This window comes from Pseudomonas sp. VD-NE ins (assembly GCF_031882575.1).
In the GTDB taxonomy this organism is placed as follows: domain Bacteria; phylum Pseudomonadota; class Gammaproteobacteria; order Pseudomonadales; family Pseudomonadaceae; genus Aquipseudomonas; species Aquipseudomonas fluorescens_BZ.
The window spans coordinates 3634783-3865468 of the sequence record NZ_CP134772.1; the positions used below are offsets into that span (position 1 = coordinate 3634783).

General features: G+C 60.6%; 163 protein-coding genes, 3 pseudogenes and 1 riboswitch (2 of these 167 running past the window's edge). Of the genes and pseudogenes, 67 read left to right on the top strand and 99 right to left on the bottom strand.

Annotated elements, in window-relative coordinates; all coding sequences use genetic code 11:
* From RMV17_RS16265 to RMV17_RS16275, 3 genes are all read right to left on the bottom strand, one after another.
* A protein-coding gene (locus RMV17_RS16265; RefSeq protein ID WP_311881166.1) for a saccharopine dehydrogenase NADP-binding domain-containing protein crosses the window boundary here: on the bottom strand, positions 1 to 112 show its 5' end (the start). It extends 1016 nt beyond the left edge of the window; only the first 112 of its 1128 coding nucleotides appear in the window; the start codon lies at positions 110 to 112; its stop codon lies off the left edge, out of view.
* A 115-nt stretch (positions 113 to 227) separates the two neighbouring features.
* Positions 228 to 3605: an autotransporter outer membrane beta-barrel domain-containing protein gene (locus RMV17_RS16270; protein WP_311881169.1), complete on the bottom strand. Its 3378-nt coding sequence runs from the start codon at positions 3603 to 3605 to the stop codon at positions 228 to 230.
* On the bottom strand, positions 3556 to 4062 hold the full coding sequence (locus RMV17_RS16275) for a hypothetical protein (RefSeq protein WP_311881171.1): 507 nt from the start codon (positions 4060 to 4062) through the stop codon (positions 3556 to 3558). Before RMV17_RS16275 ends, RMV17_RS16270 begins: the two co-directional genes overlap by 50 nt.
* A 166-nt stretch (positions 4063 to 4228) precedes the next feature.
* A riboswitch (cobalamin riboswitch) is annotated at positions 4229 to 4435 on the top strand.
* Positions 4436 to 4526: 91 nt separating this feature from the next.
* Here RMV17_RS16275 and RMV17_RS16280 point away from each other — a divergent pair.
* From RMV17_RS16280 to RMV17_RS16295, 4 genes are read left to right on the top strand one after another with little or no spacing between them, the layout of a single operon-like run.
* Positions 4527 to 6464, top strand: a complete 1938-nt coding sequence (locus RMV17_RS16280) for a TonB-dependent receptor (RefSeq protein WP_311881173.1) — start codon at positions 4527 to 4529, stop codon at positions 6462 to 6464.
* A complete protein-coding gene (locus RMV17_RS16285) occupies positions 6464 to 6823 on the top strand; it encodes a (2Fe-2S) ferredoxin domain-containing protein (RefSeq protein WP_311881175.1) in 360 nt (119 codons plus the stop codon). The genes RMV17_RS16280 and RMV17_RS16285 overlap by 1 nt, the downstream gene beginning before the upstream one ends.
* Positions 6820 to 7740, top strand: a complete 921-nt coding sequence (locus RMV17_RS16290; RefSeq protein WP_311881176.1) for an ABC transporter substrate-binding protein — start codon at positions 6820 to 6822, stop codon at positions 7738 to 7740. Before RMV17_RS16285 ends, RMV17_RS16290 begins: the two co-directional genes overlap by 4 nt.
* Before the next feature lie 50 nt (positions 7741 to 7790).
* Positions 7791 to 7994, top strand: a complete 204-nt coding sequence (locus RMV17_RS16295; protein WP_311881177.1) for a PLD nuclease N-terminal domain-containing protein — start codon at positions 7791 to 7793, stop codon at positions 7992 to 7994.
* A gap of 60 nt (positions 7995 to 8054) precedes the next feature.
* Here RMV17_RS16295 and RMV17_RS16300 read toward each other — a convergent pair whose 3' ends face one another.
* Complete coding sequence (locus RMV17_RS16300; RefSeq protein WP_311881178.1) at positions 8055 to 9284, bottom strand: zinc-dependent alcohol dehydrogenase; 1230 nt, start codon at positions 9282 to 9284, stop codon at positions 8055 to 8057.
* Between the two features lie 318 nt (positions 9285 to 9602).
* Between RMV17_RS16300 and RMV17_RS16305 the strand changes: the two genes are divergently transcribed.
* The 3 genes from RMV17_RS16305 to RMV17_RS16315 all read left to right on the top strand — a co-directional run bounded on the left by RMV17_RS16305 (position 9603) and on the right by RMV17_RS16315 (position 12759).
* Positions 9603 to 10079 carry a hemerythrin domain-containing protein gene (locus RMV17_RS16305; RefSeq protein ID WP_034155440.1) on the top strand — a complete coding sequence of 159 codons (477 nt, stop codon included), beginning with the start codon at positions 9603 to 9605 and terminating at the stop codon, positions 10077 to 10079.
* Positions 10080 to 10181: 102 nt separating this feature from the next.
* Positions 10182 to 11246, top strand: a complete 1065-nt coding sequence (locus tag RMV17_RS16310) for an FAD-dependent oxidoreductase (protein ID WP_311881181.1) — start codon at positions 10182 to 10184, stop codon at positions 11244 to 11246.
* Between the two features lie 103 nt (positions 11247 to 11349).
* Positions 11350 to 12759, top strand: a complete 1410-nt coding sequence (locus RMV17_RS16315; RefSeq protein ID WP_311881182.1) for a PLP-dependent aminotransferase family protein — start codon at positions 11350 to 11352, stop codon at positions 12757 to 12759.
* Here RMV17_RS16315 and panB read toward each other — a convergent pair.
* Positions 12747 to 13562, bottom strand: coding sequence for a 3-methyl-2-oxobutanoate hydroxymethyltransferase (panB, locus tag RMV17_RS16320; RefSeq protein ID WP_311881183.1), 816 nt, complete (start codon positions 13560 to 13562; stop codon positions 12747 to 12749). The two genes, RMV17_RS16315 and panB, sit on opposite strands and share 13 nt — an antisense overlap.
* Positions 13563 to 13826: 264 nt before the next feature.
* Here panB and RMV17_RS16325 point away from each other — a divergent pair, with 264 nt between their 5' ends.
* A complete protein-coding gene (locus RMV17_RS16325) occupies positions 13827 to 14309 on the top strand; it encodes a GNAT family N-acetyltransferase (RefSeq protein ID WP_311881184.1) in 483 nt (160 codons plus the stop codon).
* A 150-nt stretch (positions 14310 to 14459) separates the two neighbouring features.
* On the top strand, positions 14460 to 16001 hold the full coding sequence (locus tag RMV17_RS16330) for a class I SAM-dependent methyltransferase (protein WP_311881185.1): 1542 nt from the start codon (positions 14460 to 14462) through the stop codon (positions 15999 to 16001).
* A gap of 33 nt (positions 16002 to 16034) precedes the next feature.
* On the opposite strand, the gene RMV17_RS16335 is transcribed toward RMV17_RS16330, so the two are convergent.
* The gene (locus RMV17_RS16335) at positions 16035 to 16508 is read right to left on the bottom strand and encodes an anti-virulence regulator CigR family protein (protein ID WP_311887060.1); all 474 of its coding nucleotides are present in this window, start codon (positions 16506 to 16508) and stop codon (positions 16035 to 16037) included.
* 105 nt (positions 16509 to 16613) lie between these two features.
* On the opposite strand from RMV17_RS16335, the pseudogene RMV17_RS16340 reads away from it, so the two are divergent.
* The 5 genes and pseudogenes from RMV17_RS16340 to RMV17_RS16360 all read left to right on the top strand — a co-directional run.
* Positions 16614 to 16727, top strand: a pseudogene (locus RMV17_RS16340) (methylmalonyl-CoA epimerase); the annotation flags it as partial.
* Positions 16728 to 16793: 66 nt separating this feature from the next.
* Positions 16794 to 17702, top strand: coding sequence for an alpha/beta hydrolase (locus RMV17_RS16345; protein ID WP_311881186.1), 909 nt, complete (start codon positions 16794 to 16796; stop codon positions 17700 to 17702).
* Between the two features lie 145 nt (positions 17703 to 17847).
* The gene (locus RMV17_RS16350; RefSeq protein ID WP_311881188.1) at positions 17848 to 18003 is read left to right on the top strand and encodes a DUF2986 domain-containing protein; all 156 of its coding nucleotides are present in this window, start codon (positions 17848 to 17850) and stop codon (positions 18001 to 18003) included.
* A gap of 369 nt (positions 18004 to 18372) precedes the next feature.
* A complete protein-coding gene (locus RMV17_RS16355) occupies positions 18373 to 18924 on the top strand; it encodes a GNAT family N-acetyltransferase (protein WP_311881189.1) in 552 nt (183 codons plus the stop codon).
* 112 nt (positions 18925 to 19036) lie between these two features.
* Positions 19037 to 19255 (top strand): annotated as a pseudogene (locus tag RMV17_RS16360) (AraC family transcriptional regulator); the annotation flags it as partial.
* Here RMV17_RS16360 and RMV17_RS16365 read toward each other — a convergent pair.
* The 7 genes from RMV17_RS16365 to RMV17_RS16395 form a co-directional block, all read right to left on the bottom strand.
* Positions 19252 to 19962: a class I SAM-dependent methyltransferase gene (locus RMV17_RS16365; RefSeq protein WP_311881190.1), complete on the bottom strand. Its 711-nt coding sequence runs from the start codon at positions 19960 to 19962 to the stop codon at positions 19252 to 19254. The pseudogene RMV17_RS16360 and the gene RMV17_RS16365 overlap by 4 nt on opposite strands.
* Positions 19963 to 20077: 115 nt before the next feature.
* A complete protein-coding gene (locus tag RMV17_RS16370; RefSeq protein WP_311881191.1) occupies positions 20078 to 20515 on the bottom strand; it encodes an SRPBCC family protein in 438 nt (145 codons plus the stop codon).
* Positions 20516 to 20579: 64 nt separating this feature from the next.
* Positions 20580 to 20966: a nuclear transport factor 2 family protein gene (locus RMV17_RS16375; protein WP_034155449.1), complete on the bottom strand. Its 387-nt coding sequence runs from the start codon at positions 20964 to 20966 to the stop codon at positions 20580 to 20582.
* An 81-nt stretch (positions 20967 to 21047) separates the two neighbouring features.
* On the bottom strand, positions 21048 to 21791 hold the full coding sequence (locus tag RMV17_RS16380; RefSeq protein WP_311881192.1) for an SDR family oxidoreductase: 744 nt from the start codon (positions 21789 to 21791) through the stop codon (positions 21048 to 21050).
* A 46-nt stretch (positions 21792 to 21837) separates the two neighbouring features.
* A complete protein-coding gene (locus RMV17_RS16385; protein WP_311881193.1) occupies positions 21838 to 22941 on the bottom strand; it encodes an alkene reductase in 1104 nt (367 codons plus the stop codon).
* Between the two features lie 133 nt (positions 22942 to 23074).
* Entirely contained in the window at positions 23075 to 24331 is a 1257-nt protein-coding gene (locus RMV17_RS16390; protein ID WP_311881194.1) for a cation:dicarboxylate symporter family transporter, read from the bottom strand.
* Positions 24332 to 24443: 112 nt separating this feature from the next.
* The gene (locus RMV17_RS16395) at positions 24444 to 24869 is read right to left on the bottom strand and encodes a VOC family protein (RefSeq protein WP_034155512.1); all 426 of its coding nucleotides are present in this window, start codon (positions 24867 to 24869) and stop codon (positions 24444 to 24446) included.
* 156 nt (positions 24870 to 25025) lie between these two features.
* Here RMV17_RS16395 and RMV17_RS16400 point away from each other — a divergent pair, with 156 nt between their 5' ends.
* The 3 genes from RMV17_RS16400 to RMV17_RS16410 all read left to right on the top strand — a co-directional run bounded on the left by RMV17_RS16400 (position 25026) and on the right by RMV17_RS16410 (position 28773).
* Positions 25026 to 25904: a LysR family transcriptional regulator gene (locus RMV17_RS16400; RefSeq protein ID WP_311881196.1), complete on the top strand. Its 879-nt coding sequence runs from the start codon at positions 25026 to 25028 to the stop codon at positions 25902 to 25904.
* Positions 25905 to 26028: 124 nt separating this feature from the next.
* Complete coding sequence (locus RMV17_RS16405) at positions 26029 to 26220, top strand: hypothetical protein (protein WP_150750974.1); 192 nt, start codon at positions 26029 to 26031, stop codon at positions 26218 to 26220.
* A 168-nt stretch (positions 26221 to 26388) separates the two neighbouring features.
* A complete protein-coding gene (locus RMV17_RS16410; protein ID WP_311881197.1) occupies positions 26389 to 28773 on the top strand; it encodes a DUF3772 domain-containing protein in 2385 nt (794 codons plus the stop codon).
* A gap of 4 nt (positions 28774 to 28777) precedes the next feature.
* Here the strand turns inward: RMV17_RS16410 and RMV17_RS16415 are convergent, their stop codons facing one another.
* Genes RMV17_RS16415 through RMV17_RS16455 form a run of 9 tightly spaced genes read right to left on the bottom strand, consistent with a single transcriptional unit; the run spans position 28778 to position 38449 of the window.
* Positions 28778 to 29896 (bottom strand): NAD(P)/FAD-dependent oxidoreductase, encoded by a 1119-nt coding sequence (locus tag RMV17_RS16415; RefSeq protein WP_034155456.1) that lies wholly within the window; start codon positions 29894 to 29896, stop codon positions 28778 to 28780.
* Entirely contained in the window at positions 29893 to 30996 is a 1104-nt protein-coding gene (locus RMV17_RS16420) for a DegT/DnrJ/EryC1/StrS family aminotransferase (RefSeq protein ID WP_311881198.1), read from the bottom strand. Before RMV17_RS16420 ends, RMV17_RS16415 begins: the two co-directional genes overlap by 4 nt.
* Complete coding sequence (locus RMV17_RS16425; RefSeq protein ID WP_034155458.1) at positions 30980 to 32221, bottom strand: MFS transporter; 1242 nt, start codon at positions 32219 to 32221, stop codon at positions 30980 to 30982. The genes RMV17_RS16420 and RMV17_RS16425 overlap by 17 nt, the downstream gene beginning before the upstream one ends.
* The gene (locus RMV17_RS16430; protein WP_311881199.1) at positions 32218 to 34482 is read right to left on the bottom strand and encodes a glycosyl hydrolase family 65 protein; all 2265 of its coding nucleotides are present in this window, start codon (positions 34480 to 34482) and stop codon (positions 32218 to 32220) included. The genes RMV17_RS16425 and RMV17_RS16430 overlap by 4 nt, the downstream gene beginning before the upstream one ends.
* Complete coding sequence (locus tag RMV17_RS16435) at positions 34476 to 35522, bottom strand: NAD(P)-dependent oxidoreductase (RefSeq protein ID WP_311881201.1); 1047 nt, start codon at positions 35520 to 35522, stop codon at positions 34476 to 34478. Before RMV17_RS16435 ends, RMV17_RS16430 begins: the two co-directional genes overlap by 7 nt.
* 20 nt (positions 35523 to 35542) lie before the next feature.
* Positions 35543 to 36193 carry a hypothetical protein gene (locus RMV17_RS16440; protein WP_034155460.1) on the bottom strand — a complete coding sequence of 217 codons (651 nt, stop codon included), beginning with the start codon at positions 36191 to 36193 and terminating at the stop codon, positions 35543 to 35545.
* A gap of 13 nt (positions 36194 to 36206) precedes the next feature.
* Entirely contained in the window at positions 36207 to 36689 is a 483-nt protein-coding gene (locus tag RMV17_RS16445; RefSeq protein WP_311881203.1) for an adenylyltransferase/cytidyltransferase family protein, read from the bottom strand.
* Between the two features lie 7 nt (positions 36690 to 36696).
* Positions 36697 to 37200 carry a GNAT family N-acetyltransferase gene (locus tag RMV17_RS16450; RefSeq protein WP_052229446.1) on the bottom strand — a complete coding sequence of 168 codons (504 nt, stop codon included), beginning with the start codon at positions 37198 to 37200 and terminating at the stop codon, positions 36697 to 36699.
* Entirely contained in the window at positions 37190 to 38449 is a 1260-nt protein-coding gene (locus RMV17_RS16455; protein ID WP_311881204.1) for an aminotransferase class III-fold pyridoxal phosphate-dependent enzyme, read from the bottom strand. Before RMV17_RS16455 ends, RMV17_RS16450 begins: the two co-directional genes overlap by 11 nt.
* Positions 38450 to 39134: 685 nt before the next feature.
* On the opposite strand from RMV17_RS16455, the gene RMV17_RS16460 reads away from it, so the two are divergent.
* Positions 39135 to 39596, top strand: a complete 462-nt coding sequence (locus RMV17_RS16460; protein ID WP_311881205.1) for a DUF3574 domain-containing protein — start codon at positions 39135 to 39137, stop codon at positions 39594 to 39596.
* Positions 39597 to 39762: 166 nt separating this feature from the next.
* On the opposite strand, the gene RMV17_RS16465 is transcribed toward RMV17_RS16460, so the two are convergent.
* From RMV17_RS16465 to RMV17_RS16560, 20 genes are all read right to left on the bottom strand, one after another.
* On the bottom strand, positions 39763 to 41178 hold the full coding sequence (locus tag RMV17_RS16465) for an APC family permease (protein WP_311881207.1): 1416 nt from the start codon (positions 41176 to 41178) through the stop codon (positions 39763 to 39765).
* Positions 41168 to 43555: a TonB-dependent receptor gene (locus RMV17_RS16470; protein ID WP_311881208.1), complete on the bottom strand. Its 2388-nt coding sequence runs from the start codon at positions 43553 to 43555 to the stop codon at positions 41168 to 41170. Before RMV17_RS16470 ends, RMV17_RS16465 begins: the two co-directional genes overlap by 11 nt.
* A 418-nt stretch (positions 43556 to 43973) precedes the next feature.
* A complete protein-coding gene (locus RMV17_RS16475; protein ID WP_311881209.1) occupies positions 43974 to 44639 on the bottom strand; it encodes a sulfite oxidase-like oxidoreductase in 666 nt (221 codons plus the stop codon).
* A 158-nt stretch (positions 44640 to 44797) separates the two neighbouring features.
* Positions 44798 to 45853 carry a substrate-binding domain-containing protein gene (locus tag RMV17_RS16480; protein ID WP_311881210.1) on the bottom strand — a complete coding sequence of 352 codons (1056 nt, stop codon included), beginning with the start codon at positions 45851 to 45853 and terminating at the stop codon, positions 44798 to 44800.
* Between the two features lie 23 nt (positions 45854 to 45876).
* Positions 45877 to 46902, bottom strand: coding sequence for an ABC transporter permease (locus RMV17_RS16485; protein ID WP_311881211.1), 1026 nt, complete (start codon positions 46900 to 46902; stop codon positions 45877 to 45879).
* Positions 46895 to 48451, bottom strand: a complete 1557-nt coding sequence (locus RMV17_RS16490) for a sugar ABC transporter ATP-binding protein (RefSeq protein ID WP_311881212.1) — start codon at positions 48449 to 48451, stop codon at positions 46895 to 46897. Before RMV17_RS16490 ends, RMV17_RS16485 begins: the two co-directional genes overlap by 8 nt.
* A gap of 8 nt (positions 48452 to 48459) precedes the next feature.
* Positions 48460 to 49131, bottom strand: coding sequence for a methionine ABC transporter permease (locus RMV17_RS16495; RefSeq protein WP_311881213.1), 672 nt, complete (start codon positions 49129 to 49131; stop codon positions 48460 to 48462).
* Positions 49128 to 49928 (bottom strand): methionine ABC transporter ATP-binding protein, encoded by an 801-nt coding sequence (locus tag RMV17_RS16500; protein ID WP_311881214.1) that lies wholly within the window; start codon positions 49926 to 49928, stop codon positions 49128 to 49130. Before RMV17_RS16500 ends, RMV17_RS16495 begins: the two co-directional genes overlap by 4 nt.
* On the bottom strand, positions 49925 to 50734 hold the full coding sequence (locus RMV17_RS16505; protein ID WP_311881215.1) for a MetQ/NlpA family ABC transporter substrate-binding protein: 810 nt from the start codon (positions 50732 to 50734) through the stop codon (positions 49925 to 49927). Before RMV17_RS16505 ends, RMV17_RS16500 begins: the two co-directional genes overlap by 4 nt.
* A gap of 27 nt (positions 50735 to 50761) precedes the next feature.
* Complete coding sequence (locus tag RMV17_RS16510) at positions 50762 to 51808, bottom strand: isopenicillin N synthase family oxygenase (RefSeq protein WP_311881216.1); 1047 nt, start codon at positions 51806 to 51808, stop codon at positions 50762 to 50764.
* Between the two features lie 513 nt (positions 51809 to 52321).
* Positions 52322 to 53239 (bottom strand): catechol 1,2-dioxygenase, encoded by a 918-nt coding sequence (gene catA, locus RMV17_RS16515; protein ID WP_311881217.1) that lies wholly within the window; start codon positions 53237 to 53239, stop codon positions 52322 to 52324.
* Between the two features lie 181 nt (positions 53240 to 53420).
* Positions 53421 to 53711, bottom strand: coding sequence for a muconolactone Delta-isomerase (catC, locus tag RMV17_RS16520; protein WP_007916075.1), 291 nt, complete (start codon positions 53709 to 53711; stop codon positions 53421 to 53423).
* A 15-nt stretch (positions 53712 to 53726) separates the two neighbouring features.
* The gene (locus tag RMV17_RS16525) at positions 53727 to 54848 is read right to left on the bottom strand and encodes a muconate cycloisomerase family protein (RefSeq protein WP_311881219.1); all 1122 of its coding nucleotides are present in this window, start codon (positions 54846 to 54848) and stop codon (positions 53727 to 53729) included.
* 22 nt (positions 54849 to 54870) lie between these two features.
* The gene (locus RMV17_RS16530) at positions 54871 to 55632 is read right to left on the bottom strand and encodes a 1,6-dihydroxycyclohexa-2,4-diene-1-carboxylate dehydrogenase (RefSeq protein ID WP_311881221.1); all 762 of its coding nucleotides are present in this window, start codon (positions 55630 to 55632) and stop codon (positions 54871 to 54873) included.
* Between the two features lie 21 nt (positions 55633 to 55653).
* Positions 55654 to 56667, bottom strand: a complete 1014-nt coding sequence (benC, locus tag RMV17_RS16535; RefSeq protein ID WP_311881223.1) for a benzoate 1,2-dioxygenase electron transfer component BenC — start codon at positions 56665 to 56667, stop codon at positions 55654 to 55656.
* Between the two features lie 20 nt (positions 56668 to 56687).
* Complete coding sequence (benB, locus tag RMV17_RS16540) at positions 56688 to 57176, bottom strand: benzoate 1,2-dioxygenase small subunit (RefSeq protein WP_311881225.1); 489 nt, start codon at positions 57174 to 57176, stop codon at positions 56688 to 56690.
* Entirely contained in the window at positions 57176 to 58531 is a 1356-nt protein-coding gene (gene benA / locus RMV17_RS16545) for a benzoate 1,2-dioxygenase large subunit (RefSeq protein WP_311881227.1), read from the bottom strand. The genes benB and benA overlap by 1 nt, the downstream gene beginning before the upstream one ends.
* Positions 58532 to 58683: 152 nt before the next feature.
* Positions 58684 to 59640, bottom strand: coding sequence for an AraC family transcriptional regulator (locus RMV17_RS16550; RefSeq protein ID WP_311881228.1), 957 nt, complete (start codon positions 59638 to 59640; stop codon positions 58684 to 58686).
* A gap of 871 nt (positions 59641 to 60511) precedes the next feature.
* Positions 60512 to 61435, bottom strand: coding sequence for a helix-turn-helix domain-containing GNAT family N-acetyltransferase (locus RMV17_RS16555; RefSeq protein ID WP_311881230.1), 924 nt, complete (start codon positions 61433 to 61435; stop codon positions 60512 to 60514).
* A gap of 67 nt (positions 61436 to 61502) precedes the next feature.
* Entirely contained in the window at positions 61503 to 61778 is a 276-nt protein-coding gene (locus RMV17_RS16560) for a hypothetical protein (protein WP_311881232.1), read from the bottom strand.
* A gap of 137 nt (positions 61779 to 61915) precedes the next feature.
* Between RMV17_RS16560 and RMV17_RS16565 the strand changes: the two genes are divergently transcribed.
* Both RMV17_RS16565 and RMV17_RS16570 read left to right on the top strand, forming a co-directional pair.
* Positions 61916 to 62752: an AraC family transcriptional regulator gene (locus tag RMV17_RS16565; RefSeq protein WP_311881234.1), complete on the top strand. Its 837-nt coding sequence runs from the start codon at positions 61916 to 61918 to the stop codon at positions 62750 to 62752.
* A 55-nt stretch (positions 62753 to 62807) separates the two neighbouring features.
* The gene (locus RMV17_RS16570) at positions 62808 to 63404 is read left to right on the top strand and encodes a LysE family translocator (RefSeq protein WP_108225379.1); all 597 of its coding nucleotides are present in this window, start codon (positions 62808 to 62810) and stop codon (positions 63402 to 63404) included.
* A gap of 112 nt (positions 63405 to 63516) precedes the next feature.
* Here RMV17_RS16570 and RMV17_RS16575 read toward each other — a convergent pair whose 3' ends face one another.
* Entirely contained in the window at positions 63517 to 64287 is a 771-nt protein-coding gene (locus tag RMV17_RS16575) for an AraC family transcriptional regulator (RefSeq protein WP_311881236.1), read from the bottom strand.
* Positions 64288 to 64518: 231 nt separating this feature from the next.
* Here RMV17_RS16575 and RMV17_RS16580 point away from each other — a divergent pair, with 231 nt between their 5' ends.
* From RMV17_RS16580 to RMV17_RS16600, 5 genes are all read left to right on the top strand, one after another.
* Positions 64519 to 66144 carry an APC family permease gene (locus RMV17_RS16580; protein WP_311881237.1) on the top strand — a complete coding sequence of 542 codons (1626 nt, stop codon included), beginning with the start codon at positions 64519 to 64521 and terminating at the stop codon, positions 66142 to 66144.
* Positions 66145 to 66166: 22 nt separating this feature from the next.
* Positions 66167 to 67093 carry a 4-hydroxyproline epimerase gene (locus RMV17_RS16585; protein ID WP_311881238.1) on the top strand — a complete coding sequence of 309 codons (927 nt, stop codon included), beginning with the start codon at positions 66167 to 66169 and terminating at the stop codon, positions 67091 to 67093.
* Positions 67094 to 67149: 56 nt separating this feature from the next.
* On the top strand, positions 67150 to 68097 hold the full coding sequence (locus tag RMV17_RS16590) for a dihydrodipicolinate synthase family protein (protein WP_034155485.1): 948 nt from the start codon (positions 67150 to 67152) through the stop codon (positions 68095 to 68097).
* Positions 68098 to 68169: 72 nt separating this feature from the next.
* Entirely contained in the window at positions 68170 to 69762 is a 1593-nt protein-coding gene (locus tag RMV17_RS16595; RefSeq protein WP_311881239.1) for an aldehyde dehydrogenase (NADP(+)), read from the top strand.
* A complete protein-coding gene (locus RMV17_RS16600) occupies positions 69752 to 71017 on the top strand; it encodes an FAD-dependent oxidoreductase (protein ID WP_311881240.1) in 1266 nt (421 codons plus the stop codon). The genes RMV17_RS16595 and RMV17_RS16600 overlap by 11 nt, the downstream gene beginning before the upstream one ends.
* Before the next feature lie 117 nt (positions 71018 to 71134).
* Here RMV17_RS16600 and RMV17_RS16605 read toward each other — a convergent pair whose 3' ends face one another.
* Positions 71135 to 72073: a LysR family transcriptional regulator gene (locus RMV17_RS16605; RefSeq protein ID WP_311881241.1), complete on the bottom strand. Its 939-nt coding sequence runs from the start codon at positions 72071 to 72073 to the stop codon at positions 71135 to 71137.
* A gap of 120 nt (positions 72074 to 72193) precedes the next feature.
* Between RMV17_RS16605 and RMV17_RS16610 the strand changes: the two genes are divergently transcribed.
* Positions 72194 to 73120: an alpha/beta hydrolase gene (locus tag RMV17_RS16610; protein ID WP_311881242.1), complete on the top strand. Its 927-nt coding sequence runs from the start codon at positions 72194 to 72196 to the stop codon at positions 73118 to 73120.
* A 109-nt stretch (positions 73121 to 73229) separates the two neighbouring features.
* Here the strand turns inward: RMV17_RS16610 and RMV17_RS16615 are convergent, their stop codons facing one another.
* On the bottom strand, positions 73230 to 74156 hold the full coding sequence (locus tag RMV17_RS16615; protein WP_311881243.1) for a Gfo/Idh/MocA family oxidoreductase: 927 nt from the start codon (positions 74154 to 74156) through the stop codon (positions 73230 to 73232).
* 188 nt (positions 74157 to 74344) lie between these two features.
* Here RMV17_RS16615 and RMV17_RS16620 point away from each other — a divergent pair, with 188 nt between their 5' ends.
* The gene (locus tag RMV17_RS16620) at positions 74345 to 75394 is read left to right on the top strand and encodes an NAD(P)-dependent alcohol dehydrogenase (RefSeq protein WP_108225463.1); all 1050 of its coding nucleotides are present in this window, start codon (positions 74345 to 74347) and stop codon (positions 75392 to 75394) included.
* Between the two features lie 123 nt (positions 75395 to 75517).
* The gene (locus RMV17_RS16625) at positions 75518 to 76213 is read left to right on the top strand and encodes a tRNA (adenine(22)-N(1))-methyltransferase TrmK (RefSeq protein WP_311887061.1); all 696 of its coding nucleotides are present in this window, start codon (positions 75518 to 75520) and stop codon (positions 76211 to 76213) included.
* 124 nt (positions 76214 to 76337) lie between these two features.
* Here the strand turns inward: RMV17_RS16625 and RMV17_RS16630 are convergent, their stop codons facing one another.
* The 8 genes from RMV17_RS16630 to RMV17_RS16665 form a co-directional block, all read right to left on the bottom strand.
* Entirely contained in the window at positions 76338 to 76733 is a 396-nt protein-coding gene (locus RMV17_RS16630) for a hypothetical protein (protein ID WP_311881246.1), read from the bottom strand.
* A 96-nt stretch (positions 76734 to 76829) separates the two neighbouring features.
* Entirely contained in the window at positions 76830 to 77234 is a 405-nt protein-coding gene (locus RMV17_RS16635; protein WP_016987702.1) for a hypothetical protein, read from the bottom strand.
* Positions 77234 to 81955, bottom strand: coding sequence for an RHS repeat-associated core domain-containing protein (locus RMV17_RS16640; RefSeq protein ID WP_311881249.1), 4722 nt, complete (start codon positions 81953 to 81955; stop codon positions 77234 to 77236). The genes RMV17_RS16635 and RMV17_RS16640 overlap by 1 nt, the downstream gene beginning before the upstream one ends.
* 109 nt (positions 81956 to 82064) lie before the next feature.
* On the bottom strand, positions 82065 to 82328 hold the full coding sequence (locus RMV17_RS16645; protein WP_007918680.1) for a PAAR domain-containing protein: 264 nt from the start codon (positions 82326 to 82328) through the stop codon (positions 82065 to 82067).
* 134 nt (positions 82329 to 82462) lie between these two features.
* A complete protein-coding gene (locus RMV17_RS16650; protein ID WP_311881251.1) occupies positions 82463 to 82894 on the bottom strand; it encodes a DUF4265 domain-containing protein in 432 nt (143 codons plus the stop codon).
* A complete protein-coding gene (locus tag RMV17_RS16655; protein WP_311881253.1) occupies positions 82870 to 83037 on the bottom strand; it encodes a hypothetical protein in 168 nt (55 codons plus the stop codon). The genes RMV17_RS16650 and RMV17_RS16655 overlap by 25 nt, the downstream gene beginning before the upstream one ends.
* Positions 83034 to 85940 carry a type VI secretion system tip protein TssI/VgrG gene (locus tag RMV17_RS16660; protein ID WP_311881255.1) on the bottom strand — a complete coding sequence of 969 codons (2907 nt, stop codon included), beginning with the start codon at positions 85938 to 85940 and terminating at the stop codon, positions 83034 to 83036. Before RMV17_RS16660 ends, RMV17_RS16655 begins: the two co-directional genes overlap by 4 nt.
* A 126-nt stretch (positions 85941 to 86066) precedes the next feature.
* Positions 86067 to 86582, bottom strand: coding sequence for an Hcp family type VI secretion system effector (locus RMV17_RS16665; protein WP_008084998.1), 516 nt, complete (start codon positions 86580 to 86582; stop codon positions 86067 to 86069).
* A gap of 434 nt (positions 86583 to 87016) precedes the next feature.
* Between RMV17_RS16665 and RMV17_RS16670 the strand changes: the two genes are divergently transcribed.
* The 4 genes from RMV17_RS16670 to RMV17_RS16685 all read left to right on the top strand — a co-directional run bounded on the left by RMV17_RS16670 (position 87017) and on the right by RMV17_RS16685 (position 89659).
* Positions 87017 to 87232 (top strand): tautomerase family protein, encoded by a 216-nt coding sequence (locus tag RMV17_RS16670; protein ID WP_007916028.1) that lies wholly within the window; start codon positions 87017 to 87019, stop codon positions 87230 to 87232.
* Positions 87229 to 87885: a DsbA family oxidoreductase gene (locus RMV17_RS16675; protein WP_311881256.1), complete on the top strand. Its 657-nt coding sequence runs from the start codon at positions 87229 to 87231 to the stop codon at positions 87883 to 87885. The genes RMV17_RS16670 and RMV17_RS16675 overlap by 4 nt, the downstream gene beginning before the upstream one ends.
* Positions 87886 to 87934: 49 nt before the next feature.
* Positions 87935 to 88645: an SDR family NAD(P)-dependent oxidoreductase gene (locus tag RMV17_RS16680; RefSeq protein ID WP_150694962.1), complete on the top strand. Its 711-nt coding sequence runs from the start codon at positions 87935 to 87937 to the stop codon at positions 88643 to 88645.
* A gap of 93 nt (positions 88646 to 88738) precedes the next feature.
* Entirely contained in the window at positions 88739 to 89659 is a 921-nt protein-coding gene (locus RMV17_RS16685; protein WP_108225371.1) for a LysR family transcriptional regulator, read from the top strand.
* A gap of 73 nt (positions 89660 to 89732) precedes the next feature.
* On the opposite strand, the gene ycaC (RMV17_RS16690) is transcribed toward RMV17_RS16685, so the two are convergent.
* Complete coding sequence (ycaC, locus tag RMV17_RS16690; RefSeq protein ID WP_007916011.1) at positions 89733 to 90365, bottom strand: isochorismate family cysteine hydrolase YcaC; 633 nt, start codon at positions 90363 to 90365, stop codon at positions 89733 to 89735.
* A gap of 259 nt (positions 90366 to 90624) precedes the next feature.
* On the opposite strand from ycaC (RMV17_RS16690), the pseudogene RMV17_RS16695 reads away from it, so the two are divergent.
* A pseudogene (locus tag RMV17_RS16695) lies at positions 90625 to 90882 on the top strand (MFS transporter); the annotation flags it as partial.
* Between the two features lie 49 nt (positions 90883 to 90931).
* Here the strand turns inward: RMV17_RS16695 and RMV17_RS16700 are convergent.
* Positions 90932 to 91864, bottom strand: a complete 933-nt coding sequence (locus RMV17_RS16700; protein WP_034155496.1) for an AraC family transcriptional regulator — start codon at positions 91862 to 91864, stop codon at positions 90932 to 90934.
* Positions 91865 to 92432: 568 nt separating this feature from the next.
* Between RMV17_RS16700 and RMV17_RS16705 the strand changes: the two genes are divergently transcribed.
* The 4 genes from RMV17_RS16705 to RMV17_RS16720 all read left to right on the top strand — a co-directional run bounded on the left by RMV17_RS16705 (position 92433) and on the right by RMV17_RS16720 (position 96363).
* Positions 92433 to 93782 carry an MFS transporter gene (locus tag RMV17_RS16705; protein WP_034155497.1) on the top strand — a complete coding sequence of 450 codons (1350 nt, stop codon included), beginning with the start codon at positions 92433 to 92435 and terminating at the stop codon, positions 93780 to 93782.
* Between the two features lie 99 nt (positions 93783 to 93881).
* Positions 93882 to 94574, top strand: a complete 693-nt coding sequence (locus RMV17_RS16710; protein ID WP_311881263.1) for a fumarylacetoacetate hydrolase family protein — start codon at positions 93882 to 93884, stop codon at positions 94572 to 94574.
* A gap of 41 nt (positions 94575 to 94615) precedes the next feature.
* On the top strand, positions 94616 to 95374 hold the full coding sequence (locus tag RMV17_RS16715) for an SDR family oxidoreductase (protein ID WP_311887062.1): 759 nt from the start codon (positions 94616 to 94618) through the stop codon (positions 95372 to 95374).
* 32 nt (positions 95375 to 95406) lie between these two features.
* Positions 95407 to 96363: a 2-hydroxyacid dehydrogenase gene (locus RMV17_RS16720; protein WP_108225367.1), complete on the top strand. Its 957-nt coding sequence runs from the start codon at positions 95407 to 95409 to the stop codon at positions 96361 to 96363.
* Between the two features lie 996 nt (positions 96364 to 97359).
* Here the strand turns inward: RMV17_RS16720 and RMV17_RS16725 are convergent.
* The gene (locus RMV17_RS16725; RefSeq protein WP_311881266.1) at positions 97360 to 99486 is read right to left on the bottom strand and encodes a TonB-dependent siderophore receptor; all 2127 of its coding nucleotides are present in this window, start codon (positions 99484 to 99486) and stop codon (positions 97360 to 97362) included.
* 266 nt (positions 99487 to 99752) lie between these two features.
* Between RMV17_RS16725 and paoC the strand changes: the two genes are divergently transcribed.
* Positions 99753 to 101963 carry an aldehyde oxidoreductase molybdenum-binding subunit PaoC gene (gene paoC / locus RMV17_RS16730; protein ID WP_311881268.1) on the top strand — a complete coding sequence of 737 codons (2211 nt, stop codon included), beginning with the start codon at positions 99753 to 99755 and terminating at the stop codon, positions 101961 to 101963.
* A 12-nt stretch (positions 101964 to 101975) separates the two neighbouring features.
* On the opposite strand, the gene RMV17_RS16735 is transcribed toward paoC, so the two are convergent.
* Positions 101976 to 102686: a carboxymuconolactone decarboxylase family protein gene (locus tag RMV17_RS16735; RefSeq protein WP_240049745.1), complete on the bottom strand. Its 711-nt coding sequence runs from the start codon at positions 102684 to 102686 to the stop codon at positions 101976 to 101978.
* Between the two features lie 306 nt (positions 102687 to 102992).
* Between RMV17_RS16735 and RMV17_RS16740 the strand changes: the two genes are divergently transcribed.
* Together RMV17_RS16740 and RMV17_RS16745 are read left to right on the top strand one after the other, a co-directional pair.
* Positions 102993 to 103940, top strand: coding sequence for an NAD(P)-dependent alcohol dehydrogenase (locus RMV17_RS16740; protein ID WP_102899147.1), 948 nt, complete (start codon positions 102993 to 102995; stop codon positions 103938 to 103940).
* Complete coding sequence (locus RMV17_RS16745) at positions 103940 to 104644, top strand: HTH domain-containing protein (RefSeq protein WP_311881273.1); 705 nt, start codon at positions 103940 to 103942, stop codon at positions 104642 to 104644. Before RMV17_RS16740 ends, RMV17_RS16745 begins: the two co-directional genes overlap by 1 nt.
* A gap of 33 nt (positions 104645 to 104677) precedes the next feature.
* On the opposite strand, the gene RMV17_RS16750 is transcribed toward RMV17_RS16745, so the two are convergent.
* Entirely contained in the window at positions 104678 to 105262 is a 585-nt protein-coding gene (locus RMV17_RS16750; protein ID WP_311881275.1) for a TetR/AcrR family transcriptional regulator, read from the bottom strand.
* 212 nt (positions 105263 to 105474) lie between these two features.
* On the opposite strand from RMV17_RS16750, the gene RMV17_RS16755 reads away from it, so the two are divergent.
* The 4 genes from RMV17_RS16755 to RMV17_RS16770 all read left to right on the top strand — a co-directional run bounded on the left by RMV17_RS16755 (position 105475) and on the right by RMV17_RS16770 (position 111788).
* Positions 105475 to 106152, top strand: a complete 678-nt coding sequence (locus tag RMV17_RS16755; protein WP_311881277.1) for a type 1 glutamine amidotransferase domain-containing protein — start codon at positions 105475 to 105477, stop codon at positions 106150 to 106152.
* A 102-nt stretch (positions 106153 to 106254) separates the two neighbouring features.
* Positions 106255 to 107379, top strand: a complete 1125-nt coding sequence (locus RMV17_RS16760) for an alkene reductase (protein WP_311881279.1) — start codon at positions 106255 to 106257, stop codon at positions 107377 to 107379.
* Between the two features lie 281 nt (positions 107380 to 107660).
* Positions 107661 to 109199: a cryptochrome/photolyase family protein gene (locus RMV17_RS16765; RefSeq protein WP_311881280.1), complete on the top strand. Its 1539-nt coding sequence runs from the start codon at positions 107661 to 107663 to the stop codon at positions 109197 to 109199.
* A 126-nt stretch (positions 109200 to 109325) separates the two neighbouring features.
* Positions 109326 to 111788 carry a PAS domain-containing protein gene (locus RMV17_RS16770; protein WP_311881283.1) on the top strand — a complete coding sequence of 821 codons (2463 nt, stop codon included), beginning with the start codon at positions 109326 to 109328 and terminating at the stop codon, positions 111786 to 111788.
* On the opposite strand, the gene RMV17_RS16775 is transcribed toward RMV17_RS16770, so the two are convergent.
* A complete protein-coding gene (locus tag RMV17_RS16775; RefSeq protein WP_311881284.1) occupies positions 111750 to 113297 on the bottom strand; it encodes a sensor domain-containing diguanylate cyclase in 1548 nt (515 codons plus the stop codon). The two genes, RMV17_RS16770 and RMV17_RS16775, sit on opposite strands and share 39 nt — an antisense overlap.
* Positions 113298 to 113562: 265 nt before the next feature.
* Here RMV17_RS16775 and RMV17_RS16780 point away from each other — a divergent pair, with 265 nt between their 5' ends.
* Together RMV17_RS16780 and RMV17_RS16785 are read left to right on the top strand one after the other, a co-directional pair.
* Positions 113563 to 114819, top strand: a complete 1257-nt coding sequence (locus tag RMV17_RS16780; protein WP_311881286.1) for an MFS transporter — start codon at positions 113563 to 113565, stop codon at positions 114817 to 114819.
* Between the two features lie 230 nt (positions 114820 to 115049).
* Positions 115050 to 116021 (top strand): alpha/beta hydrolase, encoded by a 972-nt coding sequence (locus tag RMV17_RS16785; protein WP_311881288.1) that lies wholly within the window; start codon positions 115050 to 115052, stop codon positions 116019 to 116021.
* An 87-nt stretch (positions 116022 to 116108) separates the two neighbouring features.
* Here the strand turns inward: RMV17_RS16785 and ycaC (RMV17_RS16790) are convergent, their stop codons facing one another.
* A complete protein-coding gene (gene ycaC, locus RMV17_RS16790) occupies positions 116109 to 116741 on the bottom strand; it encodes an isochorismate family cysteine hydrolase YcaC (protein WP_007915995.1) in 633 nt (210 codons plus the stop codon).
* Between the two features lie 320 nt (positions 116742 to 117061).
* Between ycaC (RMV17_RS16790) and RMV17_RS16795 the strand changes: the two genes are divergently transcribed.
* Positions 117062 to 117808, top strand: a complete 747-nt coding sequence (locus RMV17_RS16795) for a helix-turn-helix transcriptional regulator (protein WP_311881290.1) — start codon at positions 117062 to 117064, stop codon at positions 117806 to 117808.
* 257 nt (positions 117809 to 118065) lie between these two features.
* On the opposite strand, the gene RMV17_RS16800 is transcribed toward RMV17_RS16795, so the two are convergent.
* From RMV17_RS16800 to RMV17_RS16830, 7 genes are all read right to left on the bottom strand, one after another.
* The gene (locus RMV17_RS16800; RefSeq protein WP_311881291.1) at positions 118066 to 118347 is read right to left on the bottom strand and encodes a DUF6124 family protein; all 282 of its coding nucleotides are present in this window, start codon (positions 118345 to 118347) and stop codon (positions 118066 to 118068) included.
* Positions 118348 to 118406: 59 nt separating this feature from the next.
* Entirely contained in the window at positions 118407 to 118772 is a 366-nt protein-coding gene (locus RMV17_RS16805) for a DUF6124 family protein (RefSeq protein ID WP_186624360.1), read from the bottom strand.
* 633 nt (positions 118773 to 119405) lie between these two features.
* A complete protein-coding gene (locus RMV17_RS16810) occupies positions 119406 to 121364 on the bottom strand; it encodes a MacB family efflux pump subunit (RefSeq protein ID WP_034155693.1) in 1959 nt (652 codons plus the stop codon).
* A gap of 2 nt (positions 121365 to 121366) precedes the next feature.
* Complete coding sequence (gene macA / locus RMV17_RS16815; protein ID WP_311881296.1) at positions 121367 to 122515, bottom strand: macrolide transporter subunit MacA; 1149 nt, start codon at positions 122513 to 122515, stop codon at positions 121367 to 121369.
* Between the two features lie 66 nt (positions 122516 to 122581).
* A complete protein-coding gene (locus tag RMV17_RS16820) occupies positions 122582 to 140425 on the bottom strand; it encodes a non-ribosomal peptide synthase/polyketide synthase (RefSeq protein WP_311881298.1) in 17844 nt (5947 codons plus the stop codon).
* Positions 140422 to 153438, bottom strand: coding sequence for a non-ribosomal peptide synthetase (locus tag RMV17_RS16825; RefSeq protein ID WP_311881300.1), 13017 nt, complete (start codon positions 153436 to 153438; stop codon positions 140422 to 140424). Before RMV17_RS16825 ends, RMV17_RS16820 begins: the two co-directional genes overlap by 4 nt.
* Positions 153439 to 153695: 257 nt before the next feature.
* Positions 153696 to 160106, bottom strand: coding sequence for a non-ribosomal peptide synthetase (locus tag RMV17_RS16830; protein ID WP_311881302.1), 6411 nt, complete (start codon positions 160104 to 160106; stop codon positions 153696 to 153698).
* A 488-nt stretch (positions 160107 to 160594) separates the two neighbouring features.
* Between RMV17_RS16830 and RMV17_RS16835 the strand changes: the two genes are divergently transcribed.
* The 4 genes from RMV17_RS16835 to RMV17_RS16850 all read left to right on the top strand — a co-directional run bounded on the left by RMV17_RS16835 (position 160595) and on the right by RMV17_RS16850 (position 164058).
* Positions 160595 to 161389 carry a helix-turn-helix transcriptional regulator gene (locus RMV17_RS16835; protein WP_311881304.1) on the top strand — a complete coding sequence of 265 codons (795 nt, stop codon included), beginning with the start codon at positions 160595 to 160597 and terminating at the stop codon, positions 161387 to 161389.
* A 33-nt stretch (positions 161390 to 161422) separates the two neighbouring features.
* Entirely contained in the window at positions 161423 to 162817 is a 1395-nt protein-coding gene (locus RMV17_RS16840; RefSeq protein ID WP_311881306.1) for an efflux transporter outer membrane subunit, read from the top strand.
* 156 nt (positions 162818 to 162973) lie between these two features.
* Entirely contained in the window at positions 162974 to 163579 is a 606-nt protein-coding gene (locus tag RMV17_RS16845) for an SCO family protein (protein WP_007915980.1), read from the top strand.
* The gene (locus tag RMV17_RS16850) at positions 163579 to 164058 is read left to right on the top strand and encodes a copper chaperone PCu(A)C (protein ID WP_311881309.1); all 480 of its coding nucleotides are present in this window, start codon (positions 163579 to 163581) and stop codon (positions 164056 to 164058) included. The genes RMV17_RS16845 and RMV17_RS16850 overlap by 1 nt, the downstream gene beginning before the upstream one ends.
* A 79-nt stretch (positions 164059 to 164137) precedes the next feature.
* On the opposite strand, the gene RMV17_RS16855 is transcribed toward RMV17_RS16850, so the two are convergent.
* Entirely contained in the window at positions 164138 to 164638 is a 501-nt protein-coding gene (locus RMV17_RS16855) for a hypothetical protein (RefSeq protein ID WP_311881311.1), read from the bottom strand.
* A gap of 234 nt (positions 164639 to 164872) precedes the next feature.
* Between RMV17_RS16855 and RMV17_RS16860 the strand changes: the two genes are divergently transcribed.
* Positions 164873 to 165247, top strand: a complete 375-nt coding sequence (locus tag RMV17_RS16860) for a hypothetical protein (protein WP_099756496.1) — start codon at positions 164873 to 164875, stop codon at positions 165245 to 165247.
* Positions 165244 to 165441: a helix-turn-helix transcriptional regulator gene (locus tag RMV17_RS16865; RefSeq protein WP_160057476.1), complete on the top strand. Its 198-nt coding sequence runs from the start codon at positions 165244 to 165246 to the stop codon at positions 165439 to 165441. The genes RMV17_RS16860 and RMV17_RS16865 overlap by 4 nt, the downstream gene beginning before the upstream one ends.
* A 37-nt stretch (positions 165442 to 165478) precedes the next feature.
* Here the strand turns inward: RMV17_RS16865 and RMV17_RS16870 are convergent, their stop codons facing one another.
* Complete coding sequence (locus RMV17_RS16870; protein WP_311881317.1) at positions 165479 to 166492, bottom strand: ABC transporter substrate-binding protein; 1014 nt, start codon at positions 166490 to 166492, stop codon at positions 165479 to 165481.
* A 420-nt stretch (positions 166493 to 166912) separates the two neighbouring features.
* On the opposite strand from RMV17_RS16870, the gene RMV17_RS16875 reads away from it, so the two are divergent.
* Together RMV17_RS16875 and katG are read left to right on the top strand one after the other, a co-directional pair.
* Positions 166913 to 169123: an LTA synthase family protein gene (locus RMV17_RS16875; RefSeq protein WP_311881320.1), complete on the top strand. Its 2211-nt coding sequence runs from the start codon at positions 166913 to 166915 to the stop codon at positions 169121 to 169123.
* A gap of 151 nt (positions 169124 to 169274) precedes the next feature.
* Entirely contained in the window at positions 169275 to 171545 is a 2271-nt protein-coding gene (gene katG / locus RMV17_RS16880) for a catalase/peroxidase HPI (RefSeq protein ID WP_311881322.1), read from the top strand.
* Positions 171546 to 171707: 162 nt separating this feature from the next.
* Here katG and RMV17_RS16885 read toward each other — a convergent pair whose 3' ends face one another.
* Positions 171708 to 171971, bottom strand: coding sequence for a hypothetical protein (locus RMV17_RS16885; RefSeq protein WP_034155681.1), 264 nt, complete (start codon positions 171969 to 171971; stop codon positions 171708 to 171710).
* Between the two features lie 248 nt (positions 171972 to 172219).
* Between RMV17_RS16885 and RMV17_RS16890 the strand changes: the two genes are divergently transcribed.
* The 6 genes from RMV17_RS16890 to RMV17_RS16915 are packed head-to-tail and all read left to right on the top strand — an operon-like array spanning position 172220 to position 177647.
* A complete protein-coding gene (locus RMV17_RS16890) occupies positions 172220 to 173071 on the top strand; it encodes an STAS domain-containing protein (RefSeq protein WP_311881323.1) in 852 nt (283 codons plus the stop codon).
* Between the two features lie 4 nt (positions 173072 to 173075).
* Entirely contained in the window at positions 173076 to 173438 is a 363-nt protein-coding gene (locus RMV17_RS16895) for an STAS domain-containing protein (RefSeq protein ID WP_007912539.1), read from the top strand.
* Positions 173435 to 173839, top strand: a complete 405-nt coding sequence (locus tag RMV17_RS16900; RefSeq protein ID WP_008084828.1) for an anti-sigma regulatory factor — start codon at positions 173435 to 173437, stop codon at positions 173837 to 173839. Before RMV17_RS16895 ends, RMV17_RS16900 begins: the two co-directional genes overlap by 4 nt.
* Complete coding sequence (locus RMV17_RS16905) at positions 173836 to 174846, top strand: ATP-binding protein (protein WP_108225460.1); 1011 nt, start codon at positions 173836 to 173838, stop codon at positions 174844 to 174846. The genes RMV17_RS16900 and RMV17_RS16905 overlap by 4 nt, the downstream gene beginning before the upstream one ends.
* On the top strand, positions 174839 to 175714 hold the full coding sequence (locus RMV17_RS16910) for an ATP-binding protein (RefSeq protein WP_311881326.1): 876 nt from the start codon (positions 174839 to 174841) through the stop codon (positions 175712 to 175714). Before RMV17_RS16905 ends, RMV17_RS16910 begins: the two co-directional genes overlap by 8 nt.
* On the top strand, positions 175704 to 177647 hold the full coding sequence (locus RMV17_RS16915) for a response regulator (protein ID WP_311881328.1): 1944 nt from the start codon (positions 175704 to 175706) through the stop codon (positions 177645 to 177647). The genes RMV17_RS16910 and RMV17_RS16915 overlap by 11 nt, the downstream gene beginning before the upstream one ends.
* A 55-nt stretch (positions 177648 to 177702) precedes the next feature.
* On the opposite strand, the gene RMV17_RS16920 is transcribed toward RMV17_RS16915, so the two are convergent.
* From RMV17_RS16920 to RMV17_RS16970, 11 genes are all read right to left on the bottom strand, one after another.
* Complete coding sequence (locus tag RMV17_RS16920; RefSeq protein ID WP_311881329.1) at positions 177703 to 180336, bottom strand: excinuclease ABC subunit UvrA; 2634 nt, start codon at positions 180334 to 180336, stop codon at positions 177703 to 177705.
* Between the two features lie 31 nt (positions 180337 to 180367).
* Positions 180368 to 182479: an ATP-binding protein gene (locus RMV17_RS16925; protein WP_311881330.1), complete on the bottom strand. Its 2112-nt coding sequence runs from the start codon at positions 182477 to 182479 to the stop codon at positions 180368 to 180370.
* A 134-nt stretch (positions 182480 to 182613) separates the two neighbouring features.
* On the bottom strand, positions 182614 to 183303 hold the full coding sequence (locus tag RMV17_RS16930; protein WP_034155674.1) for a GntR family transcriptional regulator: 690 nt from the start codon (positions 183301 to 183303) through the stop codon (positions 182614 to 182616).
* 230 nt (positions 183304 to 183533) lie between these two features.
* Positions 183534 to 184193 carry a DUF799 domain-containing protein gene (locus tag RMV17_RS16935; RefSeq protein WP_034155673.1) on the bottom strand — a complete coding sequence of 220 codons (660 nt, stop codon included), beginning with the start codon at positions 184191 to 184193 and terminating at the stop codon, positions 183534 to 183536.
* Positions 184190 to 184558, bottom strand: coding sequence for a DUF4810 domain-containing protein (locus RMV17_RS16940; RefSeq protein WP_034155672.1), 369 nt, complete (start codon positions 184556 to 184558; stop codon positions 184190 to 184192). The genes RMV17_RS16935 and RMV17_RS16940 overlap by 4 nt, the downstream gene beginning before the upstream one ends.
* 28 nt (positions 184559 to 184586) lie before the next feature.
* The gene (locus RMV17_RS16945) at positions 184587 to 185273 is read right to left on the bottom strand and encodes a CsgG/HfaB family protein (protein WP_166674995.1); all 687 of its coding nucleotides are present in this window, start codon (positions 185271 to 185273) and stop codon (positions 184587 to 184589) included.
* A gap of 272 nt (positions 185274 to 185545) precedes the next feature.
* On the bottom strand, positions 185546 to 188644 hold the full coding sequence (locus tag RMV17_RS16950) for an error-prone DNA polymerase (protein ID WP_311881332.1): 3099 nt from the start codon (positions 188642 to 188644) through the stop codon (positions 185546 to 185548).
* On the bottom strand, positions 188620 to 190035 hold the full coding sequence (locus RMV17_RS16955) for a DNA polymerase Y family protein (protein WP_311881333.1): 1416 nt from the start codon (positions 190033 to 190035) through the stop codon (positions 188620 to 188622). Before RMV17_RS16955 ends, RMV17_RS16950 begins: the two co-directional genes overlap by 25 nt.
* A gap of 7 nt (positions 190036 to 190042) precedes the next feature.
* Positions 190043 to 190660 (bottom strand): translesion DNA synthesis-associated protein ImuA, encoded by a 618-nt coding sequence (imuA, locus tag RMV17_RS16960; RefSeq protein ID WP_034155668.1) that lies wholly within the window; start codon positions 190658 to 190660, stop codon positions 190043 to 190045.
* Entirely contained in the window at positions 190660 to 191277 is a 618-nt protein-coding gene (gene lexA / locus RMV17_RS16965) for a transcriptional repressor LexA (protein ID WP_034155667.1), read from the bottom strand. Before lexA ends, imuA begins: the two co-directional genes overlap by 1 nt.
* Positions 191278 to 191466: 189 nt before the next feature.
* Entirely contained in the window at positions 191467 to 192384 is a 918-nt protein-coding gene (locus RMV17_RS16970) for a LysR family transcriptional regulator (RefSeq protein ID WP_311881335.1), read from the bottom strand.
* A 103-nt stretch (positions 192385 to 192487) separates the two neighbouring features.
* Here RMV17_RS16970 and RMV17_RS16975 point away from each other — a divergent pair, with 103 nt between their 5' ends.
* The 3 genes from RMV17_RS16975 (at position 192488) to RMV17_RS16985 (ending at position 196985) form a co-directional block, all read left to right on the top strand.
* Positions 192488 to 194230, top strand: coding sequence for an amidohydrolase (locus RMV17_RS16975; RefSeq protein ID WP_311881336.1), 1743 nt, complete (start codon positions 192488 to 192490; stop codon positions 194228 to 194230).
* A gap of 148 nt (positions 194231 to 194378) precedes the next feature.
* Complete coding sequence (locus RMV17_RS16980) at positions 194379 to 195116, top strand: TorF family putative porin (protein WP_311881337.1); 738 nt, start codon at positions 194379 to 194381, stop codon at positions 195114 to 195116.
* A 210-nt stretch (positions 195117 to 195326) separates the two neighbouring features.
* On the top strand, positions 195327 to 196985 hold the full coding sequence (locus RMV17_RS16985) for a phosphoethanolamine--lipid A transferase (RefSeq protein WP_311881338.1): 1659 nt from the start codon (positions 195327 to 195329) through the stop codon (positions 196983 to 196985).
* A 123-nt stretch (positions 196986 to 197108) separates the two neighbouring features.
* Here the strand turns inward: RMV17_RS16985 and RMV17_RS16990 are convergent, their stop codons facing one another.
* From RMV17_RS16990 to RMV17_RS17040, 11 genes are all read right to left on the bottom strand, one after another.
* A complete protein-coding gene (locus tag RMV17_RS16990) occupies positions 197109 to 197387 on the bottom strand; it encodes a DUF971 domain-containing protein (RefSeq protein WP_311881339.1) in 279 nt (92 codons plus the stop codon).
* Complete coding sequence (locus RMV17_RS16995) at positions 197384 to 198346, bottom strand: HEAT repeat domain-containing protein (RefSeq protein WP_311881340.1); 963 nt, start codon at positions 198344 to 198346, stop codon at positions 197384 to 197386. The genes RMV17_RS16990 and RMV17_RS16995 overlap by 4 nt, the downstream gene beginning before the upstream one ends.
* Complete coding sequence (locus tag RMV17_RS17000; RefSeq protein ID WP_311881341.1) at positions 198343 to 199191, bottom strand: ABC transporter ATP-binding protein; 849 nt, start codon at positions 199189 to 199191, stop codon at positions 198343 to 198345. The genes RMV17_RS16995 and RMV17_RS17000 overlap by 4 nt, the downstream gene beginning before the upstream one ends.
* Positions 199191 to 199970: an ABC transporter permease gene (locus RMV17_RS17005; protein ID WP_311881342.1), complete on the bottom strand. Its 780-nt coding sequence runs from the start codon at positions 199968 to 199970 to the stop codon at positions 199191 to 199193. The genes RMV17_RS17000 and RMV17_RS17005 overlap by 1 nt, the downstream gene beginning before the upstream one ends.
* A 372-nt stretch (positions 199971 to 200342) precedes the next feature.
* Positions 200343 to 201767 carry an ABC transporter substrate-binding protein gene (locus RMV17_RS17010; RefSeq protein WP_311881344.1) on the bottom strand — a complete coding sequence of 475 codons (1425 nt, stop codon included), beginning with the start codon at positions 201765 to 201767 and terminating at the stop codon, positions 200343 to 200345.
* 231 nt (positions 201768 to 201998) lie between these two features.
* Positions 201999 to 202244: a ferredoxin family protein gene (locus RMV17_RS17015; protein ID WP_003225615.1), complete on the bottom strand. Its 246-nt coding sequence runs from the start codon at positions 202242 to 202244 to the stop codon at positions 201999 to 202001.
* 27 nt (positions 202245 to 202271) lie between these two features.
* Complete coding sequence (locus RMV17_RS17020; RefSeq protein WP_034155657.1) at positions 202272 to 204002, bottom strand: fumarate reductase/succinate dehydrogenase flavoprotein subunit; 1731 nt, start codon at positions 204000 to 204002, stop codon at positions 202272 to 202274.
* On the bottom strand, positions 203999 to 204751 hold the full coding sequence (locus tag RMV17_RS17025) for a GntR family transcriptional regulator (RefSeq protein ID WP_016774450.1): 753 nt from the start codon (positions 204749 to 204751) through the stop codon (positions 203999 to 204001). Before RMV17_RS17025 ends, RMV17_RS17020 begins: the two co-directional genes overlap by 4 nt.
* 221 nt (positions 204752 to 204972) lie before the next feature.
* Positions 204973 to 205941, bottom strand: coding sequence for a Gfo/Idh/MocA family oxidoreductase (locus RMV17_RS17030; protein ID WP_311881348.1), 969 nt, complete (start codon positions 205939 to 205941; stop codon positions 204973 to 204975).
* Between the two features lie 21 nt (positions 205942 to 205962).
* Positions 205963 to 206850 (bottom strand): Dyp-type peroxidase, encoded by an 888-nt coding sequence (locus tag RMV17_RS17035; RefSeq protein WP_311881350.1) that lies wholly within the window; start codon positions 206848 to 206850, stop codon positions 205963 to 205965.
* 317 nt (positions 206851 to 207167) lie between these two features.
* A complete protein-coding gene (locus RMV17_RS17040; RefSeq protein WP_311881352.1) occupies positions 207168 to 208265 on the bottom strand; it encodes an AraC family transcriptional regulator in 1098 nt (365 codons plus the stop codon).
* Positions 208266 to 208476: 211 nt separating this feature from the next.
* Here RMV17_RS17040 and RMV17_RS17045 point away from each other — a divergent pair, with 211 nt between their 5' ends.
* The 3 genes from RMV17_RS17045 to RMV17_RS17055 all read left to right on the top strand — a co-directional run bounded on the left by RMV17_RS17045 (position 208477) and on the right by RMV17_RS17055 (position 210142).
* The gene (locus tag RMV17_RS17045; protein WP_311881353.1) at positions 208477 to 209424 is read left to right on the top strand and encodes a transporter; all 948 of its coding nucleotides are present in this window, start codon (positions 208477 to 208479) and stop codon (positions 209422 to 209424) included.
* 255 nt (positions 209425 to 209679) lie between these two features.
* Entirely contained in the window at positions 209680 to 209874 is a 195-nt protein-coding gene (locus RMV17_RS17050; RefSeq protein WP_034155652.1) for a hypothetical protein, read from the top strand.
* 46 nt (positions 209875 to 209920) lie between these two features.
* Positions 209921 to 210142 carry a type II toxin-antitoxin system mRNA interferase toxin, RelE/StbE family gene (locus RMV17_RS17055; RefSeq protein WP_311887063.1) on the top strand — a complete coding sequence of 74 codons (222 nt, stop codon included), beginning with the start codon at positions 209921 to 209923 and terminating at the stop codon, positions 210140 to 210142.
* A gap of 53 nt (positions 210143 to 210195) precedes the next feature.
* Here RMV17_RS17055 and RMV17_RS17060 read toward each other — a convergent pair whose 3' ends face one another.
* The 7 genes from RMV17_RS17060 to gspL all read right to left on the bottom strand — a co-directional run.
* Complete coding sequence (locus tag RMV17_RS17060; RefSeq protein ID WP_311881355.1) at positions 210196 to 222672, bottom strand: filamentous haemagglutinin family protein; 12477 nt, start codon at positions 222670 to 222672, stop codon at positions 210196 to 210198.
* Positions 222673 to 222863: 191 nt separating this feature from the next.
* A complete protein-coding gene (locus tag RMV17_RS17065) occupies positions 222864 to 223967 on the bottom strand; it encodes a substrate-binding domain-containing protein (RefSeq protein WP_034155650.1) in 1104 nt (367 codons plus the stop codon).
* A 611-nt stretch (positions 223968 to 224578) separates the two neighbouring features.
* Positions 224579 to 225790 (bottom strand): type II secretion system inner membrane protein GspF, encoded by a 1212-nt coding sequence (gspF, locus tag RMV17_RS17070; protein ID WP_007918198.1) that lies wholly within the window; start codon positions 225788 to 225790, stop codon positions 224579 to 224581.
* Positions 225790 to 227196 carry a type II secretion system ATPase GspE gene (gene gspE / locus RMV17_RS17075; protein ID WP_122843689.1) on the bottom strand — a complete coding sequence of 469 codons (1407 nt, stop codon included), beginning with the start codon at positions 227194 to 227196 and terminating at the stop codon, positions 225790 to 225792. The genes gspF and gspE overlap by 1 nt, the downstream gene beginning before the upstream one ends.
* Positions 227193 to 229565 (bottom strand): type II secretion system secretin GspD, encoded by a 2373-nt coding sequence (gene gspD / locus RMV17_RS17080; RefSeq protein ID WP_311881358.1) that lies wholly within the window; start codon positions 229563 to 229565, stop codon positions 227193 to 227195. The genes gspE and gspD overlap by 4 nt, the downstream gene beginning before the upstream one ends.
* A complete protein-coding gene (gspM, locus tag RMV17_RS17085; RefSeq protein ID WP_311881359.1) occupies positions 229562 to 230107 on the bottom strand; it encodes a type II secretion system protein GspM in 546 nt (181 codons plus the stop codon). The genes gspD and gspM overlap by 4 nt, the downstream gene beginning before the upstream one ends.
* Positions 230100 to 230686: the 3' end of a type II secretion system protein GspL gene (gene gspL / locus RMV17_RS17090; protein ID WP_311881360.1), read on the bottom strand. Its footprint extends 592 nt past the window's final position; 587 of the gene's 1179 nt are visible here — the last part of the coding sequence; its start codon lies beyond the right edge, outside the window — the gene reads right to left on this strand; its stop codon occupies positions 230100 to 230102. Before gspL ends, gspM begins: the two co-directional genes overlap by 8 nt.

The following is a 230686-nucleotide window of genomic DNA, read 5'->3' on the forward strand; positions in this document are numbered from 1 at the left end:
GCGGGTCACGGCCCGAAAGCACCAGGCCAATGTCCGGCGTCAGCGCCAGATGCCGGCACACGATGCTGCCGAAGTTTCCGTAACCACCGACCACCATCACCCTGAACGGCATGCAATTCTTCCCTAAGTCAGTCCATCAAACAGGCGGGAAGGATATAGGGCTGAACGTCAGCAAGCCATCCAATGTAGGCCTTCGCCTGCTCGCGATAGCGGTGTAGCCGAATGCCCTAGAAATTGATCTTGAACCCCAACATCGCGTCATACCCATGGCTGTCGCCATCGAACCCCTGCCTATAGCCAGCCGAAGCGGTGAACGTGGTGCGCCGGTTGGCCTGGTAATCCACCCCCACATTGACCTCGCCCCACGTGCCCTGGATGTCGGATTCGAACGGGATGTACCCCGACTCGGAGGAAAACTCGGTTTTCGGCTGCCCCTTGAATTCATGCCAGATACTCGGCCGGATCCAGCCGTTGGTGCGCCGTGCGCTGTTGTCGACGCCTTCGGTGTCCCAGTCCTTGGCGATGCGCACGCCGGCGCGACCGATCAGTGAGTCGACATCCTTGAAGCGAATTTTCGCGCCGACGTCATCACTGCTGTCCAGATCGACGTAACTGTAGATCGCCTGTAATTGCGGCTCGATGTACCAGTCTTTGTCGACTTCGTACGGGTAGCCGTTTTCCAGCGACGCGGTATAGCCCCAGCCACGGGTTTTCAGTTTGGCCATGTCGTTGGGTTTGGCTTCGATGTCGAAGCGATTGACTTGCAACACCCCGTCCAGATACCAACCGGAGGGGCCGAAGTGCGTCCAGTACGCACCAACGCCGTAAGCGCGCAAGGTGTCTTCACCGGCGGCGCGCCGGGTGTAGTGGCTGACGCCGGCGTCGATGGTCCCGGCGGACAACGACAGCCCGGCCTGTTCGTGACTGCCGTCGGGCCGATCCTTGCGGTAGAGGTCGGTGCCGACCTGAAAAGCCGTCAGGTCGTAGTTGTATTCGGGCGTGTTGCCCAAGGCGTTTTTGCGATCACCATCCTGTTTGCCGCTGCGGTAGATCACCCGGCCCCAGCCCATCGATGGCGCCAGGGTCGACTCGTCTTCCTTGGGCAACGGATCACCGCGATTCAGACGTTCCTCACCGACCCGCTCGTGAAGGGTGTCGACCATCGTCCGGCCGTAGACCAGCGCCAACGCCGGGACTGCGCCGTACAGCGATACTTCCGGGCGGTAATTCGGCACCGGGGATGGCTCGGGATCAGGATCAGGATCAGGATCAGGAGGACCGGGAGGACCGTCCGGTGGCACCGCGTCCGAACGCAGATACCAGGTGTCCTTGCCGCTACCATCCTCGGCACCTTGTTGCAGGCGATATTCGTAGGGGCCGGCGACGACACGCCGGGCTAGTTGAAACGCATTGGCGTCACTCGCGGCTTCGGTTTTATTGAGCAGTTCGACCACCGCAATGCCATTGCCCTGAGTCAGTTCACCCTGGCCGCCGACGTTGCTCACGATCACGCCGGTGGTGCGGCCACTGGCGGTGGTCGTCGAATCCACCACCAGCATGTCGGAGAGACTGTTCGCGCCACCGCCATTCAACGTGGTGTTAAGCAGCAACCTGCCGCCATTGGACACGAACACCCCACCGCCATCGGTGCCGGCGGTGTTGGCGCCGCTGATCAGCAGCACATTGCCGACGGTGTTGCTGCCGGCGGCAAGGTCAAGCGTGCCGCTGTTGGTGAATCGGTTTACACCGAGCAACTGCCCCTGCACGGCGCCGCCCAACGTTGGACTATTGGCCGTTTGCCCCAGAGGCAGATAGGCGCCGCTGGGGTTGAAGTTGACGATGCCCGTCGCCGGTTGCGCCGCCAGACGAAGCACACCGCTGTTATCGATGCTGTTGGCGCCCGATGCGCCGAGATCACTGACGGCAACGCCCCAGGTATCGCGGGTGCCACTGCTGTCAGTAAAATTGCGCAGCGTCCAGGTGCCGCTGTTGGCCACTGAACTGGCCGCGCTGACGGCATTCACGGCGCCGGTCATTTGCCCGGTGTTGTTGAGCGTAAACGTCGTGCCCGGTGTGGTCGCATCGGCGCGTACGGCGACATCACTCAGCGCACTGATCGCACCTGAGTTGTTCAACGTCTGGCTCGCACCGCCGAGGGCGACGCCGCTGCTGTCGCCTCGCCCGCCCTGAAGGGTTGCCGTGTTGGTCACGGTGGCGCTGCCGCCCTCGGTCAACGCGTCGATCGCCGACGAGCCAATGCCTCGAGTGGTGATCGCGCCGCTGTTGCTGACTGTCAGATCCGCTGCACCCGAGGCCGCGGCGAGAATGCCCTGACTGTTGCTCGCGCCGAGTGTCTGGATCGCGCCGCTGTTGACCACGCTCTGCGCGCCAGTCACCGACAGCGTGCGGATGCCGCGCTGTTCATTGCCCCGCGCAATCAATTCCCCGCTGTTGCTGACATTCAAGGTGCCCAGCCCGCTGCCCGAGTTGAAGGCATTGCCGGCGAGAATTGCCGCGCCCTGGCCGTTGACGTCGATCAGCGGACCATTGAAAACGACACCCACATCGCCGCCCAGCGTCAGCGCCTGGATACCAAAGGCGCCAATGCCCGTGCCGTCGCCCGAACCGGCGTTCGAATGGGTGATGATGGTGCCGCCCGCGTTGACGTTGACCGTGCCCGTCGGCGACTGCGTCGAGACATAGATGCCGTTGGCGTTGCTGTGCAGGGTTTCGATGCGATTGCCGCGATAGTTGACCTGGACGCTGCCCCCGGTCGAGTCGACCCGAATACCGCCCGCGCCAAAGCCACTGGCAAACAGATCACCCGAGTAATCGATCAGCACATTGTTGTTTTCCGCGCTGACAATGATCGCGTAGGCCCGGGTGGTGTTGATGTCGCCGAGGACATTGATGTTGCCGCTACCGGTGATCGAGACATCACCGGTGCCGCGCTTGATCACGTAGATCGCCCGCGAACCGGCGGTGTTTGCCGTGCTGCCGACGTTGATGGCGGCATTGTTCTCGATGCTGATCGAACCGCTGCCGCCGACGTTGTCATTGGCATAGATACCGTGCGCGGCACCGCCCGTCGTCGTGATAGCGCCACTGTTGACGATGGCGATGCTGCCGACCGTGGCAAACGAACGAATGCCAAAACCGTTGAGGCCGCTGGTGGTCAGCGTTCCGCTGTTGGTGAGACGGGTAATGCCATTGCCACCTTCAGTAAACAGACCGAAAGCGTTCATGCCGATGCTCTGCACGTTCGCCGCGTTGATCAGTGTGGTGTTGCCATTGACTGCGCGGGTATGCACGCCGGCATGGTTACCAATGCCCGCCGTGGGCAACGTTTCGTCGCCGATCGGAGATCCGGCCGACAGAGCATCATCATTGTTGACCAGAATGCTCACGCCACTGCCGACGTTGACGTTGATCTCGCCACTGCCCGTGGCTTTGGTCCAGATGCCGTTGCCGCCGAGCAAGGTGATCTGGCCATTGCCCTGATGATTCAGGTTGATCGCCCCGCCGCCGCTGGCATTGATGTCAATGCCGTCGTGTTCATTGCCGACCACGGTGTTGAGGATGTTCAGCGTGGTACCGGAACTCACTGAAAAACGTCGACGCCCCGGCGCCGGCATTGGTTATCGCCAGCGCATCGAGGCCACTGCCACCGACATTGACCGTGTTGGTGGCGCCATTGACACTCAGGCTGGCGTTGCCGGTGGTGCCGATGACATTGGCAAACACTGCGTTGGCGGCCGTGGGTGGCGTGCTGTTCACCGTGGTGCCGCTGAGTGTCAGCGTGGTGTTGGCATTGTTGCCACGACTGTTCAACGAGGAGCCGGCGGTGGTGGTGATGGTGGTGCCCGTCTGAGTGCTGATCGACGCATCGACACCGGAGGCAGGCAAGCAGGTTTGCGAGACGTTGTAGGCACCCGCCGCCAAAGGCCCGCACGCGGCCTGCGCATCGGCGAACATCAGGGTGTTGGCCATGGCGACCAGTAATGCGTTGCGAATGAAATGCGGGGCGTGCCCACCGTGATAATGGCTACTGGCACCGTGCATGAGAACCTCCCTGTTCAGCGTGCCTGGCGTATCCCTCACGCCTGTCGACGCCGCGCGATATTGCGTTGTGATGACCGCTATTGACCTTAGTAGTTATTTCCAAAGTTGGTAATTCGCGGTTCGAGAGTCGGTACCGGCAAGTTGACGAACGGTCTGTCGAATGTTCAGATGCCGCCCAGTTTCAGGTGTCCCATGCCGCCGTGCATGGGGTGAAACGGGAAACCGGTACGTTCTTTTCGAACAAGTCCGGTGCTGCCCCCGCAACGGTATGCGCGTGATGCTTTCGATACACCACTGTGGCCGAACGGCCATGGGAAGGTGAAAGCCTCGATACGCGCGAGCCCGGAGACCGGCCTGGAATTTCGTTTGGCAAAATCCTGCGGTGGGCGGGCATGGGCCGGTATTGGCTGTGCGCGATGCCTTCTCCTGCATGCTCTTCTGCGAAGATCCTTTTCGAGAAGACAATGATTCGACCTTTCAACACTTCTGCTCCAACCCTGTTCCTTGGCTGCCTGTTCAGCCCGCTGCTGCTGGCCGATGACGCGCCACTGGAACTCAACCAGCAAATCGTTTCTGCACCGTCGGTGGAATCCACCACCGTCGCCGACATGGCGAAGTTCGGCAGCAAGGTCGAGATCGTTACCCGTGAGCAGATCGAACGCGCAGGCCCCAGCGCCGATGTCAGCCGCGTCATGCAGATGTTCATTCCCGGCTTGTATGTGGCGCCGAAAAACGGTCCTTTCGACTACGGCACTTATTCGTTGCTCGGTGGGCGCAATGACGACACGCTGATCCTGCTCGACGGCGTGCGCCTGAACAATCGCCTGTACGGCGGCCTCTATCTGGACACCCTGCCGGCCAATGCCATCGAGCGCATCGAAGTGCTCAAGGGCGGCCAGAGCCTGTTGTTCGGCACCCAAGCCGTGTCCGGTGTGATCAACATCGTCACCCGCAGCCCGCAATCGCGCAAAGCCTCCGGCGAAGTGAACCTCGGTGTGGACACTTTCGGCGGCACCACCGAAGACGCTCGGGTCGAGAACATCTTCACGAACGGTTTTGGCGATCTCGGTCTGCTGGCGTACGTCAGCCACAACGTCTCCGACGGTTACCAGCCGTATCGCAACCGCGACATGAAAAACGTCAGCGAGAAGAACCGCGCCTACGAAGTCACCACGTTCGGCGGCAAGGCCATTCAGTCGTTCGGCGATGATTCGCGACTGGAACTGTTCTACCAGTACGCCGACGCCAACCTCGACTTCGCCCGTCCGATCGACAATCACAAGACTACCAACGACCGCGTGCAGCAGATCGCCACGGCGACCTTCGAGCAGAACATCAACGAGCGCCTGAGCTATTTCGTAAAAGGGCATATCAACGACTGGGACACCCGCTACACGCGCGTCAACAACGTCGCCGGTGGCGACACCAACGTCATCAACCACAACGACTATTGGGGCTTCACCGACTGGGGTGTGCAAGCCGAAGGCAAGGCTGAACTGCCCGGCGGCCATGTGCTGGTGTTCGGCACCGACAACCAATGGTTCAAGGGACAGGACGATGTGCTGATCATCGACAACGACAAGGCCGAAGCCCATGCGTTTTACACGCAACTGCGTCCGCAGATCGACGCCCTGCCCGACTGGCACCCGAGCATCGGCGTGCGTCACGAAGGCATGAGCGGCGGCGACAGTGCCACGGTCGGCATGCTCACTTCGCTGTATGACCTCAACGACAACTGGTCGGTGCGCGGTCAGTACGGCAGCGCCTACAAACTGCCGAACGCCGAGCAACTGTTCGTCAACGAGCCGGGCGACGAGATCGGCAACCGCAACCTGAGACCGGAAAAAAGCCGCAACGCGGAGCTGGGTGTCGACTACAAAGGCTTTTTGCTGGATCGCGAATTCAGCGCCAGCGTGACCCTGTTCAAACGCAAGATCGACGACTTGATCACCCTCGACGGCATTCAGTGGGTCAACGGTGAAGGCACGATCCAGATGCGCGGTTTCGAGGCCGACGCGAAACTGGCGTTCAACGATCAATGGAGTCTGCAAGCGGACATGACCCGCAACCTCACCGAATCGCGCACGGGTGTGACGATCAATGACATCCCGAGCTTCTTCGCCCGTTCGCGCGTGGGTTATGAAGCGGAAAATCGCCTATGGGGCGTTGGCGGTGCGATCCGCTATATCCGCGACATCAAAAGCTCGAAGCAAGTTGAATACGGCCATTATTCAGTGGTCGACGCCGACACTTATCGCTACCTCGACAATGCTCACCAACACCGCGTCAGCCTGCTGGTGGAAAACCTCTTCGATCGCGATTACGTCACCAGTCGCTCGAGTAACGTCGACAACCTCGGCCGGCCGTTCACCTCCGAAGTGCGCTACACGTACCGCTTCTGATGAGTGAGATCACCACCATCGACGGCGTCGACAGCCACCCGGACTGGTCGCATGTGCCCGAGCATGCGCGCCATGTATTCCTCTGCACCGGCCCGCGCTGCACCCAGCGCGGCGCCTTGCAGTTATGGAAAACCTTGCGCCGGCACCTGCTGGAGCACGATTGCATCGAGACGCCGGGCGGCGTTTTGCTGACACGCACGCACTGCCAGTTTCCGTGCAATCTGGGGCCGATCGTGACCGTGTATCCGGAACGCTGCTGGTATGGCGTGCGCAGCCATGAAGATGTGCAGCGGCTGGTCGAAGGGCATCTGGTGGGCGGTGAAGTGGTTGCGGATTTGCTGATCAAGGCGCGGGGATGAGATCGATCCTGTATATGCTTGGCGCCCTGCTCGGCTCAACGCCTGTGCTCGCCGACAATTACCTCAATTGCGGCGAAGAATGGAGCGCGGTTCAGCCTTCGCGCATCGTCGCGCTCAATCAGCATGCGGCTGATCTCGTGCTGGCACTGGGTGCCGGGCCAGCGCTGGTCGGCGTGGCCTATCTGGATGACACCGAGGCCGGGCAGCGGCCCTCCGCGTATTTCGGCGTGCCGGTAATCGCGCGGCAGTACCCGGCCAGCGAAGTGCTTTACGCTGCGAAGCCGGATCTGGTTATCGGCGGTTTTGCCACGGCGTTCGGCGACGGGGTGACCTCACGCTCGGGACTGGCGCGCAATGGCGTGGGTTCGTATCTGCTGGAATCCGCCTGCAACGGGCATTCGCTGGATTATTTCGCGCATGTACGCAATGACTTGCTGACGCTGGGCAAGCTGCTGCACCAGCAGCAAAAAGCCCAAGCATTGATCGACTCCATGGAAAAGGACATTGCCAGCGCCCGAGCCTTGGCCGGTGCGGGTAAACCATTGTCCGTGTTCTATCTCGACAGCGAAGTCAAAGGCCTCGACAGCGAAGGCCGACGCGGATTTGTCACTCCGCTGCTGGCCGCCGTTGGTGCACGCAATGTGTTCGCCGACATCAACCTCTATCGAGTCACGGTAAACAGCGAAACCCTGCTGGCCAGCGACCCGGACGTGATCCTGCTGGCCGACGCCGACTGGTCACCTGCCAGTCGCAAACGCTACCTGTTGACCCACGATCCGGTGCTCTCACAACTGCGCGCGGTGCGCGAGAACCGAATGATCGACATCCCCTTCACCCACCTGTTGCCGACCTTTGACAGCGGTCGGGTGGCACTGGAACTGGCCCGCCAGCTCAACGCCTTGAAGAAAAATAAATGAACCCGTCGCACCACACGCCACCTAACGAACAGACCATCAGGAGGTAGCCAATGCAAATCGAAACCGTGTGGATCGTACTGGCGGCAGTTCTTCTGCTAATCGAACTCTGGGCCATCAATCGGGTGCGCAAGAGCGAGGGGAAAACGAGCAACAAAGGCGTGTGGATCGTGCTGATCGTGTTTGTGCCGTTGTTCGGCTTGATTGCCTGGGCATTGGCGGGGCCCAAGCATGTCCGTCAACATTCGGCGTCATAACCTGATTCATTTGCCGTGGTGCGGGGCTTGCCGTTGGCGCGCCCCGCTGTTCAAGGTTGATCAACTGACGGGCACCAACGGCGGCATCTCTTCTTCCATTTGTGCCAGCGGCACGTCACTGCTGCCGGGGGTCAGAATGACCTTGCGGCAATTTTCCTCTTTCTTGTCGAAGATCTTGTAGCCCTCGGCGGCCTGCTCAAGGGACAGCCGATGCGTGATGATCGCGTCGGGTTGCAAGGCGCCGGTTTCGATATAGCCGAGCAGCTCAGGCAAATAGCGCTGCACATGGGTCTGGCCCATTTTGAACGTCAGGCCTTTGTCGAAGGCATCGCCAAACAAAAAGCCGTGGATGAAGCCCGAGTAAACGCCTGGCACGCTCACCACTCCGCCGCGCCGCACAGCGGCGATGCACTGGCGCAGCGCTTTGCCGCTGCTGCCTTCAAGCTTGAGTGTGGCGAGGATCGTTTCAGTGGTGCTGCCCTTGGCTTCGAACCCTACGGCGTCAACCACGGCATCGACGCCACGACTGCCCGGGGTCTGGCGAATGATGGTATCGGCGGGGTCATCGTCGTCATCGAAGTTGATCGGTATTACGCCGTAGGTGCGTTGCGCGTAATCGAGCCGATAGGGGTGGTGATCGACCATGAAAATCCGTTCGGCGCCGAGCATTCTCGCGCATGCTGCGCTAAGCAAGCCAACGGGTCCGGCACCATAAATCGCGATGCTTGAACCTTGACCGATGCCAGTGTTGGTCACGGCTTGCCAGGCGGTTGGCAGGATGTCCGAGAGAAACAACACCTTCTCATCCGAGAGTGTCCCCGGCACCTTGAACGGCCCCATATTGGCCTTGGGCACCCGCACCAGTTCCGCCTGGCCTCCGGGGATTCCACCGTACAGACGGCTAAAACCAAACAAAGCGGCAGGTGGCGGGATGATTTTCTTGTTCATCGCCGCGCCGGGACCGCTATTGGTGGTTTCGCACGCGGCATACAGCTCCTGCTGACAGAAAAAACAGTCGCCGCAGGCAATCACGAAAGGAATCACCACCCGGTCACCGGGCTGCACCGCAGTCACCGCCGCACCGGTTTCCTCAACGATGCCCATGAACTCATGGCCGAAGATATCGCCATGCTCTACCGTCGGGATCTTGCCGCGATACAGTTGCAGGTCAGAGCCGCAAATCGCTGTGGCCGTCACCCGCAGAATGATATCGTCGGCGGCATCCAGCTTTGGATCTGGCACGGTTTCGACTCTGACGTCATGGGCGCCGTGATAGGTCATTGCTCGCATGGTGAGTTCCTCGATCGCTTGAGTGAAATGGCAGCTGTCTCCCATACGGCAGGGCAACGCCAAAACGAGTTCAGAACGCTTTTGCATATTCGGATCAGCGGGCCATGACTGGCTGCGAAGCCGTGATCTGCAATGCCTGCAACGCCGTTTTCATGCAGGCTGCACGAAGGCTTTTTGCCTGTGCCGTAGCAAGTCCTTGATCCATCGCGCTTGAACATCTGTCAAGGAATGGCACGCCAAATGCTGTGGGTTCAGGGCATCCACAGATCCGTGAAACAACGGCCTGTGTTCACTCCGTGACAGCAGAGGCAACTCATAATGAACGCCATCGACCTTCTCAAAGCCGATCATGCGAAAGTCAAAGACATCCTCAGCCAACTCAGCGACTCGACGGAGCGGGCGCTGAAAAAACGTGTCGAGCTGTTGGGCAAACTGGAAATGGAAATATCCATCCATACCCGCCTTGAAGAGGAAATCCTCTATCCGGCGTTCAAGGCCGCCGGCAGCAAGGAACAGGACGTCATGTATTTCGAAGCCAAGGAAGAACACCGCACCGTGGACTCGCTGGTGCTGCCCGATCTCAAACTGACCGATCCGGGAACCCCGGAGTTTTCCGGTCGGGTGAAAGTGGTCAAGGAACTGCTGGAGCACCATATCGAAGAGGAAGAGACGGAAATGTTTCCTCAGGCGAAAAAGCTCCTGGGCAAGGAAAAACTCGAAGAGCTGGGCGCGCAGATGGAGGCCATGAAGGCCAGTTGCAAGAAGGAAATGGCTGCCGGCAACATGGCTGCTTAACCCGTTGCAGATTTACGAGCCCGGCTTTGGTCGGGCTTTTTTCTGTTTGCTCCCAGCGTCACCCTGTTGCAGGATCAGCCGTCGACAACAGGGAATGTTGAAATGGACCAGAAAGCTTGTGGGCGAATTGTGGTGGTGGGTGCAGGCATCGTCGGCGCCTCCCTTGCGTATCACCTGTCCGGTAAAGGTGCGCAGGTCACGTTAATCGAGGCTGACGAGATCGCGAGCGGCGTGACGGCAAGCTCTTTCGCCTGGATCACTGCCACGTACGCCGGCGCTGATCCGATTGCGCAGTTGCGCGGTATGGCCATAGAAGCATATCGACGACTCGAAACCGAGCTGCCGGATTTGCAGATTCGCTGGACCGGAGCGCTGTCGTACAACGAATCAGCAGAGTATCCGGCGTCGGCGACATTGTTAGCGTCTGCCGAAGTGCTTGCCCGCGAGCCCAACCTGAAAAATCCCCCTCCCCGCGCGTTGTATCGCGCGGAAGAAGGCGCGCTCGACGCCGTGCAGGCCACCCACGCCTTGATTGCCGGCGCCCGGGTGCTGGGCGCGCAATTGCTCACGCAAACCCGAGTGACCGCTTTCAAAACCTGCAACGCAGATGTCACCGGCGTTGAAACCACAGCGGGCACGTTTGATGCCGACCTTGTTGTGCTTGCCGCCGGGACTGGCACCCGGCAGTTAACACAGATGCTCAACGCCTCCCTGCCCATCGACGCCTCGCCTGCCATTTTTATCCGCTACAAGACCCAACCGGGCCTCGTCAAAGGCATCATCTCCAGCCCCGAAATGGAAATTCGGCAAAGCGCCGACGCCACGTTGCTGGCCGTTGAAGATTATCTGGGAGAAGCGCCGGGCAACTCGCCGAAGGACATCGCCCGGCAAACCGCCGAAGCCATACGCAAAGAACTTCACGGGGTGGTTTCCATTGCGCCGCAAACCGTCGCCGTCGGAATCCGGCCGATGCCTGCTGATGGCATCCCCGTGGTCGGCTACCTGCCCGGCTTCGGCGGAGTTTACGTTTGTGCGATGCATCCCGGTGTAACGCTGGCGGCAATCGTCGGGCGCCTCGCCAGTGAAGAAATCCTCGATCGCCAGACATCCAGCGCTCTTGGGCCGTGCCGTCCTCAGCGCTTTTTTCAGAACTCAGGCGACGCTTGATTTAGACTCGCCGACGTCTTGCAGCAAGGAATGCGCACCAGCAACGCATGGTTATTTTGCGCAACTCGGACAGCGGAAAATCGCAGTGAAAAGGAGAACAACATTGCCGGCCCCCAAGGACACCGCGTTCGCCTATCAAACGGTCTATCACTACCTGCTCGGCCTGATCGAGGCGGCCAGTGGCACGACTGAACAGAAACTGCCGTCCCTGCGACAACTGGCCCTGCGCCTCGGCGTTTCGGTGTCGACAACCAAATACGCCTACGCACTGCTCGAGGACGAAGGCAGAATCCACGCCAAAGCCAGGTTCGGCTATTTCACCCGGTCCAAACCGGCGGCGCCGGTGACGGCCAACTCAGGCAATCTTCTGGACCACGTCTTCGCCAGCGCCCGTCAGCCCGGCATGCTGGCACTGAGCAGCGATGCGCCGGCGATGCTGCTATCGCTGCAAGGCCCGTTGTTGACGATGGAGCGCGAACTGACTCGCCAATACCCGCGCTCGCCCGCGCCGCTCTATCAACCCCTCGGCGAGCCGGAATTGCGCGCGGCCCTGGCGGAACGCTACACCCGTTCCGCTCACAACCACTGGCAGGCCGAGCAGGTGTATATCGGCGCGGACCTGCGCAGCGTACTGGAATTGTCGCTCGGCGCCTTGAACCTCGGTGGCAGCGTGGCGCTGGTCGAATCGCCCTGCTCGTGGGCGATTCTGCGCCAGTTGCAGGCAGCCAATATCCGCGTTGTCGAAATGCCCCTTGGCGATGACGGTCGCTTCAACCTGCCCGCGTTGAGGGCGTTACTCACACGCGAACCGGTGCGCTTGGCGGTGCTCTCCTCCACGGTGAATATTCCTCAGGGCCGGTTGATGCCCGCGCAGGATAAACAGCAGATCTGTGACTGGCTGGCCGAGCGGGAAATATGGCTGTTCGAAAACGACACGTGGGGCGAGTTGAGTTTCTCCAAGTCAGCCGCGCGTTATCGCGACTTTGCCGATCCGGACAAGCTGCTGGTGTTCTCGACGTTCGACAAGATTATTGGCGGCGAAGCGCCGTACGGCTACGTGCTGTGTCGCCAGCAGGCCACGCAATTTCATCGACTGTTTATGCAGCGCGGATTTCGCCTCTCGCCGGTGCGGCAGAAAGCGATTGCCAGACTCTACAACTGCAGGCGCATTGACCAGCACCTGACGATGCTGCGCGCACTGTTGGTCAAGCGCATGCAACAGTTGCAGACCTTGCTGGAAGAGCACGGTAGCGGTCACTGGCAGGTGCTCGCCCCGCAAGGCGGTGCGAGCTTCTGGCTCAAGGCTGTGCGGCCGATCGACATGCAACGGGTGTTCGAGCGCCTGCTGGCCGAGCGGATCGTCATCGCCCCCGGCGAAATCTTCAGCCAGCAAGGCGCCTGGAAACAGCACCTGCGCCTGAGCTACAGCCTCGATTGGGACAAGAACATCGGCCACGCGGTGCAACGACTGGCGCAGGCGATCACCGAAGAAAACCGCATCTACAGTCCATAACAATGCCGCGCTTCAGGAAACCGACCATGGCGCACATCGTCAGCAAACTGCGCACAAGCCTCGCTGATCACTGCGCCGACATCAGCGTAGCGTTTGACGAAACGCGGCAGATGCTCACCGCCCAGGCCGAGTACATCTTCGGTGACCAGCACCTGTCCGTCGCAGGCCGGCGAGGCGCCGATGCCGATGGTGGGCATTGTCGAGTCCAGCGTAATCTGCCGCGCCACGCCCTCGGCCACACCTTCGAGCAACAGGCTGAAGGCGCCCGCATCGAGATTGGCCCGAGCGTCTTCGGCAATCACTGCAGCGGTTTCAGCGGTCAGGCCCTGAGCCTTGAAGCCGCCCATGACATTGACGAACTGCGGCATCAAGCCGACATGGGCCATGACCGGAATCCCGCGCGCCACGAGAAACTCGACCGTCGGCGCCAAGGCCTTGTTGGCTTCCAGTTTGACCGCGTCGCAACCAGTACGCGCCAATACCTGAGCGCAATTACGAAAGGCCTGCTCGTGGGATTCTTGATAACTGCCAAACGGCATGTCGGCCACCACACAGGCCAGGCGCGTGCTATCGACCACCGCCCGCGTGTGGCCGATGATTTCTTCGAGCTGCATGCTCAGCGTCGAGGCGCGGCCGTAACCGACCATGGCCGTGGAATCGCCGACCAGAATGAAGTCGACGATCGGGTCGATCAATTTGGCGATACTGCTGGAATACGCCGTCAGCGAGACGATTTTCTGCTGGCCTTTCATGGCGACCAGTTGCGGCACGGTCAAGCGTTTGGTGCGGGTATGCAGGCTCATGGGCGACTCTCCGAGGCTGCCGTCCGTGAACGATAGATGTCGCCAGATTGAATGCGTAACGCTTCCATACAGTGCCCAACTCCAAAAGATTCGAGCGCTCGATTATTCGTTCAACGCAGAAACATTCAATGCACAGATTTGCCTGAAAAAGCGACCCAGGTGCACCCTGCTTCGTTGAAATGCGCGCAGGATCCTGGATGCTTTATTTCGCCGTTTACCGCAGGATGCGAAGCTAATGAACACATCCCGGGAGCAATTTTTATCATGGAAGAAGTCATCACCTACCGCATTGCCACTGCTGACGATGCGCTGGTAATGAGCGAATTGGGTCAACTGCTCAATTCGGTCCACCACGCCGCCCGCCCCGACATCTACGCCGCCGCGACTGATGATTTTGCCCGCGACTTGCCGCACTGGGCCGGTGTATTCGAAAAGCCCGGTCAGATCGTCTTCATCGCCAGTGTGGGAGATCAGCCCGCCGCGTTCATTACGGCCAACCTGTCCGCCAGTTCCGGCCCGTTGATGCAGCCGCAGAATGTTGTTCGCATCGGTTCGGTGTGTGTCGCCGAGCCGTTCTGGGGCAAAGGCATTGGCCGCGCGCTGATTCAACGGGTGAAAGACTGGGCCATCGAGCAAAATGCGCAGGACTTGCGCCTGACGGTCTGGCCTTTCAACGAACGCGCGGTGCGCCTGTATGCCGAGTTCGGCTTCGAGACCCGCGCCCTTGAGATGGGCGTGCGTTTGTGAGAGCGGCCAACTCCGATCATGAGTAACCCGGCAAAATATCCGCATGGACCCTATCGAATGGTTTGATCCTGCCGACAACATCCCGGTGGACAGCGCAAGATTGAACGACGCAAGTCCAATCTCTCATTTTTGATTCAAGAGGCTGCATCCATGAGCAACGCCTGGAACGAAGGTTATTTCACCGACGAAGGCTACACCTACAGCTATAGCCGGGAAATCAATCCGGTTTTCCAGCGTTACTGCCTGTTGTTGCGCGGCTTTGCCGGTCTGGACGATCCCGACGGGTATCACTGCGAACTCGGTTTTGGTCAGGGTGTGTCGATCAATATTCACGCCACGGCCAGTCCTGCCGGCTTCGTCGGTACCGACTTCCACCCCGGTCAGGCGGCCCACGCCATTGAGCTCGCAGCACTTGCCGACAACGGTGCGAAGCTGTACGACGATAGCTTCGAGCAACTGCTGGCGCGCCATGATTTACCGCAGTTCGACAGCATCAGCCTGCATGGCATCTGGACCTGGGTCAGCCGTGACAACCAGAAGCTGATTGTCGAATTCGCCCGGCGCCACCTCAAACCGGGTGGTCACCTTTACGTCAGCTACAACGCCTTCCCGGGTTGGTCGCCTGCTGCGCCGTTGCGCCAGTTGTTCAGCCTGCACGACCGCTTCGCCAATCACTCGACGCGGCCGGATCAGCGCATCGACGCCGCGCTGCAGTTCTCCGAAGCGCTGCTGGCGGCGAATCCCAAGTACGCTCTGGCCGCGCCGAGTCTGGGCGCCAGGCTGCAGACCATCAAAGGTCAGGACCGCCAATACGTCGCCCACGAATATTTCAATCGTGACTGGAACTGCATGTATTTCGCCGACATGGTGGATGCGCTGGCCCCGGCCAAGCTCGATTACGTCACGACGGCGGTGCCGCTGGATTCGGTCGACGTACTCAACCTGAGCGCCGAAGGCCTGGCCTTTCTCGACGGTATCGAGCACCCGATAATGCGCGAGCAGGCGCGTGACTACTTCGTCAACCAGGCTTTCCGTCGCGATCTGTACGTGCGCGGTGCCAACCGACTCAGCGCGACCGAGCGCCGGTCGCGCATGCTCAATACACGATTTGTGCTGATGCAGCCGACAGAAACCGTAGCGTCCAGCGTCACCGGCCCCGCTGGCGAAGCGTCACTGCAAGCGGAAATTTACGGCCCGGTCCTCGATGCACTCGCCGGCCAGACCTACGAAGCCAAAACGATGCAGCAGTTGCTCGATGCGGTGTCACCAATGGCCTACGACGACCTGGAACAGGCCATCGCCATCCTGGTCAGCATGGGCGCGGTAGCCCCTTGCCAGAGCGAAGCCGCCGAGGCGCTGGTGTACGAACGCTGCGCCGCGTTCAACCTGCAACTGTGCAAGCGCGCGCTGTTCAACGCCGACATCCAGGTGCTGAGCAGCCCGGTCACCGGGGGCGGCGTCACGGTCAGCCGCTTCCAGCAACTGTTCCTGATTGCAATCCGCCAGGGCAAACAGCACCCGGCGGAGTGGGCGCAACTGGCGTGGAGCGTCATCGCCGAACAAAACGAAGTATTGGTCAAGGACGGCAAAACGCTGACCACCGCCGAAGCCAACATCGCCGCGCTGACCGAACAGGCCCAGGCGTTTGCCGAGCAATCGCTGATCGTGCTGAGTGCTTTGAAAATCGTTTGATCGGGGTGGGTGGTGCGCAACGGGCAGGAAATCTTAATCAAACGCCCCGTTGAGCACCTCGTAAATCAGGCCGGTGGCCAACGCGACCAGGATCAGATCCGTGCCCACCTGCTGCCATTCGTAGCCATCGTAATGCGGCAGGTGACCGACCAGGCGTCCATCGAGTTTTTTCGCGATCCCGGGCGGCAGCGGTTTGCCACGCGCAAGATTCTTTTGAATGCCCGGTGGCAGCGCAGGCCCCGGGCTCCAGTAGTCGCGGTAGCCGCCAACAATCCCGAGGACATTGCCGCGATCGATGCTTGGGCCATGACTCCAGTCACCACCCGAGTTGTTACCCTTGTTGCCGTTACCTTTCTGGTTACCGTGGCCCTGCACATTCTGCGAATTACCCTTGCCATTGCCCTGCCCCTGACCTTTTCCATTACCGGGATCAGCCAATGCCATCGCCGAACTGAAAACCAGCGCAAGGGAAGAAATCGTTGCAATCAACCTGCGTGACTTGATCATGCGGCGCGCCTTCATGGTGGGATGCTCCAGTGTCATCTTGACGTTACACATCAGCTTAGTTTATTCCGGCTGAACGATCGTCGATTACGCCCGCCCCATCGACACCCGTCCGGAACGCGCATCATCTGGCTGCCGAAACGCTTCGGCCATTTCTCCATCGAGATTCTTGAGGAGAAGGCGCTGGGGGCGTTTATCGTGGCGGCGTTCGCTTCCAAATGAAACTCCGCCGGCCCTGATCGATACGTCTACGCTCTCTCCATCGCCACCACGCCTGGAGACTTCGCCATGACTCGCCCGCTACTGACCGCCCTCGCCCTTCTTGCCATGAGCTTTCAGGCACACGCCGACATCGTCCCTTTTCCTGCGACCTTCCACACTCAAGACATCAAGGTCGAGGGCGCAACGATGCACGTGCGTGTCGGTGGCAAGGGCCCCGCCGTGGTGCTGTTGCATGGCTTCGGCGATACCGGTGACATGTGGGCGCCGCTGGCGGCGGATCTGGCCCGCGATCACACCGTGGTGGTACCGGATCTGCGCGGCATGGGTTTGTCTTCAATTCCACAGGGCGGCTACGACAAGAAGACCCAGGCCGGCGACATTCGCCAAGTGTTGAGCGCACTGAAGATCGAGCATTCGGTGGTCATCGGTCACGACATCGGCACCATGGTCGCGTTCGCCTACGCCGCGCGCTATCCCGAGCTGACCGAGCGCCTGGTGGTGATGGATGCGCCCGTGCCCGGCATCACACCGTGGAACGACATCGTTCGTTCGCCGATGCTCTGGCATTTCGACTTCGGCGGTGCGGATATGGAGCGTCTGGTGGCCGGGCGCGAACGCATCTACCTCGACCGCTTCTGGAACGAGTTCGCCGGCACCCCGGCCAAAGTCGATGAAGGCACCCGCCAGCATTACGCCAAGCTCTACGCCCGCCCCGGCGCCATGCACGCCGCTTTCGCTCAGTTCCGCAGCATTCGTCAGGACACCCTCGACAACGCTCCCGTCCTGCAGAAACACTTGAGCATGCCGGTGCTGGCGGTGGGCGGTGAAAAGTCCTTCGGCAACAATGAAGCGATCGTCATGCGCAATGCTGCGGACAACGTCACCGAGGTGGTGATTCCGGCGGCCGGGCACTGGTTGATGGAGGAAGCCCCGGCGCCGACCATCAAAGCTGTGCGCGACTTTATCGCGATGTGAGGAATTGGCATTGCCTTGGCCCGAGGCTTACGTCAGGATTCGCCCCTTTTTGAGGGCAAAGTGCATATCTTGTGGCTCGTCCATTGATGTGTACGTTTATGCCCTTCGCTAACCGATATTCAAACGTGCAGGCCGGACAGAAAACATGAATCGTCAAAAGAAACTCAAGCAGTTGTTCAAGGAAAAGGCGAAAAAGGCCAGCGCCAAACTCGCGCCGAAAAAGCCCAAGTACATCAGCAAGGCTGACCGGGCGAAACTGGAAGCTGAAGCCGCAGAACCAGTTGCAACCAGCGAAAGCTGAAAGCCCCGTCAAACACCTGTGCCCCTGTCAAAGCTACAGATCCACAGTCGGCTCCAGCACCACCTCTGGGCAAGATTCTGCGACTGATCCCTTCATGATCATCAAAGCCATATCATCCAGAGGTGCACTGTTGAATTTGTTCTTTGCCGATATCGGCCTGCGGATTCACGAGTCGAGATGATTGCCTGTCGACAGGCGCCTCGAATCCCTCTGCTTTCCGGATCGCGACTACCCAAGCAAAAGCTGCACCAACTCACCCTGCAAAACCCTTAAACCATTGGCTCCACGAATACTGCTCGGATTGGATCTTTGCGCATCGTTATGCCGATCTAAACTGGCTCCCTCCCCAGATCGCCCCGGAACGGAACCATGCCTGTACCCGACTTCGACTGCCAACCCGCTCTGCATGGCAGCACGCTGAAACTCAGAGCATTGGTTGCAAATGACTTTGAAGCGCTGTTTTTGGCCGCCAGTGACCCACTCATCTGGTCCGGCCACCCCACCAGTGATCGCTATCAGCGGCAGGTGTTTGAAGCGTACTTCGCCGCTCGGCTGGCCAGCGCAAAAGCACTTGTGGTCATCGATATCGAATCGGAACGGATCGTGGGGATGTCCAGTTACTACACGCCGCCTGATCAGACCGAGGGTATCGCCATCGGCTACACCTTTCTGGTGCGGGAAAAATGGGGTGGCCAGGCCAATCGTGAATTGAAAGCTTTGATGCTGGAACATGCATTCAAGGTCTACGACACCGTTTATTTCCACATCGGCCCCGCCAACATTCGTTCACAAAACGCGGTACTGAAAATCGGCGCGGTGCACCTGTATGACGCCGAGTTGAACCTTGGCGCTGCACCGGCATTGTGCAAGTGCTACGGACTTTCCAAGCCACAGCGGGCGGCACCCATTGCAGAACGTTAAGGACGTGCGCGAAGGCGCGGCAGCATGGGGTGCAGATGTCCAGAACTCAACATGATCCCCAGTAAAACCAGCAAGATCAGCAGCCAGTCAGTCGAACCGGGGTGCTGGCCGAAGATCACTGCTGCCGCATGGAATCGCCAGCATGCCCGCGCTTTCACTCAATTCGCCGTTGCCGGCGGAGCCGCGACTGGCGGCGGTGTGTTGCGCATTTCTGCAGCAGCCTTCACTGGAGGTCGGTATCGATGACATGGTGTTGGGCTACAGCAGCTCCAGTGCGTTTGCGACGGTGTTCAAGCAAGTGTTGGGGGAAGTGCCGAGTCGCTACTTTTAGCGGCTTTCGCTTTTACACGTCAGCCACGCGCCCCAGAACAGACTGCTGAAAAACCGCGTCGCCTCGCCAAACCCCGCCTCACGCAACAGCACCTGAACCGCCGCTTCGGAATGCGGCGGGTCGGCGCCTTGCAGAATCTTGCCTAACTTGGCCTTCACCTCTTCCGCGCTGGAGCCCTGCTGCCGCCAACGCTGCCCCCACGCCTCCAGCAATAACGGTTGGCTGGCATAGGCGTAATGATTGCCCGCCACAATCAGCGGCGCGTCCGGTTTGAGACGCGCCTGAATCGATTGCAGGATCTGGCGTTTGGCATCGTCACCGTTCAAATGATGAAGCACGCCGATCAATGTCGCCGCGTCGAATTGCGCATCGGCCGGCAAGTCCTCGACATGCCCGAGATGAACCTGCGTCCGATGCAGCAAGTCGTTGGCCTCCAAATGCTGCACGGCGGCTTCGAGCATCGGCGCGGAAGGATCAACCGCAATGAAACGCCACTGCGGTTCCAGCGCCGCCATCGCAATGATTTCCTGCGCCGTACCGCCGGCGCCAACCACCAGTATGTTGGCCGGCCACGAACCGAGACTGGTCGCCAACATGCAGGCCGCCAGATCGTGACAGGCGTCGTAACCGGCCAGGGCGATGCGACTTTGTCGGGCGTATTCGCTGGCGCGGGAGGTGTCGAATTTTTCTGCTGACGTTGGGTTCACGACGAGGCTCCTTGTTGTTTCAGAAGAAACTACGCCGAGACATCAGATAAGAAAAATTCATTAATTTTATGCCCTGCATTCCTTGCAGGAATGAGAGCGTGTGAACCGTGTGTTGTTAATGCTGAGCGATCAATGCCTGCAGCCCATTGTGACCCTCAACGATCAGGTTTTGGATCAGTGCCTGATAGTGCTCAGCGTCATTCGGCTCTCGAAGATCGAAACTCGCCGACCAACTGAGGAGCGTTTTGTCTTGCCCGGTCAAAGCGACCAGCTTCACGCTGGCCACATAATTGTCGAGCGGCAAAGGCGCTTCTTCAAAGCGGTAGGACAGCGTTAACGCTGATTCATCAACCGACAACAGACGCTCTCTGACAACTGCCCCATCGGTCAGCGAGAGTGTGCGAATGCAGCCTGGCCTTTCAGCCCCCCCGCCCTCGATATGGCTGCTCGCAATCGCTGGATGCCAGGCCTGAATCTCGCCAAACTGCCTCACTACGTTCCAGATCTTTTGTGCATCGCCGTCCAGGACAGCGGAAAATTCAACCATCGACATGACATGAACCCTTGAAATTGATGTTCGCCGATCCCGGCAGCAGACTGCCGGGACCGATGGGTACTCAGCCCTCGAACTGGTGATACACCTTGGCGATGACCTTCCAGGCGCCGTCGATTTTGATCAGGGTCAGGTAGTCGTTGTAGTCGGCGCCAATTGCATCCGTTTCCATGTCCACACGTACCACCGCAGTGGTCGGGGTGATCGCCAGCACGTCGAGTCGCGTGCTGATTTCGGGGGCTGCGCCGTTCTTCTCGACAAAATCGAACAGGTTCTTGATCGGGCCGCCGAGCAGTTCGCCGTTGGTGAACCCGTACATCACTGCCTCTTTATGGAAGGCTTGAGCGACGCCTTGCGCGCTGCCAATGCGAAGGCCTTCTACGTATTGATTGGCGGTCGCGATCACAGCGTTGTATTCAGCCGTCGGCACGGCTTTGATGTTCTTGGACATGATTGTTTCCCATCGTTGGAGGTGAGTTTCAGAGTCTGCCGGGAGCCAGGGTTGGCACTCGGCAGCGGGAGTAGCCGACGTTCACCAATCCTGGCGCGTCGGCGAAATGATCAGGTCGTTGATGGTGACGTTTTCCGGTTGGTTGAGCGCGTAGATCACGGCACGCGCGATATCGTCAGGTGCGATGGCGATGCGGTTGAGTTCCTGGGCAGCCTTGCGCCCTTCTGGGTCAATGACCTTGTCCGCCCAGCCGGTATTGATAACGCCGGGGCTGACCGTGTTGACGCGGATGCCGTGTTGCACGCCCAGCTCCTTGCGCATGGACTCGGTCATGGCTTGCACGAAAAATTTGGTGGCGCTGTAAACACCCGCCGCTGGCCCGACCTGATGACCGGCCACCGAGTCCATGTTGAGGATCTGCCCGGACTTCTGCTCCAACATCATTGGCAGCACGGCTGCTGTGGCATTGAGATAGCCCTTGATGTTCACGTCGATCATCTTGTCCCAATCCTCTACGGCCAGATCGACCCAGTTGGAGAACAGCATCAGCCCGGCGTTGTTCACCAGAATGTCGACAGCGCCATAGGTGTCCTGAGCGAATCTGGCGAGCGCCCGGGTTTGATCCGGCCGGGTCACATCAGTGGTAAAAGCGGCCACGTCGTGACCGGCTTCACGCAACTCGGCGACGAACGTATTCAGCCCCTGTTCATCCAGTGCGGCGGCAACGACGCGAACGCCGTGTGCTGCCAGCGCACGAGTGGTTGCCGCCCCGATACCGGAAGATGCGCCGGTGACGATGGCGACTTTGTTGTGCAGATAATTCATGTTCCGTTCCTCTTTACAGTGAACGCGATGGCGTCCGGGCAGTCATTCAGGCGTTAGCGGTTGGCCAATCGATGTAGCCTTTGGCGCCCCCGCCGTAGTAACTCTCACGCGGCGCAATGGTCAGTTCGAGACCGCGCCGCAGACGCTCCACCAGGTCGGGGTTGGCAATGAACAAGCGACCAAACGCCACCGCGTCGATACGGCCCTGCGCCCGACGCTCAAGCGCCATCGCCAGGTCGTAATTGTTGTTGCCAATGAACGCGCCTTCGAACTGCGCACTCAACGCGTCCAGATCCACGCCCGCCGGCACGGTGCGCGAAGTGGCCGTGGCGCCTTCGACGAAATGCAGGTAGGCCAGATTGAATCGATTGAGTTGCTGGATCAGGTAGCCATAAGTTGCCATGACGTTGCTGTCGGGCGGCGTATTGCCGGCATCGGGCGTTACGGGCGAGAGTCGGATACCGACGCGGTCGCTGCCCCAAATCGAAACCACCGCTTCGGTGACCTCCAGCGTCAGCCGCGCACGGTTTTCGATGGAGCCGCCGTACTGATCGGTGCGCTGATTGGTCGAATCGCGCAGAAACTGGTCGAGCAGATAACTGTTGGCAGAATGCACTTCCACACCGTCGAAACCGGCGCGCTTGGCGTTCTCGGCAGCCAGTTTGTACTGCTCGATGATTCCGGGAATTTCCGAGGTCTCAAGCGCACGCGGCATCGACACTTCGACAAAACCTTTCTCGGTGTACGTGCTGCCCTCAGCCTTGATCGCCGAAGGCGCGACCGGTGCCTGGCCATTGGGCTGCAACTCGACACTGGAAAAACGCCCGACATGCCACAACTGGCTGACGATTTTTCCGCCCGCGGCGTGTACGGCATCGGTGACTTTCTTCCACCCGGCGACCTGCGCTTGCGACCAGATTCCCGGGGTCATCGCATAGCCGCGCCCCTGGGCAGAAATGTTCGTCGCTTCGGCGATAATCAAACCGGCACTGGCGCGTTGGGCGTAATACGTCGCGTGCATTTCGTTAGGCACACCGTCGTCAGCCATCCGGCTGCGCGTGACGGGTGCCATGACAATTCGATTGGCCAATTGCAGCGCGCCCATGGCCATGGGCGAAAAAAGGTCGGTATCAACAGCGTTATCAATCATAAACACTCCAAATCAATAGACCGGTCGTCTAGTAAAAAGACGGAAAAAAACGCCCCTTTGTTAGCGGGCGAGCACTCGTTATCAGTGCGGTTTAAACAGCAGATATGCGTCGTACCGACTCGCGGTTAAAGACTCACACTTCGGCCGCTGGACGAACGCGTGCAGGTTCAAGCGTTGCTCTTTCCCACTTGGCAATCACCAGCGGTGCGATGGCATTGCCCAATACATTCAGCGTGGTCGTGCCGCTGTCGATGATCCTGAAAATACCTGCGATCAACGCCACACCCTCTAAAGGAAGACCGGCCGAAGCCAACGTTGCGGAGAGGATGATGATGGCAAACCCAGGCACCCCCGCCGCGCCTTTCGAGGTCAGCACCATCGTCACCACCAGCAGGATCTGCTGCGACAGCGACAGGTCGATGCCATAGAGCTGCGCGACGAAGATTGTCGCGACCCCGAGGAAGATCGAAGCGCCGTCCAGATTGAATGCATACCCGACCGGCACCACGAAACTGACGATCCGACGCGGCACGCCGTAGCTCTCCAACCGGCTCATCAACTGCGGCATGACCGCAGCGGATGCGGCACTTGAGAACGCCAGAATCAATTCACTGCGGAAGTAGCGGATCAATTTGAAAATGTTCTCGCCAATCAAGTAGCAAATGCCACCGAGTATCACCAAGGCGAAGACCACCAGCGCCAGGTAAACCACGCCGATCAACTTGAGCAACGGCAACAGCGAGGCAAAACCAAACGTCGCGACCGTTGCGCCAATCATGCCGAAGACCCCAATCGGCGCGTAGGCCATGACCATTGAGACCACTTTGAACATCGCGTCGGAAATGCTCTGAACCAGCGCGATTGCAGGTGCACTTTTTTCTCTCGGCAGCGCATTCAGGGCGAGGCCGAACAGCACGGCAAAGAACAGCACCGAAAGCAATTTTGCTTCTGACATCGCCAGCAGAACATTGTCCGGCACGATGTTCTGCAAGATCACCAGCGCGCCTTTGGACGGCTCCATGTTGATTGACGCCGTGCCGTGGGACAGGCCGGAAATATCGGTGCCGGTACCCGGCTCGAAGATATTTGCGAAACACAGGCCGACCACTATCGCCAGCGCGGTTATCGCAAAGAAATACCCCAGTGACTTGATGCCCATGCGGCCAAATGACTTGTTATCGCCACCGCCGGCAATCCCCAGAATCATGCAACAGAACACAATGGGTACAACCACCATCTTCATCATCTTGATAAAGATGTCACCGAGGGGTTTGAGGATCTCCGCACTCACCCATGTCTGATACTGCGGATGGGTATTGAAATACCAACCGACGAGCACGCCAAGCAACAGCCCGGCAACGATTTGCCACACCAGAGGAATACGTTTCATGTCTAGCCTTCTTGTTGGAATGAAAGGTCTGCGCTAAGGGCAGTTGCTAGAGTCATGAGCTTCCAGCTCACTTGAGACCGAATGGCACAACCGGGTTGTGCCATGACGTTTGTCACTTGGCGAAGAGCTGGCTCATATCCTTGAAAGCCTTGAATTCCAGAGCGTTGCCGCATGGATCAAAGAGAAACATGGTGGCTTGCTCGCCAACCTGCCCCTGAAAGCGAATGTACGGTTCGATCACAAACTCGGTGCCAAAGGACTTCAGGCGTTCGGCCAAGGCTTCCCACTGTTGCCAGCCCAGAATGATGCCGAAGTGCGGAACAGGAACGTCATGACCGTCGACCGGGTTGCTGTGAACACTTTCCTGGGACGCGGTTTTCGGGTGTTCGTGAATGACCAGTTGGTGGCCATAAAAATCGAAGTCGACCCACTGATGACTGGAGCGCCCTTCTGCAAGTCCAAAGACTTCACCGTAAAAGGTGCGCGCTGCAGCCAGATCGTAAACGGGGATAGCGAGGTGGAAAGGCGAGAGGCTCATCAGAACTCCGATCATATTGTTGTGGGTTGGCGAACATTCCTGCCGTCATCGGCGCCTTGGGTTCAGCCGCTGCCGGGGGATGGGAAACATCCTAGGACGGAAAACAAAACATAAAAATCAATATATATTTCTTAGAATCACAATTAATATTTGTGAATGATCAAAGAACTGAAGACACTCATCGCCGTAGCACGCGAAGGCACATTCGCTGCTGCCGGTAACAGGATCGGCCTCACGCAGGCTGCCGTCAGCGCACAGATTCAGCGCCTGGAAGCAGAACTCGGCTTCGAGCTTTTCGACAGAAAGGGACGCTCGGCACACCTCAACAAAATGGGCCAGCAGATCCTCCTGCAGGCGCAAGAACTGCTCAGGCTCTACGACAGCCTCGGGACTACAACAGTGGGACTGCCGCCCAGCGTGCTGGTCAACATTGGCGCGATTGCCTCGGTGCAGCGCTCTTACCTGCCTGACGCGCTGGCAAAGTTTCACCAACATTGCCCGCAGTGCCGATCCCGGGTAGTGCCGGGTTTATCGATGGAACTGGTCAACCTGGTGGATGCTGGCGAGATCGACATGGCCGTGATCATCCGCCCGCCCTTCTCACTGCAGAGTGATCTGCGCTGGACCACCTTGGCGCTGGAGCCTTACCGGTTGATCGTGCCACGCGATGTGCCGGGCGATGACTGGTCCCGGTTACTTTCCAGCCAGCCGTTCATTCGATATGACCGATCTTCCTTTGGCGGCAGGCAGGTCGACCGCTTTTTGCGGCAGATGCATTTCACACTGCGTGAGGTCTGCGAGCTGGATGAGCTGGAAGCAATTATCAAACTGGTCGAAAACGGTGTCGGGGTGGCGCTGGTGCCGCAAACGGCGCCCGACTTTGCATGGCCTGCCGGTGTCCGGGTGCTCGACCTCGGGCAGCACACCTTTCACCGTGATATTGGGCTGGTGCACCGGTCGCGGCAGACTTTTACAGAACCTGTGCGGATGCTGGCTGAACTGATCAGTGCTCAGGTGAAGATGGGGTATGAGTGAGGCCTTCAAAAAAACAATCATTAACCGCATCAATAACAACCATTGATTCAATGAAGTTCTCTTATCAGGCTCGCGGCGTAAGATCGGCTCCAGACCTAACCACTACCCCACGGAGCACACACTCATGAAACGCCAAGCCCTTTTCAGCATCGCTTTCTCACTGTTCGCCCTGAATGCTTTTGCCGCTGAACCTGCCACCCAGACTGATCCACTGTTCAGCGATGCAGTGGCAGCCGCGACCCAGACCGATCCGCTGTTCAGCGATGCCGTTGCCGAAGGCGGTTCAGACCGTTTGCTCGAACGCCGCGCCGTCTGAATGCAGCGCTTCAGCGCAGTCACCGAAGAAAAGCCCGACCTCATCCGTCGGGCTTTTTTCGTCTGGAAGTGCTGCGCACCTGCCCTGCTCTGCCGGAAAGTTTTCCTCCCCGATCGGCTCGATCACCTAACCTCATAGACTGTGTGATCCATTCGAGCCGCCTCACCCATGCGCAACACATTGAAGTCGTTGTTTTTTGTCGTATTCATGCTGCTTGTTGGCGGTAGTCCGACGCTGTGGGCAGCCGACTTGCCGGCGCCGGTAACCAGCGCTGCCGCGCCGTTGCCGGTGATTTCGCAAAGCGATCTGCAGGCGCTGCAACAACGCCTCGACGGGCTCAAACAACAGATTTCCGCGGCGAACAACTACAACCAGCTCGAAGGCCCGCAGGATCGGGTGCAGGCGTTCATTCTGGATGTCGATCGGTTGTCGGCGGCGTTGTTGCCGCAGCAGGCGCAACTGGCGGTGCAGTTGGGGGTGCTGGGGGCTGCGCCGGATGCCGATCTGGCGGCGGAGCAGGCAGACATCGTCGCGCAACGGGCGTCGCTGGCCGAGCAAAAGAGCAAGGTCGACGGCACTTTGAAGAGCCTGGCGGCGTTGAAGCAGAGCGCGGCGGATCTGATTACGCAGATCGCCGGCATCCGCCGCACGTTGCTGGAGAGCGAACTGACGCTGGGTACTGACAGCGTGCTGAGCCCAAGTTTCTGGTCACCGCTGGTGAGTCCGACCGAGGATGATCGTCAGCGCCTGCGCTTTTTCGTCGCGCAGGTGCGCGATACCTGGGCCACCGTGTGGGCACCAGGCGAACGCATCTACACCAGTGTGCTGATGGCGTTGGCGCTGATCATCTGGACATTCGGCCGCAGGCTGGCCGAGCGCGGTCTGACCTGGGTGTGCATTTACCGCATGCCCGAGGGACGTCTGCGCCGCAGTGCGCTGGCGTTCGCCTCGGCGCTGGCAACCATCGCCACCACCGGCATTGCCTTGCAATTGTTGTTCTACGCTTGTACCCGCCACCAGCCGTTGCCGCCGGTGCTGGAAACCTTCTCCGAAGAATTCGAGAAGGTCGTGTATGCCTGCGTGTTGCTCACCGGGTTGAGCCGCGCGTTGCTGTCGACCGAACATCCCTCGTGGCGCCTGCCGGCGATTGCCGATCAGGTGGCGCTGGCGCTCAGGCCTTACCCGCGCATTCTGTCCTGCACGTTACTGGTGCTGGTGACGCTGGTGCAGGTCAGCAATGCCACCGGCATGAGCAGCCAGATCGTGATCGCCGGCCGCGGGGTCATTTCGATCGTCGTGCTGGCGATCGTGACGGTGCTGCTGTTGCGCGTCGGCAAGGTGCGCAAGGCACTGGTCGCGGTCAATGATGCGGCGGCGGCCAACAGTACGTTCGCCGGGGTGATTTACACCATTGCCAGCCTGTCGATGTTTGTCTCGGCGATCGCGCTGCTGGCTGGCTACGTGTCGCTGGCGCGGTTCATAAGTTATGAGCTGGTGTGGGCGTACATCGTCTTGTCGGGTTTCTACCTGCTGATCCAGTTGATCAAGGACGTCTGCGAGCACGTGTTTTCACCCAGACATGCGAGCGGTAAGGCGCTCAAACAGCTACTGGGTATCGGTGATCGGCGACTCGATCAGATCTCGATTCTGCTGTCCGGTTTCAGCCGTGCCGCGCTGTTGCTGCTGGCGGTGATCGCCCTGTTTGTCGGTGGCATCGGCACCACGCTCGGGCAACTGGCGAGCAACATCATGGCAATCCTTGGCGGCGCCGGGTTGCGCAAGCTGAACATCGTCCCCGGCCATCTGCTCAATGCCGTGCTGGCGCTGATGATCGGCATCTGGCTGATCCGCGCCCTGCGCCGTTGGCTCGACAATGAATTTCTGCCCAAGACCGACATGGACCCGGGCATGTGCGCCTCGCTGAGTACGCTGTTTTCCAACATCGGTTACGCCTTCGTGATTCTGCTGACGCTGTCGTCGCTGGGCGTGCAGTGGACCAATCTGGCGTGGATCGTCAGTGCGTTGTCGGTAGGCATCGGTTTTGGTTTGCAGGAGATCGTGAAGAACTTCGTTTCGGGCCTGATTCTGTTGACTGAACGCCCGGTGAAGGTCGGCGACTTGATCAGCATCAGCGGCGTGGAAGGCGACATCCGCCGCATCAACGTACGCGCCACGGAAATCCAGCTCAGCGACCGCTCGATCGTCATCGTGCCCAACTCGCAACTGATCTCGCAGAACCTGCGCAACGTGACCTTGGGCGGCAGCGCGCAAGGCGTGGCGTCACTGGAATTGGTGTTCCCGCTGGATATCGATCCTGAAGAGGTGAAAGACCTGTTGCTCAACGCTTATCGGGAGAACGAAACCATCCTCGATAAGCCGGCACCGTTCGTGCGCTTCAGCAAGTTGTCGCCGGACGGGATCACCTTGACGGTCACCGGTTATGTAGGCAGCCCGAGGATTGTCGGGGTGACCAAGAGCGATCTTTTGTTTGAAGTGCTCAAGCGTCTGGGGGCGGCGGGAATTGCGCTGGCGAAGCCGGCGGCGAGTACGTGAGTAATCAATGAGGCGAACAACCGCCGATTTCCTGCACGACGCGGTCCGCCAAAGCCAGACAGCTCGTCAGCCCCGGAGACTCGATGCCAAACAGATTCACCAGACCCGGCACGCCATGCGCCGCTGGGCCACTGATGACAAAGTCCGCCGCCGGTTGCTGTTCGCCGCTGATCTTCGGGCGGATGCCGCTGTACGCCGGTTGCAGACTGCCATCGGGCAGCCCTGGCCAATAGCGGCGAATTGCCTGATAAAAGCTGTCGGCCCGTTGCGGGTCAACGCGGTAATCAACCTCCGCGACCCATTCCACATCAGGCCCGAAGCGCGCCTGCCCCGCGAGGTCGAGCGTCATGTGGACACCGAGTCCGGCGGCTTCGGGTGCGGGATAAACCAGATGCCGAAAAGGTATCCGCCCGCTGAAGCTGAAATAGCTGCCTTTGCACAACTGCGCAACGGGAATGAACGATGAGCACAGGCCGGCAATACGACTTGCCACTTGCGGCGCCGACAAACCGGCACAATTGACCAGTTCGCGACACCCCAGGGTCATGGGCTGCGCACCGCCCATTCGCAACTCAATCCCGTCAGGGTGACACCGAGCGGATTCAAACGGGGTATGAAAGGCAAACGAGGTGCCCAAGGACTCGGCATCCGCTTGCAGGGCGAGCATCAAGGCATGGGAGTCGACAATTCCGGTGGAGGGCGACCAGAGTGCCGCGACACAGGACAGTTCCGGCTCCAGCGCCAGCGCCTGGCGGGCGTCGAGCAACTGCAAGCCCTCGACACCGTTGCGCCGCCCCTGCTCCCACAAGCGTTGCAAGGCACCGCGCTGCGCGTCATCGGTCGCAACGATCAGCTTGCCCAGACGCTGGCAAGCCACGGCGTGCGCCTCACAGAAGGCATAAAGACGACGGTTGCCTTGCACACACATTTGCGCCTTCAAGCTGTTGCCGGCGTAATAGATACCGGCGTGGATGACCTCTGAATTGCGCGAACTGATGCCCGTCCCGATGCCCTCGCCCGCCTCCACCACAATCACTTCACGCCCACTCGAGGCCAGTGCCCGGGCCACCGCCAGCCCGAGCACACCGGCGCCGATCACCACGCATTCGATATCGATATTCACCTCCCCCCCGCGCGTTCGAATTGCTTGATCAGCGTGGTGACCTTCTCCACCTCGCCATCCGACAAATGATGATGACAAGGAAGGGTGAGCATTTCTCGGGACAGACGTTCGGTATTGGCCAGCACGATGCGCGGCTGACTGCTCAACCAGGCTTTTTGCCAATGGATGGGCAGCGGATAATGAACGGCCGTTTGCACATCGTGCTGCGCCAGAAACGCCTGCAAGCGATCACGATTTTGCGACTGCACGACATAGTGATAATAGGCGTTACCCGGCTTGCCGCCACCCAGGTCAGTACCCGTACGGGTGGTGCCGAGGACGTCATCATAGAAAGCGGCGATTTCCACACGTCTTTTCAGCCATTGATCCAGATACTGCGCTTTGACATTGAGCGCCGCGGCCTGCAACGAGTCGAGGCGCGAATTGATACCGAACCGCACCGATTCGTTACGGGTTTCCAGACCATGATTGCGAGCAATACGTGCGTATTCGGCAATCTTCGGATTGCGGGTGACCAGCATCCCGCCATCTCCCAGGCCCCCAAGCGTCTTCAACGGATGCATGGAAAAGGCTGAGGCATCGCCTCGAGTGCCGACTTGCTGACCGTCGAGGGTGGTGCCGATCGCCTGTGCGCAATCCTCGATGACGGCCACTGCGCGGGCACGGCACAGGTCGAGGATGGCATCGATATTCAGCGGACGTCCGCGTAGATAGACCGGAATGACCGCTTTGGTCCGCTCATTCAAAAGGGGCGCAATCGTATCGACGTTCATCAGCTCATCGTCGCCCACGTCCGCCAGGACCGGCCGGGCACCTGCCGCCACAATGGCACCGACGGTGGCAACAAAGGTATTGGCGCAGGTAATGACTTCGTCGCCGGGCCCGATATCCAGCGCACGCAATGCCAGAAACAACGCATCCGTGCCTGAATTGAGGGCCACCGCATGCGCCCCGCCACAGCGCTCCGACATCCAGGCTTCGAACGCCAGAACCTCTTCACCCAGGATGAATTCACCTGACTGCAGGAGCGCATGCCAGCGCTCGAAGATCTCGCTCGAAAGGTCTTGGGCCTGTTCCTGGACGTTATTGCACTTGATCATTTCGCGCACTCCTTGGCATGAACATGAGTGAAGTCAGGACAATCAGCAGGGTCCCGACCGCACTGACAACAGCGGTAAGCGTCAGGGTCTGGGAGTAGCCGACGATTCCGCCGACTACACCGCTGCCCAGATAGATGAAGGGGTGCACGCCGCTGGTCACGAAGGTATCGACCGCGACGACCTTGCCCAGATCCTTCTCCGGGGAATGGGTCTGCATGGCGGTTGCCCAGCCGGTGAGCCAGGACGCTTCGACGATGCCCACAAACGTCGCTCCGAGAATCGCCATCCACGCCGATGTGCCCAGCCCGAGCAAGGCCATTGCCCCCGCGAGGAACAATCCGCAAGTGACGGCGAGCCCCACCAGTCGCTCATGCCCCGAGGCCAGCACCGTGATGACCGAGCCGATGCAAGCGCCGAATCCCGATGCCGCCAGGCAATAACCCCACATGTCTTCACTGAAGCGCTGACTGATCGCATAAGGCGCAACGACCAGAAAGATCGGAAAACACAACACGTTCACCACCAGCGTCGCGGCAAAACCCAGCAGCAGCGTGGCGTTGTTGACGACCACGGTGATGCCGTTTAGCGCTTCACGCAGCGAGAACTCTTCCTCCGATTCATGGTGGCCGACATTCGGCAGCTGCGCGGTGTAAATGGCAGCGCAGAAGAAGGTCAGCCCATCGATCAGGATCCCCCACACCGGGTCCCAAAGAATGATGAACACCCCCAGCGTCGCCGGAAACAGAATGGCGACCAGGTTATCGATGAAGTTCATCGCCCCGTTGCCCGCCACCAGAGCCTTTTTCGGCAACAGATTGACCAGCAGCACCTGTGCACAGGGTTTCGATACACCAATACCGATACCGAAGATCAGATACGCGAGCACCAAAAAGCCCCAGTGCGCCCCTGTCATCAGCAGCGCAACGGCGGCCAGTTGCGCAAGACCTCGCGCCGTATCGGTGTAGATGAGCACTTGCCGGGGCGATTTGCGATCCGCCAGCATCCCCCCGGCCAGGGCACCGATAACGGTTCCGACACCGACGGCAGCCATGATGAAACCAAATACATCACCACCGAAACCGTCGCGAATCAGTGCGATCGGTAGCGCCGCCAGACAGATGGCATCGCCGGCCATCGACAGGCCCTGGCCAATCAGCAACTTGCGAAACGGCAAGACCCCCAAGGCTTCGTTGTAAGGTGACAAGCGTTCTTTGATAGAAATCATGGATGCCCCTCCTTGAGGCCTATTCGTCCATCCTCGCCGCGCAGGGTCGGCAACTGGCGATCGCCGTGGCGAATCTCCAGCTCGTCGTCACCGAGTACGGAAATCCGCAGTCTTTGACCGCGGAACTGCAGAGTGAAATGGTAAGCCTGCCAGTGTGCGGGCAACTTCGGTCGGAAGGCCAGTTGGCCCGATTCGATATCCAGCCCCGACAGCCCCTCGACCAATCCTTGCCAGGCGCCGGCGTAGGCGGAAAGATGCAGCCCGTTGCTGTAGTCGTCGACCGGCGTGAAGTCGAGGTTGTAGCGGCTGGCCCGGGCAATGAAATCGGCGCTGGTGTGCGTCTCGCCCAGATGCGCGGCGACGACGGCATGCGGACCGTAACTCAACGAGGACTCATGCACCGTACGCGGTTCATAGTAATTGAACGCGGCGCGCTTCACGGCCGCTGAAAAATCGTCGGGAAACATCGACATCAACAGTACGATGTCGGCCTGCTTGACCAGTTGCGAATCGAAGTTTTGCAGTTTCTCCGCGCTGTCGCGTTCGACCTCGTCGGCAAACTGCGGCCCACGCTGTTTGACCACACGCAGCCGGGTGTCCGGCAATGCCGCATAACCTTCGAACTCCTCAGGAATGGCCACCCCGTCCACCGTGATCCACGGCAGGTAGACGTTATCGGCTATCGCTTGCCAGAGTCGGCGTTGCGCGCCAGACACCCCGGGAAAACCCGGGCGGTCGAGCAATGAAAGCACCCGCCGGATACTCCAGCGCAGCAGGTAATTGGTAAAGAAACTGTTGTTCACGTGGTAGTGATACTCGTCCGGGCCCATGACCGAATTCACCACATACGCCTGCTTGCTCTCTGACCACTTGAACACCGATGCCGCGAATCGAGCGCTTTCTATCAGGATTTCGTAGCCCCGAGACGCCATGAACGCGTCGTCACCGGTTACCGCCCAGTACTTGTTCACGGCATAGCTGACGTCTGCCGAAATGTGCAGAACCTCATCGACACTCCACTCTCGCCTTATGTCCTGTTCAGGATAGGACAACACATAATGCGGGCCATTTTCGCCGCCCTGATCGTTGGACGCCTCCGGGAACCGTGCGCCGCAAAAGCCACTGGAACGCGCGAACTGCAGCGCTTTTTCGATGAAGGTGTAGCGGTAGTCGATCAATGCCCTGGCAACGTCCGGCGCGTTCCAGATCCAGAACATGCACTTGTGCAGTTCGGTGTCGAAGAACGTCGCACCAGAATGGTAAGTGCTGGTCAGGCCTCGCGCCGGCGATATCGTGCCATTGGCGCCATGCGCAGCGCCGAGGCCATGTTGCAGTAATTGGAATACTGCGTACTTCATACCCAGATCAGTACCCGTGTGCGGAGCCTGAATGGTGACTTCATGCTCACGCCAGAGGCTGTTCCATTGGCTCAAATGACAGCCTTGAATCCTTGCGACATCAAAGTCGCCGGCAAACGTGTCAGGGGGGGGCTGATCGCTATCGACGCCCACCCGCCAATGCGTCACCAACCGGTGCTGGCTGACCGCTGCAAAGTCCAGGGTCACCGAAGCCACACAACCCTCTTGCCCCTGCCGCCAGGAAACGACGGAACTCGCCGTTGAATCCGCCTGTTCGACGCGCACGTCATAACGCAGATGCTGCTCGGCCGTATCGACGATCAGGCTGAATGACGCTTGATCGACAACGCTTTGCCCGAAGTGGTAATGCCGCGCGGTCAGCCAGTCACAAGCCCCGAGGTATTCGTTCGACGCGCTGCCATCCACTCCGTAATCAAGCCTCAATCGATGGCGTGCGTTGCCCGTGCCGAGGCGTTTCAAACTGATCTGCGTCGACACCGCTGCCTGATCCGGGGCATCAATGAACTGGGTGACCGTCAGCTCATATTGCACACCGGCCAGCTGAAACTGCTCGCAACTGCTGACGGTCGCCTGATCGAGTGCCAACACCACCACGGGTTCGTTGCTTGCCGGCTCAAGAGGCAACCCCGTGTCAACATCGTAAAGCCGCAGGATGGCCGGCGCGGGTAAGGCAATGATTTCCCGCGAGACGCCGACACCGGCCGCATACACCCCCGCCAACAGCAACTGCGTGCGCCGGCTGCGTGGCGATGCGTTGGGCATGTGCGCACGCACGCCGAGCAAGGGATTGGCCAGGGTCGCCACGCACGCCGCGAAGGACGACGATCTCGCGTCGATCGCGACGATGTCTTCGCGGTGCTCGCCGTAGGAAATGCTCAGCACGATGCGCCTCCTGACGCCTGGAACGACCAGTCGTTGTGCAGCATGTTGCGTACGTTGTGATAACGGATATCCGCTAACACATCGCCGCTGTCCTTGAAGTTCCCCGACTGCCACTGCTCACAGATCTCGACGATCGCATCGCGGATCGAAAAGATGAATTCGAAACCCAGCGTCTGTTGCACCCGTCGGGAGTCCAGCCGGTAGGATCGAACATCGTCACTGTGGGTCGTGGTGATCGGCACATTGGTGCGGAAGTACCGATCGACGATCTCTTTTACCTGACTGGCAATATCGGTCACCGTGTGGTTCTCGTAGCCGACATTGATTGCCGTCCCGGACACCTCGCCCAGGGACTTCCGTTCGACCAGCATCGTATACAGCCGGGTCAGATCGCCGATATGCACGTTGGGGCGATACTGACTGCCGCCGAATACGGTGATTTCACCGCGCGCCAGCGCACTGGCGGTCAGGATGTTCACGGTCAGATCCAGACGTTGCCGGGGCGACCAGCCGCACACCGTGGCGGCGCGAACCGCGACAGTCTCGAACGATGAATCGGTCAGTTCGAAGAGTATCTTCTCGCCATCAGCCTTGAACCGGTTGTAGTCGGTGATGGGCACGCAGGGCTGGCGTTCGTCGACAAAAGGTTCTGCATTGACGCCGTAGACACTCGCTGAAGACGCGTAGATAAACCGCCGGCAACCCAGACGCTTGGCGCTGCTCATGAGATGCGGCAGGCAATCAATGTTTATCGATTGGCCCAGTTCCGGGGCCGAATTGAAACTCGGATCGTTCGCCACTGCAGCAAGATGCACAACGGTGTCGACACCTTGCAGCGACGTTTCCACGAGCGCCGGATCGCGTATATCGCCCTTGATGAATTCCAGGCCAGGATGGTTCAGCACACCTTCGAGCCCGTTGCCGAAATACAGCGCATCCAGCACCCGGACGCGGTACCCGGCGGCAAGCAGTTTGGGCACCAGACGCGAGCCAATGTAGCCAGCACCGCCCGTAACAAGAACAGTTGATTCCTTTTTCATGGTTAATTCCTTCCCTGTGGTCAGTGCGCCAGCGTGAATTCATCAAGCGATGACAGTATTGAAGCGCGTGGATGGCTAGCCTTGGGTTCAAGCGGATCACGGCGAATCTGCCAGGCGCGCACGCCCAGACTGCACGCCAGGTCAGTCGCATAGGGGCTGTCATCGATCAGGTGAACATCCTGCGGAGCGTGGTCGCCGATCAGTTGTTGAACCAGTTTGTCGCGGGTTTGATTGGGTGCTTGTCGGGTAATCGATACCGGCGCCTGTCCCCATACGTTCGCCCGTTTCAGCGCCGCCTCGAACAATTGCGGAGCATTCAGCGACGCCGTATAGAACATCACCGGCTGCGCAGACGCTTCGATGCGCTGCAGCAATCGCAAAGAATCCTCGAACAGCTCGGTGCCCGGTGAGAGCCGCTGGAATTCCTCCTGTTTGTACGCGGCCAGCTCGTCGGCGCTGAACCTTGCGGACGTTGCACCGCTGGCATGACGGGTGGTCAGCGCCAGCAGTCGGGAAGCGCCTTCCATGCGTGGCCGCCCTGCGATGTGCTCGATGTACTGCTGCGGCGTCAGTTGCTGTCCTGAAAACTCAAGGGCCGCATTGCGCCAGGCTTCAAAATGCGGTGTGTCGATCATTGTTCCGTCGAGATCAATCAGTAAAAGGTTCGACATGGTTGTTTACCTGTCAGTTGTTCTTGGCCATGACCAGTTGAGCGATCCTGGAAGTCGAGTCGAATATCTTGTCGTCCGTCAGCACCATCCGCCCTCCCACGCTTTCAACCAGCGCCCGCTCCGCCTGCAGTCTGGTGTCCGATCCATCGGTGTAATCCGCGCCCTTGAAATACAAATTGGGGCGCAATGTCTTGATCATGAATTCAGCGGTAGCCGTATGGTTGACGATGACGTAATCGCAATAACGGATGGAAGCGAGAAACTCCGCGCGCTTTCGATCGGGAAATACCGGCCGGTCCGAGCCTTTGTTCACGTATGGGTCTGCGGTGACGGATACGAACAGTCGATCGACCATCGTATTGGCGCGCTGCAGATGATAAATATGCCCAGGGTGAACAATGTCAAAACAACCGTGACAAAGCCCGATCACCAAACCTTTTTCGCGGCAATAAACCGCCTCGTCCTGCAATGCAGTAATGTCATTCAAAACGCCCATGATAAATTCAATCCTTTGATTTGAGAGATTTAGCCATGATGTTCAAGTGTTCAAAATCACCCCAATAATCGGGAAGTTGCCCGACGATTTGAAAACCATTGCGTAAATGAAAGCGGTAAGCCGCCCGTTCTCTGTCGATATTGCCGATATCGAGACACAGCCAGGACTTTTCATGTTCCAGCGCAAACTTTTCAATCTCGTCATATAACAATGACGCAACGCCATATCGACGATATTCACTGTCAACAATCAACCAGTCCGCCCATAACACATGCTTTGACGGGATAGGGCCCGGAGCGCACCCCATGGTTCCGATAACCACATCGCCAAGTGCGGCAATAAAACGAACGCCCTCATGTTTTGGGTCAGCGAGTTCCCGGGCAAATTGCTCACCGGCAGATTCAGTCAAGTCCTCGCTGGAACCAATTTGTGCGACAAGTACCAACACTGCCGGCATATCGGACTTTATGAATCGGCGAATGCAAATATCCTGATCAAGTTCATTTTCCATGGAATGGAATCCTCTTGAGTGCCGAATCCAGTCGCTCACAGGCATCCGCGATCATTTCCGCTGTGTGCGCCGCGCTGAGTGTTACCGGCTCCGGACAGTAACCAAGGGGCATCAGGAAGCCATACAGGTTGTATTCGCAGGACAACAGGTAAAACAACTTCTGAGCAAAATCGATCGGATAAAATCCTTCTATCTCCTTCATTGTCCGAGGACGTTCGGAAGTGCCGATATGGACGCCGATTCGACCGCCATAACCATCGATATGGCAGGGAATCCGGTGTTTATCGAACACATCTCGAAGTCCCGATTTCAACTGAGACTCCAGCCCGGCAACATGCCGATGCACCGCACCGTCCTGCAGGTGATCGATAGCGGCAAGTGCGGCGGACACAGAAAGATAGCGCCCGGTGTTGGTGCCGCTGATCTGCACCGGACCGCGGGGCGCGATGACATCCATGTACTCGGCTTTACCGGCAATACCGGCGATGGGCATGCCGCAGCCGAACGCCTTGCCGAAGGCGGCAATGTCAGGAGTGACCGCGAAATCTTTCTGCGCACCGCCGATATTGGCGCGAAACCCGGTCAGCACTTCATCGAAAATCAACAGCGCCCCGTGCCGCGTGGTGAGAGCCCGCAACTTTTGCAGAAAGCCCTCGTCCGGTTTGATGCAGCCGAGGTTCAGGGCGACAGGCTCAAGTATCACGCCCGCGACATCGTCCTTGTACTTTTCAAAGGCGTGCTCCACGGCTTCCAGATCGTTCCACGAAACCGCCACCGTCAAACTTCCGAATTCGTTCGGAATACCCACAGTACCTGACAGACGCTCCAGTTCTCCGCCGGCCAATACCTCACCCGAGCGTGGCGAAGAATCGACGTTCCAGGTCAGCGAATCATTGAGCCCGTGAAAATGGCCTTCAAACTTGATGATGATTCGTTTGCCGGTAACGGCACGGGCAATGCGCGTTGCATACATGGTGGCTTCCAGGCCGGAGTTCACCAGTCGCAACTTCTCGGCGCACGGCACCACCGCACAAAACTTCTCGCTCAACAGGCGATGTTCATCGGTTTCGTATTGTTGGAGAAAACCTCGCTCCAAGGCTTTGCTAATCGAATGTTTGATGACCGGACTGTCGTGCCCCAACAGGCATGAACCCCAACCCATAATATAATCGTCGCACCATTCGCCAGAGGATAATTGAATACGCGCACCCGCAGTATTCTGCACATTGATCGGTCCAACTACCGACAAGTGATTCCATCCTGACAGTACATTTCCAACACGTGTTTCTCTTAAACAATCCATGACCACTGACACTCCCTTCATACCATCGAATGTGAATAACAACCCTGCACTCACGCAAAACACAGGCGTTATAAGGCATGCGAAAAACTCACACGAAAAATCGCGCGACATTCGAAATCAGACAAACACTTAGTCAAGTAAAGCTGTGAAGAAAGAACCTAGCCTCGCCCTCTCACAGCGTCAATTTAAAAACTAAATCGCAAACACAACAAGCTGATTCCCATAAAGAAAAACGTTCCTTAAACACAAACAGACAAACAACCCGCGCAGCTTATTTCAAAAAATTATAAATTTATTAAAAAGCAAACTTATCAGCAGGTTATGCCACCCATTCCGACCAACGCTTCAATATAAAAAATCTGATACGCAAATTCCTTGAGTATCTGAGACGCTCGATTAATTGTCCGACTATTCAAGAAGCAAGGCTCATCTCTTAACAATTGGCGCACGGCAGCACATACCCGGAACTGACGCGAATCGTTTTAAAACCTTTGGATATGAAACACATTAAATACGCCGCAATCTCTTATTCCAGAAATAGAGACAAGGCAAGCTTTTTAATCTTTTATCGCTATTAAGCTCGCATTCTATAATTGCCCCGCCTGCACTCATTTATAAGAAGGAAAGCTCCATGCCAAAACGCTTTTTACTGGCTGCACTGTTCGTCGCGGTCGCCGGTTGCGCCAGCCCTCCTCCCCCCTCTGTTCACACCCACGATCCATCCAGTTCCACTCTGCAGGGCGACGCCTTGCGTCCGGCGCAGGCGCAGTGGATTCGCACCGAGCTGTATTTCTCGGTGGGTTCGATCGATGGCAAGGACGGTGCAGTCAGCCCGGCGCGCTGGCGCGAGTTTCTTGATCAGGAGGTCACGTCGCGCTTTCCGGATGGGTTCAGCGTGTTTGATGCTTACGGCCAGTGGCGGGATAAGGGAGCGAAGGAACCTGAGCGGTTGAGTACCAAGGTGATTGTGATTTTGCATGAGAACAGTGCGAAGAATGCGGGCAACATCGAAGCGATTCGATTGGCTTACAAGCGTGTTACCGGGGATTTGTCGGTGCTGCGGTTGTCGCAGCCGGCGGAGGTGTCCTTCTAGAATCAGAAGCCCCTCATCGGAACGCCGCCCGCCTATCCCTCTCCCAGAGGGAGAGGGAACCGATTGGGGGATATTGGAGAATTACTCCGACCTGAGCATGGCTCACCGAATCCATAATCGACTCGACCTGTATTTGCCTCACCGAATCCATAATCGACTCGGTCTTTCAGGTCGATGTATCCCCCAAGACGACTCGGTCGGCTCCCTCTCCCTCGGGGAGAGGGCTGGGCGGGCGGCGTTTCCGATGAGGGTTCGCTTTTAAACGGCTCAACCCTGCCAATAGCACTGCACCAACAAGCAACACCGCAATCCCCAAAAACGCCCCCAACCCCACCACCGTCACGCTGGAACACAGCATGTACAGGCACAACCCGAAAAACAGCAGCGGCAACAGCGGATACAACGGCACCTTCACCGGCCTCGGCACCTCGGGAAAGCGCCGCCGCAGGATGATCAGCGCCACACTGCTCAAGCCCAGGAACAGCCAGTACACCGGGGTCAGGTACTCAACCATGGTGTTGAAGCCGCTCTGAGTGAAACTGCCAAACAGCACCAGCAACAACGCCACCGCACCTTCTGCCAGCAACGCTTTGCGCGGTACGCCATGCCGATCGTCCCAAGTGCCGAAACTGCGCAGTTGCGGCACATCGCGAGCAGCAGCGTAGGTGGTGCGCGCGCCGACCAGCAAAGTCGAGTTGATCGTGGCGATCGCAGCGATGCCGACCATCAGCAGAATCAACATGACACCGGGCGCACCGAATGCACGGTTCAACAACTCGACCGCCGGCGCATTGCTGGCCGCCAATCCAGCGAACCCCAGCCCCTGAACGAACGCCCAATTGAGCGCCAGATAGATCGCCATCAACACGCTCAGCGCACCGAGCATGGCGATGAAAATCCCCCGCCGGCCATCACGCACTTCCGCCGATAACGTCGCCGCATCGCTCCAGCCGCCGAACGCCAGAAAGACGAAAATCATCGCCGCCGAGAACCCGGCCATGCCGGTGTTTTCCGCGACAGGCGAGAGCGTCGGCGCAGACGGTTCGATGCCTTGCCAGGCCAGAAAAACACCCGCACTGGCTATGCTCAAAAAGCCCAGCGCCAACAGCCCCACCAACAAGGTCTGGGTAATAAAACCAATGTGTTTGCCAGTGAGATTGAGCAGCACCAACGCGGCAATCACCGCCCCGGCAAACAGCCCCGAACCGTACTGCCCCAGCGGCACCACCGCGTTGACGTAATCGGCAAACATGAACGCCGACAACGCTATCCACCCGGTGTGCATCACCGAAAACCGCGACCAGGCGAACAAGAATCCCATGCGTTCACCGTACGCCGTGCGCAGAAAGTGATAGTCGCCGCCCGGGTACGGAAACGCCGTGGCCATCTCGGCAAAGCACAGCGCGCCGATCATTGAGGCGACGCCGCCCAGCACCCACACCAGGTAGAAATGCTCCGGGCCAACATTGAGGGCGACGGTCGGTGCGGTTTTCAGAATGTCGGTGGTGATCACCATGCCCAGCGTGATCAGCAACGCCTGAAACACCGGCAGGTGCCGCCCCGGTCCCGCATCAGAAACCATAGGTAGCGCGGGCGTAGTAATAGGCGCCGTTGGTGCCGATTGGCGAGAGCACGTCGTACGGCAGGTTGCCGCCGTAGTTGATCGCCGAACCGGAACGTTCCGGATAGTTATCGGTGAGGTTGTTGCCGCCTACCGCGATGTTGAATTTCGGGGTGAATTTGTACGCCACCTCGGCGTCCAGTTGCCAGACCGCGCCGTAGGTTTGCTCCGGTTGCGAGTCGCCGAAATCGAACACCCGGGTGGTCTCGCCCTGGCGGGTCAACCGCCCGAGCAAGCCCCAGTGTTCGCTGGCCCAGTTGGCGGAAAAGATGAAACGGTCCTTTGGCGCTGCATCGGTCAGGGTGTTGGTTTCTTCGACGCCAACGAGGGCGTCATTGCCGATGCCCAGCGCCGTCAGTTGAGATGGTGTGCCTTTGGTGCTGGTAACTTTGGTGTGGTTGTAGGTGTACGCGGTGGTCAGGCCCAGTTGCCCTTCGTAGAACGGCTGGTGGTAGTTGAGCACCAGTTCGGCGCCGTGGGTGCTGGTGTCGGCGGCGTTGGTGAAGAAGTTGACGTCGTGCACGCCAGCAACGCCGAAGTTGTCGTTGATGTAGTTTTCCAGGGCATCGCTGCCGATGCGTTGCGACAGGGTGATGCGGTCTTTGACGTCGATGCGGAAAACGTCCAGGGATGCATCGAAGCGTTCGTTCAACTGGAAGGTCAGGCCGAGGCTGAAGTTCTTCGAGGTTTCCGGATCGAGCTTCTCGGCGCCGAGTGCACGGGCGATCGGGTCGTTGACCGAGAGCACGCGGATGTCGGTCAGCGTGCCGCCATCGCCGAAGTTGCTGGTGGTGTTCTGGAAGCCGCTTTGGGCCAGCGACGGCGCGCGGAAGTCGTTCGATACCGCACCGCGCAAGGCCCATTGTTCGGTGAGCTTGTAACGACCGCTGAGTTTGCCGGTTAGTTTGCTGCCGGCGTCGTCGTAATGTTCCCAGCGCGTGGCGGCGTCGACGAAAAAGCGATCAGTGAGATCGCCGGACAACTCGGCGTAAGTGCCGAACACGTTGCGATCCAGATCCGACTCTTCGCTCGGGCGCAGACCATTGGCGCCGTCGGCTCCGGAGCCGATGTAGGAGGCCTCGTCACCGGCGTAAGTCAGGTAGTTTTCGTAGCGGTATTCACCGCCAACCGCCAATACAAAAGAGCGCTCGCCGAGGCGCAGTTCACGGCTGAAATCGAGGTTGCTGGTGGTCTGGCGCAGCTCGTAATCGCCCGTGTCGAACTTCGTCGGTGAGTCTTCGCCGAGGCTGACGTTAAGCGTGCGCCGGGTCGAGCCATCGAAGCGGTTGCGACCGTGGGTGACGCTGCTGTCGAAATCCCACTCGTCACCGATCAGGCCTTTGAAACCGGCGGTGGCCGAGACGTCTTTGTTGTCACCGAGCGATTGCGGCAAGTAGCCGTTGGGGTAGAACTGCGGCTGTTCGTACGGGTAGCGATAGAACTCGGCGCCGGTGGTGTGGCGCTGGTTGTATGTGCCAAAGCTGTAGGCCTTGCCGCCGGCCAGCGGCAATTCGCTGTTGAACCAGAGGTTGACGTCACGCGCAACGCCGTCGCCCATCACATAGTTGCGCTGGTCGGGAGTGTCGGCAAAGCCGTCGAAACCGGCGCGGTTGGTCGGGTTGCGATCCTTGTATTCGGTGCCGCCACGGATGAACCCGCCCTCCTCACCCAAACGCGTGCCGATCTTCGCCGTGGTCACGCTGTTCTGGCCGTCGGTGGTGGTCTTGCCGATGGCGTCCTGATGGGTGTGATAGGCGCCATAACTGGTCGACACTTCGCCGCCCTCGGGCGCGTCGTCGAGAATGATGTTGATCACCCCGGCAATCGCATCGGAGCCGTACTGCGCACCGGCGCCGTCACGCAGCACTTCAATGCGTTTGATCGCGCTGAGCGGGATCGAGTTGAAATCCACCGGTGCGGTACCGCGACCGATCTTCGAAGAGTCGTTGACCACCGCTGACGTGTGGCGACGCTTGCCGTTGACCAGCACTAGCACCTGATCCGGACTCATGCCGCGCAGTTGCGCGGCGCGCACATGGTCGGCGCCGCCGGAGTTGGACTGACGCGGCAGGCTGAAGGATGGCAACAGTGTCTGCAACGCCGCGCCCAATTCACCGTCAGCAGCGCCGGCGGATTTGAGGTCTTCAGCGGTGAGCACGTCGACCGGCACCGGCGAGTCAAGCACCGTGCGTGAAGTGCCGCGAGTACCGGTAACCAGTACAGTGCCAAGTCGCGATTCGCTGGCGGCGCTGGCGGAAGTTTCTTCTGCGTTGGCCGGAAGTTGCCAGATAGCGGACACAACGGCAGCCGCCAGTAATGAACGGGAACGGTAATGCATATAACAGCTCCTTGAATCGCAGTTAATACCCGGCCGCTGTCGACAATAAAGTTCGGCAAGCAATGCGCGGCAATGTCTGCTGTAGTTTTGGATTTCTGGAAGGCAGTAGAGGCTTTTTTTAGGTGAGTTGCAGTTTCCCCAGCGTGAGACGTTTCCCCTTGAAGCCCGATGCTAGACGAGCTTCAGTTGATCGCAAAAGAACCAATAACGCTTAGGTTAGATCGCTCTAAAAAGTTGTTCTTAGTTCAACAGAGGTGTTGCTGAGCCAACACTTAACCCAACTAACAAACTACTAAATCAACTGTAAACACGATTCCTGTGGGAGCTGGCTTGCCAGCGATGACGGTGTATCAGCCAACTAAGATATCGACTGACAGGACCTCATCGCTGGCAAGCCAGCTCCCACAGGATACGAGGCTTAATCGAACTCTTTTTCCAGCCAGGCATCCTCCGCAATATCCAGTTCATCACCACTGAATCGCTGTTCGGCAAACGGATCGGCGTGCAGATGAAAGCCGTTCTGCTCCCAGAACCCCGGTTGTTCCTGATCGACAAACTCCAGCCCGCGCAACCATTTGGCGCTCTTCCAGAAATACCGCCCCGCCACCACCAGCCGCAGTGGCCAGCCATGTTGCGCGGTCAGCGGTTGGCCGGCGTAATGGGTGGCCAGCAGAGTGTCGGGGTGCAGCAAATCATCGAGTCGCAAGTTGGTCTGGTAATCGTGGTCGGCGTGGGCCATGACAAACGCCGATGTCGGTTGGATATCGAACGCCTGCAACAGATCCTGCAGATGCACCCCGCTCCACTCGGTGTCGAACTTCGACCAGCGTGTCACGCAATGGATGTCGCAACGAAGTTGCCGTTGCGGCAGTGCCTGCAGATCGGCGTAACGTAGTTCGATTGGCTGGTCGACCGTGCCGAACAGGCGCAACGACCAGTTGGCGAGGTCGTATTCCGGTATTTCGCCTTCGTGGAGGATTGGAAAACGCTCCGTCAGTACTTGACCTGGAGGCAGTCGCTTACCGAAAGCCGGATCGGCTTTCGGCGAACGGCTTTTGCGTAAGCGGTCAGCTTTGTTGTGCATGTAAGCTCCAGAACTCCCTCAGTGTGCGCAACTACGCGTTACCCCTGTGGGAGCGAGCCTGCTCGCGAAAGCGCTGGGTCAGTCAACAGAGATATCAACTGATCAGACCTCTTCGCGAGCAGGCTCGCTCCCACAGGGGCGATGTCGTGGCAAATGTTCTAGTTGGCCACCGGAATCCACGCCGCCCGTGCGACATTCGCGGTATCACCAAAGCTCGGGAGCTTCTGCGCCAGATCTCGAACGTTCTTCACATCCAGATCCAGCAACTGCTGGCGGGTGATCAGCGTCGGCGGCACCAGTACCTGATGCCCCGGATTTTCCCCGGCAATCAACATCGCCAGACTGCGCACGCTGATCGCCCCGGCCACTTGCGGATTGACCGCCGCCGTCGCCGCCCAGGCGCTGTCCGGCTCTTTCATGATCTGAATATCGGCGGTGGAAATATCGGCGCTGTAGATCTTCACCTTGCTCGTCAGCCCCGCCTCATCGACGGCGATTTTCGCGCCTTTGGCGAACTCATCGAACGGCGCAAAAATCACGCTGATGCCCGGGTTGGCGCGAAGCACCGCACTGGCCTGATCCGCCACGGAATTGGCAATCGGCGGATTCAGCGTGCCAAAGCGTGCCTTCTCGACGATCCCGGGATTGGCTTTCTTGACCTGACTCCAGATTTCATCGCGGCGCTCCATTGGGGTAAAGCCGCTGATGTACACGTAGCCGGCGTCGAACTTCGTGCCGTTGTCCTTCACGGCTTGATCGAGGGCCAGACGCGCCAGCGCGTGGTGATCCTGCTCGACCTGGGTCACTTGCGGGGTGTTCAGATCGACATCGAAGGCGACGACCTTAATGCCTTTGGCGATAGCCCGATCAATCGGCGCTTTGAGCGTTTCGGCCAGGCCGAGCTGGACGATGATGCCGTCGACGCCGAGATCGATCGCCTGATCGATCATCTCGCCCTGACTCGCCGCTTGCTGCCGGGCATCGAATACGCGCAGGTTGGCACCCAGTGCTTCGGTCTGCTTTTCGACGCCACGCAAATAAGCCTCGGGAAAGTCCCCGGAGAACAAGTAACCCACCAGCGCGATCTGCACCTGACCTTTGTCGAACGGTGCGGGTGCGCCGGGCAAGGCTTTGGCCTGAGCGCTCAGCGCCACCGCCGAAAGCAACGCACCGGCGAGGCAGTGACGGGCGAACTGTGTGATTGAACCGTGCATGCAACTTCCTTGAATAAAGCGGCTCAACGCGCCCGATGCGCGAGGCCGAACGTGAACATCAGGGCCAGCACCAGCACCAGTCCCTTGACGAAATCCTGCGCGTAATACGGCGCGTTGAGCATGGTCAGACCGTTGAGCAACGCCGCCACCAGCAGCGCTCCGACCAAGGTGCCGAAGGCGTTGGGCTTCTTCGCGCCGAGTACGGCAAAACCGATCAGCGCCGCGCCGAGAGCATCCAGCACCAGGCCATTTCCGGAGCTGACATCACCACGCCCCAAACGAGCCGCGAGCAACAATCCGCCCAGCGATGCGAGCAACGCCGAGAGCACGTAAGCCAACAATTTGAAGCGCTGCACCGGCGCACCGGCCAGTCGCGCCGCTTGCTCGTTGCCGCCAATGGCATAGAACAAACGACCAATGCGCGTGCGTTCGAGAAACAACCACACCGCGATCGCGACCACGGCCATGATCAACACCGGAATCGGCACCACCTCCCACAACCGCCCACGCCCCAGCGCCAGAAACGCGGCACTGAACGTACCTTCGGTTTCCTCACCGCTGGGCAAGGTCATGCCGACTGCAATCGAGCGTCCGCCGGTAGGAATCAGCTGCACGCCGATCACCAGAAACATGCTGCCCAGCGTCGCGAGAATGTCCGGCACCCGCAGTTTGACGATCAGCCAGCCATTGAGCAGGCCGACCAGCGCACCGCCCGCCAGACTGATCAACACCGCCGGCACCGCGCCCCAGCCGAGCACGACCATCACGTAACTGGCGATCATCAGGCTCATCGCCGCCACCGCGCCAATCGACAGATCGAGGCCGCCGACGGCCATGGTCAGCGTCACACCCAGCGCCAGCAGCGCGACAATCGACACCGATTGCAGGATGCTGAACAGGTTGCCGACGCGCATAAACGCAGGCTCGGCAACACTGAAAAACACCACGATCAGCGCCAGCAGCCACAACAGCCCATAACGGATCAATACGTGCAGCAGACGTTCGGCGCGTGCCGGCTCGGTCGATAGCAGTGAACTTGAATCAGGCACTCACTCTGCTCCTTGGCGTGGCTTGAGGGGAATGTTCGCTCACGTCGCTGCCGGCCAGTGCGGCCACCAGATCAGCACGAACGAGGCCGGCACGCGGGTACTCGGCAACCACGGCGTGATCGCGCACCAGCAGAATGCGGTCGGCAATTTCCAGCGCTTCATCGACGTCGGCGCAAATCACCAGCGTCGCCCGGCCCTTGGCGCTGTCGCGCAGCAGTTGGCCGATGTCGCGGCGGGCGCGCACGTCGACGCCTTGAAACGGTTCATCGAGGATCAATACCCGCCCTTCGCCGAGCAGCCAGCGGCCGAGCACGACTTTCTGTTGATTGCCGCCCGACAGTGCGGTCATTGGCACATCGATACCGGCAGTCTTGATTCCCAGCGCCGCGACTTGTGCCTCGACCGCTGCCGCTTCGGCGCGGTTGCGGATGAAACCGCCGCGGGTAAAGCGTTCAAGAAACGGCAAAGTCAGGGTGCGACGCAAAGTGAAATCGGGTACCAGCGACTGACTGGCACGATCCTCGGCCGCGAAGAAAACCCCGCTTTGAATAGCCTGACGTGGTGAGTTCGCGTGCCACTCAGCGCCATCCAGCTGCACGCGGCCCGAGAACGCTTTACGCAGGCCGAACAGCACCTCGGCGATTTCACTTTTACCGGCGCCCAGCAGCCCGGTCAGCACCACCACTTCGTTTTCGTGCAGGGTCAGATCGAACGCGGCGGATCGCGGCAGAATTTGCATGGCGTTGAGTTTCAACACCTCGCGCCCGGCCACACGTGGCTGATAAACATGCTCGGCCAGCGCCTGCCCGAGCATGGCGCTCACCGCTTCCGGCAATTGCCGAGCGGTGAACTCGCCCGCGAACTGGCCATCGCGCAGCACGATGGCGCGATCCGCCACGCGTTGCAGGTCGGAGAGTCGATGGGAAATGTACAGAATCGCCACACCGCGACTGCGCAAGGTGTCGATCAAACCAAACAAGCGCTGCGCCTCGGCATCGGAGAGCGCGGCGGTCGGCTCATCCAGAATCAGCAGGCGCGGTTGCAAGGCCAAGGCTCGAGCGAGCACCACCAATTGCCGTTCGGCCTGCCCGAGATGTTCAATCGGTTGTTCCAGTGGCAAGGTCAAACCCAGCCCGGCAGCAATGCTCGCGGCGCGCTCCAGCAGGCGTTGGCGATTGAGCCAGAAGTCCGCGTCTGGCTTGCACAGTTCATCGAGCAGGAGGTTTTCCGCAACGCTCAAACCCGGTGCAATGCCCTCGTTGATCTGTTGGTGCACCGCGACAATACCGAAGCGCCGCGCCGACAACGGCGAGCTGAAATGCCGTGGTGCGCCGTCCAGCCAGATCTCGCCCGCGTCGGCGGTCTGACTGCCTGCGAGGACCTTTACCAAGGTCGATTTGCCCGCGCCATTGGCACCAAGCAGCGCCACCACTTCAGCGGGATAGATGTCCAGGCTGACGGCGTTCAGCGCCCGGCTCGCGCCAAATATTTTGCTCAACTCACGTACACGAATCAGCGGCTCACAGGCCACAGCGACCGGCACACTCATACAATTCCTTAGCGGCGATGCGCCAGCGAACGAACCAATCGATCGCCCAGGCTTTGCACGCCCTGAACGAGGATCACCAACACCACCACCGTGGCGACCATCACTTCATTGTTGAAACGCTGATAGCCGTAACGGATCGCCAGATCACCGAGCCCGCCACCACCGATGACCCCGGCCATCGAGGAAAAACCGATCAGCATCACCAACGTCAGAGTGATGCCTGCGAGCAAGGCCGGCAGCGCTTCAGGCAACAACACCTTGAAGATCACATGACCGATGTCGCCGCCCATGGCGAGGATGGCTTCGATGCGGCCCTTGTCGACTTCGTCGAGGGCGTTTTCGACGATGCGCGCGAAGAACGGAAAGGCCCCGATGGTAATCGGCACCACAGCGGCAGTGCTGCCCAGCGTTGTACCGACCACCAGCCGCGTTAACGGGATCAGGGCGATCAGCATCACCACGAATGGCAGCGAACGGCCAAGGTTGACCACGCCACCCAGCACGGCATTCAAACGTGGCATCGGCAGCAATCCACCGCGGCGACTGATAAACAGCAACACGCCCAGCGGCAATCCGATCAGCAGCGTGAACAGCCCCGCGAGCAGGACCATGTACAGGGTTTCACCGGTGGCGTTGAACACCAGTTGCAGGATTTCATCCCAATTGACCGTGCGGTTCATGAGTGCGCCGCCCGTACGCCGTATTGCTTGAGAAAACTCAGGCCCGGCGCGTCGTGCCCCAGCGGCAAGCCGCAGGTCGGCCGCAGCGAAGCGCCCAGTTGCGATTGCGCATCGGCCAGCAGCCGTGGCACCGGCCCGGCTTCGACCAGACGTCCGTTGGCCATGAACGCAGCGTGGTCGCAGATCGACCTGACCACCTCCAGCTCATGGGTGATCAGCACGATGGTCACGCCCAGTTGCCGATTGATGTCGCGCAGCAGTTCAAGGATCGACGCGGTGGTTTCCGGGTCGAGTGCGCTGGTGGCCTCGTCCGAGAGCAGGTACGCCGGCTCTGCAGCCAGGGCGCGGGCAATGCCGACGCGCTGTTTCTGGCCGCCGGACAATTGCGAGGGAAAGGCCTGCGCCTTGTCATTCAAGCCGACCAGTTCCAACAGCTCGCGAACCCGCACATGGCGCCACGGCTTGCCGACATTGGCGATCTCCAGCGGCACCGCGATGTTGTCGAACACCGTGCGCGAATGCAGCAAATTGAAGCCCTGGAAGATCATGCCGATGCGCTGACGCTGGCGGCGCAGGTCGCTGACCGACAGCGTCGTCAAATCGATGCCATCGAGCAGAATGCGTCCGCTGTCCGGTCGTTCGAGCAGGTTGAGGCAGCGCAGCAGCGTCGACTTGCCGGCCCCGCTACGCCCGAGAATCCCGTAGACCGCGCCGTCGGGAATGCTCAACGAGACCTGATCGAGTGCCGGTTGCGCGGCCGAAGGATAAGTCTTGCTCAACTGCTCGACGGCGATCATGGCTTGCCGCCCGCCACTGGAATCACCGAACCGGCGAAGTTGTCGGTGATGTACTTGGCGACCTCTGGCGAGGTCAGGTCCTTGGCCAGTTGCGCGATACGCGGATCGTGCTCCAGCTTCGGCGTGGTCACCAGAATGTTGGCGTAAGGATTGTGCTCGGCTTTCTCCAGGCCCAAGGCATCCTTGGCCGGCACCAGGCCTGCGTCGAGCGCGTAGTTGCCGTTGATCACGGCCAGATCGACGTCGTCCAGCGAGCGCGGAATCTGCGGCGATTCGATTTCCAGGATCTTCAGCTGTTTCGGATTTTCGGCGATGTCCTTGGGCGTTGCCTGATCGGCCGCCGGGTCATTGAAACCGGGTTTGAGCTTGATCAGGCCGTTGTCCTGCAACAGGTACAGCGCGCGGCTCAGGTTGGTGACGTTGTTGGGCACGGCGACGGTGCCTTTTACCGGCACGTCGGCGAAGCTTTTGTGCCGGTGCGAGTAAATGCCCAAGGGTTCGATATGCACCGTGGCCGCTACAGCAAGTTTCTCGCCGAGGGCCTTTTCCTGGGATTTCAGGTACGGCAGGTGCTGGAAATAATTGGCGTCGACGTCACCGTGCACCAACAGCTCGTTGGAGTTCACCCCGTTGGGGATCTCGATGACTTTGAGGTTCAGTTGCGGATCGATTTTCTGGATGTACGCGAGAATCTGCGCGTGGGGCACCGGGTCGGCAGCCACGCGCAGCGGCTCCAGCGCCTGCGCACCGAACGACGTCACCAGCGCGCCGAGCACGGCCAGGGCCAAACCTGCTTTCTTGATCATGTGCGAAGTCCTTGAGCGAGTGATGAGTCAGGCGGATTGACGAACCGGCGGTGGCGGCAGCAGCGCATCGGCGTAGAAGCGCTGGGCGACATCGGGATGCGAGCGCAAACGACCCTTGAGGTAGTTCCAGCCGACATCGCGAAACAGCGGATTGAGCGGATCACTCGCCGGCCCGCGTGCCTCGCGCAACAGTGCGGTGGGCAGCGGATACAGCGGCACCACGGCATCCAGTTGCGCACCGAGGAAGAACGCGACAGACAGGCGTTCGCTTCCCGCCGGTGGCGAAACCACGCGATGCACCGTGGCCCGCAGATAACCATTGCTGGCCAGTTCGAGCAGTTCGCCGATGTTCACCACCAAGGTGTTCTCGCGTGGCAACGCATCGATCCAGCGGCCCTCTTCGATCTCGACTTGCAGACCGGCCTGCTGGTCTTGCAGCAGAAAGCTGAGGAAGCCGGAATCCTTGTGTGCGCCGACGCCTTGATGGCTCGACTCGTTCGACTGTCCGGGATAGCGCATCAGTTTGATGTGTTCGTTGGGTTTGTCGCCGTAGAGCTGATCAAACGCATCGGCGCGCAGAGAGAGTGCCTGAGCGAACGCACGCAGCAGGCGCAATGACATCCGCGTCATCGCCTCTTGCCATTCCAGCAGCAAAGATTTCAGTTCCGGCAGTGCCGCCGGCCATTGGTTGGGGCCTTGCAGCCGCGCCCAGAACGGGCTGTCCGCGTCTAATGGCAGTGCCTCGCGCTCGGCGCCCAGATCGAACTGTTCACGCTGATCGGGCTGGCCACGGGTGATCTCCGAGGCGGCACGGTTGTAACCGCGAAAGTGTGGTGAGTTGATCATGCCGACGGCGTTTTTCTCGCTGTCGGGCAAGGCGAAGAACTGCCGGGCGTGGGCTTGTACTTGCTTGAGCAAGTCACTGTCGATGCCGTGGCCCGTCAGGTAGAAGAAGCCGACGTCGCGGGCGGCGTGGCGCAAGTTTTCGAGAAATTCGTAGCGCTGTTGCGCCGTGCCTTCGAACAGCGACAGGTCCAGCGTCGGTAATGCGGTGATATCGAGGGTATGCGGCATGATTCACTCCCGTGTGAATCAAACCTGAAAAACCTGTGATCGATTCAGCGTGTGCCGTCATGGCAATCGGGGGTCTATCGGTTTGATGCGTTTTGATTCGTCGTTGAGACAAAACTAAACGATCTTAAAAATACGTAGCCAATATCTTTTTCGCATTACCTTAGGCCTGATTTCCCCTCACCCCAGCCCTCTCCCGGAGGGAGAGGGAGCCGACCGCGTTGTCTGGCGTTATACGTCGACCTGAACGACCGGGTTGGATTCGGTAAAAAAACGTTCCAGTCAGTGCAACGCTCAAGATCACTTGGGTCAGTACCCTCACCCCAGCCCTCTCCCGGAGGGAGAGGGAGCCGACCGCGTTGTCTTGCGTTATACGTCGACCTGAAAAACCGGGTTGGATTCGGTAAAAAACGTTCAGGTCGGCGTAGCGCTCAAGATCATCCCGGTCAGTCCCCTCTCCCTCTGGGAGAGGGTTAGGCGGGCGGCGTTCCGATGAGGGAGCCAGACGACTCGGTATCAAGCCTCCTGCAACGCTCGCGGCCGTTGGCTGCGTTGTTCGGCACTGGCGTCCGGCGCCTGCTGCAACTGGAAGTCGAACTTCAGCTCGGCATAACGCCCCGACACCGCGTCCTCACGGAACACCACCTCCCCGACCAAGCCTTCACGGGTCGCATAGGCGAAGTCATCCCACAAATACTGATCGCCCGACAGATTGATCTGCGTCGTCAGGTGCCGATGCCCCGGTGCGCTGATAAAGAAATGCACATGGGCCGGACGCTGGCCATGGCGGCCGAGTTGGTTCAGGCATTCCTGGGTCGGCCCTTGCGGGTCGCAGCCATAGCCGGACGGCACGATACTACGAGCGCGGTAGCGGCCATCGGCGTCAGTGATGATGCGGCGGCGCAGGTTGTACTCGGACTGGCTCGGGTCGAAAAACGAATAGGTACCCTTGGTGTTGGCGTGCCACAGATCAACCGTGGCACCGGCCAACGGCTGGCCATGCAGATCGAACACCTGGCCTTCGAGGTGCATGACGGTGGCGACGCCCTCCTCGCTGCCGTCATCCATGCGGCACTCACCTTCGCACAGCGGCGCGCCGGCCACGTACAGCGGGCCTTCGATGGTGCGTGGCGTGCCGCCCGTCAAGCCGATCTGCGCGTCCTTGGCGTCCTGAAGCAGATCGAGGAAATGTTCGAGACCGAGACCCGCAACCAATAAACCTGCTTCCGAGCGAGCGCCCAAACGGTTGAGATAGTCGACCGCTTTCCAGAACTCGTCCTCGCTGATGTCGAGGTCTTCGATGATTTTCGCACTGTCTTGCAAGATGCGCAGGACGATGGTTTTCAGACGGGAGTTACCGTCGTCGTTGGCAAAACCGGCGGCTTCTTTGAAGAACGTTTGCAACTCGGCGGTGTGGGCAATTTTCACGGTCATGGTGGTTACCTCATCTTGTTGTTTTGTGGCTCTCGCGAATCTTCAGGACAGACAACCTTCCCTGTGGGAGCTGGCTTGCCAGCGATTGCGGTGTGTCATCCAGCATTGATGGCGGCTGGTGTATTGCTATCGCTGGCAAGCCAGCTCCCACAGTGTTCAGGGCTGGATTCGAAACCATGGATCAGCGATCGTCTGTATGGATCGACGACGGATGCCGGCAGAGGCCATCAACCTCAATGTCCATGTAGGGAAACAGCGGCAAGCGCATCAGCGTGTCGTGCAGGGCCTCAACGCTCGGGACATCGAACACGCTGTAATTGGCGTAATGCCCGGCGATGCGCCACAGGTGCCGCCATACGCCGTCGCGTTGCAGCCGTTGCGCCAGTTCCTTTTCGTCCGCCTTGAGCCGGGTGGCCAGCGACGGGTCCATGTCGACGGGCAATTTCACGGTCATTTTTACGTGGAACAGCATGGTGACTCTCCTGATTCAGTGGCGACGAAAACGCGCCAGACGCTCTTCGTCCAGCGTCAGGCCCAGGCCTGGAGTTCGCGGGATGTGCAGGTGAAAATCGCGGTACTGCGGCGCTTCTGTGACGATGTCTTCGGTCAGCAACAACGGCCCAAACAGCTCCGTGTCCCAGGTCAGTTGTTTGAGCGTGAGGAAGGCGTGCGCCGAGGCCAGCGTGCCGACGGAACCTTCCAGCATGGTGCCGCCGTACAGCGCGATGCCCGCTGCCTCGGCGATTTGTGCGGTGCGCAACACGGCACGCGGGCCGCCGTTCTTGGCGATTTTCAGGGCGAACACACTGGCGGCGCCGTCGGCGGCGAGGCTGAAAGCATCCTCGACGCTTTCGATCGACTCATCGGCCATGATCGGTGCCGGGCTGCGCTGGTTCAGGCGAATCTGCCCGGAGCGGTTGACCCGCGAAATCGGCTGTTCAATCAGGTCGATGCCGTTGTCACCCAGTACCTGACAGCCGCGAATCGCCTGGGATTCATCCCAATACTGGTTGACGTCGACCCGCACACTGGCGCGCTCGCCCAAGGCTTTTTTGATCGCCACGACATGCTTGAGGTCTTGCTCCAGCGGATTGGCGCCGATCTTCAATTTGAAGATGCGATGGCGACGTGCTTCGAGCATTTGTTCGGCTTCGGCGATGTCGCGGGCAGTGTCGCCGCTGGCCAGGGTCCAGGCCACTTCGAGGCTGTCCCTTACGCGGCCGCCGAGCAGTTCACTGACCGGCAGGCCGAGGCGCTTGCCTTGCGCATCGAGCAGTGCGCTTTCGATGCCGGACTTGGCGAAAGTATTGCCCTTGGCGATCTTGTCGAGACGCTGCATCGCCGCGTTGATGTTATTGGCTTCAATACCGACCAAGGCCGGAGCCAGATGCGCGTCGATATTGGCTTTGATGCTTTCCGGGCTTTCATAACCGTAGGCGAGGCCGCCGATGGTGGTGGCTTCACCAATGCCTTCAATACCATCGCTGCAGCGCAGTCGCAGAATCACCAGAGTCTGCTTTTGCATCGTGTGCATCGCCAGTTTGTGCGGGCGGATGGTCGGCAGGTCGACGATGATCGTCGACAGGCTTTCAATCAGAATTCGCTGCATGTCTGTGTCCCTTGAAAAGTGCTCAACCGAGGTCGCCGCCGCCAACCGGCAAGGTCACGCCGGTGATGTAGGAGGCGTCGTCGGAGGCGAGAAAGAGGATCGCGCCGACCTGTTCGTCGAGGCTGCCGTAGCGCTTCATCAGGCTGCTGTCGAGGGTTTGCGCAACGATTTCCTGATACCAGGCCTGCTCCTGCGCCGATGGTTCGGCGGCATTGCGCGGGATGCGCCGGGGCGGTGCTTCGGTACCGCCCGGTGCGGTGGCGTTGACACGAATCCCGCGCTCGGCGTTTTCGAATGCCAAGCAAGCCGTGAGTGCGTTGATGCCGCCCTTTGCCGCGCCGTACGGCACGCGATTGACGCTGCGGGTAGCAATCGATGAAACGTTGACGATGGCGCCGCGACCTTGCTTGAGCATGTACGGCAGCGCGGCGTGGCAACACCACAGGGTCGGGAACAGCGAGCGGCGCACTTCAGCCTCGATCTGTTCGACTTCGTAGTGCTCGAACGGCTTGGCCCAGATCGTGCCGCCGACGTTGTTGATCAGGATGTCGAGGCGGCCGAACGTATTGATCGCCTCGGCCATGACCCGCGCACAATCGGCGTATTGCTCAAGATCGGCGGTCAGCGCGAGAACGCCCTCGCCTTGCAGTTCGTGAACCAGTTCCGAGCGATCAACCGCGATCACTTGCGCGCCTTCGTTTAGCAGGCGCTCGCAGACGCGGCGGCCGATACCCTGCGCCGCGCCAGTGACCAGCGCGACCTTGTTGGAGAATCTGTTGATCATGACAACCTCGAAAGAAGGGTTTCAGGCAGCCGCAGCGGCGAATTTTTCGTAGTAGAAGTTCGCCGGGGTGATGCCCTGCTCGCGGATGTATTGGCTGACCGCTTCGACCATCGGCGGCGGGCCGCACAGGTACACGTCGACATCGCCTTCATTGAGATGGCGCGGTTCGATGTGCTGGGTGACATAACCCTTGAGCGGATGCGCGCTCTGCGGGTTGGCGACGCAGGCGCCGAAGCTGAAATTGGCGATCCGTGCGGCAAAGGACTCGAGGCGATCGAGTTCGACCAGATCGAAATCGTTGGTCACGCCGTAGATCAAATGCACGGGATGATCGCAGCCCTGCTCGGCGATCTTTTCCAGCATCGCGGTGAACGGTGCCAAGCCAGTGCCGCCCGCCAACAACAGCAGCGGCCGCTTGATCTCCCGCAGGTAGAAACTGCCCAACGGCCCGGCCAGGTTCATGCTGTCGCCCGCCTTGGCCAGCCCGGTGAGGAAACTGCTCATCAAGCCGCCAGGCACGTTGCGAATCAGAAAGCTGACCTCGCCGTTCTTCTGCAACGAGCTGAAGGAGTAGGCGCGGGACTGCTCACTGCCAGGTACTTGCAGGTTGACGTACTGGCCCGGCAGAAACGCCAGTTTGCTCAGCGCCTCACCCTTGATCGACAGCGCGATGGTGCTCTCGGACAACTGCCGCACATCACTGATCGAGGCCTGGAAATTCGCCTGTTCGGTCTTGCACACCTGTGAGGCGGCGGGCACTCGCACGACGCAATCGCTTTCAGCGCGCATCTGGCAGGTCAGCACATAACCTTGTGCGAGTTCTTCGGCGCTCAAGGCGTCTTCGATGAAGTTGTCACCCATGTCGTAACGCCCGGCCTCGGCGAAACACTTGCAGGTGCCGCAGGCGCCGTCACGGCAGTCCAGCGGGATGTTGATGCCTTGGCGATAGGCCGCATCGGCGACGGTTTCATGGAGGCCAGCCTCGATGAAACGGGTGACGCCGTCTTCAAAATTAAGCGCAATCTGGAAATTCATGGTGCACCTCGCCGTGTCGACTAGATGTGGTAGATGTCGATGACCTGACGGACGTAATCGTTTTTCAGCACGACTTTCTTGGCCGTGATCAACGGCTGTTCGCCGCGCAGATCGAGGGTGTAGAAACTGCTGCCGAAGTAGCTGTCGGTGACTTGGTAGCGAAAGCTCAGGGTGTGCCAGTTGAAGCGCACATGGCATTGCCCTTCGCCCTGCTCGACGATTTCGATGTTGCTCAGGTTGTGCGAGGTGCGGGTGTCGGGGATGGTCGCGCTGGAGCGCTCGGTCTTGATCCGGAAGATGCGGTCTTCGAGGCCGCCACGGTTGCCGTACCAGATCAGCGAGATTTCGCTTTGCGGGTCTTCGGTGAGGGTGTCGTTGTCGTCCCAGGCCGGCATCCAGAAGGTGGCGTCGGCGGCGTAGAGTTCCAGCCATTGATCCCACTGGCCGTCATCGAGATAACGCGCCTCGCGGTAGAGAAAATCGCGCACGCTGTCGTAGAGGTTGCTCATCACACGGCCTCCACAGGGATCAGTTGTGATTCGCTGGCAGCGGCTTTGAGCATGGTTTCCTGCCAGTACTTGTGTTGCAGCACGAACAGGCCTTCGTCTTCGGTACGCATACCGGAGAGCAACGGTTTGAGATCGATTTCTTCGGCCGCTGCGTCCGCGCCCTCGACCCAATGCGTCGCGCCACGGGACATGTCGTTCCAGCCACGGCCGGCACCGTAGCCGGTCTGGCATGAGCGGAACTCTTCCAGATCATCCGGCGTGGCCATACCGCTGACGTTGAAGAAGTCTTCGTACTGCCGAATGCGCTTGGCGCGGGCCTCGGCGCTCTCGCCTTTGGGGGCGATGCAGTAAATGGTGATTTCGGTCTTGTCGACCGAGATCGGCCGGGCGATGCGGATCTGCGAACTGAACTGATCCATCAGGTACACGTTGGGGTACAGGCACAGGTTGCGTGAGTTCTCGATCATCCAGTCGGCGCGGGCCTGGCCGAAATCACGGGCCAGTTCGTCACGGCGCTCGTAGGCCGGACGGTCCTCAGGGTTGGCCCAGCGGGTCCAGAGCAGCAGATGGCCGTGATCGAACGAGTAGAAACCGCCGCCTTTCTTCGCCCAACTGCCGGCGCTCATGGTCTTGATCGCTTCGCCCGCTTCGCGCTGTTGACGCTGGTTCTGGGTGGCGGCGTAGTTCCAGTGCACCGAACTGACGTGGTAACCGTCGGCACCGTTTTCCGCGGTGAGTTTCCAGTTGCCTTCGTAAATGTAAGAGCTGGAACCGCGCAACACTTCCAGGCCATCTGGCGACTGGTCGACGATCATGTCGATGATTTTTGCCGACTCGCCCAGATGTTCAGCAAGTGATTTCACATCGGCATTGAGGCTGCCGAACAGAAAGCCGCGATAGGACTCGAAGCGCGCAACTTTGGTCAGGTCATGGGAGCCTTCGCAGTTGAAACCTTGTGGGTAACCGGCTTCGCTCGGGTCTTTGACCTTGAGCAGTTTGCCGCTGTTGTTGAACGTCCAGCCGTGAAACGGGCAGGTGTAGCTGGAACGGTTGCCGGATTTGTGCCGGCACAGCATGGCGCCGCGATGGCTGCAGGCGTTGAGAAAAGCGTTGAGCACACCGTCCTTGTTGCGCGCGATGAAGATCGGCTGGCGCCCCATGGTGGTGGTGAGAAAATCATTGTTGTTGGGCAGCTGGCTTTCGTGGGCGAGGTAAATCCAGTTGCCTTCGAAAATGTGCGCCATCTCCAGTTCGAACAGACGCGGATCGGTGAACATCTCCCGCTTGCAGCGGTAGGCGCCCTTCTCTTGGTCTTCTTCAAGCATGGCATTGAGGTAGTCGATTCCCAGGGACATGGCCGGGGCCTCCATTGTTATTGTTCAGGCCAGGTCAGATTAGGGAGGCGATGCACGGGGCAATAGCCGAAACCTGCAGATCGCTATCCGTTTTGTGCAGGATGGCGCGGCAGATGATTCGGCGTGTTTCGGAAGGGGTTTAGCGCAGTGTTTTAGTGGCGGCGTTTGAAAGTCTGCGACGGCAGTTCGCCGTACTGTTGGCGATAGCTTTCGGAGAAGCGGCCGAGGTGCAGGAAGCCGTAGTCCAGGGCCAGTTCGGTGAGGTTGCGTACCGGGCAGCTCGGATCGCTGAGGCAGGTGTGGATGCGCGCAAGTTTGCGCTGGCGGATGTATTGCATCGGTGTGACACCGAGTTGGCGTTCGAACAAGCTGTACAGCGAACGCGGGCTCATGCTCGCCTGTGCGGCCAAATGTTCAGCCGGCAAATCCAGTTTCAGATTGCGCTCGATGTAATCGACGATGCGTTCGAAGCTTACGTTCGGTGCACTCAGGCACTCACGGCTGACGTTGGTGTTCATCAGCGAGATCAGTTTGCTGCCGATGATCTGCGCGTAATGCTCCTGCACGCGTAGCAACGGATCGCTGGCCTCGGCTTCCTGACAGATCATCGCCAGCAGATTGGTGAAGCCTTCCAGCTCATCCAGCCGATAGTGATTGCGCAGGAACCGGATACCGCTTGCCGGACGCTGCCAGCGCTGCTCGTCGCATACCGATTCGAGCACGCTGACCGGCACCTTGAGGATGAATTTCTCGCAGTCTTCCGAGTAGGTCAGATCGACCGGATCATCCGGGTTGATCAACAGCAACTCGCCGGGCACCAGATGCTGCTCGTGCTTGTGTCCGCGCCACAGGCAATTGCCTTGCAAGAGCACTTGCAGGTGGTACACGGTTTCCAGCGCCACGGAGGTCACGCGCACGCTGCCGCCATAGCTGATGCGGGCCAGATCGAGATCGGCGAGTTTGCGATGGTTGAGGCTGGCTTGCGGGTGGGTGGTCCTGGACAGGCCGATGAAGTGTTGGCCGACGTGCTGATTGACGTAGTCGGAGACGGCATAAGGGTCAGCGTGACGAAACACGCTGCTGCGATCGCTCAGCAGATGGCTGTCCATGGGGCGTTGCTCGTTGTTGTCGTTATTTTGGGATCACGGGGTTTCAGGCATCACCACTCACAGTACGCCGGAGTGTCAGGGTGGGCAATTGGACGAAGGTTTGGGTACTCGATAATCGAACACTTTTTGCGGATTACGGAGTGGTTTGAACAACGCCTACACTTGCCGAAGAAATGCCCTACTCGCCAAAAAAACCCGATAAAGAAAAATCCTACTTATGACAGCTTTATAAAACAAAAAAAGCCCGTTTCAGTCGAAACTGAAACGGGCTCCTCCCACCTCAACGGCCGTTACTTCAGGTCGTCAAAGTGGTCTCGCAGGAACTCGTAAAAACTGCTTTAAACAATCTCCATACAAGGCTCAGCGTACGCAGCAAAAGCTTCATACGTTTTGGCCTCCAGGTTGGCGGCCAAACCTCCAGCAGACTTACCGGATCATGCGTGCCTTCAGCCTGCACGTTAAAGCAGCTAGTGAGGCGGCCGGTTGAAATCCCTCCGAAACATCATTCCGGCACGGGTGCAAAACCGTGTCAAAGGGCATGAAAACGTTGAGTCACCCGCCTGGCCTCACCGCTGCTAGAACAAGTGAGCGCCCACATCATAACCCTCATTCAAAGGCTTTCAGGAAAAGTTATTTTCTGTTTTGTTAACCATTATTTCTGCCAGCTTTTTCTGGAAATGAAATAGCGCAGACAACCAATTTCATACGAACTTTAACCTTGCAAGTAGGCACAAAGACTCCTACCATGGGCGAACGTTAAAGCAGCTAGTGAAGCAACAAACCTCAGCCGCAAACCGAGGTTAAAAAACCACCCCGCTAAGGTGGTTTTTTTTCGTCAGCCTTTTCACTGCACCCGCCGATGAAAATCAGATCACAACGCCCGTGCCCACGTCTGACTCACCAGATCCTTGCCAAAGCTGTGAACCGCCTCCTCCTCCACCAGTTCAAACCCGGCCTGCTGATAAATCTTGCGTGCAGCCGTCAGGTTGCTGGTCGTCCACAAGGTCATTTTCTGGTAACCAATCTGCCGGGCAAAGCGCAGGCACTCCTCGACCAGACGGCTGCCAATACCCAAGCCCCGCGCACTTGCGTCCACGTAGAGCATGCGCAGTTTGGCGGTCGTTTCATCCTGGCGGACGATGAACACGGAACCGATGACCTTGCCGTCCTTTTCCGCAATCCAGCAGCGCTCACAGGTGGGGTCGTAGTCGCGCAGGTACTTGGCGACCACCTCTGCCACGAGCGCCTCGAACTCTGAGTTCCAGCCGTATTCGCGGCTATACAGCGCGGCTTGCTGTTGCATCACCGTGCCCATGTCACCGGGCTGCGGATCGCGTAACACGTAGTTCGAATCCGTGTTGCCTTGCAGCAGTGTCTGGATCTGCGTCATGGCGCCGATCAGTTGTTTCTGCTGCGGTTCAGGTAATCGCTCGAGCATGGTAACGATCTGTTCGCGGGAAGCCTTTTCCAGCGGGATCAGGATTTCACGGCCCAGGTCAGTAAGGTGTAATTGCGCAGCGCGAGCGTCCGTGGGCGACGGCACTTTCTGGATCAGGCCGCGCCTCTCGAAACCGCTGATGATCCGGCTCATGTAGCCGGCGTCCAGCCCAAGCATCTGGCGTAGATCGGTGCTGGTCAGGTCGCCACGCGAGGCCAGCTCATACAAAATGCGCAGCTCAGTCAGCGAGTAGTCGCTTTGCAGCAGATGCTCCTGCAATACGCCGATCTGATGGGTGTAGAAGCGGTTGAAGCCGCGCACAACGTCGGCTTGTTCGAGGAGATGGCTGCTGGACATGGCAGATACTCAAGTAATTGCTTAAGGCAACTATATATTTGCTTGAAGCAACCATGTCAACAGAAAGCTATTTGCACTTGGCCAATACCACCTGACAGGTGTCTGGGGTGCCCCCGGAGCGACCGGCATAGCGGATGCAATTGTTCATCGATTTCTGCCGGGCCATGTTCAGACTGGAACCCCACGCCAGACCGCCCTCGCCGACCGACGGCAAGGCTTTGGCGTAGCACGCGTCCCCGACGCCGGAGGGCGGATAGTGTTTGCGGCTTGAGCAGCCTGCCGTCAGCGCTAGGCTGAGGGTGATCAAGGTGAGTAAAACCCCACGCGAGCATCGGTTGAGCATCGTATTTCACCTGTCACCAAAGGGGTTGTAACCTGCTGAGTCTAGCCCCCTCACCTGCACAAATCTTCTAAACGTCGATGACCATTGCGCGGTATTTTATGGGGCCGCACCTTTCAATGGCGAACACTGGAGTCTTCGTGGATAAACGCAACTGGATCGAGCTGTCCCAGGATGTCGACACCGGGATTGAATCGATTCGCGCTCACTTTGAGGGCCATGCCTACGATCCGCACTGGCATGACAGTTTCCTCGTCGGCGTCACCGAGCAAGGTGTACAGCAGTTCAATTGCCGCCGCGTGCGCCATCGCAGTACGCCGGGCAACGTATTCCTGCTGGAGCCGGGGGAAATCCACGATGGGCAAGCGCCGACCGAGGAAGGTTTTACCTATTCGATGCTCTACCTCGATCCACACTGGCTGGAGCGTGAAATGCATGCGCTGTTCGAAGACGCACCGTCCGACAGCCAGCCCGGTTTTGCCGACACACTGAGTCAGGACCCGCGTCTGGCCACAGCGATCAATCAGGCTTTCCATGCGTTGCATGACGGCGATCTGCGCATCGTCCGGCAGACCGCCGTCGATGGTTTACTGAGCTCGCTCACGCGCCATCTCGACTGGCGCAAGCGCCAGGTTTTCGATCCGCGCCTGCCGTTGGTGGCGCAACTGGCGCGGGATTATCTGCACGCGCATACCTATGAAGATATCGGTCTCGATGATCTCGCGCGGGTCTGCGGGGTAGACCGTTTTCGTCTCAGCCGCGCCTTCAAGTCTGCTTTTGGTCTGGCGCCGCACGCGTACCTGATCCAGTTGCGCCTGGCCAAGGCGCGGCAGTTGCTGGCCCGGGGTGAGACTCCGGCGCAGGTCGCCAGCGTGCTCGGTTTTGCTGATCAGAGTCATCTCGGTCGCTGGTTTCGCCGGGCCTACCAACTCACCCCCGCCGACTACCGCAAGCGCTGCTCAAACCTTCCAGACTGACGCGCACCGACTGGCGATCATGGCTTCCTGTATTTACTTTCAGGGAATCCGGATCATGGCGTCATTACTGCCCTTCCTGCTGTTTGCTTTCGTTGCCTCGATCACGCCGGGGCCGACCAATATTCTGGTGTTGAGCCACAGTTCGCGCCAAGGCTTGCTCGCCACGCTGCCGATCATTTTTGGCGCCTGTGCGGCGGCGGCACTGATTGTGCTGGTGGTCGGCCTCGGTGCCGGCGAAACCTTGCTGCGCTACCCGCGCGTGCAGCAAGTCATGGCCTGGGGCGGCGTGCTCTGGTTGAGCTGGCTGGCGTGGCAGATCTTTCGCAGTGCGCCGCCGTCGCTGGACCCGGCTGAGGCGCAGGATGAAAGTTTCAGCGTACTGGGCGCCGCCATGCTGCAACTGGTCAATCCCAAGGTGTGGATGATGGCCGTGGCGGTGGTCAGCGTGTTTGTCGGCGGTGGTGACAAGACCTTGCGATTGCTAGTGCTGTCGCTGGCGTTTTTGCTGGTGTCGTTGCCGTGCATGACGTTGTGGGCGTTACTGGGTGTGGGCAGTGCGCGGTTGATGGGATCGCCACTTGCGTTCAAGCGGATGAACGCGGCACTGGCATTGTTGCTGCTGCTCTCGGCATGGCTGACTGTCCTGGCTTAACGCCCTCGTAGGAGCTGCCGAAGGCTGCGATCTTTTGATTTTGTTTTTTAAGATCAAGATCAAAAGATCGCAGCCTTCGGCAGCTCCTACATAGCGCTTCAATACCATTTCATCAGGGTGAGGTGGCCTGCCGATACTCGCGCGGAGTAAACCCGGTCGAGGCCTTGAACTGGCGGGTGAAAGCGCTGTGATCGGTGTAGCCGCATTGCAGCGCCACATCGGTAATCGGCAGGTCGGTGTGTAGCAAGCGGTGCGCGTGTTCGAGGCGCACTTTCTGGATCATCTGCCGTGGCGTCAGGTGGAACACCCGTTTGCAGTAACGCTCCAGTTGCGCGACTGAAATACCGGCGATGCGCGTCAGTTCACCGAGGGTCACGCGGCGATTGAAGTTCGCGCGGATATGCTCATCGACTGCCGCCAGCCGCTCGAACGCCGGATGGGTTTCACTGGCCGATTGCAGGTCCACCGAAATGCCCGCCAGACCAATGATCACCCCGTCACGGTTGTACAGCGGCTGCTTGTGCGTCAGGCACCAGCCCGGTTCACGACTGCCGTACAGATGCAGTTCAAGTTGATCCTCCAGCACAAAGCCCTCTTCCAGCACCTTGCGGTCCTGCTCGGTATAGCCCGGCCCGAGTTGCGCCGGGAACACCTGCGCGCTGGTCTTGCCCAGTAATGGACGCAAATCCTTCAAGCCACAGCGCTGCACCAGCGTGCGATTCGCGAGCACGTAGCGGGCCTGCACATCCTTGATGAAAATCGCCGCGTTGGGGATCACATCAAGCATCGGCAACAACAGCGCGGCGCCGGCCAAGAGTTTCTCCAGTGTCTGCGGACGATGCCCCTCAATGCCTTGAGACAGGATCGAGAACGCCTGTTGCATCAAAGATTCCCCTCGTAACGTGGATGGACGAAGCGCCCGCCATGCGGCCTTCGCGTGCAGATTGCAGCATCGCTCAAGACCTGTCGAGGGCCACGTTTCGCCAGTGCGATTGTGCTGATTTCGTCATCGAAGCCACCACAAAACATCAATCGCCCCAGCGTTGACAAGTTCAAAGTCTGGCCGTCCCAGTGACACAACTGCCTATCCAATAACTCACAAGAAGGCGATGCCATGTCAGGCCAAGGCAAGTTCAAAAAACAGCTTTCACTGATCGACCTCACATTTATCGGGCTCGGTGCGATTTTCGGTTCAGGCTGGTTGTTCGCGGCCAGTCATGTGTCCGCCATTGCCGGGCCGGCGGGGATTTTTTCCTGGCTATTGGGCGGTTTTGCCGTGTTGCTGCTGGGCATCGTCTATTGCGAGTTGGGCGCTGCATTGCCGCGAGCCGGCGGCGTGGTGCGCTATCCGGTTTACTCCCACGGGCCACTGCTCGGCTACCTGATGGGCTTCATCACCCTGATTGCGTTTTCCAGTTTGGTGGCGATCGAAGTGGTCGCTTCACGCCAATACGCGGCGGCGTGGTTTCCCGAGCTGACCAAGGCTGGCAGCGGCGACCCGACAATCCTCGGCTGGATGGTGCAGTTCGGTCTGCTTTGCGTGTTCTTCCTGCTCAATTACCGCAGCGTGAAGACCTTCGCCAAGGCCAATAATCTGGTCAGCGTGTTCAAGTTCATCGTTCCGTTGTTGGTGATCGGCGTGCTGTTCACCTTCTTCAAACCGGCCAACTTCCACGTGCAGGGTTTCGCCCCGTTCGGCTTGTCCGGTATCGAAATGGCGGTGTCGGCGGGTGGCGTGATTTTCGCTTACTTGGGGCTGACACCGATCATCTCGGTGGCCAGTGAAGTGAAGAATCCGCAGCGCACTATTCCCATCGCGTTGATCCTCTCGGTGCTGCTGTCGACCTTGATTTATGTGCTGCTGCAAATGGCCTTTCTCGGCAGCATCCCGACCGAAATGCTCGCCAATGGCTGGGCCGGCATCAGCAAGGAGTTTTCCCTGCCGTACCGCGACATCGCCCTGGCATTGGGCGTGGGCTGGCTGGCCTATCTGGTGGTCGCCGATGCGGTGATCTCGCCGAGCGGTTGCGGCAACATCTACATGAACGCGACCCCGCGCGTGATCTACGGCTGGGCACAGACAGGGACCTTTTTCAAAGTCTTCACCCACATTGACGAAAAATCCGGGATTCCGCGTCCGGCGCTGTGGCTGACCTTCGCCTTGTCGGTGTTCTGGACCCTGCCGTTCCCGTCGTGGGAAGCGCTGATCAACGTGGTTTCCGCTGCGCTGGTGTTGAGTTACGCCGTGGCGCCGGTGACCGTGGCCGCGCTGCGCCGTAATGCGCCAGACATGCCACGGCCGTTCCGGGTCAAGTGCATGGGCGTGCTCGGACCGGTGTCGTTCATCATCGCCGCGCTGATCGTCTACTGGTCGGGCTGGAACACCGTGTCGTGGCTGCTCGGCCTGCAAATCCTGATGTTCGTGGTGTATCTGCTGTGCGGCCGCTTCGTGCCGACCGCTCACCTCAATCTGGCCAGCCAAGTGCGTTCCTCGGCGTGGTTGATCGCCTTCTACGCGGTGACCATCGTGCTGTCGAAACTCGGCACCTTTGGTGGCTTGGGCATCCTCGCTCACCCGTTCGACACCCTTGTCGTCGCTGCTTGCGCCACCGGCATTTATTACTGGGGCGCGGCGACCGGCGTGCCGGCGCATCTGCTGCGTCTGGAAGAGGACGATGAGGAAAGCGAAGTCGCTGCCCCCGCCTCGACCGTATCTGCGCGCCCTGCCGGCGCCTACTGAAATCACCTAAAGGAATCTATTCATGAAAGAACTACACGTCATTGATTCCCATACCGGCGGTGAACCGACGCGCCTGGTGATGAAAGGCTTCCCCGACCTGCCCGGCAGCACCATGGTCGAAAAGCGCGATGCCTTGCGCACTGAACATGACCAATGGCGCCGCGCCTGCCTGCTGGAACCGCGCGGCAACGATGTGCTGGTCGGCGCGTTGTATTGCGAACCGGTCTCGCCGGACGCCACGTGCGGGGTGATTTTCTTCAACAACGCCGGTTATCTGGGCATGTGCGGCCACGGTACCATCGGCCTGATCAACTCGTTGCAGTACCTGGGGCAGATCGAACCGGGGGTGCACAAAATCGACACCCCGGTCGGCCCGGTCAGCGCCACGTTGCATGACGACGGAACCGTCACCCTCGGCAACGTCCCCGCTTATCGCCACCGCAAACAGGTGCCGGTGGATGTGCCGGGTTACGGCCGCGTGTTGGGCGATATCGCCTATGGCGGCAACTGGTTCTTCCTCGTGTCCGAGCACGGTCAGACGCTGACGATGGCCAACGTCGAACACCTCACCTCCTACACTTGGGCGATGCTCAAGGCCCTCGAAGACTCAGGCATTTTCGGCGAGGACGGTGCCGTCATCGATCACATCGAACTGTTCGCCGATGACGCTCAGGCCGACAGCCGCAACTTTGTCATGTGCCCCGGCAAAGCCTACGACCGCTCGCCGTGCGGCACCGGCACCAGCGCCAAACTCGCCTGCCTCGCCGCCGACGACAAGCTGCAACCCGGCGCCACCTGGGTGCAGGCGAGCATCACCGGCAGCCAGTTCGAAGGCCGCTTCGAATGGGACGGCGAACGAGTCCGCCCGTTCATCACCGGCCGCGCTTACATGACCGCCGACAGCACCTTACTGATCGACGAAGCAGACCCGTTCGCGTGGGGCATCTGAGCCTCCGCGCAGACTTTTCACCTCAATTTGAATGATGTGCCAAGGAGTTAAAAACAATGAGCGACAACATCTTCACCGGTTGCATGCCGGCCCTGATGACCCCGTGCACCGCCCAGCGCAAACCGGACTTCGATGCCTTGGTGGCCAAGGGTCGCGAGCTGATCGATATCGGCATGAGCGCCGTGGTTTATTGCGGCTCGATGGGCGACTGGCCGTTGCTCACCGAGGCTGAACGGCAGGAAGGCGTGGCGCGTCTGGTGGCGGCCGGGATTCCAACCATCGTCGGCACCGGCGCAGTGAACTCACGCGAAGCGGTTTCCCACGCAGCCCACGCAGCGAAAGTCGGTGCACAGGGTTTGATGGTGATCCCCCGCGTGCTGTCCCGTGGCGCTTCGGTCACCGCGCAAAAGGCCCACTTCGCCGCGATTCTCCAAGCCGCGCCGAACCTGCCAGCAGTGATCTACAACAGCCCTTACTACGGCTTCGCCACCCGCGCTGATCTGTTCTTCGAACTGCGCCGCGAGTACCCGAACCTGATCGGTTTCAAGGAATTCGGTGGTGGTGCCGACCTGCGTTACGCCGCGGAAAACATCACCTCTAAAGACGAGGACGTGACCTTGATGGTCGGCGTCGACACACAGGTGGTGCACGGTTTCGTCAACTGCAACGCCACCGGCGCGATCACCGGCATCGGCAACGCCCTGCCCCGCGAAGTGCTGCAACTGGTGGCGCTGAGCAAGAAGGCTGCACAAGGAGATGCCAAGGCCCGTCGTCAGGCGCGGGAGCTGGAATCGGCACTGGCGGTGTTGTCGTCGTTCGATGAAGGCTGCGACCTGGTGCTGTATTACAAGCATCTGATGGTGCTCAACGGCGACAAGGAATACACCCTGCACTTCAACGAAACCGATGCGTTGAGCGATTCGCAGCGGCGTTATGCCGAGAAGCAGTACTCGCTGTTCCGTCACTGGTACGAGAACTGGTCGGCGGAACAGAATTTCGCCTGACACCGCAAGCCTCACCTGCCGCGATGCGTTGTGCTACGCGGCAGGCATTTCCCTCTTTATCAGGAAGACACCATGACTCTGACGGGCCACATGCTGATCGGACAGCACACGGTTGCCGGCCATCGCGCCGCCATTCGCGGGATCAATCCGGCTACCAATGAAACGCTGGAGCCAGCGTATGCCGGTGGATCGGCCGAGCATGTCGAACAGGCCTGTGCGCTGGCCTGGGCGGCGTTGGACGCTTACCGCGAAACCATGCTCAGTGCCCGCGCCGAATTTCTGGAAACCATCGCCACGGAAATCGAAGCCCTCGGTGATGAGTTGATCGAACGTGCCCACGCCGAAACCGGCCTGCCGCGCGCGCGTCTACTAGGCGAACGCGGGCGCACTTGCCAACAATTAAGAATGTTCGCCCGCACGGTTCGCGCCGGTGAATGGCTGGATGTGCGCGTCGATAGCGCGCAGCCGCAGCGCCAACCGCTGCCGCGCGCGGATCTGCGTCAACGGCAAATTGCACTGGGGCCGGTCGCGGTGTTTGGTGCGAGCAATTTTCCGCTGGCGTTTTCCGTGGCCGGTGGTGACACCGCATCGGCACTGGCCGCCGGTTGCCCGGTGATCGTCAAGGCGCACAGCGCGCATCCCGGCACGAGCGAACTGGTCGGTCGCGCAGTGGCGCGGGCAGTGAAAGCCTGTGGTTTGCCGGAAGGCGTTTTCTCGTTGCTATACGGTTCCGGCCGCGAAGTGGGCATTGCGTTGGTCACTGATCCACGGATCAAAGCAGTGGGTTTCACCGGTTCGCGCAACGGTGGCCTGGCGTTGATTCAAGCGGCGCAAGCGCGGCCCGAACCGATTCCGGTGTACGCGGAAATGAGTTCGATCAATCCGGTGCTGCTGTTTCCAGCGGCGCTGGAGAATCGCACGCAGGCGTTGGCTGAAGGGTTTGTGGCGTCGCTGATACTGGGTGCGGGCCAGTTCTGCACCAACCCGGGCTTGGTGATTGCCTTGAAAGGACCGGCGCTGGACAGATTCATTGGCGCCACCACCAAAATTATTCAACGCAGTCCGGCGCAAACGATGCTGACACCGGGCATCTTCAGTGCTTACGAATCTGCCGTGAATGCGCTGGCCGAGAATGCCAGTGCGAACATCGCGGGTGTTGGTCTAAGCGGCAACGGCCCGAACCAATGTCAAGCCCATGTATTCGTGACCGAGACCGCCGACTTTCTTGCTGATCACCGCCTGCAAGCCGAAGCCTTCGGTGCAGCTGCGTTGATTGTGCAATGCGAAAGTGAAGCTGAAATCCGTCAGGTCAGCGAACACCTGGAAGGCCAGTTGACCGCCACGTTGCACCTGGATGACCAAGACCTGGAACAGGCACGCGCCCTGCTGCCAACACTGGAACGCAAGGCCGGTCGCTTGCTGATCAATGGCTGGCCCACCGGGGTCGAGGTGTGTGACGCGATGGTGCATGGCGGGCCTTTCCCAGCCACGTCCGACGCACGCGCAACATCAGTCGGTACAGCGGCGATCCTGCGTTTTCTGCGTCCGGTCTGCTATCAGGACTTCCCGGACAGCCTGTTACCGACCGCACTGAAGCAGGCCAATCCGCTGCAATTGCGTCGCCTGCTCGATGGGCAAAGGGAAGCTCTGCACCATGGCCAATAATGTCTCCCACGACATCGCCGTGGTCGGCGCCGGCATCATCGGCGTCACCTGTGCATTGCGTCTGGCTCGCCAAGGGTTGCGCGTGGTGGTGATCGATCAGCAGCAACCCGGCCACGGCGCCTCGTTCGGCAACGCCGGGCACTTGGCGACCGAGCAGGTGTTTCCGATTGCCGACGCGTCCATCCTCAAGCGCTTGCCGGCGATGCTGATGGACCCGATGGGACCGCTGCGGCTGGACTGGAAGTACCTGCCGCGCGCCTTGCCATGGTTCACCCGCCTGCTGCTGAATCTGCGCCCAGCGCCTTTTCAGAACACCGTGGCAGGCTTGCGCGCCCTGAATGAAAGCAGTCTGGAGGCCTGGCAGCGCTTGCTCGCCGACATTGAGCGCCCGGACTTGTTGAAGATCGATGGCTCGTTACTGGTATTCGAACGTCCCGAATCGCGTCAGACGGTCCAGGCATTACAGGCTCGACTGCATCAGCAGCAGGTGCCGGTCGATTACTGGCAGGCCGCGGCCATACGCGACACCGCGCCGCAACTCAGCGAACAGCTTCAGGGCGGTTTGTTCTTCCCGCGCACCGGGCATTTCATCGATCCCTACCGCGTGGTCTGTGAACTGGTCGAAGCGGCCAAGGCTTGTGGCGTGAGTTTTGTCCAGCAACAGGTTCAGGGCGGCTACGTGCAGGAGCACGGGGTGACACTGACCACCGGCAATGGCGGTCTGACTGCCAGCCGCGTACTGATCGCCTGCGGCGCGCATTCGGCGAAACTCACCGCCGCTCTCACCGGCAAAAAAGTACCGCTGGACACCGAGCGCGGTTATCACCTGATGCTGCCTCAGGAACACGATCGACTGCCCTTCCCCGTCACCTCCCTGGAACGCAAGTTCATCATGACGCCGATGTCCGAAGGGTTGCGCCTGGCCGGCACCGTCGAGTTCGCCGGTCTGGAGAAGCCACCGAGCATGGAGCGCGCGTGGCAATTGCACCGGTTGAGTCAGGGTTTGTTTCGCAAGGGTCTGAATGCTGAAGCAGCGACGCCGTGGATGGGCTTTCGACCGTCATTGCCGGATTCGTTGCCGGTGATTGATCAGGTTTGTGAGGGCAAGGTGTTGCTTGCTTTCGGACATCAGCATCTGGGGCTGACGCAGGCGGCGGTGACGGCGGAGATGGTGGTGCGGATGGCTCGGCCAGCAACGACGCATCAGGTGACTGATCTGACGGCAGATGAACGCTTCAGACTCGATCGTTTCTGAACGGCGGGTGCCGATGCGATTGAGCGTCTGCACTCAAGTGATCGGTTGTAACGCTTCTATCAGCGCTCCTGACAACATTGCAACGAGCCGTTCCGCCGGGAGCATCAGCTCCCCTTTTCATACGGCGCAAATATCATCAACCAGACATTGTTCCCACGGCGGACAAGGAGACCACGCGTCCAGGAGCTTATCGATGAACAGGCGGATCTTGGGCGAAAGGTGTCGTTTGCTGGGATAGATGATCCGGATGGGTTCTGCGGCCTCAGCGTATTCTTCGAGCAGTTGAACAAGCTTGCCGCTGCGTAGTTGGTGGCTCACTACGTACGACGGCAGTGTCGCAATACCCAAGCCCGCCATCGCGCACTCATGCAGCGCTTCCGCGCTGTCCATCTGTAGCCGCCCACCTTGAGTGAAGGCAACCGCCTGGCCGTCTACTCGAAAATTCCATGGAAGTAATCGTCCCCCGCTGACGAAATGCAGACATTCGTGCGCGGACAACGCTTCGGGAGTTTTTGGCCGCGGATGCTCAGCCAGATAGTGGGGTGAAGCACAGGTGATCATCTGCTGGTACGCCACGGTGCGTGTCAGCAATCGAGAATCCTCTTTGGGCGGGCCAATTCGCATGGCCAGATCAAACCCCTCATCAATGAGGTCTACCAGTCGGTCGGAAAACGTAACGTCGACACTTAGCGAAGGCCATTCCTTCAGACAGCATTCGATGTGAGGGAGAACGTGAAGCCTGCCCAGCGCGACCGGCAGACTCATACGCAATCGCCCACTGGGTGTCGAGCGACGAAACGCCAGTGCATCCTCGACATCGTCAAGATCCTGAAGGATGCCAACACAGCGCTCGTAGAGGACCTGACCGTCGTCCGTCAGGCTCAGACTGCGGGTTGTGCGGTTGAGTAACCGCACTTGCAATCGAGCTTCCAGCCTGACAATCGATTTACCCACTGCCGAACGAGTGAGACCTAATTGCTTGGCAGCGGCGGTAAAGCTTCCGGCATTTACCGACCCCACGAAAGCCGCAATGTCGTTCAGGTTATGAATTTCCATACTTCCTCACTCGCTCAACGTTCGGGCGCCACAGCACTCACAATGGGGAACCCTATTCCCCAATCAAGAGAATAGTATCTCAATTAGCCAATCCAATACCCTCCTTCAATTGAGATCACTATGAATACGAAAGTAGAAGCAGCCGTTCAAACCTGGGCCAACAGCCTGAGCGATTTGGTACCTGTCCTCAAAGGCATTGATACCACCACGAAAATGAGCGATATCCGCGACGCCTACGCAAAAATGCTCGCGCAAAATCCAGCGCCCACCGGCGTCAGGTTCGAAGCAGTCGACATGGGCGGTGTTCCAGGGACCCTGGTGACACCCGATGAAGTCAAGACCGACGCAGTTGTGATGTACATCCATGGCGGGGCGTACATTGTCGGCCGTCCAGATGGCTACCACGGCATTGGTGGCAACTACGCAAAGATGCTGGGTGCTCGTGTATACATGCCTGACTATCGCCTGGCCCCGGAGCACAAATTCCCCGCCTCCATCGACGATACCCTGCGCGCCTACGAGTGGTTGCTTGAGCAGAAAATCCCGGCTGAAAAAATCGCGTTTTCCGGCGAGTCGGCTGGCGGCGCAATGGTTGTAAGCGTGATGGTGGCTGCCAAATCCAAAGGGCTTGCGTTACCTGCGGTGGGTTCTTCGATCTCGCCTTGGGCAAACCTCGAACACACCGGCGCCTCTATGAGCAACCGTGAGGGCCTGGACCCGCTGAATTCCAAGCCTGTTCTGGATATTCTTGCCAGAACATTCCTTGGCGAGACACTGGCCAACCATCCTCTGGCATCACCAGTTTTCGCAGACGTTACTGGACTCCCACCCATTCTGATTCAGATTGGCGAGAACGAGCTGATGCTGAGTGACGCGATACGGCTTGCCACCCATCTGGCGGACAACCGTGTCCGAGTCAATCTCGAGGTATGGCCTGCCATGTTCCACGCCTGGCACTTCTACTCGGCCATGCTGCCAGAAGGTCAACAGGCAATGGAGAGTTCAGTACGCTTCATTGAGGCGGGTCTGGCCGAAGCCAGTCGCTGAGTAAAATTCAAACGGCGGGAGCTTTTCAGTTCCCGCCGTTCTGCCTTCAATAGAGCGTCGGCAAGGAAAACAAGTAAAGAGCGATTGACCGGATACGTTGCCCTCCGCACTAATCGTAAAACGCCTCAACCAACACCCGACTCCCCACAAAAAAACTGTCCGCCACCAACCGCAACGGCTGCACATCCAGGTCACTGGCCTCGTCGCCAATCAGCTGCTGAAAATGCCGATACACCGCTGCGTACTCACCCTCCTCCGACACAGCCTGGCGCACGCCGTCGATGCTCAACAACGCGCCACCGTTATCCAAGCGAAGAACACCCTCGTCGCAACGCACCTCGATACTCCACAGCTCATCATGGCCATGGTCAAAATCAAACTCCGCGCGCACATCGAGTTGATGCGCATCAGCCATTTTGATCGATGCGGCAATCGGCGATTGGCAGTTGTTCGGTACGCGCAGCTCAGCCGATTCGACGAACAGTGGCAACTTGAGCAAATGAGTGACGATCGACAAGGCATTGATGCCCGGATCGAACACACCGAGGCCGCCGGGTTGCCAGATCCAGGTCTGCCCGGGGTGCCACTTGCGCACGTCTTCTTTCCAGTCGATCTGCACGCTTTGCAGGGTGCGCGAGGCGAGCCAGTCGCGGGCGGCTTCGATGCCGGGCGCGTAGCGTGAGTGCCAGGCAAACAAGGCGCTGACGCCCTGCCCGACAGCCTGATCGACCAAGGCCATCGCCTCGCCCAACGTGGCACACGGTGGCTTTTCCACCAGCACGTGTTTGCCGGCGGCCAGCGCTTGCTGCACCAGCGCAAAACGACCTTGTGGCGGTGTGCAGAAGGCAATCGCATCCACCGGCGGACCGTTTTCCAGCAACTCACTCAACGATTGGAAGTTCTCAACGCCCGCGCAGGGCTTGCCTTGGGTGGCGACGGAGACCAACTGGAAAGCGGGATTGGCGAGGATCGCCGGGACGTGTTGATCCTGGGCAATCTTGCCGTAGCCCACCAGACCGAGACGGATTGTTTGCATCAATGACTCCTGTTTTGATTTTGTTGTCGTCAGTGAATCGGGAGATTACCTGCAAATGCCACGAGCGTCTGTCCGCGCAATGTCACAACAACGCACAGGATCAGGCAAGGATTGCACAGGAATGCACTAGTGCCCGCAGCGCGGGAAAAGAAACAATGCCTTACGACAAACCGATCGAGGATGTTCCCATGCTTGTACAAGCCTACGGCGCCCACGCGGGCGACAAACCCCTTGAACCGATGCAGATCAACCGCCGCGCGCCGGCCGCCCATGATGTGCAGATCGACATCGCGTTCTGTGGTATCTGCCATTCCGACCTGCACCAGGTGCGCGCGGAATGGGCCGGTACACAATTTCCTTGCGTACCGGGGCATGAAATCGTCGGTCGCGTGTCGGCCGTTGGCGCCCATGTTTCGGACTACAAAATCGGTGATCTGGTCGGCGTCGGTTGCATTGTCGACAGCTGCAAACATTGCGATGACTGCGAAAGCGGTCTGGAAAACTACTGCGACGGCATGATCGGCACCTACAACTTCCCGACCCCGGACGCACCCGGCTGGACGCTGGGCGGCTATTCGCAAAACATCGTCGTGCATGAACGCTACGTGCTGCGCATCCGCCACCCCGAAGCGCAACTGGCCGCCGTCGCGCCGCTGCTGTGCGCGGGCATCACCACTTACTCGCCACTGCGTCATTGGAATGCGGGACCGGGCAAGAAAGTCGGCGTGGTCGGCATCGGTGGCCTCGGCCACATGGGCATCAAACTGGCTCACGCTCTGGGCGCCCACGTTGTCGCGTTCACTACCTCTGAATCCAAACGCGAAGCGGCCAAAGCGCTGGGCGCCGATGAGGTTGTGGTGTCGCGCAATGCCGAAGAAATGGCCGCCCACGCCAAGAGTTTCGACTTGATCCTCAACACCGTCGCGGCGCCGCACGATCTCGACGCATTCCTGGTGCTGCTCAAGCGAGATGGTGCGTTGACGCTGGTCGGTGCGCCGGCCACCTCGCATCCGTCGCCGAACGTGTTCAACCTGATCATGAAGCGCCGCACGATTGCCGGTTCGATGATTGGCGGCATTGCCGAAACTCAGGAAATGCTCGATTTCTGTGCCGAGCACGGCATCGTCTCCGACATCGAACTGATCCGTGCCGACCAGATCAACGACGCCTACGAACGCATGCTCAAGGGCGATGTGAAATATCGTTTCGTGATCGACAACGCAACGTTGGCTGGCTAAGCCTCAGCGCCCATTGGCCGTTCAGCGCGGTGAATGGGCCATTGAATTCCGTCGCCGGGATTTGACAGGCCCGGCGTTGCTCGCCAGAGTCGCACCCCTTTGCCTGCCATCAAGGGGTTGCCGTTGAACGAACAGACATTGTCCATGCGCCTTGAGCGCGTGGCTGCACACGTGCCGGCCGGCGCGCGGCTGGCCGATATCGGCTCGGATCACGGCTATCTGCCGGTGGCGCTGATGCGCCGTGGCCTGATCGCAGCGGCCGTGGCGGGTGAAGTCGCGTCGACGCCGTTCCATGCGGCCGCACGCACCGTGCGCGAGAATGATCTGCAGCAGCACATCAGTGTGCGCCTGGCTGATGGTCTGGCGGCCATCGAACCTGACGACGGGATTACCGCCATCACGATCTGCGGCATGGGCGGTGAGACCATCCGCGACATCCTCGACAGCGGCAAAGCCCGTTTAAGCGGCAAAGAGCGCCTGATCCTGCAACCCAATGGCGGCGAACAACCCTTGCGCCAATGGCTGATGGCAAACGGTTACCGGATCCTCAGCGAAGAACTGCTGCGGGAGAACCGCTTCCACTATGAAATCATCGTTGCCGAGCGCGCAGCCTCCGTGGCCTACACCGATCAAGAACTGTACTTCGGCCCGCTACAGATGCAGGCACGCAGTCCGGAGTTTCTGGCCAAGTGGCAACACAAGCTGCGCGAAAAGCAGAAGACCCTGAGCCAGTTCGCCCGGGCGCAGCAGGCTGTGCCCGAGGCGAAGGTACGAGAGATCACGTGCCAGGTTGAATGGATTGCGCAGTTGCTGGCTTGAGAAGCCGGCCGCAGAGGTGTGCATGCCGGTGGAGACACGGCCCGAGCGGGCCTGGAATCCCGCGAATGGCGATGGCGACATTGGCGTTGCTCAAGCCGTGATCAACGCTCGCGATCAGCGTTGATTACAGGCCGGCATTCGCCAAACCCTGGCGCATCCCCTGATCTGCTTGTTCGCACCACTGCTTCAACGTCAATTCCGCAGGCAGGCTGGCTTCCAGATTCAGGTATTGACCCTGTGTCAACACTTCGCCCTTACGTCCCTGGGCTTCGTTTTTGTCACCATCGCGCTTGTCAAGCTTTCCCGGAATACCGTTAACGTACGCCACCATTTTATTGGCGTTTTCGGTGCTGTCCGCGTTCAGGAAGCGCTTGTCGACGCAATGCTTGATCAGGCCGGCCGTGTTCCGCCCGGTGTCGTACATTTGTTTCAACTGCGCAGAGTCCGGCCCTTCGGCATGAGCGACATTGACGATGCCGAAAGCGCTGATCAGTGCGAGGATCACAGCGGTATTTTTCATGTTTATTCCTTTAAAAATGCAGTTGAGTACCGTTCCACATTCGCGCGTTAACGGGAGTTCAAGTGTCCCTGCGAAGTGATACTGCCCTCCCTTTAATTACAGTTGCGGGAGATCAATATTGTTCTTGCGAAGAATCGACGAAATTTTTTCTATGAACTTGACCGGCAAATCGGTTGAAGCGCCATATATATCGACAATTCCGACCTCGACTGCGCTATCCACCACATGACGAAAATCGTCAATATCTTGAGAGGGAATCGATTGCTCAAGATCTGACGGCATATCATCCCCTCTTCCATTGAGCGGCAACAACGCACCCTTTTGCTCCCAGTCAGCCAAGCCACCGCCATCAGGAAAACTATCCAGGTGGGCCGTCAATTCATCGATGGCCTCGTGTCGAATAGACTTTGCTTCGCAATAAGCCCTTAAAAGCTTTGATGCATAGCGTTGTAAATTTCTCGGGGAGAGAGTTTTGAGCTCACGTGAAAACTCTGACGTCATTACTTTCCTCCGCAGCCGCTGCCGCCGACTACATTCAAATTAAACTTCTTCACTAAGGGATTACACACTGAGCACGGCGGTTTGTCCGTGCCATGTACACCGCTGGTGCTGCTTTTGCCCCTCACATTGGCCACTGAAATTTCAGCGCCGTCCAGATCCAGGCCTTTATTTTTAGCCCTGGCGATTGCATTGACCTCTGCACATTGCGCATCAAACTCATTGGGCGGGATACCTTTAAGTGCTTCATTGACCTCAGGATTGGAAACGCCACCCTGGTTTCGACCTGTGACCACTCGCCCGTCTTTGGTCACTATCACTGCCACCGTATTCGGACGTTTTGATGCTGGCAGTTTCTGCGCCTTGTCTGCAAGCCTACTGGCTGGCGTCTTGCCTGTCAGGCCTTCAGGGTCAACCCATCCGACAGGGTTTGGAGCATAGGCAAACAGGTTCCACCCACCTGCATAGCTGACTGGATCCTTACTGATGAAACGTCCGGTTCGCGGATCGTAATACCGATGCCGGTTGTAATGCAGCCCCGTCTCATGATCGTGATACTGCCCCTGAAACCGTATCGGGTTCATCACGCCATGCTGCCGCGCCCATTCCGAGCGCTGTTCTGTGACCTGTCCCCACGCCTTGTACTGCGCGATCCAGGCGATGTCGCCTTGCGCGTCCGTCAATTCCTTCGGAGTGCCCAGGTGATCGCATTGATACCAGGCCAACGCATCAAAGGGTAATGCCGTAGCCTCGCGATTCCACAATGGGTCTTCATCGAGACTGTATTCACCAGTGTATTGCGGTTGGTTTATCAGGTTGATCGGAGCGTGGCGCACCGCTTGCACGACGGGGACGAAGGAGCCCGGTTCGAAGATGTAGTGAACCGTGCGACCCGGTTCACCATCGCTTTGTGCAGGGCTGCTTTCAAAGGCGAGGGTGTCGCCATCCCAACCGTACAAGGTAAAGCCGCAGCCGAGTTCGCGCTGTTTGCGCGCGTGTTCGTTTCTGTTCCAGAGAGAGCCTGCTTCAGGACGCTGTTTGTAATGCGCGCGGGAGTTTTTGTGCAGGCGGCGTCCCAGTGCGTCGTAGGCGAAATCCACGCTCAGGCGCGGATCTTCAAAATGCACCAGTCGATCAAACAGATCCCAGCGCAGATCGCTGCGTTGGCCGTTGTGCCAGCGCTGGATCTGGTTGCCGCGTTCGTCGTAGTCGTAATGCGTGCCGGCGTATTCGCGCAGCAGGTTGTCGACCAGTTTGCTGCGCGGCGGGGTCAAAGCCAGTGGTCGGCGAATTTCTGTTGCCTTGTCGTCGAGCAGGTTGCCGGCCGGGTCGAAAGCGAAGGTTTCCACGCCTAGACGTGTGGTGGCGCTGAGCAGTCGGCCGACCGGATCGTAGCGATAGGCGAGCGGGCCGCGGCGGCTGTCGTTGATGTCGGTCAGTTGGCCGGCAGCGTCATATGTGTATTCGCGTTTTAGCAGTGTGGATTTGTCGTCGCTGCGTCCCAGCAGTTGTTCTTGCAAGCGGCCGGCCGGATCCCAGCTTTGCGTTTGCAGCAGGTGATTGCCTTGATGGCGGGCGACTTCGCGGTGCAGGTCATCACGCTCGTAGCCGATCAGTTCATGCTCATCCAAGCGCAGACCTAGCAGGTGGCCGCTGCCGTAAGTCAACCAGCTGACGCGGTGGCCGTCGGGGCGCACGGTGGCAACTCGTTGGTTGAGCACGTCGTACTCGTGCTGCCAGATCGCGACGGTGGGTTTTTCCAGGCCGAGGTAATGCTGGTGCTCGCGCAGCAGATTGCCGGCCGGGTCGTGGAACCATTGCAGGCGGCTGTCGGCATTGTCGGCCAGCACCAGGTTGCCGTTGCCATCGTAGGCGAAGGTCTCGCTTTGCGACTGATCGCCCAAGGTGGCGCGACGTTCAGTCAAGCGGCCCATCGGGTCGAAGCTCAGCGAGATGACGCGTTGGCCATTGATCGATTGGGCGAGTCGACCGGTGTCAGCATCGTATTGATAGCTCGTGATGCAGCCATCAAAGCCGGTTTCGTCCAGCAGGCGACCTGCCGGATCGTAGTGAAAATGCGCCCGTTGTTCGTTCTCGTTTTCCAGGGCCAATAAACGACCGAGGCGATCCCAGTGGTAGTGCAGAGCTTTTTCGTTGGCATCAATGCGTTCGTCAATCAACCCTGCCGCGTTGTAGCTCCATGTGGTGCAGCGATCCAGGCCATCGACATGGGTTAACAATCGACCTTCGGCATCGCGCTCAAAGCGCTCTTCGGTCTTGTCCGGGTGCTTGATCAGCACCAAGTGTCCAGCCTTGTATTGGTACTCGGTGCTGTTCCCGGCGGCGTCGGTAAAGCAGACAATTTGCCCCAGTTCGTTATATTCCCAGGCACTGGTCTTGCCCGAGCAATCAACGTATTCCAGCAACTGGCCGGCGTCGTTGTAGGCCAAGGTCTTCTCGTTGCCGTTGGCATCCTTGATCACCGTGGGCTGACCGGACTTGCTGTAGGCGTACTCGGTCTTGTTGCCCAGTGGATCGACACTTTCAACGAGGTTGCCCTGGTCGTCATAGGCACGCAGCCATTGACCGCCCTCGGCATCGCTGATCTTGATCAGCATGTCCTGATCATCGTAGGCGTAGTGCATCACCGTGTGATCGGCGCGAATGTGCTCGAGCAAGTTGCTGCGCTCGTCAAAGCTGAAGCGATCGGTACTGCCGTCGGCATTCACATGGCGAACCACGTTTTTTGCTTCATCGCGAAAGAACCACTCCGAGCGCTCATCCGGGTAACGAATGCGGTAGGTGTAGCCAAGGATGTCGTAGTAGTGCCACGTCTCATTGCCATGAGCATCGGTGACGTAAGTCAGGCGAATGTTTTCGTCCCACTCAAGACGGGTATCAAAGCTGCCATCATCGGCCCACTCGCGCACGGCTTTGGCCTTGGCGCTCTGGCCGTCCCATTGCAGGTTCATGCCGCGCCCGGTGCGGTCGGTGTAACGGGTGATCAGGTGATGCTCGAACTGATACGACCAGACTGCGCCGTTCTCGTCCTGCGCCTGAATCAGATCGCCATAGGCATCGTACTGGTAAGCACAAAGCTGTCGTAGTGGCTCGCCATCAACGATCTCCCAGAGGCCGATAAACCGACCGTGATCATCGATCATCGTGCCAAGGTGCAGATGCACCTTGCTGGTGTCGTTTTCCTGATAGGTGATCAGGTCCGAGAGCACCGCTTGTTCGCCAAGTCGATGCTCGTAATGCAGCATGATTCCGGCGCCGCTACGCAACGAGATGTTGCTCAGCACATAGCGCTGGCCCCGTCGCACGTAGCTTTCCTTGCGTTCGAAACCGCGGCACAACAATAGTTGATCTTCACTGGCACGAACCAGCGTGATGTTCTCGATGGCGTCGTAGTGGAACAGTCCGACTCCGGGCAACGGATAGCTGTGGTTGCGGCCGTCGACGTCGTAGAACGTCAGGCCATCGTCGACGCAGTCAAACCGTGTGCTGAACTCGTTGATCCAGCGGGCACCGAGTTCGCTCTGATCGTAGGCGCCAAGGCGTGAATTATAGGTACGCGTCCACTCGATCGGGAACGGCCCGGACAGGCTGAAATCGGTATGGCTGAAGCTCTCCGAACCCAACGCAAAACTGATGCTGTGAGCGGTAGTGGAACAGGCGCAATTTTTCTTCGGTGCGGGCGCGTGTGTTGCTGGAGCTTGTTGCGCGGTGGCTTCCAGCCTGCCCTCACCGGCCTTGTGCTGAGCTTTGGACGTAGTGCCGGGTTTGACACTGGCGCCTTGACCATGAGAACGCCGCTTACGCCAAGTCGCCACGGCACCTGCGAGCATTTGCAGCAGCCAACCGATGGAGTGCTTGACACCGGGATCGCCCAGTTTCTTCATCTGGGTCCGCAGTTCCGTGCCCATGGTGCGCAGCATTGACGTGTTGCTCAACACCAATGCCTTGGCACTGTCGGGCAGCAGGTTCTTCGCAGCGGTGTTGGCGACACCTTTTCCTGCAGCCTTGTAGGCACTGAACGCGGCACCGAAAATATTGCCAATGGCCGCCTTGGGGTTGTGCAGTAATTGACCACTGGCCGCACTCATCTTCGCACTCGCGGCCTTCATGTCGCCTTTTGCGTCGAGCTTGCCGTTGACTACGGTTTCCAGGCCCTTGGCAATCTCGTTTACTGCTTTCTGACCTAGCTCGCCTGCGTCGTCAAGAATGCTCGCCAGCTTGGGTTTGGCCTGTCCGACGAAGTCATCGATGGTACCGACGATGGTGGCATTCAAATGTCCGATCAGGACTTCTATCAGCGAGTCACCCAACAACATTTTTGCACTGTTGCGCAGTTCCTGACGGACCAATGACAAGGTCGGACGCAGGGTCATGCGCGCCGACGCCATGGTCGGCGGTGCCGGCAGCACACCGATCAGATTGATGCCCAGGCTGACCCAGTCGAGGACTTGCCGCTGCTTGCTTTTGGCCAGTGTGACGATATCTCCGAGCGCATCCACCAGGGCCATGATGTTGCCCACGACCGGCAACGCGCCAGCGACGTTCTTGACGCGTTCAAGGGTGACCACGCCACCGCTGATCGATTGCAGCCAGGCGTCAAATTTCGCTGCCCCGCGCCCGACGTCTTTGATGTCGATGGTGTTGAGCGGCACGACCGCTACTTGCGGCTCACGTTTTTTCGCAACAGCGGTTTCAGTGGTCATTGCAGTTTCTCACCCGTCAGAGGTCCGTTCTCAGGAAAGTGATTGAAAGCGTTTGTCCGTGCAGGTCAAACGCCACGCCGCTGGCTCTCCATCAGCGGCATTGCAGCATTCAGCTGACGACCGCGCCTTTCGGGCCACTGGCAATCAGCGCAGCGCCGCAGGCGGTTTTCATGCCATCTAGCGCGATGGGCGTGCCATCGACGGTGTAAGTGCTGCTGCCCTCGGCAATCGGGAATATCCCTTTGCACAACGGGCAACTGACTTTGTGACCGACCCCGGCAATGGGCTTGCCGTTGAGGTCAGTCTGGGAGAAAGCTTCGAGGACCTTGCCACCGTGAGTGGTGGAGTCGCCCAAGCGAATGGCGTCTTTCATGTTGTCACTCCTTTGACCAGGCCTTTGCCAGGCGAAGTTGATCCACGCGATCAATCAAGCATGAAACCTCTGGCAATCCGGTTTCAATGTTTCTTACTCAACCATCCAGACATCTTCATAGCCTGCTGTATTACCTACTGGCGAAGCAGGCCGTATTCATAATCCAACCACCCGCTTTCCTCTCCCTCACTCAGGTAGTCGATCACTTCATCAAGAGAAACGCTTACGGGAATATTTACGGAAAAGAATTTTTCACTCATTCCTTCCCAAGTGCATCCCATGTCAACCAGTTTCTCCAGGACGATGGAAATATGAGGCTCCCCTGCATCAAAAAAGATAATTCGAATAGTGCTGTTTCCACTGCTTGTGATCACCTTGTCAAAGTAACGCTCACCGTCGGCCCCCGCTTTAGTCAGAATCTCGTCATCGAGACAAGCATCCTTGGAGTAGAACGGTATGTTTTTCACCGTGAATGATCCGCAAGCCATTGACTCTGCCCAAACACTCTCACTTGAGACGGGTGGGTAATCATTCGTGACGGCTAATCTAAAAAAAATCTTTTCCATTTCTGATCCTTAAGGCGTCCACCGCTGGCCGATTGCAGCCAGGCATCAAAGGTTGCCGCACTGCTGGCGACGTCCTGAATGTCGATGGCATTGAGTGGAACGATGGCAACCTGAGGCTCACGTTTTACGATTTCAGTGGTCATGACAGCATCTCTCCCGCCAACAGGCCCGGGGTTTTCAAGGAAGGTTTTGGAAGCGTTGGTGCGGGAAGCGTCGGTAACTGGCCGCCCTTGCTCGCGGCGCCAAGGATGCTCGACGCGCTCGGCATCGCTGCACTCGCCAGTTTCGGCAACCCGGCCACCCCGCCCTGCACCACACCTTTCACCTGCTGCGCTGTTTGCATCGCACCTTGCGCCGTCTGCATCGCACTCATCCCTGTTTGCGCCATGTCCTTACCCTTCTCCAACATCTCCCAACTCTTGCTCGGCAACACCTGCGCGACCATGGCTTGTACCTGACTCGGCACCTCTTCCGGCCCCGGCGGATTCAATGGCCATTCCGGCTTACCGATGTAACTGCCATCGCTCCAGGTGTCCGCCGGATCCTTGCCGAACAGCACACGCGCCGGCCCCGGTGCAGCGCCGGCGACGCTGGCGAAACCCTTGCCGTCGAGCTTGCCCTTGATGCTTTTACCCAGCGCATCGATGACTTCGTAATCGCCTTCCTTGATGCCTTGGCGCCCGGCGTATTGGTTGAACAGTTCCAGATTGCCCTTGCCCGGTTTCGGCGGTTCCGGGAATACCCCGGCCAAAGATTTCGCGCCGGTGTAGGCGAAGTTCGCCGCGTGGGCGGTGTACGGGCCGCTGGTGGCGTGGGTGATGCCGCCGGCGTTGTAGGTGGTGGCGCTGCCGCCGCCCTGGATCACCAGTTCGGTTTTCGCGGTGATGGTGATGCGATCGGCGTTGGCGGTGATGTTGAGTTTGGCCAGCAGGTTGATGCTGTCCTTCAGCGCACGCACGTCGATGTCGCCGGAGGCCGCGACCAAGCGCCAGCCCATGCTTTGCACGAACAGGCGCATGCCGCGACTGGCGCTGGCCAGCAGGCGTTTGCCGATCGACAGGCTGGTGTGGCCGGTGCTGCTCAGGGCCAGGTGTTCGCCGGTGGCGATGTGGCTTGAGCGCGGTGTGGTCAGGGCGATGCCGGCCGGGCTGGCGAGGACCAGATGCGGTTCGGTGAACTCGGGGAATTCGTTGGCGGTGAGGTTGGCCGGGCCACTGCCGAGCACGCCTTGATGCTGGGCATGCAATGCCTTGGCGACGTCGTCCTGATCGCCAGCCTCCTGGGCCTGCAACTCTTTGGCTTGAACGGCGAAGCCATCCTGCTGATCGCTAGCCGTGGCGAGACGCTCGGCCGTTTCCGGCAGATCCTTGTGGTGTTTCGATTCGTTCGGACGCGGCTCGGTGGTGATCAACAGGCCGGCCGCCGCACGCACCGCACCGTGGCGGTCGGTTCGTAACTCAAAACCTTCACCGCGCGGCTGACCACCGCTCGGGCGCGGATGGGTCAGGTAACCGAGGTTGATCGCACTCGCGCCGTGGTCGCTGCGCAGCGCAATGCTGATCTCGCTGGTGGTGTCGTCGATGCGCAGTTCGTTGGCGCGGCTGCCCTTGTATTCCTTGCTCTTGACCGTCGCCAGGGTTTTGAAATCCGGCAGTTTGTACGGCGGCAGATTCGCGCCGTGGTAAAGGCAACCGGTGATCAGCGGCTGATCGGGATCGCCCTCAAGGAAGGTGATTAACACCTCCATGCCGACCCGTGGGATGTTGATCGAGCCAAAGGTTTCCGCGGCCCAGCTCGACGCGACGCGCATCCAGCAACTGGTCATGTCGTCGTGTTTGCCTTCGCGGTCCCAGAAGAATTGCACCTTCACCCGGCCGTACTGGTCGCAATAGATCTCTTCGCCTTCGGGGCCGCAGACCACCGCACTTTGCGTGCCGAGGACTTTCGGTTTCGGGTGATCGAGCGGCGGACGGTATGGCACGTCCCACGGGATCGCGCTGAAGCGGTTGCGGTAGCCCTGGTGAAAATCGTCCTTGAGGTCGGTGGTGTCGCTGGTCACCGACTCTTCCAGCACCTGCGGTTGTTTACCTTCGTGGAAGATTTCGGTGAGCAGCCACAAGTCATTCCAGGTCGGATTGGCGTGGTCGGTCAGGGCGAGGAAATGTCCGCTGACGAGGATCGGCTGATCGCTGTTGCCCTCGGCCAGGCGATAGTCACTGCGGTGACGTTCGAGCGCGCGATTGGCCAGGTGTTTGCCGCGCTCGCGATCGACGAAACGACCCGGGTAATCGTAGTCTTCGAGGTCCGGTTGGGCGCTGCTTTTGGCGTCGCTTTCCAGCTCGATTTTCGGTTTGACGAAGTCGTAATCACGCCGCGTGGTGCGGCTGGTGCGCGTGGCCAGACGCAGGCCGAAACGCTTGACCACCGGTTTGTCGGCGACCAGTCCGGAGTCCTGCTGATAGGCCACTGGCGCGAGTTTCGGGAACACCGTCTGGTCATCGCCGAAGGTCAGTTTGTGGCCGCTGGACGTGTGCTGGAAGTGGTAGTGAATGCCCTCTTCTTCACACAAGCGCTGGATGAAATCCAGGTCCGATTCGTCGTACTGCACGCAGTAAATGCGCTCGGGGTAAATCGCGCTGAGCTGGAAGTGGTAATCGCTGGCGAGGATGCCGTGTTCTTCCAGCACCTGGCTGATGATCTGCTGCACGGTCATCTGCTGGAAGATGCGCTGGTTGACCCGGTGCGCGAGGTAGACCAGTTGCGGGCGCAGGGAGATCTTGTAGCGCGTCAGGCGCTTGCCCGCCTCGCCCTGAGCGATGCTGTAGACCAGCCCGTGGATCCCCGTGCCGGTTGGCGACAGCTGAAGAAACGCCAGTTTGTGCAGCACGCTTTCGAGGTTGATCGAGGCCTTTTCGCTGACCAGTTCCAGCTCGAATTCGAACGGCGTGTTAAGGGCCTCGCGACCGGTGAACGACAGCACCTGGAAATCGCTGTCGATGCCATCGACGGTCAGATTGAAATGAGGCTGGTTGGCCGGTGAGAACATTCCCTTGTCCCTCGCGCAGTGCTGCAACGCGCCTCGGATTGTAAGAATCCGCGGCGAAAAATTCCTTGATCGAGTGGTGAACTCGACCAGCAAAGCTGGTCGAGTCGGTACAACCTTCAGCCGTAATTAAACGACTGGAGCACGCCAGTCATCGGAACCCGAAGTACCGGAAACTTCGTGGGTCCAGGTGATTTTGCGGTAGGTGAACTGCACTTCTTCCAGGTGGGTGAAGTGCGCGTTGCCTGGGTCCTGGCAGTTGTGCATTTTGTTGTTGATGGCGACGATGATCGCGTCTTCCAGTTTGGTGGTGTAGTAGTGCTCTTGGGTGCCTTGCGCCGAAGTGCGGTACCACTGGATAACGATTTCGCTCATGCGCTCGCCGGAAGTCAGCGCCGCTTGCAGCAGTGGCGAAGCCTTGTCGTAGACCTTGGTGATGACCACTGGCTTGTGCACGCGCTGACCGGTTGGCTGACCGGATTGCGGGTCACGCGGGATGATCACGTCGTGGGTGAAAGCCTGCACCATGACCTGGTCTTCGTGGCCTTCCTGAAAGGTGTTGCCAACGGAGTCGGCGGTGAATGCGCCGGCGGTGATCAGGCCTTGTTTTTCGCCAGTGACGGACATGTACGCTGGTGTTGCCATGGGGATGCTCTCCTTGCTCGAAACACACAACCGACAGGCACCATTGCCTGTCCGGGTAGGTCTGAGCTATCAAACTTCATGCCAGCCATCACAAAGCCATTACTCATCAACGACTTAAACAAACAGCCCGTATGCGGACCTTTGAATAAACGAGACTAAACAAATAAAAGTGCGCAACTTCTTGCGCAGTACTGCGCAAAAAGTTGCGCACTTGGCTGAAAGCCATGGGACATAAGGCCTGCGCAGACTTTTCCGGATGAAAAAAGGACAGGTACTGCGCAACTTCTTGCGCACTTCGCCGCAAGCTCCAATTTGATACATCACATCACAAATGATGTACCTCAAACCCCATTTATCAACTCCCACCTTCCTCTTAAAGTTCTCTCCAACAGCCGCCCATCACTTCGACGGGCCAGCGACTGGAGATTCCCCAAATGCCTTTCATCAGCGTACGCATCACCCGTGACGGCGTGACCCGGGAACAGAAAGCCCAGGTCATCAAGGAAATCACCGAAACGATGGAACGGGTGCTGCACAAGGATCCGAAACTCACCCACATCGTCATCGAAGAAGTCGACACCGATAACTGGGGTTATGCCGGCATCACCACCACCGAATATCGCCAACAGTTGGCGGATTCGCAGTCATGAGCCGGGCAGTGAAAATCGATTTCGTCTCGGATGTCGTTTGCCCCTGGTGCGCGTTGGGCGTCACCGCTCTGGAGCAGGCGATCAACAATCTGGCGGGCGAAGTCGATGTGGAGTTGACCTACAAACCGTTCGAACTGAATCCCGACATGCGCGCCGAAGGTGAACACGCCATCGAGCACATGATGCGCAAATACGGGCGCAGCGCTGAGCAAGTGACGGATCGCAACGCGATGATCATCGAACGCGGCGAGCAGATCGGCTTTCACTTCGACCTGGAAAAACGCAGCCATTTCCATAACACCTTCGATGCTCATCGACTGCTGTTCTGGGCCGCCACACAAGGACGTCAGCGTGAGTTGAAGCAAGCCTTGCTCAAGGCCTACTTCACTGACGGCAAGAACCCGAATGACCACGCCACGCTGCTGACACTGGCAGAAGCAGTCGGACTCGATGCCCCGCGTGCGCAAGAGGTGCTGGCCAACGCGGAGTTCAGCCAGGTCGTGCGCGAGCTCGAACGGTTTTATCAGCAGCGCGGCATCGATTCGGTTCCGGCCATGGTGATCGACGACAAACAGGTCATCCCCGGCTCCCAGTCCGTCGCTTATTACGAGCAAGCGTTACGTCAGGCAGCACAGGTTGCGGCTCACGCCTGACCTGCGAAATCCGTTTATTCAAACCATCCAGATTGCATGAGGAAACATCATGAGCACGTCCAAGAAAGTTGTTGTGATTACCGGCGCTTCGCAAGGCATTGGCGCAGGCCTGGTCAAGGGTTTCCGTGAGCGCGGCTATCAGGTTGTCGCGACCTCGCGCTCGATCAAACCGTCCACTGACCCGGACATTCTCGCCGTCGCCGGAGACATCGCCGACCCGCAAACCGCCGAGCGGGTGATCCGCGAAGCCGTTGCTCGCTTCGGCCGTATCGACACGCTGGTGAATAACGCCGGGATTTTCGTCGCCAAGCCGTTCACCGAATACAGCAAAGAAGACTACGCACAAGTGGTGGCGACCAACATGAGCGGCTTCTTCCACATCTCGCAATTGGCCATTGCCGAAATGGAGAAAAACGCCAGCGGCCACATCGTCAGCGTCACCACCAGCCTGGTTGACCACGCGATTGACGGCGTACCGTCGGTGCTCGCTTCACTGACCAAAGGTGGCATCAATGCAGCGACCAAATCCTTGGCCATCGAGTACGCCAAGCGCGGCATTCGGGTCAACGCGGTATCGCCGGGCATCATAAAAACGCCAATGCACGGCGAAGAGACGCACGCCGCCCTCGGCAGTCTGCACCCGGTCGGGCATATGGGTGAGATCGATGACATCGTGCAAGCGATCCTCTACCTGGACGGCGCGAACTTCGTGACCGGCGAAATCCTCCATGTCGACGGTGGTCAAAGCGCTGGCCATTGATACCTCCCCGCTGCACCGCCGGTGTGTACCGGCGGTGCCGCTTCATGAGATAAGCCTGAGAATGAACCGTCAGTTGACCCTCAGGCTTATCCCATGAAGCGCCACTTTGAAGACTTGCAGTTAGGCAGCATCGAACTCTTCTGCCTCGCCGCTGAAGCCGGCAGTTTCACCGCCGCCGCCCAGCTTGCTGGTGTTACGCCGGCCGCCGTGAGCCGGTCGATTCTGCGTCTGGAACAGCGCTTGGGTTCACGCTTGTTTGCCCGAACCACGCGCAGCATTCGTTTGACCGAGGCTGGTAGAAACTTTTTTCTCCAGTGCAGCCAGGCGCTGACGCAACTGGTCGAGGCGCAACAAGAAGTCATGGGCGCACAGTCGTCACCCTCAGGGCTGTTGCGCATCAGCCTGCCCACCACTTACGGGCATCACCGCATCCTGCCGCTGCTACCAAAATTCCGTGCGCTCTATCCCGACGTCACTGTCGACATCCACTTGGGCAACCGCAATATCGACTTTGTCGGCGAAGGCTACGATCTGGCGATCCGCGTCCGTGCCCAACCGGATTCAACCATGGTCGCGCGACTGCTGGAGGATGCAAAACTGGTGGTGGTCGCCTCCCCCGATTATTTGAAAAAGGCTGGCACACCGCAGACGCTGGAAGACCTGGTGCAACACGAATGCATTCAGTTCGAACTGCCGAGCAGCGGGCGGCGGATTTCCTGGCTGTTCCAGGAAAACGGCGATGATCGGGAAGTGATTTCCGAGGGGGGCTACTCCTGCTCAGACGATGTGCTCGGCGGCGTCACCCTGGCCAAACATGGCGCGGGGGTCTTCCAGACCTACCAATTCATCGTTGAAAAAGAGCTGGCCGACGGCAGCCTCGTCGAGGTTCTGCAACCTTACGCCGGGCGCTCGCGACCTTACACCTTGCTCTACCCGCACGGCCGTTATGTGCCGCAACGGGTCAGGGCGTTTGTCGATTTTCTGCTGCAGTTTCGTGATGAGTGGGCCGGTTAACGCGGATTAAATCGGCGCAACAAATGACAAAAGCCTGCTTTTCAGGGCAGGCGTTCGTCCGGATCGCGCAGGCTTACTTCTGCTGAGCGGTCAGCGCCGAGTAGCTGTTCATCAGGTTGCGGTAGTTGGGAATCCGCTGCGACAGCAAGTTACCCAGCCCTTCAATATCGTTGCGCCAGTCGCGGTGCAGTTCACACGCCACCGAGAACCAGTTCATCATCTGCGCACCAGCCTGAGTCATGCGGCTCCAGGCGGCTTGCTGCACGGTGGTGTTGAAGGTGCCGGAAGCGTCGGTCACCACAAACACGTCGAACCCTTCTGCCAGCGCCGACAAGGTCGGGAACGCTACACACACATCCGTCACCACACCGGCAATGATGATCTGCTTGCGGCCGGTGGCTTTGATCGCCTTCACAAAATCTTCGTTGTCCCAGGCGTTGATCTGACCTGGGCGAGCAATGTACGGCGCGTCCGGAAACATCTCTTTCAGCTCTGGCACCAGCGGGCCGTTCGGGCCTTGTTCGAAACTGGTGGTGAGGATGGTCGGCAGTTCGAAGAACTTCGCCAGATCGGCTAGGGCCAGCACGTTGTTCTTGAATTCGTTTGGCGAGAAGTCCTGCACCAGGGAAATCAGGCCGGTCTGGTGGTCGACCAGCAGAACAATGGCGTCGTCTTTGTTCAGGCGGTTGTAGGTTGGAGTGGTCATGGTCTGCTTCCCTTTTGAGTATTTGAATTTGTTGTTGCGTTCAAGTTGGGTACAGATTACTGACGCACGGGGTCGGGATAAATCGGCTGAAAAGCGTTTCACCGTCCACTCAGGCAGGACAATTCTCGGGTTAGCGTGGAGGCTAAAAAGCGTCGCGGAAAATTCAGAGGTTCATCTATCCGCTTCATCAACACGCGCCGTGCTGTCACGCCTCGTCAACGCGAACGGCAATACCACATGCCGTTGCGGCAACGGCTTCTACACCGATGCCAAAGCCCCCGAGCGCTTCCGCAGCTCGGCTCAGGGCCTGATCACCTTGGCCACTTACGGTGTGGGCATGCTGATCGGATTCTGGGTGGCGGGTCAGATCACTGACCACTTCACCGCGCAAAACGGCCAAGACTGGAGAAGCATCTGGCTGTTCCCGGCGGGATTCTCGGTGGTGGTACTGCTGTGTTTCGCATTGCCATTCAAAGGACGTGGCGGCGAAAAGGATGGGGTGCCGTCGACCGTCTAGAAGCACCTTCCTTGGAGAAGTTACTGCGGTCCCTGGATCGTCCAAGCACTTATGTGCTCAACGGCGATTGCGGCGTATCCGGATTGAGTTGCCGGCGGCGAAATTGTCCCGGCGGCTGGCCGTGAATCTGCCGAAAGCGTCGCGAGAAATACGCCTCGTCAGCGAAGCCGCACAACCGCGCCACCTCGCCCACCGAGCGCGTGCTGTTGAGCAGGAAATTGCGTGCAGCGTGCATCCTGCGTTCGAGCACCAGTTCGGTGAAGGTCTTGCCGATCTCCTTGCGTAGCCAGTGCGTCAGATAGGTCGGGGACAGGTATGTCGCCGCAGCCACCTTGATCAGATTGAGGTCGGGATCGGCAATGTTCTTGCGCAAGTATTCGAACATGCGGCCCAGCGCATCCCGGCGGCTGACCTCCGCCGCATTCTCCTCGGCCAGACGCTTGAGTGGCTCGGCGTAAAGGAAACACACGCTGCCAATCAGTTGCAGCAACAAGCCTTTGAGCATCTCGCGCGTACCAAACTGACGGTTCTCGTCCAGCGTGCGCATCTGCTCGATCAAGGCACAGACCTTGGCGAAATCCTCATCCCCGAGAATGAAATCCAGATGTTCCTGAAAACGGAATGGCGATAACTCCGGCGCCAGCAGAATCGACACCTCCTCCAGGTCCATCGGGTCGCACTGCAAATGCGGCAACAGAAAGGTCTGGGAAAAATTGATCACCATGAAATTGCTGTCCGCTGGATGCGGGATTACGTGCACCCGGTGCGGCAGGATGAATGCCAGGGTATTGCGCGGGAACGGGCGCTCGACGTTGCCGATGTGCTGCACGGTGTCGCCACCGAGGTTGATCTGAATCTGGAAATACTCGTGTCGATGGGGACTGGTCTCGGCGCGCCGGCCCCTTTTGTCGCGAATGTAGAAGTCGGTCAATTCGCTGCGCTGCTGCATGACATAGGTGGGAATACGGCTGAGTGACGACATCGGCGCAGAATCCTCGACAGGTATTGGCAGTGACTGGCGACCTTCATCTTGCAGACATGCCAGCCGTTCACGCAAGAAGTCATACGACGACATGTTTCGCCAAGGATTTTTCATCCTCGATATGGCGTTTAGCCTGTCCAAAATCGTCGACAACGAATTTCATATTTTTATTTATAAAAATCAATTAGATAACTGATATATCTAAAATTTTTATTAAGAAATTATCGATTTTATTTCTTGGACAGGTTTAGTAACGCCACATCCATAGAAAAAAAACGTTCTAAACCCTCGGTTGATTTACTGATGTTGTACGACCACTGTTAGCCGACGCAGCCCAACCTCTTCCAAAAACAATCACAGGTGTGCACGTCATGATTCTGCTATTTCCCCTCGCCCCCCCGTCCCGACATTGCCCCGATCACGCCGACTGGAAGACGTTTCTGAACGTCTGACGCTGGCTGTCCGCACCGTTCGTTTAAGTATCGATTGGCATGCCCCGACCATCGTGGGCAACGCCTTCGGCTGGGCGAAAACATCTCGACTCTTCTAACAATAACGAGGTCTCTTCATGTCGAATTCACATGCATCCCAAGCCACCGTACCGCCAGTGATAGCCGACGCCCGCGACGCCGTCGTGCCGCAACGCCTGCCCTCGCGGCGACGCTGGTTCATGCTCTCGTTGCTGCTGATTGCGACGATCATCAATTACATCGACCGGGTCAATATCTCGATTGCCGCGCCGTTCATGGCCAAGGACCTGGGTCTGGACAAGATCGAAATGGGCCTGATTTTCTCGGCATTTGCCTGGACTTACGCCTTGGCCCTGGTGCCGGCCGGGTTCATCGCCGATCGCTTCGGTTCGCGCTTCACTTACGGGGTTTCGTTGATCAGTTGGTCGACGGTGACCGTGTGCCAGGGCTTTGCCACGGGCTTCGCGTCCTTGTTCGGCTTGCGACTGGCGGTCGGCGCGATGGAGGCACCGGCATTTCCGGCCAACAGTCGCGCGGTGACGGTGTGGTTTCCGGCGCGGGAACGCGGTCTGGCCAGCAGCATTTACGTCTGCGGACAATATCTGGGGACGGCGCTGTTTACCGGTGCCCTGCTCTGGCTGGCGACCACCTTCGACTGGCGTCACGTGTTCTACAGCACCGGCGTACTCGGCATCGTGTTCGGGGTGTTGTGGCTGTACCTGTATCGCGACCCGCTGAACTGCAAGAAAGTCAGCAAAGAAGAACTGAAGTACATCGAAGCCGGCGGCGGCCTGGTCAAAAGCAGTCAGGAACGTACGCGTTTCAACTGGCGGCAAATCGCCGAGCTGTTCAGCTACCGGCAAATCTGGGCGATTTGCATCGGCAAGTTCGCCAGCACCTCGGCGCTGTACTTCTTCCTGACCTGGTTCCCCACCTACCTGATCGAAGAACGCAAGCTGACCATGATCAAGGCCGGGATCTTCGCTGTTCTGCCATTTGTAGGCGCGACGGTCGGCATCCTTCTCGCGGGCATCGTGTCGGACTTGTTGATCCGCCGTGGCTATTCGATGTCCTTCGCTCGCAAGTTGCCGCTGGTGATTGGTTCGATGCTGGGGATGTCCATCGTGCTGGTGAATTTCACCGACTCGAACACGATCTGCATCGCCGTGCTGACCATTGCGTTCTTTGCGCAAGGCATCGCCTCGTCTTCGTGGGCGGCCGTGTCGGAAGTGGCACCCAAGGAGCTGATCGGTTTGACCGGCGGGATCACCAGCCTCGCCGCCAACATTGGCGGCATCGTCACGCCGATCGTGATTGGCGCGATTGTTCACGCCACCGGTTCATTCGCCTGGGCCTTCTGGTTCATTGGCGGCGTGGCGCTGATTGGCACCCTCTCCTACTCACTGCTGCTCGGCCGCTTGTACCGCATCGAATTGAAGGTGCGCTAAAGCCAACAGCACCGTTTTCTCCAACTGGAGGCGGCTTTCGTCCAACTTCACCAACGACTGCCGCCGTACGCTGAAGCTACCAACCGGACTCATAACAGGATGAACATGACTGAATACGTCTTCACGCCGGATCTTCCCGTGACCTTGCCCGTTGTCGGCAGTGAGCAACGCTTTCCCGTTGGCCGGGTATTTTGTGTCGGCCGCAATTACCCGTGGCCAGATGCCGTCGGCCAGTCGCGCCAGCCACCGGTGTTTTTCATGAAACCAGCCAGCAATGTCGTCGACGCCGTTGGTGAGGTGGCATTCCCTTCACTGACCGATGATTTCGCCCACGAAATCGAACTGGTGGTCGCCATCGGTGAAGGTGGCGCGAATATCCCCGAAAGCGAGGCGCTGGCTTATGTCTGGGGTTACGCCGCCGGCCTCGACCTGACCCGCCGTGATGTTCAGCGCGTGGCCAAGAGCAATGGTTTGCCGTGGGAAGGCGCCAAGGTGTTTGACGGAGCCGCGCCGATGACCGCCATCGTGCCAGTGGCCCGCGCCGGCCATCCCGAAGGCGAATTGTGGTTGAACGTCAACGGCGAGGAGCGTCAGCGCGACAGTCTCGACAGCCAGATCTGGTCGGTGGCTGAAGTGATCAGCCGGATTTCCCGGTCAGTCGCGCTCAGGGCCGGCGACCTGATCATGACCGGCAGCCCGGCCGGCGTCGATGGACTGCAACCCAGCGATGTAATCAGCGCCGGCATCGACGGTATCGGCCAACTGGAAATGCGCGTCGGCCCGCGGGCCTGAACGCCGCTGTGATTTGAAGACAGGAGAACAACCAAATGTCCATCACTCAACCTTTGAAAGTCGCGCTGGTCACCGGCGCTGGCAGCGGAGTCGGTCGCTCCGTTGCGCTTGGCCTGTTGGCCGACGGCTACACCCTGGTGCTTGCCGGTCGCCGGCCGGAACCGTTACAGGCGCTGGTCGAACTGGCGGCAAGCGAGGGGCACGAAGCCCTGGCGGTGCCCACCGATGTGCGCGACCCGGCCAGTGTCGATGCGCTGTTCGCAACCATTGCCGAGGTCTACGGACGACTGGATGTGGTCTTCAACAATGCCGGGGTCAACGCCCCCGCCGTGCCCTTGGACGAACTGACGTTCGAACAGTGGCGCAACGTGATCGACACCAACCTCAACGGGGTTTTCCTGTGCGCCCGTGGTGCCTTCGGACTGATGCGCCGTCAACAGCCTCAGGGCGGACGCATCATCAACAACGGGTCGATTTCGGCACACACACCACGTCCGTTCAGCAGCGCCTACACCGCCAGCAAACATGCGGTGCTGGGACTGACCAAATCGCTGGCACTGGACGGTCGCGAATTCAACATCGCCTGCAGCCAGATCGACATCGGCAACGCCCTGACCGAAATGTCGGTGCGCATGACCAAAGGTGTACGTCAGGCCAACGGCAGCATCGCTGTGGAGCCGATGGTCGACGTCAAGCATGTCGCCGATGCCGTGCGCTACATCGCCGGCCTGCCGCTGTCGGCCAACGTTCTGAACATGACCGTCATGGCCACCGCCATGCCGTTTGCCGGCCGCGGTTGAACCGGCCTTTTTATTCGGTAAGAGAGGTTTACATGAAGCCAGAAGTCTTGCAGCTCAGCCCGATTCTGATTCCTGAAATCAACACACGTCTCGATGAACTGTTTACGGTCCGACGCTATTTCCAGCAGGCGGACAAACAGGCGTATTTGCAGGAACACGGCGCGAATATTCGCGGAGTGATCACCGGTGGCCATACCGGCATCACCCAAGCCGTCATGGCGCAACTGCCGAAACTTGAAGTGGTGGCGGTCAACGGCGTCGGCACCGATGCGGTTGACCTGGCTTACGCTCGGGATCGCGGCATCCGCGTGACGGCGACCATTGGCGCGCTGACCGAAGACGTCGCCGACCTTGCCATCGGTTTGCTGATTTCCGTGTGTCGCGGGCTGTGTACCAGTGATCGCTATGTACGCTCGGGTCAATGGCCGCACAGCGCCACACCGCTGGCGCCTCTGCCTCTGGCACGTCAAGTGTCCGGCATGCGTATCGGCATTGTCGGTATGGGTCGGGTTGGCCGCGCGGTGGCCAGTCGAGCGGCGGCCTTCGGCTGTCCGATCAGTTACACCGACCTGCAACCGATGAGCGACGTCAGCCACACTTTCGTCGCCGACCTCAAGCAACTGGCCCGCGACAGCGATGCGTTGATTCTCGCCGCCGCTGCCGACAAGGCTGAAGCCATCATCAACGCCGAAGTACTACAGGCGTTGGGCAAGGATGGGTATCTGATCAACGTGGCAAGGGGCAAACTGGTCAACGAAGCTGATTTGCTGGCGGCACTGAATGCCGGTGAGATCGCCGGTGCCGGGCTGGATGTGTTCGTCGATGAACCGAATGTGCCAGAAGCCTTGTTCGGCAACGAACAGGTGGTGCTGCAACCGCACCGCGCAAGCGCAACTTTGCAGACGCGCACGCGGATGGGTGAGATGGTGGTGGCGAGTCTGCTCGACAGCTTTGCCGGGAAAACGCCGCAAGGTTGTGTCACTGGCTAAGTGGCGCGTGCCGAAACAGCTGCCCTCACCCTAGCCCTCTCCCCCAGGAGAGGGAACCGATTGGGGGATATTGGCGATCAACGCCGACCTGAAATAACGCCTGTGAATCCAATGCCGCCAGGCATTACCGATGAATCCGTAGCGGATGAACGCCAACGTGCGATAGCGCCTGAAAATCCATACCGCCAAGCACTACGGATGATCCCGCAATCGACGCGTTCTGTCAGGTCGATGCATCTCCCAAGACACTTCGGTCGGCTCCCTCTCCCCCGGGAGAGGGAACCGATTGGGGGATATTGGCGATCAACGCCGACCTGAAATAACGCCTGTGAATCCAATGCCGCCAGGCATTACCGATGAATCCGTAGCGGATGAACGCCAACGTGCGATAGCGCCTGAAAATCCATACCGCCAGGCACTGCGGATGATCCCGCAATCGACGCGTTCTGTCAGGTCGATGCATCTCCCAAGACACTTCGGTCGGCTCCCTCTCCCCCGGGAGAGGGAACCGATTGGGGGATATTGGCGATCAACGCCGACCTGAAATAACGCCTGTGAATCCAATGCCGCCAGGCATTACCGATGAATCCGTAGCGGATGAACGCCAACGTGCGATAGCGCCTGAAAATCCATACCGCCAAGCACTACGGATGATCCCGCAATCGACGCGTTCTGTCAGGTCGATGCATCTCCCAAGACACTTCGGTCGGCTCCCTCTCCCCCGGGAGAGGGAACCGATTGGGGGATATTGGCGATCAACGCCGACCTGAAATAACGCCTGTGAATCCAATGCCGCCAGGCATTACCGATGAATCCGTAGCGGATGAACGCCAACGTGCGATAGCGCCTGAAAATCCATACCGCCAAGCACTACGGATGATCCCGCAATCGACGCGTTCTGTCAGGTCGATGCATCTCCCAAGACACTTCGGTCGGCTCCCTCTCCCCCGGGAGAGGGCTGGGGTGAGGGGCCGCCGTTGCAGCGTCGAGCTCGGCTTACAAGGTGTAGGAAATCCCGACCTGCACCGTTCTCGGTGCGCCCGGATAGGCGTAGACATTTCCGAACGCGCCCTCTTCATAATCCCGGTCAAACAGATTCTTCACGTCAAGATTGAGCCGCACCTTCTCGTTGACCTTATAGAAACCGAGCAAATCGACAACCGTGTAGCTGCCCATCGAGAACGCAGTATTGGCCGTTTGCCCGGCGCGTTCGTCGACGTATTTGAGGCCGGTGCCCAGGCCCAGACCTTTAAGCGTGCCGTCCTGAAACTCGTAGACGTTAAGCAGGCTGAAGCTGTTCTGCGGAATGTTCATCAACCGTGTGCCCGAGCGGATCACGTTGTCCTTGGTCACCTCGGCATCCACATAGGCGTAGCCGCCGATGACGCGCCATTCGGGGGTCAGGTTGCCGGCGACGTTCAGATCGAAACCACGGCTGCGCACTTCCCCGGCGGCCACACTGAAGGTCGAGTCCACCGGGTCGGTGGTCAGCACGTTGCGCTTTTCGATCTGATAGATCGCCGCATCGACGCTCAACTGATGATCCAGCGCTTCCCACTTGACGCCCATTTCGTAGGATTTGCCTTTCTCCGGGGCGAAGCCTCCGCCCACGCGGCTCGCGCCGGTGTTGGGCTTGAACGAGCGCGCAGTGTCGGCGTAGACCGCCAGGGTCTCGGTCAGGTCGTAGGTCACGCCGAGGCGTGGAGTCACCGCGTTGTCGCTGGCCTGCCAGTTTTTGCCGCCCGGCACGTAGGTTTCATAGTCGTGCTCGAAACGCTCGAAACGTGCCCCGGCCAGGACCTTCAGACGATCAGTCAACGCCACCTGATCCTGGACGAACGCGGCGTAGGTCTTGAGGTTTTCCCTGTCGTGGGTCGGCGTGCGAGTCAGCGCCGGACGCGGCTGGCCGTAGACCGGATCGAAGATGTCGATCGGGTAGGCGCCGACCGCGCCGCTGGAGCGCTGAATGATCGACTTGTAGTCGTAATCTTCATACTCGATGCCGGTCAGCAAGGTGTGCTGCAAGCCACCGGTGCTGAAATGCCCGGTCAGATTGAGCTGGGTGTCCTTGTCGGTCCACTCCAGTTTGCGGTAGTTGAAGTTGCGCCCCAGGGTTCGACCGTCATCGGCAATGCCGTTGGCCTCGATCGCATTGCCCTCAAGCGAGCCGTCGAGCCACTGGAAACCACCGCCCAGCGTCCAGTCATCATTGAGCAGATGTTCGAAGCGCAGTTGCGCCATGTTGTTGTCGTTGTGCAATTTGCCGGCGTCTTTCTCGCCGAAAAACGTGTCTCGCGAGGCGGTGCCAATCTGCTTGGGGTAACGCGTCACGCCGCGATCCAGCGGATGATTGTTGCGCATGAAATCGCCTTCGAAGATCACTCGAGTAGTATCGCTGGCCTGCCAGGTCAGCACTGGCGTGATGCCGTAGCGCTCGGTCTCGACGTGATCGCGGAAGGTATCGCCGCCCTCACCCACCACGTTCAGTCGATAGGCCAGGCGCCCCTCTTCATCCAGCGGGCCGGAGGCGTCCAGCGTGCCGCGCTTCATGCCTTGATCGTTCAACTGACTGCCCAACGTGACCGTGCGCTCGGCCAACGGCTGCTTGGACACAACGTTGAAGGTGCCGCCGGGATCGCCACGACCGTAGAGCATCGTCGCCGGCCCGCGCAACACTTCCAGACGTTCGATGGTGTTGGCATCGGGCATGTTCGGGTAGCCGCGATTGATCGGGAAGCCGTTGCGGTAGAACTCGCCGGTGGTGAAACCGCGCACGGTGAACGTGGTCAGGCCCTGCCCGCCGAAATTGTTCGCGCGGCCGACGCCGCCGGCATAGTCCAGTGCATCTTGCAGACGCGTGGCGCCGAGGTCTTCGACAGCATCTTTAGTCACCACGCTGATCGATTGCGGGGTTTCATGGATCGAGGTGTCGGTACGGGTAGCACTGGCGGAACGTGTGGCGCGATAACCCTGCACCGGGCCGTCGGCTCGTTCGTAATCCGCTGTACCGACCACATCGGTTGCGTCCAGCTCAAGCGCTGAGGTGGTTGAATCGGCCTGTTCGGCCCACGAGGAAGAAGACAACGCCTGCAGCACGCAAATGGAAAGCAGAGTACGACGCATGAAATGAAAACCTTGTGAATAGGCCAGAACGAAGGGTGAAACCGCCAGAACAGCGGCGCGGATGGTATACCAGAGATCGTGTAATTGAAACTTATTCTTATTTGTCATATTGATCAGGATTCGTGAGCCGGACTCATGACTCCATCCCGTCAACGAGCATTATCAGAGGCGGTTCAATGGCCTAGGCTCGTAGGCGATATGGCCTGCAACGCTGGTGCTGAGGCGCCCGGCGCTGGCCGTCAGCCCGCCTGAAGAGGAAATCAGCGATGAAATTCGACACACCGGCCGGCACTAATCCGATCGATCAATTGAACGTCATCGGCCAGCCCGCCGACCGCATCGATGGCAAGTTGAAAACCACCGGGACCGCGCCCTACGCGTATGAACAACATGCCGCAGTGCCCAATCCGGCCTATGGGTATATCGTCGGCGCCGGGATCGGCAAGGGACGAATTGCCTCGATCGACTCGACGCAGGCGAGCAACAGTTCCGGGGTGATTGCCATCGTCACCTACGAGAATGCCGGGCCTTTGGCCAAGGGCGAGTTCTATGTCGCGCGCGCCTTGGCCGGCCCGCAGGTGGACCACTATCACCAGGCTGTCGCGATTGTCGTCGCGCAGACATTTGAAGAGGCCCGCGCGGCTGCCAATCTCCTCGAGATCAGCTATGTCGCCGAGCCCGGCGCGTTCGATCTGGCTGCCGCCAAGGATTCGGCTACTCCGCCCCCTCCCGCCGGCTTCGGCCCACCGCCGCAGACGCAGATCGGAGATTTCGAAGGTGCCTTCAGCGCCGCACCGATACAGATCGACCAGCACTACAGCACGCCGGATCAGGCGCACGCGATGATGGAACCCCACGCCACCATCGCCCAGTGGAACGGCAATTCGCTGACGTTGTGGACGTCGATACAGCAGATCAACTGGGGCGTGCGCGATCTGGCCAGGACACTCGGTATACGCAAAGAAGATATTCGTTTGATATCGCCCTACATTGGCGGCGGTTTCGGCGGCAAAGGTACGATCCTGTGTGACGCGGTGCTGGCGGCGCTGGCGGCACGACACGCCGGGCGTCCGGTGAAAGTCGCGCTGCCACGTCCGCTGATGTTCAACAATTTGACCCATCGCCCCGCGACGCTTCAACGCATTCGCATCGGTGCCAGCCGCGAGGGTTTGATCACTGCCATCGGCCATGAGAGTTGGTCAGGCAACCTGCCCGGGGGCCGGGCCGAAGCCGCGACGGCCTCGACGCGTTTGCTCTACGCTGGCGCCAACCGCATGACCCGCTTGAATCTTGCCGTGCTGGACCTGGCCGAAGGTTCGGCCATGCGCGCGCCGGGGGAAGCACCGGGCATGATGGCGCTGGAAATTGCCATGGATGAACTGGCGGAAAAACTCGGCATCGACCCACTGCAGTTGCGCCTGCTCAACGACACACAGGTCGACCCCGAACAGCCATCACGCCCGTTCTCCACACGGCAACTCGTCGCGTGTTTACAAACCGGTGCCGAGCAATTCGGCTGGCACCAGCGCAACGCAAGCGCCGGCCAACGCCTGGAGAATGGCTGGCTGATCGGCATCGGTCTGGCGTCCGCCATACGTGGCGCGCCAACCACCGCATCGGCGGCCCGTGTGCGCCTTGATCGGCACGGCACAATCACCGTCGAAACCGACATGACGGATATCGGCACCGGCAGCTACACGATCATTGCGCAGACCGCCGCCGAGATGATGGGTGTGGAACTGGACCGGGTCGAAGTGCACCTTGGCGACTCGCGCTTTCCGGAGTCGTCGGGATCGGGTGGGCAATGGGGTGCGGCTTCGTCTACCGCCGGGGTCTATGCCGCTTGCGTCAAGTTGCGCGAAGCCGCTGCCCGCGCCGTCGGACTTGATCCGCAAACGGCCGAATTTGCCCTCGGCGAAATGCACGATGGCACGCGACATGTTCCTTTGGCTCAGGCGGCGGCCGCAGGGGATCTCGTTGGCGAAGACCGCATGGAGTTCGGCGATCTGGCCCAGCGCTTTGCCCAGCAGACCTTTGGCGCACATTTCGCCGAAGTCGCGGTCAACGCGGCGACCGGCGAGATTCGCCTGCGCCGCCAAATGGCGGTCTGCGCAGCAGGGCGGATTCTCAATCCAAAGACCGCGCGCAGCCAAATCATCGGCGGCATGACCATGGGCGCCGGGGCCGCACTGATGGAAGAACTGCAGGTCGACAAGCGCCGTGGTTTTTTCGTCAACCATGACCTCGCCGGTTACGAAGTGCCGGTGCACGCAGACATTCCCCATCAGCAGGTGATTTTCCTCGATGAGGTTGATCCGTACGCCACGCCGCTCAAGGCCAAAGGTGTCGGCGAGTTGGGCATCAGTGGCGCCGCAGCGGCCATCGCCAATGCGATTTACAACGCCACCGGCGTGCGCGTGCGCGACTATCCGATCACGCTAGACAAACTTATCGCGCACTTGCCGGAGCAGATTTGACGCCCTGTTCAGTCAGCCCGGCGCGCGCTGGCTGAACACTTCCTTGAACACCGGCACGGCGGAAAACGCATTCGGCCATCCGGCATAGAACGCCAGTTGGGTAATCATTTCCGCCGCTTCGGTCTGGCTCAAACCGTTGTCCATCGCCCGACCCAGGTGATACCCGACCTGGCCGGTCTGCCCGTTGGCCACCAACGAACTGACCGTGATCAGGCTGCGATCGCGAGGCGCCAGACCTGGCCGCAACCACAGATCGCGGAACAGCGCTTTGGTGGTGAACTCGACCAGCCCCGGCGCCACTGATCCCACCGCCGCATTCACGCGCTCCACGCGGTCAGCTTCGCGAGCCTGGTCCAGCGGCAGCAACGACGGCGCAACCGGTGCCAGTTGCTCAGCATCGATGTTGCGCGCGGAGAACACCTCGCCGGCGATAGGCAGAGCCGCTGACGCATTGCCCCAACCGGAATAAAACGCCAGGTGATTGAGCGTTTCGGACAGCTCAAGCGGCGTGACACCGTTGTCCAGCGCAAGGTTGAATTGCGCGGCCATCTCGGCGGTTTGCCCGCGTGCAATCAACACCGCAACCGTCACCAGACTGCGGTCACGCGGTGACAATCCCGGGCGTTTCCATACTTCGCCAAACAACATGGCATCGGTGTTATGAGCCAGTGCCGGGGACACGGCAGCCGCGGCGTCGGAGGTCATTGCAGGTGAACGTTTCATGGAGGTCGAACCTTTTTCAGTTGAAGCACAGGCTGTCAGCAACAGTGCGATGGCCGTCAACAGAAGTCGGCTGGAGTGGGTCACGCTACGAACCGGGAGTGCTGCCATCGTTAAGCTCCTGCTGACGGGATAATCAGCCGCTACGGTAAACCGACGAGGATCTTGCGACTATCTGCGCTCAGCGTCATGAAGTCATGAACACCGTTCATCAATCTGCCTCCTCCATAGAAAGCGAATGGTGCCAAAAACTGGCACTGCCCCGTTATAGAGTCGGTGTCATGTCCACTCTCGGAAGGCGAACCCAACATGTCAGCAGGCTATAAACGTATTCAGTATTCGCGCTACGGCGGCCCGGACGTGATGCGCGTCGAAGCATTCCAGTTGCCAGCACCCGGCAAGGATGAAGTGCTCGTGCAGGTCAGATTTGCAGCGATCAACCCCATTGACTGGAAGTTGCGTCAGGGCCGGATGAAGCTGATCACCGGCAGAACATTTCCGCGCGCGATGGGTATGGATTTCTCTGGCGTGGTTCTTGCGGTTGGGGCGAGTGTCAGACGCTTCCAGGTCGGCGACGCGGTTTTCGGGCTATCCCGCTTCAAAGAAAGTGGCGCATTGGGCGAAGCCGTCGTGACCAGGGAGGACTTTCTGGCGAGCAAACCGGATACTCTTTCCTTCGCCGATGCGGCGTGCCTTGGCACACCGGGCATTACCGCGTGGAACGGGCTGATCGACAAGGCCAGACTGCAAGCCGGTCAGCAGGTTTTCATCAATGGTTGCGCGGGGGCAGTCGGCGAAGCGGCGGTGCAGATCGCCCTGATGTCGGGGGCCACGGTATCGGGCAGTTGCAGCGCGTCGGACGTTGCCCGGGCACAGGCGCTGGGGGTATCGACCGTCTACGACTACCGGTTAACGGACCTGAAGAGGCTGCCGGCGCGCTTCGATGTGGTGTATGACACGGCCGCGACGATGACGGTCTCGACCGGTATCGGATTGCTGCGTCCGGGCGGCTGTTTGCTTGATCTCAATCCGGGGCCGGGTAAATTCCTGCGTGGCTTGATTGATCGGCGACTGAAACTGGTCATTGGCACACCGCGACACGAAATCCTCGAAACACTGGCCAGTGCCGCCAGTGAGGCACGCTTGAAAATTCGGCTAGGAGAAGTGGTGCCGCTGGACGGCGCCATACAACTGATCCGCGAGCTCGAACAGGGCCGCAAACTCGGCGGCAAAGGTGTCGTCGCCATGGAGCGTTAATGGCCAGAAGTCATCGTCTGTTTGAGCTGATGCAAGCGCTGCGGCGTCATCGTCGTACGGTGTCCGGCAAAGCCTTGGCGGCTGAATTGGGCGTGTCGCTGCGCACGATTCGCCGCGACATCGTCACGCTGCAAGGCATGGGGGCCGAGATCGACGGCGAGCCGGGCCTTGGGTATGTGCTCAAGCCCGGTTTTGTCCTGCCGCCGTTATCGTTCAGCACCGAGGAAATACAGGCCTTGGTCATCGGCGCGCAATGGGTCAGCCGGCAGACCGACAGCCAACTCGCGGGCGCCGTCAACAATGCCCTGGCGAAAATCAGTGCCGTGCTGCCCGCACAGATGCGGCCGATTTTCGAAGACGAAACCTTTTATGTGGCCAAGCCACTCAGCCCCGGCACAACCATCGACCTCAGCGAGATTCGTCGGGCGCTGCGCGAGCAGAACAAGCTGCGCATCGCGCTAGCGCTCGAACATGCGGAGGCCGCCGAACACATCATCTGGCCGATCATGTTGGGCTTTATCGAAGGCAAGCGCTGCATCGCGGCGTGGTGCGAAGGCGACAGCCGGTTTCGCGTGATCGATATGGCTGACCTTGCGACGGTGCAGGTGCTCGTCGAACACTACGCGCCTGACCGCCGGCGCTTGATCAAACAATGGCGTGCCGAGGATGTGCGGCCCTGCAACAGTCAGGGCGAGGTGTGTTGAGCCATGTAACCTGGGCCACAACGGCCCCGCCGCTCACACCGCCAGCAGTTGTCGGGTCATCGCCATCGAGGTCTGCAACGACTGCCCGGTACGCTGCAACTTGTTCAGCAAACTGGCGCCCAACCACAGCTGATACAAGGTTTCCGCCAGATGCCGGGCATCGCCCTGGGGCAGGCTGTTTTCGGCTTGCCCCTGTTCGATACACAAGGAAATGCGCGCGACCACTTGCTCGGCACCATCGCGCAAGGTGAGGCGCATCGACTCCGACAGGTCGGCGACTTCGGCGCTGAGCTTCACCACCAGACATTCGTCACCGTGGCCTTCTAGGGTGCAGCGATTCTGCCAGCCCTGCCAGTAATCCATCAGCCGCTCGTACGCGCTCAGACCTGGCAGCGTCAGGCGCCGTTCCATGTCAGCGAGGTAATCGACGAAGTAATCCGCCAGCAATGCCTGGCCGTACAGTTCTTTGGATTTGAAGTAGTGATAGAACGAACCCTTGGGCACACCGGCGGTTTGCAGGATTTCGTTGAGGCCGACACTGGTGAAGCCCTTCTCGGCCATCATCCGGTGGCCGGTGTCGAGCAAGTGTTGGCGGGTGTCGTCGTAGGTCGGTTTCATCGGGCGCAAGTTACCAGGCAATAGACCAGTCGTATTTTCGGAGGAACGGAAGTTTGCCATACCTGTCGATGAAAAACCCTCGGATAAAAAATTACTAGACGACTGGTCTAATTGGAATCTATGCTGCGCCCCGACAAACGTTTTCTGACCGGTGTGGCCGATGCGCGAATGTTTCGCCTAATCGAAGACACCCGACCTAAGCAAGGTGCTCTATGAAAATCTTGATGGTTCTGACTTCCCACGATCAACTCGGCAACACCGGCAAGAAAACCGGCTTCTGGCTGGAAGAGTTCGCCGCGCCCTACTACGCCTTCAAGGACGCCGGCGTCGACGTCACCCTGGTCTCGCCGGCCGGTGGCCAGCCGCCGCTGGACCCGAAAAGCGATGAGCCCGATGCGCAGACCGCCGAGACCGATCGCTTCCGCAAAGACTCCGCCGCGCAACAGGCACTGGCCAATACCGGGCGCTTGGCCGGCGTCAGCGCTGATGGTTTTGATGCCGTGTTTTACCCAGGTGGCCACGGCCCGCTGTGGGATCTGGCTGAAGACAAACGGTCGATCGCGTTGATCGAAGCGTTTGACCGCGCCAACAAACCCCACGGGTTTGTCTGCCATGCGCCAGGTGTGTTGCGTCACGCCCTCACCGCTGACGGCAAACCGCTGGTCCAGCATCGCCAGGTCACCGGTTTCACCAATTCCGAAGAAGAGGCCGTTGGCCTGACGGACGTGGTGCCGTTCCTGATCGAGGACGAGTTCCAGCGCCTCGGTGGCCATTACTCGAAAGTGGCTGACTGGCAGGTCCATGTGGTCGCCGACGGGCAACTGGTCACTGGCCAGAATCCGGCCAGTTCCGCCGCCGTCGCAAAAAAACTGCTGGAGATGCTGGGCTAAACCCTCGCGTCCAACCTTCCTAACGCTGGGTGCATCTTGCCCGGCGTTATTTTTTATCCAGTCAATAGACGACTGGTCTAATAAGCCGCTAAAAGGTCACCCATGAACAACAGCCGTTTCTTCACCCCCGCCACTCTCGGCCATCACACCCTGAAAAACCGTATCGTCCTGCCACCCCTCACCCGCCAGCGCAGCACCCAACCGGGCAACATCGCCAATGAGCTGATGGCCGAGTATTACCAACAGCGCGCCGGCGCCGGTCTGCTGGTCACCGAAGGCACGCAGATCGAACCTCGCGGCCAGGGTTATGCGTGGACGCCGGGCATTCATACCGCAGAGCAAATCGCCGGTTGGCGCAAAGTCACCGAGGCGGTGCATGCCGTGGACGGGGTGATTTTCGCCCAGCTGTGGCACGTCGGCCGCGTCTCCCACACCGCGCTGCAACCCGACGGCGGAGCCCCGGTTTCAGCTTCCGCCGTGGCAACCGATCGGGTCAGCGTGTTTATCGAAACCGCGCCTGGCGCCGGCGAACTGGTGCCACCGTCGGCACCGCGCGCGCTGAGCACCGATGAAGTGCAGGAACTGGTTCAGCTGTACATCCAGGCCGCACGCAACGCGATGGACGCCGGCTTCGACGGCATCGAATTGCACTGCGCCAACGGTTATCTGGTGAACCAGTTCATCTCCGCCCACAGCAACCTGCGCGACGATCAGTACGGCGGCTCGCTGCACAACCGCCTGCGCTTTCTCAAGGAAGTGGTCGCCGGCGTCGCCGAGTGCATCGGCAAGGAAAAAGTCGGCGTGCGCTTCGCCCCGCTATTTACTACCACCGATGAAGCGCGCACTTATCTGGGCATGGTCGAGGAGGATCCGCACACCACCTACATCGAGGCGATCAAAATCCTGCAAGACGTCGGCATTGCCTATCTGTCGATCGCCGAAGCCGACTGGGACAACGCCCCGGCGATGCCCCTCACGTTTCGTCAGGCCATGCGCGATACCTTCAGCGGCGCGATCATTTATGCCGGGCGTTACACCGCCAAATCCGGCGCGCAACTGCTCGAATCCGGACTTGCCGATCTGGTCGCCTTCGGCCGGCCGTTCATGGCCAACCCCGATCTGCCTGCGCGTATCGCCAATGACTGGCCGTTGAATGCGTTGAACCCGGCGACGGTGTATGGCGGCAACGCCGAAGGCTATGTGGATTACCCCGTTTATCCCGGCTAAGCCTTTCAAGGCAACGTAAAACGCTCCCGAAACAGCGGGAGCGTTCATCCGAATCGGAGTGCAAACCCTTGTGGGAGCGAGCCTGCTCGCGAAAGCGGCGGGTCTGTCACTCACAATGTTGAATGTGACGACGCCTTCGCGAGCAGGCTCGCTCCCACAGGGGGGATGTGAATATTCACCGCACAAAAACCTATACAATTACTATAATCTGTACAACTATCTGGACTTAACGTTTAAACGTCCACTCGGCAGCCTGCTGCTCATTACGCTGAATCCGTCAAATGAACAAAACCCATCGTCTGTGCCTCGTTCTGGGCGACCAGTTATCGTTTGATCTGGCGTCATTGGCCGATCTGGATGGCAAACAAGACCGTGTGCTGATGGTCGAGGTCATGGAGGAAGCCAGCCATGTCGCCCATCATCCGCAGAAGATCGCGCTGATTTTCAGCGCCATGCGTCATTTCGCTCAGGCGTTGGAAAACCAGGGCTTCCAAGTGCAGTACGTGACCCTCGACGACCCGCACAACAGCGGCTCGGTACCCGGCGAATTAAAGCGCTGGCAGGCGCTGCTGCAAGCGAACGAGATTCACCTGACCGAATGCGGCGACTGGCGTCTGGAGCAATCACTGAAGGAGTGTGGCTTGCCGATCCACTGGCATGCCGACAACCGTTTCCTCTGCAGCCGCGATGAGTTTCGCACTTGGGCCGCTGGCAAAAAACAGCTGCGCATGGAGTTCTTCTATCGCGAGATACGCCGCAAAAGTCGCCTGCTGCTCAACGGTGACGGCACGCCGGTCGGCGGCGCGTGGAACTTTGACGCCGACAATCGCAAAGCCCTGCCCAAATCCGTCAAGGCGCCCTACCCGGCGGGTTTTACCAACGATGCAATCACCCTCGAAGTCCTCGCACTGGTCAAGGAACGCTTCGCCAGTCACTACGGCAGCCTGGATGATTTCAACTATCCGGTGACGCACGCCGATGCCCAGGCATTGTGGGCCTGGTTTCTCGACTACGGGCTGGCGGGCTTCGGTGATTATCAGGACGCCATGGCCAGCGACGAACCGTTTCTGTTCCATGCCCGCATCAGCGCTGCGCTGAACATTGGCTTGCTCGATCTGCGTCAACTCTGCAGTGACGTGGAGTCGGCCTATTGGTCAGGCAACATCGCGCTGAATGCCGCCGAAGGCTTCATCCGGCAACTGATCGGCTGGCGCGAATATGTGCGTGGCGTCTACTGGCTGCACATGCCGGAATACGCCGAGGGCAATGCCTTCGGTAATACCCGGCGCCTGCCAGAGTTTTACTGGACCGGCGACACACAGATGAACTGCATGCGCCAGGCCATCGGTCAAAGCCTCAAACACGCCTACGCCCATCATATTCAGCGCCTGATGGTGACCGGCAATTTCGCCCTGCTCGCCGGCATCGCGCCGAGCCAGATCTGTGAATGGTATCTGGCGATTTATATGGACGCTTTCGACTGGGTCGAGCGGCCCAATACCCTCGGCATGGTCATGCACGCCGATGGCGGTTACCTCGGTTCCAAGCCTTATTGCGCCAGCGGCCAGTACATCAACCGGATGTCCGACTACTGTCGCGACTGTGCTTACTCGGTGCGCGAAACCACGGCCGACAACGCCTGCCCGTTCAATGCGTTGTACTGGCATTTCCTGATGCGCCACGGTGACCTTCTGCGCGGCAATCAGCGCATGGGCATGATGTACAAAAACCTCGATCGCATGCCGCTGGAAAAACAGCAGGCTTTGTGGCAGCGCGGGCAAGGGCTGCTCGACAGACTGGATCTCGGCGAATCGCTATGAACGCGCGCGAGCTTGATCCTCGTGCAACTTAAACATGAGACACCGGGTCAATGGCTCACAAAGCTTGTGAAGCAGAGGGCTTGAAACACGCCAATTGAACGCAGGCCAACCATCAACGCATGAAGGGTGAACATCCTGAAACAGCTTACTCGCGAGGAGCTTGAGTCTGAGGTCACGCGCCTGCGTCTGGCCGTCAAGGCGACCTGCGACGCCGTCTGGGACTGGGATCTGCAAACCAACCAGGTCATCTGGAACGACTCGCTGCAACAGGCCTATGGCTACGCGTCAGGCGCCATCGAGCCGACGTGTGATTGGCGATTTGCGCAGATTCACACGCAGGATCGCGCGCGCGTGACCACCTCGATTCGCTCGGCGATTGACGGCTCCGGGACGACCTGGAGCGCTGAGTACCGCTTCCTCTGCCACGATGGTTCATACGCCGAAGTGCTTGATCGCGGACATCTGATCCGCAGTGCCGATGGCAAAGCCGAACGCATGATCGGCGCGATGCTCGACCTGACCCGCTCGCGCAGTGCCGAAACTGCATTGCGTCGTAGCGAAGAACGCTTCAGCACCATTCTGGAGACCATCGAAGCCGCGTTCGCCATCGTCAAAGTCAAATTCGACGCCGACGACCACCCCATCGACTATTACTTCGTCGAAGCCAACCCGGCGTTCGAGCGTCAGGCCGGGGTCAACCTGCGGGGCAAGTGGGTCACCGAGTTTGCGCCCAACCTGGAGAAATTCTGGTTCGAGACTTACGGCCATGTGGCCAAGACCGGCGAGCCGGCCAACTTCGAGAACTACGCCAATACCTTCGAACGCTGGTTCGATGTTCGCGCTGTCCGCGTCGGCGACCCGGCCGATCGGCAGATTGCGATCTTCTTCAGCGATGTCACCGAGCGCCGCGACGCGCAAGAACGTTTGCGCATCAGCGAGGCCGTCGCCCGGGAAAACGTCGAACGCGTGCAACTGGCCCTTGCCGCTGGCGCCATTATCGGTACCTGGCACTGGCACTTGCCCAGCGATCGTTTCAGCGTCGATGAGGCTTTCGCGCGGGTGTTCGACCTCGATCCTGCCTGGGGTCTCGACGGTCTGAGCCTGGAACAAGTGGTGATGACCGTTCACCCGGACGACAGGGAAGGACTCACAACCGCGATCAATGAAGTCATTGCCCGTGGAGGTGCCTATTCGCACCAATACCGAGTGCGCGGCGCGGATGGCAAATACACCTGGATTGAAGCGAACGGCCGCGTCGAGTGCGCCGAAGACGGCACGCCTTTGCGCTTTCCCGGCGTGCTCATCGATGTCGAAGACCGGCGCAATGTCGAAGCCGAGCGCGACCGGGTCACCGCCGCATTGAAAGCCCTCAATGACACACTGGAACAACGAGTCTCGGCGCGAACCGCAGAACTGATGCAGGCCGAAGAGAAGTTGCGCCAATCGCAGAAAATGGAAGCGGTCGGGCAACTCACCGGCGGTCTTGCCCATGACTTCAACAACCTGTTGGCAGGCATTTGCGCCTCCCTTGAACTGATGGAGAAACGCATCCGTCAAGGTCGTCTGAACGACATCGACAAATACATGCTGATCGCTCAGGACGCGGCCAAACGCGCGACGGCCCTGACCCACCGCCTGCTGGCCTTCTCCCGGCGACAGACCCTCGATCCACGGCCAACTGAAGTCAATGCACTGATTGCCGGCATGAGCGAACTGATCCAGCGCACCGTCGGCCCGAGCATTCGCTTGAAGACGGTAGTCGCCGCCGATCTGTGGCCGGCGCTGGTCGATGCCAGCCAACTGGAAAACGCCCTGCTCAACCTGTGCATCAACGCCCGCGATGCGATGCCCGATGGCGGCAGCATCACCGTCGAAACCGCCAACCGAACCCTGGATGCTGAATCAGCGCGCGTACGGGAAATGCCCGAAGGGCAATACCTGTGCCTGTCGGTCGCCGACACCGGTACCGGTATGAGTGCGGAAGTCATGGCCAAGGCCTTCGACCCGTTTTTCACCACCAAACCGCTGGGCCAGGGCACCGGGCTGGGGCTGTCGATGATTTACGGTTTCACCAAGCAATCCGGCGGACAGGTGCGGGTGCAATCGGCCGTGGGGCAAGGCACGGTCATGTGCATTTACCTGCCGCGCTACCTCGGCGAAACGCAGCGCAATCACGATGACGCGCAAAGCTCGGCAACCCTGCTGGCAAAGACCGGCGAGACCATTCTGATTGTCGACGACGAACCCACCGTTCGCACGCTGCTCAAGGACGTGCTGAACGACCTTGGCTACAACCTGCTCGAAGCGGGCGACAGCGTTGAGGGGCTGGAAGTATTGCGTTCCAGCGCGCACATCGATTTGCTCATCACCGATGTCGGCTTGCCGGGCGGCATGAACGGCCGGCAGATGGCCGATGCGGGCCGGGAAATCAGACCGAAGCTAAAGACCTTGTTCATTACCGGGTACGCGGAAAACTCAGTGATCGGCAACGGTCAACTCGGCCCGGGCATGCAGGTGCTGACCAAACCGTTTGCCGTCGACACCCTCGTGTCACGGGTCAGTGGCCTGCTGACCATCGACTTCGATTGAAGGTTGCGCAGCGAACCTCATGAACCTGTTGCGCCCTGCCGTTTTCGCTTGATACAGCGCTTGATCGGCGCACTCGATCAGAGCGCTCAGCGGCTCCAGCTGCGGACCGCGCGCAGCGGCGATGCCGATGCTCAGGCTCACGCGGGCCAAGGGACTGGAGGGGTGTGCGATGTTGGCTTGCTGCAAGCGCTCGATAATCAGCTGCGCAACCACTTCGGCTCCGTCAATATGGGTGTCGGGCATGATCACGGCGAACTCCTCGCCGCCATAGCGCGCCACCAGGTCTGACGGCCGCCGCACACACGCATCCAGCACGCTACCGACGGTTTGCAGACAGGCGTCGCCGGCAACGTGCCCGAGTGCATCATTGAACCGCTTGAAATAGTCGATATCGATCATCAGCAACGCCAGCGACGAGCCGTCGCGCTTTGCCCGCCGCGCCTCTGTGGCCAGGGTTTCGTCGAAGCAGCGCCGATTTGCCAGCCCGGTCAGCGCATCCTTCATGGCCAACAGTTCCAGTTGCCGATTGGAGCCGAGCAACTGCTGTTGAGCGATGCGCAGTTCGCCCTCAACCTGGGTCCGGCGACGGATGTCGAGGATCAAGAACAAGCCGATCAGACCGGTAAGCCCCAACAGCCCCGCCACCACCACCGCCGACAGCAGCGCTTCCGTTCGCCACGCCGTGAGCGCTTCACGCTTGCCGATGGCGACCGTGGTGATCAGCGGCAATTTCTCGCTTTTGCGGAACGCATAGAGGCGTTCGACGCCATCCAGGCTGGAGGTATAAGACGCGGTGCCGACCGATTGATCGACCAGGTACTTGGCGTAGATCGGCGACTTGGAAAAGTTGCGGCCCATGTCCTGTTCGCGGAACGGATAGCGAACCAGCAATGTGCCGTCGGTATAGGACAAGCCGATGGCCCCGTCCTGGCCGATGTCGAGTTTGCCGAACAGGCGCAGGAAGTTTTCCACGCCCAGGGTCACGGCCACCACCCCGGCAAACTCGCCACGATCATCATTGAAGCGGCGGCTGACGGTAATCACCCATTCCTGATTGGAACGGCTGCGGATGGGTGGCCCGATATAGGGTTCGCGGCTCGGATCGTCGCGATGATGAATGAAATAAGCCCGATCACTGCTGTTGGCACCCACCGGAATCGGCCGGTTCGACGACATCAGCCAATGACCTTGACGGTCATAAATGGTGATACCGCTCAGCTGTGGCATCAGCGGTTGCTGGCGGTTGACCAGCGCACTCAGGCGCTGGATCTGCGCGGGACCACTGCCTTCGGTTTCGAGGCGTTCGACCAGCCCGAGTAGCAGCAGCGAACTTTGCCGGACAATGCCTTCGGAATAGGTCTCCAGTGCCTGGGTCAGGTTCAACCCGTGCACGTTGACCTCTTCCAGCGCGCGATCGCGCGAAGACAGCACTTTCCAGATGGTCAGCGACGCCAGAGAGCAGCCGATGACCAGCAGCAAGAGGATGACGAGGTGGGTATCACGCTTCACGAAAGTACCTAATGGAAAGTCCGGTTTCCCGTTCCGGCCGTTACTGATTCAAGGCAATAACAGCGGTCGTATGTCCTCGACCGGCGCAAGGATACAAGCAGCGCGTCGAACGTGCAGCAACCGTATGACGGAACGTCGTTTTCAACCCCTTGGCGTTGTTTCGCAACGACACGACAGCGGCCTGCAACTTATATTCACGGCCGCAGGTCATTAGGCTTGCTGAGGTTGAATCCATCCGCAAACCTCGAACATTGAAGATACCGCCGTGGCCGCTGACCTCGATCGCCGCAACAACCTGTCACTGGACAGCCTGAACTTTTTCCTCGCCGACGTGCGCGACGGTCTCGGCCCGTATCTGGCCATTTACCTGTTGGCGGTGCATCACTGGGAGCCGGCCAGCATTGGCCTGGTGATGACCATCGCCGGGGTCGCCGCGCTGATCACCCAGACACCCGCCGGCGCCTGGGTCGACAACAGCCGGCGCAAACGAGCGTTGATTGCGATCGCCGCGCTGCTGGTGACCGGCAGTTGCCTGCTGCTGCCATTCGTGACGTCGTTCACTTGGGTGGCACTGACGCAAACCCTCAGTGCAATGGCCGCGTCGATATTCGCCCCGGCGATTTGTGCGATTACCCTGGGCATGACCGGACCACGGGCGTTCACCCGGCGAACCGGGCGCAATGAAACCTTCAATCATGCCGGCAACGCCTGCGCCGCCCTCCTCGCCGGCGTATTCGCGTATCTGTTCGGCCCGGTGGCGGTGTTCTATCTGATGGCGGCCATGGCCCTGGCCAGTGTCATCGCCATTGCCTGCGTGTCGCCAGCAGCCATCGACCATGATCTGGCCCGTGGACTGGATCCGGCCGACGCTGGCCATCGCCAACCTTCCGGGTTATCCGTGCTGCTGAGCAACCGGCCGCTGTTGCTGTTCGCCATTTGCTGTGCACTGTTCCACCTCGCCAACGCGGCGATGTTGCCGCTGGTCAGTCAAAAACTCGCGCAAGCCAATTTGCAGATGGCCACCCCGCTGACCTCCGCCTGCATCGTGGCCGCGCAATTGGTGATGGTGCCGGCGGCATTACTGGTCGGGGCCAAAGCCGACTTGTGGGGACGCAAACCGCTGCTGCTGGCCGGTTTTCTGATCCTGCCCTTGCGCGGTGTGCTCTATACGCTGTCGGACGATGCTTATTGGCTGGTCGCGGTGCAGCTGCTCGACGGTGTCGGCGCCGGTCTGTTCGGCGCCTTGTTTCCGATCATGGTCAAAGACCTCACCCAAGGTACCGGTCACTTCAACATCAGCCTCGGCGCACTGACGACTGCCTTCGGACTGGGCGCAGCGCTGAGCAACGGCCTCGCCGGGTTCGTTGTGCAGGAGGCTGGTTACAGCGCGGCGTTTCTGACCCTGGCCGGTATTGCGGCGGTGGCGGTTGTGTTGCTTGGGGTCGGGGTTCCGGAAACCCAGCGCAGTGGTCGTCAGGCAGAAAGCGGATTGGTCGAGGCCAGTACTGAATCCTCAGCGTAATCCATAGCCGTCCCTGCCCTCTGATCGCCGCCATATCGTGTCTGCGCGGCGTTGAAAATCCAGATTCAGTGGATCAGGCAAGCAATCCAGAGGAATGCACTTCGGCGCTGAGGCGCTGATCGAGAGAATGTTCGTGCACAGGCTCAGACGAATAAACCCTCAATCGCAAGGACATTCCAGTGAAAGGTTTTTGCTTGGCCTTCGGGCTGCTCTTCAGTACTTTTTCAGCCATGGGAGCCGATATGTCGAACGGCGCAGACAACTTCTACACCAGCGATAAAGTGACCGTGGAAAAGGTCACCTTCAAGAACCAGTACGGGATGAAGGTCGCAGGCAATCTGTTCAGCCTGAAGAACCTTGACCCGCAGTCCAAAAATGCCGCGATCATCGTCGGCCACCCGATGGGCGCGGTGAAAGAGCAAAGCGCCAATCTCTACGCGACCAAAATGGCCGAACAAGGTTTCGTCACGCTGTCGTTCGACTTGTCCTTCTGGGGCGAAAGCGAGGGCCTGCCACGCCAGTCGGTTGCACCGGACATTTATGCCGAAGACTTCAGCGCGGCGGTGGACTTTCTCGGCACTCGCCCACTGGTCGATCGCGAGCGTATCGGCGTCATCGGTATTTGCGGCAGCGGCAGCTTTGCCATCAGCGCCGCCAAAATCGACCCACGTTTGAAGGCGATTGCCACTGTCAGCATGTACGACATGGGCGCCGCCAACCGTAACGGCCTCAAGCATTCGCTCACGCCAGCACAACGCCAATCCATCATTGAACAGACGGCGCAGCAGCGTAACGCGCAGTTCTGGGGCGGCCCAGTGCGCTACACCGGCGGCACACCGCTGAAACTCACCGGTAATGCCGTGGGGGACGAGTTCTACGATTTCTACCGCACTGCGCGTGGTCAGGTCACCCCGGCCGGCGCTTCACCGCAGACCACTACCATGCCGACGCTGGTCAGCAATGTGAAGTTCATGAACTTCTACCCGTTCAATGACATCGAGAGTATCTCCCCGCGCCCGCTGCTGTTCATCGCCGGTGCTCAGGCGCACTCCCGCGAGTTCAGTGAAGACGCGTACCAGCGCGCGGCCGAACCCAAAGAGCTGCTGATCATTCCAGGGGCCGGCCATGTCGACTTGTACGACCGGGTCAACCTGATTCCCTTCGCCAAATTGACCACGTTTTTCAGCCAAAACCTGAAGTAACGCCATCGTAGCGCTGCCAGCGCTTTAAAGCGCAGACACGACAAAGCCTGCTTTTCAGGGCAGGCTTTTCGTTTGCAGCACGTCAGCTTACTTCTGCTGAGCCGTCAACGCCGAATAGCTGTTCATCAGGTTGCGGTAGTTGGGGATGCGCTGCGACAGCAGATTGCCCAACCCTTCAATGTCGTTGCGCCAGTCGCGGTGCAGCTCACACGCCACCGAAAACCAGTTCATCATCTGTGCGCCGGCCTGAGTCATGCGACTCCATGCAGCCTGTTGCACTGTGGTGTTGAAAGTGCCGGAAGCGTCGGTCACCACAAACACCTCAAACCCTTCTGCCAGCGCCGACAAGGTCGGGAACGCTACGCACACATCCGTCACCACACCGGCAATGATGATCTGCTTGCGGCCAGTGGCTTTGATCGCCTTGACGAAGTCTTCGTTGTCCCAGGCGTTGATCTGGCCTGGACGAGCGATGTACGGCGCGTCCGGGAACATCTCTTTCAGCTCTGGCACCAGCGGGCCGTTCGGGCCTTGTTCAAAACTGGTGGTGAGGATGGTCGGCAGCTCAAAGAACTTGGCCAGATCCGCCAGGGCCAGCACATTGTTCTTGAACTCGTTCGGCGAGAAGTCCTGCACCAGCGAAATCAGGCCGGTCTGGTGGTCGACCAGCAGCACGATAGCGTCGTCTTTGTTCAGGCGGTTGTAGGTTGGAGTGGTCATGGTGTGCGTCCCTTTTCAATGTTGGAAAGTTGTTGTTGCGTTCAAGTTGTGTACAGGTTACTGACGCATCGGAAAGGGATAAATCGGTTGAAATGGGTTTCACCGTCAACCTGAACAGGACAATTCAACGACGGTGTTCTCTTCGTTCCCACGTTGAAGCCAGCAAATTCAGGGTTATTAGCTAATAACACCTTCATTAAACAGTCGCTCAAACGTTGTACTAGGATAGGATCCAAGTCTGCGGCTTTTCGTCGACCAAGGAGATCGTCGACGGTGCTGCAGACGTTTTTGAATTAACGCCTCTCAGGGATGACACGCATATGAATTCACACTTGTTCCCCCACATCGGCAAGGTCATCGCCAGCACCGGCAGCCGGCACTTTCCGCGCATGCTGCATGACCTGATCCTGACGCAACTGGCGGTAGACGCCACGCACATCCGGCAGATGCGCATCGAACCGGTAAGCCGCGCGTCGAGCCGCAGTGAGCCGGAGCCGCTGAAAGAGCCGGCCCTGCTCGCCGAAACGGTGTTTTCCGAACACAATGCGGCGGCCCACCACTTACAGAACGCGCCGGTCGCGACCAGCGCGGACGCCTCGCAACTGCACCTGACCCGGCGCAAGGACGGCTATCGCTACGTGATTTCGGTATACCGCAACGGCGAGTCACAGCGCTTTTCCGCGCAGGAGCGCAGCCTGTTGCAGGACATCTCCCCGGTGCTGCTGCCGATGGTGGAAAAACACATCAACGCCCTGCAACCGGCCACCCCTGATCCACAAATTCCGTCCGAAGTAGCCGAAGGCAGCGGCTTGGAAACCTTGCGCCTACGCTTCGACGAGCGCCTGGAGCAACTGGGGCTGAGCCTGTCGAACCGCGAAACCGAAGTGTGTGTCGGCCTGCTCGCCGGGCGCACGGCGCCGGAACTGGCTGAACAATTGGCGTTGAAGGTCAACACCGTGGAGAGCTATCTGAAACGCGCGGCGATCAAGTTGGGCATCAGCGGACGGCATTCGTTGATGCGCTGGATGTATTCGCCGCTAGAGGGATCGGCGTCGAGTGCGGCGTGATACGCAGGAATTAGCGAAGGCTTGGTTTTTTTGGTCGTGTCAGTGAGATTCCCCCCTCACCCCAGCCCTCTCCCCCCAAGGGGGGCGAGGGGGAAAGGGAGCCGATCTCGGTTGAATTCGAAACTGAGTTCGACTTTTGAGCCGAACTTTGAGCTTTTCAAAACCTGAGTTCGACTCGGTATCTCACGTCGGTGCATCTCGACAGAACCCCGCGATCAGTCCCCTCTCCCTCCGGGCGGTCCGACGTTTCGGGAGGGTTAGGGTGAGGGCAATCCCGCGACGTGCTCCAATGCCTGATTCACCGCCAATTCCCCCAACATCACCACTTGCGCAATACCCAGCAAGGTATTGCGATGCGGCCCCTCCAGCATCCCGGCAAAATCACACAACATGACCGAAGCCGAGGCCAGCGATTCACAGGCGTTTGCCAGTAGGGATTCGGTATCAATTTGCGGATTGACCCGGAACATAGCGTTGGGCGTGTAGGGCGTGGCCATGATGTTGACCGCAGTCACCGGCGGATCGGGTGTCTTGGACATAAGCTAAAACTCCTTCTGCGCAGCGAGGGAGCAGGCTCCCTCACGCGGCTGTTTCGCAATTAGTTGGGCAAGCGCTGATTGTCGAGGACGCGACTCACCACCAACTCACTCAACATGATCACCTGTTGCAGGATCAGCATTTTCTTGCGGTGAGGGCTGTCGACCGAGTCGGCAAGGTCGCGGGCCATGTCACTGGCCGATGACAACGATTCGTAGGCTTCAACGAGCAGGGTTTCGTCGTCGACGGTGGGGTCGATCAGGTAGATCTTGCCGGTTTTGCGGGTGGGTTTTGAGGTTTTGAGCGCGGAAGGATTGAGGTAGAAATTGATCGCCCGTTCTGTGGCCTCTTTGATGTTTTGAGGTTCGAGCGCGGCGTCGTAGGGGATTGGATCGGTATCTGGTGGGTTGGGTGTGGCTTTGAACATAGATAAAGTCTCGTATCGAAATTGACCGGAGCCATCACTTTCGCTACCAAACGAAGGTGGCGGCCATGCGCGGGTTGGTAGACCGGTCGATACGGAAACCCGGCGCTCATGAATGAGCCCCACGCATGTCCACCATATAAAACGCAGCCGCAAAAAGAGACTGCATAAGGTGGCGCCATACGGCGGTACCGAAGCGGGCTACCAAACCCGATCACTGATTTGCAGTGACAGGCAAACGATATATCCCGACCCATAGCCGCGTAAGCCGGCGGATTCTGGCGTACGCGTAGGTAACGACGCAAGGTGTTGTAGGCGGTATGACGTAACGGTTCGTGTAATTTAAACGGACAATCGGCGTTGTGTTTATTGATGGAAATACTGGATGGCGGTGGTTCGAGGTTTTGCGGTGTGTCAGTGAGATTCCCCCCTCACCCCAGCCCTCTCCCCCCAAGGGGGGCGAGGGGGAAAGGGAGCCGATCTTGGTTGAATTCGAAACTGAGTTCGACTTGGGAACCGATTTTTGTGCTGTTCAAAACCTGAGTTCGACTCGGTATCTCACGTCGGCGTATCTCCAGCAAACACCTCGGTCGGTCCCCTCTCCCTCTGGGAGAGGGCTAGGGTGAGGGTCCGCTTTTAATCCCGCGCCAACGCCTCAATCGGATCAAGCCGCGAAGCATTCCGCGCCGGCACAAAGCCAAACACAATCCCGATCAACGTCGAACACACCACCGCCGTCAGCACTGACGCCAGCGAAAACACCATCTCCCATTCCTTGATAAACACCGAAAACAAATGCCCGATGGCATACGACAGGGAAATCCCGATCGCCCCGCCCAACAAACAGACCATCACCGCCTCCACCAGAAACTGCTGACGAATGTCCGACTGCCTCGCGCCCACCGCCATGCGAATGCCGATCTCGCGAGTGCGTTCGGTCACCGACACCAGCATGATGTTCATCACGCCGATGCCGCCAACCACCAGGGAAATCACCGCAATCAGCGACAGCAACAACGCCAGCGAACGGCTGGTTTTCTGCACGGTCTGCAAGACGCTGTCGAGGTTGTTGGTGAAGAAATCCTTGGTGCCGTGGCGTTGCTGCAACAGTTGAGTGACGTGCTCTTCCACCACTTTGCTCGGCTGGCCGTCCTTCATGCGCACGCTGATACTGTCCAGATATCGCTGGCCCAACACCCGCCCGGCGGCGGTTTCGTAGGGCACCCAAACGTTGAGGGTCTTGCCCGAGGCAAACAGGCTTTTATCCTGCGCGGCCACGCCGATCACCGTGCACGGCAGATTGCCGATCAGGATCACTTGGCCCAACGGATCAACATCCTGCCCGAACAAACGCTGACGGGTGTTGTGATCAATGACCACCACTTGCGCCTGGCGCCGCGCATCGTTTTCGCTGAACGGAATACCCGCCGCCATCTTGATCCCGCGCACTTTGAAGTACTGATCGCTGACGCCGTTGACCTGCGCATCCAGGTCGATATTGCGATAGCGCAGCAACAGGCTGCGGCCGATCATCGGCGTGGCGCTGTCGACGTAATACAGCTGATTCAGCGCAGTGACATCGGCCGGCGTAAGGGTTTCGATGGCCGCTGCGCGTTTGTCGCCGTAACTGCTGCCGGGATAGACATCGATGGTGTTGCTGCCAATCGCGGCGATGTCCTTGAGCACGTAGTTCTTCGCGCCCTCCCCGACCGCCGAAATCGACACCACCGAGGTGATGCCGATGACGATGCCGAGCATGGTCAGCAAGGTGCGCATGCGATGGGAAATCAAAGCCACCCAGGCCATGGCGAACGCCTCTTTGAACAGCCCGAGACTGGCGACCAGCCGCCGTGACGCAGCAGCTTTCGGTGCCACCGATTCTTCGCTGAGCAGGTGCGTGGTGTCGCGTTCGTTGGCGCGGTCGCTGAGGATTTCGCCGTCACTGACTTCGATGATGCGCTCGGCATTGGCCGCGACTTTCGGGTCGTGAGTCACCAGAATCACCGTGTGCCCCGCCGCGTGCAGCTCTAGGAGGATGCGCATCACCTCCTTGCCGCTGGCCGTGTCGAGGGCGCCGGTCGGCTCGTCGGCGAGGATCACTTCGCCGCCGTTCATCAAGGCGCGGGCGATACTCACCCGTTGCTGCTGACCGCCGGAGAGCTGACTCGGCCGATGCGTCAAATGCCCTTCCAGACCCAGCCGCGCCAACAACTCGCGGGCGCGGGCATGACGCTGAAGCTGCGGCGTACCGGCGTAAATCGCCGGCATCTCGACGTTGTGCATCGCGCTCAAATGCGGCAGCAAATGGTAACGCTGGAAGATGAAACCAAAGTAGTCGCGGCGCAGCTCGGCCAGGGCCTGATTGTCCAGGTCGCGGGTTTCCTGGCCGTTGATCCTGTAGCTACCGGCGGTGGCGTAATCGAGACAACCGAGGATGTTCATCAGCGTCGATTTGCCCGAGCCGGAGGCGCCAATGATGGCGACCATTTCCCCGGCATTGATCGTCAGGTTGATATTTTTCAGCGCGAGAAATTCGCGGTCGCCGGCGGTAAAACTGCGGGTGATGCCGGTGAGCTGTAGCAGTGGCTCAGTCATGCTCAGGCCCCCGCCACATTCGTCAGCGGATCACCGATGACCACGCGATCACCTTCAGCCAGCCCGCCATTGATCTGCACTTTGACGTTGTTGTTGATCCCGGTCTGCACATTGCGCGACTGCGCGTGGCCCTTGGCGTCGAGCACCCGTACCGGAAAACTGCCATCGGCATTGCGCGGGCCGAGCGCCGCCACCGGCACGGTCAACACAGCCTTGGCGGTGTCGAGGATAATGCGCACCTGCGCGGTCATCGAAATGCGCAAACGGTGGTCGGGGTTCGGCACCTCGAACAAGGCGTTGTAGAACACCGCGCTGCTTTGCTTCGGCGTACCGGCGGGCGGTGTTTCAAGAAAGTTCTGTGGTGCCGGGTCCGTGCCGCGCAATTTCGCGTAGTAGCGTTTGTCCTCGCCAAGAATGGTGAAATACACCTCTTGCCCCGGCGCAATGTGGATCACATCGGCCTCGGACACCTGCGCCTTGACCGTCATGGTGTCCAGATCCGCCAGTTTCAGCAGGACCGGCGCCAGTTGACTGGCGATCACCGTTTGCCCTTCCTGTGTCACCACGCCGACCACATCACCATCGATCGGCGCGACAATTCGCGTGTAGGCCAGATTGACTTTGGCCGTGTCGATCTGGATATGCGCGCTTTTGATCTGCGCATCCAGCGACATCAGGTTGGCCTGCTGCACCTGATAGTCAGACTCGGCGGTTTCGAAATCCTGGCGCGAGATCGAGGCGTCGTCCTGCAAGTTCTTGTAACGCTCGTAAATCGCTTTGGTCTGCCTGAGTTGAGCCTGGGTGGCGCGCTTTTGCGCTTGCAGGTTTTCCTCATCAACCTGGGCCTGACGCAGGGTGTTCTGCAACACCAGCGGATCGATTTCCGCCAGCCATTGGCCCTTCTTCACCTTGTCGCCAACCTTGACCTTGAGCGACTTCAATTGCCCGGACACCTGCGCGCCGACGTCCACTTGTTTGATGCCTTCGAGCAACCCGGTGGCCAGCACCGCGTTTTCAATATCACTGCGTTCCACCGTGGCGGTCAGGTATTGCGGCGCCTCGGCCGGTGCCTGCACCGCGTAGAACGCCAATCCCGCCACTGCCACCAACGCCAAACCCATACCGACTTTGCGCAACTTCGACTTTTCCATAAATAACCACAAGTCCGTTCAGGGGTGAGCCCGGCTTGACGCCGGGCTCTGGTAGATAAACAACAATCAGGACACCACTTGCCCGGCCGGCACTTTCAGGCCGTCATGCCACCACGCCGCGAAACTGAAGACGTTGGGCGCCTTGAGAATCGTGAAGTGGTTGCCCGGCCCGTACCACACCGCCAGATCCGCAACCTGGCGCTGCCAACCCTCGACCATCGCCGCTTGCTCGCGCTGATTGCCCCACGCATCCAGCGTCGGATCATCGACCAGCGCCAGCCGCACCGGCCCGGTGTAGGCCCGTTGCGGTTGATAGACCGTGCGCAGTGCTGTGGCGAAGGTGCGAACCGGCCCGTGCATGGCCTGCGCTGACGAACGCGCAGACAACACACCGGCGCGCACCATGCCCTCGTGCAACAACCGCATTTGCGTGGTGTCGTCAGCCTCGGCGAATGCCAGCGGCTCGATGCCCAACGACTTGCCGCTGGACAGTTGCAGCGTCTCGATCAAGCGCTCCAGTGCGGCGGTCGTCGTATACGGTTTGCCCGCCGTGCCGTTGCCGCCCGGGGATTCGCTGTCGATCAGGGTCAACGACGCCACCTCACGCCCGGCCACCTGCAACTGCGTCGCCATGGCATGCGCAACCCAACCGCCAAACGAATGGCCGATCAAATGCACCGGGCCTTGCGGATACAGTTGCTCGACGGCTTGCAGATAACACGCGGCTGCCGCTTCTACCTGACTGTGCGGCACGCCGTGACCATCCAGGCCACGCGGTTGCAGGCCGTAGATCGGCCACTCCGGACCGAGCGCTTCGGTCAGGTGAATGAACCCGGTGACACTGTCGCCCGCCCCCGGCACGCAAAAGATCGGCGCATGCCCGGGGTGCCCGCTCTGAATCGTCAACAGCGGCTGATAGGCCTCTGGTTCCGGAACCTGCGCAGCGGCCATCGCCTGACTCAAGGCCTGGCCGAGTGCCTGAATATCCGGGGTTTTCATCATGCTGCGGTGATCACCCGGGACATCGATGCAGCGCAGCAATCCAGTGGCAACTTTCTTCTCCCAGCCACGGGTTGGATTGGGTTGTGCCTGCCCCGGCATCAGTGCCTGAGCGCGGAACAAGTGCACTGGCTGACTGGCCGGGCTGACCCGGTAATGCGCCAGCGCCAGGCCATGAGCGGCCTCTCGATCGAAGTAACTCCAGGCATCCGCCGCCGACAGTGCGGCCAGTTCCGGGTCAGGCAATTGCTGTTCGCAGCAGCGCTGGAACAGTTCATCGAAGGCGATGAGTTCGACTTCAGCCTCGAGCCTGTCTACGTCAGCCAACGCTGGCAGCCCTTCTTCTCCACGCATCTGCGAACGCGCGCGGCAGTGCTCAAGCAATTGACGCTTGTCGCGATGCGCGCCGCTCCAGCGGGTTTCATCCTGGCTGGCCGGATGCGGCGCGTAGGTATCGAGCAGGCCGACAAACGCCACCGCCTCATCGAGGCCGAGCAACTGCTGAGCGATTTCATACGCCAGCAAGCCGCCAAACGACCACCCGGCCAGACGGTACGGCCCATGCGGTTGTACCGAGCGAATAATCCCGACCATCCGCGTGGCCATGCACTCAAGGGTGCGCAGTTGCGGCTGGCCGAGTGGCACGCCGGGTAAACCGTAAATCGGAAACTCGCCCTCGATATGCAGGCCCAATGCCGGGAAGTACACGTCCCGTCCGCTGAACTCATGGATCAGGAACAGCGCATCGCCGCCCGCGCCCGGCCGCACCACGACCAGTCCTTCCGGATGTTCGGGCGCTTCGCTGCGCTGACTGAGCAACGCGGCCAGCGCTTCGACACTCGGGCGCTGGAACAGCTCCGCCAGCGTCACCTGTTGCCCCGCACGTTGCAGCAGGTTGACCAGACGAATCGCCAGCAGCGAATGCCCGCCCAATTCGAAGAAGTTGTCGTGACGTCCGACCTGCTCGACATTCAACACTTCACCCCAGACCCGCGCCAGCAAGGTTTCGACCTCGCCTTGAGGTGCTTCGTAATGTCGGCTGAGTACCGCGTCGAGACCCGGTGCCGGCAGCGCCTGACGATCGATCTTGCCGTTGGGACTCAACGGCAGAACCTCGAGCGCGACAAACGCGCCCGGCACCATGTACTCGGGCAACTGCTCGAGGATGAATGCGCGCAACGTGTCGATAGCGGGCGCAGCAATGCCCTCGCGCAGAGTGAAATACGCCACCAGACGCTCGTCGCGCATCAGCACGACCACCTCGCGTACACCCGGGTGCCGGATCAAACGCGCTTCAATTTCACCGAGTTCCAGGCGCAAGCCGTGCAGCTTGACCTGGAAGTCATTGCGCCCGAGGAACTCAAGGTTGCCGTCGGCGCGGTAACGCACCAGATCGCCGGTGCGGTACAAGCGATCACCGGCCACGAACGGACTGTCGATAAAGCGCTCGGCCTGCATCTGCGGCAGTCCCATGTAACCGCGCGCCACGCCGATACCGCCGATGTGCAACTGGCCAATAACGCCCAGCGGCACCGGTTGGTCATGCGCATCGAGCACATACAGACGGGTGTTGCAGATGGCCTTGCCGATCGGCAATTCCGACGTTGGCACCGGCATATGTGGTTCCAGTGTCCATGCCGTGCTGTCGACCGTGGCTTCGGTCGGGCCATACACGTTATGCAGGCGCACCCACGGCAGGTGCTGGCGCACGGCAGCGGCCAGTGCCGCCGTGAGTTCGCCGCCACCACAGAAAATATCGCTGAGGCTGGTGCATTCACTGACCTCCTGCAGCTCAACAAACTGCTGCAACAGCGCCGGCACAAACTTGACCACGGTAATCCGTTGCTGACGAATCACTTGCGCCAGATACGCCGGCTCCCGATGACCGCCCGGCCGTGCCAGTACCAGGCGTACGCCGGCCGTCAGCGGCCAGAAGAACTCCCACACCGATCCGTCGAAACTGAATGGCGCTTTCTGCAACAGCGCGCCGTCTGTGGTCGGTGGGCAAATCTGCGAGCCCCAATGCACCAGATTGCACAAGCCACGGTGTTCGAGCATCACGCCTTTCGGTGTGCCGGTCGAACCCGAGGTGTAGATCATGTACGCCAGATTCGAAGACGTCAGGCCAGACACCTGCGGATTGCGTTCCGACTGGTCATGCCAAGTGCATTGATCAAAGTCGATCAACGCCGTCTCACTCTCAACGAACAACGATCGGGTGGCTGTGTGGACCAGCACCGCCACCGGCGCGCAGTCCCTGAGCATAAAGTCCAGGCGCTCCGCCGGGTAAGCCGGATCCAGCGGCACATAGGCACCACCGGCCTTGAGAATACCGAGCAGCCCCACCACCAGATCGAGTCCGCGCTCGACGCACAACGCCACCCGCGCATCCGGCCCCACGCCCTGCTCGCGCAGGTGATGCGCGAGGCGGTTGGCACGGGCATTCAGCTCGCGATAGGTCAGGCTGTGTTCGCCCGACTGTACGGCGATGGCGTCCGGCTGACGCTGCACCTGCGCTTCGAACTGGCTTTGGATCGGTTGCTCGACCGGGCAATCGACTTGCGTCGCGTTGAAGTCGCCGAGCAAGCGCTGCTGTTCATCCGCCGCGAGCAGGTTGACTTGCGCCAACACCACTTGGTCATCGCTGACCAGCGCCGCCAGCAAGCGCTGCAAGTAACCGGTAAAACGTTGCACGGTCGACTCATCGAACAACGCCGTGGCGTAGCGCAGCGCGCCACGGATTCCTTGCGGGTTTTCCCCCAGGCTCAGCGACAGGTCGAACTTCACAAAGTGATTTTCCCCTGCCAGGCCTTCCAGCGTCAGCCCGCCCAACGCCAGGGCGGGCGCGACGCTGCTGTCCCAGCTCACCAGCGTCTGGAACAACGGTGTGTGGGAAAGGCTGCGCACCGGCCGGGTGATTTCCACCACGTGTTCGAACGGCAGATCCTGATGCGCCTGTGCAGCCAGGGTCTGCGCCTTGACCCGCGCCAGCAGCGCTGCACCGGTCAGATCACCCGAGGTATCGACGCGCAGCGCAAGCGTGTTGACGAACATGCCGATCAACCCTTCTGTCTCGGCGCGGGTACGGTTGGCCACCGGCGAGCCAATGACCACATCGGATTGCCCGGACAGGCGCGCGAGCAACATTGCCCAGGCGCTCATGAGCACCATGTACGGCGTCACGGCGTGACGCTGACACAACGCCTTGAGACCGGCGCTGGTCTGCTCGTCCAGCACGATCTCGACACTGCCGCCGCAATGATCCTGTTGCGCCGGACGCGGGCGGTCGGTTGGCAGGCTCAACAATACCGGGGCGCCGGCCAGGGTCTGCTGCCAGTAATCGCTCTGGCGCTGCAGCACCTCGCCGCTGAGCCAGCGACGTTGCCAAACCGCATAATCCGCGTATTGCAGGGCCAGAGGCGGCAGCGGATCGTCCTCACCGAGGCTGAACGCCTGATACACCGCCATCAGTTCGCGGGTCAGCACGCCCATCGACCAGCCGTCAGAAATGATGTGATGCATCGTCAGCAACAGCACATGATGATCATCGGCCAGACGCACCAGCCGACCGCGAATCAACGGGTCGTCCTGCAAGTTGAACGGCCCGCGCGCTTCAGCGTCGACCAAAGCACGCAAGGCCTCCTCGGTCTGCGGCTGTTGCCGCCAATCTTCCTCAATCAGCGTCAGGCCACTGTCGACCGAGGCGATCAGCACCTGTGCTTCGTCGTTCAGTTGGGTGAACCGACTGCGCAGGGTTTCGTGACGAGCGACGATCCGCGCCAATGCCCGTTGCAGTGCCACGGCGTCGAGTCGGCCACGCAGGTGCAAGCCCAGAGGAATGTTGTAGGCGGTGTTGCCGCCGTCCATCTGCGCGAGGAACCACAAGCGTTGCTGGGCGAAGGACAACGGCAGCGCCTGATCGCGCGGCGCTGGCAGAATCTGCGGCAAGCTGCTGCGTTCGGCCTGACTCAACACTTCGGCGACCGCCGCCAGTTCCGCGTTGGCAAACAGATCAGCCAGCGCCAGTTCCACACCCAATTGCTGGCGCACCTGGGAGAGCATGCGCATGGCCAGCAATGAATGGCCGCCGAGTTCGAAGAAGTTGTCATGGCGACCGACCTGTTCGACCTGCAACACCTCGGCCCAGACCTGCGCCAGGCTTGCTTCGAGTGGATTGGCCGGTGCCTCGTAGGCCCGACTGAGCAGCGCCTCCTGGGTCGGTGCCGGCAGCGCCTTGCGATCGACCTTGCCGTTGTTGTTCAGCGGCAACACCTCGAGTTGCACCCAGGCCGTCGGCAGCATGTATTCCGGCAGACGGGCATGCAATTGCGCGTTCAGTTCGGCACTGTCCAACAGTCCCTCGTGCGCCGTGTAGTACGCCACCAGACGCGGGCTGTCCTGACCGTCACGGCGCGCCAGCACCACCGCTTCCTTGATCCCCGGGCAGTTCAACAGGCGGTTTTCGATTTCCCCCAGTTCGATGCGGAAGCCACGGATCTTCACCTGATCGTCGTTACGCCCGATGCAGTCAAGTTGCCCCGGTGCCAGCCAGCGCGCGAGGTCGCCGGTGCGATAGAGCAACGCACCAGGCGTTTCGCTGAACGGATCGCGGAGGAACTTCTCGGCGGTCAGATCCGGCCGGTTCAGGTAACCCAGCGCCACGCCCTGCCCGCCGATGTACAACTCGCCGGTGACGCCCATCGGCACCGGTTGCTGATACGTGTCGAGCACATACACCTGCGTGTTGCCGATCGGCCCGCCAATCGGCACGCTGTCGGCGTTTTCCGGCACTTCACGCACTTCGAATGTCGTGGCGTACGTGGTGGTTTCGGTCGGACCGTAGCAATGCACGATGCGCAATGCCGGGGCCTCGGCCAGCAGTCGCCGGAACGCCGCCGGATCGCCACGCTCACCGCCGCACAGCAGCATCCGCAGGCCCTTGAGCGCCTGCGGAATCAGTTGCACGTACTGGTTGAACAGCGCGGTGGTGACAAACAGGATCGTCGCGCCACTGGCACTCAGTTCGCGACCAAAGGCATTCGGATCGAGCAAGGTTTGATGGTCAATGATCACCACGCGACCGCCATTGAGCAGCGGGCCCCAGATGTCCATGGTGCTCGCATCGAACGCCGGATTCGAGGCGAAGACCACACGATCCTGTGCCTTGAAATCGGCGTAACCATTATTAAGCACCAAGCGGCCGATGCCCCGGTGCGGCACCATTACCCCTTTCGGCGTGCCGGTGGAACCCGAGGTGTACATGATGTAAGCCAGCGCCTCGGAGGACTGCAGCAGGTTGGGGTTGTGCGTCGGCTGTCCGCTGAGGGTCAGCGTGTCGAGGTCGATACGCGGTGCGGCGTAGTCGATGACTTCGCTGCTGAGGGTCAACAGCGCCACCGCCTGACAGTCCTCGACCATGAACGCCTGGCGCTCGGTCGGCGCATTGATGTCCAGCGGCACATAGGCTGCCGCACATTTAGCGATGGCCAGTTGCGCGACCAGCAGCTCCAGCGAACGCGGTAACAGGATCGCCACGTGATCGCCCGGTTGCACGCCGTGAGCGATCAGGTGATGGGCCAAGCGATTGGCCTGAGCGTTCAGCTCAAAGTAGCTCAGTGAATGTGCGCCATGCACCGCCGCCACAGCTTTGGGATGCGCAGCTGCCTGCTGTTGGAAAACCCCGTGTACGGTCAGTGTCTGCGGGTAGTCATGCGCGGTGGCGTTGAAGTCGTACAGCAAGCGCTGGCGCTCATCGTTTGTCAGCAATGGAACACGTTCCAGCACCGTTTGATCATCGGCAACCATCGCTTCGAGCAGGCGCTCGAAGTAACCGATGTAACGCGCAATCGTCTGCGCATCGAACAATGCAGTGGCGTAATTCAGCGTGCCACGAATCACCCCGCTGACCTCACCCAGTGTCAGCGTCAGGTCAAACTTGGCAACCTCGCCCGGCCCCGCAACGCCCTCCAGGGTCAGCTCACCCAACGCCAGTTGCGGGCCGACGCTGCTGTCCCAGTTCAGTGTGGTCTGGAACAACGGGCTGTGCGCCAGACTGCGCACCGGTCGGGCGATTTCCACCACTTGTTCAAACGGCAAATCCTGATGCGCTTGCGCCTCCAGTGTCCGCGCCTTTACCCGCGCCAGCAGCGCTTCGACACTCGGCGCGTCCGAGGTGTCGATGCGCAAAGCGAGTGTGTTGACGAACATGCCGATCAAGCCTTCGATTTCAGCGCGGCTGCGGTTGGCCACCGGCGCACCGATCACCACATCGGTCTGCCCGGACAGACGACTCATCAGCAGCGCCCAGGCGCTCGTCAAGGTCATGAACAGGGTCGCGCCGTGACGCTGGCTCAACGCTTTGAGGCCAGTGCTCAAGCGTTCGTCCAGCAACACCTCGACGTGGCTGCCGGCATAGTCCTGTTGTGCCGGTCGCGGGCGATCGGTGGGCAACGTCAACAAGGCCGGCGCGCCCTTGAGGGCCTGCTGCCAATAGTCGCTTTGCCGCTGCAGCACTTCACCGCTGAGCCACTGACGCTGCCACACGGCGTAGTCGCCGTATTGCAGGGTCAATGGCGGCAGCGGATCAGGCTGACCGTGGCTGAACGCTTGATACAACGCCATCAACTCAGCGGTCAGCACGCCCATCGACCAGCCATCGGCAACGATGTGATGCACGGTCAACAGCAACACATGATGATCGTCGGCCAGGCGCACCAACCGCCCGCGAATCAACGGATCGTTGTGCAGATCAAACGCTGTCGAGGCTTCCTGCGCCATCAATCCCTGCAAAGTCTGTTCGGCATGCAGCTGTTGACGCAGGTCGTCAACGCGCAACAGCAAACCGCTGTCGACCGGGGCAATCGCCACGTGGGCGCTGTCGTCGAAGCTGATGAAACGGCTGCGCAGGGTTTCGTGGCGGGCAACGATTTGCGCCAGCGCCGCTTGCAGGGCATCGATGTCAAGTCGACCGCGCAGACGCAGGCCAATGGGGATGTTGTACGCCGAGTTGCCACCCGTCATCTGCGCCAGGAACCACAGGCGTTGTTGGGCGAAGGACATCGGCAACGGTTGATCACGCGGTGCCGGCACAATGTCCGGTAGCACGCTACGCCCGGCACGATTCAATACTTCAGCGACTGCGCGCAACTGCGCGTCGGCAAACAGGTCACTCAGCGCCAGTTCGACGCCGAGGCGCTGACGGATCAGCGAGACCATGCGCATCGCCAACAGCGAATGACCGCCGAGTTCGAAGAAATGATCATGACGGCCGACCTGCTCGACTTGCAGAACTTCGGCCCAGATCTGCGCCAGTGCGGTTTCCAGTTGGCCTTGCGGCACCTCGTATTCGCGGGTCGGCAGCGCGGCCAGATCCGGTTTCGGCAACGCCTTGCGGTCGACCTTGCCATTGGCGGTCAGCGGCAAAGCTTCGAGCCGGACAAACGCTGCCGGCACCATGTAGTCCGGCAACTGCGCCAGCAGCTGCTCGCGCAACTCGCCCAGCGCCAGTGGCTCGGCCCCCGCCTGTTCGGTGAAGTACGCCACCAGTCGCGGTTGACCGGGTTGGTCCTCGCGGGCCAGCAACACCGCTTCGTTGATCCCGGGGAGCTGATTGAGCCGGGTCTCGATCTCGCCCAATTCAATGCGCATGCCACGGATTTTCACCTGGTCGTCGTTACGCCCCAAATAGTCTAGCGAGCCATCTTCGCGCCAGCGGGCAAGGTCACCGGTGCGGTACATGCGCGCATTCGGCGTGCGGCTGAACGGGTCGTGCAGGAAGCGCTCGGCAGTCAGATCGGCGCGGTTCAGATAACCCCGGGCGACGCCCGCGCCACCGACGTACAACTCGCCCATGACGCCCATTGGTACCGGACGTTGCTGCTCGTCGAGCAAGTAAATAAAGGCGTTAGCCACTGGTTTGCCGATGTGCAATGCCGCGCCGACTTCAATGCGGCCCGAAGTGGCAACCACGGTGGCCTCGGTAGGGCCGTAGTTGTTGATCACGGCGAAGCGCTGGTCGCGGTTGAACTGGCGCAAGCGGTCGCCACCAATCAACAAGGTGCGCAAAGTCGGGTGATCGAAGTTCTGGCTGAACGCGTATTCAGCAATCGGCGTTGGCAGGAAGCTCACATCCAGTGGTTGCCCGCGCCACCATTCGAGCAACGCGTCGATGTCTTCGCTGCCGTCATGGGTCGGCGCCAAGTGCAAGGTCGCGCCCACACACAGGGCCGGCCAGACTTCCCACGCCATCGCATCAAAGCCAAACCCGGCAAGGCTTGAGGTGTGGCTGCCGGCGCGCAGGTCGAACGCTTCACAGTGCCAGTCGACCAGATTGGACAGCGTCTGATGCTCGACCATGACGCCTTTGGGCAGACCGGTCGAACCCGAGGTGTAAATCACGTAGGCCAAATGCGCAGCGCTCAGCCCCGGCACCGCAGGATTGTGCTGCGCCTGCGCCGGCCATGCGCACAGGTCGACATCGATCACTGGCACGGTCAGCAGTGGCAGTCTTTCGTGCAGATCGCTTTGCGTGAGCACCGCGACCGGCGCACTGTCGCCGAGCAAATAGCCGATCCGCTCAGCGGGATGCGCCGGATCGATCGGCACATAGCCGGCGCCAGCCTTGAGAATGGCCACCAGACCGACCAGCGTATCCAGACCGCGGCGGGCGACGATGGCCACACGGTCATCGGCTTTCACCCCGATGGCGATCAAGTGATGCGCCAACGCATTGGCCTGACGATTGAGCTGCAAGTAAGTCAGCGGCTGCTCGGCAAACACCGCTGCCACAGCCTGCGGATGCTCGGCGACCTGCGCCTCGAAGCGTTGGGCAATCGTCAGCCCGCGCGGGTAGCCGGCCTCGGTCGTGTTGAAACGCACCAGCAACTGTTCGCGCTCGGATACCGGCAGGATCGACAACCGATCAAACCCCACGTGTGGCGTATGCTCCAGCGCATCAATCAAGGAGCACAACGCACCCTGCATGTACCCACAGATTCGCTGTGCATCAATCCCCGCCCCGGCCAATACCTTCAGGCGGAAGTCTTCGCCGAGATCATCAACGCTGAGGGTCAGGCGATAGTTGGTGTGTTCCTCGGCATCGAGCAATTGCATGCCGTGCCACGCCGCTTGCACCTCGGCCGATATCGGCCCGACCGGGGTGCTGTGACGATAGTTGAGCAACGTGCTGAACAGCGGCGTACCCGCCGGCATCGCGCTGCACTGTTGCACCTGCGCCAGTTGCGCGTGCTCATGAGCGAGCAACTGACTCAAGCGTTGATGGGTCGCCAGTGCCGCACCTTTAACGCTGTGCGCATTCAGTTCGATGCACAGCGGCAAGGTGTTGATGAACACACCCAGCGCCCGTTCCGAGCCTTCACCGCCCTGCAATCGGCCGAGCAACACCGTGCCGAAGACCACGGCGTCGCGCCCGGACAATTGCCCAAGCACCTGCGCCCAGGCGAGGTGCATCAGGCTGGCGGCGCTGACACCCAAGCGCCGTGCCTGTTGCCTTACGCTGTGGCTGAGTGTGTTTTCCAGCGTCAACTGCGCTTCTTGCGCGGGCCCGTCATGGGCCAGATTCTGACCATAGGGCAAAGTCGGCTCATCGATCGCGCCGAGCATTTCGCGGAAGAAGCTTTCGTGCTCCTGTTCACTCAGACCAGCCTGGGTATGCGCCACATAGTTGCGATACGGCACCGGTTCGCTCAAGTGCCCGGCGTTGTCCAGCAGAAACGCCTGCATCTCGTGCTGCAGCACCTCAAGCGCCACGTGATCCATGACCAAATGATGGAACAGCAACAACGCCACCACCCGTTGATTGACCGCATCACGGCTGTACACCACGCGCATCAGCGGCGCCTCGGTGACGGGCATGCGGTAGTTATCGATGGTGAAGCGCTCACGCAACTGGTTCAGCGCATCGCCCGCTTCGGCATCCAGCGCCAAAGCTTCGCAGCGCAGCGAAGCCTGACGCCAGACCACTTGCACCGGTTCTTCAAGGCCTTCCCAGAACAGCGAAGTGCGCAGAATGTCATGGCGTTCAATCACCCGTTGCAGGGCAGTGGTGAAGGCTTGCAAACGCTGTTCATCGGTGAAGGCAAACTGCGCCTGCAGCACATACGGATCACCCTGCGCCGCCGACAGATGATGGAACAGGATGCCGGTCTGCAAAGGCGCCAGCGGGTAGATATCCTGCACGTTGCGCGCACCGCCGGGGACACTCGCAACGATGCGGTCAATCGTCGCTTGATCCAGCGCCACCAGTGGCAGCAGCTCGGGCGTGATGCGCGTGCAATCGGCCGGAACAAGATTGGCTGGCACCGCTGCCTCAGGCTCTCCGCCCACCGCCGCTGCCAATGCGGCCAGCGTCGGTTGGTCGAACAGCACGCGAATATCCGCCGACAGGCCGGCCCGGCGCATGCGCGCAACCAGATTGACCGCCAGCAGCGAGTGGCCGCCCAGTTCGAAGAAATGATCGAAGCGCCCGACCCGCTCAACCTTCAGCAACTCGGCCCAAATCCCGGCAATCACGGTTTCGACTTCACCGACCGGGGCTTCGTACGCGCGGGTCAGCAGCGCCGAAGGGTCAGGGGCCGGCAAGGCCTGGCGGTCCAGTTTGCCGTTGGGGCTCAGTGGCAAGGCCTGCAGATGCACAAACACCGCAGGCACCATGTAATCCGGCAAGTGCTTGAGCAGTTGGCTGCGCAACTGATCGATTTCCAGCGGCTCGCCGCTGTAGTACGCGACCAGACGCTGATCGCCCGGCACGTCTTCACGAGCGAGCACCACCGCTTCGCGCACGCCGTCGATGTGCGCCAGATGCGCCTGAATCTCGCCCAGTTCGATGCGCAGACCACGGATCTTGACCTGATCGTCGTTGCGCCCCAGGTACTCGATGTTGCCATCGGCCAGATACCGCGCGACGTCGCCGGTGCGGTACAAACGCGCGCCGGGCTGATCATTGAACGGATCGTCGAGGAAGCGTTCGGCCGTCAGCTCAGGTCGATTCAGATACCCCCGCGCCACCTGCACCCCGCCCAGATACATCTCGCCGACCACACCCAACGGCGTCGGTTGCTGATGCGCATCAAGGATGTACACGCGGGTGTTGCACAGCGGTTTGCCGATCGGCGGCGTGCCGTCCGGCACCGGCGAATCCGCCTCCAGCGTCCACACGGTGCTGTCGACAGTGGCTTCGGTCGGGCCATAAACGTTATGCAGGCGCACCTGCGGCAGACGCTCGCGCACGCTGCGCACCAACGCGGCGGTCAGCTCACCGCCACCACAGAACACATCGCTCAGGCTGCGGCACTCAACGACTTCTTCCACTTCAAGGAATTGCTGCAACAGCGCCGGTACGAACTGGACGACATTGACCTGTTGCTCACGAATCAGCTGCACCAGCGCGGCCGGATCGCGGTGGTCGTCCGGGCCGGCGAGAACCAGACGCATGCCGCTGGTCAATGGCCAGAACAGCTCCCACACCGAAGCGTCGAAGCTGAACGGGGTTTTCTGCAACAGCGCGGCGCCAGTCGGCAGCGGACACAGGCCGGTGCTCCAGTGCAGCAGATTGCCCAGATTGCGGTGCTCGACCATCACGCCTTTCGGCGTGCCGGTGGAGCCCGAGGTGTAAATCACATAAGCCAGGTTCGCGGCACTCAGGCCCGCTACCTGCGGGTTGCTTTGCGCAAGGTTTTGCCAAGTGCAATGGTCGAAATCGACCCGCACGCCCGCCCACTCGCCAATCAGCGCACGCGTCGGCGCATGCACCAGCAGCACCGTTGGTGCGCTGTCCTCAAGCATGTAGGCCAGACGTTCGGCGGGATAGCCCGGGTCCAGCGGCACATAAGCGCCGCCGGCCTTGAGAATCGCCAGCAGACCGACCAACAACTCCGGCCCACGCTCGACGCAGATCGCCACCCGCGCATCGCTGCCCACGCCGCACTGGCGCAGGTGATGGGCGAGTTGGTTGGCGCGGCGGTTCAACTCGGCGTAACTCAAACGCAGCTCACCGGCCACCACGGCGTCAGCGTCGGGGGTGCGCAATACCTGCGCCTCGAAGCGACCATGAACGGTCGGCTCGAGATCGTGGGCGACGGCGGTTGCGTTCAGATCGAACAGCAGGTGCTGACGCTCGTCATCAGCCAACAGCGCCACCTGCTCCAGTACCGCTTGATCGTTGTTGACCATTGCCTGCAACAGTCGCTGGAAGTAACCGACATAACGCTCAATGGTCGACTCGTCGAACAGGGCAACGGCGTACTCCAGCACACCGCGAATCCCGCCCGGCGCGTCTGCCAGCGTCAGCGACAAATCGAATTTGGCAAAGTGGCTCGGCTCGGCGACGCTTTCCAGCGTCAGCTCGCCCAGGCTCAGGCTGGCGCCGTGGCCGCTGTCCCAACTGAACATCGCTTGAAACAACGGGCTGTGCGCCATGCTACGCGCAGGCCGGGTGATTTCCACCACTTGCTCGAACGGCAGATCCTGATGCGCCTGCGCCTCCAGCGTTCGCGTCTTGACCCGCGCCAGCAGCGCCTCGCTGCTCAACTCGCCCGAAGTATCGATACGCAGCGCCAGGGTGTTGACGAACATGCCGATCAGACCTTCGATCTCGGCACGGATACGGTTAGCCACCGGTGAACCGATGACCACTTCGGCTTGCCCGGACAACCGACTCAACAGACTCGCCCAGGCACTGAGCAGAAGCATGTACATCGTCACGCCGTGACGCTGAGCCAAGGCCTTGAGTGCGGCGCTCAGGCGTTCGTCGAGCACCACGTCGACGGTGCTGCCGGCGTAATCCTGCTGCGCCGGGCGCACGCGGTCAGTCGGCAACGTCAACAGTGCCGGAGCGCCGGCCAGGGTCTGTTGCCAGTATTCGCTTTGACGCTGTAGCACCTCACCACTGAGCCAGCGCCGCTGCCACACCGCGTAATCGCTGTATTGCAGCGCCAGCGGTGGCAGTGGATCTGGTTGACCGTGGCTGAATGCCAGATAAAGCGCCATCAGTTCACGGGTCAGAACCCCCATCGACCAGCCATCGGAGATGATGTGGTGCAGAGTCAACAGCAGCACATGATGATCATCGGCGAGGCGCACCAAGCGACCGCGAATCAGCGCATCGTCCTGCAAGTCGAATGGCCCCGAGGCTTCGCCCTGAATCAGCGCCTGCAAGGCTTCATCGGGTTGCGGGTGCTGGCGCAAATCTTCAACGCGCAGCAGCAGACCGCTGTCGACCGGGGCGATCAGCACTTGCGCCTCGTCATTGAACTGGGCAAAACGGCTGCGCAGGGTTTCATGCCGCGCGACGATGCGCGCCAAGGCTTGTTGCAGGGCCGGTTCATTCAACTGCCCACGCAGGCGCAAGCCGATGGGAATGTTGTACGCGGTGTTGGCGCCTTCCATTTGTGCGAGAAACCACAAGCGTTGCTGAGCGAATGACAGCGGCAAGGCGCCGTCTCGGGCCACCGCGACAATCTCCGGTTGCGTGCTGCGCCCCGCTTGCGCCACCGCCTCGGCAACCGCTGCCAGTTCGGCGTTGGCAAACAGATCGCCCAGTGCCAGCTCCACGCCAAGGCGCTGGCGAACCTGGGACACCATGCGCATCGCCAACAGCGAATGGCCGCCGAGCTCGAAGAAGTGATCCTGACGCCCTACTCGCTCGACGTGCAGCACCTGCGCCCAGATCTGCGCCAAGGCGCTTTCCAGTTCGTTGTGCGGTGCCTCGTATTCGCGGGTAAACAGCGCCGCACGCTCAGGTTTCGGCAGGGCCTTGCGGTCGACCTTGCCATTGGCGGTCAACGGCAGTGCGTCGAGTTTGACGAAGGCCACCGGCACCATGTACTCCGGCAACTGAGTCAACAGGTGCGCGCGCAACTCGGCCACGGCCAGCGGTTCGACCTGACTCTGCTCGGTGAAATACGCCACCAGGCGCGGCTGGCCGGGTTCATCTTCGCGGGCCAGCAGCACCGCTTCCTGAATGCCGGGCAACTGATTCAGGCGAGTTTCGATTTCGCCGAGTTCGATGCGCACGCCACGGATTTTCACCTGATCGTCGTTGCGCCCCAGGTACTCGATCGTGCCGTCCGCGCGCCAGCGTGCGAGATCGCCGGTGCGATACATGCGCGGGTTCGGCAAGGAACTGAACGGATCGTGCAGGAAGCGTTCGGCGCTCAGGTCGGCCCGGTTCAAATAGCCGCGAGCGACCCCGGCACCGCCAACATACAACTCGCCCATGACGCCAATCGGCACCGGCCGCTGCTGTTCATCGAGCAGGTACACCGTGGCGTTGGCCACCGGTTTGCCGATGTGCAAGGCGTCACCCGCCTCGATTCGCCCGGAGGTCGCAACCACGGTGGCTTCGGTCGGGCCGTAGTTGTTGATCACATCGAATTGCTGGTTGCGGCTGAACTGACGCAAACGGTCGCCACCGATCAGCAGTGTGCGCAACGTCGGGTGCTCGAGGTTCTGGCTGAAGGCATATTCGGCCACGGGTGTCGGCAGAAAACTGACGTCCAGTGGCTGCGCGCGCCACCAGTCGAGCAGCGCATCGATGTCCTCGGTTCCCTCGTGCGTCGGTGCCAGATGCAAAGTCGCACCAGCACACAACGCCGGCCAGACTTCCCAGGCCATGGCGTCGAAACCGAACCCGGCAAGGCTCGAGGTGTGGCGACCGGCGCACAGATCAAACGCGCTGCAATGCCAATCGACCAGATTCGACAAGGTGCGGTGTTCGACCATCACCCCTTTGGGCAGGCCGGTGGAACCGGAGGTGTAGATCACGTAGGCCAGATGTGCGGCGGTCAGGCCCGGCACCTGCGGATCATAGGTCTCGCTCAGCGGCCAGGTGCGCGGGTCAAGATCGATCACCGGCACCGCCAGCGCCGGCAGGCGATTGCGCAGATTATTTTGAGTCAGAACAGCGACGGGGCCGCTGTCGCTGAGCAAGTAATGCAGACGCTCGGCCGGGTGCGCCGGGTCAACCGGCACATAACCGGCGCCCGCCTTGAGAATCGCCACCAGCCCGACCAACGTATCGAGGCCTCGGCGGGCGACGATGGCGACGCGATCGTCGGGCTTCACCCCCAGTGCAATCAGGTGATGGGCCAAGGCGTTGGCATGCCGGTTGAGCTCGGCATAACTCAGTTGCTCACCGAGGTATTGCGCGGCCACGGCTTCGGGCCGCTGCGCCACTTGCGCCTCGAAACGCTGGGCAATGGTCAACGTCGCCGGGTAGTCGGCGTGAGTGGCATTGAACGCTAACAGCAGTTGCTCGCGCTCGGCCGCCGGCAGAATCGGCAACTGGTTGAGTGCGGTGTCCGGCGCCAGCTCCAACGCCAACACCAGACTCTCCAGGGCGCAGTGCAGGTAATCGCAGATGCGCTGTGGATCAACCTCGGTGGTGGCCAACAATGTCAGGCTGAAGGCATCGCCGAAATCATCGACGCTCAGGGTCAGCGGATAGTTGGTACGTTCTTCGGAGCTGATCGTGCTGATGCCTTCCCACGCGGCCAGGGTCTCGGCACTGGCCGTCGCCGCCGTGTGGCTGTGGCGGTAATTGAGCAAGGCACTGAACAGCGGCGTCGGCGCGACCACACCACTGCAACGCTGGGCCAATGCCAGCGGCGCGTGTTCGTGGCGCATCAATGTGGTCAGGCGTTTATGCGTCGCCTCCACCGCCGCACGCACGCCCTGCGCATCGACATCGACCCGCAGCGGCAAGGTGTTGATGAAAATCCCCAGCGCCCGTTCGGTGGCTTCGGCGCCTTGCATACGGCCCATCAGCACCGTACCGAACACTACGTTATGTTTGCCGGTGAGCACGGCCAGCACCTGCGCCCAGCCCAGATGAAACAGGCTCGCGGCACTCACGCCGAGTTGCCGCGCCTGCGCCCGCAGACGCTGACCGAGCAACGGGTTGATCGGCAGGCTCAGCTCGGCGATGTCGAGGCCGTCACCCTGCACGTCCTGCAAACCGTACGGTAGCGTCGGCTCGGCAATGTCAGCGAGCATCTCGCGGAAAAAACCCTCGTGTTCCGCTTCGCTGATGCCCAGCCGCGCTTGCGCGACGTAATTGCGAAACGGCACCGGGCGCCCGAGCGATTGATCGTCGCCAGTGAGGCAGGCGAGCAGTTCGTGACGCACCACGTCGAGCGCCGAGTGGTCCAGGGCCATGTGATGGAACAACAACGTTGCGACCACGCGCTGACCGTCCTCGTCCCACGCGTAGGCCAGACGCATCATCGGCGCACACCGGACCTCCAGACGGAAATGCCGTGCATCGAAACGTTCGTGCAGTTGCTGCAGCGCATCACTTTCGCCGTCTGCCAGCACGATCTCTTCCATCGGCAACTGTGCCTGACGCCAGACCACTTGCAGCGGCACGTCCAGCCCTTCCCAATGCACTGCCGTGCGCAGGATGTCGTGGCGATCGATGACCTTTTGCAAGGCTTGCGCGAAGTCCTGCAGACGCTCACGGCTGTTGAACGCAAAGTACGATTGCATGACGTAGGGATCGCCCTGCTCGTTGCTCGCGTGGTGATAGAGAATGCCTTCCTGCAACGGCGCCAGTGGGTAAATGTCCTGCACATTGGCGGCGCCGCCCGGTACCTCGGCGATCAAGCGGTCGAGGGTCGGCTGATCCACTTCAGCCAGGGTCACCATCGCTGGCGTGATGTGTGTGCTGCCGGGGAGAATGCCGTTGGCCGGGACGTCGATCTGGCCGACGCGAGTGGCCGAGTATTGTCCGCCCTTGATCAGTTCGATCAGCGCCGGTTTGTGCTCACGCAGCGCGGCCAGCAATGCCGGATCGCTCAAGGCCTGTTTGTTGCCGTTCACCCGCAGCTGATCATCGGTGACCGCCAGTTGGATGTCTTTAGCCTTCAATGTGGCCAACAGTTCGAGCACATTCACAGGACGATCTCCATTCTTTCCGTAATTGCGGCGTAGCCGGCCAGGGTCGGTTGTTCGAACAACGCCCTGACATCGGCTTCCATGCCTTCCTGACGTAACCGGCCGATCAGACTGATCGCCAGTAATGAGTGACCACCCAGTTCAAAGAAATGGTCGTGACGCCCTACCCGTTCGACGTTGAGCAGTTCGGCCCAGAGCCGTGCGAGGGTGATCTCGACTTCGCCGACCGGGGCTTCGTATTCGCGGGTTTTCAGTGATTGCTGATCCGGCGCCGGCAGGGCCTTGCGGTCGAGTTTGCCGTTGGGGCTCAGTGGCAAAGCGTCGAGATACACGAACACGGCGGGCACCATGTAGTCCGGCAAATGCTCGAGCAAATGACTGCGCAGCAGGTCGATGTCCAGCCGTTCACCGGTGTAATAGGCGACTAGACGTTTGTCGCCCGGCACGTCTTCACGGGCCAGCACCGCCGCTTCTTGCACGCCGTGGACCTGGGTCAGGCGTGCCTGAATTTCGCCCAGTTCAATACGCAGACCGCGAATTTTCACCTGATCATCGTTACGCCCCAGGTATTCGATATTGCCGTCCGGCCGATACCGCGCGACGTCGCCGGTGCGGTACATGCGCCCGCTCGGCTGGAACGGGTCGTCGAGGAAGCGCTCGGCATTCAGCTCAGGTCGGTTCAGATAACCGCGCGCCACCTGCACGCCAGCGATGTACAGCTCGCCGACCACGCCTTGCGGCACGGGCTGCTGTTGCGCATCGAGGATGTACATACGGGTGTTGGCGATCGGCTTGCCGATCGGCGTGTTGTCCGGGGTCTGCTCGATGGATCCGGCGCAATCCCACGCGGTCACGTCGACGGCCGCTTCCGTCGGGCCGTAGAGGTTATGCAACTCGCTGCCCGTTAACTGAAGTTTGAAACGTCGCACCAGACTGCCCGGCAACGCCTCACCGCTGCACATCACCCGACGCACGCTGTCGCAGCGTGTGGTGTCGCTGTTGGCGAGGAACACGTCGAGCATCGACGGCACAAAGTGCAGCGTGGTGATGTTTTCGGTTTCGATCACTTCAGTGAGGTATTGCGGATCCTTGTGTCCGTCCGGCCGAGCCATGACCAGTCGCGCGCCGGTCATCAGCGGCCAGAAGAACTCCCACACCGACACGTCAAAGCTGAACGGGGTTTTCTGCAACACCGAATCGGCAGCGGTCAGGCGATAGGCATCCTGCATCCACAGCAAGCGGTTGACCACCCCGGCGTGTTCATTGACCACGCCCTTTGGCTGGCCGGTCGAGCCCGAGGTGTAGATCACGTAAGCGCTGTGCTGAGGCGTCAGCGCCGGGATTTGCGGATTGTCGGCGGACAAGGATTGCCAGCTGTTCTGGTCAAGATCGACCACTGCCGCCGTGATATCTCCCAGCAACTCGCTGGTAGCCGCGTGCACCAGCACCACGGCCGGCGCGCTGTCCTCGAGCATGTAGGCGAGGCGCTCCGGCGGATAGGCCGGGTCGAGCGGTACATAAGCGGCGCCGGCCTTGTTGATCGCCAGCAGACCGATGACCATTTCCAGGCTGCGCTCGACGCAGATCGCCACCCGCGAATCCACTTGCACGCCAAGGCTGATCAAGTGCCGGGCCAAGCGATTGGCGCGTTCGTTCAGCTGCGTGTAGCTCAATGCCTGATCGCCGGCGACTACGGCGACAGCCTGTGGCGTACGCCGCACCTGCGCCTCGAACAAGCCGTGCAGCGTCTGCAGCAAGTCGTAATCGACGGCGGTGTCGTTGAGGCCGAACAGCAACGCCTGCCGCTCCTCGTCCGCCAACACCGTCAGGCGATTCAACGCTTGCCGGGGTGTGTGCTCCAAGGCTTCAACCAGCGCAGTCAGCGCGTTCTCCATGTACTGGCCGAGACGTGCCGCGCCAATGCGCGACGGGGTCATCACTGTCAGTTCAAAACCGTTGCCCAGATCGTCGACGTTGAGGGTCAACGGGTAGTTGGTGCGCTCCTCGCCAGCAAGGGATTCGATGCCTTTCCAGCCATCACGCGTGGCGTTTTCTCGGGCCTCACTGTCACTATGCCGGTAATTGAGCATCGCGCTGAACAGTGGCGACGGCGCCGCGACACCGCTGCAACGCTGAGCCAATGCCAGCGAAGCATGTTCGTGAGCCAACAGTGCGCTGAGCCGCGCATGGGTCGCCTTGACCCCGGCGCGCACGTTGCTTTCGTCAACATCCACGCGCAGTGGCAAGGTGTTGATGAACATGCCCAACCCGCGATCCGCGCCCGCCCCGCCCTGCATGCGGCCCAGCAGCACCGTGCCAAAGACCACGCGTTCCTGAGCGGACGTTGCCGCCAGCACCCGCGCCCAGGCGAGATGGAACAGGCTGGCGACGCTGACGCCGAGCAACCGTGCCTGACTGCGCAGACGCTGCGCCACCACGGCGGGTAGCGCTTGGCCGACTTCCTCGATGTCGTTACCGTCGCCGTGCACGTCCTGCAAGCCGAACGGCAGCGTCGGTTCGTCGATGTCACCGAGCATCTCGCGGAAGAACGCTTCGTGCTCTTGTTCGCTGACACCAAGACGAGTCTGGGCAACATAATTGCGGTACGGCACAGCGGCCACCGGCAAGCGTTCATCGCCGCGCAAAATAACCTGCATTTCTTCGCTGACCACTGCCAGCGCGGTGTGGTCCATGGCGATGTGGTGGAACAACAGCATGGCAACCACGCGCTGATGGTCCGGATCAAGGGCGTACACCAGACGCAGCAGCGGTGCCTGATCAAGCTCCAGACGGCAATGTCGCGCATCAAAGCGTGCACGCAACTGATCGATGGCTTCACCTTGCGCAGGTTCCAGCGCCACAGCTTGTACCGGCAACTCCGCCTGCCGCCAGACCACTTGCACCGGCGCCGCGAGCCCTTGCCAGACAATCGACGTGCGCAGGATGTCGTGGCGCGTCATGACTTGGCGCAGCGCCGCCGCGAACGCATGAAAACGCTCCAGGCTGTCGAATGCCAGACATGATTGCAGCAAGTACGGATCGCCCTGAGCCGCGCTGAGGTGGTGATACAGAATCCCCTCCTGCAACGGCGCCAGCGGATAAATATCCTGCACATTGGCCGCGCCACCCGGCACCGTGGCGACGATGCGCTCGATGCTGGCCTGATCCAGTTGCACCAGCGGCAGCATGTCCGGGGTGATGTGCGTGCAATCGGCCGCAATCAGATTCTCCGGTACCGCAACCTCGCGCCCGCTGCCCACCTCTGCCGCCAGCGCGGCCAACGTCGGCTGGCTGAACAGCACGCGCACGTCCGTGCTCAGATCGACCTGACGCATGCGTTCGATCAGCGTCACCGCCAGCAATGAATGCCCGCCCAGTTCGAAGAAGTTGTCGTGACGACCGACCTGTTCGACGTTAAGGACTGCCGACCAAATCTGCGCCAGCGCGATTTCCACCGAACCTTGCGGCGCGGCATATTCGCGGCTCAGCCACGCCGTTTGATCCGGCTCCGGCAACGCCTTGCGGTCGAGTTTGCCGTTGGCGGTCAGCGGCAGGGATTGCAGGCGCACGTAAGCGGCGGGCACCAGAGCTTGCGGCAACTGCGCTTGCAGATGACTGCGCAAATCCTCGATGTCGACGCTCAGGCGTTCGGTAAACCACGCCAGCAACTGGCCGTCGCGCACCAGCACCACGCAATCCTGCACGGCCGCGTGACCGCTCAACGCCGCTTCGATTTCGCCCAACTCGATGCGCACACCGCGCAGTTTGACCTGATCATCGTTACGTCCCAGATACTCGATTGTGCCGTCAGCCAACCAGCGCGCGAGATCACCGGTGCGGTACATGCGCGCCTGCGGTTCGTCGCTGAACGGGTCGTCGAGGAAGCGCTCGGCAGTCAGCTCGGGGCGATGCAGATACCCGCGCGCGACACCGGCGCCGCCGACATACAACTCACCGGCGACGCCAACCGGTACGGGGCGCTGCTGGTCGTCGAGCAGGTAAATCTTCGCGTTGGCCATCGGCCTACCGATATGCAACACCTGCCCGGCCTCGACTGCGCCGGAGGTGGCAACCACCGTGGCTTCGGTCGGGCCGTAGTTATTGATCACCGCGAAGGTCTGCTCGCGGGGGAACTGGCGCAGCTTGTCGCCACCGATCAACAGCGTGCGCAAAGTCGGGTGACCGAGGTCGCGACTGAACGCATATTCGGCGACCGGCGTCGGCAGGAAACTCACCTGCAACGGCTGCGCGCGCCACCATTCCAGCAACTCGTCGAGGTGTTCGTTGCTCACCGTTTGCGGCGGCAGGTGCAAGGTCGCGCCAATGCACAGCGCTGGCCAGACTTCCCACGCCATGGCGTCGAAACCGAAGCCGGCGACGCTCGACGTGTGGCTGCCGGCGCGCAGGTCGAAGGCCTCGCAGTGCCAGTGCACCAGGTTTTCCAGCGTCGCGTGTTCGACCATCACGCCTTTCGGCGCGCCGGTGGAGCCCGAGGTGTAAATCACATAAGCCAGATGCGCCGGGGTCAACGCCGGCAGTTGCGGGTTACTGCTGGACAGCTGTTGCCAGGTGGGATGGTCCAGATCAATCAGCGGCACGGCGCCAAGCAGATCAGCCGTCGCAGCCTGGGCCAGCACCGCCATCGGCGCGCTGTCCTGCAACAGATAGGCGATGCGTTCCGCCGGATACGCCGGGTCGACCGGCACATAACCGGCGCCGGCCTTGAGGATCGCCAGCAACGCGACGAGCATGTCCGGGCTGCGGCGCAGGCACACGGCGACGCGGTCATCGGGCTGCACACCGAGCCCGAGCAAGTGATGGGCCACGCGATTGGCGCGCTGATTGAGCTGAGCGTAAGTCAGTTGCTGCTCGCCCTGAACCACGGCCAGTGCCTCCGGTTGCTGCTCGGCCTGAGCCTCGACCAACCGCTGAATCGTTGCCCCACGCGGATAGGCCGCCGAATGCTGGTTGAAGTCGACCAGCAAGCGTTCGTATTCCGCCACCGAGAGCACCGGCAACCGGTTGAGCGGACGTTGCGGCGCCTCTTCCAGCGCCGTCACCAGATGTTCCAGTGCGGTGTGCATGTAACTGCAAATCCGTTGCGCACCGATCTCTGCAACCGCCAGTACATTCAGGGCAAAACCTTCGCCCAGATCATCCACCGACAAGGTCAGCGGATAATTGCTGCGCTCCTCGCCACCCAGCATGCGCACGCCCTGCCAGATCCCCTGGCCGTCGTGCGGCTGCTGCTCGGCGGCACTGTGTCGATAGTTGAGCAACGCGCTGAACAGCGGTGCCGAACCGGCCATGGCGCTGCAACGCTGCGCAAGCGCCAACGAAGCATGTTCATGGCCGAGCAGCGCCGTCAGCCGCGCATGGGTGGTTTTCACCCCGGCGCGCACGCCTTCAGCGAGATCAACCCGCAACGGCAAGGTGTTGATGAATACCCCCAGCGTGCGGTCGGCACCCTCACCGCCCTGCATGCGCCCCATCAACACCGTGCCGAAGACCACGTCGCGGCGCCCGGAGACCACGCCCAAGACCTGCGCCCAGGCCATGTGCATCAGGCTCGCCGGGCTGACGCCCAACTGCCGGGCCTGTTCGCGCAGACGCAGATTGAGCGTCGCATCAACCGGTTGCAGCGCCTCTTCGATGCCACGTCCGTCGCCCTGCACATCCTGCAGACCGAAGGGCAAGGTCGGCTCGTCGATGTCGCCAAGCATGTCGCGGAAGAACGCTTCATGTTCCTGCGCATCAGCGCCCAAGCGCGCCTGCGCCACGTAATTGCGGTACGGCATCGGCGGCGTCAGCGTGTCGAGCTGATCGAACATCAATGCGTGCATTTCCCGCCCGATCACGTCCATGGCGGTGTGGTCGAGAATCGAGTGATGGAACAGCACGATGGCGACGACTTGCTGTTGCGCCGGATCCTCGGCGTAGACCATGCGGATCAACGGAGCCTGATTGAGGTCGAGACGGAAATGTCGGGCATCGAAACGCGCGTGCAACTGTTCGAGAATATCGCCGTCCTGCGCATCCAGCGGCAATGGCTGGACGACCATCTGCGCCTGCCGCCAGACCACTTGCTGCGGGCTCGGCAAACCTTCCCAGACCACGCTGGTGCGCAGAATGTCGTGACGGACGATGACCTGCTGCAAGTGCTCGGCGAAGCTGTGCAGACGTTCAAGACTGTCGAAAGCCAGACGCGATTGCAGCAGGTACGGATCGCCCTGTTCGGCACTCAGATGGTGATAAAGAATGCCTTCCTGCAACGGTGCCAGCGGATAGATATCCTGCACATTCGCGGCGCCGCCCGGCACCGTGGCAACGATACGATCGATACTGGTTTGATCCAGCGTGGTCAGGGTCAGCATGTCGGGGGTGATGTGCGTGCAATCGGCTGGAATCAGATTGGCCGGCACGTCGACTTCCCGGCCACTGCCCAAGGCACGCGCCAAAGCGGCCAGACTCGGCTGGTTGAACAGCACCCGCACATCGGCACTCAAACCGGCCTGACGCATGCGTTCGATCAGGCTCACCGCCAACAGCGAATGGCCGCCAAGTTCGAAGAAGTTGTCGTGACGGCCGATCTGTTCGATGTTGAGTACGTCGGCCCAGATCTGCGCCAACGCGATCTCGACCGGGCCTTGCGGCGCTTCATATTCACGGCTGAGCCACGCGTCCTGATCCGGCTCGGGCAAGGCCTTGCGGTCGAGTTTGCCGTGAGCCGTGAGCGGCAGGCTGTCCAGTCGCACGTAAGCGGCCGGGACCAAAGTGTCCGGCAGCCGCGCGTGCAGATACTGGTGCAAATCAGCGATCTCGACAGACTCGATTGCGGTGAACCAGGCGACCAGACGGCCGTCGCGCACCAGCACCACGCATTCGCGGACCGCATCATGTGCGCTCAGCGCCGCTTCGATTTCGCCGAGTTCTATACGCACGCCGCGCAGTTTTACCTGATCGTCGTTGCGCCCCAGGTATTCGATATTGCCGTCCGCCAACCAACGCGCGAGGTCGCCGGTGCGGTACATCCGTGCGTGCGGCTCGTCGCTGAACCGGTCGTCGAGGAAGTGCGCAGCGGTCAGTTCCGGTCGATTCAGATAGCCCCGCGCAACACCGGCGCCGCCAACATACAACTCGCCTTGCACGCCGGTCGGCACCGGTTGTTGCTGACGGTCCAGAAGGTAAATCCGCGCATTGGCAATCGGCCGGCCAATGTGCAGAACCCGGCCGGGCTCGATACGTCCGGACGTCGCCACCACCGTGGCTTCGGTCGGGCCGTAGTTATTAATGACGTCGAAGGTCTGATCCCGCGAGAACTGGCGCAACTTGTCGCCACCGATCAGCAGCGTGCGCAGGGTCGGATGGCCCAGTTCACGACTGAACGCGTATTCGGCCACCGGGGTTGGCAGAAAGCTCACCTGCAACGGCTGCGCGCGCCACCATTCGAGCAATTCATCAAGGTGTTCATTGCCGATCGAGGACGGTGGCAGGTGCACGGTCGCGCCGACGCACAACGCCGGCCAGACTTCCCAGGCCATGGCATCGAAACCGCAACCGGCGACGCTGGCGGTGTGGCTGCCGGCGTGCAGATCGAAGGTTTCGGCGTGCCAGTGCACGAGGTTTTCCAGAGTACGGTGCTCGACCATCACGCCTTTCGGCTGCCCGGTGGAACCCGAGGTGTAGATCACGTAGGCCAGATTCGCCGGAGTCAGCCTCGACAGTGCCGGGTTGGTGTCAGGCAAGTGCCGCCAGTCGTTGGCGTCCAGATCGATCACCGGCGCCCTGCCGAGCAGGGCGCGCGTCGAGGCCTGCGCCAGCACCGCGATCGGGTCGCTGTCCTGCAACAGGTAGGCGATGCGTTCAGCCGGGTATTCAGGATCAATCGGCACATAACCCGCGCCGGCCTTGAGAATCGCCAGCAGCGCGACGAGCATGTCCGGCCCGCGACGCAGGCACAGCGCAACACGATCGTCGACTTGCACGCCGAGGCCAATCAGGTGATGGGCGAGACGATTGGCGCGCTGATTCAGTTCGCGGTAGCTGAACTGTTGCTCGCCCTGCACCACCGCCAGCGCCTCGGGGTGCGCCGCCACTTGCGCTTCGAACAGGCGCGGCACTGTTTGCGCCGGCGGGTATTCACGACCGCTGATGTTGAAGCCGACCAGCACCCGTTGCCGCTCGCCCGGCGACACGATCGACAACTGCTGCAACGGCGCCTGCGGCGTGTACTCCAGCGCCGTGACCAGGCTGTGCAACGCGGTTTGCAAGAAATCGCAGACCCGCGCCCCGTCCACTTGCGGCACGGCTTGCACGCTCAAGCGGAAACCTTCACCGAGGTCGTCGACGCTGACCACCAACGGATAATTACTGCGCTCGCGGGAGCTGATAATCTCCACGCCATCCCACGCTACAGCAGCCGATTCCGGCGCACTGTGGCGGTAGTTGAGCAAGGTGCTGAACAGCGCCTGCGCGCCGGCGACACCGCTGCAACGCTGGGCCAGTGCCAATGACGCTTGCTCATGGCCGAGCAACTGCGCCAGGCGCGCATGGGTGGCACGCACGCCGTGTTCTACCGGGTCAGCACCGACGTTGACGCGCAACGGCAAGGTGTTGATGAACATGCCCAACGCCCGATCTGCGCCCTCTCCGCCCTGCATGCGGCCGAGCAGCACAGTGCCGAACACCACGTTCTCTTGGCCGGAAACTTGTGACAGCACTTGAGCCCAGGCCTGATGCACCAGGCTGGCCACGCTGACACCCAGCCGCCGTGCCTGCTCGCGCAGACGTTGGCCGAGGCCGACGTCCAGCTCCGCATGACTGTCGAGGATATCGCTGCCGTCGCCGTGCACGTCCTGCAAACCGAAGGCCACGGTCGGCTCGTCGATATCGCCAAGCATTTCGCGGAAGAACGCCTCATGCGCCTGATCATCGGCGCCAAGCCGCGCCTGCGCGACAAAGTGGCGGTACTGCACCGGCGGCGGCAGGTCGCTGCTGCGGCCGAGCATGACGTCACTCATTTCCGCGACCAGCACGTCCAGTGCGGTGTGGTCGAGGACGATATGGTGCAGCAGGAGAATGCCGATCCAGCGCTGGTGCGGCTGATCTTCGGTGTAGACAAAACGCATCAGCGGCGCGCGATTGAGGTCCAGACGATAATGGCGTGGATCGAAACGCGCCTGCATCTGCTCGAGCACGTCGCCGTCGAGTTCGTCGGCATCGACGCGTTCCAGCGCCAGTGTTGCCTCACGGCAAACCACTTGCACCGCCTCTTCAAGACCCTCCCAGAAGATGCCAGTGCGCAGAATGTCATGGCGCGCGATCACGCCGTTCAAAGCACGGACGAAGGTTTTGATCTGCGCCAGACCGTCGAAGGCAAATTGCGCCTGCAACACATACGGATCGCCGGCGCTGGTCGCCAGATGGTGATAGAGAATCCCTGCCTGCAACGGTGCCAGAGCATAGATGTCCTGCACATTGGCGATGCCACCCGGCACGGTTGCAACAACGCGATCGATCGCGGCTTGATCGAGACTGGCCAGCGGCAGCATCGCCGGGGTAATGCGCGTGCAACCTGGCTCGATCAGATTGTCTGGAACGACAATCACACGCTCGTTGCTCAAGGTTGCCGCCAGCGCGGCCACGCTCGGCTGACCGAACAGCACGCGCACGTCACAGTGCAGATCCTGCTGGCGCATGCGTTCGATCAGCTTCACTGCCAGCAGCGAATGACCGCCGAGTTCGAAGAAATTGTCATGGCGGCCGACCTGCTCGACACCGAGCAATGTCTGCCAGAGACCAGCGATCAGATTCTCTACCGCTCCGATCGGCGCTTCGAAACCACGTCGGGCGAATGCATCGCTGTCCGGTGCCGGCAAGGCTTTGCGGTCGAGCTTGCCATTGGTGGTCAGCGGGAAGGCCTCGATACGCACGAAGGCGCTCGGCACCATGTAATCAGCCAGCACAGACAGCAGATGATCACGCAGTTGCGCCACATCCGGCGCCGCACCTTCGTCGGCCAGCCAGTACGCGACCAGACGCTGATCGCCGGGGCTGTCTTCGCGAGCGATCACCACGGCTTCGCGCACGCCTTCGCAAGTAGACAACCGCGCCTCGATCTCGCCCAGCTCAATGCGGAAGCCGCGAATTTTCACCTGATCGTCATTGCGGCCGAGGTATTCGAGGCTGCCATCTGCCGCCCAGCGCGCGAGGTCGCCGGTTTTGTACAACCTCGCATCGGCGTTTTCATTGAACGGATCATTGATAAAACGCTCGGCCGTCAGCGCTTCGCGATTCAGATAACCGCGCGCCACCCCGGCACCGCCGACGTACAGCTCGCCAACCACGCCGACGGGAACCGGTTCACGCTGCGCATCGAGGACATACAGTTGCAGGTCGGGAATGCGCACGCCAATCGGGCTGACGCCCAGCAACTGCGCGTCGGCGGCCTGCAACGGCCGATACGTCACGTGCACCGTGGTTTCGGTGATGCCATACATGTTGACCAGCCGCGTGCCGGCATTGCCGACCCGCGCGTACCACGGTTTGAGCAGGCCCGGCTCCAGCGCTTCGCCGCCGAAAACCACTTCCCGCAAGGAATGCTGCAAGGTGCTGCGGCCCTGGGCGGCGATCAGTTGACGGAACGCGCTCGGCGTCTGGTTGAGCACGGTCACACCGGTTTCGCAGAGCAATGCATAGCAGTCGTCCGGCGAGCGGCTGACGGCTTGCGGGACCAACAGCAATTGTCCGCCGAACGCCAGCGCGGCCCAGATTTCCCAGACCGAAAAGTCGAAGGCGAAGGAATGGAACAGCACGCCGATGTCTTGCTGGTTGAACTGGAACCAGTCGTGGGTGGCAGAAAACAGCCGCGCCACATTGCGATGCTCGACCATCACGCCTTTAGGCAGACCGGTGGAGCCGGAGGTGTAGATCACGTACGCCAGATGCGCCGGGGTCAGCTCGGGGATTTGCGGATTGCTGTCGAGTTCGGCTTTGAGGGGAGCGCTGTCGAGGTCGATCTGCGGCACCTCGAGAGCGGCCACGCGGTCGCGGGTCGCGGCCTGCATCAGCACCGCCGCCGGGGCGCTGTCCTGCAAGGTGAAGTTGATACGGTCCAGCGGATAGGCCGGATCGATCGGCACGTAACCAGCGCCTGCCTTGAGCACACCGAGCAGGCCGATGATCATTTGCGGACCGCGCTCGACGCAAATTGCCACGCGGTCATCGGGACGAATGTTCAGGGCCAGCAGATGATGCGCAACCTGGTTGGCGCGACGATTGAGTTCGCCATAGCTGAGAGTCTGGCCGTTGAAAATCAGCGCCGTGGCGTCTGGTCGGGCCTGCGTATGCGTTTCGAATTGCTGATGGATCAACGGGGTTTGCGGGAACTGCGCCACGGGCGAATTGATGCCGCGTAGCAGATGTTCGCGTTCGCTGGCCGGCAGGATTGTCAGCGTTTGCAGCGCCACATCAGGGCTGGTTTGCAGGGCATCGGCCAGACTCTCCAGCGCTGCTTTCAGGTAAGCGGCCATGCGCTCGGCACCCAGCGCTGCATCCGCCAGCGCGGTGATGCGCAAGTCCACACCGAGGTCATCGATGTTGATGGTCAGCGGATAATTGGTGCGCTCGCGGGCACCGAGCACCTGCACACCGGGGGCAATATCGACCACGTCCGCGACTTCTTCGACGCTGCTGTGCCGGTAGTTGAGGATCGCGCTGAACAGCGGCGTCGGCACCGCGACGGCGCTGCAGCGTTGTGCCAACGCCAGCGAAGCCTGCTCATGCGCCAGCAACGCAGTCAGGCGCTGATGGGTCGCCCGCACGCCGGCGCGCACGCTTTGCTCACCGACATCAACGCGCAGCGGCAAGGTGTTGATGAACATCCCCAACGCCTGCTCACCGCCCTCGCCCGCGTCCATCCGCCCCAGCAGCACAGTGCCGAACACCACCGCCGTGCGCCCGGACAATTGCCCGAGCACCCGCGCCAGCGCCAGATGCGTCAGGCTCGCGACGCTCACGCCGAGCTGCCGCGCCTGCTCGCGCAACTGCCGGCTCAAGCGGCTGTCGAGCATCAACGAAGACTCCTCGATGGCATGGCCATCACCCTGCACATCCTGCAAACCACACGGCAGCGTCGGCTCGTCGATATCGGCGAGCATCTCGCGGAAAAACGCTTCCTGTGCCTGCTCGTTGCCCGCACTGCGGGCCTTGGCCAAGTGATCACGATAGGGCACCGCCGCTGGCACTTGCGCAGTCTGCCCGAGCAGACAGGCCTGAATTTCCCGGCGCAGTACGTCCAGCGCCACGTGATCCATGATCATGTGATGAAACAGCAACAGCGCGACAACGCGGCCCTGAGCCGGATCCTGTGCATAGACCATGCGCAGCAGCGGCGCTTGTTGCATGTCGAGGCGGAAGTGCTGCGGGTCATGGCGTTCGAGCAATTGCGTGAGCACGTCGGCGCGACTGTCGATGCTGACTTCCTCACACACCAGCGGCGCCTCGCGCCAGACCACTTGCACCGCTTCGTCGAGGTATTCCCAAACGAACGAAGTGCGCAGGATGTCGTGACGCTTGACCACCCAGCGCAGCGCCTCGGCGAAGGCGTTCAGCCGCTCCTGACTGTCGAACACGAAGCGCGCCTGCGAGATGTAAGGGTCACCGGCAGCGGCCGAAAGATGGTGATACAGCATGCCTTCCTGCAACGCCGACAGCGGATAAATGTCCTGCACGTTGGCCGCGCCACCCGGCACCGTGGCAACGATGCGGTCAAGGGTGTCCTGATTCAGCGTCACCAGCGGCAGCATGTCCGGGGTGATGCGAAAGGCCGGGCTCAGCCAGTCGCCGCCGTGTTGGGCAACCAGCTCCAGCAGTTGCGCCTTGTGCGCCGCGAGGCTGTCCCACAACGCGTCATCCAGCGCGTCGTCGCTGCCCAGAATGACCAGGTCTTCATCTTCCTGTTGAAGGCGGATCGCATGGGTGGAAATGGCGGCCATCAGTTCGCTGAAATGCATGAGGTAACCTGCTGTAAATACGGAAAAAAGGAGCGCGCAGCAGCGAGTCCGTGCACGCGGCGCGCAGCCTGGAAAAACTAAAACATCGGGGCGTGGGTGTCTGACATGGGAAGCGGGGACAAGCCGCGCGCTTGAGCACCGCAAGTCCCCTGTGGGAGCGAGCCTGCTCGCGAATACGCTGGTTCAGTCAATGTTGATGGCGACTGATACACCGCTTTCGCGAGCAGGCTCGCTCCCACAGGTTTTGTGTCCGGTAGTCAGAGACGGCGCTTGCGGTTGAGGCTCGGGATGGTGGTCTGGGCGATCTCGACCTGCTTCGCCTGCCGCGAGGTCTGTGCCGCCAGCGCGGCCAGCGTCGGCTGGCTGAACAGCGTCCGCGCGTCGACGTGCAGCCCGGCCAGACGCATGCGCGCGACCAGACTGACCGCCAACAGCGAATGCCCGCCCAGCTCGAAGAAGTTGTCGTGCCGCCCCACCTGCTCGACCTTGAGCACCTGCGCCCAGATCTGCGCCAACGCGGTTTCCACATCGCCTGCGGGGGCCTCGTAAGGACGACTGAGCAGCGCCTCCGCCCCCGGTTCCGGCAACGCCTTGCGGTCGATTTTGTCGTTGGGCGTCAAAGGCAACGCCGCCAGCCTCACGTAGGCGCCAGGCACCATGAACTCCGGCAACTGCGCCAATACATGCGCTCGCAATGCGTCTAGCGTCGGCGCAGTCAGCTCGGCACGCAGGGTGTAATAAGCCACCAGCCGCTCATCGCGCACCAGCACCACCGCCTCACGGATCGCCGGATGTTCCAGCAGGCGCGCTTCAATCTCGCCCAGCTCAAGGCGCACCCCGCGCAGCTTGACCTGAAAGTCATTGCGACCGAGGAATTCGAGGTTGCCATCGGCGCCGTAGCGCACCAGATCACCGGTGCGATACAAGCGATCACCGGCCACGAACGGACTGTCGATAAAGCGCTCGGCCTGCAATTGCGGCAGTCCCAGATACCCGCGCGCCACGCCCACCCCGCCAATGTGCAGATGCCCGCTGACGCCTAACGGCACTGGCTGATCAAAGGCATCGAGGACATACAGCCGCGTATTGCTCAGGGCCTTGCCGATCGGCACCAGTGTCGGCGGCACCGGCTCGCCGGGCGCCAGCGTCCAGCCGCTGCTGTCGACCGTAGTTTCGGTCGGCCCATAGACGTTATGCAGGCGCACCCACGGCAGGCGCTCGCGCACTTGCCGGGCCAGGGCGACGGTCAACTCGCCGCCACCGTTGAGCACGTCGGTGAGGCTGGTGCACTGGCTGACATCATCCTGTTCGATGAACTGCTGCAACAACGCCGGGACGAACTTGACCACGGTGATGTTCTGCTCGCGGATCACTTGCGTGACATAAGCCGAATCACGGTTGCCATCGGCCCGCGCCAGCACCAGGCGCATGCCCGAGCAGAGTGGCCAGAAGATCTCCCACACCGAACTGTCGAAACTGTACGGGGCCTTTTGCAGCAACGCCCCGTGTCCAGTGGGCGGCGACAACTGCGAGCCCCAGTGCACCATGTTGCAGGCGCTGCGGTGCTCGATCATCACGCCCTTCGGCGTACCGGTGGAGCCGGAGGTGTAGATCATGTAGGCCAGATTCGTCGCGCTGAGGCCCGGCACCTGCGGGTTGTCGCGCGGCTGGTCCTGCCAGACGCCGAGGTCGAGATCGATCAGCGGCACGCCGGGTTCGCCGAGCAGATCGCGCGTCGCCGCATGCACCAGCAGCGCGACCGGTGCGCTGTCCTGCAACATGTAGTTCAGGCGTTGCAGCGGATAATCCGGATCGAGCGGCACATAAGCACCGCCCGCTTTGAGAATGCCCAGCAGACCGATTACCAACTCAGGCCCGCGCTCGACGCAGATCGCTACCCGCGAATCCGGCTGTACGCCCAGACCACGCAGATGATGGGCCAAGCGGTTGGCCTGCTGGTTCAACTCGCGATAGGTCAGGCGTTGCTCTGCGAACTGCACGGCGATGGCATTGGGTTTGCGCTGCACCTGCTGTTCGAACAGTGCCTGCAATGGCTGCTCCAGCGGGCAGTCGACGGCGGTGGCGTTGAACTCGATCAGTAGCTGTTGCAGCTCTTGTTGCGGCAACAGTGGCAGACGATTCAACGGCTGCTGCGGTGTGTTCTCCAGCGCCTCGACCAAGACGCTCAGCGCGGACTGCACGTAAGCGCAAATCCGTTGTGCGCCAATGCTCGACAAGGTTCGGGTGGTCAGACGCAAGCCTGTGCCGAGGTCGTCAACACTCAGGGTAAACGGGTAATTGGTGCGCTCCTCGCTGGCCAGGGTCTCGATGCCTTGCCACGTTTGCCGGGAGGTTTTTTGCTCAGCATCATCGCTGTGTCGGTAGTTGAGCAAGGCACTGAACAGCGGTGCTGGCGCGGCAACGCCACTGCAACGCTGGGCCAGCGCCAAAGAGGCGTGTTCATGGGCGAGCAAAGCGGTCAGGCGTGCATGGGTGGACTTCACCGCCGCGCGCGCGCCTTCACCGACATCGACCCGCAGCGGCAAGGTGTTGATGAACACCCCCAACGCCCGGTCGGCACCCGCGCCGCCCTGCATGCGCCCCATCAGCACCGTGCCGAATACCACACTTTGCTGAGCGGAGGTTGCCGCCAGTACTTGCGCCCAAGCGAGGTGGATCAGGCTGGCGACGCTGACGCCGGCCAGACGCGCCTGCTGCTGCAAGCGCAGATACAGATCGCTCGCCAACGCCCGCTCGGCTTCTTCGATGTTGCTGCCGTCACCCTGCACATTCTGCAAAGCGAACGGCAAGGTTGGCTCGTCGATGTCGGCGAGCATCTGGCGGAAAAACGCTTCATGCTCCTGTTCACTGACGCCCAGTCGCGTTTGCGCCACATAGTTGCGGTATGGCACCGGCGCCGCCAGCGGTTCAGCGCTCCCGGACAGGCAGGCGTGGATTTCTTCGCGCATGGCCTCCAGCGCGATGTGATCCATCGCCAAATGATGGAACAGCAAGATGCCGACCACCCGGTTGTGCGCGGGATCACGGGCATACATCAGGCGCAGCAGCGGCGCCTGACTCACATCGAGGCGATAACGCCGCGCGTCGAAACGCTCGTGCAATTGATCGATGATCGCGCCACGGGCAGGATCAAATTCAACCTCCTGCACCGGCAAAATGGCCTCGCGCCAAACGACCTGAACCGGTGACGTCAGCCCTTCCCAAACCACCGCCGTACGCAGGATATCGTGCCGTGCGATGACCTGACGCAGCGCAGCAGCGAAGGCCTCGACCCGCTCGAGGCTGTCGAACGCCAGCAGCGATTGCAGCAGGTACGGATCGCCCTGCGCGGCGGTGATGTGGTGATAGAGAATGCCTTCCTGCAACGGCGCCAACGGGTAGATGTCCTGCACATTGGCGGCACCGCCCGGCACTGTTGCGACAATGCGCTCGATCATCGCCTGATCCAGCTGAACCAATGGCAGCAGATCCGGCGTGATGTGCGTGCAATCGGGCGCAATGCGGTTGGCCGGTACCTCGACTTCGCGGCCGCTGCCCTCCGCTGCCGCCAACGCGGCCAATGTCGGCTGACTGAACAGCACGCGAACGTCGCTGCTCATGCCGATCTGGCGCATGCGCTCGATCAGGCCAACGGCCAACAAGGAGTGGCCGCCCAGCTCAAAAAAGTGGTCGTGACGCCCTACCCGTTCGACTTGCAGGACCTCGGCCCAGATCTGCGCCAAAGCGATTTCGACGTCACCTTGCGGCGCCTCGTACTGACGACGGATCAACGCTTCCTGCCCCGGCGCCGGCAATGCCTGGCGATCGAGCTTGCCGTTGGCCGTCAGCGGCAAGGTCGCCAGACGGATGTAAGCGGCCGGCAACAGGGCGGACGGCAAGCGCGAGGTCAGGTGCGCGTGCAGTTGCAGGATATCCAGCGCCTCATGCTCGGTAAACCATGCCAACAGCTGACCGTCGCGCACCAGCACCACGGCTTCCTGTACCGCGTCATGACTGCTGAGCGCCGCTTCGATTTCGCCCAGCTCGACACGCACACCGCGGACTTTCACCTGATCATCGTTACGACCGATGTACTCAAGGTTGCCGTCGAAACGCCAACGGGCGAGATCGCCGGTGCGGTACATGCGCGCATCCGGCTGCACACTGAACGGGTCGTCGAGGAAACGTTCCGCTGTCAGCTCCGGGCGATTGAGATAGCCCCGGGTAACCCCGGCACCGCCGACATACAGCTCGCCAATGATGCCGATCGGCACCGGACGCTGCTGATCATCGAGCAGATAAGCCGTGGCATTGCTCACGGGTTTGCCGATGTGCAACGCCTGCCCCGGGCTGATCAGCCCGGAGGTGGCGACCACCGTGGCTTCGGTCGGCCCGTAGTTGTTGACCACCGCAAAACCCTGCGCACGGTTGAACTGGCGCAGACGATCGCCGCCAATCAGCAAGGTGCGCAAGGTCGGGTGACCGAGTTGTTTGCTGAACGCATATTCGGCAATCGGTGTTGGCAGGAAACTGACGTCCAGCGGCTGCGCCCGCCACCAGGCGAGCAGCGCATCGATGTCTTCGCTGCCTTCGCTCGCGGGCGCAAGGTGCACCGTCGCGCCCACGCACAACGCCGGCCAGACCTCCCACGCCATCGCGTCAAAACCGAAGCCGGCCAGGCTCGACGTGTGCTGCCCGGGACCGAGCCCGAATGCCGCGCAATGCCAGTCGACCAGATTGCCCAGCGTGCGATGTTCAACCATTACGCCCTTGGGCAACCCGGTCGAGCCGGAGGTGTAAATCACATAAGCGAGGTGGCGGGTGTTCAACTCCAGCACTTCGGGATCGGTCAAGTTGTCGAGCAACCACTCGCGCCGATCAAGCTCGATCACGGGCAGCGCTGTGGCGGGCAAACGCTCGCGCAAGTCACTTTGCGTCAGCAGCGCCACCGGAGCACTGTCGCTGAGTAGATAACTCAGGCGCTCGGGCGGATGCGCCGGGTCAATCGGCACATAAGCGGCGCCTGCCTTGAGAATCGCCAGCAGCCCGACCAGCGTCTCAAGGCCTCTGCGCGCGACAATCGCCACCCGGTCATCCGGCCGTACGCCGAGGCCCAGCAGATGATGGGCCAACGCATTGGCTTGCTGGTTCAGTTCGCTATAGGTCAGCGTGCGGTCTTGATAAGTCGCGACCACTGCGTCCGGGTGTTCGGCCACCCGCGACGCGAATCGCTGATGAATCAGTTGACCTTGCGGATAACTGACGCGGGTGTCGTTCCACTCATCGAGCAGGGCCAGTTCTGCCGGGCTATTGAGGTTGAAATCGGCGATCGCCAGTGCCGGGCATTCCAGACCCTGCTCCAGTATCAGCAACAAGCGCTCGGTCAACGACGCAATCTCGTCAGCCGTGAAATAGGCCGGCGAGTACACCAGATGCAGCCAGGCCTTGTCGGTGTAACGGTTGCTGCGCAGGTGAAGGGCCAGCGGAGTCGCCTCGTGCTGGTTGGAGACCTTGACCGAGTGTCCCGACGCCTCACCGTAACGGTAGTCATGGTCGTCCTGTTCGTAGGACACCGACAGCTCGAACAGTTGCGCTCGGTCTTCACGCAACAGACCCAGCGCACGATTCATCTCGCTCAACGGATAGCGTTGATGACGAAAATCCTGCTTCAGACCATCGCCGATTGCCTTGATCAATTCGCCAAATGACAACGCCCGGCCAAACCCCATGTGCATTGCACTGACTTGGGTGAACAAGCCCAAAGTGCTTTTGAAGCGGGCACCGGAACGATTGAGAATCGGCAAGCCGACCACCCACTCGTCACGCTGGGCGGTACGACTGAAATACACATGCAGCGCCGCCAGCAAGACATGAAATGCCGAGCCACCGAATCGTCTCGCGCAGTCTTTCATGCGCTCATGCAGCACGGCTGGAAAAACCTCGACGTGGATGCGACTGGGCGCTGCTTCAGCGTCAAGGGATTCGCGATGACGGGGCGTCAACAAGGGCTCGGGCAAGCGGCGATACTTGTCCAGCCAGTAGCGTTGATCGCGTTCATAGCGGGGTGACTGATGGTAGCGCGCGTCATCTTCGATAAAGCCGACATAAGACGGTGCCGCCCTGCGCGGATGCTCGCCACGGCACAATGTGCTGTAGATCTCGCCCACCGACTTGAACAGCAACGCGAAAGCCCAGCCATCGATGATCAAGTGATGGGCCTGGGCTGCCAGCCAGTGACGATGGCGATCGAGGCGAATCAGACTGAAGCGGAACAACGCTTGCCCGCTCAACACAAAGCCCTGCGCCATCTGCGCTTCGACCAGCGTCCGAGCCGCCGACTGTGGATCAGGTTGGCCGCTGACATCATGCAGCGACATCACCACCGGCAGCGCCTGTGCAAAACCTTGTAACGGCAGCCCATCGTGACCAACGTCCGATAGCAGAACAATGCGCAAGGCATCATTCGCGGCGACCAGAGATTCAAGTGCCTCTTGCATCAATGCCGGATCCAGCGGCCCGGTCAGTTCGACGTAACCGCCAATGTTGTACAGCGGCGAATCTCCGCGACTCAGTTGGTCCAGCCAGATATCCCGTTGGGCGGCAGTCAGCGCAAAAGTCTCGACAGGCACGGACGGATCGTCCGCCACGTTGGCAGAAGTAGGCTGCATAAGATCCTTCTCATGAAATTTTGCCGGTATTCAAGCATCGGCCCCGCCACCGACATGACACCTGAAACCCGGACAACCACTAGGCTCGTAAGCGCCTGTCTGACGTTGCGGGCGTGTTTATCGCAGGCTCTGGCTAAAAATTCGGAGAGGAAATACTGAAAAGCTTGTAGGAAAAGAACCACATAGCAGCGCCGCCATTTACCCCAGCGCTGCTGACCAGAAATCACCATCGCCCGGTTTTCCGGGGCCTCAGAGTGACCGGACAGTCACTCGCGCAGGCTCACCCGTATTCAATGCCGTCAGAACCCCGGCGCCAAGAATCAGAAATAGTGGCACTTTGTGTCCCCGATTTCCCCTACAGACGTAGGACAAATCCATAGGCTTAAATCCCGCTCCAGATCGTGTTCAAGGAGAAATGACGGCGTGGGCGGCTTTTGCATAGACGGCAGACGATTCAGTGAAGGTTCTGAACCAGGGATGACAAGGATATGAATCTGACCGGCAGTATTCGTAATAGGGAAAACCCGCATTTCTACTGGCAATTGGGTGAGCTGATTGCCAGCACCGGCGATGATCACTTCGCCACGAACATGTTCCAGTTGGTCGACACGCTGGTGCCGGTCAACCGCGTGGATCTGAGTGAGTGGACGCTGGATGAGCGTCAGGCCAGTGTGGTCGACATCAAACCGTTGGGCAGCGCCGGTCCGGCACAGACGTGTGCCCCGCCCGATCTGCTGGAGAGCCCCGATGATCATCCGCTGTTGCAGAAGATGATCGAAATGAACGACTCGCTGCTGATTCAACTGAAAGCCTCGCTCCAGCCTCGCCATCCGCAGCACAGCGCCCATCAATGCAATCTGGTTTCGCGTACGTCCCACCGCCGTTGCGTGATTTCGTTTTACCGACCGCATACCCAACGGGTGTTTTCCCTGCCGGAGCTGTCGTTTCTCAAAAGCCTGTCCGACACCCTGCTGCCGCTGATCGAACGTCACGCGCAGATCAATCGGCAAATCCTCGCCCGGCAACCGCGCCAACCGTTGGCCGAACTGGATCAGGCGCCGCTGGCACAGGTGTTCGATGAGCGCCTGGCATTAAGCGACATCGCCCTGTCAGTGCGCGAAAAAGAAGTCTGCCTCGGCCTGTTGACCGGCGGCACCGTGCCGCAAATGGCGGAAAAGTTGCGGGTGAAAAACAGTTCGATCGAGACGTACCTGAAACGCGCCACCGCCAAACTCGGCGTCAGTGGCCGCCATGGTCTGGCGAAATGGATGGCCGGGGCCTGAGCACAATGCTCTCTATATGCATGAGGCAGTTCGATGTTGACGTTGCGACTTTCCCTGCTGTCCATCGCGGTGCTGATGGGCGGTTGTTCATTGATTCCCGAGTATCAGCGCCCCGCTTCCCCCACCGCAGCGCAGTACCCGGCAGCAACGCAGCCAGCCACGAGCAGTGGGGACTGGCGCACGCTGTTCACGGATCCGGCGCTGCAACAACTGATCGAAAGCGCGCTGATCAACAACCGCGACCTGCGCGTGGCGGCATTGAATGTCGAAGCCTTCCAGGCGCAATACCGCATTCAGCGCGCCGACCTGCTGCCGGCGGTGTCGGCCAACGCCAATGAGTTGCGCCAGCGCATGCCGCCGAGCGTGACCCAAGGCAAAGCGCTGATCAACTCAACGTACTCGGTCAACCTCGGTATCAGCGCTTATGAGCTGGATTTCTTCGGTCGCGTGCGCAGCCTCAGCGAACAGGCGTTGCAGATCTGGCTCTCGACCGAAGAGGCGCGACGCAGTGCCGAGCTGAGTCTGGTCGCCAACGTCGCCAACGCCTACCTGACCTGGCGCGCCGATCAGGAGCTGCTGCAACTGACCCGCGACACCCTTGCCGCCGATGAACAGAGCCTGCACCTGACCACGCGCAATCGCGAGGCTGGCAAGTCTTCGGCGCTGGAGCAGGCGCAGGCGCAGACCAGCGTCGACAGTTCACGGGCCAATCTGGCGCGCTACCAGCGTCAGGTCGCTCAGGACCTGAACAGCCTGACGTTGCTGGTCGGCGCGCCAGTGCCCGAGGCCCTGCCCGGCCGTCCGCTGGCCAGCGATCTGGTCCGGCAACTGCCCGCCGGTCTGCCCTCGGATCTGCTGCAACGGCGTCCGGACATCCTTCAGGCGGAATACAAACTGAAAGCGGCCAATGCCAATATCGGTGCGGCGCGGGCGGCATTTTTCCCCAGTGTCAGCCTGACCGCCAATGCCGGGACGTCGAGTCGAGATCTGTCCGGACTGTTCGGCGGCGGCTCTGGCGCCTGGACCTTTCAGCCGCAGATCAGCCTGCCGATTTTCAATGCCGGCAGCCTGCGCGCGAGTCTGGATTATTCGAAGTTGCAGAAAGATGTGGCGGTGGCCGAATATGAAAAGTCGATCCAGACCGCGTTTCAGGAAGTCGCCGACGGCCTCGCCGCGCGCAGCACCTATCAGCAGCAATTGCAGGCGCAGCGCGATCTGGTCGCGGCCACTCAGACCTATTACAACCTCGCGCAGAATCGTTACAAGAACGGCGTCGACAGCAGCCTGACGTTCCTCGATGCGCAGCGTTCGCTGTTCAGTTCACAGCAAGGCCTGATCACCGATCGCCTCGCGCAACTGGTCGCCGAGGTCAATCTGTATACCGCGCTCGGCGGCGGCTGGCAGGGAGATGAACCGCGCGTGCAGTGAGACCACGTCACTTTTTCTTACACCTTTTGTCGCCCGATCCGACGCCGCACGGCGATCCGCAGCCGTCGTCTGGTCTCAGTTTGGTATCATGCGCCGCTTTTACGGTTAACCCCCCGCCAGTCCTGCCGACTGACGGGCTGCAAAAGGCGGTATTAGATGACGGCTTTGTTGACTCGCCGCAAGGTGCTTGCGGGAATGGGCGTGCTCGGGCTAGGCCTGCTCGCCGGCTGCGACACCCGCGGCCAACTGTCGTACAAGTACGGCAAGGATCTGAGTAACAAGATCATGGGGCGCACCTTCAAACTGAAGAACACCGACGGCGAAACCATGACGCTGTCGAGCTTTCGCGGCATGATGCCGATGGTCTTCTTCGGTTTCACCCAGTGCCCGGCAGTCTGCCCGACCACCCTCGCCCGCGCGGCGAAAATCAAGAAACTGATGGGCGCCGATGGCGATCGCTTGCAGGTGATCTTCATCACCCTCGATCCCGAACGCGACACGCCAGAAATCCTCGACGCCTACATGAAAGCCTTCGACCCGACCTTCGTTGCGCTGTACGGCACGCTTGAGGAAACCGCAGCCACGGCCAAGGAATTCGACGTGTTCTACGAGAAAGTCCCGGCCGGCGACACGTACACCATCTCGCACACCGCCACCAGTTACGTTTACGACTCCAACGGCGGCTTGCGCCTGGGTCTGTCCACCTCGCTTTCGGCAGAACAATGCACGGAAGATTTGCTTACTGTTATGGAGGTTTGCTGATGCAACCTGTTCTGAACCACCTCAAACGCGCTTTCATCGGTTTTTCTCTGCTGGGTCTGGCATTCCAGGCGACCGCAGCGATCACAGTCGACGACGCCTGGGTCCGTGCCACCGTGCCGACCCAGTCCGCTAGCGGCGCGTTCATGACCCTCACCGCCGACAGCGACAGCAAGTTGCTCAGCGTCGCGACGCCAGCGGCCAAAGACGTGCAGATCCACGAAATGACCATGAAGAACGACGTCATGAGCATGGGCCCGGTGAAGTTCGTCGAGCTGCCGGCCGGCAAAGCGGTCAAGCTTGATCCGAACGGCTACCACGTGATGCTGATGGGCCTGACCGGTCAGCTCAAGGAAGGCGAAAGCGTGCCGCTGACCCTGACCGTGGAAAACGCCAAGGGCGAGAAAGAAACCATCGAGGTCAAAGCACCGGTGCGCGCACTGACCAACATGGAAGGTCACGATCACAGCAAAATGCATTGATCTGACTGAGCGGCAATAAAAAAGGGGCGGCCCGATCGATGATCAGGCCGCCCCTTTTTTGTTTTTGATACGCGCCGACTTAACGCTTGCGGGCCAACGCGTTGCGCACGCTTTCCCGTGACATTCCCGAGCCGGAAAGGGTCACGGTTTCAACGACGGCTGCCTTGGGCAACTGCTCTTTGCGCTTGGCCACCTGACGCCAGTGGTAAGCGAAATATCCGCCTGCCGCCACAATCCCCAGCCAACCGAAAACCAGACTGACGAAAAACCACAGTCCGAGGGTGATCCACACGGTTTTCGAGGTGAACAACTTCAAGCTGTCATCGGCAGGCAGCGGTTCAACCGGTTCAACCGCTGCCTGCTGCGTCACCGGTACTCTATGCACGCCATCCAGATCAAAGCGCAAAGCGAAGTCCGCCCCGGCCACCGGAACATCTAGCTGATTGCCTTCAGCACGATGCACACGAATTTCGCCATCGACGAGCGACATCGAGCTGAAACTGATCTGGGTTTCATAGTGAATCTCGCCGCTGACCTGGGTCACGATCGTTCGTTTTTGGTCGATGGGGGTGTCGCGCATGTCGATTCCTTGATCGTTCCACGTCGGACGACGTGCGAAGGGATAATCCGTTGGAGTCGAATGCTACTGAGTGGTTATTACGCTGTCCAGAAAGTGTGCTTTTAAGCTACTGACCTAGGCGAAAATCCTCCGGCATGAGTCTGTTCTAGGCTACCAGCCATGATGGAAAGCAGGCTTTACATCGAGTAAATTTTCAGCAACCATGTAAAGGGTCTTTTACATAGGAAGTGAAGAATGAACCGGTACTACCTCGAATTGGGCGCAGCATTAATCATCTACATGCTGGTGCTGACAGCCTCATTGATTGCCTCGCAATACCTGATGGACGCCCCTATCGTGCTGCGCTCGGCCGTCGCACTGACGCCGATCATTCCGGCGGGACTGATGTGCTGGGCCATCGTGCGCAATATGCGGCGCATGGACGAAATGCATCTGCGCATCCAGTTCGAAGCGCTGGGCTTCGCCTTCGCCGCCTCGGCATTATTGACCTTCAGCTACGGTTTTCTGGAGAACGTCGGCGCCCCACATATCCCGTGGACATGTGTGTGGCCGGTGATGGGGCTGATGTGGATTGTCGGCCTGCACATTGCGCGACGCCGCTACCAATGAAAAACCGCCTCAAGGAACTGCGCGCCGAGCGCAAATGGTCGCAGGTCGATCTGGCTGAACGCCTGAGCGTGTCGCGTCAGACCATCAACGCGATTGAAAACGAACGCTACGACCCGAGCCTGCCACTGGCCTTTCAGATTGCCCGGGCGTTCGAGATGCCGATTGAAAGCATTTTTGATGATGGCGAACCTTGAATGAAAAAAGGGGCAACACACGTTGCCCCCTGTTGTATCAACTCCCCGCGCCGCCATGCGCCTCTTCAAAGAAGTAATCCTTCCAGCTGTCGGCCTTGTTCTTCAGCACGCCCAGCTCCTGCAATTTCTCGGCGTAGATAAAGGTGCGCTGCGGCACCACGGTAAAATCGATTTCCGGGTCTTTGACGATTTGCTCAACCAGAGCCAGCGGCAACTTCGATTGCTCGACACGAATGTACGCCTGAGCCGCCGCCGGTTTGTCGGCCTTGATGATCTTCTCGGCCTCGGCCAGCGCGTCATAGAACGCCTTGTAGGTCTTCGGGTTTTCGTCGTGGAATTTTTCCGTGGTGTAGAGCACGTTGAACGTCGCCTGGCCGCCGAGCACGTCGTAGGAACTCAGCACTTTGTGCACGTTGGGGTTCTGCAGGGCCTGGTACTGAAACGGCGGGCTGGAGAAGTGCGAGTTGATTTCCGAGCCGCCGGCGATCAACGCGGCCGTCGCATCGGGGTGCGGCAGACTGACCGAGATGTCGTCGAATTTCTTGTACTGGGCGTCGCCGAATTCCTTGGCGGTTTCGATCTGCAAGGTGCGCGACTGGAAGCCGACACCGGCGGCCGGCACAGCAATCCGATCCTTATCGGTAAAGTCCTTGAGCGTCTTGATGTTCGGGTTGTTGGTCAGCAAATAGTTGGGCATCGAACCCAGTGCGGCGATGGCTTTGACGTTCTGTTTGCCTTTGGTGCGATCCCACACAGTGAGCATCGGCGGCACACCGGCAGACACCACGTCGAGCGAGCCGGTAAGCAACGCCTCGTTCATCGCCGTGGCGCCGGAGATGCTGTTCCAGTCGACCTTGATGTCGAGGCCCTGCGCCTTGCCGTGTTTTTCGATGAGGTTCTGATCGCGCACCACATCGAGGATCAGATAACCGATGCCGAATTGCTGGGCGATGCTGATCTTGCCCTCGGCCTGAGCGGCGGTGCTGAACAACGCACTCGCGGCCAGGGAGGCGGCCAACAGAGTCAGTGCGGAACGTTTGAGTGTGGCCATGACAACCTCGCAGCATGGGGGTGGTGTGCTGAAAGAGCTGACTTTATCGCTATAAAAAACATAAATTAAATATCTTTATCGCATATCGATAGCACGGGTTGTTGAGCGAAAGGAGGCTGCGAGCTTTTGATTCCGGGTTCCGATAACAAGATCAAAAGACCGCAGCGTGCCGCAGCTCCTACATTGGAATTCGGTGGCGGCTCGAAGGGTTAAACAGCCTGAAACAATAAATCCACCAGCCTCAATATCGTCGATTGCCGTGCCACGCGAAGGCCGGTCAGGGCTGCAGGCGCGTCACCAACTCCGAGAGCCCGCGCACCAGCGCAGCAGTTGAGCGTTTAAAAGGGCGATCAGACAGCCCACCCTTGGTATCATCGCGCACACTTTTATGACGATTTAATGGCTGGAAGGTCTTTTTTTGTGAGCGCTCTTTTTAACCGGTTACGGCAGCCGTATACCCGCCTCTTTTCGCTGATTGTTCTGGTGCTGGTGGTGCCGGTGTGCCTGCGTGCGGCACTGGGTTGGTCGGCACCGCTGGGCTATTTGTCGGATCTGGCCATTGGTAGCCTGTTGGTGATGTTGCTGCATCGCCGGGCGTGGTGGCTGGCCCTGCCGGTGTTGCTGTTCTGGGGATTGCTGGCGGTGGCCACGGCGGAACTGGTCAGCGCGGTCGGTCGTTTGCCGACGCCTTCCGACATTCATTATCTGATCGATCCGCAGTTCGTTGAGAACTCTACCGGTGGCGGGCTGGCCCATCCGGCACTGGGCATCACTTTGCTGCTGGCCTTGGTGCTCTGGTTGCTGACACAGTTCGCCGGTCGCAACCTGCCGCGTCCCCCGCTCCCCCGCGCAGTCTGGAGCGCGCCGCTGGTGCTGTTCGCCGCGCACTGGGGCGCGCAGAACCTGTGGCCGAGCGAAGCGGATCCGTGGCGCCAGTACAACCTTCCGCACCAGTTGCTGGCCACCGAAGTCGCCGATCTGCAGATCCAGGCCGAGGAATGGCTGGACGGCGATGTCGAAGAACCCGCGCCGGCCATGGCCGGTCTCACCGACGTCGACCTCAACGGGCAGAAATTGCTGGCCGCACCGGGTCAGGCGCGCAACGTGCTGATCATCGCGCTGGAAGGCATTCCCGGTGCTTACATCCGCGCCAACCGCGAAGCCATCGGCAGCCATTATCAGGAAGACCTGATGCCCAACCTCAGCCGCTGGGCCGAGCGCGGCATGAACACCCCGGATTACGTGCTGCATACGCACCAGACCATTCGCGGTCTGTACGCGATGCTCTGCGGCGATTACGACAAACTCAACAATGGCACGCCCAAAGGCGTGGAAATGCTCACCCTCAACGAGCGCAATCAGGCCTGCCTGCCGGCGCAACTGCGGGAACACGGCTTCAGCACGCACTATCTGCAAGGTGCCGGGCTGCGTTTCATGGCCAAAGACAAGATCATGCCGCACATCGGTTTCGATGCGACTCATGGTCTGGAATGGTTCAGCAACAGCAACTATCTGGAGTTCCCGTGGGGCAAGGATGACAAGGCATTTTTCGAAGGTGCGCTGGATTATGTCGGCCAACTGAAAAAACAGAAAAAGCCGTGGATGCTGACGCTGCTGACCGTCGGCACCCATCAGCCCTACTCCGCACCCGAGCAATACCTGGAGCGGTACGAAACGCCGAAACAGGCCGCCGTCGGTTATCTCGACGATGCACTGGAGCAATTCCTCAGCGGCCTCGAACGCCAGGGCGTTCTGAAAGACACGCTGGTGGTGATCACTTCGGACGAATCCCACGGCATCGACGGCGTGCGTCTGGCCTCGTCGTGGGGTTTCAATCTGACCCTGGCGCCGGAACATGAACAACTGCCACGGCTGAACAAAGGCGTGTATGGCCATGTCGATCTGAGCACCTCGATCCTCGACTACTTCGACCTGCCGGTGCCTTCGGCGCTGAGCGGCCGCTCGCTGTTTCGCGACTACGACAGCGGCCGCGAAATCATGTCGTTCACCAACGGCAAGCTGCGCTATCACAACGGTCAGGGGATTTTTTCCGAGTGCGACATGCCACGTCGCTGCCGTTATTACGAAAGCGCCGGTTTCATCGCCGAAAGCGCCACGTACAAAGGCAACTACAGCGGTCATCCGGCCCGGCAGATCGCCGCCCGCGCCAACGCCCTCGACCTGTCGCTGCTGCGTACGCCGCTCAATCATCGCTATCAGTTCGGCAGCACCAACGTCATCCCGCTGCAAGCACAGATCAACGATGACTGGGCCGACAACCTGATCGGCGCGCAGTACCTGGAAATGCCCAAAGGCTCGCACACCCGCGTGCGCCTCACCGTGCGTTCAGTCGATCCGCAACAAGCGGCGTACATTCAGCTCAAGGCCAAGGAATTTGAACAGGACGTGCAGATCGGTCTGCCGCAGGAGATGGTCGCAACTGCCGACCAGCCACTGGAAATGAACTTCAGCTTCGACAACCCGCAAGAGCGCAAAGCGTTTTCTTTTCATTTGCTGGGGTATGGATTGGGCGCGGTTGAGGTGACGGATTTCAGTGTGATCACTGAACTGCCGGGGCAAGAGGACATTCTTGACGACGTGCCGGAGGACGACACGGCCCAATCCACCTGACCAGGATTCTATAAGGGCGAGCGCGCAGTAAAAGGTTCTGACTATCAATGTCCAATAGTCGGCCTATTAGCTGACTTCCCCAGTCGGGTCTAGCCTTACTAGTCCGAAGTCGGCACGAGCCGGCCGTAGCAGACCTGATAAGGACCCGAACATGGCAAACGAATCGAAATGCCCGTTCAACCACGCCGCCGGTGGTGGTACGACGAACCGTGACTGGTGGCCGAATCAACTCAACCTGAAAATCCTCAGTCAGCATTCGCCAAAGTCCGACCCACTGGGCAAGGATTTCGACTACGCCAAAGCTTTCAAAAGCCTCGACTTTCAAGCCCTGAAACAAGATCTCAATGCGCTGATGACCGACTCCCAGGACTGGTGGCCGGCCGACTTCGGCCATTATGGCCCCCTCTTCATCCGCATGGCCTGGCACAGCGCCGGCACTTATCGCACCGCCGATGGCCGTGGTGGCGCCGGCTCCGGGCAACAACGCTTTGCACCGCTGAACAGCTGGCCGGACAACGTCAGCCTCGACAAGGCCCGGCGCCTGCTGTGGCCGATCAAACAGAAATATGGCCGCAATATTTCCTGGGCTGACCTGATCGTTCTCACCGGGAACGTCGCGCTGGAATCCATGGGCTTCAAAACCTTCGGTTTCTCCGGTGGCCGTCCCGATGTGTGGGAGCCGGATGAGGACGTGTACTGGGGCTCCGAGCACGAATGGCTGGGTGGCGACAGCCGTTACGGCAAAGACAAGTCCGCCATGCAGGAGCCCGGTGACGGCACGCTGGTGACTGAGCCGGATCTGCACGGCAAAGAAGAAAGCCGCACCGATCAGGGCGAACGCAATCTGGAAAACCCGCTCGCCGCCGTGCAGATGGGCCTGATCTACGTGAACCCCGAAGGTCCGGAAGGTAATCCTGACCCGGTCGCTTCAGCCCACGACATCCGTGAAACCTTTGGCCGCATGGCCATGAACGATGAAGAAACCGTCGCGTTGATCGCTGGCGGCCACGCCTTCGGGAAAACCCACGGCGCCGGTCCGGCCGATAACGTCGGGCCTGAGCCAGAAGCGGCCGGCCTCGAAGAGCAGGGCCTCGGCTGGCGCAACGCGTTCGGCACCGGCAAGGGTGGCGACACCATCACCAGCGGCCTGGAAGTGACCTGGACCACCACACCGACACAGTGGAGCAACAACTACCTGGAAAACCTGTTCGGCTTCGAGTGGGAACTGAGCAAAAGCCCGGCCGGTGCGCATCAATGGATTCCGAAAAACGGCGCTGGTGCCGGCACCGTTCCGCATGCCCATGATCCGAACAAAAAGCTTTCGCCGACCATGCTCACCTCCGACCTGGCGCTGCGTTTCGATCCGGCTTACGAGCAGATTTCCCGGCGTTTCCTCGCCAACCCGGATCAACTGGCCGACGCCTTCGCCCGCGCCTGGTACAAACTGATCCACCGCGACATGGGCCCGCTGTCGCGCTATCTCGGCCCGGAACTGCCGAACGAAGAACTGCTGTGGCAGGATCCGATTCCCGCTGCCACTCACCCGCTGATCGACGACAGCGACGCGACTGCGCTGAAAGGCAAAATCCTCGCGTCAGGGCTATCGGTATCGCAACTGGTCTCGACCGCATGGGCCGCTGCTTCGACGTTCCGCGGTTCGGACAAACGCGGCGGCGCCAACGGTGGTCGTCTGCGTCTGGCACCGCAGAAGTTCTGGCAGGCCAACCAGCCTGAACAACTGGCCAACGTGCTGCAAACCCTTGAGGGCATTCAGAACGAATTCAACGGCGGCGCTGCCGGCAAGAAAGTCTCACTGGCAGATCTGATCGTGCTGGCGGGGAATGCCGGGGTCGAGCAAGCGGCGAAAAACGCCGGGCACTCCGTCTCCGTGCCGTTCAATCCGGGGCGTACGGACGCCTCGCAAGAGCAAACGGATGTTGACTCGTTTGGCTTCCTTGAACCGATTGCCGATGGCTTCCGCAACTACAGCAAAGGCAAATACACCGTCTCGGCCGAGGCATTGTTGATCGACAAGGCGCAACTGCTGACGCTCACCGCACCGGAAATGACTGTGCTGCTGGGTGGCTTGCGGGTGTTGAACACCAACATCGGGCAAACCCGGCATGGTGTGTTCACCTCGCAAACTGAAGCGCTGACCAACGACTTCTTCACCAACCTGCTGGACATGGGTGTGGAGTGGAAGCCGACTTCAAGGGATGCGGATGAGTTCGAAGGACGCGACCGTAAAACCGGCAGCGTGAAGTGGACGGCGACGCGGGTTGATCTGGTGTTTGGTTCCAACGCGCAACTGCGGGCATTGGCTGAGGTGTATGCCAGCTCGGATGCCAAGGAGCAGTTTGTTAAGGACTTTGTGGCGGCGTGGACGAAGGTAACGAATCTGGATCGGTTTGATTTGAAGTAGTTTTTCGCAAATGAAAACGCCGCATTGGTTAATGCGGCGTTTTTTTATGCGTACGGCTTGGGGGACATCTCGGTCTGAGGGGGATCGATGTCAGCCACGCCACCACATTCAAGCAAAAAAAGGCCGCACCCAGCGGATGCGGCCTTGTCATATCCGCCGCAATCAACCGCCATCGGTATCAATATCGGCATCCGTCTCCTCCCCCGGCTTCGCCCGGTCCGGCTGCGGTTTGAAGCCCGGGCTGAATTCGTTGTCGTTGTCGGTGTGCTGGTTTTTCTGATCCACCGCCGGGTCGGCACTCTGCGCCTGCTCTTTATCGCCCTGCTGCTGCGTCGGCGCCGGTTGCCCCGGCACCTGCGGGTCGATCGCCGGATCATTGCGATTGATCGGTTCGCCAGATTGGCTCTGCTTCGTTTGCTCGTTCATGGCCACCTCATTGGTCAAACACCCCCGACGCACATCCGCCGGGTGTCAAAGATTCGAAGCCTGCCCCGCGCCAACGTTCAAAACTTCGCCGCGCACGGCCACGCCGACTAGAGTTACCGGGACGTTCCTTGCGCCAGAGCAAAAATATACGTGCGCGAACGAACAACTATTTCGAACGGCAAATGTCGATCACTTCGCGGCGATCATTTTCACGACCGCCCCCCAATTCGCGACGGAGCAACAGGCACATGGCAGCACTGCAGAACAGCACACTCGATGCGATGAAAAACAAACAAGCACAACTGCTGGGCGAATGGATCAATGGCCTGCAAGCCAGCGGCGCCACGCGTAATCTGAAAGACCACGATCTGCAGCAACAAACCACCGAATTCCTGCAACTGGTGGTCAGTGGCATCGAGAACGACAACGGCACCAACATCGCCGCACCGGGTTGGGAAGCCACCCGCCAGTTCCTCGAAAAGCTCTCCCACAGTCGCGCCCTGCTCGGCCAGGACTCGCAGCAGACCGCGAGTTTCATCTTCGCCCTCAAAGGCCCACTGTTTAACCTGCTCCAGAACCATTACAAAGACCAACCGGCGCTGCTCGCCGAACAACTCTGGGAAGTGTCCGAGCTGCTGGACGCGTTCGGCATGCACACCATCCGCACCTTCCAGAAATCCCGTGAAGCGGTGATCAAGCGTCAACAGGAAGAACTTCTGGAGCTGTCGACCCCGGTGGTCAAGCTATGGGACGGCGTCCTGGCACTGCCGATGATCGGCACCCTCGACTCGCAGCGCACGCAAGTGGTGATGGAATCGCTGCTGCAACGCATCGTCGACACCGGCTCGGAAATCGCCATCATCGACATCACCGGCGTACCGACCGTCGACACCCTGGTTGCCCAGCACCTGCTGAAAACCGTGACCGCGATCCGCCTGATGGGCGCCGACTGCATCATCAGCGGCGTGCGTCCGCAAATTGCGCAAACCATCGTCCACCTCGGCCTCGACCTGCAAGGCGTGGTCACCAAGGCCAATCTGGCGGATGCGTTGAAACTGGCCCTGACCCGCCTGGGCATCAGCATCGGCAAAGCGGTCTGAACCCATGGAAAGAATTCCTATTCTTCAAATGGGCAAGTTCCTGCTGGTGACCATTCAGGTCGACATGCATGACCAACTCGCCCTCACCTTGCAGGACGACTTGTCCGAGCGCATCAGCAAAACTTCGGCGCGCGGGGTGTTGATCGACATCTCGGCGCTGGACATGGTCGACTCGTTCATTGGCCGGATGATCAGCACGATCTCCGGCCTGTCGAAAATCATGGACGCCGAAACCATGCTGGTCGGCATGCAGCCGGCCGTGGCGATCACCCTGGTCGAACTCGGCCTGACCCTGCCCGGCGTCAGCACGGCATTGAATGTCGAGCGCGGGATGAAACTGCTGCAGGAACGAGTAGACCGGCAATGACCGTACGCAGCAGCGGTACTCAACCCATCCACATCGAACAGGATGTCGTGCTCGCGCGCCAGACCGCCCGCAAACTGGCCACCGAATGCGGGATGCGCCTGATCGACCTGACCAAAATGGTCACAGCGGTCAGCGAACTGGCGCGTAACACCATGGTTTACGGTGGCGGCGGCGACATGGACTGGCAGATCCTCGATGAGGATCACAAGGTCGGTCTGCGCTTGACCTTCCGCGACGAAGGCCCGGGCATTCCCGACCTGAAACTGGCGATGACCGACGGCTGGACCTCGGGCAGCGGCATGGGCCTGGGCCTGACCGGGGCAAAACGCCTGGTCGAAGAGTTCGAACTGGACACCGAGCCCGGCAAGGGCACTCGCATAACGATTACCCGATGGACATGAATATCAGCGGGTCGATGACCCAGGTTTTACTGATCGAAGACAGCAGCCAGATCGGCCACGCCCGCCGCACGGCGCAACAACTGGCCGAACAACACGGCTTTGACGAAGGCGATGCCGGGCGTGTGGCACTGGTGGCGACGGAGCTGGCAAGTAACGTGCTCAAGCACGCCAGCCACGGTGAAATGCACCTGCGGGTGCTGCCGCGCGCCAATGGTTTTGGCATTGAATTGCTCGCCATTGACCGTGCGCAGGGGTTTGATCTGGAGGCCTGTCTGGCCGACGGGTTTTCTACTGGCGGTACCCAAGGCATCGGCCTCGGCTCGATATCACGCCAGGCCGAAGTGTTTGATGTGTACGCCGATGCCCGTGGCGCGGTGTTATTGGCCCGATTTTATCCACGCACGGATCGCGAGCCCGACATGCGCTTTGGGGTCAGCCAGCACTCGTTGCACAACGATCCGGCGTGCGGCGATGTCTGGCACCTGGCGTATGACAACGGCAGCATCAGCGCACTGATCATCGACGGGCTCGGTCACGGTGAAGACGCCGAACGCGCCGGCCGCGCCGGAGCGCAAACCTTCGCCCTGACGCCCTTTTCCGAGCCAGTGATGCTGATGGAAGACATGCACCGCGACATGATCGGTACTCGCGGCGGCGCCGTCGCGTTCGCCCGGTTCGATGCGCGGCGCGACAGCCTGACCTTTGCCGGTGTCGGCAACATCGGCGCCAGCCTGATCAACGCCGACAAATCCCGTGGCCTCGCCTCGCACCCGGGCATCGTCGGCGTGCAATACCGGAAAGCCCGGCCCTTTGACTATGCTCACGTGAACGGACATCTATTGATCATGTACAGCGACGGCTTGCAGTCCCGTTGGAATCTTCAAGACTACCCCGGTCTGGTGCACCGCCATCCCGCCGTGATAGCCGGCGTCCTGCACCGCGACTTCTGTCGCGGGCGCGACGATGTAACGGTGCTGGTCGTTGCCCTGGAGGCCGCCCATGGCTGAGTCGCCGATCCTGAGCAGTGCCGAGCAGGCTGCGCTGATTGCGCAGTTGCAGAGCGAAACCGCGGCCCTGCGCGAAGAACTCGATGAGACCAATCAGGGGGTGCTGGCGCTGTACGCCGAACTCGATGTACAGGCTGAGGAACTGCGCCAGGCTTCGGATCTGAAAAGCCGCTTTTTGTCGTACATGAGCCACGAGTTCCGCACGCCGCTGGGTTCGATCCTGAGCATCAACAGCCTGCTGGCCGATGAACTCGACGGCCCGCTCAGTCCCGAGCAACACAAACAAGTGGCCTTCGTCAGCACGGCGGCACGCGAACTCAGCGACATGGTCGATGATCTGCTCGATCTGGCCAAGATCGAGGCCGGACGCATCAGCATTTCCCCGGCGTGGTTCGACATGTTCGACCTGTTCTCCGCCCTGCGCGGGATGTTCCGGCCGATCGTCGACGCCTCGGCGGTCGATCTGATCTTCGAAGAACCGGTCGGATTGCCACGCCTGTACACCGACGACAAGAAACTCGCGCAGATCCTGCGCAATTTCATTTCCAACTCGCTGAAATTCACCACCCGTGGCGAAGTGCGGGTTTCCGCGCGGCTCGAAGGGGCGGACAAGGTGCGCTTCGCCGTCAGCGACACCGGAATAGGTATCGCTGCCGAGCTGCATGGCGCATTGTTCGAAGACTTTTCCCAGGTCGACTCGCCGTTGCAGAAACGCCTGCGCGGTACCGGGCTGGGCCTGTCACTGTGTAAACGCTTCGCCGCCCTGCTCGGCGGTGAAGTCGGGATGGACAGTGCGCCGGGGGTCGGCTCGACCTTTTTCGTGATCATCCCGTTGGCGATCGCTCTGGAGAACGTCGATGAAACGTGACATCCGCCTGTTGATCGTCGACGACAACGTCGCCACCCGCTACGCCCTGCGCCGACGGCTGGAGCGCCACGGCTACGAGGTGCTGGAGGCCGGCACCGGTGGCGAGGGGCTGGCGCTGATCGACAGTGAAGCGCTCGATGCGTTGATCCTCGACGTCAATCTGCCGGACATGAGCGGCTTCGACATCGTACGGATTCTGCGCGCGGACAGCCGCACCGCGCTGTTGCCGGTGATCCATGTGTCCGCGGCGTCGATCCAGACCGGCGATATCATCACCGGCCTCAACGCCGGTGCCGACGCCTACCTGATTCACCCGGTGGACCCCGACGTGCTGCTGGCCACCCTGCGCACGTTGCTACGGGTGCGCGACACGGAAAATGCCCTGCGCGAAAGCGAGGCGCGGTTCCGCGAGATTTTCGCCAATGTGTCGGCGCCGATCGCGGTGCTCGATGCCAGCCTCAAGGTGCATGAGTGCAACCATGCCTTCGCCCAACTGATTCTCGACAATCAAGACCCACTGGCCCTGCGTGAATGCTTCGCCGAGGATCAGAGCGCGATCCTCAATGAACTGCGCCTGCGTCTGGTCGATGGCGAGCGCTGGAAAGGCACGCTGAACATGCGTGTGCAGGGTGAGATTCGCGAGACCGAATGGCAGATTTCCCCGTACCGCACGCCCGAACTGAGCCTGGTCTTCGTCGAAGACGTTACCGAGCACCGCCACCGCGAACGCTCGCATCTGGCGCGTCTGGATGACACCACCACGCAACTGGCCAAGGAAACCGCCGAACGCGTGCGCGCCGAGGCGCAGTTGCTGCAAGTGCAGAAAATGGATGCGCTGGGCAAGCTCACGGGCGGTATTGCTCACGACTTCAACAACCTGCTGACCGGGATCATCACCAGCCTGGAACTGATCCAGAAACGGGTCGCCGATCAGCGTCTGGACAAGGTGCAGTTTTATAGCGAAGCGGCGCTGAATTCGGCGATGAGCGCGGCGTCGCTCACCCACCGCCTGCTGGCCTTTGCCCGCCAGCAGCCTTTGGACACGCGGCCGGTGGACATCAACGAGCACGTACGTTCGCTGGAAGAACTGCTGATGCGCACCATCGGTGAACGCATCAGCCTCAAGCTTGAGCTGACCAACAAACCGGCGATCGCCCTGGTCGACCCGGTGCAACTGGAAAGTGCGGTTCTGAATCTGGTGATCAACGCCCGCGATGCGCTGCCGGTGGGCGGCAATATCTGGGTCAGCACGTACGCCGCTTACTCCCATGGCGACCCGAATCTGGCCGATGGCGCTTACGTGGCGCTGTCGGTGCGTGACGACGGCACAGGGATCGAGCACAACGTCATCGATAAAGTCTTCGATCCGTTTTTCACCACCAAACCGTTGGGCCAGGGCACCGGGCTGGGCCTGTCGACAATCTATGGTTTTGCCCGCCAGTCGGGCGGCGATGCGCACATCCGCAGTGTCGCCCGGCGCGGCACCGAAGTGACGATCATGTTGCCGGCCACCACTGATCCGACAGGCGCCGACATCCCCGCGCCGGTGGTCGATCCGCAAGGCAGCGGTGAGCATGTACTGATTGTCGAGGACATGCCGTCGGTGCGCATGTTTGTCACTGAAGTGCTGGAGGACGCAGGTTACCGCTGCACCCAGGCGGCGGATATCGAGACAGCGCTGGAGCGCCTGCAGAATGATCCGTCGATCAACCTGTTGCTGACCGACGTTGGCCTGCCGCGCATGAGCGGTCGTGAATTGGCGGATGTTGCGCGGGGCTGGCGTGAGGGGCTGCCGATCCTGTTCATGACCGGGTATGCGGAAACGGCGATCAATCGTCAGGTATTTCTCGGCAGCGGCATGGACATGCTGGTCAAGCCGTTCCAGATCAGCGAACTGCTCGACAAGGTCCGCCGCACCCTTGATGGTGCCTGATCAACCGCTTGCTCCGGGCGGCGTTCCGACGAAAACGTCCGCCCTGCCAACCCACCTATCGGCTCAAGGCACGGGCCAAAAACGGCGCCGTCCGGCTCTTCTTGCTCGCCGCAACCTTCTGCGGCGTGCCCGCCACGACAATCCTGCCGCCCTGATCCCCCGCCCCCGGCCCGATGTCGATCACCCAGTCACTTTGCGCCACCACGCGCATTTCGTGTTCGACCACAATCACCGTGTGCCCCGCCGTCACCAGCGTATCCAGCTGTTCCAGCAGCCGGTCGACATCACGCGGATGCAACCCGGTGGTCGGTTCATCGAGCACATACAAGGTCGCGCCGCGCTGGTTACGCTGCAACTCGGTGGCCAGTTTGATCCGCTGTGCTTCGCCGCCGGACAGTTCCGTGGCCGGTTGCCCGAGGCGCAGATAACCCAGGCCAATATCGCGCAGCACCTCCAGTGACCGACGAATCCCCGGTTGCCCGGCAAACACCGTCACCGCTTCCTCGACGGTCAATTGCAGCACCTGCGCAATGCTCAGACCCTCCCAGAGAATCGCCAGCGTCTGTGGGTTGTACCGCGCGCCATGGCAGGTCGGGCACGGCGCATACACACTGGGCATGAACAACAATTCAACACTGACAAACCCCTCACCTTCGCAGGTGGCGCAACGGCCCTTGGCGACGTTGAAGGAAAACTGCCCGGCGTCATAACCCGCATCCCGCGCAGCGTCGGTCGCGGCATAGAGCTTGCGCACGTTGTCGAACAACCCGGTGTAGGTCGCCAGGTTGGAGCGTGGCGTGCGGCCGATGGGTTTCTGGTCGACCTGCACCAGTCGCTTGATCGACTCCAGCCCGGACGTAACCTGACCGCTGCTGACCTGCGGGGCGTCGTCTTCGAGGCTGAGTTCTTCCGGTTCACTGTCCAGCGTGGGACGGCCCAATTGTGCGCCGACCAGTTCCAGCAAGGCCTGACTGACCAGACTCGACTTGCCGGAGCCGGAAACGCCGGTTACCGAGGTAAAGCAGCCCAGCGGAAATTCAGCGCTGAGATTGTTCAGGTTGTTACGGGTGATGCCCTCGAGTTTCAGCCACGCCGTCGGTTTGCGCGCGGTGCGTACCTGGCGCTGTGTTTCGGCAAACAGGTAGGCGCGCGTCTGCGACGCTTCGATCTCCGCAAGACCGGCGGGCGGGCCGCTGTACAGCACCTGCCCACCCTGCTCGCCCGCCGCCGGGCCGACGTCGATCAGCCAGTCAGCACGGCGCATGGTTTCCACGTCGTGCTCGACCACAAACAGCGTATTGCCGTCAGCCTTCAAGCGCTGCAAGGCCTCGAACAACGCCTCGCCGTCGGCCGGGTGCAAACCGGCGGAAGGTTCGTCGAGCACGTAGATCACCCCGAACAATTGCGAACCCAGTTGCGTCGCCAGGCGCAAGCGTTGCAGCTCACCGGACGACAAGGTTGGCGTGCTGCGCTCCAGCGCCAGATAACCGAGGCCCAGATCGGTCAGCGTGCTGACCCGCTCCAGCAAATCCTCGGCAATGCGCTGCGCCGCCAGACGCTTCTCCAGCGACAGATTGGGTGTGTGCCGCACATCGGGCGCGCTGCCGTGGCCGCTGGCACCGTGGGCCACGCGCTGCTGGCGGGCCTCGCGGGTTTGCGCATGGCTCAAGGTCTCACCGGTTTCTTCAGCCTGTTGCAGATAACTGGCCGCCGCCACCGGCCGCAATACTTCGGCGACTTGCAGCAATGGCATCTGCGACAGCTCACCGATGTCATACCCGGCAAACGTCACCGACAACGCTTCACGCTTCAGGCGTTTGCCGTCGCATAACGGGCAAGGGCTGCCGAGCATGAACTGTGAAACGCGCTTCTTCATCAGCGCACTTTGCGAATGGGTGAAGGTGTGCAGGATGTAGCGGCGGGCGCCGGTGAAGGTGCCCTGATAACTCGGCTCCATCTTGCGTTTGAGGGCGACGCGGGTTTCTTCCGGGGTCAGCCCGGCGTACACCGGCACGGTCGGGGTTTCTTCGGTGAAGAGAATCCAGTCGCGCTGCTTTTTCGGCAGCTTTTTCCACGGGATGTCGACGTCGATGCCCATGGTTACGAGGATGTCGCGCAGGTTCTGGCCCTGCCAGGCCAACGGCCAGGACGCCACCGCGCGCTGGCGGATGGTCAGGTTCGGATCGGGCACCATCAGCGCCTCGGTGACTTCATACACCCGCCCAAGACCATGGCACTCCGGACACGCGCCTTGCGGTGTGTTCGGCGAAAAGTCCTCGGCATACAACATCGGTTGCCCCGGCGGATAACTGCCGGCGCGCGAATAGAGCATACGGATCAGGCTCGACAACGTCGTCACGCTGCCCACCGACGAACGTGTGCTCGGCGTGCCGCGTTGCTGTTGCAGGGCCACGGCCGGCGGCAGGCCTTCGATGGAATCGACATCCGGCACGCCAACCTGATCGATCAACCGTCGCGCATAGGGCGCCACCGATTCAAAGTAGCGGCGCTGGGCTTCGGCGTACAAGGTCGAGAAGGCCAGCGAGGATTTGCCCGAACCGGACACGCCGGTGAACACCACCAGGGCATCGCGGGGAATGTCGACATCGACGTTCTTCAGGTTATGTTCACGGGCGCCGCGTACCCGGACCATGCCGGCGGGCGCTTTGGAGGTGCGTTTGGAAGTCATCGACCTGCCTTGGTGAAGGAATGTTCAACGCTCAGCTACCGAGCATCACCCGAATCATCTGCAACATGGCTTCCGGGCTATACGGTTTGCTCAGCAAATGGGTGTCAGGGCTTAACTGGTGATTGCGCGAAATGATGTCGCGGGTGTGCCCGGAAGTGAACAGCACCGCCACCGGCGGCGTCTGCACCTTGGCCCAGGCGAACAGGTCGGAGCTTTTGATCAGCCCCGGCATGACCACGTCGGTGAAGATCAGGTCGACCGCGGCACCGTCGAGGAGCATTTGCATGGCCGCATCGCCGTGGCCGGCGGTCAACACGCGATAGCCCTCCTCGCGCAACAATTCCACCGCCGAAGTGCGCACGGCGTCGTTGTCCTCGACCACCAGAATCGTCTCGTGGCCGCCGCTCTGCTGCCTTTGCAGATTGGGCGCCTCATCAAGGATCGGGCGCAGGCTGCGCGGGAAGTACAACTGCACCCGCGTGCCCTCGCCCAAAGCGCTGGTGATCTCGACATGCCCGCCGCTCTGCTTGACGAAGCCGAACACCATGCTCAGGCCCAGCCCGGTGCCCTGACCATCGGCCTTGGTAGTGAAAAACGGTTCGAATACTTGCTCGAGGATCTCTGGCGGGATACCCGCGCCGGTGTCACTGACCGCAACGCGGACAAATTCGCCGGGAACGATGCCTTTACCGGCACAGAACTCGCGTTCGAGTCGCACATTGGCAGCGCTGAGCGCAATGGTGCCCTCGCCCTTCATCGCATCACGAGCGTTGATCGCCAGGTTGAGAATGGCATTTTCCAGTTGATTGCGGTCGACGTTGATGTGCCACGGTTGCTGCGGCAACTGCACGTCGATCTGAATGGTTTCGCCCAGCGCCCGTTGCAGCAATTCGCCAACGCCTTCGAAAATCTGCTGCGGGTTGCACACCGCCGGCGACAACGGCTGGCGCCGGGCAAACGCGAGCAACTGAGAGGACAGCTTGGCACCGCGTTCGACCGCCGCCAGCGACGCGCTGACCCGGCGCTGCACGTTGGCGTTGTTCGGTTCGTGGCGGGCGAGCAGATGCAGATTGCCGGCGATCACTTGCAGCAGATTATTGAAGTCGTGAGCCACGCCGCCGGTGAGACCGCCAATGGCTTCGAGCTTCTGTGATTGGCGCAACTGCTCTTCCGCCGCCAACCGCGCCTCGACCTCTTCGCCCACGCGCTGTTCGAGGTTGCGGGTAAATTTGAGCAGGGATTCTTCAGCAATCTTGCGTTCATGAATGTCGATCAGTACGCCGGGGAAGCGCAACGGTTTGCCGTGTTCGTCAAACTCGCACCCGCCACTGGCCAGCACCCACAGATAACTGCCGTCACTGCGCCGGACGCGATATTCGGCGTTATACGGCTCGCCGGTCTGCACGGAATGGGCGACACGCTCTTGTACCCAAGCGTGGTCATCGGGATGGATACGCGACTCGGCAACGTCCTGGGCGAGATTGCTCAGGTCATGATCCGGCGGATACGAGAACGTACGGGCGAATCGTTCGTCTGCTGACAATGTGTTGTTTTTCACATCCCAGACAAACGAGCCAAGCAAGGCGCCGGCATTCAGCGCCAGACGTACCCGCTCATTGTCGGCGCGGTAGGCTTGTTCGGCTTCCTGACGCCGGCGTTCGGAGTGCACGAATTCAGTGGTTTCCACCACCATTGCCATGACCCCGGCCGGCACGCCGTCATCGTTGGCGACGGGGCTGTAATACAGGTCCATCCAGACGTCTTCGGGGACGCCATCACGCAACAGCACCAGTTCTTTATTGCGAAAGGACAAGGTGCCGCCCGCCAGGCAAGTGTCGACCACATGTCGATTGAACTCGGCGACCTCTGGCCAACCCAACTCGACCGGTGAACCGAGCAGATACGGATGGCGACCGCCCGCGAATATCGAATAGGCGTCGTTGTAGATCATGTAGCCGAGACGGCCCCAGAGCATGACCATCGGCAGCGGCGAGGCCAGCATCAATTGCACGGCGCTGCATAGGCTGGCGGGCCAGGTGTCCAGCGGACCCAGTTCAGTAGGGCCCCAGTCGAACGCACAGATGCGCCCGGCCATCTCGCCTTTCCAGCCGTCACAACCATGGCTATCGGATAAAAACTGCATCGACTGACTCAGTGTCCTGTGGTGATTGCCCGATAAATCGCGACGCCATAACGACGCGACGCCCGTCTGTTTCGAGCGTCTGCAGTCGTATTGGTTTCATATGAGGTATAGCCGATTTAATCCCTGCCCGGAACCTACACCCCGATCAGGTGTTTGAGCGGATGGTAGCCAGTTTTCATTTTCGCGGCGACGTCGAGAATGGCCTTCTCGATACCATTGAGATGCGTGCAGGTCAGCTCGATGGCGGCGCTCTGATTGCCGGCTTCGATGTACTCGATCAGGCGCAGGTGTTCGTTGTCGCGGCAGACTTCATGGCTGTCGTCATCCAGCGCGGCGGCGTATAGCGAGGCACGGGAGATCAGCTTCTGGAACCAGTCGAGCAGCACCGGATTATTCAGGCTGCGCGCCAGTTTGATGTGGAACTCGCCAAGCAGGTGAATCAAGCGCTCATGATCGCCCGCCGCGTGGGCTTCATCTTCCAGCAGCAGGTGCTCGCGCAGATCCTGCATCGCCGCGCCGTCCTTGCGCCGGCACAGTTCGGTGACGATGCCGATCTCGATCAGCCGGCGGGTTTCAAACAGCGAGCGGAGCTCTTCATTGCTCGGCAGCGATACCGATGCCCCTTTATTGGGCTCGGTGGTGACCAGCCCATCGGCCTCCAATTGCTTCAATGCCGCGCGCACCGACGTGCGGCTGACATTGAATAACTCGGCCAGCGAGGCCTCGCCCAGTTTCATTCCCGGACGCAACGAACGCTTGCTGATCGCCTCGTAAACCCCTTGGTAGACGCGGTCGACCGTGGTTTCCGGTTTCTTTTCGGTCATTTGGGCACTCCTTTAACGTCGAGCAACTGAGTGCCACGCAGGATATAGCCTTCGGCTTCGAGATGCAGGGTCTTGATTGCACGTTGAGTGCGGATCACCCATCGAGGGGGCGTCGCGCTACCCGTCTGCTCGTTGCAAGCAGGACACATGTGCCGGGAGGGGGGCGGTGAGCAGGCTCACGCCTGCATTTGATCTTCCCACGCAGTGCGTGGGAAAGATCATTACCGGATTCAGTCCGTGCCGTATTTCGGCGAGCGCGGGCCGTACAGCAGGCCTGCCGGATGCCCGGCCGAGAGCAGACGATTACTCGCCACACCGGCAATCGGGTAGCCGGCATCGGTGGCGCTGTTGATAACCTGCTTGACCGCTGCCGTGATCAGCATGCCGATCAGACCACCGCCGCCGTTATTGCCGCCCTCTTCGCTCGACGCCCGGGCCGAACCGGTCCACAGCGTCGTGCCGCTTTTCAGGTCGACCAGTTTCGCCGTCGCGGTCACTGCCGTTTCGCTGCTGATCACCATGTAACGCGTGCCGTATTCGGTCACGGTGATGTACAGCGCCGCGTCCGCACCGAAGATCTCCTTCAGTTTGTTTGGCGGTGCCTGATGGATGTCGTCCGGTGTGGTCAGGCCGTTCTGGCGGAACGTCTCGTCAACCAGCGTGATCGGCAGTACGTAATAACCAGCCTCGGCCAGCGGGAACGTCACCTGCGACAACAGGCTGTACGACGCCTTCACATCCGGCGAGGTGTTCAGCGGTGGCAGCACCAGAATGGTCTTTGGCCGCGCTTGTTTGTAAGCCGAGTAATCCACGGTCTTGGGCGCAACGCAGCCGCCCAGCACGGTCAGGGCCAGACCGGCGGCCAGCAGTTTCAAGGTACGCGCGATCATTTCGCGTCTCCGGTCTTGGCATTCTTGAGCAGGAAATCCATGTACGTCCCGGACTCAGGGAACAGGGTTTTCTCGGTGTTGAACTGCTGCACCATCTGATCGTCCTTGCCCATGCTCAGATAGAGCAAGCCAAGGTGTGCGTGGTAACCCGGCGGTACGGCCTTGCCGGTGGAACGGATTTTTTGCAGGTCACGCTCCAGCGCTTCGGCCTGGGCTTCCTTCGGCTCTTCGCCTTTGAAGTATTCGTAGACCTGGGGTTCGTAGCCTTCCCACTGATACAGGGTTTTCGGGCTGCTGCAACCGGCCAGCAAGGCGCTGGCGGCCAGCGTCAGCGCCATTAACGAGCGCGACAAAGTCAGATTCATGGGTGTTGCTCCTTGCAATGGGCGTCGATCAGTTGCCCGGTTTCCAGGCACCGGCGTTCATGCCATCGACCAGACGATTGATCGCCTCGCGCATGGCCAGATCCAGTACTTTGCCGTTGAGGGTCGAGTCGTAGGCAGCGGTGCCACCGAAGCCGATGATTTCGCGGTTGGACAAGGCGTATTCGCCGGCGCCCTGAGTCGAATAGACCACTTCGGAAGTGCTGATGTTGACGATGTTCAGGTTGACCTTGGCGTAGGCCACTTGAGTCTTGCCACGGCCAAGAATGCCGAACAACTGGTGATCGCCGGTCTCTTTGCGGCCGAACTCGGTGACGTCACCGGTGACCACATAATCAGCACCTTTGAGACGCTGGGCCTGGCCCTTGATCGCGGCTTCCTGCTGGATTTCGCCCATGTTGTCGCGATCCAGCACGCTGAAGCGGTTGGTCTGCTGCAAGTGGGTGATGAGGATGGTCTTGGCCTGACCGCCGAGACGGTCGACACCGTCGGAGAAGATCCCGCGCATGTAGCTGGAGCGGTTGTCGAACTTGCCCACGGCCATTGGCACACGAACGCCAGTCCAGACTTGGCTGGCGCTTTCAACCTTGGCCACCGGCAGCGCGCGGGAGCTTTCGGTGGCGCAACCGGCGAGTGTGCCGGCAATCGTGCCGAGTACAGCAATCGCGACGCCTGAGACCAGCATCCGGGAGATCATTCTCACTGAGTATTCCTTTTGAAAAACGGGGATGTCCCGGCACGGCAAAGCGCTCGGGGGCTGAAAAGGGGCGGCATTATGACAAAGTGCCATCATTCGTGACAGGTTTTTTTGACGCCAGTGAATTGGCTTGATTGGCCTTACGCAAATCCATTGTGGGAGCGAGCCTGCTCGCGAAAGCGGTATGTCAGACGAATCATCTCTGACTGATAGATTGCTTTCGCGAGCAGGCTCGCTCCCACAGGGTTTTGTGTTCGGCTTGGGAGAAAGGATCAATGGAAATCGCGGCTCTGTACGCGAATGCCATTGAGCAGCGGGCTGAGGTCGCTCAGGCGGCCTGCAATCAAATGGCGCACTTCGCCCTCGCGCTCCCAGCGGCCATCGACCTTGAGCAATTGCGAACCGACCAGCACTTGCCGCTGACGCTCGGCCAGGTCGCGCCAGACCACCACGTTGACGTTGCCGAATTCGTCTTCCAGGGTCACGAAGGTCACGCCACTGGCGGTGCCCGGTCGTTGCCGTCCCGTCACCAGCCCGGCGACGCTCACCGGTCGGCCGTGTTCGACCTCAAGCAACTCCTGCGAACTGCGGCAGCGCCGGGCTTTGAGTTCGCCACGCAACAGCGCCAGCGGATGCGGCCCCAACGTGGTGCCGATGGTGCTGTAATCGGCATGCAGATCCTCGCCAACGCTGGGTTTGGGCAGCACCACCTCGGCCTCCTCCTGACTTGGCAACCCGGCAAACAGGCCCAGCTGTTTCTGCACCCCGGCCACTTCCCAGCGCGCCCGATGCCGATGCCCGGCCAAACCACGCAACGCCCCGGAGTCGGCGAGTAACGCCTGCGCCCGACTGTCGAGCACCGCCCGCTCGCCCAGATCAGCGACATCGGCAAACGCCCCGCGCGCCCGCGCCGCTTCGATGCGTCGGGCATCGTCCTCGCGAAAGCCCTTGATCATCCGCAGGCCCATGCGAATCGCCGGTTGCGCCGCTGTGGTGGTTTCCAGACTGCAATCCCAATCACTGGCGCGCACGTCGACCGGGCGGATCTGCAACTGATGCCGGCGCGCATCCTGGAGAATCTGGTCCGGACTGTAGAAGCCCATCGGCCAGCTATTGATCAACGCGCAGGCGAACGCTGCCGGTTCGTGGCACTTGAGCCAGCAACTGGCGTAAGTCAGCAAGGCAAAACTGGCGGCGTGGGACTCGGGAAAACCGTAGCTGCCAAAGCCTTTGATCTGCTCGAAGATCTGCGCGGCGAACTCCGGCGTGTAGCCGTTCTTCTTCATGCCGGCGGCGAGGCGTTCCTTGTGCGGTTCCAGTCCGCCGTGGCGTTTCCACGCAGCCATGGAGCGGCGCAACTGATCGGCCTCCCCGGGACTGTAATCGGCAGCGACGATGGCGATCTGCATGACCTGTTCCTGAAACAGCGGCACGCCGAGGGTGCGTTTGAGCACCACTTCCAGCTCCGGTGACGGATAAGTCTCCTCTTCTTCCTTGTTCCGGCGGCGCAGATACGGATGGACCATCCCGCCCTGAATCGGCCCCGGGCGGACAATGGCCACCTCAATCACCAGATCATAGAACTTCGCCGGTTTCAGCCGTGGCAGCATCGACATCTGCGCCCGCGACTCGATCTGGAACACACCGATGGTGTCGGCGCGGCTGATCATCTCGTAGGTCGGTTTGTCTTCGGCCGGGATAGTCGCCAGGCTGAGATCCTGATTGCGATGGCGGCGCAGCAAGTCGAAACAGCGGCGAATTGCGCTGAGCATGCCGAGGGCGAGGATATCCACCTTGAGCAGGCCGACCGCATCGAGGTCGTCCTTGTCCCACTGGATGATCGTGCGCTCGGCCATCGCCGCGTTCTCGACCGGCACCAGCGTGTCCAGCGGCTGCTCGGAAATCACGAAGCCGCCGGGGTGCTGTGACAGGTGCCGGGGGAAGCCGATCAACTGCCCGGTCAGGCTCAACACCCGACGCAGCACCGGGCTTTCCGGGTCGAAGCCGCCTTCGAGCAAACGCGCGACCGGCGGCGTTTCATCGCTCCAGTGGCCGCAGCAATCGGCCAGTGCATTGATCTGATCCGGCGGCAGGCCCAAGGCCTTGGCCACATCACGTACTGCGCCGGCAGCATGGTAGGTGCTGACCACCGCCGTCAGCGCCGCACGACCACGGCCATAACGGCGAAACACGTATTGCAGGACTTCTTCGCGGCGTTCGTGCTCGAAGTCGACGTCGATGTCCGGCGGTTCATTGCGCTCCTTGGACATGAAGCGTTCGAACAGCAGCGTGGTGCGGTCCGGGTCGATCTCGGTGATGCCCAAGGCAAAGCACACCGCCGAGTTGGCTGCCGAGCCACGGCCCTGACAGAGGATTTTTTGCTCACGGGCAAAACGCACCACGTCGTGTACGGTGAGGAAGTAGCTTTCATAGCCGAGTTCGGCGATCAGCTTCAGCTCCTTGTTGATCTGTCTCAGCACCTTGAAGGGCGCGCCCTTCTTCCAACGCCAGGCGATGCCTTCCTTGGTCAGTTGCCTTAGCCAGGAACTGGCGCTGTGCCCCTCGGGGACCAGCTCCTTGGGATATTGATAACGCAACTCGCCCAGATCGAAGGTGCAACGCCGGGCCAGCTTCACCGACTCGTCGAGCAAGGCCTGCGGATACAACTCGCGCAACACCTCGACGCTGCGCAAATGTCGCTCGCCATTGGGGTGCAAACGCAACCCCGCCTCAGCCACCGGTACGTGATGACGGATCGCCGTCATGGTGTCCTGCAAGGCGCGTCGGCCACGGGCGTGCATATGCACATCGCCACTGGCCACGGCCGGAATCTGCAACTCGGCGGCCAGACTCAATAACTCCGCCAGCCGCTGCTGATCGTCCTGGCCACGATGCAATTGCACCGCCAGCCACAGGCGTTGGCCGAAGGTCTGCTGCAACCAACGGCCCTCTTCCACCTGATCAAGCGAGTCCGGCACCCACAACACCAGCAATCCCGGCAGCGCTTCGTTGAAGTCCTCGCGCAACACCTGATACTGGCCTTTTTGCGTGCGCCGTCGTGCACGAGTGATCAAGCCGCACAGTGCCTGATAGCCCGCGAGGTTCTCCACCAGCAGCACCAGTTTCGGGCCGTTTTCAATGCGCACTTCACTGCCGATGATCAGCGGCAGCTCAACCGATTTCGCCGCTTGCCAGGCGCGAACGATCCCGGCCAGCGTGCATTCATCGGTGATCGCCAGCGCCTGATAGCCGTGCTTTTTTGCGCGCTGAAACAGTTCCAGCGCACTGGACGCACCGCGCTGGAAACTGAAGTTCGACAGGCAGTGCAGTTCGGCATAACCGTCATTCATGCAAACCAGCCCTGCAGCCACAACGGACCGCCCTCGCCCACCGCGCGATAAGCCCAGCCCTGTTGGCCGGCGCGGTTCTGGATCAGGTAATAATCGCGGCGCACATCGTCACCGTCCCACCAGCCGGATTCGATACGTTCCGGACCCATGAGAATCCGCGCCGAACCTTCTGCCACACTTTGCGGCTCGCCGAGCAACCAGCCCGGACGGTGCACGCTCGGCAAGCCTGCGCAGCGTTGTTTGTCGACACCGTGCTGCCATGCGCACTCGGGGCGATGATCGGCCTGAAAACGCAGCCCCTGCACGGCGTCATCGCCCAAGCGTGCACGCAGGCGTTCGCGCAACTGCTCCCACGGCAAGGTCTGTTGCGGGCGGTCGTCGAACAGTTCCTGAAACTGCGGCACGAAGCTCGGCAGGTCCTCGGCGCGCAGGCGAAAGCCACGCACGGGCGCCTCGACCTGTACTTGCTCCAGCCGCCCGCGCGCCAGTTCGAAAAGCATCGCCGGATCACGTTCAGCACTGAGCAGACCAACCTTGATCACGCTGTCCGGCAGCCCGGCGTGTTCCAGATGCAGGTCGAAACGCTGCACGCCGCTGTCACGCCCGCAGAGGAACGCCGACAGGTCACCGGTCAAACGCCGTAACGGGAACAGCAGCGCCTGATGCGACTGCACGTCAAAGTTGAGTTCGATGCGCACATCGAAACGATCCGGCGGCAAGTAAAATTCCAGCGCCAAGGGTCGCGCACCGAACAAGGTGTCGAGGTGTTTGAGCATCTGCGCTTCGAAGCGCCGCGCCAGCGCCTGACGCGGCAGGCTCTGCACCTGATTCAGATTGCGCAGGCCCATGCGCGACAACGCCGTGGCCACGCTCGGCTCCAGGCCGACGCGGTCGACGGGTAACTGGCCGAGGTGGTGCTGCAAGGCTTCGCCGTCCGGCACCACCAAGCCGTCGTAAGCATTGGCCAGCACCCGCGCCGCCACCGGATTCGGTGCGGCGACGATGCGATGACGGAAACCCAGATCGGTCAGTTCCTGGCGCAGTCGTGCTTCGAACTGCGCCCAGGAGCCGAACAGACCCAGGCTCGATTCGATCTCGAACACCACGGTGCGCGGATAGTGCACGCTGACCTGCGCGCTGAAACGGTAGGCCCACGCGGCGAGAAATTGCTGCCAGTGCTCGACCTCGGCCGCCTCGTAATCCGCCGTGGCAAACCCTTTGCTCATCGCTTGGGCGGCGGTCATCGACTGGCCGGCGCGCAACCCGAGCTTGCGCGCCGCCGGGTTGACCGCTTGCAACACCCGGCGCTGGGCCGGGCCGTTGAGCAGCACTAATGGCTCATCGGGATCGGGACGCTGACGCAGCACGGCGTCGAGGGCCAATTGCGGAAACAGAATACACACCCAGCGCATGGCGACCTCAGTGACCCACGGCAAAGGCAATCGGTGCCGCACGCGCCAAACCGCCACGGCACTTGAGCACGCGCAACTGCGCGGGTTTGGCATCAATGGCAATGCGCAACGCCGCCGGTGACGGGTTGATCGCTTCGCTCAACGACCGCCAGGCAAACGCCAGGGTCTGGCCGGTTTCCGCCGCCACCTGCAAACGGCGCAATGCGCGGTCATCGGCCTTGTGCGGCCAGCACAGCACCGCGCCGCAACTGCCCGAACGCAAACACTGTTCCGCCGCCCACAAGGCATCGCGTTCACTGGCCTGGATCACCGACAACTGACGCAGATCGACCCCGGCGTTCTCCCACGCCTGCGGGTACGGCACGAACGGCGGCGCCACCAGCACGATGCGCTCGCCCGCCGCCGACAACCGCGCCAGCGTCGGCCAGACCAGTTGCAGTTCGCCGACACCGGGACCGGCCAGAAGAATTTCGCTCAACGCCGCTTCCGGCCAGCCACCGCTGGGCAGTGCCGCGTCCAGCGCCGCATGCCCGGTCGGTTGCGGGCTGGCAGCGGGTGGCGCAGGCCGGCCCTTCCAGACCTGGCCGCCATTGAACAGCGTATCCAACGCAACGACGGCGCCCATCAGCCTTGCCTCACCAGACCACAGAACACCCCTTCGATGGCCAGGTCCTGAGTGTCGCGCACGACAATCGGCTGATACGCCGGGTTGCGTGGCAACAGCCGTACTTCATCGCCGAGCCGTTCGAAGCGTTTGATGGTGACCTCGCCGTCGAGCCGTGCCACGACGATCTGGCCGTTGAGCGCTTCGGGATTGCGCTTCACGCCGACCAGATCGCCGTCGAGGATGCCGTCCTCGATCATCGAATCGCCCTGCACCCGCAGCATGTAGTCGGGTGTGCGGGAGAACAGCGCCGGGTCGAGCATCAAACGGCTATGGATGTCGGCATCGGCGCCAATCGGCGCACCGGCAGCGACGCGGCCGAGCACGGGGATGTCGAGCAGTTCCGGACGCGGCGGCTGCCCGAGCAAGCGAATGCCGCGAGCCTGATGCGGATTGACCTCGATAAAACCGGCTTCGGTGAGCGCGAGCACGTGCTTGCGCGCCACGCTGCGCGAGGCAAAACCAAAAGCCTCGCTGATTTCAGCGAGGCTTGGGGGCTGACCGTGTTCGGCGATTCGATCGCGGATAAACGTCAGGATGGCAGTACGGCGGGGAGTCAGATTGGTCATGGAGTACATTTGTACTCCTGTAGGATTTTCCTGACAAGCGCCACAGGTCGGCCCACCCTACGTTGATCGTTCCCACGCGCAATGATCGTTCCCACGCTCCGCGTGGGAACGCCTCTAGGGACGCTCTGCGTCCAGTGACGCGGAGCGTCACGGGCTGCATTCCCACGCCGGAGCGTGGGAACGATCAGTGCGTGGGTGTTAGCCAAGGCCGCGTTCGGCGAGGAATTCGGCGATGTAATCGATGAAGGCGACGACCTTCGCCGTGGCCCGCCGATGGCTCGGGTACACCGCAAGAATGTGCGGGCCAAAAGTGTCCGGATCGATCTCGTAATCCGCCATGACCCGCACCAGCCGCCCGTCGGCAATGTACGGCGCGGCGCTCCACAGCGGCGTGTGCAGCAAACCGCGCCCGGCCAGGGCACTGGCCAGCAACAAATCGTAATTATCACTGCGCAACAGCGGATTCGCCGGCTGCGCGAGGCTCAAACGCTGCCCGTCGCGCTCGGCCCACCAGAATTCGCGGCTGAGCAGCGGATGCTGATAAAGCAGCCATTCATGTTGTTCGAGGGTTTGCGGATTCACCGGCAAATCCTTGCGCGCCAGGTACTCCGGGCTGCCGCACAACGCCAGACGATTGCTGCCGACCACCCGCGCAATCAACCCCGGCAAATCATCGTGGCCCTCACGTAGCGCCAGGTCGTAGCCGCTTTCCAGCAGATTGACGAAGGCATCGCACAGGTCCACTTGCAGGCTGATCTGCGGGTATTGCTGCAAAAAGCCGTCACACACCTCATCGAGAAACGCCCGCCCATACGCCAGCGGCGCAGTGATTTTCAGGTTGCCGCGCAAGCCGTGCTGCAACTGCTCGATTTCCTCGCCGGCCTCGTCCAGCCGCTGCAACACCAGCCGCGCGGTTTCCAGGTACACACGGCCGATTTCGGTGAGCAGAATCCGCCGAGTGCTGCGCTCGAACAGCCGTGCGCCGAGCTCCGATTCCAGGTGATTGACCGCTTTGGTCAGCGCCGACGGGGTCTTGCCCAACTGCTCGGCGGCGCGGCTGAAACTGCCGAGCTGCGCGGTGACCACGAACATTTTCAATGCACCCAACTTGTCCATGCTTTTTCCATTCAGGCAAAAACGTTTTTCGTGAGGCAGGCGTTCTGTCAGCCGTTGCCAGCCACTAATCTCGCCATCAGACGCAATAACAAGGAAATCTTCAATGAAAAGATTCATCCCGAGTCTGCTGGTAGCCGCTGTAAGTTTTGCCTCGATGGAAGCCATCGCCGCACCTGATCTGATCCTGCTCAACGGCAAGATTTTCACTGCCGACCGCGCGCAACCCAAGGTGCAGGCCCTGGCCGTGGAAAACGGCAAAGTGCTGAAGGTCGGCACCGACGCGCAGATCAAAGCCTTGATCGAACCCGGCACCCAAGTCATCGACCTCAAGGGCAAAGCGCTCATGCCCGGGCTGATCGACAGCCATTCCCACGCGATTTTCGGCGGTCTGGAAATGGTCTCGGCGAACATGGAAGACGAAGTCGTCGGCCTCGACGAACTGCAAAAACGCCTGCGCGACTGGCGTGCAGACGGCAAGGCCAAACATGGCGACGTGCTGAGCATTGCCGGGATGAGTTCGGTTTATTGGGCGCAAGCCGAGGCCTTGGGCAAAACCTTCAACAGCGGCGAATGGGCCAGCGTGCCAGTGGTGTTTATCGGCAGCGACCACCACACGGCGTGGGCCAACAACGTCATGCTCAAACGCGCCGGGATCGACGCAGCGCTGCTGAAAACCCTGCCCGACGCGGAAAAGGACACCATCGGCAAACTGGCCAACGGTGAGCCCAATGGATTTGTGGTCGACGCCGGTTGGGATCGGGTCGCCTCGAAAATGCCAGTGCCGAGCCCCGCCGACATGTTGAATGCGGCGAAATCAGCGGTGCGCTACAACAACAGCCTCGGCATCACCGCGTGGATGGATCCGGCCGCCAACGCCGCCCCGGGCGAAGCGGTGTTCGCCCTCAAACCCACCGAGAAAACCGTCGGCGTGCTGCCGGCCTATAAAGCCCTGTCGGAAAGCGGCGACATGAGCGTGCACGTCGCGGCGCTGCTGGTAGCCAACCCGAAAAGCGTGCCCGCCGACCTCGATACGCTGGACAAGGTGCGCCAGCAATTTCAGGGCATTCCCAACCTGACCCTGCCCGGGATCAAGATCTTCGCCGACGGCGTGATTGAATTCCCGGCACAAAGCGCGGCGATGATCGACCCCTACAGCAACTCGCACAAACAGGGCGAATTGCTGATCGATCCGCAGCATTTCGGCGAACTGGTCAGCGCCATCGACCAGCGCGGCTGGCTGGTGCACATCCACGCGATCGGCGACCGTGCCGTGCGTGAGTCGCTGAACGGTATCGCCCAGGCGCGCAAGGATCGGCAGAGCGGCGTGACGCACTCGATCACCCACTTGCAAATGGTCAATCCGAAAGAGTTCGCCCGTTTCAAACCGCTCAACGTGATCGCCTCGATGCAACTGCTGTGGGCCAGCGCCGACGACTACACCACTGACATGATCAAGCCCTACGTCAGCGCCCTCGCCTTTCGCTATCAGTACCCGGCGCACTCGCTGCTGAAACAGGGCGCGACGATTGCCGGCGCGAGTGACTGGCCGGTGTCGACGCCAAATCCGTTCAATGCCATGGCCCAGGCGATTACTCGGGTCGGCCCGTTGGGCGTACTCAATGCCGATGAGCGTCTGGACCGCGACACGATGTTCTATGCCTACACGGTCAACGCCGCACGGACGATTGGCCTGGAGAAACAGATCGGCTCGCTGACGCCGGGTAAGCAGGCGGACTTTATCGTGCTCGATCGCGATGTGTTCAGCGTCGACAACAAAGCCCTGCATGACACCCAGGTCCTGCAAACCTGGTTCGGCGGCCGTCAGGTCTATACCGCCGAAAAATAACAACACTGATCTCCCCTGTAGGAGCTGCCGCAGGCTGCGATCTTTTTGACTTTGATTTTAAAAAACCAAGATCAAAAGATCGCAGCCTGCGGCAGCTCCTACAGGTTTACTTCCTGCCCCCATAAAAATCACAACATCGGGACTTCACATGAAAGCCTTGCCCCTGTTCGCCCTGAGTTTTTTCAGTCTGCTGCCTTTGAGCAGCCAAGCGCTCCCCTTGAACGATGACTTTGCGCTGGAGGTAGACCTGACCCTCGCCAGCGACTACCGCACGCGGGGCATCTCGCAAACGCAAAACGACCCTGCCGTGCAGGCCGGTCTGACCCTCGCGCACAGCAGCGGTCTGTACCTTGGCGCGTGGAGCTCCAACGTCGATTTCGGCGGTGGCCTGAAAACCCGCCAGGAAGTCGATTACTACGGCGGTTGGCTGTGGCAGGCGACCGAGGCTGTCAGCCTCGACCTAGGCTACATCAAGTACGCCTACCCCAAGGAAAGCCAGTTCAACCAGAGCGAGGTTTACGGGATTCTCGGGGTTTACGGGGTGAAACTGGCGGCGTATTACTCCAGCGATGCGCCGGGGATCGATAGCAAACAGAGTTCGCTGTACACCTACATCGGTTATGAAACCGAGTTGCCGTACGACTCAGGATTGAAGTTGCGCTACGGCAATATGGATTTCAAGGACCCGCATTTGTACTCGGCGTCGGGCAGCGCCGAGGACTCTTATCGCGAATGGGAAATCAAACTCACCCACAACCTGGCCGGCGTGGTGTTGGGCCTGAGCTACATCGACACCGATCTCTCACAAACCCAATGCCTGAGCAATTGGGGCTTCAAGGATGTGTGCACGGCAACCGTCGTCGCCAGCGTCAGCAAATCCTTCTGACCCCCACAATCCCACTGTAGGAGCTGCCGCAGGCTGCGATCTTTTGATGTTGTTTTTAAGGGGCAAGATCAAAAGATCGCAGCCTTCGGCAGCTCCTACAGGGATGGCGTGCAGACTTGTTACAGGATGTTTACGAATTTTTTACTAATGTTCTTCTACAGTTACACGCGCAACCGCGTGGTTTTCTATTCAAGTAGAGGAATGTTTGACATGGCTTTGGGCAACGGACTGCGTTTACCGTCCATCACTCCTACCCGACTGGTGCTGCTGTTTTCCCTGGCGCTGGTGGCGTTGTACAACCTGGCGACCTGGAAGGCGCTGGGCACACTGATCACCCTGCAAGGCGTGCACAAACTGGCGTTTTTCGCCTCGTTCGGGCTGTTTTTGTGGGCCGCGATCACTCTGCTGCTGACCTTGGTGTCGTTCCGCTGGACACTGAAACCGGTGCTCACCGTGGTCGCCCTGCTCTCGGCCTGCGCCGCGTATTTCATGAACGAATACGGCATCACCATCGACACGGTGATGATCCAGAATGTCTTCGAAACCAACCCCGCCGAAGCCACCGCGCTGTTCAACGGCAAGCTGCTGGCTTACCTGCTGTTGCTCGGCGTACTGCCGGCGGCGTTGATCTGGCGTTGGCCGGTCAGTTATCGGCCGTTCTTTCGCGGTCTGCTCACCAAGGTGCTGGTGATCATCGCCTGTGTGCTGGTGATCGCCGCGTCAGTGGGCACCTTCTATTCGACCTACGCGCCGATCTTCCGCGAAGAAGACAAGCTCACTCACTTCATCAACCCGACCAACTACATCTACGCGATCAGCAAGTACACCAAGCAACGCCTGGGCATCAAAAAGCACTTCGTGGTGCAGGCCATCGGCGAAGACGCAGTGATGAGCGCCAAGGCGGCCAGCCGCGAGAAGAAATCGCTGATGGTGTTTGTGGTCGGCGAAACCGCCCGCGCCGACCACTTTTCGCTGAACGGCTATGAACGCGAGACCAATCCCGAACTGAGCAAACTCGACATTCTCAATTTCACCCAGGTGCACTCTTGCGGCACATCGACGGCGGTGTCGGTGCCGTGCATGTTCTCGATGTTCCCGCGTGAGGATTACAGCGACAAGAAAGGCAAAACCTACGAAGGCCTGCTCGACATTCTCCAGCGCGCCGGCGTGCAAGTGCTGTGGCTGGACAACAACAGCGACTGCAAAGGCACCTGTCTGCGCGTGCCGCATCGCGATATTTCGAAGAACCAGCCGGGGCCATTCTGCGACGGCAACAACTGCCTCGACGAAGCCCTGCTGGCGGATCTGCAAAGCTACATCGACAGCCTCAAGGGCCACGCGATCATTGTCCTGCATGCGGACGGCAGCCACGGCCCCGAGTACTACGAGCGCTATCCGAAAGACATGGAGCGCTTCAAACCGATCTGCCACACCAATCAACTGGGCAGTTGCAGCCGCGATGAACTGGTGAATGTCTACGACAACACCATCCTCTACACCGACCATTTCCTCGCCAAGGTCATCGAATTGCTCAAGCGCAATCAGGACTCGCTGGACACCTCGATGGTGTACGTCTCCGACCACGGCGAATCATTGGGCGAAAACGGCTTGTACCTGCATGCGGCGCCGTATGCCCTGGCACCGGAAGCGCAGACCCATGTACCGATGGTGATGTGGTTCGGCAATGGCACGCTCGCCAGTGAGGGGATTGATCGCGGCTGCCTGCAAGGCAAGACCGGGCAGACGGATCTGAGCCACGACAACCTGTTTCACTCGGTGCTGGGGTTGTTTGAGGTGAAGACCTCGCTGTATCAGCCGGGGCTGGATATTTTCCATGGGTGCCGGCCTTCAATGACGGCCACGAATTAACCAAACACTGAAGATCCCTGTGGGAGCTGGCTTGCCAGCGATAAGGCCGGCACATCCGGCATCTGTGTTGACTGACAAGCCGCCATCGCTGGCAAGCCAGCTCCCACAGGGTAAACGGTGCTCTCAGGGGGTGAGATTTGCCAGATAGGCCCACGGGTAAATGCCGCGCTGGTGGCCGTCGCTGAACACCAGTTGCACGCCGTAGCCCTGCGGGTTGAGTTCGATCAGCCGTACGCGTTCATCGACCATGGGTGTCAGGCCTTTCAGGCGAAACGCGCGGCATTGCGAGCACGGGCACTGGCGGCGCAATTCGGCGTGGTTGAGCTGTTGTTCGCGGCCGTCCGGCCAGCTCAAGCGTAAGGTGCCTTCGTTTTGCGAATTCCCCACCGATAGCGGACTCATTGCAACTGACTCAAGGCGATGCGCACGGCTTTGCGCACTTCCGGGTCGCCGTCGTCCTGCGTGGCCTGCAACGCGGCCACGGCACTGCGATCATTCAACTCGCCCAAGGCCAGCGCGGCTTCCTTGCGCAGGTTGCTGATGCGATGACCGAGGGTGTCGATCAGGGCGTCCAGCGCCGGGGCAAATTGCAAACGGCCGAGACTGCGGGTGGCGCGCAGGCGCACTTGCCAGTAATCGTCGCTCAAGGCTTCGACCAGCGCAGGGCCGGCGTCGCGGTGGCCGACTTTGCCCAACGTCGTTGCGGCTTCTTCGCGCACTTGCCAGGCGTTGTCCTGTAAAGCCTGGCGCAGGGCCGGGAGGACTTCGGTGCCGGAGGCCAGGCCCAAAGCCCCAGTGGCGGCGCGGCGGACCTCGGTGTCCGGATCGTCGCTGGCCAATCGCGCCAAAGCAGGCAGCGCGTCGAGCTGCTTGAGCCAGCCGAGCACGCCGACGGCTTCACGGCGGACATTGGCGTCGGCATCGTTCAGCGCAGAGACAGCAGCAGGCGCAGCATCGGCGAAACGCAGTTCACGCAAGGCACGGAACGCGGCGATGCGCACGCTGACGTCGGCGTGATCGGTCCACGGCAGAATCACCCGCCCAGCCGCTTCAGTCTTGAGCAGACTCAGGCTTTGTGCGGCGGCAGATTGCACGGCGGGCGCCGGATCAGTCAGCGCCTCGCACAAGGCCTGCACGACCTCTGAATCTTCCCAGGCCTCCAGCAAACGCGCGGCTTCAGCGCGGACGTCTTCAGCAGGATCCTGGCCGAGGCGATCAACCAGCCAGAGCAAGCCATCCGGCTCCTCCAGATCCGCCAGATCGATCAGCGCAATGCGTCGCACGCCGGCGTCTTCGGCAGTCAGGCGCGGTTGCAGATCGAGAATGTCTTGGTTATCGGTCACAGCAAAAATAGGGGTCATAGGGCAAATCGCGGCAAAGGGTTTTCAGGAGGCAGGCCGAGCGGATTGAGGCGCGGCAGCGGTCGGTTATCGTCGTGGCGCAGCAGGTCGAGGCAGTGGCGTTTGAGGCGCGAGAATTCAGGACTGGTGACCAGTTCGCTGGTGCGTGGCCGGGCGAAATCCAGACGCAAGTCTTCGATGACTCGCCCCGGTCGCGCGCTCATCACCAGCAAGCGGTCGGCGAGGAACAACGCCTCGTCGATGTCGTGAGTGACGAACACCACCGTGGTGCGGATGCGCGTCCAGATGTCCAGCAGCAGCTCTTGCATGTTCAAACGGGTGAGTGCATCCAGCGCGCCGAACGGCTCGTCCATCAGCAACAGGCGCGGGCGATTGACCAGCACACGGGCGATCTCGACGCGTTGCTGCATACCGCCGGAAAGCTGATCGGGCCAGCGCTCGGCAAAGCCTTCGAGGCCGACCAGCTTGAGGATGTCATCGGCGGCGCGGTGGCGCTCAGCCTTGCCGATGCCGCGCATCTTCAGGCCGAAGGCGACGTTGTCACGCACCGTGCGCCACGGAAACAGCGTGTGGTGCTGGAACACCATGCCACGTTGCGGCGACGGACCGGATACCGCCGCGCCATCGACTTCAAGGCTGCCGGTGTGAGCACTCAGATGCCCGGCCAGAGCGCCGAGCAGGGTCGACTTGCCGCAACCGGACGGGCCGAGAATGCAGACGAACTGGCCCGGTTCAATCTGGCAATCGAGCTCGCGCACGGCCTCGAACGCTTCACGCCCTGCGCCGAGGACGATGGACAATTGGCGGATGTCGATCCGCCCTTCCGGGGTTTGCATCACGCTCATCAGGCTTTTCCTCGCGGTCGATGCCAAGGCGTGAACAACCCGCCCAGTCGTTTGATCAGCAGACTGCTGCCCATGCCCAGCACGCCGATCAGCAACATGCCGACGACGATGTCGGCGTAGTTCTGGATCGTGTAGGACTCCCAGGTGTAGTAACCGATGCCGAACTGGCCGGAGATCATTTCCGCTGTCACCAGGCAGAACCAAGACGTGCCCATGCCGATCGCCAGGCCGGTGATGATGCTCGGTGCTGCGCCGGGCAAAATCACTTCCAGCAGGATCGCCCGGCGCCCTGCCCCGAGGCTTTTCGCCGAGGCGATCAGGCGTGGGTCGACGCCTTCGACGCCGTGCACGGTGTTGAGCAGGATTGGGAACAGCGCGCCGGTGAAGGTGATGAAAACCATCGACAGTTCGGAGGATGGGAACATCAGGATTGCCAGCGGGATCCATGCGACGGCGGGGATCGGGCGCAGGACTTCCAGCGGTGGCAGCAGCAGGTCTTCGGCCCATTTCGAGCGGCCGATGGCTAGACCGAGGGCGATGCCGATGATTAGTGCCGCGAGGTAGCCGGCGAAGACGCGGCTGAGGCTGGCGGTCAGGTGTTGCAGGAGCTTGCCTGAGTCGCCGAGGCCCAGCGCTGCTTCGATGACGGCCAAGGGTGTTGGCACGTTGGCGAAGGTGACGAGGCCGAGGTTCCAGTGGTGACTGGCGGCGAGTTGCCAGAACAGCAGGCAGAGCAGCAAGGATGAGGCTCTTGATGTCCAGCGGATGGGTGTTTTCATGGGGCGGGTTTCCAGTTCTGGATCTGTGTTGTGGCTGAGATTTACCCCCCTCACCCCAGCCCTCTCCCCCCAAGGGGGGCGAGGGGGAAAGGGAGCCGATCTTCATGGTTTTCAAAACTGAGTTCGGCTGAAAAGTGAGCCGATCTCTGAGCCTTTCAAAACCTGAGTTCAGCTCGAAAGGGAGCCGATCTCCATACTTTTCAAAACCTGAGTTCGGCTCGAAAGGGAGCAGATCTCCATGCTTTTCAAAACCTGAGTTCGACTCGGTATTTCAGGTCGGCGTAGCGAGCTCAAACACCGCGGTCAGTCCCCTCTCCCTCTGGGCGGTCCGACGTTTCGGGAGGGCTAGGGTGAGGGGCTCTTGATCTTCAACTAGCGGGCAGCAACGGCTTGGGCAGTGGCATCGCTAAAATCGAAAACCTTGCCACCCTGCGCCGAGGCATATTGCTGAGCCTGCCCCTTGAGCAAAAACGCACTCAACCGTCCCTTCGCATCACTGGCAAACCACGCCTGCTCAGCCAACAACTTGATCCCGCTGTCACTGGCCTGCGCATACACCGCCCGAATGTTTTTGCCTTCCTGCTTCAAAGCCACCAGCGCGGTGAACGCTTCTTTCGCAGACGCGTACTGGCGCACCTTGTCCTCACCGCGCACCCAGATTTCCGCGACGTGGCTGAAGTCAGTGATCGCTTTACCCGTCGCCGCATCCGTAGCCTTCAGCGGCGTCTGCGCGTAGTTGGCCAACTGCACCGTGTAATCCAGACCCGACGCCTTGAACGCCGCACGAATGAACTGATCGTCAATAAACGTATTCAGATCGAGCCCACGATCAGCCTTCTTCAGCAGCTTCAACGTATCGATAGCCGTGCCGACTGCCTGACGATATTCCGGCTTCCAGCTCAGGTCGCGGGTCTGCACGCCGAGCGGGCCGTGGAACAGATAATTCACCTCGGCATCGACACCGGTAACTTTGGCGATCAGCTCGCTGTACTTCTCAGGCTCGGCGGCGAGCAATTGATTGGCCTCGATACTGGCGCGCAGGTACGCGACAACAATCTCCGGATACTTCTTCGCATACGCCTGATCCACCAGCGCACCATGGAACGTCGGCGCATTGGCCTGGGCACCGTCATAAATCTTGCGGGCGAAACCCCGGCTCGGGAACAGTTCGGCGAACGGCACAAAATCGGCGTGGGCGTCGATCTTGCCGGCCTGCAACGCGGAGCCGGCAACCTCTGGCGGCTGGGCGATGATGTTCACATCCTTGAGCGGATCCCAACCCTGCGCCGCCACCGCGCGCAGCAACATGCCGTGGGCCGTCGAAGCGAATGGCACAGAAATGGTTTTGCCCTTGAGCTCGCTCAGCGACTGCACGCCCGACGCGCTCGGCACGACGATGCCGTTGCCGCTGCCCTTGATGCTCCCCGACAACACGCTGATGAACAGGCTGTGTTTGCCGGCGGTTTCGAACGCCACACCGTTGAACGCGCCGGGGAAATCGGCCATGGCGCCGAAGTCGAGTTTGCCCGCAACCATCTCGTTGGTCAGCGGCGCGCCACTGGTGAAGTTCTTCCACTGCACGTCGTACTTCGCGTCTTTGTAGGCGCCGTCGTGGGGCAGGTATTTGTCGAGCAGACCGAGTTCACGAATCAACAAGCCGCCGGCGGCGCAGTTGATGGTGGTGTCCTGGGTGCCGATGGCGATGCGGATGGTTTCGGCCGAGGCCGACAAGGTGAACGAAGCCAGTACCAGACCGGCGATTGCTGCACGCAACATGAGTGTTTCCCCTCGAATCATTTATTTGAGTTCGTCTCCGCCGCGATCAGGGCGCGGTGGGAAACGAGGGGTTTTCGGTGAATCCAGCGTCCGGGGTTCACCGGATGGCTTTGCGGTATCTGGGCCGGCCTCTTCGCTGGCAAGCCAGCTCCCACAGGGATTTGCGGTGGGACCTAAATTTTGCAAACACCCGAGAAACCTGTGGGAGCTGCGGTGCGACGATTCGACTTGCCAGCGATGAGGCCCTTTTAATCAACGCAATAAATAGGGGATGTCGACCTTGACGGCACCGGTCGGGCAGTCCTTCTCGCACGGCATGCAGTACCAGCATTCATCGAACGCCATATAGGCCTTCTGCGTCGCCGGGTTGATCGCCAGCAAGTCCATCGGGCAAACGTCGACACACACGGTGCAGCCCTTTTCGGCGATGCATTTGTCCTCGTCCACGGTGACGGGGGCGTTGGAGCGGAAGAAGATTTCCTGAGCTTGATAGGCCATGGTCCGGACTCTCTTTTTAGGGGTGCATCAAGCGGCGAAAGCGCCGACCCGCAAGCGGTCGTAAGCCTGCATTTCTTCGGCGTCGAGCGGGATGATGTAAGGCTCGACGGCTTTCTTGAAACTGGTCATCTGGCCGTCATCGCCCTTCTTCAGGTGGCAATGGCAGAACCACTCGCTGTCGTTGCGCTGCGGGTGATCGACGCGATAGTGGTACAGACCCCAGCGGCTTTCGGCGCGGAACAACGAGGCGCGGGCGGCCATTTCGGCGCAGTCGCGGATCACGCTGGTTTCCATCGCGCGCATCAATTCGTGGGCGTTGTTGGCCTTCATCTGCTCGAGATCGCGTTCGATGTCGCTGAAGCGTTGCAGACCGATCTGCATCTTCTTGGTGACTTTCGGCGGTTGCAGGTAATCGTTGACGAAGCGCCGCAGCTTGTACTCGACCTGCGCCGGCGGCAGGCCGTGTTCGCGATCCAGCGGTGCGTAGACCCGGGCCTTTTCCTTTTCTATCTGCGCGGCATCCAGCGCAGAAAACTCGCGGCCGGCGACAAAATCGGCGGCGTTGTGTCCGGCAAACCAGCCGTAGGTGAACGCGCCAAGCATGTAGTTGTGCGGCACGGCGGCCATGTCGCCCGCCGAATACAAACCTTTCACCGAAGTCTCGGCGCGTTCGTTGACCCACACACCGGACGCCGAGTGACCGCTGCAAAAACCGATTTCGGAAATGTGCATTTCGACCATTTGCGTGCGGTAATCGGTGCCGCGATTGGCGTGGAATTGGCCGCGACTCGGGCGCTCGTTGCTGTGCAGGATTTCCTCGATGTTCTGGATGGTTTCTTCCGCGAGGTGATCAAGTTTGAGAAACACCGGGCCGTTGCCGCTCTCCAGTTCCTGGTGGAACTCCCACATCATCTGCCCGCTCCAGTAGTCGCACTCGATGAAGCGTTCGCCCTTGTTGTTGGCGGTGTAGCCACCCAGCGGGCCGGTGACGTAGGCGCAGGCCGGGCCGTTGTAATCCTTGATCAGCGGGTTGATCTGGAAGCATTCGAGGTTGGCCAGTTCGGCGCCGGCGTGATAAGCCATCGCGTAGCCGTCGCCGGCGTTGGTCGGGTTTTCGTAAGTGCCCATCAGGTATCCCGACGACGGCAAACCGAGGCGCCCCGCCGCGCCGCAGGCGAGGATTACCGCTTTGGCCTTGATCACATGAAAATCAGCGGTGCGGCAATCGAAGCCCATCACACCGTTGACGGTGCCCTCCTCGTCAGTCAGCAACCGCGTGCAAACGAGGCGATTGGTGATACTCACCCGGGCGCGTTTCAACTGGCGATAAAGAACCTTTTTGATGTCGTGCCCTTCCGGCATCGGCAGCACGTAGGCGCCCATGTGGTGGACCTTTTTCACCGCGTAATCGCCGGTTTCGTCTTTCTCGAACTTCACGCCCCAGCGGTCGAGTTGCTCGATGGTTTCGAAACTGTGGGTGGCATAGGCGTAAACGGCGGCCTGATTGACGATGCCGTCGTTGGCGATGGTAATTTCCTTGGTGTACTGCTCGGGCGTCGAGTGGCCGGGAATGATCGCGTTGTTCAGGCCGTCCATGCCCATGCTGATCGCACCGCTGCGTTTGACGTTGGCCTTGTCGACCAGCAACACGCGCAAGTCGCGGTTTTTTTCCTTGGCCTTGATCGCGGCCATCGGGCCTGCGGTGCCGCCGCCAATGACGACGATGTCGTATTCCTGTTCGAGAACGTTGCGGGTCATGCCTGCTCCCCTTTTTGCCGGTCGATCCGCAGGCGGTACTGGAACGCATCGCCACGGTAGTAAAGGTGTTCGAAGTCCAGCGGCTGGCCTTGCGCGTCGTGGGTCAGGCGTTCGATACGCATGATCGGCGAGCCGGCCTCAACGTTGAGCGCCTGGGTCAGGTCGCTGTCGGCCAGCACCGCGTCGATGGCCAGATCGGCGTGGCCAAGAGCGATGCCGCAGTCGTTTTCGAGGATCAGGAAGATGTCGCGGGTGACCAGATCGGCCTTCTCCAAGCGCTCGCCGACGGCTTTCGGCAGGTAGGTGATTTCCAGCGAGATTGGCTCGCGATTGATCAGCCGTACGCGTTTGATCTGCGCGACGATCTCGCCTTCGGCGACCTGCAAACGCTCGGCGACACGCTTGTCGGCCGGGATGAATTTGAAGCTGCGCAGGCGGTTGATCACCTCGTAGCCACGGCCGGTCATGGACTCGGCGAGGCCTTGCAGGCTGCTGACGTTCTGAAAGGTTTTCGGCTTGGCGACGAAGGTGCCTTTGCCGTGGATCTTGAAGATCAGCCCTTCCTTTTGCAGATCGCCCAGCGCCTGGCGCACGGTGATGCGGCTGACTTTGAACAGCGCACCGAGCTCGCTTTCGGAGGGCATCTGGCTGTCTTGCGGGTATTCGCCGTCGAGGATGCGCGCACGGAGGACGTCGCGCAGTTGGGTGTGCAGAGGAACACTGCTTAGGGAGAGAACGTTATCGGTCATCATTGAATCACTTGTTATAACGAGTTATGACGTGATCTTAGGGTTGTTATGACAAGGTTGAGAAATATTGTTTGGGCATAACCTTAGATGCAGGACACACGCAGTTACCTGTGGGAGCTGGCTTGCCAGCGATGGCGTCCTGTCAGCCAACTGATTGGCTATCTGAACCACCGCTATCGCTGGCAAGCCAGCTCCCACAGAGATGGTGTAGATCTGATGGGTCAGTGGCGTTTGAGGATCTGGTCCATGACCCAATCAGTCTTGAGGGCTTGTTCGGCGACGGCGGGGTGTTGTGAGTCGCCACGAGTATGCGCATTCATGCCCAGCACGTGATGCCACTGAATGTGTTCGTGATGGGGGATTTCCAGGCTGATGATTTCCTCCGCATGCAATTGCACGGGATGCTCATCAAACACCGAAAAACTGATCCGCCCAAGGCTGCCGATGATCTCGACCCGATCCTCACGCCGATCCGCGACAAAGCTCCAGCAGCCCATACCCAGCGCCCCGGAGGCGAACCGCCAACTGGCGCTGACCGCGTCTTCCGCCGCGTACAACCCGGCCTGACGCGCAGTGAAACCGGCGACCTCGACAATATCGCCGAGCAGGTACTGGAACAGATCAAAACCATGACTGGCCAGATCGGCAAAGTAACCGCCACCGGCCACCGCCGGATCGGTGCGCCAATTGTCGCGTCCGTCCAGATCCGCCGGCGACGGCGCTTTGGTCAGCGTCCAGCTCAGGTGCCGAACCTCACCGATGCGCCCCTCCTCCAACCATTGCCGCACTTGCGCAAAGCGCGGCAACGACCGGCGATAATAGGAGACGAACAAGTGCAAACCAGCCTCGGCAAATGCCTGCTGCATCTCGCGACTCTGCCCGGCATTCAGCGCCATGGGCTTTTCCACGCAGCAATGTTTGCCAGCGGCGGCGACTTTCAGGCTGTAGGCGTGATGGCTGTCGGGCGGCGTGGCGATGTACACCGCGTCGACCTCGGGATCGTTGATCAGCGCATCGACGTCAGTGTAGACGCGATCGATGCCGTGGCGCGCGGCGTAGTCAGTCACGGCCTCAAGCCGTCGGCCCATCACCGCCACCAACGCCGAACCGGGCGCCTTGTAAAAGGCCGGCCCGCTCTTGCGTTCAGCGACGCTGCCGCAACCGATCATGCCCCAGCGCACCACGTTCATTTTTCAGTCCCTTTTTCAAGATCAGCCAATGCGCAAGGCACGCAGATCGAGGTGACCGTCCTTCAGCGGCGGGCACCAGTAGTAGCCGCCAGTGATTGGCCGGCTGATGCGATAGAGGCCATCGGTGATGCCGTCTTCCAGACCGCTCATACGGCGGAGTTGCGCTTCGAAGGCATCCAGCGAGAAGCCAAAGGCGAGGAACATCAGGCCTGCGCGATCACCTTCAATCCACGGCATCGAGCGGCGCACGACAAACGCTTCCGGGGCGAAGCTCTCCTGCGCGGTGCGTTTGACGTGGGCGGAGACTGGCGCGTCGTCGATCTCTTCGTTGTCGCTGAGGCGACGGCCCATGATGTTGTCTTTGTCCTCGGCCGAGAGTTTGTGGAAACCCTTGAGGTCGTGCTGCCATTGCTGGATCGCGGCGAAGCTGCCGCCGACCATGCCATCAGTGCCTGCGCTTTGCAGGGCGGCGGCGATGGCGGCTTCGTCATGCGGGTTTTCGGTGCCGTCTTCGTAACCGGTGAGGTCGTGGCCGTCCTTGTGGCGGAAGGCTTCCTGCATCTCGACCAGACGCAGGGCCGGGGCCAGTGCGGCCTCGAGGGCGTTGCAACGGTTGAGCAGTTCACCACGGTCGACGCCGTGCAGCCACACCCACAATGCGTGTTGGGTCGACGGGTTCTCGACGCCGACACCGGTCATGGCCGGGAAGCTGCGCAGGCCGTCGATCTGCACATTGAAGGCCTTGGCCAGGGATTCGCCGAAACCGACCACCGCCGACTTGCCGTCCACCTGATTGATCAGGTTGTCGATCGCTTGCGGCAGCGCTTCAACCGATTCAAGGGCGAAAAACAGGTGACGTGCTTGCGCAGGAACTGGGGTGGCGAGAATGCCCGGCTGGTAGTAACTCATGTGAACTCCTTGGGAAAGTGCGCGGGAGTTTACCTGTGGCCGGAGGGTTTGTGGGGGTTTGGATGGAAGTCAAAAGCCCCTCACCCTAGCCCTCTCCCGGGGGGAGAGGGAACTGATTCGGGGATATTAAAGATCTACACCGACTTGAACGTACATCGGTGAATCCATAATCGACACAGACCTTTCAGGTCGATGCATGACTCAAGACACTACGGTCGGCCCCCTCTCCCTCCGGGAGAGGGCTGGGGTGAGGGGATAATAGAGGTAAGACACCGACCTGAACGTGCAGCTGTGAATCCATAATCGACAAAAATCTTTCAGGTCGATGTTTGACACAAGACACCGCGGTCGGCCCCCTCTCCCCCCGGGAGAGGGCTGGGGTGAGGGTTGGCGTCATTGCGCCAGGCACTCGGGCTCAGCCCCGTCCAGCGCTTGAACGCCCGGCGAAAACTGCGCACATCGCTGTACCCGACTTCCTCGGTAATCCGCTCGATCGGCATATTCGGATTGGCCAGCAAACTCATCGTCCGCGCCTGCCGCACCTGCTCCAACAAAGCCTCGAACGTCAACGCATGCTCGGTCAGCCGCCGACGCAACGTACGGCTGCTCATGTTCAAATCACCGGCAATCTTTTCAATGTGACTGCCGCTGCTCAGATCCCGGGCAATCGCCCGCTCCACCGCCTGAATCAGATCGAGTTTCTGATGCACCTGCGCCGCTTCCAGCTCCAGCAACGCCACAGCCTGACGCAACGCCAGCGAATGATGATTGGGCAGATTCACATCCAGCCACAGCGCATCGATCAGCATGCGATTGTGCAGGCAGCCGAAGCGCACCTCCGGCCCCAGCAGGCGGTGGTATTCGCTCAGGTAATCCGGCGCGGCATGCACAAATTCCACGGCAATCGACTTGAACTCGGCCCCGACCAGTGCGCGGCCGTACACCAGCAAACTGGCAAAAAACTCCTCGACTGCAAACACCTGCACATCAGCGAACGGCAAGCGGCATTCAGCATCGAGATGCACCTGGCCACCGACCACATCCACGCTCGACACCACGATCCCGCCCGAGGTGTGCTGATGCCGAATGCCCAACGCAAAGGCATCGCGCAAGGTCTTGCACAGCGACAACACGTGCCCGAGCAGACCCAGGGTGCCGAGAACATTCTGCGCGCCAACCCACAGCCCCAGGCCTTGGTTGGGCAGCACTTTGAGTGCGCGTTGAATCATCGCCACGGCCTGACGATAGGAAATCCGCTGCGCCGGATCCTGCAGATCCTCAAGGGTAAAACCCAGCCCACGGCACAGGCTCTGGGGATCGATGCCTTTGTTCTGCGCGACTTCGGCGAGGGTTTGCAAAAGAAACGGCGAGACCAGCGCCAGTTCAAAGGTCGGGTCTTGGACTTTTACGTTCATGGGGGCTGACATTCCGGATCACGCTTGATTGTTATTTTTGTAACCGGTTATGTCGAAGGAAGTTAGCACAGGGTACGCGAACTGTCCGCAGATGCCCCCCTCGGTGTCCGCCAATACCCTGCCCCAACGTACGCCAAACGCTTATTTCTAGCGTACCGGCGCTCCGAGCGACCGGTACCAGGTCCCAATCACAATAATAATGAGGACAGTCATGAGCCAGACCCGTGCAACATCCTTCTTGCCGCTCGCCCTTTTCATCGCGGGTTGCCCTCTGACGTTGCCCGCCCTGGCCACCGAAGCCGGGGTCGACAACATCGGCACCGGCACCGACGGTTTCTTCATGCTGCCGCTGGAAGTCGACAGCCTTCCGGAGAACATGGTCGCGTTCAACCTCTACTACAACCATTACAAATCGACCAAGCTCAACATCAGCTCGTTCGGCGGCAAAGTGCCGAATGTCGAAATCGAGTCCACCGCGGTGATTCCGCGTCTCGATTACTTGAGCCCGGTGCGGATATTCGGCGGACGCCTGGCCGGTTACATCGCCCAGCCATGGCTGAAGCAAGAAGTCTCGGTGTTCGGCTTGAGCGACACCCGCGAAGGCATGGGCGATACCACCTTCGCACCGATCATTCTGTGGGACATGGGCAAGAACCTGACCCTCGGCGCCGCCGTGGAAGTCACCGTGCCCACCGGCGAATACAGCGTCGATCGGCTGGCCAATACCAGTAACAATTTCTACACGTATAAGCCGCTGTTCTCGTTCACCTGGCTGCCGACTGAACGCACCGAAGTCTCGATGAAGACCACCTACAGCTTCAACGAGAAAAACAAAGACACCGACTACAAGTCCGGGCAAATCTTCCACTTCGATTATTCGGCCAGCTACAAGATCACCGACGATCTGATGCTCGGCATCAACGGCTACTACCTCAAACAAACCACCGACGACAAACAGTTCGGCCACACCGTGCAGTTTGCCGGGCAGGACGTCGACGACGGGGTGCGCGGCAAGGTGTTTGCCATCGGCCCGGCGCTGCACTTCACGTTTCTCAAGTACGCCAGTGCGGAGATTCGCTGGGCCAAGGAGTTTGATGTGGAGAACCGGCCAGAGGGGGAAATGTTGTGGGCGAAGGTGAGTATTCCCTATGCGTTCTGAGTGTATTTGTAGGAAAGAACACCCGGTTTTGTAGCCTGAAAACCTGAAAAACGGAGGGGAGGAATACGCCTACAGCGGCGGTCGAGATTACCGGACAACAGGGGGAAACGTCTGGCAGATTTAAAGGGTGCGCTTGCAGATACTGGGCTCCGTTATCCCATGGTTGCTCAAGGGCTCATGGGGTGCATCGTCAGCCAGTGACGACAATGGGCCATTCCCCCCTTTAAACTGCTGAGATTGATCACGGAGATCACTATGAGCATATTACTTTCCCCGTTTTACTCTGACTTCGAATCCGAAGAAGAGGCCGAGAGCTACGATCGCTGGTTTCGTGCCAAGGTGCAGGCTGCACTGGATGATCCTCGCCCGGCCATTCCCCATGAGGAAGCCATGGTGCGGCTCGACCAATTATTAGAAGAGAAACGCAAGAATCGACGCGCTGCCGCTTGAATGGAGCGATCAGGCTCTGGACGATCTGGCTGACATTATCGATTACATTGAACAACACAATTCCAACGCTTCAGCGGCTTTGCAGCGCAAGGTGGGTGTAGCAACGCAAAGGCTTTCATCAATTCCCTTTGGTTACAGGTCCGGTCGAGTGCCACGCACTCGGGAAATGGTGGTCAATTCAAACTATCTGCTGGTCTATCGAGTGAACGGGCGCATCAAAATACTGACGTTAGTCCACACCCGACAACAATACCCACGAACCTCATAAATATAAAAAAAGGGCGACCAACCGGTCGCCCAAACGTACTACACGAGAGTCTTTTACAACGTCAGTTGCCCGCGCTCCTCCTCGGTCAACTGCTGCTTCGCCTGTTCATCCAGCGCCCCGGCGCCCAGCACCTGCACCGGGCTGTTCGGGTTGTAACCCGGTGCCGGCGCGCGGCTGGCACCATCTCGAGACGGCGCAAGCTGTTCGTTGCCGAAGCTGAGCACCTGCACGGTAAACACCGACGCCTGATTCTGCCGCGCCGCCGCTTGCTGCTGACGCGCCACGTCTTCCGCCGCTTGGGTGGCCGAGGATGCAGCGGAACTGGCCGAGGTGATCGCGCCGGTATTCACTGCCGAGACCACCGGCACACCCGTCGCCTTGCCCTGCACCGAGATGTTCGCGGCGTTGACCACCGTCAGTGCGGCGATGTTGACGTTGCCCGACACGCGAATCCCCGCCTCGCCGGCATCAATGGTGCCCAGCGGCGCGATCAGGTCGATGTCGCCCGGCGCCACTTCGGCGATCGGGTTGAGCGTGGCGATACCGGCGCCGGTGCTCGGCACCGATGGCGACAGGGTCACGTTGCCCCAAGTGTCGTAAACCCGTTTCGGCGGGGTGTAGACCACGGTGGTTTTCGAGCCACGACCGGCGTTGATATCGCCCTCGGCGGACCAGCCGAGAATCGAGCCGCCGAAGGTGGTCATGATCCGGCTCTGGCCGAGCAAAATGCTGCCCTGCGAATAGAGCTGAATGTTGCCCGAACCCTGAGTGATGATCCCCGCCGTGGATGGCGGCGCTGCGCCTTCGATGCCAAACACCTGACCGCCACCCGGGGTGAGCATCTGGATGTCGCCGCCGAACACGGTCTTGACCCCTGCTCCGCCGTACAGCGTGATGTCGCCGTCGTAACGGATCGGATTGCCCGCCACATCAGTGGTCGGGAACAGCGCCGCAATGGCGTTGCGACCGCGCAGATAACTGCCTTTGCGCGGGCCATCGACGTCGTTGTATTCCAGGCCACCGGCGCGCAGTTCGGCGAAGTACACCTGCCGCGCGAAGATCGCCTGTTCGGCACTCGGCAGTGCGGCGTAGAACGCTTGCGCCTGCTCCACGTTGCCGCTGAAGCCATAGCCGAGGGTCAGCCAGCTCTGCAGTTCGTCCAGGTACGTCTTGACCACTTTGCCCGGTTGGCCGTTGAGAGAGACCTGCGAATCAGCAACGTTCTGCGGGTTGAGGTAGCGCGCGATGAACCGTGAGTAATCCAGCCCTTGCGCACCAACACCGGCCTGCAGCACCACACTGGCACCCGGTCGGCTATCGCCTGCCAGCACCGGCCCGATGCTGGTGATGCTGGCACGGTCCTCCATCAGAAGGTTGCGCCCTGCGCTGACGTCAAGCACACCTGGGCCGGCGATATCGAAGCTGCTGTAGAGAATGTCGCGCCCGGCCGCAACCCGCGACACATCGTTGGGCCGGTTGTGAATGAACAGGTTGCCGGTGGATCTGATCTCGTCGCCGTTGTAGCTCAGTACTTCATTCGGTACGGCTGTTGGCTGGCCCAGATAAGTGCCCGAGGCGACGAGGTCGCGCCCGGCGAGCATCCACACAGGCCCTGCCGCTTCGTACCAGGTGCGCTGCTGTACGCCGGACCTAAAGAATGTCAGCGTCTCGCCACTGCGGACTCCAACCAAATCTCCGGTCAACGCGTAAAACCGTGCGGGCCCTTGCACGCCACTCAACCCGGAATAGCTATTGGCACCAAACGCAAATAATGGGTAGCGCGCGTTGCGTTGCGTCGCCACGCCGTCAACGCTGTTATTGGTCATGAGCGGCCTGTCCGCGCTGTTGCTGACGAACCCATTGAAGGACGGCGCAAATGGCGAAGTAATCGCCGCTGGACTGGCGCCTGACTGATTGATCGCATAACCGCCGGCATAGATCGAATCGCCTGCCAGCAGTTCCAGCTGACCGGAGGTAGACGGTGCCAACAGCAACGAGTAGCCCTCGGCCGGCGGAACATTGCCCGTGCCATAAGCGGCCGAGGATCCCGCGTAAATCGAGCCTTTGGCAGCCACGGCGCGCAGGATCGACGGATAGACGAAGCGACCGTCAGTGGGTGATGTATTGGATGTGGAAACCAACAGATTGTCCGATTCGGCCAACTGCGTGCTGGGTGTGAGGTTGCCCCCCGCCGAGAACAGATCGATCGCAGTGTGATCGGTCCACAGCGAGAAACCGGTCAATCCACCGCCTGCATGGCCCACCCCACTGGCGTCAGTAAAGGCTGTGGAGTTTTGCAAGCGCACGCGTCCCGGATCTGCTGCACCGCCCAACACCAGGTCGCCACGGGTGCTCAGGCGCATCCCCGAATCTCCCGGAATCAGTACCAGACCGCCGGAGGCACTACCCAGGGTCGATTTGAACGGATCGTATGCACGGACTTCGCGCGAATCCTGATCCAGGGAAAACGCACCGTACTGCAGATTGACGCCGCCCACGGCACTGGCATTGATTTGCGCAGCGCCACGCAAGTTGATCACCGCGCCTTGCAGATCATGGCGCGGCGCTTGCGTTCCGGTTTCTCCCGCCCGGGCTTGTAGCGAGGGGTTGAGCGAACCGCCGAGACGCATGTCGATATCGCCACCACCGGTCAGTTGCAGGCTGCCATCGCTGCCCACTCGCCCGGTGCTGCCCACGGCGACGATCAGGCCCTGCCCTCGCGGATAAAGATTACTGCGGCCATCACCGACCGGGTCAAGCATGCCACCGTCTGCGCCAGCGCGCAGGCTGATGTTACCGCCGCCAAGAGTGCCGAAACCCGTAAAACCCACCAGATACGGCGCGGTACTCCTGCTCGAATCCGCCAACGGCTGACTGGCATAGCTGCCGAAGTTGATCCACCAGGCGGTCGGTATTTCGTCGTTCCCCGTACCCTGACGCCACAGCCAGTTGCCAACGGCAACGCTTGGCACCTGCTCTCGGGTTTCCATCGCGATACTGGTCGCACGTCGCCCGACGACATCGCCGGAAACAGAACCGCCGGCGCCAATCGTGAGGTTACCCCCCAGTTGCGGATACCAGGCCTGATACAGACTGTCGCTACCACCATCTACCCATTTTTCGTTATCACTGCCCGCGCTGCCCAGCACCGAACCATCGTCCGACAAACGACCGCGTGGCTGGTTGTAACGCGCGTCAACATCGCTGGATTGGGTACCCGCGGTGTACACCCCGAAAGGTGATTCCATGCTCAGATTGCCAGCGGCCATCACGTCCAGATCGGCGGCGCCGGTTCGCAAAACGCTGAACATCTGCGAATGAGTGGAGACCGTGGTACCGCCTACGTTGGCGGCGCAATAAGCAGGGTCAATATCACACCAGAACAGATCGTCTTCGCTGACCGGCGACCCGGCCGGTGCGCCCATCGGATTGCCGTCCGTCCAGAGGAACTTGGCGGGCGCGACACAGACACCCGGGATCGCGTCGCACCAGAACATTTCATCTTCCTTCACCACTTCCCCGGCCGGGTACCCCAACGCATTGTCGACCGCCCAGGTGGTGTCGAGGGTTTTCGTGGTGACGACCATTCCGTAATGCGTGTCCGCCAGTCGCAAGTGACCTTCGCTGGTGAGCGGTTTCACGGTGCGACTGTCGGCAGCATCAAGATCCGCACCCGCCACTACGCGCATCGACCACGAGGTGCTGCCCGACGGCAGCATGCTCGCCAGGGCCCAGTTGCGTCCCTGCTGCGTGCCGTTCAACGGACGCAAATCGATGAACGCTGTGCCGTCGGCCAGCACCACGTCGGTCATCGACGGAATCAGCGAGCCGCGCAACAACGCCAATGCACCGCTTAATTTCACGCCAACGATTTTGTTGTCGGCAAACGTGCCAGGCAATGGCACGCCCTTGGGCCAGAGCATCGCCTGCATGGCGGTGGCCGAGTTCAACCGCGTCCCGGCCCCGAGGCGGCTGCCCGCCGGCAAGGTCACGTTGTCGCTGAGCAAGGTACCGGCGGCGTACAGCAGGTTGCCGGCGGCGTCATGTACCGCACCGGCCAGGACTGTACCGGCCGTCAGCGTGTAAGGCCCGGCGAGGATGCCCTGGGTTGGCAGCAGCGTGCCGCTGGCCAGCGTCGCACTCTGTATCGGCAAGTCGTAATTGAGCGTCGTGCCGACCGGGAACGAGGTGCCTTCTGCCAGCGTCACCCCGGCGCCCGGCACGATCAGGTCACCACCAAAAGGCTGGATGCCCGGCACCAGTTTCCACCCGGCGTCGTCAACGGTTTCCGGCGGCGGCGCGAAGCCGTCGTTGATGCTGCCGTAAATATCCAGATTGCCGCCGGCGCGGATCAGCAGGCTGCCGGATTCGCCCGAACCATAAACAGCGGTTTTTTGCGTGTGCGGATTCAGACTGGCGTAACGGTAAGCGGACAGGTCCAGATCGCCCTGCACCACCAGATCGCCGTCGGCGGTTTTGCTGGCGAGCTCGACGCCCGGGCGTAGGTGGAACGCATCGCTATAAGCCGCGTTATTCAATCCGGCCAGTTTGCGTTGCAGCAAATCGCCGTTGCCCAGCGCCGCATCGATGAACGCCGTGCTGTCGCCATGGATACCGTCCAGATAAGCCTGATCGATCACCTGATACGGGCGCCCGCTGACGGCAGCATCGGTGCCGTCGACTGCATCGGTGTAGCGGCGCATGGCATTCAGGCCGATGGAACGCGCGCCCTGAATGTTCAGCACACCGCTGGCATCGATGGCGATGTCGCCGCCGCCGATACGCGGTGCATTGAGTTCCAGCGTACCGCGCGGCAGACCATCGTTGTGACCGGCTGCGCTGCCAGGCGGCGCGTCGGTGCCATGGCGCAAATCGATCCGTGCGCCTGACGCCAGCGTCAGCAAACCATTGCCGGAATCGAGTTCGACCATGGCGCGGTTGGGGGCATCAATGATCTTGCCGTAGCTGTCGACACGCAGCACGCGACCATGGGCATCGAGCACAGCATTGCCAGTCAGAGTCAGACCGTTATTGGCGGACAGACGAATGCTGCCGACCCGCTCACCACTGGCGTCGATCAGGCCGGCCACGGTCAGACTGCCGTTGTCCACCGAGACATTGACTTCACCGGCCTTGAGCCCGTCGCCGAGCACCAGGCTGCCCTGCTTGAGCTGGAAGCTGCGGCTGCCGAACACCTGCCCGGCGTTCAAGCGCTGGTTCAACGCAGCGAAGTCCTGGTTCAAATCGTCGCCCAGCCGTTGTGCGCGAATGTCCACGCCACCGGCCTTGTACGGCACCAGCGTGCCACCGGCATCGTAGTAACCGCTGCTGGCACCGAGGATCTCGCCTTGCAGATCGACCACCCCGGCATCCGCTGCCAGCGCCACCGCACCGAGATTGCCGGCCTGGTTGTTGTGCGCCGACAGATCGATACGTGAACCGGCAGCCTGGCGGATATTGCCGTGGCTGCTGTACAGCGCCACATCGCCGCCCCAGCTGTATTTGCTGACGTCATTGAATGGCAAGGTACGCCCGGCCAGGTCCAGGTGCGCGGCGTTGGTCAGGGTCAGATTGTTCTCGGACTTGACCACCAGTTTGCCGCTGGCCAGTGCAATGCGACCGTCGAGCAGCACATTGCGCCCTTCAAGCGTCAACTCCGCACCCAAGGCATCGGCCACCGCAGCATTCGCAACGCCACTCACCGTCAGGTTGCCGCCCGCCTTGAACAGGTTGACCGAGGCCGCTTCACCAGTGAGCAACGGCGTACGCAGATTGAGGTTGCCGCCACTGTAGACGTAGCCGGAAATCGGGTCGTAAGCCCCTTGCGCCAGATACACCGCAAGACTGCCCTTGTGGTTGGCGGTGATGCGCTCGCTGGCGTTGAGGTCGACGTTGGCGAAACCCAACGCCAATCGGTTGTTCTGATCCAGGCCGTTGGGTTGCGGGTTCGGGCCATAACCGAACTCGATGCGTTGCGCCTGAATGTCCAGTGTGCCGCTTCCTGTCCCGGCGCCACCACTGGCCACCGCGCCCGGCGCCTGGGTCGCACCGTTCCAGATCAGGTTGGCGGTGCGAATGGTCGCCACATCGTCAGCCTCGCCCCAGCCAAAGACGGCGGGCGTGGCCAATAAAAGGTTCTGCAAGCGACTGACGCCGGTCTGTGGGTCAAGCGTATCGAGGCTGACGTCGCCGAAGAAGTTGAACGCGTCGCGAGTGGTCAGACTCAGGGTTTCCAGTGCCGGAGCACCAAACTGCGTATCGCCGCGCAGCAGGCGATCGAGCACGTTCTGGTTCAAGGTCAGGCCACTGGGTACGCGACCTGCCGCGGCCAGCGCCTCGGCGCTACCGGCATTGACCGCGCCGACGGCCAGCGCCAGGTGACGGGTGCCGAAGCGCACGGATTCGTTCAGTTCGAACTGGTTATCGGTGGCAGCGGTAATGCTGCCATTGGAATAGAGCAACGTTGGCTGAGCGCATGGCTGCGCAGCGCACGTACCGATGCGGATGCTGCCCGGGCCTTCCGAATAGGTGGCGACGGTCGGTGCGAGCGTGCTGGTCCAACCGTTGGACACGACCAACAGACTGGCGGAACCCGGCTGATAAATGAAGCCGTCGGTCGAGTCATAAGGCGCATCACCGCGGCCGAGGGTGTTGATACCGGCGCCCGCTTCCAGCGTGATGCCACCGTCGACTTTGTCAGTGCGCAACAGCACTTCCGGTGCCGATAACACTGCGCCTTCACGCAGAGTGATATTGGCAGCCGAACCCTCAAAGCGAATGAAGTTACCCGCCGAGCCGTATTCAACCGTCGGCGTGGCGCCAAGGCTCAGCCGTCCGGCTTCGAGACGGTCAAGGCTGCCGGCGTATAGCGAAATCCCGCTAAACCCCGGCGTGCGCGAACGGCCTTCACCGAGTACCTCCAGGTCCTGGGCCAACACGACAGCGCTCCCGGCCACGCCGCCTTTGCTCGGGGCAAACAGGGCCTGGCCCTGAAAGTTCATGTCGATGTCGTGCTTGCCACCGGCCACCAATTGCACGTTGAGCGATTTCGCATCCATTGGCGCCAACGCACGTGGCACACCTCGACGAGCCGCATCGCTTTCGATGAACTGGGTGAAGCTGGTTTCGTTGTACTGCGAATAGCGGCGCAGAACATCGGCCGACGTCAGGATCACCTGGCTCGGCAGACTGTCGCGCACACCGCTGTTGGCAATCGACATCAGCCCGGCACTGGACCACGAACCATTGCGCATTTTCAACGCGCCGCTGGTCATGCCCGGCGTCGCCTGGCCGTTGACCTCGACCCGGAACGCGCCGGGCAACAAGGCAAAGGTTGAAGGCAGCAAGGTGTAGGTGCCGGCGGCCAGGCCAGGAACACCGGCGCCGACGGTAATTTGCTGGCCAATGCGCGAATCGCTTGCACCGGCCTCGGCGAGTGCCGGTGCAAAGGCACTCTGGTTGCCCGGCACAATGGCGTACACCGGGTTACTGCTCAGGCCCGGCAAACTGAACGTGCCATCGGCAGCGTTGCGCACCAACGGATTGAATCGGGCATCGGTGGAGCCACCGCGCCCGGAGACAAAACCGGCGCCACGCAGATCGCCGCCGCCTGACAAGTCAATCAACGCGCCGCCCTGCACATCGACGTACTGCCCGGTAAGGATCACGCCATCCAGGGCACTGGCGATCCCGTGCAACACCACGGATTTGCCGTCGTAGCGATAGTCGATACCGTCGGTGGTACCGCCATACGGCATGACCAGACCAGCGCCGCTGACCGACGTGACACTGCCGGGCAACAGGCTCAGTTCCTGGGTTTTGCCCAGCGAGTTCTCGCCCAATCTGATCAACCCCAACGGGGCGCGGATAACGCCGCCCTGCTCGATCTTGCCGGCAACCAGCAGCAAATTGCCAAAAGCGGAATACGGCAAGGCCTGCGGTGCCTCGCCATGGCCGCTGATACGCAAGGTGCGCGCAAGTTCCGGGACGGCCGTATAGCCCTGATAACCGACACGGACATCGGCCGAAACACCCGTGGCCGGATAAATCTGCGCAGCGCGCAAGTCGAGATCACCGGGTGTCCACAACCGCGAGCTGCGTTCTTTATCGTTCGGCGCGAGAAAACGCATGTCGCCACGACTGTCGAGGGTGACCTGGTCGAAGCCACGACGGCTGACGGCAGCGGCCGGCGCGTCGAGCTGCGCAATTGTCCCTTCGGTGCCGAACGACAAGGTGTTGCTCAGATCAAGCAGGTCAGCGGTGGCGGTGAAGCGGGCGTTCGACAGCTGAGTGGTCGCGTTGGCCAGCACCCGTGGACGCATGCTGACATCCGAAGGCACGTAGAGCCCCAGCCCCGACAAGCGCATGTATGGCGCGGCCAGATTGACCCGCGTCGAGTCGCTGGCGGCCTGCGCCAGCGAGATCGAGCCAGTGTACAGATTCAGGCTTTGATTCATGCGCAGGTCGACGTCGCCGGCGAATGTGAGCAAGCCGTTACTCAACAGGCTCAGGTGATCGAAACCACCCGACATCAAACGCTCCGCGCTCAAGCGGGTCTGACCGTAACGCAACTGCGCCGCGCCTTCGCCAGCCTGCAGATGCGCCGGCAGCAGCGAGCCATCCGAGCCTTGGCTGATGATCATTTCGCGGGGCGCACGCACTTCGTTGCTCGCCAGATTCATCTGGTAGAGCGGCGCGTCCTGAACAATCTCCAGATGTCCACCCGACGCGCCGACGCCACCCGCTGCAGCCTGCAACTGACCGTCGAGGAACACGCCATTGTAAGAACTCAAGGCAATGCGCCCGCCATCGGTGGCGACGTCGGTCGGTCCGCCCCCGGCGATATCCAGAACCGCGTGCGCACCGGAGGCGTCCAGGCGTGCACCGTCGCGCACAATCACGTAAGCATCGGCCGACGTCGCGGTGATTTTCTTCGAATCAATCTCGCCGCCGAGAATAATGCTGCCGCCTTTGCCGATCTGGCCGTAAACCCGACCCAACGCATCCACGGCAGTGTAGGCGCGACCGGCAACATCCAGCACCGCGTCTTCGCCGATCCAGATAGAACGGTTGTGGGCCTGCGGGTCGGCGTTCTGCGGCATGGTCGCCACGTCCAGCGAGCCAAACTGTTGCTGACGAATATCGAGAGTGCCGCCCCAGGCGTTCAATTGCCCGTCGACCGTAATCTGTCCGGCACCGCGCAGTTTGATGCGCTGCCCCGGGTCGACGCTGATACGTGCACCGTGGCCGATGGACAGCGGACTGCTCACCGGGTCGATCAGCGCCAACTCACTGGAACCGGCCTGGAGCGCCAGACTGGCGCCGCCACGCTGGGTCAGAACCCCTTTGGCCGGGTTCTCCTGAAACAGCGTGGGGGTCCACAATTCGAGGGCCGTGCGCGGATCGGCGCCGCTGGACTGGTTCGGCGCCGCATCGCCGAAACGGTAGACCGGCATCACCACATCGATCTGCGCACCATCAGCGACTTTCAGTCCGGTCAGGCCGGTGACGCTGTAACTGGCAAAACCGCTGCTGAACAGACTCGATGCCAGTTGCAGCGTATTATCGCCGTGTGCGGCGCCGGTTCCACCGATCAAAACGTTGCCGGACTGAATCGTCAGACTGCCGCCACCGGTGACACCGTAGCCACGCACGTCGCCATCAAGCATCAATTGTGACGACGCCGAACGGGTCAACGGACTCAACTCCAGTGTAATGTCGCCGCCCTTGCCGCCGCGCGTCTTGCCATTGGCCAACAGCGCCCCGCCGGACGACACGTCAAGCAGACTGCCACTGTCCAGGTTGACGCTGCCGGTACTGCGCACAGACACCACGCCGCCATTGAGGTAGGCCAGACTGTTCACGTCGTCCGGATCGGTACGCAGATTGCTCCACAGTCCGCGGGCATCGAGTTGCACGCCTTTGGCCACCGTGACACCGACAGCCGTCCCGGCCGGTGCCGGCAACGCGGAATTGCCGGTCAGGATATCCCCCACAGTCAAACTGCCGCCACGCGCAGTCAGGTTCGCATTGACCTGCACTTGTGGGCCGAACAAGGTGATGTCACCACCGGAATCAACGGCCAGCGCCTGATCGACAACAATGGTTTTCGCGGCAGAGACCTTCAGCGCACCGAGCTGAAAGCCGTTGAGCATATCGATGTCGAGATACAACTTGCCGACCCGCTCCTGCGCCACGGCATCCGTCAGGCCGGGCGCTGTGAGCGCCGCTGCATGAGTGCCGCCGATCTGCACCTGGTCCAGTCGCGGATCGAGCAGGTACTGCAGGCCACCGGCGGTCGCCGACCAGGCCGGATCGTATTGACCCACGATCAATTGCGCCCGGCGAGCCCGTGCAATCTGACTCTGCTCATAGCCATCAAGCACCGCGCGGGGTGCTTGTGTCTGGCGCTCGCCCTGGAACACTTCGCCGAGAATCTGGCCATCGACCAGCGCGTTGCGGGTGGCAATCACCAATTGACCGGCATCGCGGCCGACGGTGTAGCCCGATTCCTGACGCGAGCCCGGTGCAATCAGCGGGTTGTAGAAAAACTGCGTCTGGCCCCAGCGCTCGCTGCTGTCTTCATAGCCTTTGTACAACCCGGTATAAAGCAGATCCCCCGGCGCCCGTGAGACTTCATATAAATGCCCGTCGGCGCCTCGCAACCAGCTCTGCCGGATCTCGCCGCTCTGCACGTCGAGGGTGCCGCCGGACAAGTTGATCAGCGAACCTTTCTCGGTGACCACGTCGTTGCCGGCAAAATTCACGGAACCGCCCTGCGCCATCCATTCACCGATGCCGTGGCCCTGAGTACCGAGATAGCCACCGACTTCCAGCAGACCTCCGGCCGTGTACCAACGATCTGTAGCGTAACCGTTGGTGCCGGCCGGCACGTACACCAACTCACGCACATCGACCCAGATGTCGTTGCTGTTGAGCGCGCCGCCCTCGCGGTTGACCGGCGCATCGCGTTGCTCGTTGCCCTGCACGTTGATCTTGATGTTATTGGCTTCCATCGCCACCTTCACCCCGACAGCGCCGGACACATCAATCAACGCACCGTCGCGCACCAGGCTGCGACGCCCCGCCGATACAGCGACCTGGCCACCGGTGGCGAGGGTGATCGAACCGTTCTGAAACTCGACGCTGCCGCCACTGCCGATGTCGATGCGCGACTGATCACCACGGATGCGGTTGTTGGCACTGACGGCCTGTAGCGATGCGTCACGCTGACTGTCGAGCGCGGTGAGATCGCTGCTATCGAGCATGATCGCGGTGACGCTGCCCTGAGCGAGCGTGACGCTGCCAGCGTTGTCAGTCACCGGGTTGAGCAAGTGCACAGTGCCGCGCGTGGCCACTGACGTGCTCGCCAGCAACACACCGTTTTGCAGCACCTCATGGCCGGTCAGCGTGATGTCGCCGGTGGCGGCCTGGATCAAGCCATTGTTGCTGACCTTGCCGGCCACGGCGCCGGTCTTGAAGCCCGGCGTGACTTCGTTGCCGAAGGTCGTGGACACGGCGTTGCCATCGGTACCTGAACCCTTACGGATGTAAAAGCGATCGCCTGCACCGAGCAGCGTCTGGCCTTTGGGGGTGCTGATGTTGCCATCGTTCTGCACCTCGTTGCCCAACAGCAAGGCGTAGCCCCCAGCGTCCGTCGACGCCTTGGGCGCATGGGTCTGGATACTGGCGCCACGCTCCACCAGCACCTTGCCGGCTGCGTCAGTGAAGGTCGGCTGGGTGGCGGTGCTGTCGAAGTACAGGCCCCGGTCGCGGAACTGGATATCGGTGATGTTGGCTGCGGCGGCTACCAGATTGCGTACATTGACCTGGCTGCTGCCGCTGAACACGATGCCGTTGCGGTTGATCAGCATCACCGTGCCGTCGCCCTTGATCTGGCCTTGGATCTGGCTCGCACGCGCGCTTGGGTCGTTGACCCGGTTGAGGACTGCCCAGTTGGATTGCTGAGCGAATTCGACCGTGGTGTTGCGGCCGACGTTGAAGGTTTCCCAGTTGAGAATCGCTTTGTCGGCGGTCTGCTCGATCTTCACCGTGGTCTTGCCGTCAGCCAGAGTCTGCTGCGGCCCCTTGGCGTTCAGCCAACCCTGGGTGAGGCTGTTATCGACCTTCAAGCCGCCCTCGCCCAAGCCATCCGGCACGTTTTGCACACTGCCCAACGCCACCGCACGCCCGGCCGCCTGAGCCGCCTGCTGTGCGGCAATTGCCGCCACGGTGTTGTTGAGCGTCTGCAACGAGCGCTGCAATTGCTGATTGGCTCGTTGCTGCTGGGCCAATGGTGGCGTCATCCCCGGCAACCCGCCAACACTCGGCCGCGCTGCCGCCGCTTGTTGTGCGGCGCCCTTGGCGGCGAACCAGTTGGAACTGAACGCCGTTTGCGCCTGCGCACTCCCCGCCACCAGACACAACGCCACCGCGTGCGCCAGTGGCTTGAGCAGCCACAGCGCCGGATCGGCGACCTCACGCTTGAGCATCGGGGCACGGGTACTGCGACGGGATGGGCGAGCGAGCATCACTACGAGATCCTTTTTGATTGCCACACATAGCTGCAGGCCAGCTAAAACCTGCTGTTACGACATAGGCAGTTGGCGAGGGGCGCGACCGAACGGATGTCACACAAACTTCATGATTGAGGTGTAAATCGAGCAAAAAAAATGGCAGCAACCCGAAGGCTGCTGCCATTTCCTGACACTTGAGGCGTGTATTACAAAGGACGACCCACAGCGTTGCAGACGCTGGCGTTGTTGATGTCCAGGTTGTTGCCGGTGGAGTTGGTGACGAAGTTGGCGGTTACAGCGGTTTTCCAGTTGGTTGGAACCGGAATGAAACCGTGAGCGGCAGTGGCCACGGCGTTGCCCGGAGTGCTGTAGTGCTGGGTCAGGAACGCTTTGACATCAGCAGCCACGGCTGCGTCCTTGTAGCACTGGCCGAAGATGAAGTTGGTGTAAGCAGCCATTGCATAACCGCTGGACGGGTTGGCAACTACAGGGGACCACTGCGCCGGGTTGGCCGCGTTGGTTGGCAGTGGAGCCGAAGCCAGAGCCGTGTTGACGTTGGCGCTGGTTGGCTGAACGCCATTGATACGCGCAACAACAGCGTTGCTCGCAGCGTTGACACCGTCCGGACCGACATAACCGATGGAACCGTCAACCGCGTTGACTGCCGGGGCTACGTCAGCGGTATTGGCCACGCCTACCCAGTTCGACGGCACAGCGGAACCTGCTGGCAGACGTGCGTTGGTGAAGGTGGTGTTGACGGCGAACTTGGTCGGGCAGATCGAGTTCAGGTGACGGCTGAGGATTTCGGTGGTGCCGCTCGAAGCGGTGCGATAAACAACGCGGATCGCGGTAGTGTCGGAGGTACCCAACAGCGCGCCCCAGGTAGTCTTGGTGCCCGACAAGGCATCACACAGTTGAGCGCTGGTCAGGTTAAGGGTGGTGTTGCCGGCCTTTTTGTAAGGGATGGCAACCGAAGTGGCGACAGATGGCAGTTGGATCAGCGGACCAAACGAAGCGCCGAAGTTGGTGTTGTAGGTGCTGATTTCCGAAGCGCTGAGGATCGAGTCGCTACCGGCGAAATGCACAGTGCCAGTGGTGCTGAACTGTGCGGCGGTGTTGGTCAGGAAAGCACTTTTGCCGATGCCGCTACCGGTCACGGCGTAGCTGAAGTTGGCAGGCAGGATGCTGTTGGCAGAACCTTTGTACAGAGCGGCAGGCAGTGAGGCGCCACCACCGGTTACGGCCATGGCTTGGGCGGATGCCAGAGCGGCGACGGTCAATGAGGCTGCGATCAGAGTGCGCTTGAACATGAAGAATCTCCTTTTCAACTAGGTTTGGGAACACAGGTTTTCGGGTGACTTGCATGACACTGGGAGGACTCACCGGGGCCCTCGCTAGCGTTGGCCTTGGTTAAGTCGCACTGAGAAATTCGCAGCTTCCGGTGACAGATAAAGGAAAAAACCTCGGGAGCTGTGGGGTGTTTCTGAAGGGATTTTCTCGGGTGTTTGTCGGGTGTCGTGCAGCGTCTGGATCGGGGGTTTGGCTGAATCGGGCTGGAGGCGTTGGCGGGTGGTTGCAGATGACAGAAAGGAGAACCCGAGGATGGTTCTTTTGAGGGTCGGGTGATGCTGAAGTCCTGGAAAAAGATTGGATTATTTGTTGCCCTGACTGGCCCCTTCGCTGACAAGCCAGCTCCCACAAGGAGCCATGTTGTCAATGCGATCTGCGACACAACACAAGAACCTGTGGGAGCTGGCTTGCCAGCGATGAGGCCAGGTCAGACACCCTAAAAACATCTGACACATCACTACTGGATCAACTCAGTGCTCTCAATGATCGAATGCAATTTACCTCACATCACAGAACACTGTGGGAGCGAGCTTGCTCGCGAAGGGGCCCGATCAGACACCATCAAAACCGGCTACTGGACCAGTTGATTGATCTCAATGATCGGCAACAACACCGCCATCACAATCACCAGCACCACCCCGCCCATCACCACAATCATCAGCGGTTCAAGCAGCGCAGTCATGCCCATCGCTCGGCGTTCGATATCCCGCGACAGGGTTTGCGCCGCGCGCTCGAGCATCGGTGGCAATGACCCGGTTTTTTCGCCGCTGGCGATCAGGTGAATCAGCACGGGTGGGAAGACGTTTTCCACGCGCAACGCGGCGGCGAGGTTGACCCCTTCGCGCACCTTGGCCGTTGCTTCAGTGACGCTCAAACTCAAGCGGTCGTTGGACAAGGTCTGTCGCGCCGCCTCCAGTGCGCGCAACAATGGCACCCCGGCGCCGCCGAGAATCGCCAGCGTTGAGGCGAACCGTGCAGTGTTCAGGCCGAGGATGAAACGCCCGAATAACGGCAGTTTCAGCACCCGATGATGCCAACTCAAACGTGCCGCCGGATTGCGTAGGTACAGGCGCCAGCTCCAGAACGCCCCTGCGATAATCGCCGCACACAACCAGCCCCACGCCCTTATGAAATCACTGGCGTTGAGCATCGCCAGGGTCAGCCCCGGCAAATCCTGCCGCGCTTGGGAAAACGCACTGACCACCTGCGGCACCACGTAACTGAGCAGGAAAATCACGATGCCGATCGACACCAGACCCACCACGCCCGGATAGATAAACGCGGTGAGGATCTTGCCGCGCAGGTTGTTGCGTTCTTCGATGTAGTCCGCCAGTCGCTCCATCACCTGCGCCAGATCGCCAGACTCTTCCCCCGCCGCAATCAACGCGCGATAGATCTCGGGAAAATCCCGTGGCCGCGCCGCCAGCGATTCCGCCAGACGCATGCCGCTGCGCACATCGGCGCGCACGGCGCTGAGGGTGTGGGCGATGTGTTTTTTCTCGGCCTGCTCCACCGTGGCGCTGAGCGCTGCTTCTAACGGCAGGCTAGCCCCGAGAAGGCTCGCCAATTGCCGCGTGGCCCAGGCCAGATCGTTGTCGGAGAGTTTGGCGCTGAACAATCCACCGCCGCCGTGCTGGGCGACGTTGCTTTCCTTATGCACCGACAACGCGGTCAAACCGCGTCCGCGTAATGTTGTGAAAGCGGCGCTCTGGCTGTCCGCCTCAAGGTGCCCGGATTCAATCTTGCCGGTCGCGTCGGCAGCTTCAAAACGATAGCGATTCATCAGGCGTCCCGTGTCACACGGAGGATTTCTTCAGGCGCGGTGGCGCCGCTGCGGATCCAGCGTTCACCGTCCTCGCGCAGGCTGAACATCCCGGCTTTCGCGGCTGATGCGCGCAAGGCCTGCTCCCCTGCCCCTTGGTGAATCAGCGTGCGAATGTCGTCGTCGATGCAGAACAATTCGTGGATGCCGGTGCGGCCGCTGTAGCCGGTCTGATTGCACGCCGGGCAGCCGACCGGTCGCCACGTGCCCGGTGTCGCCGGGTCTTCCTGCTTGCACTGATTGCACAGCCGTCGCACCAGTCGTTGTGCGAGCACGCCGAGCATCGACGAGGCCAGCAGAAACGGTTCGACGCCCATGTCGATCAAGCGGTTGACCGCTGACACCGCGTCGTTCGTGTGCAGGGTTGCCAACACCAAATGTCCGGTCAGCGACGCCTGCACGGCGATTTGTGCGGTTTCGAGATCGCGAATCTCGCCGATCATGATGATGTCCGGGTCTTGGCGCAGGATCGCTCTGAGCGCTAACGCAAAGGTCATGTCGATCTTGGCGTTGACCTGAATCTGGCTGATGCCCGGCAAGTCGTATTCCACCGGGTCTTCCACGGTGAGAATGTTGCTGGTACTCGCATCCAGTCGTGCCAGTGCCGCGTAGAGGCTGGTGGTCTTGCCGCTGCCGGTCGGGCCGGTGACCAGCACGATGCCGTGGGGTTGGCGGATCAGGTGATCGAGTTTGGCCAGCACCTGCGCGTCCATGCCGAGGGTTTCCAGATGCAGTCGCCCGGCCTGTTTGTCGAGCAGACGCATCACCACTCTTTCGCCATGCCCGGTCGGCACCGTGGACACACGAATATCAATCGGCCGCCCCGCCACCCGCAACGCGATGCGACCGTCCTGCGGCAGGCGTTTTTCAGCGATGTCGAGCTGGGCCATGATCTTGATCCGCGACACCAGCGCACCGTGCAGAGCCTTGCGCGGTGAGACCACGTCACGCAGGGTTCCGTCGACGCGATAGCGCACCACCGAATGGGTTTCGAACGGTTCGATGTGAATGTCGCTGGCCTCGTCGCGTGCCGCTTGCGTGAGCAAGGCGTTGATCATGCGAATCACCGGCGCGCCGTCCTGAGTGTCGAGCAGGTCGGTGATTTCCGGCATGTCCTGCATCAGTCGGTCGAGATCGACTTCGTTTTCTGCTGCACCGACCACCGCCGCCGCGCTGCCGGTGTCGGCGTACGCGCTGGCGAGCAAGCCATCCAGCTCATCATCGCGCACCCGCTGAATCGTAGTCGCACCAAACTGCCGCCGCGCCTCGCTGATCGACCAGCCCGGCGTCGACGGGCACACCGTCAACACGCCATCGCACAACAAAATCCGCTGCGCCTTGGCCCAGGCATAAGGCAACGCACTCATTGGATGGGCACCGCTTTGATGGTTGCGCGTGGGCCTGAGCTCGGTAACACCGCCGGCACACCTTGCGCCGCCGTCGGCAACTGCGGCGCCTGCATGTCCGGCATCGCCCAGCTGCGTTCCGGTTGCAAACCACCCTGAGCGCGACGCATAAAGTCGTAACGGTTGAGGGTGATGCTGCGCCCCGCTTCGCTGTCGCGGATGATGTACGGGCGCAGGAACACCATCAGGTTGGTCTTGGTAATCGCCCGGCGCTCGTTGCGAAACAGCGCGCCAATCCCCGGCAGACTGCCCAGCCAAGGCACCGCGTCGTTGCTCTGGCTGTAGCCGTCCTGCAGCAACCCACCAAGCACCATTATCTGCCCGTCATCGAGCAGAATACTGGTGTCGATCGCGCGTTTGTTGGTGACGATCCCCGCCGAATTGGCACTGGCCGAAGCGCGCTCATCAATGCTGCTGACTTCCTGATAGATATCGAGCTTGACCGTACCGCCCTCGGAAATCTGCGGGCGCACATTGAGCTTCAAGCCGACCTCTTCACGGGTCACGGTCTGGAACGGGTTATTGCTGGTGCCCCCGCCGCCAGTGACATAACTGCCGCTGACAAACGGAATGGTCTGGCCCACAAAAATGCTTGCCGCTTCGTTGTCCAGGGTCAGCAGGTTCGGCGTCGACAGCACGTTGGTGCCGCCCTTGCTCTTCAACGCCCGGGCCAGCACTTTCAGGTCAAGAATCTTGCCGATCCCGGGAATATCGACGGTGCCGTTGACGTAGCCCAGGTTCAAACCCTGCGGCAACACATCGATGCTGGTCTTGCCGTTAGTGTTGATCCCCGAACCACCCAGATTCGCCCCGCCGATCACGCCGTTGCCACCGAGATTGCCGGTCTGCCATTGCACGCCAAACTCACTGGCATCGTCCTCGCCGACTTCGACGATCAGGCTTTCGATCACCACTTGCGCGCGGCGCTGGTCGAGCAGATCGATCACCTCGCGCAAGTTGCGATACAACGGCTCCGGCGCAGAAATCAGCAAGGTGTTGGTGGTGGCGTCGGCCTGAATGGTCACACCGCCGGCACTGAAAGCGACGTTCTGTTCGCTGTTCTGCGTACCGCCGCTGCCGGTTGTGCTGCCACTGCTGCCCTGCGCGTAACTGCCGCCCGTGCTGCCGCTGCTGTTAGTGGTCGACGTGCTGCCGCTGGTTTGCGTGCCGCTCTGGCCATTCTGCCCAGCGCTGCCGCCGGTGCTGCCGCCCATGGCACTGAGCACCGAACGCGCACTGTCACTGGTGCCACTGTCGCTCTCTCCGGTGAGCAAACCACGCAAGGCCTGCGCCAGTTTCGCCGCTTGCGCGTTACGCAGATAAACCACGTGCAGATTGCTCGGATTGCTCTGCGCGTTATCCAGTTTGTAGATCAGGTTGCGTGCCAGTTCCGTGCGCTCCGGGCTGCCAGCGCGAATGATGATGGTGTTGGAACGCGGGTCACCGATCACGGCGATTTTCTGCGTCGGATCATTACCCGGCGCATCGAGCAAATCCGCCACCATCGGCGCGATGTCAGCGGCAATGCCGTTCTGGATCTGCACCACATCGGTGTCGATCGCACTCGGCGAATCAATGCTCGCGATCAACTGCGCAACACGAGTCAGGTTCTCCGCGTAGTCGGTGATGACAATGGTGTTGTTGCCCGGATAGGCGTTGATCGGGTTGTTTGGCGAAACGATCGGCCGCAGCACCGGAATCAGGTTCACCGCGTTCTCGTATTGCAGACGAAACGTGCGCGTGAGCATGCCATTACCGGCCGGTTTATCGGCGCTGTAGATCGGCCCGCCGAGCAACTTCGCATCCGCCTCCGGCACCACCTGCGCCACACCGCCAACATCGACCACGCTGAAACCCTGCATGCGCAGCGCCGCCAGCAACATATCGTAAGCCTGCCGCGCTGGCACCTGACCTTCCGACACCAGCGTCAACGTGCCCTTGACCCGAGGGTCGACGAGAAACTGCTGCCCTGTCGAACGCGCCAACGCGCGCACCACTGCTTGAATATCAGCGTCGACAAAATTCAGCGTCACCGGTTGATCGCCCAAAGGATTGCTCGGCAAGGCAATGCCCGAAGCCGCCGCGCCGCTGCGCGCACTCTTCGTGATGTTGTGCAATTGCTTCGGCACAGGTCGCGCCTGCGCCTGTGCGCGTTCGCGGTCGAGCACTGCGTCGCCGCTGCGCTGGGTGTTGGCCAGCGGCCGGCCCAGTTCACTGTCGACCAGCAATGGCTGCTGGTTTTGCGGTGTGCTGGTGTTGCTGCACGCGCTCAACGCCATCAGCAACATCGGCAACGCCAGACGTGCCGGTTTGGATCCTGACCCCTTCATGAAGCTTCCTTAGCGCCCAGCGCCTGATCCATGCGAACGGTGCCTGACAAAGTGCCGGCGGTGACTTCGGTCGAGGGGTTGTCCGCGCGTTGCAAACGGGCCTCGACCACTTGCAGAGAAAGTTGTGCCGGGTTGCTCAACAGCCAGTTGAGCACGGCGTCGCCCGGTGCCGCGTCGAAGGTCAACTGCCAGGCGCCCTGTGCCTCCTGTAATTGGTAATGTCCCGCCAAGCCACTGGCCTGCAGGGTCTGCTCCAGCGACTGCGCCAGGCTTTGCCCGTCCGGGCGCACGCTGACTTCGCGCAGCAGCACTTCCAGCGCCTCGGTCTGGGCGCGCAGCTTTGGCGTTTCGGTTTGCCAGTAAGCGATTTTCTTCAGCGGCGGCTGGATCAGCGCGACCCACAACAACAGGCCGATCAGCGCAACGGCCATGCCGGCAACCATGCGTTTTTCGCGCAACGCCAACGGCTGCCAACGCGCCTGCAGCTGAGCGTTAAAGCGTTGCCACTTGACGCGGTACAGCGCGAGCGAGGCCTTATTCATCTTCTTCTGCTCCGCCGCTGTCGTCGCTTTCACTTGGGCTGGCTTCAGTGGCCGGACGCAAGGTCCAGCCCTCGTCGTCGGCGATGACACTAATGCCCGCCTGGGCCAAGGTGCTTTGCCACTCCTGATCATTGCCGCCACGCCGGGCGTCGCTCAGCAGACTCAGTTGCAAAGCGCCGTCGACAAACGCCAACCGCTCGACACTGCCAGCCATCGACGGCATGCCGCTGCCCGCCTGCAACACCAGCCGATTGAACGTCTGCGCCGGATCATCCGCCGCGCCCTTCTGCCGCGCCGCCAATTGCTGACGGGCCTGTTGCAACGGGTTGAGGATCACCGGCAACTCGGGAAATGCCTGTTTAACCCGCAGGTTCATCTGGGTTTTCAACTGCTGGCCCTGCCCGGCTTCGCGAGCGGCATACAGGTTCAAACCAATGACCCACACCGCCACGGCCAACGCTGAGAGGGCGATCGCCCTGCCCCAGCCGCGATGCTCGGCTTTTTGTTGCTGGACCGCGCCATGCAGCCCCCAACCCGGAAGCGGCCCGGTCCAGCGCTGCGCATCCGCCATCGGCAGTT

Coding starts and splice junctions, on each gene's coding strand:
- RMV17_RS16275 (WP_311881171.1), bottom strand. CDS start 4,062: ATGCACGGTGCCAGTAGCCATTATCACGGTGGGCACGCCCCGCATTTC.
- RMV17_RS16280 (WP_311881173.1), top strand. CDS start 4,527: ATGATTCGACCTTTCAACACTTCTGCTCCAACCCTGTTCCTTGGCTGC.
- RMV17_RS16285 (WP_311881175.1), top strand. CDS start 6,464: ATGAGTGAGATCACCACCATCGACGGCGTCGACAGCCACCCGGACTGG.
- RMV17_RS16290 (WP_311881176.1), top strand. CDS start 6,820: ATGAGATCGATCCTGTATATGCTTGGCGCCCTGCTCGGCTCAACGCCT.
- RMV17_RS16295 (WP_311881177.1), top strand. CDS start 7,791: ATGCAAATCGAAACCGTGTGGATCGTACTGGCGGCAGTTCTTCTGCTA.
- RMV17_RS16300 (WP_311881178.1), bottom strand. CDS start 9,284: ATGCGAGCAATGACCTATCACGGCGCCCATGACGTCAGAGTCGAAACC.
- RMV17_RS16305 (WP_034155440.1), top strand. CDS start 9,603: ATGAACGCCATCGACCTTCTCAAAGCCGATCATGCGAAAGTCAAAGAC.
- RMV17_RS16310 (WP_311881181.1), top strand. CDS start 10,182: ATGGACCAGAAAGCTTGTGGGCGAATTGTGGTGGTGGGTGCAGGCATC.
- panB (WP_311881183.1), bottom strand. CDS start 13,562: ATGAGCCTGCATACCCGCACCAAACGCTTGACCGTGCCGCAACTGGTC.
- RMV17_RS16325 (WP_311881184.1), top strand. CDS start 13,827: ATGGAAGAAGTCATCACCTACCGCATTGCCACTGCTGACGATGCGCTG.
- RMV17_RS16330 (WP_311881185.1), top strand. CDS start 14,460: ATGAGCAACGCCTGGAACGAAGGTTATTTCACCGACGAAGGCTACACC.
- RMV17_RS16335 (WP_311887060.1), bottom strand. CDS start 16,508: ATGATCAAGTCACGCAGGTTGATTGCAACGATTTCTTCCCTTGCGCTG.
- RMV17_RS16345 (WP_311881186.1), top strand. CDS start 16,794: ATGACTCGCCCGCTACTGACCGCCCTCGCCCTTCTTGCCATGAGCTTT.
- RMV17_RS16350 (WP_311881188.1), top strand. CDS start 17,848: ATGAATCGTCAAAAGAAACTCAAGCAGTTGTTCAAGGAAAAGGCGAAA.
- RMV17_RS16355 (WP_311881189.1), top strand. CDS start 18,373: ATGCCTGTACCCGACTTCGACTGCCAACCCGCTCTGCATGGCAGCACG.
- RMV17_RS16370 (WP_311881191.1), bottom strand. CDS start 20,515: ATGTCGATGGTTGAATTTTCCGCTGTCCTGGACGGCGATGCACAAAAG.
- RMV17_RS16375 (WP_034155449.1), bottom strand. CDS start 20,966: ATGTCCAAGAACATCAAAGCCGTGCCGACGGCTGAATACAACGCTGTG.
- RMV17_RS16380 (WP_311881192.1), bottom strand. CDS start 21,791: ATGAATTATCTGCACAACAAAGTCGCCATCGTCACCGGCGCATCTTCC.
- RMV17_RS16385 (WP_311881193.1), bottom strand. CDS start 22,941: ATGATTGATAACGCTGTTGATACCGACCTTTTTTCGCCCATGGCCATG.
- RMV17_RS16390 (WP_311881194.1), bottom strand. CDS start 24,331: ATGAAACGTATTCCTCTGGTGTGGCAAATCGTTGCCGGGCTGTTGCTT.
- RMV17_RS16395 (WP_034155512.1), bottom strand. CDS start 24,869: ATGAGCCTCTCGCCTTTCCACCTCGCTATCCCCGTTTACGATCTGGCT.
- RMV17_RS16400 (WP_311881196.1), top strand. CDS start 25,026: ATGATCAAAGAACTGAAGACACTCATCGCCGTAGCACGCGAAGGCACA.
- RMV17_RS16405 (WP_150750974.1), top strand. CDS start 26,029: ATGAAACGCCAAGCCCTTTTCAGCATCGCTTTCTCACTGTTCGCCCTG.
- RMV17_RS16410 (WP_311881197.1), top strand. CDS start 26,389: ATGCGCAACACATTGAAGTCGTTGTTTTTTGTCGTATTCATGCTGCTT.
- RMV17_RS16420 (WP_311881198.1), bottom strand. CDS start 30,996: ATGATCAAGTGCAATAACGTCCAGGAACAGGCCCAAGACCTTTCGAGC.
- RMV17_RS16425 (WP_034155458.1), bottom strand. CDS start 32,221: ATGATTTCTATCAAAGAACGCTTGTCACCTTACAACGAAGCCTTGGGG.
- RMV17_RS16435 (WP_311881201.1), bottom strand. CDS start 35,522: ATGAAAAAGGAATCAACTGTTCTTGTTACGGGCGGTGCTGGCTACATT.
- RMV17_RS16440 (WP_034155460.1), bottom strand. CDS start 36,193: ATGTCGAACCTTTTACTGATTGATCTCGACGGAACAATGATCGACACA.
- RMV17_RS16445 (WP_311881203.1), bottom strand. CDS start 36,689: ATGGGCGTTTTGAATGACATTACTGCATTGCAGGACGAGGCGGTTTAT.
- RMV17_RS16450 (WP_052229446.1), bottom strand. CDS start 37,200: ATGGAAAATGAACTTGATCAGGATATTTGCATTCGCCGATTCATAAAG.
- RMV17_RS16460 (WP_311881205.1), top strand. CDS start 39,135: ATGCCAAAACGCTTTTTACTGGCTGCACTGTTCGTCGCGGTCGCCGGT.
- RMV17_RS16465 (WP_311881207.1), bottom strand. CDS start 41,178: ATGGTTTCTGATGCGGGACCGGGGCGGCACCTGCCGGTGTTTCAGGCG.
- RMV17_RS16470 (WP_311881208.1), bottom strand. CDS start 43,555: ATGCATTACCGTTCCCGTTCATTACTGGCGGCTGCCGTTGTGTCCGCT.
- RMV17_RS16475 (WP_311881209.1), bottom strand. CDS start 44,639: ATGCACAACAAAGCTGACCGCTTACGCAAAAGCCGTTCGCCGAAAGCC.
- RMV17_RS16480 (WP_311881210.1), bottom strand. CDS start 45,853: ATGCACGGTTCAATCACACAGTTCGCCCGTCACTGCCTCGCCGGTGCG.
- RMV17_RS16490 (WP_311881212.1), bottom strand. CDS start 48,451: ATGAGTGTGCCGGTCGCTGTGGCCTGTGAGCCGCTGATTCGTGTACGT.
- RMV17_RS16495 (WP_311881213.1), bottom strand. CDS start 49,131: ATGAACCGCACGGTCAATTGGGATGAAATCCTGCAACTGGTGTTCAAC.
- RMV17_RS16500 (WP_311881214.1), bottom strand. CDS start 49,928: ATGATCGCCGTCGAGCAGTTGAGCAAGACTTATCCTTCGGCCGCGCAA.
- RMV17_RS16505 (WP_311881215.1), bottom strand. CDS start 50,734: ATGATCAAGAAAGCAGGTTTGGCCCTGGCCGTGCTCGGCGCGCTGGTG.
- RMV17_RS16510 (WP_311881216.1), bottom strand. CDS start 51,808: ATGCCGCATACCCTCGATATCACCGCATTACCGACGCTGGACCTGTCG.
- catA (WP_311881217.1), bottom strand. CDS start 53,239: ATGACCGTGAAAATTGCCCACACCGCCGAGTTGCAAACGTTCTTCAAA.
- catC (WP_007916075.1), bottom strand. CDS start 53,711: ATGCTGTTCCACGTAAAAATGACCGTGAAATTGCCCGTCGACATGGAC.
- RMV17_RS16525 (WP_311881219.1), bottom strand. CDS start 54,848: ATGCAGCGAATTCTGATTGAAAGCCTGTCGACGATCATCGTCGACCTG.
- RMV17_RS16530 (WP_311881221.1), bottom strand. CDS start 55,632: ATGATCAACAGATTCTCCAACAAGGTCGCGCTGGTCACTGGCGCGGCG.
- benC (WP_311881223.1), bottom strand. CDS start 56,667: ATGAATTTCCAGATTGCGCTTAATTTTGAAGACGGCGTCACCCGTTTC.
- benB (WP_311881225.1), bottom strand. CDS start 57,176: ATGAGCAACCTCTACGACAGCGTGCGCGATTTTCTCTACCGCGAGGCG.
- benA (WP_311881227.1), bottom strand. CDS start 58,531: ATGTCCCTGGGAATCGACTACCTCAATGCCATGCTTGAAGAAGACCAA.
- RMV17_RS16550 (WP_311881228.1), bottom strand. CDS start 59,640: ATGGACAGCCATCTGCTGAGCGATCGCAGCAGCGTGTTTCGTCACGCT.
- RMV17_RS16555 (WP_311881230.1), bottom strand. CDS start 61,435: ATGTCCAGCAGCCATCTCCTCGAACAAGCCGACGTTGTGCGCGGCTTC.
- RMV17_RS16560 (WP_311881232.1), bottom strand. CDS start 61,778: ATGCTCAACCGATGCTCGCGTGGGGTTTTACTCACCTTGATCACCCTC.
- RMV17_RS16570 (WP_108225379.1), top strand. CDS start 62,808: ATGGCGTCATTACTGCCCTTCCTGCTGTTTGCTTTCGTTGCCTCGATC.
- RMV17_RS16575 (WP_311881236.1), bottom strand. CDS start 64,287: ATGCAACAGGCGTTCTCGATCCTGTCTCAAGGCATTGAGGGGCATCGT.
- RMV17_RS16580 (WP_311881237.1), top strand. CDS start 64,519: ATGTCAGGCCAAGGCAAGTTCAAAAAACAGCTTTCACTGATCGACCTC.
- RMV17_RS16585 (WP_311881238.1), top strand. CDS start 66,167: ATGAAAGAACTACACGTCATTGATTCCCATACCGGCGGTGAACCGACG.
- RMV17_RS16590 (WP_034155485.1), top strand. CDS start 67,150: ATGAGCGACAACATCTTCACCGGTTGCATGCCGGCCCTGATGACCCCG.
- RMV17_RS16595 (WP_311881239.1), top strand. CDS start 68,170: ATGACTCTGACGGGCCACATGCTGATCGGACAGCACACGGTTGCCGGC.
- RMV17_RS16600 (WP_311881240.1), top strand. CDS start 69,752: ATGGCCAATAATGTCTCCCACGACATCGCCGTGGTCGGCGCCGGCATC.
- RMV17_RS16605 (WP_311881241.1), bottom strand. CDS start 72,073: ATGGAAATTCATAACCTGAACGACATTGCGGCTTTCGTGGGGTCGGTA.
- RMV17_RS16610 (WP_311881242.1), top strand. CDS start 72,194: ATGAATACGAAAGTAGAAGCAGCCGTTCAAACCTGGGCCAACAGCCTG.
- RMV17_RS16615 (WP_311881243.1), bottom strand. CDS start 74,156: ATGCAAACAATCCGTCTCGGTCTGGTGGGCTACGGCAAGATTGCCCAG.
- RMV17_RS16620 (WP_108225463.1), top strand. CDS start 74,345: ATGCTTGTACAAGCCTACGGCGCCCACGCGGGCGACAAACCCCTTGAA.
- RMV17_RS16630 (WP_311881246.1), bottom strand. CDS start 76,733: ATGAAAAATACCGCTGTGATCCTCGCACTGATCAGCGCTTTCGGCATC.
- RMV17_RS16635 (WP_016987702.1), bottom strand. CDS start 77,234: ATGACGTCAGAGTTTTCACGTGAGCTCAAAACTCTCTCCCCGAGAAAT.
- RMV17_RS16640 (WP_311881249.1), bottom strand. CDS start 81,955: ATGACCACTGAAACCGCTGTTGCGAAAAAACGTGAGCCGCAAGTAGCG.
- RMV17_RS16645 (WP_007918680.1), bottom strand. CDS start 82,328: ATGAAAGACGCCATTCGCTTGGGCGACTCCACCACTCACGGTGGCAAG.
- RMV17_RS16650 (WP_311881251.1), bottom strand. CDS start 82,894: ATGGAAAAGATTTTTTTTAGATTAGCCGTCACGAATGATTACCCACCC.
- RMV17_RS16655 (WP_311881253.1), bottom strand. CDS start 83,037: ATGACCACTGAAATCGTAAAACGTGAGCCTCAGGTTGCCATCGTTCCA.
- RMV17_RS16660 (WP_311881255.1), bottom strand. CDS start 85,940: ATGTTCTCACCGGCCAACCAGCCTCATTTCAATCTGACCGTCGATGGC.
- RMV17_RS16665 (WP_008084998.1), bottom strand. CDS start 86,582: ATGGCAACACCAGCGTACATGTCCGTCACTGGCGAAAAACAAGGCCTG.
- RMV17_RS16670 (WP_007916028.1), top strand. CDS start 87,017: ATGCCTTTCATCAGCGTACGCATCACCCGTGACGGCGTGACCCGGGAA.
- RMV17_RS16675 (WP_311881256.1), top strand. CDS start 87,229: ATGAGCCGGGCAGTGAAAATCGATTTCGTCTCGGATGTCGTTTGCCCC.
- RMV17_RS16680 (WP_150694962.1), top strand. CDS start 87,935: ATGAGCACGTCCAAGAAAGTTGTTGTGATTACCGGCGCTTCGCAAGGC.
- RMV17_RS16685 (WP_108225371.1), top strand. CDS start 88,739: ATGAAGCGCCACTTTGAAGACTTGCAGTTAGGCAGCATCGAACTCTTC.
- ycaC (WP_007916011.1), bottom strand. CDS start 90,365: ATGACCACTCCAACCTACAACCGCCTGAACAAAGACGACGCCATTGTT.
- RMV17_RS16700 (WP_034155496.1), bottom strand. CDS start 91,864: ATGTCGTCACTCAGCCGTATTCCCACCTATGTCATGCAGCAGCGCAGC.
- RMV17_RS16705 (WP_034155497.1), top strand. CDS start 92,433: ATGTCGAATTCACATGCATCCCAAGCCACCGTACCGCCAGTGATAGCC.
- RMV17_RS16710 (WP_311881263.1), top strand. CDS start 93,882: ATGAACATGACTGAATACGTCTTCACGCCGGATCTTCCCGTGACCTTG.
- RMV17_RS16720 (WP_108225367.1), top strand. CDS start 95,407: ATGAAGCCAGAAGTCTTGCAGCTCAGCCCGATTCTGATTCCTGAAATC.
- RMV17_RS16725 (WP_311881266.1), bottom strand. CDS start 99,486: ATGCGTCGTACTCTGCTTTCCATTTGCGTGCTGCAGGCGTTGTCTTCT.
- paoC (WP_311881268.1), top strand. CDS start 99,753: ATGAAATTCGACACACCGGCCGGCACTAATCCGATCGATCAATTGAAC.
- RMV17_RS16735 (WP_240049745.1), bottom strand. CDS start 102,686: ATGAAACGTTCACCTGCAATGACCTCCGACGCCGCGGCTGCCGTGTCC.
- RMV17_RS16740 (WP_102899147.1), top strand. CDS start 102,993: ATGTCAGCAGGCTATAAACGTATTCAGTATTCGCGCTACGGCGGCCCG.
- RMV17_RS16745 (WP_311881273.1), top strand. CDS start 103,940: ATGGCCAGAAGTCATCGTCTGTTTGAGCTGATGCAAGCGCTGCGGCGT.
- RMV17_RS16750 (WP_311881275.1), bottom strand. CDS start 105,262: ATGAAACCGACCTACGACGACACCCGCCAACACTTGCTCGACACCGGC.
- RMV17_RS16755 (WP_311881277.1), top strand. CDS start 105,475: ATGAAAATCTTGATGGTTCTGACTTCCCACGATCAACTCGGCAACACC.
- RMV17_RS16760 (WP_311881279.1), top strand. CDS start 106,255: ATGAACAACAGCCGTTTCTTCACCCCCGCCACTCTCGGCCATCACACC.
- RMV17_RS16765 (WP_311881280.1), top strand. CDS start 107,661: ATGAACAAAACCCATCGTCTGTGCCTCGTTCTGGGCGACCAGTTATCG.
- RMV17_RS16785 (WP_311881288.1), top strand. CDS start 115,050: ATGGGAGCCGATATGTCGAACGGCGCAGACAACTTCTACACCAGCGAT.
- ycaC (WP_007915995.1), bottom strand. CDS start 116,741: ATGACCACTCCAACCTACAACCGCCTGAACAAAGACGACGCTATCGTG.
- RMV17_RS16795 (WP_311881290.1), top strand. CDS start 117,062: ATGAATTCACACTTGTTCCCCCACATCGGCAAGGTCATCGCCAGCACC.
- RMV17_RS16800 (WP_311881291.1), bottom strand. CDS start 118,347: ATGTCCAAGACACCCGATCCGCCGGTGACTGCGGTCAACATCATGGCC.
- RMV17_RS16805 (WP_186624360.1), bottom strand. CDS start 118,772: ATGTTCAAAGCCACACCCAACCCACCAGATACCGATCCAATCCCCTAC.
- RMV17_RS16810 (WP_034155693.1), bottom strand. CDS start 121,364: ATGACTGAGCCACTGCTACAGCTCACCGGCATCACCCGCAGTTTTACC.
- macA (WP_311881296.1), bottom strand. CDS start 122,515: ATGGAAAAGTCGAAGTTGCGCAAAGTCGGTATGGGTTTGGCGTTGGTG.
- RMV17_RS16825 (WP_311881300.1), bottom strand. CDS start 153,438: ATGCATTTCAGCGAACTGATGGCCGCCATTTCCACCCATGCGATCCGC.
- RMV17_RS16830 (WP_311881302.1), bottom strand. CDS start 160,106: ATGCAGCCTACTTCTGCCAACGTGGCGGACGATCCGTCCGTGCCTGTC.
- RMV17_RS16835 (WP_311881304.1), top strand. CDS start 160,595: ATGAATCTGACCGGCAGTATTCGTAATAGGGAAAACCCGCATTTCTAC.
- RMV17_RS16840 (WP_311881306.1), top strand. CDS start 161,423: ATGTTGACGTTGCGACTTTCCCTGCTGTCCATCGCGGTGCTGATGGGC.
- RMV17_RS16845 (WP_007915980.1), top strand. CDS start 162,974: ATGACGGCTTTGTTGACTCGCCGCAAGGTGCTTGCGGGAATGGGCGTG.
- RMV17_RS16850 (WP_311881309.1), top strand. CDS start 163,579: ATGCAACCTGTTCTGAACCACCTCAAACGCGCTTTCATCGGTTTTTCT.
- RMV17_RS16855 (WP_311881311.1), bottom strand. CDS start 164,638: ATGCGCGACACCCCCATCGACCAAAAACGAACGATCGTGACCCAGGTC.
- RMV17_RS16860 (WP_099756496.1), top strand. CDS start 164,873: ATGAACCGGTACTACCTCGAATTGGGCGCAGCATTAATCATCTACATG.
- RMV17_RS16865 (WP_160057476.1), top strand. CDS start 165,244: ATGAAAAACCGCCTCAAGGAACTGCGCGCCGAGCGCAAATGGTCGCAG.
- RMV17_RS16870 (WP_311881317.1), bottom strand. CDS start 166,492: ATGGCCACACTCAAACGTTCCGCACTGACTCTGTTGGCCGCCTCCCTG.
- katG (WP_311881322.1), top strand. CDS start 169,275: ATGGCAAACGAATCGAAATGCCCGTTCAACCACGCCGCCGGTGGTGGT.
- RMV17_RS16885 (WP_034155681.1), bottom strand. CDS start 171,971: ATGAACGAGCAAACGAAGCAGAGCCAATCTGGCGAACCGATCAATCGC.
- RMV17_RS16890 (WP_311881323.1), top strand. CDS start 172,220: ATGGCAGCACTGCAGAACAGCACACTCGATGCGATGAAAAACAAACAA.
- RMV17_RS16895 (WP_007912539.1), top strand. CDS start 173,076: ATGGAAAGAATTCCTATTCTTCAAATGGGCAAGTTCCTGCTGGTGACC.
- RMV17_RS16900 (WP_008084828.1), top strand. CDS start 173,435: ATGACCGTACGCAGCAGCGGTACTCAACCCATCCACATCGAACAGGAT.
- RMV17_RS16905 (WP_108225460.1), top strand. CDS start 173,836: ATGAATATCAGCGGGTCGATGACCCAGGTTTTACTGATCGAAGACAGC.
- RMV17_RS16910 (WP_311881326.1), top strand. CDS start 174,839: ATGGCTGAGTCGCCGATCCTGAGCAGTGCCGAGCAGGCTGCGCTGATT.
- RMV17_RS16915 (WP_311881328.1), top strand. CDS start 175,704: ATGAAACGTGACATCCGCCTGTTGATCGTCGACGACAACGTCGCCACC.
- RMV17_RS16920 (WP_311881329.1), bottom strand. CDS start 180,336: ATGACTTCCAAACGCACCTCCAAAGCGCCCGCCGGCATGGTCCGGGTA.
- RMV17_RS16925 (WP_311881330.1), bottom strand. CDS start 182,479: ATGCAGTTTTTATCCGATAGCCATGGTTGTGACGGCTGGAAAGGCGAG.
- RMV17_RS16930 (WP_034155674.1), bottom strand. CDS start 183,303: ATGACCGAAAAGAAACCGGAAACCACGGTCGACCGCGTCTACCAAGGG.
- RMV17_RS16935 (WP_034155673.1), bottom strand. CDS start 184,193: ATGATCGCGCGTACCTTGAAACTGCTGGCCGCCGGTCTGGCCCTGACC.
- RMV17_RS16940 (WP_034155672.1), bottom strand. CDS start 184,558: ATGAATCTGACTTTGTCGCGCTCGTTAATGGCGCTGACGCTGGCCGCC.
- RMV17_RS16945 (WP_166674995.1), bottom strand. CDS start 185,273: ATGATCTCCCGGATGCTGGTCTCAGGCGTCGCGATTGCTGTACTCGGC.
- RMV17_RS16955 (WP_311881333.1), bottom strand. CDS start 190,035: ATGCGCTGGGTGTGTATTCTGTTTCCGCAATTGGCCCTCGACGCCGTG.
- imuA (WP_034155668.1), bottom strand. CDS start 190,660: ATGGGCGCCGTCGTTGCGTTGGATACGCTGTTCAATGGCGGCCAGGTC.
- lexA (WP_034155667.1), bottom strand. CDS start 191,277: ATGTACTCCATGACCAATCTGACTCCCCGCCGTACTGCCATCCTGACG.
- RMV17_RS16970 (WP_311881335.1), bottom strand. CDS start 192,384: ATGGACAAGTTGGGTGCATTGAAAATGTTCGTGGTCACCGCGCAGCTC.
- RMV17_RS16975 (WP_311881336.1), top strand. CDS start 192,488: ATGAAAAGATTCATCCCGAGTCTGCTGGTAGCCGCTGTAAGTTTTGCC.
- RMV17_RS16980 (WP_311881337.1), top strand. CDS start 194,379: ATGAAAGCCTTGCCCCTGTTCGCCCTGAGTTTTTTCAGTCTGCTGCCT.
- RMV17_RS16985 (WP_311881338.1), top strand. CDS start 195,327: ATGGCTTTGGGCAACGGACTGCGTTTACCGTCCATCACTCCTACCCGA.
- RMV17_RS16990 (WP_311881339.1), bottom strand. CDS start 197,387: ATGAGTCCGCTATCGGTGGGGAATTCGCAAAACGAAGGCACCTTACGC.
- RMV17_RS16995 (WP_311881340.1), bottom strand. CDS start 198,346: ATGACCCCTATTTTTGCTGTGACCGATAACCAAGACATTCTCGATCTG.
- RMV17_RS17000 (WP_311881341.1), bottom strand. CDS start 199,191: ATGAGCGTGATGCAAACCCCGGAAGGGCGGATCGACATCCGCCAATTG.
- RMV17_RS17005 (WP_311881342.1), bottom strand. CDS start 199,970: ATGAAAACACCCATCCGCTGGACATCAAGAGCCTCATCCTTGCTGCTC.
- RMV17_RS17010 (WP_311881344.1), bottom strand. CDS start 201,767: ATGATTCGAGGGGAAACACTCATGTTGCGTGCAGCAATCGCCGGTCTG.
- RMV17_RS17015 (WP_003225615.1), bottom strand. CDS start 202,244: ATGGCCTATCAAGCTCAGGAAATCTTCTTCCGCTCCAACGCCCCCGTC.
- RMV17_RS17020 (WP_034155657.1), bottom strand. CDS start 204,002: ATGACCCGCAACGTTCTCGAACAGGAATACGACATCGTCGTCATTGGC.
- RMV17_RS17025 (WP_016774450.1), bottom strand. CDS start 204,751: ATGACCGATAACGTTCTCTCCCTAAGCAGTGTTCCTCTGCACACCCAA.
- RMV17_RS17030 (WP_311881348.1), bottom strand. CDS start 205,941: ATGAACGTGGTGCGCTGGGGCATGATCGGTTGCGGCAGCGTCGCTGAA.
- RMV17_RS17035 (WP_311881350.1), bottom strand. CDS start 206,850: ATGAGTTACTACCAGCCGGGCATTCTCGCCACCCCAGTTCCTGCGCAA.
- RMV17_RS17040 (WP_311881352.1), bottom strand. CDS start 208,265: ATGAACGTAAAAGTCCAAGACCCGACCTTTGAACTGGCGCTGGTCTCG.
- RMV17_RS17045 (WP_311881353.1), top strand. CDS start 208,477: ATGAGCCAGACCCGTGCAACATCCTTCTTGCCGCTCGCCCTTTTCATC.
- RMV17_RS17050 (WP_034155652.1), top strand. CDS start 209,680: ATGAGCATATTACTTTCCCCGTTTTACTCTGACTTCGAATCCGAAGAA.
- RMV17_RS17060 (WP_311881355.1), bottom strand. CDS start 222,672: ATGCTCGCTCGCCCATCCCGTCGCAGTACCCGTGCCCCGATGCTCAAG.
- RMV17_RS17065 (WP_034155650.1), bottom strand. CDS start 223,967: ATGTTCAAGCGCACTCTGATCGCAGCCTCATTGACCGTCGCCGCTCTG.
- gspF (WP_007918198.1), bottom strand. CDS start 225,790: ATGAATCGCTATCGTTTTGAAGCTGCCGACGCGACCGGCAAGATTGAA.
- gspE (WP_122843689.1), bottom strand. CDS start 227,196: ATGAGTGCGTTGCCTTATGCCTGGGCCAAGGCGCAGCGGATTTTGTTG.
- gspD (WP_311881358.1), bottom strand. CDS start 229,565: ATGAAGGGGTCAGGATCCAAACCGGCACGTCTGGCGTTGCCGATGTTG.
- gspM (WP_311881359.1), bottom strand. CDS start 230,107: ATGAATAAGGCCTCGCTCGCGCTGTACCGCGTCAAGTGGCAACGCTTT.